The following is a 197143-nucleotide window of genomic DNA, read 5'->3' as shown; positions in this document are numbered from 1 at the left end:
CGTCCACGCGTGGCCTCCCTGGGTGCGCTGAGCGCGACGAGCGACCCGGGACCTCCGGCGCTCGCCGCGGACGAGGCGCCGAACCCCTGGTTCGACCCGTCGTACGTGACCGACAACTGGAACACCATTGTGGGCCACCTCGGTCAGCACGTCAGGCTCACCGTCGGGGCGGTGCTGCTCGGGACGCTGATCGCGCTGCCCCTGGCGCTGCTCGCCCGGCGCAGCCGGCTGCTGACCGGCCCCGTCCTCGGGCTGAGCTCGGTCGTCTACACGATCCCGTCGCTGGCCCTGTTCGCCTTCCTCGCCCCGTTCACCGGGGCGCTGTCACCGGTCACGGTGCTGATCGGGCTGACCGTCTACACGCTCGTCATCCTGGTGCGGAACTTCCTCACCGGGCTGCAGGGGGTCCCGGCCGACGTGCGCGAGGCGGCCCGCGGCATGGGCTACGGCCCCGCGCGGCTGTTCCTCCGGGTCGACCTGCCGCTGGCGCTGCCGGCATTCATGGCCGGCCTGCGCATCGCCACGGTCTCGACCGTCGCGCTGGTCACGGTCGGGGTGATCACCGGCAACGGGGGGCTGGGACAGCTGATCATCGGGGGCCTCAACGCGAACTTCTACCGGGCCGAGATCGTCACCGGCGCGGTCGGCTGCGTGCTCCTCGCGCTGGTCGCCGACGTGCTGCTGGCCGGACTGGAGCGGCTGCTCACCCCGTGGACGCGGGTGACGCGGTGAGCGCCTTCGGCGACGCGTTCGTCTACCTCAACGACCCGTTCAACTGGACCCGGCCCGGCGGCATCCTCGACCTGCTGGTCCAGCACCTGCGGATCTCCGCGCTGGCCGTGCTGCTCGCCGCCCTCCTCGCCCTCCCCGCCGGGGTGCTGCTGGGCCGCAGCGGCCGCGGCGCCGGCGCGGTCGTCGTCCTGTCCAACGTCAGCCGCGCCGTCCCCACCCTCGCCCTGCTCACCGTGCTGGCGGTGACCCCGCTGGGCTTCAGCGAGACCGGCACCGTCCTGGCGCTGGCGGCCTTCGCCGTCCCGCCGATGCTGACCAACACCTACGTGGGGTTCCGCGAGGTCGACCACGACGTCCGCGAGGCGGCCCGCGCGATGGGCATGAGCCGCGGCCAGATGCTGACCCGGGTCGAGTTCCCGCTCGCCTCCCCCCTGGTCGCGACCGGCGTCCGGACGGCTGCGGTGCAGGTCGTCGCCACCGCAACCCTGGCCGCGCTCGTCGGCGGGGGAGGCCTCGGGCGGATCATCAACCTCGGCTTCGGCCAGCAGGACTTCGGCGAGATCCTCGCCGGCGCCGTGCTGGTGGCCGCCCTGGCGCTGCTCACCGAGCTGCTCCTGGTGCTCGTCTCGACGGCGGTCACGCCCGGCCCGCGGCGGTGGCCGCTGCGCCCGGTCCGGGCAGCGCGGACCGGGCGGCCGGAGCCGACGTCGTCCGGCGTACCGCTGTGATGAAGGACCCCTCTGCCCCCCACCGCTCGCAGGCTCGCGGCGGGACCCTGCAGAGGGTCCGTCCGTAACAACCGGGCAACACCTGGCCGGTGCACGTGGCCGTGTGGGGTGCTCCGGTTGTTGCATGGCGGGCGCGGGGTCCTCCCCGCCAGACACGCGCCGCGACCGTCGGTCGCGCGGGACACAGAAGGCGGGCCACATGCGCAGCCGTGCACGCACCCTCGTTCCCCTCGCCGTCGCCGGGCTCTTGCTGACCGCCTGTGGCGAGTCGGGCTCCTCGGGCACCGGCGGGGCCCAGGCCAGCAGCGGCGGCGCGTCCGGCGACGCCTGCGCCCCCGTGGCCGGCGACCAGCTCGTCGTGCTCGAGGACGACAAGCAGCTGCAGAACGCCGACAACGTCGTCCCGGCGGTCAACATGGCCACCGCGATGGCCAACCCGGCGCTGCTGCCCGCCCTCGACGCGGTGTCGGCGGCCATGACCACCGAGGAGCTGATCGAGCTCAACGCCGCCGTCGACCTCGAACGGCAGAGCGCCGAGGACGTCGCCGCGGGCTGGGTCGAGGAGAACGTCGACACCGCGGCGCTCGAGCAGGGCAGCGGCCCGATCGTCGTCGGCGGCGCGAACTTCACCGGGTCGACGATCCTGGCGAACGTCTACGCCGACGTGCTCGGCGCCGCGGGTTTCGACGCCTCGGTGCGCGAGGTCGGCAACCGCGAGCTGTACCTGCCCGCGCTGATCTCCGGCTCGGAGATCCAGGTCGTGCCGGAGTACCTGGCCACGGTGACCGACGAGCTCGACGAGCTGGCCAACGGCCCCAGCGATGACGGCCCGGCCACCGGCGACGTGCAGGAGACGCTGACCGCGCTGCGGCCGATCGCAGAGCAGGCCGGGCTGGTCTTCGGCGAGCCCTCCGAGGCCGCCGACGAGAACGCCTTCGCCGTCACCCAGGCCTTCGCCGACGGCCTCGGCGTCGCCACCCTGTCCGAGCTCGCCGACGCCTGCGGCGACGGCTCGCTGGTCCTCGGCGGCCCCACCGAGTGCCCGGAGCGGCCGCGGTGCCAGCCGGGCCTGGAGGAGACCTACGGTCTGCAGTTCGACGGTTTCCGCGAGCTGGACGCCGGTGGACCGCTCACCAAGGCGGCGCTGCAGCAGGGTGAGATCTCCATCGGCCTGGTCTTCAGCTCCGACGGGGCGCTGGCCCGGGGCTGACCGCCCGCCGGTCGGTACCAGCCGTCCTACCCCGGGCCGACCGGGTGCCGTACGACCCCGCCCTCGCCGGCCCCGGCGAGGGCGGGGTCGCAGTGGCGCCAGCGGGGTGACCGGCTCGAGGGCGCCCCGGCAGCACGTCGCGCCGTCCACCACCACGTCCGGTCCCGGACGACTGCTCACCCTGCGGTGGGGGTTGTCGCCCGGTCGTCCGCGCAGGGCTCAAGGAGAGCGCACCCGACGCCGATGGGCTGATGACTCTCCAGAGGAGGCCCTGTGATCATCCGTCGCCGGCCGGGAAGCCCCCCCGCCGCACCGCCGGGTCGGCACGTCCGGACCGGAACCCGTGCGCGCGGGCGGCTCGGCGTCCTCGCGGCGGCCGTGCCGATCGGCCTGGTCGCCAGCGGCACCCTGGTCTGGTCCTCCTCCCATGCGGCGTTCGTCGACACGACCGACAACCCCGGGAACTCGTGGGGGACCGGTGTGGTCCAGCTGGGCAGCGACCGCACCACCACCGCCCTGTTCACCACCGCCTCCGAGGGGCCCCTGGTGCCCGGTAGCGCCGGGTACAAGTGCATCACCGTCACCTACACCGGGAACGTCGACACCGCTGACACCGGCGTGCGCCTCTACGGGGCGCTCACGACGGGCAGCGCCGAGCTCGCCGACGCGCTGAGGATCACGGTGGAGACGTCCGCGACGTCCCTGGCCACCCCGCCCGACGCGGACTGCCGCCCCACCTTCGACGCGTCCCCGATCACCTACGCCACCCGGGCGCTCAGTGCCTTCCCCACCGGCTACGGCACGGGCATCGGCGATGCGAACGTCGACGGCCTGGGCGACTGGCGCCCGTCCGCGACGACGGACCGCTCGCGCACCTATCGGATCTCCTACAGCCTCCCCGCCGGTCCCCACCCCAGCAGCCTCCAGGGCAAGGAGGTCGGGATGACCTTCACCTGGGAGGTCCGCAGCGACGACACGCCCGGCGCCTGACACCGCACGCCGGCTCAAGCGCGTCCCCGACCGGCCGATGAGTCAAGGACCGGAAACGCCAGCACCCGGAGTCGAGGAACCCATGCCGCAGGACCGCGCCGCGACGGCCGGCAGGAGGAGCGCACGCCGCTCGCGCCCCGCCGCGCCTCCCCTCGCCGCGGCCGGCCCCGGGGTCGCCGCACTCCCGGCAGCTGGGCAGTTCCCGACCCCGCGGCCCACGGCCGTGGGTCGGCGGTCGCACGTGGTGCCGTCCGGACCGGTGCGCCGGTCATGAGGGAGCACCACGCCTCCCGGGGCCGCGCAGGGGGTGCCCGGCTGCGCCGGTCGGCGGCCCGCGCCGTGCTGGCCGGCTGCGCGGCCCTGCTCACCGCTGCCCTCGCCACCGCCGGCCCCGGCGAGGTCTGGGCGGCGTTCGCCGGCCCCACGGCGAACACGGGCAACGCGCTGGCGACCTCGGGCCTCTTCCCCGACTACCGGACCGCCGTCCAGGCCAGCGGCCCGGTCGTCCACCACTCCTTCGACGACCCCTACGGCAGCTCCGCCGCCGCGGCCCTCGCCGGCACCGCCGGCACGTACAACGGCGCCGCGGCCGCCTCCAACGCCAGCACGACGGCGATCGCGTCGAGCGCAGGCGGCCCCCGAGGGGCCGTCCGCTTCCCGGCCGGCACCCACGCCGCGGCCGACGCCCCCACCTCCCTCGACGGCGCCGCGGTGAACACGCTGGCGCTGACCATGGAGGCCTGGGTGCGCACCGGGTCGGGCGGAGCGGTGCTGAGCCTGCTCCCCGAGGGCTCCGACCCCGCCACCGGCCGGCCCCAGCTGTACGTCAACACGCTCGGTGAGGCCTGCATCGGGCTGGTCCTGGAGTCCCCGCGCACCCTGCAGGAGGTGTGCGGCTCCGACGCCGAGGACCCCAAGGTCTGGACCGCGGCGGACCAGGCCTCCCCTGCGTGGCACCACGTCGCCGCGGTGATCGACCCCGGCGGCGCGCCGGGCACGCAGATCAACGTCTACGTCGACGGGAGGCTCGCCTACGACCACGGGTTCTCGGCCACCTGGCCCCAGAGACTGGCCGGGCGGTTGCGCGTGGGCAGCGCGCCGATCCTGACCGACACCGCCGCGGCCCGCCCGGCGCCCGACACCTGGTCCGGGGCCGTCGACGAGGTCGCCGTCTACACCGAGGCGCTGAGCGCCGCAGAGATCAAGAAGCACCACGACCTCGGCACGGGCACCGTCACCGGCGACTACGCGGCGACGGTGACGGCGCTCTCCTCGCGCCACCTGTACTGGCCGCTCGACGGCGTCCCCGGCGCCGGCTCCGCGCGGGCCGTCGCCGACGCGTCCGGCAAGGGGCGCGCCGGGACGCACCACAGCTACCCCGACCTCCAGGCGGCCGGGGCCCGCACCGGGACGTCGCCCTCCGGGCTCGCCGTCGGGCTCAGCGGCGTCAACGACATCTCGACCGGCGCCAGCCGCACCACGCCCGCCGCCTTCTCCACCGAGGTGTGGTTCAACTCCTCCGGCGGCACGGGCCCGCTGGTCAGCTTCGGCTCCACCCAGACGGGTGTCGCGACGGCCCCGTACGGGGCCGTCTACCTCACCGGGAACGGGAACCTGGCGTTCAGCATCCGCACCCCCCAGCGGACCGTCGTCTCCGCGCGCGACCACCGCGACGGCACCTGGCACCTGGCGACCGCCACGATGAGCGAGGGCGGGCGCATGCGCCTGTACGTCGACGGCGTCCTGGTGGGGGAGGACGCGTCGGCCCCGACCGGGCCGATCGTGGGCTTCTGGCGCTGGGGCGGTGGCGGCGACTACAGCTCCTTCTCCACCCGGCCGGGCGCCGCGTTCTTCTCCGGCCGGCTGGACGAGGCGTCGGTGTACGACGGGGAGCTGACGCCGGAGGACGTCGCCATCCACTGGGGCGCCAGCTTCTAGGCGCCGGGCCGGGGCGGGGGGTTCCCGGCGGTCGACGATCCGTTCCGTGCTCGCGTGCCTCCGCACCGTTACCCTGTGCGCCATGCGGGGGGACCGGGACGACGCGTCGGTGCCCCGTTCCGGACCGGGTCTCACCGAACTGCGCACCACGAGCCTGGTCGCGGGCTTCCTCCTGGCCGTCGCGGCCACCGTCGTCGTCTTCCTCACCGAGGACCCGCAGGTGCTGCGGCTGGCCGTCGTCGCCGCGGCCTGGGCCTTTGTGCTCGCCGCGCTGGTCGCCTCCCGGCGCACCCCGGACGGCGCCTCGGCGGACGGCCCGGCGCAGGCGGCCGTCGAGCGGGCCGCCGTCGAGCTCGCGGACCTCCAGCGGGCGGCCGCCGAGCGCGAGGCCGAGCTCCGCCTGGCTCCCGAGCTGGAGCTGGAGCGCGAGGGCGCGGCCCGCCGGGAGCACGAACTCCGGCTGGAGAACGACCTCCGGCGCACCGCCGACCGGTCGATGCGCGCCGAGCTCGAGGCGCTGCGCACCGAGCTGGCCCAGGTCAGCGAGCTGCGGCGGGAGATGGCCCAACTGGCCGAGCTGCGCCGGGATCTCGCCGGCCTCGCCGAGCTGCGCCCCATCCTGGCCGGCCTCGACCTCACCGGGCTGGCCGAGCTGCGCACCGACGTCGGCCGGCTCCGCAGCGAGCTCACCGAGCAGCTGTCCGGCGAGATGCTCGTCGAGCGGGTGATGCTGCGGACCCAGTCCACCCGGACGGCCCCCGCGGCACCGGGAGCGACCGCTCCCTCGACCAGCGAGGCCGACGGTTGGAACCGGCCGGTGCCGGAGCTGACTGCCGCCTGGCCGGCCGTCCGGACCGACGAGCCGGCCCCGGGCACCCGCCGGCCGGAGGAGGTCCGGGTCGAGCCCCAGCGCCCGGCCGCACCACCGCCCCCGCTGGACCGGCCGGCCGGCCGATCGCTGCTCGACGCGCCACCTCCGCCGCACGCCGAGCCCGAGCCGCGGCGGCGCCGTACCGACGACCTCCTCCCCGTGGCCGCGCCCGTCGAGCAGCTGACCGTCGAGCGCCCGGTCGCCCAGCGGGAACGCCCGCCGGTTCCCGGGCCCGCCGCACCCGCCCCGGCGGCCGAGGCACCCGCCCCGGCGGCCGAGGCGCCCGCCCCGGCGGCCGAGGACTCGGCCAGGCGGCTGACCGAGCTGCTCGCCGAGAGCGGTCTCACCCCGCCGTCCGGCGGTCGCCGCCGGCGCCGCTACCGCGAGGACGGCGAGAGCGACGACGTCCTGGCGCGGGTGCTCGGCCGCAGCTGATCGGCCCCTCTGCAGGGTCCCGCCGCGAGCTCGCGAGCGGTGCGGTGGCGCCGTCCAGGGCCCCGGCCCGAGCGTGCGAAGGGTGGGGAGGACGGGGTCCTTCTCCCTTCTTCAGGCCGGACCGCGGGACAGCGCGCCGCCGTCGAGCACCAGGGTCTGACCGGTGACCCAGCCCGCGCCGTCACCGAGCAGGTAGGCCGCGGCCTCGCCGACGTCCTCGGGTTCGCCGAGCCGGCCCACCGGGTACTGCGCCGCCGCCTCGGCCTCCCGACCCTCGTAGAGCGCCCCGGCGAAGCGGGTCTTGACCACCGCGGGCGCGACCGCGTTCACCCGCACCGTGGGTCCGAGCTCCACCGCGAGCTGGGTGACCAGGTTGACCAGAGCCGCCTTGCTCACCCCGTAGCCGCCGATCATCGGCGAGGCCTTGAGCCCGGCCACCGAGGCGACGACCAGCACCGAGCCGCCGTGCTCGGCCATCCACGCCCGCCACGCCTCCTGCACCAGACCGAGCGTGCTGACGACGTTGGTGTCGAGGATCTTGCGGAAGCCGTCCAGGGGGAGGTCGACCAGCGGGCCGTAGACCGGGTTGATGCCGACGTTGCCGACCAGCACGTCCAGGCTGTCGAAGGTCTCGACGGCGGTGCGCACGGCCTCGGCGCGGTGTTCGGCGTCCCCGGCGTTCCCGGCGACGCCGACGGCCACCTCCGCGCCTCCCAGGGCGGTGACCGCCTCGGCCAACGCGTCGGGTCTGCGGCCGGTCACGACGACGCGCGCGCCCCGTGCCACCAGGCTCTGCGCGATCGCGAGGCCGATGCCCCGGCTCGCGCCGGTGACCAGCGCCGTCCGCCCCTCGAAGGTGCCCACCCGTGTCCTCTCGCCGTGCGTTCGCGGTCGCCGTCGGACACCGTAGGCGGCTCGGGAGGTGACCCAGACCACAGGGGGCAGGCGTTGCACGCGCCCCGAACCGGTCACACACTCGCCTTCGACGCGACACCCGCGTGACACACCTGGTCGCAGCGGGGCCCGCGCCGGCACCACCGCAGGACTGCAACACCCGACGGGCTCCAACGGCGGAGCCCGCGACCACGAGTCCGGTACCCGCGAGGGACTGGAACGAGAGGTGCACCGATGCCTGCTGCCCGCAGGACGCTCCGCGCTGCCGGTCTGACCCCGGCGGACACCGCTCCCGCCCGCCTCCGCGTCGGCGTCGTCGGCGCCGGGCGCGTCGGCGCCGTCCTCGGCGCCGCCCTCGCCGCCGCCGGCCACGACGTGGTCGCCGCCGCCGGCCTCTCCACCGCCTCCGCCGAACGCGCCGCCCGGCTGCTGCCCGGCGTACCGCTGCGGCCCACCGACGAGGTCGTGGCCGCCGCCGACCTCGTGGTGCTCGCCGTCCCCGACGACAGCCTGGCCGACCTGGTCTCCGGGCTGGCCGGGACCGGGATCTGGCGGGCCGGCCAGCTGGCCTTCCACACCTCCGGGGCGCACGGCCTCGCGGTCCTCGCCCCCGCCGCGCGGGCCGGCGTCCTGCCGCTGGCGCTGCACCCGGCCATGACCTTCACCGGAGCCCCCGAGGACGCCGACCGCCTCGCCGGTGCCCTCTTCGGCGTCACCGGCGCGCCGGAGCACCGTCCGGTGGCCGAGACCCTGGTCCTGGAGATGGGCGGCGAGCCCTTCTTCGTCGCCGAGGCCGACCGCGGGCTCTACCACGCGGCCCTCGTGACCGGCGCCAACCACCTGGTCACGCTGGTCGCCGAGGCCGCGGACCTGCTGCGCACCGCGGGTGTCGCCGAGCCGGGCCGCGTGCTCGCCCCACTGCTCACCGCCGCCCTCGACAACGGCCTGCGCCGCGGTGACCGCGGGCTCACCGGTCCGGTCAGCCGCGGGGACGTCGGCACCGTGCGGCAGCACCTGGACACCCTCACCGAGCGGGCGCCGGACTCGGTCGCGGCCTACGTCGCGCTCGCCCAGCGCACCACCGAGCGGGCGCTGGCGACCGGCCGGCTCAAGCGGCACGAGGGTGCCCCGCTGGTCGAACTGCTCGACGGGCACGTCCCGGGTTCCCTCGCGCGCGAGCGGGCGGAGGGCTGACCGTGGTCCTTCCGGAGGCAGGCTCCCGGTGAGCGCGCTACCGGCCACCCGCGCCACCGCCGTGCCGTCCACCCGCTCCGCCGCCGTCTCGTCCACCCGCCCCACCGCCCCGGCGGCTCCCGCCGTGGCCGAGACCGGGGCGGAGCTGCGCGGGCTCGTCGCCGAGCTGCCCGGCCCCGTCGCGCTGGTGCCCACGATGGGCGCCCTGCACGAGGGGCACCGCGCCCTCGTCCGCGCCGCGCGGGAACGGGCCGGCAGCGTCGTCGTCTCGGTCTTCGTCAACCCCACCCAGTTCGGCCCCGGCGAGGACTTCGACCGCTATCCACGCACCTGGGACGCCGACCTCGCCGCGCTGGCCGAGGAGGGCGCCGACGCCGTCCTCCACCCGCCGGTGGACGAGGTCTACCCACCCGGCGCGCTGGGCGTGACCGTCCACCCCGGCCCGCTCGGCGACGTGCTCGAGGGCGCCGTCCGCCCCGGCCACTTCGCCGGCGTGCTGACCGTCGTCGCCAAGCTGTTCGGCCTGGTCCGCCCGGACCTGGCCGTCTTCGGCGAGAAGGACTACCAGCAGCTCACGCTCATCCGGGCGATGGCCCGCGAGCTGGCGCTCGGCGTCGAGGTCGTCGGCGTGCCCACCGTCCGGGAGGACGACGGCATGGCGCTGTCCTCCCGCAACCGCTACCTCTCCCCGGAGCAGCGGGCCACCGCGGCCACCCTCTCGCGCGCGCTGCGCGCCGGGGCGGCCGCCGGCCCGCAGGGCGCCGACGCCGTCCTGGCCGCGGCCGCCGCCGTCCTCGCCGAGGCACCCGACCTGCTCCCGGACTACCTGGAGCTGACCGATCCGGACCTCGGGCCCCCGCCGGCCGCCGGCCCGGCCCGGCTGCTCGTCGCCGCCCGCGCCGGCAGCACCCGACTCATCGACAACACCGAGATCCAGCTGGGAGACCCGCGATGATGCGCACGATGCTCAAGTCCAAGATCCACCGTGCGACGGTCACCCAGGCCGACCTGCACTACGTGGGCTCGGTGACGATCGACGAGGACCTCCTCGATGCCGCCGATCTCCTCCCCGGCGAGCAGGTCGCGATCGTCGACGTCACCAACGGCGCGCGGCTGGAGACCTACGTCATCCCCGGCGAGCGGGGCAGTGGCGTCATCGGCATCAACGGCGCCGCCGCGCACCTGGTGCACCCCGGCGACCTGGTCATCCTGATCAGCTACGGGCTGGTGGACGAGACCGAGGCGAAGTCCTGCACTCCGAAGGTCGTGCACGTCGACGCCGCCAACCGCGTCGTCGAGCTCGGCGGCGACCCCTCGGCCCCGGTCCCCGGTGCAACGGACCACGGGCGGAGCCCGCTCGGCGCACCGGTCAGGTGAGCCAGCCCGCGAGGTCGCCCGTGGGCGCAGCACCACCCGGCGAGGAGGCCTGGTGACGACGTCGACGGTTCCCCGGGTCATCGGGCTGCCGGTGCGGCTGACCGCGCCGGCGCCCGGCTGGGAGCTCGCGGCCGACGTCTGCGTCGTCGGATCCGGCATCGCCGGGCTGTGCGTGGCGCTGCACGCCCGGGCGGCCGGGCTGTCGGTCGCCGTCGTCACCAAGGTCCGGGTGGACGACGGGTCGACCCGCTGGGCGCAGGGCGGCATCGCCGCTGTGCTGGATCCCGCCGACACCCCCGCGGCGCACGCCCGCGACACCGAGGTGGCCGGGGTGGGGCTGTGCGAGCCCGACGCCGTCTCGGTGTTGGTGCACGAGGGTCCCGAGCGGCTGCGCCAGCTGATCGGCTGGGGCGCCGCCTTCGACCGCGACCCCGCCGGCACGCTGCTGCTCACCCGCGAGGGCGGGCACTCCGCCGACCGGATCGTGCACGCCGGCGGAGACGCCACCGGCTCGGAGGTGCAGCGCGCGCTGCAGGACGCCGTCCGCGCCGATCCCGGGGTCACCCTCGTCGAGCACGCGATGGTGCTCGACCTGCTCACCGACGCCGCCGGCCGGGCCGCCGGGGTCACCCTGCACGTGCTGGGCGAGGGCAGCGCCGACGGCGTCGGCGCGGTGCGCGCCCGCGCGGTCGTGCTCGCCACCGGCGGCATGGGGCAGGTCTACGCCGCGACCACGAACCCGCCGGTCTCCACCGGGGACGGCGTGGCACTCGGGCTGCGCGCCGGAGCCGTCGCCACCGACCTGGAGTTCGTGCAGTTCCACCCGACCTCCCTCTACCTGGGCCCGGGCGCGCGCGGTCAGCAGCCGCTGGTCAGCGAGGCGCTGCGCGGCGAGGGCGCGGTGCTGCGCGACGGCGCGGGGGAGCGGTTCATGGTCGGCGCCCACCCCCTGGCCGAGCTGGCGCCCCGCGACGTCGTCGCCAAGGCCATCACCCGGGTTCAGCTGCGCGACGGCGTCGACCACGTGGAGCTCGACGCCCGCGGGGTCGCGGACCTCGCCCGGCGGTTCCCGACGATCGTGGCGAGCTGCCGCGCGGCCGGCATCGACCCGGTCACCGAGCTGATCCCGGTCACCCCGGCGGCGCACTACGCCTCGGGCGGCCTGGTCACCGACCTCGCCGGGCGGACGACGGTACCCGGCCTCTACGCCTGCGGTGAGGTGGCCTGCACCGGCGTGCACGGGGCCAACCGGCTCGCGTCGAACTCGCTGCTCGAGGGGCTGGTCTTCGCCGCGCGCATCGGCGCCGAGCTGGCCGAGCGGCTGCCGCCGCCGTCCCCCCTCGTGCCGCCGGACACCGCGCCGTCCGGGCTGCTCGACGCCGAGGGCCGCCGTGCGGTCACCGAGACGATGTCCGCCCACGTCGGCGCGCTGCGCAGCGGGACGGGGCTGGCCGAGGCGACCGGCCGGCTGGCCGCCCTGGCCGCCGGGCTCGACGCGGACCGGGTGGGCGGTGCGGGTGCACACGTGGCCCCCGGCGTGGCCGGCTGGGAGGCCACCGACCTGCTCACCGTCGCCACCGCGCTCGCCACCGCGGCCGCGGCCCGCGAGGAGACCCGCGGCTGCCACTGGCGCGAGGACCACCCCGACATCGAGGAGGACTGGCAGGTGCACCTGGACGTGCGGCTCGGCGAGGACGGCGCCCTGCAGGTGACCCGCCGCCCGGTGGGGACGCCGGGGGTGAGGGGCTGGTGAGCGAGCCTGCGAGCTCACCACTGGGGCGGGCGGGGCAGGAGTGGTGAGCGAGCCTGGGAGCTCACCGCTGGGGCGGGCGGGGGCGAGAGCGGTGACCGGCGATCCGCGCTCGCTGGAGGGCACCGGCCTGTCCGAGGCGTGGGTGGCCGAGCTGGTCGAGCGCACCCTGGTCGAGGACCTCACCGGCGGCGCCCCTCTGCCCAGCGCCCCGGACCTGGCCGTCGCGCACGACGTCACCAGCGCCGCCACCGTGCCGGCCGCGCAGCTGGGCACCGCGGACCTCGTGGCCCGCGCCGACGGCGTCGTCGCCGGCCTGCCGGTCGCCGCGCGCGTGTTCACCCGGCTCGCGCCCGGCGCCACGCTCACCGCGGGCGCCGCCGACGGGGACCGGGTGGTCCGGGGCGACGTGCTGCTGACCGTCCGCGGGCCGGTGCGCGCGCTGCTGGCCGCCGAGCGCAGCGCGCTGAACATCGCCAGCCGGGCCAGTGGCATCGCCACGCTCACCCGCCGGTGGGTCGACGCGGTCGAGGGCACCGGCGCCGTCGTCCTCGACACCCGCAAGACCACGCCCGGGCTGCGGCCGCTGGAGAAGTACGCCGTCCGCTGCGGCGGCGGGTCGAACAAGCGCATGGGGCTCTACGACGTCGCCATGGTCAAGGACAACCACGTCGCCGCCGCGGGCTCGGTGGCCGCGGCCGTCGCCGCGGTGCGCGAGCGGGCGCCCCGGGTGGGGGTGCAGGTGGAGGTCGACGTGCCCGCGCAGGCGGTCGAGGCGGTCGAGGCCGGCGCGGACTTCCTGCTCTGCGACAACATGGCGCCCGACGTCCTGCGTGAGGTCGTCGCGCTGGTCGGCGGGCGGGCCGAGCTGGAGGCCACCGGCGGGCTGACCCTGGAGGTCGCCAGGGCGGTCGCCGAGACCGGTGTCGACTACCTGTCGGTCGGCGGGCTCACCCACTCCGCGCCGATCCTCGACCTCGCGCTCGACCTGCGGGCGGGCTGACCGGTGCTGCTCACCGTCGACGTCGGCAACAGCCAGACCGTCCTGGCCACCTTCGACGGTGCGCGCCGGGTTGGCTGCTGGCGGGTGACGACGGCGCCCCGGGCCACCAGCGACGAGCTGCGGATGCTCTGGCGCGGGCTGCTGCGCGACACCGAGGTGACCGGGGTGTCGGCCTGCTCGACGGTGCCCGCGCTGCTCCCGGCGCTGCGCGCGCTGCTGGACTCCCTCGAGGTGCCGGTCGTCCTCATCGGGCCGGGCGTGCGGACCGGCGTCCCCCTGCACGTGGACAACCCGCGCGAGGTCGGTGCCGACCGCGTGGTCACCGCGTTGGCCGCCCACGAGCTCTACGGACGCCGTCCCGACGGTGGCGGGCGCCCGGTCGTCGTCGTCGACTTCGGCACCTCCACCAACGTCGACGCCGTGGGCCCCGACGGGCAGTTCCTCGGCGGCGCGCTGGCCCCCGGTGTCGAGGTCAGCCTGGAGGCGCTGGCCGCCCGCGCGGCGCAGCTGCGCTCGGTGGAGCTGACCGTGCCGCCACAGGCGATCGGCAAGAACACCGTCGCGGCGCTGCAGTCGGGCCTGGTGCTGGGCTTCGCCGGTCTGGTCGACGGGCTGGTGACCCGGATCGCCGCGGAGCTGGTCGCGCAGTTCGGCGTCGCGCCGGTCGTCGTGGCCACCGGCGGGCTGGCGCCCCTGGTGGCCGACAGCTGCCGCTCGATCGGTGAGCAGGAGCCCGATCTGACCGTGCACGGGCTGCGGCTGGCCTTCGAGCGGCACGAGGCCGGTCTCCGTTCCCCGCCCGGCCGGAGATCGACCTCCCCGTAGGGTGGCGACCCGTGACCGAGGTACCGCCTGGCTCTCCCGACGACGAACTGCCCGAACAGCTCCGGGTGCGCCGGGCGAAGCTGGACCGGATGCGCGAGGCCGGCGTCGACCCCTACCCGGTCGCCGTCGCCCGCACCACCACCCTGGCGGAGGTCCGGGCGGAGCACCCCGACCTCGAGCCGGACACGATGACCGGCGAGCGCGTCGGCGTCACCGGGCGGGTGATCTTCGTCCGCAACACCGGGAAGCTGTGCTTCGCGACGCTGCGCGAGGGCGACGCCGAGCTGCAGGTGATGCTCTCCCTCGACCGGGTCGGCGAGCAGTCGCTGGCCGTGTGGAAGGCCGACGTCGACCTCGGCGACCACGTGTTCGTCGAGGGTGAGGTCGGCACGTCGCGGCGCGGCGAGCTCTCGGTGTTCGCCGACGCCTGGCAGCTGACCGCCAAGGCGCTGCGGCCGCTGCCGGTGGCGCACAAGCCGATGAGCGAGGAACTGCGTGTCCGCCGTCGGTACGTCGATCTCATCGTCCGCGACGAGGCGCGCCGGACCGTCCGTCAGCGCGCCACGGTGATGTCGACGCTGCGGCGGGAACTGGCCGGGCGCGGCTATCTCGAGGTCGAGACGCCCATGTTGCAGACCGTGCACGGGGGCGCCGCCGCGCGGCCGTTCCGGACGCACATGAACGCATTCGACCTCGACCTGTACCTGCGCATCGCACCGGAGCTGTTCCTCAAGCGGTGCATCGTCGGTGGGCTGGAACGCGTCTTCGAGATCAACCGCAACTTCCGCAACGAGGGTGTCGACAGCACCCACTCGCCGGAGTTCGCGATGCTCGAGGCCTACCAGGCCTATGCCGACTACCAGGCGATGGCGACGCTCACCCGCGAACTGACCCAGGAATGCTGCGAGGCGTTGTTCGGCGACCACGTTGCGCGACACAACGACGGCACCGAGATCGACCTGTCGGGGGAGTGGCGGCAGGTGCCGCTCCACACGCTCGTCTCCGACGCCGTCGACGAGGAGGTCACCCCCGGGACGCCGTCGGAGACGCTGCGCGCCCTCGCCGAGCGGCACGACGTCAAGGTCGACCCGGCGTGGGTCCCGGGCAAGGTCGTCGAGGAGTTGTTCGAGGCGCTCGTCCAGGACACGCTGCAGGAGCCGACCTTCGTCGTCGACTACCCGCTGGACACCTCCCCGCTGACCCGTGCACACCGGTCGCAGCCGGGCCTGGCCGAGAAGTGGGATCTCTACATCGCCGGGGTGGAACGCGCGACGGCCTACTCCGAGCTGGTCGACCCGGTGGCGCAGCGCGAGCGCCTGGTCGCGCAGGCCGCGCTCGCGGCCAAGGGAGATCCCGAGGCGATGGCCTTCGACGAGGACTTCCTGGAGGCGCTCGAGTACGGGATGCCGCCGACCGGTGGCATGGGGATGGGCATGGACCGGCTCATGATGACGCTCACCGGATTGGGCATCCGGGAGACCATCCTCTTTCCGTTGGTGCGGCCGCTCTCCTCCTGATCCGGCAGCCCACTCTCTCACTCCATTGTGCGGGGGATGTGTTTCTCCGTGCCGTGAATGGTCTAGGGTCCTGTCCGACAGCGAAAAGGGCTGCGAGCTCGGGGGCAGCGGTCCCCGTTCTGCGGAGCGGTGTGGGAGTGGAGACGGCGAATGGCGCGCAAGGTGCAGGTCATCCTCAGTGACGACCTCGACGAGAACGTGCCCGCGGACGAGACGGTGAGTTTCTCGCTCGACGGCACGAACTACGAGATCGACCTGTCGGAGAAGAACGCGCAGGAGTTGCGAGACGCGTTCTCCCGTTATGTGCAGGCCGCGCGCAAGGTCGGTCGCGGCAGTGGCCGGGCCTCCGGCGGCGGCCGGTCGCGGGCCACCGGAGGCGGTGGCCGCATGGACCGCGAGCAGGCCGGCGCGATCCGCGACTGGGCGCGCAAGAACGGTCACGCGGTCAGCGACCGCGGGCGCATCCCGGCCAGCGTCGTCGAGGCCTACGAAGCCGCGCACTGAAGAAGGACCACCCTTCCCCCCGTGCCCCGCAGGCTCGGCACGGGGGGAAGGGTGGCCGTTCCAGTCCCTCACCGGGCTCGCGGTGAGGGACTGGACGGGGCCGCACGAGGCCGACCGGCGGCCCGGCATCCTCCCGAGGGTGCCGGGCCGCCGCCGTCCGCGCCGCAGTCATCTGCTCACGTCGCGTCACCAGCGGCCCGAGGCAGGGACTTTCGACCCTGGGGTGTTTCGGACTGAGTCGTAACGGTTGTGCCATGAGCCAGGACGCGGCCCGGACCACCGCTCCAGACGGCCCGGGGGCCGCCGTCGGCCGGGAAGCCGTCGACCCCAGCCCCCAGGCCCCGAGCTTCACCGCCAGCCTCGACCAGCGACAGGGCGTCATCCGGGCGAGGGGGCACCTCGACGTCCTCTCCGCGGACCTGCTGTGTGGCAGCATCGTCGCGCTGCAGCGCCAGGGGCACCGGCAGGTGACCGTCCGCCTCCAACCCCTGGCGACCGTCGACGACGACGCCCGGCAGCTGCTCGCAGGCCTCGCCGACACGCTGGCCGCCGACGGCGTGCGGCTGGTCGTCGAGTGAGCACCGTGGAGGGGCCCTGGTCGGCAGCGGGACGCCGATCCGCCGCCCCCGGTCAGGACCGGTGGACCGTCGGTGTGGACGCCGAGGCGCCGCGCTCGCCCTGGGGCGGCACGGCACCCAGCCGGCTGCACGCGGTCGGGGACGCGGGGCTGATCGCCGGCCGGGCCCTCTGCCTGGCGCCGGTCTCCCTGCTCGACCCGGCCCTGTGGGTGTGGCCGGACGACGGCGACGAGGAGTGGCCGCTCTGCTGGGTCTGCCTCGCGCTCACCTGCTGAGCTCGGCCGGCCGGGGCGGGACGCGGCCGTCAGCGGTGCGCCGTCCGCTGTGGGCGTAACAGGAGCGGAACACCCGTCCGGGACCATCGGTTGGACCGTGCAGCTCCTCTCCTCCGGAACGGACCGTGCACCGCCGGAGGGTCGGAGTCCGCGACTACAGTGGAAAGACCGGTGCCCTGCGCGCCGACGGACGTCGGGTGCTCCTCCCCACCAGGGGAGGGCAGCGCCGGACCAGCCGGTCAGAGGAGAAGCAGCAGATGTTCGAACGGTTCACCGACCGAGCCCGCCGCGTGGTCGTCCTGGCCCAGGAAGAGGCCCGGATGCTCAACCACAACTACATCGGCACCGAGCACATCCTCCTGGGGCTGATCCACGAGGGTGAGGGTGTCGCCGCCAAGGCCCTGGAGTCCCTGGGCATCTCGCTGGAGGGTGTCCGCCAGCAGGTGGAGGAGATCATCGGCCAGGGCCAGCAGGCCCCGTCCGGGCACATCCCCTTCACCCCGCGGGCCAAGAAGGTGCTCGAGCTGTCGCTGCGCGAGGCGCTGCAGCTCGGCCACAACTACATCGGCACCGAGCACATCCTGCTCGGCCTGATCCGCGAGGGCGAGGGCGTCGCCGCTCAGGTCCTGGTGAAGCTCGGCGCCGACCTCAACCGCGTCCGCCAGCAGGTCATCCAGCTGCTCTCGGGCTACCAGGGCAAGGAGCCGGCCGCGGCCGGCGGCCCGGCCGAGGGCACCCCGTCGACCTCGCTGGTCCTCGACCAGTTCGGCCGCAACCTGACCCAGGCCGCGCGCGACTCCAAGCTCGACCCGGTCATCGGGCGGGCCAAGGAGATCGAGCGGGTCATGCAGGTCCTGTCGCGGCGGACCAAGAACAACCCCGTCCTCATCGGCGAGCCCGGCGTCGGCAAGACCGCCGTCGTCGAGGGCCTGGCCCAGGCGATCGTCAAGGGCGAGGTTCCCGAGACGCTGAAGGACAAGCAGCTCTACACCCTCGACCTCGGCGCGCTGGTCGCCGGTTCCCGCTACCGCGGTGACTTCGAGGAGCGGCTGAAGAAGGTCCTCAAGGAGATCCGCACCCGCGGCGACATCATCCTGTTCATCGACGAGATCCACACCCTCGTCGGGGCCGGTGCCGCGGAGGGTGCGATCGACGCCGCCAGCATCCTCAAGCCGATGCTGGCCCGCGGTGAGCTGCAGACCATCGGCGCCACCACGCTCGACGAGTACCGCAAGCACCTGGAGAAGGACGCGGCGCTGGAGCGCCGCTTCCAGCCGATCCAGGTGGGCGAGCCGACGCTCACCCACACGATCGAGATCCTCAAGGGGCTGCGCGACCGGTACGAGGCGCACCACCGGATCAGCATCACCGACGGCGCGCTGGTCGCCGCCGCGACGCTGGCCGACCGGTACATCTCCGACCGCTTCCTGCCGGACAAGGCGATCGACCTGATCGACGAGGCCGGCGCCCGGATGCGGATCAAGCGGATGACCGCCCCGCCGGACCTGCGCGAGTTCGACGACCGGATCGCGGCCATCCGCCGCGAGAAGGAGTCCGCGATCGACGCGCAGGACTTCGAGAAGGCCGCGTCGCTGCGCGACAAGGAGAAGACCCTGCTGGGCGAGAAGGCCGAGCGCGAGAAGCAGTGGAAGGCCGGCGACATGGACGTCGTCGCCGAGGTCGACGACGAGCAGATCGCCGAGGTGCTGGCCAACTGGACCGGCATCCCCGTCTTCAAGCTGACCGAGGAGGAGACCACCCGCCTGCTGCGCATGGAGGACGAGCTCCACAAGCGGATCATCGGGCAGGAAGAGGCCATCAAGAGCGTCAGCCAGGCGATCCGGCGGACGCGGGCGGGCCTCAAGGACCCGCGCCGTCCCGGTGGCTCGTTCATCTTCGCCGGCCCCTCGGGTGTCGGTAAGACCGAGCTGGCCAAGGCGCTGGCCCAGTTCCTCTTCGGCGAGGACGACGCGCTCATCCAGATCGACATGGGTGAGTTCCACGACCGCTTCACCGTGTCGCGGCTCGTCGGTGCCCCTCCCGGCTACGTCGGCTACGACGAGGGTGGCCAGCTGACCGAGAAGGTGCGGCGCAAGCCGTTCTCGGTGGTCCTCTTCGACGAGATCGAGAAGGCGCACGCGGACGTGTTCAACACGCTGCTGCAGGTGCTGGAGGACGGCCGGCTCACCGACGGTCAGGGCCGGATCGTGGACTTCAAGAACACGATCCTGATCCTCACGACCAACCTCGGTACGCGGGACATCTCCAAGGCCGTGGGTCTGGGCTTCCAGGTCGGCAACGACAGCCAGTCGAACTACGAGCGGATGAAGAACAAGGTCAACGAGGAGCTCAAGCAGCACTTCCGGCCGGAGTTCCTCAACCGCATCGACGACATCGTCGTGTTCCACCAGCTGACCGAGGACGAGATCATCGAGATCGTCGACCTCATGGTCGCTCGCGTCGAGGGTCAGCTGGCGAACAAGGACATGGCTCTGGAGATCACCCCGGCCGCCAAGAAGCTCCTGGCGCACCGCGGCTTCGACCCGGTGCTGGGTGCCCGGCCGCTGCGCCGGACCATCCAGCGCGAGATCGAGGACGCGCTGTCGGAGAAGATCCTCTACGGCGAGCTGACCGCCGGTCAGATCATCGTGGTGGACGTCGAGGGCGAGGGCGCGGACCAGCGGTTCACCTTCCGTGGCGAGGCCAAGCCGATCGACCTCCCCGACACGCCGCCGGTCGCGCTGTCGGTCGGCGACGAGGAGCCCCCGGCCCAGGCCGAGTGATCCGCTAGCTGCACGCACGAAGGGGCCGTCTCCCCGCGGGGGAGGCGGCCCCTTCGTCACGTGCGACCCCGGGACGCCCGATGATCGGCTGACCTGATCATCGCGTGTCCTCCCTCATGGTGTGAGCTGCGGGAGGACGCTTCATGATCAGGTCACCTGATCATGGGGATCGTCGGTCAACCCGTCGGCAGGGTGAAGCGGCCGTCGGCGGTCTGCTCGACCAGGCCGTCGGCGAGCAGCGAGTCCAGGCAGCGGGAGCGCTGCGCCGCGTCGGCCCAGGCCTCGTGGAGCTGTGGTGCCGCCACGGGGCCCTCAGCGCCCCGCAGGACGTCCAGCAGCCGCCCGCGCACCTGGCGGTCCGTGCCGGCGAACTTCTGCACCCTGCGGGGCGGACCCTCCGGTGCCGGACAGCCGGCCAGCCGCCACGCGCAGTTCGTCCGCACCGGGCAGGCGGTGCACCGCGGCGTCCGGGCGACGCACACCAGTGCGCCCAGCTCCATGACCGCGACCGAGAAGCGGACCGCCCGTCCGGGGTCGGCAGGGGCGAGCGCCGCGACGTCGGTGAGGTCGGCGGCGCGCGCCGGTGCCGCCTCCGCGCGGCCGTGCACCAGCCGGGCCACCACCCGCCGCACGTTCGTGTCGACCACCGGCTGCGGTCGCCCGTGTCCGAAGCAGGCGACGGCGCGGGCGGTGTAGGTCCCGATGCCCGGCAGCGCCTCCAGCGCCGCCACGTCCGCGGGGACGACGCCGCCGTGCCGCTCGGTCAGGGCGACGGCGGTCTCCCGCAGCCGCAGCGCCCGCCGCGGGTAGCCGAGCTTGGCCCAGGCGCGGATCACCTCGGCCGGCGACGCCGCGGCCAGCGCGGCAGGGGTGGGCCAGCGGGCCATCCAGTCGCGCCACACCGGCTCGACCCGGGCGACCGGGGTCTGCTGCAGCATCACCTCGCTGACCAGGACCGCCCACGGGTCGGTGTCCGGGCGGCGCCACGGCAGGTCGCGGGCGGCCTCGGCGAACCAGTCGACGAGGACGTCGCCGAGGGTGCCGGGTGACGGCGGCGGGGTGCGGGCCGGGCTGTCCACGAGGTCCCAGTGTGCCGCCTGCCGGGGACGGCGTGCCGCCACAGGTCGGCGTCCCGTCGCGCACTACGGTTCTCGGCGTGCTGCACCCGGTCGGCCCCCTGCCCGCGGCGGTCTACTGGCGGCGGCGACTGCTCGTCCTGTTCCTCCTGCTGGCGGTCCTCGGAGGTGGGGGCTGGCTCATGGTCGCCGCGCTGAGCGGCGGAGCCGGCGAGAGGACGACGACGGCGGCCGCGGCGACGACCGAGGCGAGCCCCGCGGCCGGCGAGCCCCCTGCGCTCGCCCGGGTGGTGCCCTCGCTGGCCGGCGTGCGGACGCCGACCCCCGCGCCCGAGCCGGCCCCCGAACCGGCCCCCGAGCCGGCGCCGGAGTCGGCTCCCGCGAGTCCGGCGCCCGGCGACCCCTGCGGCGACGACATGATCGGGCTGGACGTCCGCGGTCCCGGCAGCGTCCCGGTGGGTGCCAAGCCGACCTTCGAGCTCGTGGTCACCAACGTCTCGTCGGTGCCGTGCGTGCGGGTGCTCGACGAGGGCCTGCAGGAGATCGTGATGTTCGACGGCGCCGGCAACCGGGTGTGGGGCAGCAACGACTGCTTCCCGGAGAACAGCAGCGACACCCGCACCCTGGCGCCGGGGGAGTCGGTGGCCCTCCCGCTCGTCTGGGGCGGTCTGACCAGCGAGCCGTCCTGCACCGCCGCGCGGACCGCGCCGGCTCCGGGGCAGTACGCGCTGCGCGGCCGGCTGGACACCGAGTTCAGCGCGGACGCGCCGCTCTCGATCGGCTGAGGAGGACGGGGCCGCTCAGCTGTAGCGGTCGAGGATCGAGGTCTCGGCCAGCCGGGAGAGCCCCCTCGCGGATGCCCCGGGCCCGGGCCTCGCCCACGCCCTCGACGGCGAGCAGGTCCTCGATGGTGGCGGCGAGCAGCTTCTGCAGCCCGCCGAAGTGGTCGACCAGGCGGTCGATGATGCCGGCCGGCAGCCGCGGGACGCGGGCCAGCAGGCGGTAGCCACGGGGGCTGACGGGGGAGTCGAGCGCGTCGGCGGACGTCGGCAGCCCGTAGCAGCGGGCCACGGCGGAGAGGTCGAGCAACTCGGTGGCCGAGAGCGCGCGCAGGTCGGCCAGGACCTCCTCGATGCTCTTCGGCCGCCGCAGCCCGGACGGCAGGTAGTCGCGCACCAGCAGGGCGCGGTCCTCCTCCACCCCGGCGAGCATCTCGTCGAGCTGCAGCGCCAGCAGCCGCCCGTCGGTGCCCAGCTCGACGACGAAGCCCTCGATCTCGTCGGCGATCCGGCGGACCATCTCCAGCCGCTGGCTCACGCTCATCGCGTCGCGGACGGTGACGAGGTCCTCGATCTCCAGCGCCGACAGCGTGCTGGCCACCTCGTCGAGCCGCAGCTTGTAGCGCTCGAGCGCGGCCAGCGCCTGGTTGGCCCGCGCCAGGATCGTCGTCGGGTGCTCCAGCGTGTACCGCCGCCCGGCGACGTAGACGCTGATGATGTGCATCGACTGGCTCACCGAGATCACCGGGAAGCCGGTCTGGATGGCGACCCGCTCGGCGGTGCGGTGCCGGGTGCCCGACTCCTCGGTCGGGACGGTCGGGTCCGGCATCAGGTGGACGCCGGCCCGCACGATCCGGGTGCCGTCGTAGGAGACGATCACCGCGCCGTCCATCTTGGCCAGCTCGCGCAGCCGGGTGGCCGACAGGGCGACGTCGAGGGCGAAGCCGCCGGTGCAGATGGACTCGACCACGCGGTCGTAGCCGAGCACGATCAGCGCGCCCGTGCGCCCCGCCAGGATGCGTTCCAGGCCGTCACGCAGCGCTGTCCCCGGTGCTATGCGGCCGAGCAGTTCGCGGAGCGCGATCTCGGAGTCCACAGCGGGGGGCACGAGCGCTCCTGACGTTCGACGTGGTGGCGGCCGATTCTACGTGGCCACCACGGTACGGCGGGCGCCGGTGAGGCAGGTCACCGGCGCGGGGCGACCACGGGCCCCGGCGGCTCAGAAGAGCCGGGCGAAGGCGGCGCCGAGGTCGGGGACCTCGACCAGCCGCATCCCCTTGGGTGCGCTGCCGGCGTCCTCCGGTACCAGGGCCACCTTGTAGCCCTGGCGGGCCGCCTCGGCCAGCCGCCGGCCGGTGCCGCCGACCCGCCGGATCTCCCCCGACAGGCCCACCTCGCCGACCGCGACCAGGCCACGGGGCAGCGGGACGTCCTTGGCCGCGGACGCGATGGCCAGGGCCAGCGCGAGGTCGGCCGCCGGTTCGGCGATGCGCACCCCGCCGACGGAGGCGGCGAAGACGTCGGCGTCGGCGAGCCTGACCCGGCCGCGCCGCTCGACCACCGCGTTGACCATGGCGACCCGCTGGGAGTCCAGCCCGCTCACCGCCCGCCGGGGCGAGCCGCCCCCGCCGCTGGCGGCCACCAGCGCCTGGACCTCGGCCAGCAGCGGTCGGCTGCCCTCGAGGGTGACCGTGACGCAGCTGCCCGGCACCGGTGCCGCGCGCCGCGAGACGAACAGGTGCGAGGGGTCGGGCACGCCCGCCACGCCGGTGTCGCCGATCTCGAAGCAGCCGATCTCGTCGGCCGGGCCGAACCGGTTCTTCATCGCCCGGACCAGGCGCAGCGTCGAGTGGCGCTCGCCGTCGAAGGAGACGACGACGTCGACGAGGTGCTCGAGGGTGCGGGGCCCGGCGATGGCGCCGTCCTTGGTGACGTGGCCGACCAGGATGGTCGTCATCCCGCGGCTCTTCGCGACGGCGGTCAGCGCGCTGGCCACGGCGCGCACCTGGGTGGAGCCGCCGTCGGTGCCCTCGACGGCGGGGGAGCGGACGGTCTGCACGCTGTCGAGGACCAGCAGCGAGGGGGCGACGTCCTCGACGTGGGCGAGGACGGCCGACAGCTCGGTCTCCGCAGCGAGGTAGAGCCGGTCGTGCAGCGCGCCGATGCGCTCGGCCCGCAGCCGCACCTGGGCCGCGGACTCCTCGCCGGAGACGACCAGGGCGGGACCGTTCGAGGCGGCCACCCGGTGGGCCACCTCGAGCAGCAACGTTGACTTGCCCACGCCCGGCTCGCCCGCCACCAGCAGCACCGCGCCGGGCACCAGCCCGCCGCCGAGGACGCGGTCGAACTCCTCGATGCCGGTGGGCACCGCGCGGGCGGCGGCGAGTTCCACCTGGGCGATGGGCACCGCCGGTGCCGTCACCGGGCCGGCGGCCACGGCGCGCAGGGGGGAGGCGGGCGCGCCGACCTCCTGGATGGTGCCCCAGGCCTGGCACTCGGGACACCGGCCGACCCACTTGGCGGAGGCGTAGCCGCACTCGGTGCAGCGGTGGGCGGGGCGGGACTTCACTCCGGCAGGTGGCACGCCTCGACGCTAACCGCCGGGTGCGACGGTTCCGGGAAGGGTGAGCCGCTGGAACGGCCCCGCGTCAGGTCCCGTCCCGAGTGTGCGAGGGACGCGGGGTCCTTCGTCAGTTCTCGTCCCCGGGACCGCTGCCGGCCTCGCTCTCGCCCTCCCGGGCGGTGTCCTCGGACCCCTCGGAGGTCTCCTCGCCCTCCTCGTGGTGGAAGTCGAAGGGCTCCTCGCGGGGGAGCACGCGCTCGGGTGTGGCGACGAGCGCCTGGACGGTGACCTCACCGGCGCGCTCGAAGGTCAGCGTGACCTCGATGCTCTGGCCGGCGGTGAGCTCCTCGGAGAGGTCGGCCAGCTCGACCGTCGCGCCGCCGGCGCCGCCGAGGAACACCGTGGAGCGGGCGGGGATGGGGATCTCGACCTGCGAGCTCGCGGTCGGCGTGGCCGGCGCGGAGGGGACGCTCGGCGTCGCGCCGGGTGCGGTCGTCGCCCCCGGGGTGGTCGTCGCGCCTGGGGCCGTCGGCTGCGGGGTGGTCCCCGGCGTGGTGGGGGTGGCGGGCGTGGTCGCGGGTGCGGCCGAGGGGGAGCCGGGGGCGGTCGACGGTGCGCCGGGGACGGCGGGGGAGGCGGTGGCCTGCCCAGCGACGACGACGCCGTCGAAGGCCTCGCCCTCGATGCCGACGAGCGTGTCGGCCTCGGTGTCGCCGTTGACGATCGCCATCCGCAGCTCGGCGTCGTCCCCTTCCGCGTAGAGCCCGTCCTGCGGGTAGGCCAGCGTGATCTGGCGCATCACGAGGTCGCCGACCGCGGCCTCGGGGCCGACCTTGTCCCGGTTCTGTGTGGCCGTCTGGGCGACCTGGCCGGCACTGCACGCGCTGAGCGCGATCGGGCTGAGCAGCAGGGCACCCATCGTGGCGGCGCGCAGTGCGCGGTTCACAGCCGTCGACCTCCAGGGACGTGCCGGCCACCGCAGGTCGATGGCCCGAGTCGCGCCGAGCCTAACGCCCACCCCAGGATGGCCGCCGGGAGGTGAGGCCGTGCCGCAGGACCCGGCGGTGGAGCGCGTGGCGCCCGGCACGCCGCGACGGCTCGGGGCCGACCCGGCGCCGGCCGCGTTCCCTGCCCGCGCACCGGGCACCCGGCGGTGGTGCTTCGCCGACCAGCTCGGGCCGCACTTCCTCGACCGGCCGGACCAGCCGGTCCTGCTGATCGAGTCCAGGGCGGTGTTCGCGCGCCGCCGGTTCCACCGCCAGAAGGCCCACCTGGTGCTGTCGGCGCTGCGCCACCGGGCCGCCGAGCTGGGCGACCAGGCGGAGTTCTGCCAGGTGGACACCTACGCCGAGGCGCTGGACCGGGTGCGTGAGCCGCTGAGCGTCTGCGCCCCCACCACCTGGAGCAGTCGCGACCACGTCCTGCGCCGCCGGGGCCTCGCCGTCCTCGCTGCCCGGGGGTTCGTCGCCACCCAGGAGGAGTTCGCCGCCTGGGCGGAGGGCCGCGGCCGGCGGCGGCTGCTCATGGAGGACTTCTACCGGGACAACCGGCGTCGCCACGACGTCCTCATGGACGGAGCCGAGCCGGTGGGCGGGCGGTGGAACCTCGACCACGACAACCGGGAGCCCCCGCCGTCCGACGGGCGGCTCGCCGTCCCCGAGCCGTGGTGGCCGGAGGAGGACGAGGTCGACGAGCGGGTGCGCGCCGACCTCGACCGCTGGGAGGCCGACGGCGACGTCGCCTTCGTGGGGGACGACGGTCCGCGGCTGTTCCCGGTGTCCCGCGAGGAGGCGCTGCTCCGGCTGCGCGACTTCCTCGACACCCGGCTGGGCGCGTTCGGCCCGCACGAGGACGCGATGCTCACCGGCGACCGCTGGATGGCGCACTCGCTGCTCTCTCCCGCCCTCAACCTGGGCCTGCTGGACCCGCTCGAGGTGGTGCACGCGGCCGAGCAGCGCTACCGCGACTCGGTGGCCGAGGGCGACCCGCTGCCGCTCAACAGCGTGGAGGGGTTCGTCCGCCAGGTCATGGGCTGGCGCGACTACATCTGGCACACCTACTGGCACTTCGGCCGGGACTTCCGGCACGCCAACGCCCTGGCCGCGCACGAGCCGGTGCCGGACTGGCTGGCCGGCCTCGACGACGGCGCGGTCGAGGCCGCGTGCATGTCCGACGTGCTCGGCGACCTGCGCCGCGACGGCTGGGTGCACCACATCCCGCGGCTGATGGTGCTCGGCAACTACGCGCTGCAGCGCGGCATCGACCCGCTGGCCATGACCGACTGGTTCCACCGCAGCTTCGTCGACGGCTACGACTGGGTGATGGTCGCCAACGTCGTCGGCATGAGCCAGCACGCCGACGGCGGACTGCTGGCCACCAAGCCCTACGCCGCCGGCGGCGCCTACATCGACCGGATGAGCGACTACTGCGGCGGCTGCCGCTACGACCCGCGGAAGCGGCTGGGCGAGGACGCCTGCCCCTTCACCGCCGGCTACTGGGCCTTCCTCGAGCGCAACAGGGAGAGGCTGGCGCCCAACCAGCGGATGCGCCGCGCGCTGCAGGGACTGGACCGGCTCAAGGGCCTGGAGGAGGTCGTGGAGCAGGAGCGGTTGCGGGGCACGGCGGCTCCCTGAGCCCGGCCCCGTCCCGAGGCTCGTCCCGAGCTCGCGAGGGATGAGGAGGACGGGGTCCTTCTACCGACCTCGGCTGCCGATGAGGAGGGCATGCCGATCGGGTCGTCCTTCGACGACGTCCTCGCGGCGGCCCAGGCGGGCGCCGGGTGGGCCTTCGAGGTGCTCTACCGTGACCTCTCCCCGGCGGTCACCGGGTACCTGCGGCTGCATGGCGCCGTCGACCCCGACGACCTGGCCAGCGAGACCTTCCTCGCCGTCTTCCGCGGCCTCGCCGGCTTCGCGGGGAACGAGGACGCCCTGCGCTCGTGGGTGTTCACCATCGCCCACCGCCGGCTGGTCGACGACTGGCGCCGGCGCAGCCGTCGTCCCCAGCTGGCCGACGACGCCGGCGTCCAGCAGCCCGAGGCCCCGGGCGGCGACGTGGAGGACGACGTCCTGACCCGGCTCGGCACCGAGACCGTGCACCGGATGTGTGCGGGCCTGCCCGCCGACCAGCGCTCGGTCCTGCTGCTGCGCGTGCTCGCCGACCTCACCGTCGAGCAGGTGGCCGAGGTGATGGACCGCTCGGTGGGCTCGGTCAAGGCGCTGCAGCGGCGCGGGCTGCGCCGGCTGCGCGCCGAGCTCGAGGCGGCCGGGACCCATCGGACGGATGAGACGACTGGGACGGCGGGCGCACCCCTGCCGGCCCGCCCGGCGATGACGGGAGCGAGATGACCACGCCAGCCGACGTCCGGACCGACGAGGAGGCCTTCGCGGCCTGCCTCGCCGGCCGTGCCGTGCCCGCGGGCGCGCAGGGCCTGGCCGCGTTCACCGACGCGGTCCGGGCGAGCGCCACGGAGCCCGGGCAGCCGAGCGCGGCGCTGGCCGAACTGCTGGCGACCGGTCTCCTCGTCCCCACCCAGGATCCGTCCCCCGGGACGGCCGGGCGACCCGCCCGGACCTCACGGAAGAGGCCCCACGTGCTGATCTCCACCCTCGTCGCCAAGTTCGCCGCTGCTGGTGCCGTCGCCAAGGCGGCCGCCGCGGGCGGCGTCGTCGCCGTCGCCCTCACCGGCGCGGCCACCACCGGCGCCCTCACCACCTCGGAGGAGCCCGCCTCCGTCATCCGGAGCGGCGACACGACCGATCCCACCGACGAATCGACCGACACCACCACCATCGACGGCAGCGGCGACGTCACGGGCGGGCCCGCCGTCGAGGAGCCCGCCGTCGAGGAGCCGGCCGTGCAGCAGCCTGCGGCCGAGGAGCCGGGAGTCACCGAGCCCGTCGCCGAGCCCGTGGCCGAGGAGCCGGCGCCCGCGTTCCCCGAGGACGCCGCTGGTGGGAAGCCGACCGACGAGGAGAAGTTCGATCGGCACCCCGCGAACCCCGGCAGGGCGGTCAGCGCCGAGGCCCACCGGCGCAACGCCGAGCGCAAGGCCGGGCCGGCTGTGCAGCCGGAGGCCGGGGCGCCCGAGGGCGGGGGGACCGATGAGGTCCTCGAGGCCGAGCAGGCGCCGGTGACCGAGGAGCCGGCGCCGGCCGGCAACGGCAAGGGCAACGGCAACGGCAAGAACGGGAAGTGACCCACGGTGGCGCCGCGCTCAGCTGAGCGCGGCCCCACCGGCCAGCAGCAGCACCACGTCCAGCACCGTCAGCAGCATGACCGCGGGGAACGCCAGCCGGCGGAAGCGCGCGGTCCCCGCCAGCGCGGCGGCGGCGACGGCCGGCACGGCCAGCGCCAACCCGACCCAGCCGGTGGCGGTCGGCGGTCCGGCCGGCCCCACCACCAGCACCAGCGAGGCCGCGCCCAGCACGATCGCCCCGGTGGCGGCGGAGGCCGGTGCGCCCAGCCGGTGCGGCAGCCCGCGGACGCCGGTGGCCAGGTCGTCCTCGAGGTCCGGGGCGACGTTGGCCAGGTGCGCGGCGGCGCCCAGCGCGGCTCCCGCGACGACCAGCCACCAGGGCGCCTCCGGTGCGCCGGGCGCGGCCGCGACGACCCCGGCCGGCAGCGCGCCGAAGCCGGTGACGTAGGGCAGCACCGAGGCCGCGGTGCGCTTGAGGCCGGCGTTGTAGGCCCAGCCGCTGCCGACCAGCACGAGCAGCAGCAGCCCGGGGACGACGCCCAGCGCGAGCGACAGGACGACGGCGACGGCCGCCGACCCGAGGGCCAGCGTGCGCAGCACCTCCGGGGCGACGGCGCCCTGGACGACCGGCTTGTCCGACCGCGCGACGGCCCGGTCCCGGTCGGCGTCGAGCCAGTCGTTGCTCCACCCGATGGAGGCCTGACCTGCGAGGACGGCGGCGCACACGAGCGTCGCCCGTCCCCCGGGCGCCCCCGCGGCGAGGGCCAGCAGGGTGGCCACGACGGTGACCGCGACGGTCGGTCCGGGGTGGGTCGCGAGGGCCAGCGCGCGGAGCGGGACCGGCGGCCGTACCGGTTCCGCAGGCACACCCACCATGCTCCTGTCAACCCCTCCCGAGCGCTCAGTCCGGCCCCTGACCTGCGGGTTTACGAAGTCAGGCGATCCCGTTCGCCAGTCTGCCGTGGTAACCTGTGGACAGCGAAAGGGGTCACACACACATGGGCTTCACTGTCGGCGAGACCGTTGTCTACCCGCACCACGGGGCAGCGCTGATCGAGGCGATCGAGACGCGGGTCATCAAGGGCGAAGAGCGGGCCTACCTCGTGCTGAAGGTCGCCCAGGGCGACCTGACCGTGCGGGTACCGGCCGACAACGCAGAGATCGTCGGCGTCCGGGACGTCGTCGGTCAGGACGGACTGAACCGGGTCTTCGAGGTGCTGCGTGCCCCGCACACCGAGGAGCCGACGAACTGGTCGCGCCGCTACAAGGCCAACCTCGAGAAGCTCGCCTCCGGTGACGTCAACAAGGTCGCCGAGGTCGTGCGTGACCTGTGGCGCCGCGACAAGGACCGTGGCCTCTCGGCCGGCGAGAAGCGGATGCTCTCCAAGGCGCGCCAGATCCTGGTGAGCGAGCTCGCGCTCGCCGAGGGCACCAACGAGGACAAGGCCGAGGTCCTCCTCGACGAGGTCCTCGCCAGCTGAACTCAGCCCTCGAGCTCCCCCGCACCCCCAGACCACTCCCGTGCACGCTGTCGGCATCGTCGCAGCGGCCGGGAGTGGTCTGCGTCTGGGGGCCGACCGGCCCAAGGCGCTGGTCCCGCTCGCCGACCGTCCGCTGGTCTGCTGGGCCGTCGATACACTCCGGGACGGCGGGGTGGCCGACGTGGTGGTGGCCGTTCCCGGCGACGAGCTGTCCGCCTTCGTCACCGTCCTGCCGCTGGACGTGCGGCTGGTCGTCGGCGGCACCACCCGGACGGCGTCGGTCCGGGCCGCCCTCGCCGCGGTCGGCACGGGTGCGGACGCCGTCCTGGTGCACGACGCCGCCCGCCCGCTGACCCCGCCGGACCTGGTGGTCCGGGTCCTCGAGGCGCTGTCCGCCGGGGCGCGGGCCGTCGTCCCGGTGCTGCCCGTCGTGGACACCACCGTCGTGGTGGACGACGACGGCGTGGTCGCCGACACCGTCGACCGCTCGATCCTGCGCCGGGTGCAGACCCCGCAGGGCTTCGCCCGGGACGCCCTCGTCGACGCCTACGCCTGGCTGCCGCCCGACGCGGAGCTCACCGACGACGCCGCGGTGGTGCGCGCCGCCGGGGTGCCGGTCGTGACGGTGGCCGGCGACGAGCGGGCGGCGAAGGTGACCGTTCCGCACGACATGGCGCTGGCCGAGCTGCAGGTGTCGCGGTGAACGCGCCGACGACGGGCGAGGGAGCGGCGGAGCGACCGGTCGAGGAGCGGGACGAGCTCGGAGTCGGGCCATGAGCGCCGGGTCATGAGCGCCGGGTCATGAGCGGCGAGCTGCCGCGGGTGGGCGTCGGGGTCGACGTGCACCCGGTCGAGGCCGGCCGCCCCTGCTGGCTGGCCGGGCTGGAGTGGCCGGGCGTCGACGGCTGCGCCGGGCACTCCGACGGCGACGTGGTGGCCCACGCACTCACCGACGCCGTCCTCTCCGCCGCCGGACTGGGCGACATCGGTGGCCTGCTCGGCACCGACGACCCGCGCTGGGCCGGCGCGCGCGGCGCCGCCGTCCTCGCCCACGCGCGCGAGGTCCTGGAGACGGCCGGGTGGCGGATCGGCAACGCCGCCGTCCAGCTGGTCGGGAACACCCCGAAGGTCGGGGCGCGCCGGGGGGAGGCCGAGCGGGTGCTCGGCGAGGCGCTGGGCGCCCCGGTGAGCGTCACCGCCACGACGACCGACGGCCTGGGGCTCACCGGGCGGGGGGAGGGCCGGGCGGCGGTGGCGACGGCCCTGGTGGTCCGGACGGCGTCCGTGGACGCCCCGCCGAGCTGATGCTGCGCTCCGTACACTCCGCGCAGTGAGCCTCCGCCTGTACGACACGGCCGCCCGCGCGGTCCGTGAGTTCACGCCCCTGCGTGCCGGGCAGGCCTCCGTCTACGTCTGCGGGCTCACCGTGCAGGGGCCGCCGCACGTCGGACACGTGCGCTCGGCCCTGGCCTTCGACGTGCTGCGCCGCTGGCTGGCGCACAGCGGCCTCGAGGTCACCTACGTCCGCAACGTCACCGACATCGACGACAAGATCCTCGCCAAGGCGGAGGCCGCAGGCGTGCCGTGGTGGGCGTGGGCCTACACCAACGAGCTCGCGGTCACCCGGGCCTACGACGTCCTCGGCGTGCTGCCGCCGACCTACGAACCGCGCGCCACCGGGCACGTCCCCGACATGGTCGAGCTCATGCAGCGGCTCGTCGAACGCGGCCACGCCTACGCGGTGGACGGCGACGTCTACTTCGACGTCCGTTCCTTCCCCGGCTACGGGGCGCTGACCGGCCAGAAGCTCGAGGACCTGCAGCCGGCCGCCGACACCGGGACCGAGGAGCGCAAGCGCGACCCCCGCGACTTCGCCCTGTGGAAGGCGCACAAGCCCGGCGAGCCGGGGACCGCGTCGTGGGCCACGCCGTGGGGCCGGGGCCGGCCGGGCTGGCACCTGGAGTGCTCGGCGATGGCCGGGCGGTACCTGGGGCCGGAGTTCGACATCCACGGCGGCGGGCTGGACCTGCGCTTCCCGCACCACGAGAACGAGCAGGCCCAGTCGCGGGCCGCCGGCGACGGGTTCGCCCGGTACTGGCTGCACAACGGCTGGGTGACCCTCGGCGGCGAGAAGATGAGCAAGTCGCTGGGCAACACCGCGCTGGTCGACGAGGTCGTGCAGCGGGTGCGGCCGGTGGAGCTGCGCTACTACCTGGTCACGCCGCACTACCGGTCGACGATCGAGTTCACCGACGCCGCGCTCGCCGAGGCCGGCGCGGCCTACCGGCGGCTGGAGTCGTTCGTGAAGCGCGCCGCCGAGCGCGTCGGGGCGTCCGTCGGGGTGGTGGGGCAGGTGGACGACGGGGGCAAGGCCGAGCCGGCGCCGGACTTCACCGCCGCCATGGACGACGACCTGGGCACGCCGGCCGCCGTCGCCGTCGTGCACGAGGTGGTGCGGGAGGGCAACACCGCGCTGGCCGAGGGCGACGACGACGCGGTCGCCGGAGCGCTGGGCTCGGTCCGGGCGATGCTCGGCGTCCTGGGCCTGGACCCGCTGGACCCGCACTGGACCGCGGCCGGTGCGGACGACGGGCTGGCCCGGGCCACCGACGGGCTCGTCGCGCTCGCCCTCGAGCAGCGGCAGGCCGCCCGCGCCCGCAAGGACTACGCAGCAGCGGACGCGATCCGCGACCGGCTCGCCGCACTCGGTGTCCAGGTCGAGGACACCCCGCAGGGACCCCGATGGGAGCTGAGCCGCTGATGGCCGGCAACAGCCAGCGCCGTGGACGCACCACCGGCGCGCACAAGAAGGGCGCCGCCGGAGGCACCGGTGGCAAGAACCGCCGGTCGCTGGCCGGGCGCGGCGCCACCCCGCCGGCCGAGATGCGCCCCGGGCACCCGGCCCAGCGGCGCGCGGTCGCCGACGCCCGGCGCCGGGCCGACCGCGACCGCAGCCGCCAGCGCGCCGACGAGGCACCCGAGCTGCTCCTCGGCCGCAACCCGGTGGTCGAGGCGCTGCGCGCGCAGATCCCGGCGACCGCGCTGTACGTCGTCACCGGTGACACGCGGGGGGCGACCGACGAGCGGATCACCGAGGCACTGCACCTGGCCAACGACCGGGGGCTGCCGCTGCTGGAGGTCGGCCGGGCGGAGTTCGACCGGATGTCCGGCGGTGCGCTGCACCAGGGCATCGGGTTGCAGGTGCCGCCGTACGAGTACGCGCACCCCGACGACCTGCTCGACCTCGCCCGCGACTCGGGCCGCGCGCCGCTGGTCGTCGCGATGGACGGGGTCACCGACCCGCGCAACCTCGGCGCCGTCGTCCGCTCGGCTGCCGCCTTCGACGCGCACGGCGTCGTCGTGCCGCAGCGCCGCTCGGTCGGCATGACCGCCTCGGCCTGGCGCACCAGCGCCGGCGCCGCCGCGCGGCTGCCGGTGGCCCGCGCGGTCAACCTGGCCCGGGCGCTGGGCTCCTACCAGGATGCCGGCCTGATGACCGTCGGCCTGGCCGGGGACGGCGACGTCGACGTGCACGACTTCGACGGGTTCGCCGACCCGCTGGCGCTGGTGGTCGGCGCCGAAGGGGCGGGGCTGTCCCGGCTGGTGCGGGAGCGCTGCGACGTCGTCGTGCGCATCCCGATCACCCGGGACACCGAGTCCCTCAACGTCAGCGTCGCCGCCGGCATCGCGCTCTACGCCGCGGCGAGCGCCCGGCGGTAGGTGCCGGCACCGGTGTGCGCCGATCGGCAGCTGTCAGGCGGAGAACTGCGCCTCGGCGCCCGCCGTTCGGCCGTTCGGCCTGGTTGGTTGGGGACATGCCCTCGTTGACGTCTGTCGTCGGAGCCGCCACGGCCACCTTCTCGGCCGCCCTGGTCGTCACGCCCCGGGTGCTCATCGGGCCCACCGGGATGCCCGACACCGCGCAGGCGCGGGCCCTCGTCCGTGCTCTCGGCGCACGGGACGTCGTGATCGGCCTGGCGATGCTCGCCGCACCGGGCGGGCGGGTCCGCGACCTGGCCGCTGCCGCGCGGGTCCTCGCTGACTGCGCCGACGCGGCCGTCCTCCCCTCGGCCGTGCCGGACCGGGGCAGAGCGACCGCGATGCGCCTCTCCGCCGCCGCCTGGGGAGCGCTCGCGTTCGCCGCCGCGGTGCGGGACCGGCGCGCCAACCGCTGAGAAAGGACCCCTGCCCCCCACCGTGGAAGGACCCCGTCCTCCCCACCCCTCGCAGGCTCGGGCCGGGACCCGGGACGGGGCTCGCGGCGGGACCCTGCGGGGGGCCACCCCGCTCGCCGGGTCCTCTTCAGCCGAGGAGCTGGGCGACGGTGTAGATGACGAGCCCGGCCAGGCCGCCGACGACGGTGCCGTTGATGCGGATGAACTGCAGGTCCCGGCCGACCTGCAGCTCGATCCGGCGACTGGTCTCCTCGGTGTCCCAGCGGGCGACGGTGCTGCCGACCAGGTCGGCGACGTCGCCGGCGAAGCGCTCGACCAGGTGGCCGGCGACCGTGTGCGCGTGCCGCTGCACCAGCTCGCGCACCCGCGCGTCGGTCTGCAGCAGCCGGGCCGCCTCGCGGATCAGCTCGGCCACGCGGGCCCGCAGCGCGGAGTCGGGGTCCGCGGCCGCGGCCAGGGCGGCGTCCTTGAGGTTGGTCCACAGCGAGCCGGACCAGGTGCGGACGGCGGGGTGCTCGAGGAGCTCCTTCTTCAGGTCCTCCACGCGGGCCGCCGTCCCCGGGTCGGTGCGCAGCGCGTGCACGTACGTGCGCAGCCGGGCGTCGTAGACCCGCCGCAACTCGTGGCGCGGGTCCTCGCCGACCTCGTCCAGGAACTGCTCCACCCCGGAGAAGACGCGGTCGAACACCCGGTCGTCCACCCAGTCGGGCACCCAGGCGGGGGATGCGTCGCCGAGCTGGGCGCGGAAGACGACACGGTTCTCGTCCAGGAAGCGGGCCAGCCCGCGCAGCCCCGCCGAGAGCACCTCCTGGTGCCGGTCGCCGTCGACGACCAGCTCGAGCGTGCGGGCCACCACCGGGGCGGCCGGGGTGGCGTGCAGCTTGCGGTCGACGAGACCGGCGACAGCGGGCCGCAGGTCGTCGTCCTTGAGCAGGCCGGCGACCGAGTGCAGCACCGCCCCGGCGTCCCCGGCCAGCCGCTCCGCGCGCCCCGGCGCGGCGAGGAAGGCGCCCAGCCGGCTCGGCACGTCGATGGTCGTGAGCTTGTCCTCGACCACGGCGCGGGTCAGGAAGTTCTCCTGGACGAAGGTGCCCAGGCTCGCGCCGATCTGGTCCTTCTTGCGCGGGATGATCGCCGTGTGCGGGATCGGCAGCCGCATCGGGTACCGGAACAGCGCGGTGACGGCGAACCAGTCGGCCAGCGCCCCGACCATCGAGGCCTCCGCGGTCGCCCGCACGTAGCCGACCCAGGCGCCGGCGTCCTCGCCGATGAGGACGCAGGCGAGGAAGACGACGGCAGCGAGCAGGAACAGCCCGGTCGCCAGCCGCTTCATGCGGGCCAGATCGCGGGCGCGCTCCGGGTCGTCGAGGGAGGCGGCCAGGGGAGCACGCGCGGAACTCGACGACACCCGTCCCAGCTTAAGAGGGCGTCCTCGGCCAGAGGCTCGCCCCGAGCCCTGACGGCCTCCTTGCAGGTAGCAGGACCCCGTCCTCCTCACCGCTCGCAAGCTCGCGGCGAGCCTCTGGACGGGGCCTGGCGAGCCTGTCAGTGGCGGGGGCCTGGGGGTCCTCCACGCGGGGGACGAGGTCCTTCGTCAGCCCTCGGTGGCGCCCAGGGTGACGTCGACCTGCTCGGTCTGCTGCCCGCGGCGCACGGTGAGGGTCACCTCGTCGCCGGGGGCGGCGCTGCGGACGGCGGCGGTCAGCTCGGTCGAGGTGGTCACGACCCGGTCGCCGACCGCGGTGATGACGTCGCCGGACTGCAGCCCCGCGTCCGACGCCGGGGTACCCGGCTGCACCTGCACCAACTGCGCGCCGGTGCCGACCTCGGACTGGTCGGCGTCCGCGGCGGTCTGCGCGCTCACGCCCAGGTAGGTGATGTCGGCCGAGCCGTCGGCCACCAGCTCCTGGGCGATCCGTGCGGCGGTGTTGCCCGGGATCGCGAAGCCGACGCCGATGCTGCCGCTCTCCGCCGACTGGCCAGGCGCCCCGGAGGCGACCGTGGCGATGGCGGTGTTGATGCCGATCACCTCGCCGGCGCCGTCGACCAACGCGCCGCCGGAGTTCCCCGGGTTGATCGCCGCGTCGGTCTGCAGCGCGTCGATCACGGTGGCGTCGCCCTCGGTCGACCCGGTGGCCACGGCCCGGCCCTTGGCGCTGATGATCCCGTCGGTCACCGTGTCGGACAGGCCCAGCGGGGCGCCGATCGCCACGGCCAGGTCTCCGACCTGCACCTCGTCGGAGTCGGCGAAGTCCGCCGGGGTCAGGCCGGAGGCGCCTGCCAGCTGCAGCACCGCCAGGTCGTAGACCGGCTGGGTGCCCACGACGGTCGCGTCGTAGAGGGTGCCGTCGGCGGTGCGCACCGAGATGACCGTCGAACCGGCGCCGTCCAGGCCGATCACGTGGTTGTTGGTCAGCACGTAGCCGTCCTCGCTGAGGACGACGCCGGACCCGCTGCCCGAGCCCGCGGCACCGGTGACGTAGACGGTCACCACGCTGGGGGCGGCCTTGGCCGCGGCCGCGGTGACCGCGGTCGCCGTCTCGGGGTTGGTGATGGTGACGTTCTGCGTGGCGGCCGTGCCGCCGCCGCTGGCGCTGCCGTCCGACCCGTCGGCGAGCAGGGCGACGCCGGCGCCGGTGCCGCCGCCGATCAGCGCCCCGGCGAGCAGGCCGGCGACGCCGATCCGCCACCGGCCGGCCCGGCGGGGCGGCTCGGGCGCCGGTGCGACCGGGCCCGGCTGACCGTGCTGGCCCGGCTGCTGGAACGGCGGCTGCCCGGGGAGGGGGTGGCCCGGCGCGGCGGCCCCCGTGGCCTGCTGCCCCGGCGCCGCCTGTCCGTCGGCGGGCTGCTGGGGCCAGGTCGGCGGCGCCCAGCTGCCCGGCGCCGAGTGGGGGTTGCCGTAGGGGTTCACGTGTCCTCGTCCTCCTCGTGGGCGGCCGTCCACCGCCTTGTGACGACCACTGTGGTCCGAGCGGCTGCCCCGGCGCTTGCGGTCCCCTGTGAGGTCCCTGGACGTGTCACCGGGGACGTCGGGGAGCAGCCACCCCCGGGCCACCAGCTCCACCACCCGCCACGCGGCGGTGACCTGCGCCGCCGGCAGGCCGACGAGCACCAGCAGCCGGGCCGCGCCGGCCTCCATCGGGCTGCCGCCGCCCAGCAGTACCCCGACGAACGCGCCGGGGAGCGTGACGAGCCCGACGGTCCGGGTCTGGTCCAGCGGGGCACCAGCGCCGTGGAGGCGGCCGGCCGCTCCGCCGCCGGGCCGGGGGACGTCCTGGAACGGCCACCCTTCACGCGCCCGCGCCGAGCCTGCGAGACGTGGTGGAAGGGTGGTCCTCCTTCAGCCGACGGCGATGATCTCCTCGCGCGGCTCCTTCCCGGTCACCCGGTGCACCGGCGGCACGAAGGCCATCGGCGAGGTGCAGTGCCGCAGCAGCCAGCGGTGCAGCCCGTCCATCGGCCGGTGCAGCAGCCCACCGTGGCCCGCGGTCATCGCGAGCAACGGGGTCGGGCAGGCCGCGGCCAGCACCCGGCCGCCGGTCGGCCCGGGCACCGGGGTGTGCGTCAGCCGCAGGTCCGGCCAACGCTCGGCCCACCGCAGGGAATCCGCGCCCCACTCGCCGCCGTCGTCGGACCGGGTGTGCAGCACCAGCAGCGGCCGGCCGGTCCGCAACGCCTCCTCGGCGGCGAAGACGACGACCGGTTCGTCGTCCTCGTGCTCGCCGAGGCCGACCACCGCCACGTGCGGGCGGGAGCCGGTGCCACCCGGCCGGGACCGGGGGACGACGACCACCGGGCGGGGTGAGCGGGCGGCCACCCGCTGGGCGACGGAGGCGAGCACCAGCTCGTCCGCGGCGCCGGTGGTGGTGATCCCGAGGACGACGAGCTGGGCGTCCTCGGCGGCCCGCAGCAACGCGGCCACCGGGTCACCCGGGGCCACCTCGGTGGAGACGGCGACCGAGGGCGCGGTGTGCCGGGCGACCGTGTACGCCTGGGCCGTGGCCCCGCGGGCGCGCGGCAGCCCGGGGGCCGCGGCGCCGGCCACGCCCCGGCGCCCGTGGTGCGGGGTGGCGTGCACGATCCGCAGCGGCGCGTCACGGCGGACGGCCTCCTCGGCGGCCCACCGGACGGCCCGCAGCCCGCACTCGCTGCCGTCGGCGCCGACCACCAGGGGCGGCGCCTGCGGGTGGTCGTCCGCCGGGCCGGGCGTGGGCAGCGTCTCAGCGGGGATGGGGGTCGTCGTGGGCACGGGCACCTCCGGATGACGGTCGTCCCCCGTGTCTGCCGTCGAGGGTCCTCGCAACGAGCGCCGCAGGGAAGGGACCGGCGCCGCCACGGAGGGTGCAGAATGTGTGCGGCTGGGTAAGGGCGGGATCCGGGCCGTCGCTGCGCCGGTGACCGCCCGCCTCCTGTGTCCGGCCCTGCTCCTGGAGGGTGCCCCCGTGTCCACCCGCGGTCCGCTTCCCCGCCTCCTGCTCTGGTCCGGTGCCGTCGTCGGCGCCTTGCTGGCCGTCGTCGGTGGCCTGGCCCTGCGACCGCCCGGCCTGGTCGCGGTGGGGCTCGCCGCGGTGGTCTCGGCCTGCCTGGCAGCGGGAGTGGCCCGGGAGTCCCGGCCGGGGCAGCCCGCCGTCGTCGACGCGGCCTGGAAGGCCGGGGTGGCGACCGTCGGGGTGCTGCTGGTCCTCTCCGGCACCGCCGTCCTCGGCGGGGCGGTGCTCTCCCTGCTGGTCGCCGGGGCCGCCGCGGGCACCTGGACCGTCGTCTGGCTCGTCCGCAGTCGGGGGACCGGGGCCGCGTCCCCGACCGCGGCCATCCCGGCGCGCCGGCCCGCGGCCCCGCTGCCGCCGGTGTCCTCGTTGTCGACCGCCGACCTCGGCCGCGAGTGGGTCCGGACGACGACGGCGCTGTCCGGCCCGCTCGACGCCCGCACCCGCGAGGCGATCGTGGTCCGGCGCGAGCAGACGCTCGACGAGCTCGAGCGGCGCGACCCCGACGGCTTCGCCCGGTGGCTCGCCGGACTGCCGCTGGCCGGCAGCGACCCCAGCGGCGACCTCAGGCACGGCGACGCCGCCGCCTGAGCCACCGGCGAAAGCAGTCGACCAGCCGGAGTCGAACGGTCACACTGCGGCGTGCTCGTCACGCTGACCACCACCCACCTGCCAGCGACCGACCTGGGCTTCCTGCTGCACAAGAACCCCGCGCGGGCGCAGCAGGTCGAGGTGTCGACCGGCACGGCGCACGTCTTCTACCCGGCGGCGACCGAGCAGCGCTGCACCGAGCCGCAGCACCTCGACCGGCTGCGCCAGCGCTCCCTCGGGCGCAAGCGCGGGCTGGCGCTGCGGGAGTACGCGCTCGGCCAGGAGGGGCTGGAGCGGCTGGCCCGCGGTGAGCCGCTGTGGCGGGTGCACGAGTGAGTCTTCGCCGTCCTGGCACTGGAGTCCGAGCCGGTCGACCCACGCCTGTGACGACCCCCGGCGGAACGCCGGTCAGCCGCCGGCCAGCGCGGTGGCGAGGGCGACATGGCCGGGCTCGGGCACGGGCCACCTCCGCGTCGGGACCGCGCCCGGCTGCACCCCGCCCGCCACGCCGGCCGAGGCCGCAGCGGAGCAGCAGCAGGAGGGTGACGGCGGCGTACGCGGCCAGCAGCACCTGCCCGGGCAGCAGGAGCACCGCGCCCGGCAGGCCAGCCCAGCGTTGCGCCGGTCACCCAGGAGGCGTGCAGCACCACCTGCAGGCTGGGGATCCGGGTGCTCGACCACCGCTGCCCGTCGGGAGCGGCGGTCATCGCGTGGGCCTCGTCGGGATCTCGTCCGTGAGTGGCTGCTGCCGACCTCAGGCTGCGCTGACGCCACGGACGACCAGGGAGACGGCGAGGGCCGACATGACGACGGCGATGACGCCGTCGAGGACCTGCCAGGCCGCGGGACGGGCGAACACCGGGCGGAGCAGGCGGGCGCCGTAGCCGAGGCCGGCGAACCACAGCAGGCTCCCCAGACCCGCACCAGCGGCGAACTGCCACCGGTGCTCGCCGTAGGTCGAGGCCATCGAGCCGAGCAGCACCACGGTGTCCAGGTACACGTGCGGGTTGAGCCAGGTCAGCGCCAGGCAGGTGCCGACGGTCACCGCGAGCCCGGTGCGGGCGCCGGCGGCGTCCGGCAGCAGCGCGCCGGGACGCAGCGCCCGTCGCGCGGCCAGCACGCCGTAGCAGAGCAGGAACGCCGCCCCGGCGAAGCACACCACCGGGATGAGCCACGGCACCTGCGCCAGCGCCGCGCCGGCACCCAGCACCCCGGCGAAGATCAGCGCCAGGTCGGAGAGGGCGCACACCGCCACCACCGCGGCCACGTGCTCGAGGCGGAGTCCCTGTCGCAGGACGAAAGCGTTCTGGGCGCCGATGGCGACGATCAACCCCAGGCCCAGCGCGAGCCCGGAGACGACGGCGAGCAGCGCGGGGGTGGTGAGCACGCCGTCGACGGTAGAAAGCCGTCCGCGCACCGTCCAGCTCATGATCCTCACGCATCATTAGCATCGGTGTTCATGAATCTGGACCTGGCTCAGCTGCGGGCGTTGGACGCCACCGTCCGCGGCGGCACGCTGGAGGCCGCCGCCCGGGCGCTGCACGTCACCCCGTCGGCGATCAGCCAGCGGCTGCGGGCGCTGGAGGTCGCGACCGGCCGGATCCTGCTGGTGCGGACCAAGCCGGTGCAGGTCACCGAGTCCGGGCAGGCGGTGCTGCGTCTGGCCCGGCAGGTGGATCTGCTCACCGCCGACGTCGCCCGGGAGCTCGGCGGGAACCCCTCGCCCGAGGGGGTGCCGGCGCTGCCGATCGCGGTCAACGCCGACTCGATGGCCACCTGGGTGCTGCCCGCGCTGGCGCCGCTGGCCGGCGACGTCTGCTTCGACCTGTACCGCGAGGACCAGGAGCACACCAGCGCCCTGCTGCGCGCCGGCACGGTCATGGCGGCGGTGACCGCGGACGCCGAGGCGGTGCCCGGCTGCACCTCCACCCGCCTGGGCGGCATGCGCTACCGGCCGATGGCCACCCCCGGGTTCGCACGTCGCTGGTTCCCCGCCGGCCCCACCCCCGAGGCGCTCGCCCGGGCCCCGGTCGTCGTCCTCGACCGCAAGGACGACCTGCAGCACCGCTACCTGCACGCGCAGGCCGGTCCCGACGTCGCCCCGCCGGTGCACTACGTGCCCGCCGCGGCGGACTTCGTCGTCGCGCTCACCCTCGGCCTGGGCTGGGGCATGGTGCCCGGCCTCCAGGCGCGCGGGGTCAGGGCGGAGCTGGTCGCCCTCGACCCGGCCGCCACGGTGGACGTCGTCCTGTACTGGCAGCAGTGGCGGCTGCGCTCCGCCACGCTGGACCGCGTCCGCGAGGCCGTGCTGGCAGCCGCCGGCCGCCAACTGGACCAGCCCGGCGAGTCCAGGCGCTGATCGGACCCGTGGCGGCCGCCCAGCCCACGGAGGCCCTCGTCAGGCCCGGGAACAGCGCAGCCGTGTTCGCTCCGCCCCCGGGGGTGGACCGGCCGCCGACTCCTCTGCCGCCCGGTCCCTATCCTTGTGCCGGGACGTGTTCCCGTGTCCTGCCGGCGTGGCGCAACTGGTAGCGCACCCGACTTGTAATCGGGCGGTTGGGGGTTCGAGTCCCCCCGTCGGCTCAGCGCCCCACTGCAGACAGCCGTGTGCCCCGGGCGAGGTCGAGTACAGCCTGACCAGGGCCGACCGGTAGCAACGGACCGGTCGTGAGGGCAGCTGACGGTGACGTCCCGCTGAGTGGTGGGTGGTCCTCACTGTGCTGGTCAGCGGTGGGATGACCACGACGCGACCAGCGCCGGCTGCGCCACCTCAACGCGCCGGGGCCGGTCGAGCCGGGCCACGGACCCTTCGAGGGGTGGCGGCGGTCGGAGACCTGCCATGCGTCGTGGCCCTCCGATGCGGTGCGGGCTCACCTCGGGAGCGGCTGCGCCGGTCCCGTGCTGTCACGCCACCCGTGCCGGTTGCCGTCACTCCGTCGTCGTCGACGGTCGTCGACCAGCGGCCGTGCCGTACGTCGAGGAGCAACCCGGAACGCGCCCGTGCGCGGCAGACCCGGGAGTCGGGCGGACCTAGCGTCGCTGGTCATCGGCCCGTCCGGGCCGTCGACGATCGATCAGCAGAGGACCGGTGACATGCCCCGTACGACCCTCACCACGGTGTCGCTGATCGCCCTCGTGTGGACGGCGATGCTGTCCTTCGGCGGCGTGGCTGCCGAGACCGTGATGCTCTACCCGAACATCTTCGGCGATCCGCCGGCCTCGCTGGACCGGGCCCGTGAGTTCCTCGTCGAGGGTGGCCCCAGCGACTACTTCCCGCCGCTGGGCGCCGCGGTGGTCCTGTGCAGCCTGGCCGCGACCGTGTTGACGTGGCGGATACCGGGGCTGCGGTGGTGGATCGCCGGCTCGGCCGCGGTGTTCATCGCCTGCGAGTTCCTGTTCTCGGTGGTGTTCTTCTGGCCGCGCAACGACATCATGTTCGTCGACCCGGTCGGCACCCACACCCCGGAGTACCTGCGTCAGGTGGCCGAGGAGTTCGTCGCGGGGCACTGGGTCCGCGTCGTCGGTGGCGCGGTGACCTCCACCCTGGCGTTCACCGCGTTGCTGCGCTGGGTCCGCGCCACCGCCGCCGCCCCGGTGGAGCGTGTCGAGGCCGTCCGATGAGCGCGCGCCACCCGCTGGGGTTCTCCTGGCCGGTCCTCGTCGCGCTCGCCGCGCTGGCCGCGCCGCGCGTGGTCCTGCACGATCTCGGCGCCATCGAGGAGGGCAGCGTCGTCAACGGCCTGTTCGTGTTCCTCCCGCCGGCCGGCTGGATCGCCGCCGTGCTCTGGAAGCGACCGCCACGCCCGTTCGCCACCGTGGTCGTGATAGGCGCGATCTACGGGGTGTTCCTCGCCCTCGGCCACCAATTGCTGTGGGACGCGGCGTTCCGGGGGAATGCCCCGACCCTGGGAGGGAACCTCGCCGGGATGGACCCCGGCGCCCAGGAGATCGCCCTCCGCTCTGCTGCGGTGCTGTCCAGCCTGGTCACCGGCGCGCTCGTGGGCGTGGTCACCGCGGCCGTCGCGTTGCTGCTGTGCCGAGTCGTGCCCGCTTCCCCGGCCGGGCACCGCAGCGGTGCCTGACCCACCCGTGGTCGAGTGGCGCAGTACGGCCGACGTTCGACGGATGCCGGAGAGGCGGGGAGCCGCGCCGCCCGCACGGTCGGCCCACGCCGCCCCCCGACTCCGTCCCGCCGGGTCGAGTACCGCGGGAGACGCCCAGGTGCCCGCGGGGTGCAGTACCTCCGCGGGACGTCCACCCCTGCTCACACCTGTGAGCAAGGGTGGACTCCCGCGGAGGGGGAGACCGGCAGCCGTGCCGCGGGACGCCGTCCGCGTCGGTGGGCCGGCCCGGCGCCGGGCGAGCGCGGCTCCCGGCCAGCGGGCCGGCCACGGCGCCCGGTGCGGCGGAGCGGCCGATCTCGAAGGCCGCGACGCCGGCGGCCAGCGCTCCCTCGGCGTCGGTCCTCGTGTCCAGGGCCAGCGAGAGGACGACGAGGACGACGCCGAACACGACACCGGCGGAAGTGGAGGTGAGCACCGGCCGCGGCGCCCGCCCGAGGCCGATGCCGCCGATCCACACGACAGCCACGAGGCCGAACAGCAGGAGCGCGGTGGGGGCGTCACGTCGGTCGCGGGGCGCGCCCGCGGTCGCTCCCGACCGACGTCCGGCGACGTCGGCCGTCGACGGTGGAGGTCGACGGGAAAGGACTGCCCGGGGCGAGCCGACGTTCCTACGCTGGTCGCGTGCCCAGCGACGTGCCCACCGGCCGGGGCCGGGACGGGGTGGACCAGCGGCTGACGGATGCGCTGCTGGCCACGACGCAGGCGCTCACCGTGGCGCTGGTCATCGCCGCCGACCTGGAGGGCACCGGCCGAGCCACCGCCGGGGCCTACCTGTTCGCCGTCGGGTTCGGCGGGCTCGTCCTGGCTGCGCGGCGAGCGCCCGGCACGGTGCTGGTGCTGACCGTGCTGGCGATCTTCACCTACTACAGCCGGAACCTCCCGCCGATCGGCATCGCGCTGCCCGCCGTGGCGGCGCTGTACCGGGCCGCCGACGTCGGCGCCACCCGCTGGGCAGGAGGAGCCGCCGCCGTGCTGGTGGGGGTGGCCGCCTGGGCCCGGGTCGCCGAGGGCCTGCCCACCACCTACCTGCTCAGCTACGAGCTGCTCACCAACGTCGCCCTCGTCGCCGCGGCGATCGCACTGGGGGTGAGCGTGCGCGCTCGCCGGGAGACCCGCGCCTCCCAGGAGCGGCTGCGGACCCTGACCGCGGTCGAGCAGGCACGGGAGGCCGAGCGGCGGCTGCAGGCGGAGCGGGTCCGCATCGCCCAGGACCTGCACGACTCGGTCGGTCACGCGATGTCCGTCATCGCACTGCACGGCAACGTCGCCGCCGAGACCATCGGCCGCGACGACGAGACCGCCCGGCGCGCGGTCGCGCAGATCGTCGCGGCGACCTCGGCCCAGTTGCGCGAACTCCGGGCCACGGTGAAGCTGCTGCGCTCCCCGGCGGCCGGGGCCGAGCGCGGCACGGTGGGGCTGTCGGGTCTCGGCCGGCTCGCCGACAACGCCCGCGAGGCCGGCCTCGCGGTCGACCTGGACGTCGACGTGGCCGAGCGATGCCTGGACGAGGCCATCGGGGCGGCGGCCTACCGGATCGTGCAGGAGTCGCTGACCAACGTGCTCCGTCACTCGCGGGCCACCCGTGCGGCGGTCACCGCCGGGGTCCGCGGCGACCGCCTGGAGCTGGTGATCGCCGACGACGGCCCGAGCTCGTGCCCCGATGACGGCCCCCGCCCCCGCCCCGGCAACGGCCACCGCCCGGACGGCGGCTCGTCCTCCGACGACGAGGCGGCCGGCGGTGCCGGGCTGGCGGGTATGCGGGAGCGGGCAGCGGTGCTCGGCGGCCAGGTCCGGGCCGGCCGCGGCAACGGCGGCGGCTTCGTGGTCCACGCGGTGCTCCCCACGAGGCTGGCGCCGTGATCCGCATCGTGCTCGTCGACGACCAGGAGCTGGTGCGCACCGGGCTGCGCGCGCTGGCCGAGCGCGACGGTGACATCGCCGTCGTCGGGGAGGCCGGCACCGGCCGGTCCGGGCTCTCCCGGGTTCGTGAGCTGCGTCCGGACGTCGTCCTGATGGACGTCCGGATGCCCGAGCTGGACGGCCTGCAGGCGACCCGTCAGATCGTCGCCGACCCGACCTTGGACGGCGTCCGCGTGCTGGTGCTGACCACCTTCGACGAGGACGAGCACGTCTTCGAGGCGATCCGCGCCGGCGCCGCCGGCTACCTGCTCAAGGACGTCTCACCCACCGACCTCCGGCAGGCGATCCGGACCGTCGCCGCCGGCGGGTCGCTGCTGTCCCCGTCGGTCACCCGGACCGTGATGCGCTCGCTGGCCGACCGGCTGCGGACCTCGGTGGACGACACGCCGCTGCGGGAGCTCACCGAACGGGAGCGGGAGGTGCTCGCCCTGGTCGGCCGCGGACTGTCCAACGAGGAGATCGCCCGGGAACTGTTCCTCTCGCCGGCCACGGCGCGCACGTACGTCTCCCGCCTGCTGGCCAAGCTGGGCGCCCGTGACCGCGCCCGCCTGGTCGTGCTCGCCTACGAGACCGGGCTGGTCGTCCCCGGGCAGTAGGACGCCGCCGACATCCGCCGAACCGGGTCACCCGACCCCGTGGTACTCGGCGAACACCACGCCGTTGGCGAAGGTGCGCACCGCGGTCGAGGCGAACCGGGTGGTGGGGACCTCGGCGGCGAAGAGCGGCAGGCCGCGGCCGAGCACCACGGGGCTCACCTTGAGGAACAGCGTGTCGATCTCGGACAGCAGCGCGGCGGCGAGGGTGCTGCCACCGCACAGCCAGATCGACAGCCCGTCCTCCGCCTTGAGCGCACGGACGCGGCCGAGCAGGTCGGCGGAAATCACCGGGACGTCGTCCGGGGTGTCGAGACCCGACCGGCACGCGACGTACTGGCGCAGGTGAGGGTAGGGGCTGGGCATCCCGCCGGGCACCTGGTAGGTGGCCGCGCCCATGAGCACGGTGTCGTACCGCCGGTTGGGCGCGTCGATCCCCAGGGTGCGGCGCGCCTGGGCGGGGAAGGTCTCCGGCAGTTCCTCGGCCAGGGTCTGCAGGGAGTCCCCGGCGACCAGGAGCGGGGTGAAGTCGCCGTCCTCCCGGGCGATGAACCCGTCGATCGAGGTGGCGACCAGGTACTCGAGGCGTCGCATGGAACCCCCTGCGGGTGTGTCCCCGGTCCGCGCGTTCACCGACGGCCGGTGTCCAAGGTGGACAGCAGGCGCCACAGCGGCCGCTGGATGCGGTCGGGGATGCCGGCGAGGGAGAAGGAGTACCCGGAGTCGACGGTGATGCGCGCCAGCCGGCCGATCGGGGGCAGCCGACCACCGGCGGCCAGCGCCCGGAACTGCTCCTCCAACGGGCCGGCCGGGGTCTCGCGGGTGTGGATCCGGGTCGGTTCGGTGGAGGGATTGGCGAAGGCGTGCACGATCCCGGGCGGAACGGTGACCGACTCGCCGGCGTGCAACGTCCGCATCTCGCGGCCGAGCCGCACCCGCAGGACCCCGTCGAGCACGGTGAACACCTCGGTCTCGTACCGGTGCCGGTGGCGGGGCGGGCCGGACAGACCGGGTGGCAGCAGCGCCTCCACCTCGAAGGCCGTGCCGCCGTTGTCGGCTCCTGAGGTGAGCACGGTGATCTGCTCGCCGGTCGGCAGGCGGAGCACCCGCCCGTCCCGGTCCATGGTCATCGCGGCCTCCCGATGGCCGAGTGTGGGGTGCGGGCAGCGCCCGGCCGACGCCGGGCGGGTGCCGTCGCGCCGTCTGCCGCGCTTCGGCGGATCCCCGGGTCGCGCGCCCCCGTACGGGCCCCGGCGCGGAGGCGACCCCGCGACGCGCCGGGACGCACCGCGGCGCCGTGGGAGTTGCGCCGAGCGACACCGGGAACGAGCGCGTCGTCGAGCAGCGGCGCGGCGCTCAGGTAGCCGGCGCCGTTCAGGCCGGTGACCACGCCGTCGACGCGCAGCGCCACCCGTAGCAGCCCGTCGGTCCGCAGCCGAGCGGGTGGCTCGCGCGAGGGCGGGCGGGGTCCTGGGGTGCGGAACGGGGAGGAGGCGGTCTCGGTCATGCACGGAAGGCTAGGGAGCACCGCGGGGTGCCACATCGGCCGCTCGTCGTTCCCCTGCTCGTCCCGGGACGACGTCACACTCAGCGAACGCGGCGGTTGCGGCGCCGCTCGGGTGGATCGCACACGCAGCGGGATGTCGCCTGGCGGCGTAGCCGGCGGCCGCCCGGGGGCGGTCGACGGCGGGACCGCGGGAGGATGCGCTGCCGGAGGGCGCCCACCTAGCGTCCCGCGCAGACGGAGGAGAAGGGAGGTCGTGGATCCGGCCCTCGTCGAGCCGTTGGTGACCGGTTGGGACCTGGCCGTCGCCACCGGGCCGGGCGGGGTGCTGGCCGCCTTCGGTCGGGACCCGGTGTCGGCCACCGGCTGAGCCCGGCCGACGCGACGTCGACCCGAGAGCCCTTCGCGCCAGGAGGACACATGCCCAGCTGGGGAGCGGTCGCGCAGCAGGTGCCGGAGCTGCTGTCCCGGGCGGAGGTGTTCCTCACGGCCGGTCGGCACAAGACGCTGGCCACGCTGCGCCGGGACGGCGCGCCGCGGATCAGCGGCACCGAGGTGGAGCTGCGCGACGGACAGTTGTGGCTCGGCTGCATGGAGCGCTCCGTCAAGGCGCTGGATCTGCGCCGGGATCCGCGGTTCGCGCTGCACAGCGCCTCGGTGGACCCGCCGGCCTGGACCGGCGACGCCAAGGTCGCCGGCCGCGCCGAAGAGGTGCTCGATCCGGCGCTGGTGGAGGCGGTGAACGGCCCGGACCAGGCCCGCTCGCACCTGTTCCGGCTGGACATCAGCGAGCTCGTCGTCGTCCGCATGGGCGAGCCGGCCGACCACCTGGTGGTCGAGAGCTGGCACGAAGGCCGTGGTCTCACCCGGCGGGAGCGCCGGTAGTGGCCCAGCGGCTGCTGCGCGCCCTGGCGTGGGTCGCCGCGCTCGGGACGGGCCCGCTGGCCGGCTCGCCGGCACGCTGGCCGCCGCGGTCCTCACGACCGAGCCGACGGTGCTCCTCGCCGCCGGCAGCGTGCTCGCCGTCGGGGTGTGGTGGGTCGCCTGCCGGCTGCTGCTGCGGGAGCGCCGGGGCCGCCGTGCGTCATCGCCCACGGTCACCGGGACCCTCTACCGTCCGGCACGTGCGTGGGGACGAGCTGGTCAGGGCGCTGTACGAGCGCTACCAGGAGCGCGACTGGGACGCGGCGGCCGCGCTGTTGCACCCGGAGGCGCGACTGCGGATGCCGGCCACCGAGGAGCGGCTCGTCGGCCGGCGGCAGGTGATCGGCCTGCAGCGGGACTATCCCGAGCCGTGGGGCGAACTGCGGGTCCTCCGGGTGGTCGGCGACGCGTCGGCGTCCGCCGCGGAGGTGGAGATCGTCGCCGGGGCGGAGGTGTTCCGCTGCGCGGCCTTCTGGACGGTCCGGGACGGACTGCTGCACGACGGCGTCGAGTACTGGGTGACCGTCGGTGGGGAGCAGCCGCCGGAGCACCGCGCCGCCGCCGTCGGCTGACCGCAGGTCCGCGCTCAGCCGCCGCGCTGCCGGGCCGGGACGGCGTCGTCCTCGCGTGCCCCGGTGGACGTGGCGGGCAGCAACATCGTGAAGACGGGCGGCGACGCGCTCGTCAGGGTGAGCCGGCCCTGCTCGGCCTCGACGAGCCGGCGGGCCAGGGCCAGGCCGATGCCGTGCCCGTCCCGGCGGTCGGCCTGGCGGGAGAACAGCACGCCCTCCGGGTCCTGGACGCCGGGACCCTCGTCGGAGACGTCGACCGCCACGGCACCGGCCGCCTCCCGCACGGTGACGGTGACCGTTCCGCGGCCGTGCGTGGTGGCGTTGTCGACCAGCACGCCCAGCACCTGCCGGACCGCCGCGCCCGACGCCCGCGCGTCCGGGGCGCCGGGATCGACCCGGACCGCCAGGTCGCGGCCGTGCAGGGCCAGCCGGGCAGCCCACTCCGGCCCCACCTCGCCGAGCAGCGCGTCGAGGTCGACCGGGCCGGCCGACGCGGCCTGTCCCGCGCGGGCCAGGCCGAGCAGCTCGTCGATGATCGCCTCGAGGCGGTCGGCGTCGACCAGGCTCGCGGCGATCGCCTGCCGGGGGTCGGCGTCCGTCCGCTCCAGCGCCGCCTCCAGCCGCAGCCGCATGCCGGCCAGCGGGGTCCGCAGCTGGTGCGAGGCGTCGGCGGAGAACGCCCGCTCGCGGGCGAGCAGGTCGTCCAGGCGGATGGCGGTCGTGTCCAGCGCGGCGCCGACGGCGTCGATCTCCTCGATCCCGCCGCGGCGCGTGCGGACGCTGAAGTCGCCGTCCCCGAGCCGGCGGGCACTCTCCTCCAGGTCCTCGAGAGGCCGGGCGAGCCGCCATGCCTGCCCGCGCGCCACCAGCAAGGTGATCGCCACCGCAGTGGCCGCCAACCCCGCCATCCCCGCCCAGATGAGGGCGACCTGGTCCAGCACGGTGCTGCGTGGGGTGGTGACGAGCACGGCCCCGACCACGTCGTCGGAGTGCGTGATGGGGAAGGCGGCGACGAGGAGGTCGTCCTGCGACCGGGTCCTCACCTCGCCGTCGAGCGCCTGCGACAGCATCCGGCGGTGCTCGCCGGGAACCCCGCCAGCCAGCCGGTCGCCGTCGTCGTCGTAGACGGCCACGGAGTAGTCGTCCTCCTCGAGGTCGATGTCGTCCGGGTCGACGGGGTCGTCGTCGTACACGTCCCCGGACACGTCGATCGCCACGTCGGAGGCGACGCGGACGAGGTGCCCGCGCTCGTGCTGCGCGGCGTACTGCAGTACCCCCACGGCCAGCGGGACGGCGAACAGGCAGGTGGCGAGCACGGAGGCCAGGACGGCCAGGGCGACGATCCGGGTGCGCACGGGCGTGGTCTCCGTTCCGCGGTCGGCGGGCACGGTGCTCGGGAGCGCCAGGGTGCCCCGCCGCCCCGGCGCTGTCACCGCTTCCTGCCGCGGCGCGACCGGTCCCGGAGTGCGGGAGGCGGTGCCACGATGCCCGCATGGCCGGTCGGGTCCTGCTGGTCGAGGACGATGCATCCATCGGCGAGGCGCTGGTGTCGAGCCTGCGCAGCCACGCCTACGAGGTCGCCTGGGAGCGCACCGGCGCCGGCGGCCTGGCCCGTGCCGCCGCCGGCGCGGTCGACCTCGTCCTGCTCGACCTCGGGCTGCCCGACCTCGACGGCGTGGCGGTGTGCCGGCAGCTGCGGGTGGCCCAGCCGGGGTGCGTGCTGGTGATGCTGACGGCGCGGTCGGCGGAGATGGACGTCGTCGTCGGGCTGGAGGCGGGCGCCGACGACTACCTGGTCAAGCCCGTCCGGCTGGCCGAGCTGCACGCCCGCATCCGGGCGCACCTGCGCCGCGGCGGGAGCGGGACGACGGGGCCCGCCGTCCGCGCCGTGGGCGACCTGGTGGTCGACGTCGCCCGGCACCGGGTCACGGTCGCGGGCGGGGAGGTGCACCTGCGGCCCAAGGAGTTCGACCTGCTGGCGCGGCTGGCCGCCCAGCCCGAGGTGGCGCACAGCCGCGAGCAGCTGATGGCCGACGTCTGGGACGAGAACTGGTTCGGGTCGACGAAGACCCTCGACGTCCACGTCGCGGCGCTGCGACGCAAGCTGCAGGAGGTCGCGCCGCCCGGCCGCCGGGTCCCGCAGATCGTCACCGTGCGGGGACACGGCTACCGGCTGGAGCTGGCGGCCCCCGGCGGGCGGTAGCCGGCCGCGGGGTGCCCGAGGACGCCGACGGCGACCGGGGCCAGTGCCCAGGTCGCGGAACGGGAGACGGTCCCCCTGCCGATGTCCGGGACCCCGTCGTCCAGCCGCTCCGCGCGGACCGGACCGCCGGTCAGGACGGCGTGCACCGTGTCCAGGACGTCGTCGAGGCAGCGGTGCGGGCAGGGGGTGTCCCGGGACACGAAGGCCTCGACGGTGAGCAGCTCACCGTCGGCCGGAGCCCCCGGGCGGTCGTCGGCCGCCCAGCTCGGGACGATCGAGGACGGCACCGGCAGCTGCTCGCACTGCAGCCCGGCGGCGTGGTTGAGCAGCAGGGTCGCGAGCAGCGGATCCCGGGTCAGGAGACCGCCGACCACGAGGTGCAGATCCGTCATCGCCGTCCTGCCACTGTGTCCGAGGGGCTGGAGAGGAGCGACTCCGACGTTAGGGGGTGGGTGGCCAGCGGTGAGCCAGCGGCGGGCAAGAAGTTGGTCAAGGACCGTCGCGTGGTGGGCCGGGGCCGGCGCCGCTAGCGTGGCGCCCGGCCGGCGGCGAGACGACGGCGCCGGCGAGCCGAGCCCAGGAGGCTGCCGTGTCCGACCACGTGTACCGGCTGAGCGAGATCGTCGGCAGCAGTCAGACGAGCGTCGACGACGCCATCCGCACCGCGATCCGCAAGGCCGCGCAGACCGTTCGGCAGATCGAGTGGTTCGAGACCAAGGAGATCCGCGGTCAGGTCGTCGACGGCGACGTCAACTACTTCCAGGTGCGGCTGGCGATCGGTTTCCGCGTCGAGTAGGAGGACCCCCTGCCCCGCGGACTCGCGAGCTCGCGGCGGGACCCTGCAGGGAGGCCGCCGAGGGTGCGAGGCGTGGGGGAAGGGTGGTCCCTCTTCAGTCGAAGCTGCCAGCGCCGTCCCGCCGGTAGGGGGAGCGGCGCTCGACCTGTTCCCGCTCGTGGCGCTCGGCCCGGATGCGCGCCGCCGTGCCCGGCGGGTAGCCGGCCTTGGCGACCCGGTGCTCGGTGGTCTCGACCATGAACGCGCTGGAGAAGACCAGCCCCATGAGCAGCCCACCCGCGGCGGCGGAGAGCCGGTAGACCAGCGGCACGGGGACGACGGCCAGGCAGAGCACCAGCACCGGCAGCAGCTGCACCACGGCCCGGGTCAGGTGACGGCGAGCCCAGCCGGGCTCGGTCGTGTCGGCCAGCACCCACGGGGAGAGGTCGGAGGGGAGCCGGCCACCCAGCGCATAGCGCACCCACTGCAGCGCGGTGGGCCGGCGCGCGGCGGTGAGGGTTCGCACACCGACGACGGTAGGCCGGGAAGGGCGTTGCCGGGGGCCTGTGGGCGAGAGCACACTCTGCCCCGCGCGACCCGACGGCGAGGAGGTCCGGCATGCACATCAGTCAGTTGCTCCGCCGCAAGGGGGTCGGCGTCGCCACGGTCGACGCCACCGCCAGTGTCCGCACCGCGCTGGCCCTGCTCGCCGAGCACGGGGTCGGCGCCCTCGTCGTCTCGGCCGACGGCCGCAGCGTCGACGGGATCGTCTCCGAGCGGGACGTCGTCCGGGCGCTGCACGAGCGCGGCGCCGGCCTGCTCGCCGACCCGGTCTCCAGCGTGATGACCGGGCAGGTGCACACCTGCGTCCCGGGCGCGGGCGTCGAGGAGCTGGCCCGCACGATGACCCAGCACCGGGTGCGGCACGTGCCGGTCGTCGAGGGCGGCGCGCTGGTCGGGATCGTCTCCATCGGCGACGTGGTCAAGGCCCGGCTCGACGAGCTGGAGGAGGAGCGCGCCCAGCTCGTCGACTACATCCAGACGGGATGAGCGCCGTCCGGCAAACCCGTTGACCGGCGCAACGACGCCGGGCGTAGCGTGCGGTACGTGGACGAGCGGCGCGCCGGGGTCGCCTCCGGTCTGGCCGCGTACGGCCTCTGGGGGCTGTTCCCGCTGTACTTCCCCCTGCTCGAGCCGGCCGGCGGGGTGGAGATCGTGGCCCACCGGGTGGTCTGGTCGCTGCTCTTCGTCGCCGTCCTGCTGACGGCCCTGCGCGCCTGGCCGCAGGTGCGCGCGACGGTCGCCGACCGCCGCGCGCTGCTGGTGCTGTCCGGCGCCGCGGTGCTCATCGCCGCCAACTGGCTGGTCTTCGTCTACGGCGTCAACTCCGGGCACGTGGTGGAGACCTCGCTGGGCTACTTCATCAACCCGCTGGTCAGCGTGCTGCTCGGCGTCGTGGTGTTCGCCGAGCGGCTGCGCCGGCTGCAGTGGGTGGCCGTCGGCATCGCCGCGGTCGCGGTGGGCGTGCTCACCGTCGACTACGGCCGGCCGCCGTGGATCGCCCTGACGCTGGCGGTCACCTTCGGCCTGTACGGGCTGATGAAGAAGCTGGTGCGCGTCGCGGCCGCGCCGGGGTTGTTCGTGGAGACCGCGCTGGTCGTCGTCCCCGCGGTGGCGGTGCTCGCCGTCCTGCACGTGCGAGGCGAGGGGACGGCGGGCAGCGCCGGCACCGGCCACCTGCTGCTGCTCCTGAGCTCCGGGGTGGCAACCGCCGTCCCGCTGCTGCTGTTCGCCGGCGCGACCCGGCGCATCCCGCTGTCCACGGTGGGGCTGCTGCAGTACGTCACCCCGCTGATGCAGCTGGCCATCGGCGTCTTCGTCTACGCCGAGCCGATGCCGCCGGCGCGGCTGGCCGGATTCGTCATCGTCTGGGTGGCGCTGGCCGTCTTCACCGTCGACAGCCTGCGCAGCGCCCGCGCCGGAGCCCGCCGACGGACGGCGGAGGCCGCGCCCGCACCGGTCTGAGGAGGACCCCCGTCACTCGCAGTCTCGGCTCAGGCCCCATTCGGAGGCTCGCCGCAGGCCCCGTCCGGAGGCTCGTCCCGAGCCTGCGAGGGATGTGGAGGGACGGGGTCCTCCCACGGCGAGGAGGACGGGTCCTGCTCTCTGCGAGGCGGCGCCGGCGGCCCGGGATGTCGGTGGGCGGGACTACCGTCGGGGGTGTCCTCAAGGAGGTAGTCCCGTGTCTGCCGAACCAGCTCCCGCGGTCTCCCCGCCGGGGGGCGAGGTGCCTCTTCCCCCGGCGGCCGACCCGTCCACCGCATACGTCCCCGACCCCGCCGCCCGGTCCGCCGGCCTCACCCGCCGCGAGCACGAGGTGCTCGCCTTCGAACGGCAGTGGTGGCGCCGGCCCGGTGCCAAGGAGACGGCCATCCGCGAGCGCTTCGGCCTGGCGCCGACGCGCTACTACCAACTGCTGAACGCCCTGGTCGACCGGCCGGCGGCGCTGGAGGCCGACCCGCTGCTGGTCCGGCGGCTGCGCCGGCTGCGCGCCGCGCGCGGACAGCGGCGATCGTCTCAGTTGCTGGGCAACGGGGGCCGCGGCATCTAGATTTGCTCACCGTGGGCAGGCATGCCGCATCAGGCGGTGACGGAACGGACCGGGGGAGCGCCCCGGTTCCGCACGGTCGGCGCCGCACCGACGGCCCGCACAGCACGCCCCCGGCCGAGAACCCGACGAGCGACCACCCGACCGCGCCCAGTCGCAGCCGCGCCGACCGCCGGCGTGACGGCCTGCTCGACGCGGGTGTGGACCCGGGCCGCCGGCGTGCTGCGCAGGGCCGGCCGGCGCCCCCTGCGGTACCGGTCCGCGCCGCCGCACCCGCCCGCCCCGCCGTTCCCGCGTCACCGCGCGGCGCCGGCTCCACCGCCCGTCCGGGCATCCCGGCCGGTGGGCCGCCCCGTCCGGCGCCGGGCGCCACCCGCGCCGGCGCCCTCGCCGCGGGCGCCGGTCGCTCCGCGGCCCCCGCCGCGGGGGCCGGTCGGCCCGGCGCTCCCTCGCCGGGTCCCGGTCGCGTCAGTGCCCCCGCCCGGCCGGTGCCGGTGCCGGTGCCGGTGCCGGTGCCGGCCGCCGGTGCGGTCCAACCCGCTCCACCCGCCGAGCGGCCTCGACCCGCTCCACCCGCCGACCGGCCCCGTGTCGCGGAGCCTGCGCCGGAGACCCGCATGCGGCTGCCGGTGCCACCCTCCGCCGCCGCGGCACCCCCGGCTCCCGCGCCGCAGGCCGGTCCCCGCACCACCGTCGCCCCGTTCCAGGCGGTCCCCACCCCGGACCCCGTCGACGAGCCGACCCCTGCCGCCGGCCGGCCGGCCGGGACGCCCCGCCGTCGCGCCGCTGACCGGGTCCGGTCGTGGCCCGACGACGCCGCACCGCCTGCCTCGCCGACCGGCTACTCGTCCGAGCCGGCCTGGTCGTCGAGCGCGCCGCCGGCGGCGGCACCGGCCGCCGGCGCCGCCGCGGGCTACCGCGACTGGACCAGCCCCTCCCGGACCCGGGACGAACCCCCGGCTCCGCCGCCGGCCACCGAGGCGATCCCCGACCGCAGCCCCGCCGGGTCCTCGCGCGCGGCCGCGCCGGCGACCGAGGCCATCCCGGACCGCACCCCCGCCTGGGACGACGACGAGGTCGACGACGACCGGTACGACGGCGACAACTACGACGACGATCGCTATGACGACGACGATCGCTATGACGACGACGACCGGTACGGCGACGAGGACCGCGGCGACGAGGACCGCGGCGACGAGGACCGCGGCGACGAGGACCGCGGCGACGAGGACCGCGGCGACGAGGACCGCGATCCCGACCGCCGGGGGCCGGACACCGGGAGCTCCACCGGGGTCGTGGGCGGCCGCGCCGCCTTCCGCGCGGAGCGCCAGGCCGCCGAGGCCGAGCGGCTGCGCGTCGTCCGCGCGAACCGGCAGGAGGAGGCGCGCAGCTCCGGGGTGCGCCGCGTCGCGGTGGGCCTGCTGGCCGTGGCCGTGGTCGCCCTCGTCGTGCTCGGCGTCTACTCCTTCACCTCGCCGGAGGCCCAGGAGGCCGCCCGCAGCACCGCGACCGAGCCGACTCCCACGGCGCCGGCGCCGGCCGTCCCCAGCTCGGCCCTGCCGCCGCTGGACGTCCAGCCGCTGCCGCCGGTCGACGCCGCCCCCGCCGCGCCGGTGCGCGTGCCGGTGACCGTGCTCAACGCGACCGGCGTGTCCGGCCTCGCCGGGGACATCACCGCCGAGCTGACCACCGGTGGCTGGCAGTCCGCGGGCGTCGGCGAGTACCAGGGTGCCGACGTCGCGACGACCACCGTCTACTTCACCGAGGGCGACCAGGCCCAGTACGACGCCGCCGTCCAGCTGATGCAGCAGTTCCCGCAGATCAGCGGCCCGGCGGTGCGCTTCTTCGAGGTCCCCGACGTCGCGGATCCGGGTCTCGTGGTGGTCACCACCGGCGAGTGGCGGCCCTGACCGCGCCCGGACGCCTGCGGAACCCCTGGGCGCGGCCGTCCGTTGGCGGCTCCGTGCGTCCCCTTCGCGGGCCCGTGCGTCCCCGCCCGCGCCCCGGCGCCCGCGCGACGTCCGCCGCCCTGCTCCTGCTGCTCACCCTGGCCGTGGCCGGGCTGCTGCCCCCGGCCCCGGCCGCGGCGGCCGAGGACGTCGCCACCGAGGAGGCGCGGGTCCCCGTGGGCCAGGGCGCCGACGCGGCCGAGCTGGACACCACCCTGTTCCTGCCCGCCTCGGCGAGCGCCGCCGAACCCGCGCCGGCGGTCGTGCTCGCCCACGGCTTCGGCGGCAGCAAGGACTCCACCGCCGCTGACGCCCGCGACCTCGCCGGGCGCGGCTACGTCGTCCTCACCTACTCCGCGCGCGGCTTCGGGGAGAGCACCGGCCGGATCGGGCTCAACGACCCGCGCTTCGAGGTCGCCGACCTCTCCGCGCTGCTGGACCGGCTGGCCGCGCGGGACGACGTGCTGCTCGACGCTGAGGGCGACCCGCGGGTCGGCGTCGCCGGGGCCTCCTACGGCGGGGCGCTGGCCCTGCTCGGCGCCGGCTACGACGCCCGGGTCGACGCGATCGCCCCGCAGATCACCTGGAACTCGCTGACCGCCGCCCTGTTCCCCTCGCAGCTGGGCGAGCCCGCCGTCGGCACCGTCGCGGCCACGGCGCAGGCGCGGGACGGCGGGGTCTACAAGCGGCTGTGGTCGGGGCTGTTCTTCGGCGTCGGGTCGGCTCCCAGCGGCGGGCTGCTGGGTGCGCTCGGCGGCGGGGACGGCGACGGGGACGGCGACGGCGCCGCCGCGGCCGGCGGACCGCCCGCCGGCCTGCCCGCCGACCTCGGGGCGATCGACCCGGCGGCGGTGGACCCGCAGGCCGTCGAGCAGCTGCTCACCTGCGGCCGCTTCACCGCCGAGGTGTGCGCGGCCTACCAGTCCGCGGCGTCCACCGGCACGCTGACCCCCGAGATCGCCGCCGTGCTGGACCGCAGCAGCCCGGCTCCGGTCCTGGACCGGATCGAGGCGCCCACCCTGCTGGTGCAGGGCACCCAGGACTCGCTGTTCGGTCTCGGCCAGGCCGACGCCAACGCCCGCGGCATCGCCGCCGACGGCACCCCGGTGAAGGTCGTCTGGTACCAGGGCGGCCACGACACCCAGGCCTCCGAGCGCACCACCGAGGAGCTGCGCGAGCAGGTGGCCGGCTGGTTCGACTGGCACCTGCGGGGCCAGGGTGAGGATCCCGGCACCGGTTTCCAGTTCCCCGCCCCGACCGGTGTGACCGCGACGGTCGGCACCGTCCAGGGGGGCAACCGCACCGTGACCGCACCGGCGTACCCCGGCCTGGCCGGCACCGAGCCCGCGCAGCGCTCGGCCATCGCCGTCAACGGGCCGCTGCAGCCGGTCGTCACGCCCGCCGGGGGGACGCCGGCCGCGATCACCGTCGTCCCGGGGCTGGGCTCGGTGGCCTCGGCGCTGGCGGGGCAGTCGTTCGAGATCCCCGGGCAGTTCGCCGCCTTCGAGAGCGAGCCGCTCGACGAGGCGGTGGAGGTCGTCGGCGCCTCGACGATCGACCTCGCCGTCGCCTCGTCCGGCGGCTCGGCGACCCTGTTCGCCAAGCTCTACGACGTCGCCCCCGACGGGACGGCGACGCTCCCGGCGGGCCTGGTGGCCCCGCTGTCGCTCACCGGCCTGTCCGCCGACCCCACGGCACCCACGCAGGTCAGCGTCACGCTGCCGGGGATCGTGCACCGCTTCGAGGCCGGCCACACGATGCGCGTGGTGGTCTCCACGACCGACCAGGCCTTCGCGCTGCCGGCCGAGGCCGCCGTCTACTCGGTCGCCCTGGCCGCCGGCGGGGACGCCGCCGCGCTCGCCGTCCCGCAGGTCGACGGCCGTACCGAGGACCCGAGCGGCACCTCCCGCTGGTGGGTGCTGCTCGGCGTCGTGGTCGCGCTGGGCCTGCTCGGCTGGCTGGCCGCCGTCCTCTGGGGCCGCCGGCAACGGAAGCGGGTCTCGGTCGTCGAGCCCGACGGCGAGGACGTGCCGCTGCGCTTCACCGGCGTCACCAAGGCCTACAAGGACGGTTTCGTCGCCGTCCGCGACCTCTCCTTCGAGGTGCGCCGCGGCCAGGTGCTCGGCCTGCTCGGGCCCAACGGCGCGGGCAAGACGACGTCCCTGCGGATGCTCATGGGGCTGATCCGGCCGACCGAGGGGCGGATCACCGTCTTCGGCCACGAGATCCGCCCGGGCACGCCGGTGCTGTCCCGGCTCGGCTCGTTCGTCGAGGGCACCGGGCTGATGCCGCACCTGTCCGGCCGGGACAACCTGCGGCTGTACTGGGCCGCCACCGGCAGGCCCGCCGAGGACGCGCACATGGAGGAGGCGATCGAGGTCGCCGGCCTCGGTGCCGCGATCGACCGGCCGGTGCGCCGCTACAGCCAGGGCATGCGCCAGCGGGTCGCGATCGCCCAGGCGATGCTCGGCCTGCCGGACCTGCTGGTGCTCGACGAGCCGACCAACGGGCTGGACCCGCCCCAGATCCACGCCATGCGCGAGGTGCTGCGCTCCTACGCCGCGACCGGCCGCACGGTGATCGTCTCCAGTCACCTGCTCAGCGAGATCGAGCAGACCTGCAGCCACGTCGTCGTCATGGCCAAGGGGCAGAAGATCGCCCAGGGCACGGTGGAGGAGCTCGTCGGCACCGGCGGCTCGGTGCAGGTCGGGCTGGCCGACGACGCCGACGCCGACCGGGCGGCCGCCGTCCTGGCCGGGCTGCCCGGCGTGACGGTCGAGCGCACCGACGAGGGGCTGGTCGCCGACCTCGACGGCACCGGCCGGGCGCCGGCGCTGCAGGCGCTGGTCGCGGCCGGTGTCGCGGTCGACGCGTTCACGCCGCGCCGCCGGCTGGAGGACGCGTTCCTGGCACTGGTGGGGGAGGACTCGTGAGCACCGTCCGCGAGAACGACGGCCGCGGGAGCGCCGCCGACCGAGGCCGGGGTCCAGCCGTGGACCCCGAGCACGTGCAGCCGACCGGGGCGGTCGCCGGCTACCGGCCCGAGCGCACCCTGCGGCTGTCGGTCGAGCTGCGCCGCCAGTTCAGGCGCCGGCGCACCCTCGGGGTCCTGGTGCTCATGGTGGCGCTGCCGCTGATCCTCATCGCTGCCCTCCAGCTGGGCGGCACCGAGGAGGCGGAGGAGAACGCCCGCATCAACCTGGTCGACGTCGCCACCTCGAGCGGGCTGAACTTCACCCTGTTCGTGCTCTTCGCGACGACGAGCTTCTTCCTGGTCGTCGTCTACGCGCTGTTCTTCGGTGACACGGTGGCCAGCGAGGCCCAGTGGGGGTCGCTGCGCTACACGCTGGCCACGCCGGTCCCGCGGATGCGGCTGCTGCGGCAGAAGTGGCTGGCCGCCTTCGTGCTCTCGGTCGGCGCCCTGGTCACCATCGTCGTGACCGCACTGGTCGCCGGCGGCATCGCGTTCGGCTTCGATGCCGTCCAGACGCCGGTCGGCGTCACGCTGGGCCAGGGGGAGGGGCTGCTGCGGCTGGCCGGGATGGTCGGCTACCTCGCCGTCCACCTGCTCGTCGTCGGCACGCTGGCGTTCTGGCTGTCCACCGTGACCGACGCGCCGCTGGCCGCGGTCGGCGGCGCGGTGTTCACGATGTTCGTGTTCGCGATCCTCGACCAGGTCGAGCAGCTGGGCTCCATCCGCGACTACTTCCCGACCGCGGAGGAGTTCGCCTGGACCGACCTGCTGCAGACCCCCGTCGACTCCGGCGACCTGTTCCGCGGCGTCGTCCAGTCCCTGGTCTACGCGGCGGTGTTCACCGCGCTGGGGTTCCGGCACTTCTCCCGCCGGGACGTCACCTCGTGAGCTGTCCGGCCATCCCCACGGGGATGGCCGGACAGCTCACAGCGAGGCACGGACGGCCTGGGCCCAGCCCTCGCCCATGGCGGCGTCGGTCACCGTCACGTTGGGGACGGCGGCCAGCAGGTCGGCCATCCCGTCGGTCGTCGCCCCGTTCGCGGTGATCCACAGCCGATCGACCGCCGGCGCCATCTCCAGGTCGCTGACGCTGTCGCCGATGGCCACCGCGTCGGCCGGGGTCAGGCCGCGCCGCTCGAGGTCCCAGGCGATCGCCGCGCCCTTCGTGATCCCGCGCGGCATCAGGTGGTACACCCGCGCCGGCGCCTCGGCGGGTGCCAGCGTGGTGCGGGCCGTGCGCGGCAGCGCCCCGTTGTCCTTGAGGGTGAGCCAGCCCAGCCCGCGCTCGGCGAGCCAGGCGTCCACCGACAGCGGGTCGAGGCGGCCGCGCAGCAGGGCGTCCGCCTGGTGGGTTGCGTGCCACGGCGCGTGCCACTCGACCTGCCCGGGGTACTGGGCGAACAGGGCGTCGACCACTCCGAGCTCGGCCATCACCGCCATCGGCGCGCGGCCCGCGTACTCCTCGGGCAGCTCGCCGGTCAGCTGGTGGGTCTGCCGGGCGGCGTCCCAGCTGATCATGGCGCCCACCTCCGCGATGGCGCCGTCGGCGGCGAAGATCCGCGCCGCCTCCACCACCTGCTCGAAGGTGCGGCCGCTGACCAGCACGAGTGCCACGCCGGCGCGGTGCAGCTCCACCAGGGTGGCCGCCGGCTCGGCGGTCAGCTCACGCCTCTCGGTGTGCCAGAAGGAGCCGCGGGGGCCGACCATCGTGCCGTCGAGGTCGGTGTAGACGACGCGCGTGCTCACCGGCCCATCCTGGCCCGACCCGCTGCGACGACCGCGACGTGGGTAGAGTCCTCGGCGTTCCACTCATCCAGAGGGGCAGAGGGACACGGCCCGACGAAGCCCCGGCAACCGCCGCACCGCGCGTCAGCGCAGCGGAAGGTGCCAATTCCGTCCCGCGCGGCTCGACGGCCCGACGCGGGGAAGATGAGGAGGTAGTCGTCGCATGACCCTGACCGCTCCCAGCTCCACCAGGACCAGCCCAGCCCTGCAGGCCGACTCCGCCGCGGGCGGCCCCGTTCCGCCGTCCCCGGCCCGCGGTCTGGTCTGTCGCAACTGCGGTGCCACCTTCGGGCTCATCGCCGAGCACGCCTGCGCCGAGTGCTTCGGCCCGCTGGAGGTCGACTACGACCCGGAGCTGATGCGGGCGGTCACCCGAGAGCAGATCGAGTCCGGCCCCCAGAACATCTGGCGCTACGCCGCCCTGCTCCCCGTGGGTCAGGACCCGGCCGACCGCGTCACCCTCGACCCGGGCATGACGCCGCTGGTGCGCGCCGACCGGCTGGCCGCCGAGCTGGGCCTGACCGGCGGGCTGTGGGTCAAGGACGACTCGGCCAACCCCACGCACTCGTTCAAGGACCGCGTGGTCAGCCTCGCGGCCACCGCCGCCAGGCGGCTGGGCTACAGCAAGATCGCGGCCGCCTCGACCGGCAACCTGGCCAACTCGGTGGCCGCGCACGCCGCCCGCGTCGGCCTGCCCTCCTTCGTCTTCATCCCCTCGGACCTCGAGCCCGGCAAGGTCGTGCAGTCGGCCGTCTACGGGCAGACGCTGGTCGCCGTCGACGGCTCCTACGACGACGTCAACCGGCTGACCAGCGAGCTCGCCGAGACCGACGAGTTCGAGGACACCGCCTTCGTCAACCAGAACGTCCGGCCCTACTACGCCGAGGGCTCCAAGACGATGGGCTACGAGATCGCCGAGCAGCTCGGCTGGCGGATCCCGGCCCAGGTCGTCATCCCGATGGCCTCGGGCTCGCTGCTCACCAAGGTGGACAAGGCGTTCCGCGAGCTGGCCGCCGCCGGCATCGTCGAGGCCACCGAGTGGCGCATCTTCGGCGCCCAGTCGGCCGGCTGCGACCCGATCGCCACCGCCTTCGACAACGGCTGGGACGTCGTCAAGCCGGTGAAGCCGACCGGCATCGCCAAGTCGCTGAACATCGGCAACCCCGCCGACGGGCCGTACGCCCTCGACGCGATCCGGCGCACCGGCGGTGCCGTCGGGCGGGTGGACGACGCCCAGATCGTGCAGGGCATCCGCGACCTGGCCCGCACCACCGGCGTCTTCGCCGAGACCGCCGGCGGCGTCACCACCGCCGTGCTGCGCCAGTTGGTCGAGAACGGCCGGCTGGACCCGGCGCAGGAGACGGTCATCCTGAACACCGGGGAGGGCCTGAAGACCCTCGACCCGCTGGAGCCCGTCGTCGGGCCGACCCACCGGGTGTCGCCGTCGCTGTCGTCGGCCCGGGCGGCCGGTCTCATCGGGTGACCTGCCGGGGGTGAGTTCCGGGAGCGCCCTCCCCCCATCGCGTGTGCCGTGTGCGTGAGTCTGGTCTCACCAGGCATTTCGTGCTGTACGTTCTCCCGCGGTTCGGTTCCACGTTCGTGTTCGACGGGCGGAAGAGCTCGACCCGGCCTCCCCGGTCGGTGGGGAGGCCGTCCGCACGCACGAAACGTGGGAGCACACGTGGCACAGGGCACCGTGAAGTGGTTCAACGCCGAGAAGGGTTTCGGCTTCATCGCCGTCGACGGCGGCCAGGACGTCTTCGTCCACTACTCGGCCATCCAGATGGACGGCTACAAGAGCCTCGACGAGGGCCAGCGGGTCACCTTCGAGGTCGTGCAGGGCGAGAAGGGCCCCCAGGCCGACGCCGTGCGCAGCGCCTGACCTGAGTCCGCCGGAGGCCCGGCCCCTCACGGGGGGCCGGGCCTCCGGCGTGTCCGGCGGGTTCCGTCTCGTCGCGCCCCGTGACGGGGTGGCTCGCCACGCCGTGGGCCGGTCCGCAGGAGCCGGTGCCGACGAGTTCGCGGGCCGGTGGGCCGTGCTCTCCGTCCGGGCGCGCGGGAGGCTCGGCCCGGTGTGCCCGTCGGGCACCGGCCGGGCGGGGAGGGGCCGTGTCACGGATCGTGATCGTCACCGGTGGGGCGTCCGGCATCGGACGGGCGCTGGCGGCCGCGCTGGTGCGACGCGGGGACGTGGTCGTCCTCGCCGACGTCGACGGGGACGCGGCGGCCGAGGTCGCGGCGCGCCTGGGCGCGGAGGGGCCGGGGGCGGCGACGGCGGTCGGCGTCGACGTGCGGGACGCCGACGCCGTCGCCGAGCTGGTCGACGGGACCGCGGAGCGGCACGGCCGGCTGGACCTGCTGTTCAACAACGCCGGCATCGGGATGGGTGGGCCGGTGGAGGAGTTGAGTCCGGCGCACTGGGACCGGGCCGTCGACGTCAACCTGCGGGGAGTCGTCCACGGGGTGCAGGCCGCCTACCCCTTGATGGTGCGGCAGGGGCACGGCCACATCGTCAACACCGCGTCGCTGGCCGGTCTCCTGCCGTCACCCGGCTCGGCTCCGTACGCGGCGACGAAGTGGGCGGTCGTCGGACTGTCCCTGAGCCTGCGGGCAGAGGGCGCCCCACGGGGGGTCCGGGTGAGCGTGGTCTGCCCCGGCGGTGTGGACACGCCGATCCTCGACAAGGGGCTGCCTGCGGACCTGCCACGGGTGCCCACCGTCGAGGCGATCGACGCACGCGAGCTGGTCACCCGGTTCAGCGGTGGGCGGCTGTACAGCGCCGAGGCCCTGTCCGCCGACGTCCTCCGCGGGATCGACCGCAACCGGCCGCTCATCGTGGCGCCGCGCCAGGCCCGGGTGATGTGGCGGCTCATGCGCCTGTCCCCGTCGCTGGTGCTGCGGGTGCTGGCCGCCGTCGCGGCCCGTCGTCCCGAGGGCCCCACGGCTGACGGGGGGCCGGTGCCCGTGCCGACCGCTGAGGTCTCCGGCGGGACGCCGCCCCGCTGAGCCCCGGGGGACACCTCCGCTCCTGCCCGCGCCGTCCCCCGGCACCGGAACACCGGCCGCCGTCCCCCCGTTCTTGCACTCGGCAGGGGCGAGTGCCAGACTCGGGCTGGCACTCGACAGTGCCGAGTGCCAATCAGGTCGGAACGGTGAGGCACTGGTGTACGGGCCGACGGAGTGCCCGCGCCACCGGTGTCGTCCGTCGCGGGCGCCGGTCCCGGCCGTGCAGCGATCCATGCATGGAGGACATCACCACATGGCCAAGATGATCGCCTTCGAGGAAGAGGCTCGCCGCGGCCTCGAGCGGGGCATGAACACCCTCGCCGACGCCGTCAAGGTGACCCTCGGTCCGAAGGGCCGCAACGTCGTCCTCGAGAAGAAGTGGGGTGCCCCCACCATCACCAACGATGGTGTGAGCATCGCCAAGGAGATCGAGCTCGAGGACCCGTGGGAGAAGATCGGCGCCGAGCTCGTCAAGGAGGTCGCGAAGAAGACCGACGACGTCGCGGGTGACGGCACCACCACCGCCACCGTGCTCGCCCAGGCGCTCGTCCGCGAGGGTCTGCGCAACGTCGCCGCCGGCGCCAACCCGATGGCCCTGAAGAAGGGCATCGAGAAGGCCGTCGAGTCGGTCACCGAGTACCTCCTCTCGACGGCCAAGGACGTCGAGACCAAGGAGCAGATCGCCGCCACCGCGTCGATCTCCGCCGCCGACACCGCCATCGGTGAGCTCATCGCCGAGGCGATGGACAAGGTCGGCAAGGAAGGCGTCATCACCGTCGAGGAGAGCAACACCTTCGGCCTCGAGCTCGAGCTCACCGAGGGCATGCGCTTCGACAAGGGCTACATCTCGCCCTACTTCGTCACCGACGCCGAGCGCATGGAGGCCGTCCTCGACGACCCGTACGTGCTCGTCGTCAACAGCAAGATCAGCTCGGTCAAGGACCTGCTCCCGCTGCTGGAGAAGGTCATGCAGTCGGGCAAGCCGCTGGCCATCATCTCCGAGGACGTCGAGGGCGAGGCCCTGGCGACCCTGGTGGTCAACAAGATCCGCGGCACGTTCAAGTCCGTTGCCGTCAAGGCCCCGGGCTTCGGCGACCGTCGCAAGGCCATGCTGACCGACATCGCCATCCTCACCGGTGGCCAGGTCATCAGCGAGGAGGTCGGCCTCAAGCTCGACACCGCCGACGTCTCCCTGCTGGGCCGCGCCCGCAAGGTCGTCGTCACCAAGGACGAGACGACGATCGTCGAGGGCGCCGGTGACACCGACCAGATCGCCGGCCGGGTGAACCAGATCCGCGCCGAGATCGAGAAGTCGGACTCCGACTACGACCGCGAGAAGCTGCAGGAGCGCCTGGCCAAGCTGGCCGGTGGCGTCGCCGTCATCAAGGCCGGCGCCGCGACCGAGGTCGAGCTCAAGGAGCGCAAGCACCGCATCGAGGACGCGGTGCGCAACGCCAAGGCCGCCGTCGAGGAGGGCATCGTCGCCGGTGGTGGCGTCGCCCTGGCGCAGGCCACCGCCGTCGCGTTCGACAAGCTCGAGCTCGAGGGTGACGAGGCCACCGGTGCCAACATCGTGCGCGTCGCGCTCGAGGCGCCGCTGAAGCAGATCGCCATCAACGCCGGCCTCGAGGGCGGCGTCGTCGCGGAGAAGGTCCGCAACTCCGACACCGGCTGGGGCCTCAACGCCGCCACCGGCGAGTACGTGGACCTCGTCGCGGCCGGGATCATCGACCCCGCCAAGGTGACCCGCTCGGCGCTGCAGAACGCCGCCTCCATCGCGGCGCTCTTCCTCACCACCGAGGCCGTCATCGCCGACAAGCCGGAGAAGTCCGCCCCGGCGATGCCGGGCGGCGACGGCGGCATGGGCGGCATGGACTTCTGAGAAAGGACCCCTCTGCCCCCCACGCCTCGCACGCTCGGCGCGGGACCCTGCAGAGGGGCCAACCCAGCAAGTCACCAGCACTGCCCGGCAGGGGCGGTCCCGCACTCGCGGGGCCGCCCCTGTCGGCGTCGAGGCAGAGGTCCGTGGACCGGGCGGGGGCAGCCTTGCCCGCGCCTCAGCACACCTGGGCGTCAGTTCCGTCCGCCGAGCAGCCAGCCGCACGGCTCGGCCAGCACCTCGGCCTCCGCCGGGCCCCAGGAGCCCGGTGCGTAGCGGTGCACCCGTGGCGGCCGCTGCTGCAGCGGGGCGAACGCCCGCCAGGCGTGCGCCAGCCCCGTGCTGCTGGTGAACAGCGACCGGTCGCCCACGAGCACGTCGTGCAGCAGGGAGACGTAGGGCGGCAGCGGCGTCCCACCGGGGACGTCGGCCAGCTGCAGCGTCGCCGTCGCCGTGGCGAGGGAGAGGTCGGGGCCGGGCTCCTTGGCGACGACCTGCAGGTCCACCGCGCCGGACCCCGACAGCGACAGGGACAGCACGTTGCCGTGCCCCGGGATGTCGGTCACCGGGCCCTCCGGACGGCGCAGCAGCAGGCTCACCCGCTGCTCGCTCGCGGCCATCCGCTTGCCGGTGCGCAGCAGGAACGGGACGCCGCGCCAGCGGTCGCTGTCGACCCACAGCCGCGCGGCGACGTAGGTGTCGGTCTGCGAGTCGTCGGCCACGCCCTCGGTGTGGGTGTAGCCGTCGAACTGGCCGAGCACCACCTCGTCGGGGTCCAGCGGGCGGAAGGCGGCGAGCACCCCCTCGCGGGCGGCCTGCAGGTCGGCGGGGGAGAAGCTGGCCGGCGGCTCCATCGCCACCTCGGCGGCCACCTGGAACAGGTGGGTGACCAGCATGTCGAGGGCCGCGCCGGTGGCGTCGTAGAACTCCGCGCGGTCGGCGACGTCCAGGTCCTCGGGGACGTCGATCTGCACCTGCGCCACGTGGTCGCGGTGCCAGACCTGCTGGAACAGCGCGTTGGCGAAGCGGAGCACGTGCAGGTCCTGGGTGCCCTCCTTGCCCAGGAAGTGGTCGATGCGGAAGACCTGCTCCTCGTCGAGCACCGACAGCACGAGTTCGTCGAGCTCGCGGAAGCCCTCCGGCGAGGTGCCGTAGGGCTTCTCGTAGACCACCCGGGCGCTCTCGGTCAGCCCGTGCTGCGGCAGCGCGCGGGTCAGCTTCTCGAAGGCCGACGGCGGGACGGCGAGGTAGTGGACCAGCTGCGGGTGCCCGCCGAGCTCCTCGCGGGCCTCGCCGAGGACGTCGAGCAGGCTGCCGGGGTCGGACTCCTCGAAGCCGCCGCCGGCGAAGCGCAGCCGGGTGGCGAACTCCGCCCACGGGCCCTGGTCGGGGTGCGGCCCGAACTCGGTGAGCGCGTCGCGGACCCGCCCGGCGAAGTCCTCGTGGGAGACGTCCCCGCGGCCGTTGCCGACCAGCCGCCAGTCCTCCGGCAGCAGCCCCTGCTGGGCGAGCTCGAAGAAGGCCGGCAGCACCATCCGGCGGGCCAGGTCGCCCGTGGCGCCGAAGAGGACGAAGACGGTCGGGGGGAGGTCGGTCACGCGCGTCGGTGTGCCCGCGTGGCAGCGGGCTCACGCGTGCAGGCCGAGGGCCCGCCCCGCGTGTGCGGGGACGGGCCCTCGGGTCGTGCAGGCGTCGGGGACTCCCGACGCCGGGTCAGCGCGACCGCGTCATCGCGGCGACCGAGCTGGCGCCGGAATCGGACGTGACGTTGAACCGGTTGGTGGTCGGCAGGACCGGGCCGTTCCGGAGGTCGACCGACCAGGTGCCGTCGGCCGCGACCGGGACGTTGAGCTGGATGACCGACCCGGTCCCGGCGACGTCGCCGATCCGGAGGTGCACCCGGTTGGCGGTGGTGTCACCCGCCGTACCCGAGATCCGGTACTCCCGCTTGTCGGCGCGGTACTGGGCCCGGGCGACGGTGACGACGTCGTTGGCCTTGACCGTCGCGTTGACCCCCGAGGCCGTGGTGCTGCCCGTGCGCTGCTCGCCGGCGAGGGCGAACACCTGGACGGTGTAGTCGACGCCGTTGACCAGGCCGGTCACCGTGCCCGAGGTGGCCGTGGCGGCGATCTGTGCGGTCACCGGGGTGCCCACGGTGCCGTCAGCAGCCGCCGACGGCGTGGCCACGATCTCGTAGCCGGTGATCGCGCTGGTGGCGTTGCCCGGCTGGGCCGCCGTCCACTCGGCCGTGACCGACTCGTGGCCGGCCAGCACCCGGGTGAGCGAAGGCGCCGTCGGGGCGACCACGACCGGCTCGGTCGGGGTCTCGCCGGTGTCACCACCCGTGTCACCGCCCGTGCCGCCCCCGGTGGTGTCGGGGTTGGTCGGGTCGGTCGCCGGCGTGATGGTGCCGTCGGCGTTGAGCGTGCCGAGCTGCACCACCGGGCTCCACCGGCCGTTGTTGGCCTCGAGGATCAGCCCGTAGGCCTGCCCCTCGACCAGACCGTGGATGGTCGCGGAGTTGGTGCCCTCGCCGGCGCCCTGGCGGACGGCGATCTCCTGGCCGTGGACCCCGTCGACGGCGGCCACCCGGTACTGGGTGACCGGGTTGGCGTCCACCGGCTGGGCCGGGGTCGTCCAGGTCAGCGTGACGTCCGTGCCGCTACGGGTGGCGTCCACGCTGGTCGGCGGAACCGGGGCCTGCGAGGCCGGGCCGGCCGGGCAGCCACCGAAACCGGGGCCGTCGGTCTCCCCGAACTCGTACAGCGAGTTGCCGAGGGCCAGCTCGCCCGCGTCCTGCATCCAGGAGGTCACCACGTGCTCGCCGTCGAGGACGCGCTCGGCGTCGGCGGCGGAGTACATGCCGAAGGTGACCGAGAAGGCGCCGCCCTCGGCGCTGCCCGTGACCTCGTAGCCGGGGCCGCCGTTGGGCTCGGCCGGGTCGACGACCGGGGTCCAGCCGATGGCCCGCTCACCGATGAGGGTGGGCGGCGTGGACGGGTCGGGACGGCGCATCTCGGGGTTGACCACCTCGACGACGAAGCGCGAGAGGTCGAACCGCGTGCCGAAGTCGTCGCCGTAGGTGCCGCTGATGGTCACCGTGCCCTCGACGTCGCCCTCGGCCGGTGTCGCGGCGAAGTCGCTGTGCGTGACGCTGGTGATCTTCGCCGAGCTGACGTAGGCGCCGTCGGTGAAGGCGGTCTCGCTGAACCGCACCTCGACCAGGTCACCGCCCGAGATGTTGGGCGTCACGCCGGTCCAGCAGGAGCCACCCGGGTGGTTGAACTCCAGGAAGCCGGTCGCGTCGATGACCCCCTCGCCGATGCCGATCTGCTGGCCGTTGCGCTTCACGGTGACGGTCGCCGTCTCGCCGGCCTGGTCGGTGTAGCCCTCGAGAGCCACCATGTCGCGCTTGGGGAAGACCTCGATGTTGCCCGGCCCCAGGGGCGGGTTGCCGGCCTGGGCGATGCCCCCGAGGGTCACCGCAGCGCCGGTGACCGTGAGGGCGGCCAGGCCGCCGGCGATCAGCCGCTTGGGGGATCGGGACGCTCGCGACGCGGGGGCACCCACAGCTCCGTGCCCACCCCCGCGACCGCCGTGCTGGGTCGGTCGTGTCCTCGTCATCGCCTACTCCGCAGTCGCGCCGACCCCACACCCGTCGTGGGCCGGTCTCGTGGGGGTCACGGTCGTCGCGCGCCGGGGCGCCCGGCAGCCGAGCGGAGGGGGAGCGGATCCCCCCAATCCGGGGGCGCGGGGGGTCCGCGTCGTCGGCGACCGGAGGGGGTAGGCGGCTGACGTGGCGGTGGTCATCGGGACGTCGGGCTGGCAGTACCGCGACTGGCGCGGCCGCTTCTACCCGCCGCGGCTGCCCCAGCGGCTGTGGCTGGAGCACCACGCGGCGCACTTCGCCACGGTCGAGAGCAACAACGCCTTCTACCGGCTGCCGGAGCGGACGACGTTCGAGGCCTGGCGGGCCCGCACCCCGCCGGACTTCCGCTGGGCGGTCAAGGCCAGCCGGTTCCTCACCCACGTCAAGCGGCTGCGCGACCCCGAGGAGCCGGTCGCCCGGCTGGTGGAGCGGATGGCCGGCCTCGGGAACCGGCTCGACGCCGTCCTGCTGCAGCTGCCGCCCACGCTCCAGGCCGACGCCGGCCTGCTCCGCGACTGCCTGGCGCAGTTCCCGGCCGGCACCCGCGTCGCCGTCGAGCCGCGGCACGACTCCTGGTGGACCGACGAGGTCCGGGCGCTGCTCGAGCGCTACGACGCGGCGCTGTGCTGGGCCGACCGGGCCGAGCAGCCGGTCGCGCCGCTGTGGCGCACCGCCGGCTGGGGCTACCTGCGGCTGCACACCGGCGCCGAGGGCTGGGCGTACCGCCCGGAGACCCTGCAGGTGTGGGCCGAGCGGCTGTCGGAGACCTACGGGGACTCCGACGTCCTCGTCTACTTCAACAACGACCCCGGCGGAGCGGCCGTCACCGACGCGGTGGTCCTCGCCGAGGCGGTCAGGCGTGCCGGCCGGACGCCGACCCGCGTGCCCACCGCCGACCAGGCGAGCGGCCGGGCCTGGGCGCCCCCGGGGACGCGGCCGGCCGGGACGCCGTTCGCGGGAGCGGAGCCCGGCTCGCCGGAGGGGTGAGGCGTCAGCGCAGCACGTGCGGGTCCTCCTGGAACCGGACGCCGAGCTGGTCGGCCGCGCGCTCCAGCACCGACTGCACGGCGAGGGTGTCGGCCAGCGGCATTCCGGCGCTCTCGGTCCGCCCGGCCCGCAGGCAGTCGGTCACCTCGGCCAGCTCGTGGCTGTAGCCGGTGCCCGACGGCGGCAGCGTGATCTCCTCGGGGTCCGCGCCGGCGCGGTGCAGCACGATGGTCCGCGGGTGGTGGAAGCGGGGCAGGACGTCGATCCAGCCGGTGGTGCCGAACACCCGTGCCTGACCGGGTGTGGGGTACCGCAGCGAGCTGGTGAGGGTGGCCGACCGGCCGTCGGCGTACCCCAGCAGCAGCGCGGCCTCGGCGTCGACGCCGGTGGGGAACAGCGAACCGGTCGCCGTGACCGTGTCCGGGTCGCCGAGCACCATCTGCGCGAACGAGACCACGTAGACGCCGACGTCGAGCAGCGCACCGCCGCCGAGCTCGTGGGCGAACAGCCGGTCGGCGGGGTCGTACTCGCGGGCGACGCCGAGGTCGGCCTGCACCGAGCGGACCTCGCCGATCGCCCCGTCGGCCACCAGCTCCCGCAGCCGGACGACGGCCGGCTGGAACCGCGTCCACATCGCCTCCATGACGAAGGCCCCGCGTTCCCGGGCCCGCTCGACGACCTCGCGTGCGCCCTCGGTCGTGGCCGTGAAGGTCTTCTCGACCAGCAGCGCCTTGCCCGCGTCGATCGCGGCGAGGGCGACCGCGTGGTGCTGGGGGTGCGGCGTGGCCACGTACAGCACGTCGACGTCCGGGTCGGCCAGGATCTCGGCGTAGGAGCCGTGCGCCCGCTCGAGCCCGTGCCGCTCGGCGAACGCCGCCGCGCGGTCGGCCGAGCGGGAGGCGACCGCGACCGGCCGGGCGCCGGGCACGTGCGCGAAGTCGGCCATGACGTTCTCGGCGATGCGGCCGGGCCCGACCACGCCCCAGCGGATCTCGTCGCTCATCCGCACGACGCTATCGCCGACCGGCAGACTGGGGCCGTGGCGGTGCTGATCGACCCCCCGGTGTGGCCGTGGCGCGGGCGGCGCTGGTCGCACCTGGTCAGCGACGTCTCCTACGACGAGCTGCACGCCTTCGTCGCCACCGAGCTCGGCATCCCGCGGCGGGCCTTCCAGGGCGACCACTACGACATCCCCGACGAGCTCTACGGGGTGGCGGTGGCCGCCGGCGCCGAGCCGGTCGGCGGGCGCGAGCTGCTCGCCCGGCTGGTGGGGGCGGGGCTGCGGCTCAAGAAGAGGCGCGGCGCCGTAGCAGGCTGAGCTCGGCGGCGAGGTTGGCGCGCGCCCGCGGCGTCCACTCGGCGGCGACGGCCGGCAGCCGGTACAGCACCGGCAGCGCCAGCAGGTGCTCGAGGACGGCGGTGCGCCCGGCGGTGAACTCGGCGTCGGAGAGGTGCCCGTACTCCTCGCACACCGCGGAGGCGTAGGCGGCGTAGGCCTCCGGCGGTCCGGCGAGCACCGCCAGGTCGGCGTCGCAGAGGACGGCGCCGTCGGCGTCGTCCGGAGCCGCATCGTGACCGGCAGTCAGCAGCACCAGCCGGGCCACCTCCTCGACCCGCTCCGGCGGCACCAGCCCGCGCAGGCCGGCACGCGCCCGCTCGGCGCTGACCTGCTCGTTGTCGGTGCGGCGGGGGTCGTAGACGACGTCGTGGTACCAGGCGGCCAGCCGCACCGCGTCGGGGTCGGGAGCGGCGCCGGCCAGCTCACCCACCAGCCCGAGGACGGCGGCCAGGTGCCCGAGGTCGTGGTAGCGGCGGTGCGGCTCGCCCCACGCGGCGACGACGGCGGCCCACTCGGTGCGCGAGGTGGGGGAGTCGCCGGCCAGCTCCGCCCACGCCTCGAACCCGACGAGCGTCATGCCACCCCGCAGGTGCGCAGGGTCAGCAGCGCGAACGCCCGTGCCGCGGTGACCAGCTCGTCGACCGGCACCCGCTCCAGCGGCCCGTGGGCCAGGTGCAGGTCGCCGGGGCCGTAGTGCAGGGTCGGCACCCCGGCCGCGGCGTAGAGCCGCAGGTCGCTGCCGGCGGGGATGGCGCGCTCGGGCGGCACCCCGGCGCCGGTGTCGGCCACCGCGCGCTGGACGGCCGGCAGCAGCGGGTGCCCGTGCGGCAGCGTGCCGCTGGCGAACGCGCCGCCGGTCCAGGTCAGGCGCACCGGGTGCCCGGCCAGCCACGGATCGGCGGCGCAGATGTCGGCCAGCCGGGCCTCGAGGGCGGCCCGCGCCGTGGCGACGTCCTCATCCAGGCGGACGCCGTAGCGGCCGTCGGCGACCAGCCGGTCGGGCACCGAGCTGGCCCAGTCCCCGGCCTGCACCCGCCCGATGTTGATCCCGTACGGGTACGGGGCGCCGCCGAAGCGCGGGTCGGCGTCCTGCTGCCGCTCCGCCTCGAACGCGCGCAGCCCGGCGTGCACCCGCTCGAACAGCACGACGGCGCTGACCCCGCGGTCGCGGTGGGCCGCGTGCGCGGCGTGCCCCGCAACCTCCAGCCGGAAGGTCAGGGCGCCGGCGTTGGCGGTGACCACGGCGCCGGCGGTCGGTTCGGGGATGACGCACACCTCGCCGTGGTGCCCGCGCCGCAGCGTCGCCCACGCGCCCAGTCCGCCGTCCTCCTCGCCGACGACGGCGTGCAGCGCGACCGGCCGGGCCAGCCGCAGCCCCGCCGTCCGGACGGCGGCCAGCGCGGCGAGGGCGGCGACGACCCCGGCCTTCATGTCGCAGGTCCCGCGGCCGTGGACGGCGCCGCCCGCGACCCGCGGGTCGAACGGGTCGGCCGGCCACCGGGCGCGGTCCCCGGGCGGGACGACGTCGGTGTGGCCGGAGAAGACGAGCGCCGGCAGACCCTCCTCGGCGGCCGGCGCGGTGCCGACCACGCCCCACGCCTCGGTCCGCTCGACCTCCTGGCCGGGGGCGTCCGGCGCCATCGCTACCGCGGCGAGGTCGATCGGCCAGCGGTCGACGGCGCAGTCCAGCTCCTCCAGCCAGTCGCCGACCAGGTGCTGCACCTCGCACTCCGCGGCCGTGCCGCCGACCGACGGGACGGCCACCAGGTCGCGCAGCCGGGAGACCGCCCGGGCCTCGTCGACGGCGGACAGCACGCGCGCCTCGACGGCGGTCAGGTCGGCCACGCGCGGAGTCTGGCACGGCCCCGAGAAGGGCCGCAGGAACCCGCCCCGGCCCGTGTGAGGGGGCTGCGGCGCGGGTAGCGTGGAGAGCGTCCGGGCCGGGTGCATCGTGCCCCCGGGTGCCATTTGGTTACGCCTTCACGGACCACCGCCCCGACTCCGGTCGGGGGCCTGGAGCCGCGTTGTGCATCTCGCCGCGAGGCGGCCGTCGCCCGGTCCGGACCCTGGTCCCGGTTCGGCGTGCCGTCTTCCCGGGAGCCCCTTACGGTCTACGTCGTCCAGCGAACCGGGCGATCGGTGGGGTTCCATGGCAGGCGCAGTGCAGGGTCCCGGCACGACGGCGACCGAGGAGCGGCACCAGCTGCCGGTGAAGACGCTGGTCTCGGCCAGCATCGGCAACGCGGTCGAGTGGTTCGACTGGACGGTCTACGCGACCTTCGTCGTCTTCTTCGCCGGCCAGTTCTTCCCGGCCGAGAACCAGGCGCTCGCCCTGATTGGGGCGACGTCGACGTACGCGCTGGCCTTCTTCTTCCGGCCGCTGGGCGGCATCCTGCTCGGCCGGTTCGCCGACCTGCGCGGCCGCAAGGCCGGGATGCTGCTGACCATCCTGCTGATGGCCGGCGGATCGATGGTCATCGCGATCCTGCCCACCTACGAGCAGGTGGGCTGGCTGGCGCCGGTCCTGCTGCTGCTGGCGCGCATCGCGCAGGGCATGTCCCTGGGCGGTGAGGTCTCCAACGCCTCGGCCTACCTGGGCGAGATCGCCCCGCCGGCCCACCGCGGCCGGTACTCGTCGTTCTTCTACATCTCCACGGGGTCGGCGCTGCTCGCCGCCTCGCTGCTCGGTGTGCTGCTGACCAGCACCCTGAGCCAGGACCAGCTGGAGTCCTGGGGCTGGCGGATCGCCTTCTTCATCGGCGGCGTGCTCGGCCTGGTCGGCATGTGGCTGCGCCGGTCGCTGGTCGAGACCGAGCAGTTCGAGGAGAACGCGGAGAAGGCCCGCGCGACCAAGCACCCGCTGCTGCGGACGATCACGCACCACCCGAAGGCCGTGGTGCAGCTGTGCGCGTTCACGCTGCTGTCGACGCTGTCCTACTACACCTTCTTCAGCGCGCTGACGCCGTTCGCGATCGCCTTCCGCGGCGCCGACAGCACCGACGTCTTCATCGCGCTCTCGCTCGGCACCGCGCTGTTCGTCGCGCTGTGCTACCCGTTCGGGAAGCTCTCGGACCACATCGGCCGCAAGCCCCAGCTGCTGATCTGGTCGGGCGCGATGGCCGTGCTCATCGTGCCGCTGTCGTTCCTGGTCCGGGACAACCTGTTCTCGCTGATCGTCGTCTTCTGCACCGGCCTCGGGCTCTACGCGCTCATGGCGTCGATCGCCCCGGCGATCATGAGCGAGCTGTTCCCCACGGAGCTGCGGGCCATCGGCATCGGCTCCTGGTACAACCTGACCGTCGCCATCTTCGGCGGCACGGCGCCGCTGGTGATCACCTGGCTGTCGAACAACGACCGGCCACTGTGGTTCTTCTGGTACGTGGCCATCGCCGCGGCCCTCGCGTTCGTCGTGATCCTGACCCTGCGGGAGAGCAAGGGCACCGAGCTGCGCTGAGGACCGGCTGAGGGGCCTCAGCCGGGGCCGAGGGCCGCAGGTCTGCCCGACCGACCGATGCCGGGGGCTGCCCCTCAGCACGACCGTCGTCGTCATCGACACCGACGACAGGAGACGGTCGTGACCTACCCCAACCCCGGACTCGAGGCCGAACTCGCCTACCGCCGCGAGGTGCTGCAGCAGCTCGGCCGCGGCACCCGCGGCCGCCGGCACGGCCGGACGCTCCGCTGGACCCGGCGGGCGCGCTGAAGAAGGACCCCCCTGCCCCCCACCGCTCGCAGGCTCGCGGTGGGCCCCTGCAGGGGGGCCGCCCGGGTCGCACCGGTCCCGTCGGCGGACCATGCCACGATCGGCGCCGTGCCGCAGTGGGACGACCGACCGCTGGTGGGCCGGGAGGCCGAGCTCGCCCGGCTGCTCGCCGTGGTCGACCGTGCCCTGGAGGGGCACCCCTCCGCGGTGCTCGTCGCCGGTGACGCCGGCGTCGGCAAGACCCGGCTGCTGGACGAGCTGGCCGTCGGTGCCGCCGAGCGCGGCCTGCGCGTCCTGACCGGGCACTGCGTCGACCTCGGCGACGTCGGGCTGCCCTACCTGCCCTTCGTCGACCTGCTCCGCGCGGTGGCCCCGGGGTCGGGGCACCCTGGGCTGCCGGCGCTGCTGTCCGCGCGGAGCACCCCGGCCGTCCCCGAGCTGCCGGCGGGGGACGCCGCCGACCTCGGCCGCCCGCTGGTCCGCCGTCCGGTCGCCGACGGCGGGCGGCTGCAGCTGTTCGAGTCGGTGGCGGCGCTGCTGGGCGAGCTGGCCGCGCAGACCCCGCTGCTCGTCGTCCTCGAGGACGTGCACTGGGCCGACCGCTCCAGCCGCGACCTGCTGCGCTACCTGCTCGCCCGGCTGGCCGAGGAGCCGGTCGCCCTCGTGGCCTCCTACCGCTCCGACGACCTGCACCGCCGCCACCCGCTGCGCCCGCTGCTGGCCGAGCTGGTGCGGCTGCCCCTGGTCGAGCGGCTGGAGCTGGCGCCGCTCCCGGACGCCGCTGTGGGCGAGCTGGTGCGCGGCCTGGCCTCGGGCGTGCCCGACCGGACGGTCGAGGACGTCGTCGCCCGCGCCGAGGGGAACGCCTTCTACGCCGAGGAGCTGCTCGCGGCGGGCCTCGCCGGGGAGACGCTGCCGATGGGGCTGACCGACGTGCTGCTGGCGCGGGTCGAGCAGCTCGGGGAGGCGGCCCAGCAGGTGCTGCGGGTGGCCGCGGTCGCGGGCCGGCAGGTGCGGCACGACCTGGTCGCCGCGGTCAGCGGTCCGCTCCCGGCCGAGCTGGACGCCGCGCTGGCCGAGGCGGTGCACCACCACCTGCTCGTGGTCTCCGACGACGGCCGCTACCGGTTCCGGCACGCCCTGCTGCGCGAGGCCGTTCTCGCCGACCTGCTGCCCGGCGAGCGGGTGCGACTGCACGCCACGACGGCCGCCTACCTCGCTGCGAACCCCGGCGCCGGCACCGCCGCGGAGCTGGCGCACCACGCCCGCGGCAGCAACGACCTCGCCGGGGCGTTCTCCGCGTCGCTGGAGGCGGCGGCCGAGGCGTGCCGGGCCGGCGCGCCCGCCGAGCAGCTGCAGCACCTGGAGGCGGCGCTGGCGCTGTGGCCGGCGGTGCCCGACGCGGCCGCCCGCGCGGGACGCGACCAGCCGGCGCTGCTGCTCGACAGCGCGGCCGCCGCCCGCACCGCGGGGGAGCCGCAGCGGGCGGTGGCGCTGATCCGCGCCGCGCTGGACCTGCTCGGCCCGGACGGCGACCCGGTCGAGCGCGCGCGGGTGCACTACCGGCTGGCCCAGGCGCTGAGCCGGATCGAGGACCAGGCAGCGGCCCACCGGGAGAGCAGCCGGGCGATGGCGCTGGTGCCGGCCGACCCGCCGTCCCCGGTGCGCACCTGGGCCGCGGCCACCCACGCGCGCACCAGCTGGTCGCTGGGCCGCCGGGCGGAGGCCGACGCGGCGGCCGACGAGGCGCTGGCCGCCGCCGACGCGCTCGGCCTGGACAGCGCGTGGGCCGACACCGCGGTCTCGCTGGCCCGGATGCGCGGCGGCAGCGACCTCCCCGGCCGGCTGGAGGAGGCCCTGGTGCGGGCCCGGCGGTCGGGCGACACCGAGGTCGAGATGCGGGTGCTGTTCAACCTCGCCGTCGTCCCGTACGAGGCCGGGGACATCGCCGCCACGCTGCGCTGGGTCTCCGACGCGCTCGCCCGGGCGGCCGAGCTCGGCGTCGAGTGGTCGTTCTACGGCGCCGAACTGCGCCACCTGGGCGTGTCCGCCCGCTACGTCGCGGGGGACTGGGACGGCAGCCTGGAGCTGGCCGACCGGCTGGCGCGCGTGCCGGAGATGGCCGCGCACGTGGGCGCCGCCGGGCTGCTGGTGCAGGTCGGCCGCGGGGACCCGTCGGCCGCCGAGCGGGTGGTCTGGGCGCGCGGGCTGACCGACCGGTTGGACGCGCACGTCCTGCTGCTGCTGGCGGCGGCCGGGGCGGAGATCGACCTCGCCGCCTGGGCGGGGGACGCCGGGACCGCCGTGGAGCGGGCGCGGGGAGCGGTGCGGCAGGTGCAGACGTACTGGGACGCCGACCGGCTCGCCGTCCTCCGGCTGGTCGCGACCGCGCTCGCCCCGGTCGGCGACGCCGCCGCGGCCGCCCGCCTGCAGGGCGACGACGCCGGCGCTCGACGCTGGGTCGAGGCGGGGGAGGAGCTCGTCGCCCAGGCCCGCGCGGCGGTGCAGGACCACCTGCGCGACGTCGGGCCGTTCGGGGTGGAGGCGGTCGCCTGGCAGGCCCGGGTCGAGGCCGAGGCAGCACGGCTGACCGGCCGCCCGGCACCGGAGCTGTGGCGGGCCGCGGGCGACGCGTTCGGCTACGGGCACGTCTACGAGCAGGCCCGGTCGCGCCGGCGGCTGGCCGAGGCGCTGCTGGCCGCCGGCGACCGGACGGCTGCGGAGCGCGAACTGCGGGCGGCCGCGGAGGTCGCCACCCGGCTCGGTGCGGCACCGCTGCGGGCGGCGGTCACGGCCCTGGCCCGGCGGGGGCGGCTGGACGTGCCGGGGGTGGGCCGGGCGCCCGGGGCAGCTGCGGTGTTCACGCCGCGGGAGGCCGAGGTGCTGCGGCTGCTGGCCCAGGGCCGCACCAACCGGCAGATCGGCGTGGAGCTCCACATGAGCGAGAAGACGGCGAGCGTGCACGTCAGCCGGATCCTGGCCAAGCTCGGCGCGGGCGGGCGCACCGAGGCGGTGGCCCTCGCGGCCGCGAAGGGCCTGCTGCCGACGGGATAGGTCGTGCTGAGGCCGAGGAGCGGGGGCCCGGAGGGGCTCCGCGACGAGGACTCGAGGGAGCTCAGCGCAGGTCGGGGACGGCACGTGGCCGCGGTGCGGTGCGGTCGGACCGCGGTGTCACAGCATCGTGCGGAGGCGCTCGCGGCGGGCGCGGAGGACGTCGACCGACGCCGACGCCGACGGCGGGCCGGGCACGGCCTTGCGCAGCTCGGTGTGCACCACGCCGTGTGGTCTGGAGGTCTTGGCCGCGACCCGGGCGACGAGCCGGTTGACCTCCCGCCGGAGCTCGGCGGCGTCGCGCCAGGAGCGGCCGGCGTCGTCCTCGTCGGGGTGGTCGTCGACGATCGGCAGCTCGCCGGTGTCGTCGGAGTGGGCGCGCTGGGCGATCCGGATCCGCAGTTCGTCGTCCCGCTTGGCCAGCAACGACGCCGTCTGCTCGGCGGTGAGCAGGCCCGGGATGCCGAGGAAGTCCTCCTCCTCGGCGGCGAGCGGCTCGGCGGCCGGCCGGCCCTCGCCGGTGTGCGCGGTGCCGCTCGCGAGCACGTGCGCGAACCGGGCGTCGGCCTCCAGCGCCTCGAACTGCTTGAGAGTGACCGGCTCGCGCTCCTTGGGCGGCAGCGGCTCCAGGTCCAGCTCGTCGCCCTGCACCGTCTTCGGCGGCGGCATCACGTGGTTGCGCTGCTCCTCCATCGAGGCGGCGAGGCCCAGCAGCGGCCGGACGGCGGGGAGGAACACCGTCGCCGACTCGTGCGACGCCCGGGCGCGGACCACGCGGCCGACGGCCTGGGCGAAGAACAGCGGCGTCCGGTAGGAGGTCATCCAGGCCAGGACGGCGGCCCGCGGGACGTCGACGCCCTCCGAGATCATCCGCACGCAGACCGCGATCCGCGCGGAGCCGGTGGCGAAGCGCTCGATCTTCTTCGACGCCTTGGGGTCGTCGGAGAGGATCACCTCGGGCGCCTTGCCGGTGACCCGGCGCACGATCTTGGCGTAGGCGCGGGCGTCGTCCTGGTCGCTGGCGAGGATCAGCCCGGCGGCGTCGGGCATGCCGCCCTCCTCGCGCAGGTGGGTGATCCGGTCGTCCATGGCCGCGATGACGTGCGGCACCCACTGGCCCTTGGGGTCCAGCGCGGTGCGCCAGGCCTGCATCTCCACCGAGCGGGTGCCGGCCTCGGACAGCGAGGCGGCGACCACCTCGCCGGCGGAGTTCCGCCAGCGTGACGTCCCGGTGTAGGCGGCGAACACGACCGGGCGGACGACGTTGTCGGCCAGCGCCTCCTTGTAGCCGTAGGTGTAGTCGGCGCGGCTGACCAGACCGATCCCGCCCTCGCCGTCGTCCCCCTCGAACGTGTCCTCCTCGTAGCGCACGAAGGGGATGCGCTCGTCGGGCTTGGTGCGGAACGGCGTCCCGGTGAGGCACAGCCGGCGCGCGGCGAAGCCGTAGGCCTCCTCGACCGCCTCGCCCCAGGAGAGGCCGTCGCCGGCGTGGTGCACCTCGTCGAGGACGACCAGCGTCTTGACCGCGGTGGAGCGGGCGGCGTGCAGCATCGGCTTGCCCGCGACCTGCGCGTACGTGGTCACGTAGCCCTGCGTGCCGGCGCGCACCGGGCCGACGGCGTTGGTCAGGTTCGGGTCGAGGACGATGCCCATCCGGTCGGCGGCCTCGGCCCACTGCAGCCGCAGGTGGTCGGTCGGGCAGACGACGACCACCCGGGCGACCTCGCGCCGCTGCAGCAGCCGCGCGGCCAGGGTGAGGGCGAAGGTCGTCTTGCCCGCGCCCGGGGTCGCGGTGACCAGGAAGTCCTTCGGGGAAGCCTGCTCGTACTGCTCCAGCGCGGCCTGCTGCCAGGCCCGGAGCGGTCGGCTGGTCCTCTGCGGGGCGACCGCCTCCGCGCGTGCTGCACTCGCCATGTCGAGGGTCATCCTGCCTGCGCGACGAGCAACACGCCCAACCGGCCACCTCCCGCGCGTCTCGCGCGCGACGACGTATGGCGTCCGTCAGCGAGCCGTTGAGCTGCACAGATGCCGGTGGGCGCCGCGCGGTGTGGCGATCGTCTCGCGCGGCGGACGGGCCGTTCCGTCCCGCGGACCCCAGGGGCCCCTCGGGTCAGGACGGCGCGACGACCGGCAGTCCTGCGTCGGTGGCTGCCTGCGCCAGTCGCTCGTCGTAGACCACGAAGGCGTCCAGGGCGGACCCGAGGCCCAGGGCCGTCGCCAGGTGGACCGCGTCGAGGTTGCGTAGGGACGGCGGCCCGAGTTCGGCGGCCACCTCGAGGACGTCCGGCCCCACGGGGACGAGGTCCACACCCGCCAGGAGTCTGCGAGCAGTCGGCACGGCGGCGGCCTGCGCCCGGGCCACGGCACGCACCACCTCGACGCGGGTCAGGGCACTGGCCGACCAGGCCGCCTCCTCGCGTGCTGCCAACCACGCGCGCAGGGCCGCGGTCTCCTGTTCGCGGACGACGAGCTTCGTCAGAGCGGAACTGTCGAAGGCGATCACAGTCGCTCGGCGCGCTGTTCGGCCAGCGCCTCGGAGACGCTCGGCGCCCCTGGGGCGGCTGCCACGGGTTCCGGGATGAAGCGTGGTCCGGTGGCCGGGATCAGCCGACCCTCGGCGATGAGCCGCTCGCGTGCCGTGACCGCAGGGGACGGCGGGGCCAGGACCGCGACGAGCTCCCCACGCTCGGTCACCTCGACCGTCTCACCCGCCTTGACCAGCGCCAGGTACCGGCTGGCGTTCTGTCGCAGCTCACGCACACCGATGCGGGTCGTGCCCACCAAGGTGGCACCGTACGTGCTACAGGTTCTCGGTCGCGCGCCCCGGGCGTGACCGTGCCCGCGTCCTGCCTGCAGCCGACCGTCAGCGCCGGTCGCGCAGCGCGAGGAGTGCGCCGGCGGTGAACAGCGCCGCGGCGACGATCGCGTACAGCGAGGGCTGACCACCGCCCAGCAGGTCGTCGACCAGGTTGCCCTCGTTGTTGGCGGCGTTGAACGTCGCGTGCACGATCCCGGCGGCCAGCAGGCTGCCGGCGGCGCCGCGCACGGTGGCGCCCACCAGGAGCCGCATCAGGACGCCGAGCACGACCAGCCCGCCGACCGCGAGCGCGAGCCGGTCGACCGTCAGGTCGCCGATGAAGGACAGCGGCAGGTGGACCGCCGCGAACGGGACGGCGGTGAGCGCGGCGGCCGCGAGGAAGCCGTGCCGCTGCTCCAGCCGGCCCTGGAAGAACCCGGCCCAGACCGTCTCCTCCCACAGGTGCACGAGCAGCACCGCGGTCAGCACGGAGAAGGCGCCCGAGCCGAGCGTGGCGAGCAGGTCGCCGGTCCGCAGGCCCTGTCCCGCGGCCACCCCGACCGCGAGGGTGAGCACCGGCAGGGCCAGCAGCACCGCGGCCCACCAGCCGGCACCGAAGCGCCACTGCACCGAGCGCCGGAGCAGTGCCCGGACGGCGCCGGGCCCGTCGACGACCGCGGTGACCCAGAGCGCGGCGGGCAGCATCACGAGGAGCGTCGTCCCCAGGGCGAACGGCTCCTGGGGCAGCGGGCCGCCGGGGAGGACCCCGTGCGCGGTGAGCGCCGGAACGGACATCAGCGGCCAGCCCACCACGGCCACCAGCACGAGGAAGGCGGTCAGCGGGCGGCGCGCGACCCGGCTGCGCAGGCCACCGGGCGGGGCGGGGACGGGACGGCGGGCGTCGGTGGTGGACACGTCAGGACCTGCTTCCGGTTCGGAGGGGAGGCCCCCCGCCGAGCGCGCGGGCCGGGAAGACCGACGCGGTGGACAGGGCGGCCAGGTCGCGGGCGCGGACGACGTCGGCCTCCCGTGCCGCCTGGACCAGGCACAGGCACCGGCAGTCGTCGGGGAGCAGCCAGGCGGCGCACCAGCGGATCGCCGTCCCCGCCGAGCCGAGCCGGGTCACCGCCCGGTGGAGGGCGCGGTGCATCTCCACCACGTCCCCCACGGACGGCGGACAGCTGCGGAACTGGACCAGGAAGAGCTCCTCCCGGGACCGCCGCTCGCCCATGCGGCCACGTTCCCGCCGGCCGGCGGGAGGGGCATCGGGAGATCTCCGGACGGCGGTACGGGTCCTCCCCCGGACCCGTACCGGCCGCTACGGTCCCCGGCCATGGGCGGGCGGGCGGCTCCCGCGGCGGGGCTCCGGCTGCCGGCCGAGCGCAGTTCGTTCGTCGGCCGGCGGGCCGAGCTGGCCCGGCTGCGCGGCCTGCTGGCGGGGTCCCGGCTGGTGACGCTGGTCGGGCCGGGCGGGGTGGGGAAGACCCGGCTGGCGCTGCGGGTGGCCGACGAGCTGCGCCGGTCCTTCCCCGACGGGGTCGCGCTGGCCGACCTGACCGCCGTTCGCGATCCCGCGCTGGCTGCCGCGCAGGTCGCCGCCGCCTTCGACGTCCGGGACAGCACGGGCCGCTGGCTGCCGGCGTCGCTGGCCGACGTCCTCGGCGAGCGGCGGGTGCTGCTCGTGCTGGACAACTGCGAGCACCTGCGGGACGCCTGCGCCGTGCTGCTCGACGCGCTGACCTCCGCCTGCCCCGGCCTCTCGGTCCTCGTCACCAGCCGGACGCCGCTGGACCTGCCGGGGGAGGTGCTGTGCGCGGTACCGCCGCTGCCGGTCGGTGCGGGGTCGGAGGCGGTGGAGCTGCTGGTCCAGCGGGCCCGGGCGGCCGCTCCCGGCCTCGTGCTGACGCCGGAGGACGACGACACCCTCGCCGAGCTGTGCCGGAGGCTGGACGGCATCCCGCTGGCCATCGAGCTGGCCGCCGTCCGGCTGCGCACGCTCACCCCGGCCGAGCTGCTGGACCGGCTGGACGACCGGTTCGGGCTGCTGCGCCGTCCCGGGCCCGCGGGGCCGGACCGCCACCGCACGCTGCGGGCGACGGTGGAGTGGAGCGCCGACCTGCTCGGGGAGCGCGAGCGGCTGCTGTGGGCGCGCGCCGCGGTCTTCGCCGGGGACGTCGACCTGGCGGCTGCCGCGGCGGTGTGCGCGGACGACGGGCTGCCGGCCGACGACCTGCTCGACGCGATCGGCGGCCTGGTCGACGCCTCATTGCTGACCGTCGTCCGGAACGGCGCCGGGAGCCGGTTCGGGATGCTGGAGACCGTCCGGGCGTTCGGCCGCGAGCTGCTCGCCGCCTGCGGGCAGGAAGCGGCGGTCCGCCGGCGGCACCGGGAGTGGGTCACCCGGCTCGTGGCCGACGCGGCGGCGGACTTCCTCGGACCCGGGCAGGTCGCCGCCTTCGACCGGCTCGCGGCGGTCCACGCCGAGCTGGGCGGAGCACTGGAGCACTGCCTGCGCACGCCCGGGGAGGAGGCGGCCGGCCTCTCGGTCGCCGCCGACGCGTGGCTGTACTGGGCGGCCCGCGGCCACCTCGGCGAGGGGCGGCGCCGGCTGGACCTGCTGCTGGGAGCGGTGCCGGCGCCCGGTCCCGAGCGGGCGCGGGGGCTCCTCGTCGCCGGCTACCTCGCGCTCGTCGCGACCGATCCGGAGACCGCCGTCCCGCTGCTCGAGGAGGCGGTGCGGGACGCGCGGGCGCTGGACCTGCCGGCGGAGGACGCGCTGGCCACCCAGTACCTCGGTCAGGCGGCGCTGTTCCGGGGGGACCTGCCGGCCGCCGACCGGCTGCTGCGCGCGGCGGCCGCTGGGCACGAGGCGGTCGGGGCGCGGGCCGGCGCGTTCTGCTGGGCCGACGTCGGGGTGGTGGCCCTGCTCGCCGGCGACCTCGGGTCCGCCGACGCGGCCTTCGGCACGAGCCTGGACAGCGCCGCCGACCCGTGGACCCGTTCCCACGCCCTCTGGGGCCAGGGCCTGGTGCGGTTGGCCGGCGGCGACCCCGGGGAAGCCACCCGGCTCGAGGAGCAGGCGCTGCGGCTCATGCGCGAGGTCGACGACCGCAGCGGCGTCGCGCTCTGCGTGACCGCGCTCGGCTGGACCGCGGCCGCCCGTGGGGATCCCGAGACGGCCGCCCGGCTGGCCGGCGCGGCCGAGGCGGTCTGGCGGTCGGTGCCGGCGCGGCAGCCGGCTCCCCTGACCGCCATGGGTGCGCACTGGACGGCGGGAGCCCGGCGCGCGCTCGGCGAACAGCGGTGGGCTGCCCGGTACGCGGAGGGCAGCGCCCTGGAGCGGGCCCCGGCGGTCGCCCTGGCCCTGGGGGAGGAACGCGCGGCGGCGACGCCGGCGCCCCCGCCGTCCGGCCCGCTGACCCGCCGCCAACGGGAGGTGGCCGACCTGGTGGCCCAGGGGCTGACCGACCGGGAGATCGCTGCCCGGCTGGTCATCTCACCGCGGACGGCGGAGTCGCACGTCGAGCAGATCCTCACCCGACTGGGTTTCCGCTCCCGAGCGCAGATCGCCGCGTGGTCCGCCGCCCAGGGTTGACCGGCGTACCGGCCGCGCCCAGCAGGCGCTGCTCCTGGTGCAATTACTTGCACGTGTGGAAAGTACCTGCCATGGTGGCGCCCACCGATCCAGGAGGTCCCATGTCCGAGCCGGAGCCCGGCGCGCTGCTCGCCGCTGACCACCTCGCCACGCATGCACGGATGCAGGCCGCGGTCCGCGCGGCCTCGTTCCGCTACGTGGGCTGGCTGCTCGCCTTCGCCGCGCTCAACGTCGTGTACCTCACGGCGCTGGGCCTGCTGACGGACGACGGCGCGGTCCTCTGGCTGACCGCCGCCTACCTGCTGTGCACCGCCGGGCTCACCGTGGGCTTCCTGTCCGGGCTCCGGCTCACCCCGTCCGGCTTCTCCCGCCGCTGGGTGCGTGCGCTGCTGTCGTGGGCAGCGGTGTTCGCCGTGGTCCTCGTCCTCGGGCTGCTGTTCTTCCGCGGTCAGCCGCTGTTCTGGTTCCCGGCGTCGCTGCTCAGCGCCGTGCCGCTCGTCCTCGGCGCCCGCGCGGAGGCGCGGGCGTGACCAGCGCTCCCTCCGGCGTCCCGGCCGGCGCCGCCCATCCCCGGCACCGGCTGGACGACGTCATCCACGCGCCGGTGCGGTTCTCCGTGGTGGCGGCGCTGGCCGCTACGACGGAGGCCGAGTTCAGCTGGGTTCGCGACGCCGTCGGGGTGACCGACTCGGCCCTGAGCAAGCAGGTCAGCACGCTGGAGCAGGCCGGCTACGTGCAGGTGCGCAAGGGCTACGTCGGCAAGCGCCCGCGCACCTGGCTGCGGCTCAGCACGCGAGGACGGGCGGTGTACACCCGGCACCTGCAGGCCCTCCGCGAGATCGCGGAGGGCGGGGCACCGTCCTGACCCCGGTCGGCCGGCCCGTCCGGGGTCCCGCCCCGAGCTCACGCAGGGAGAGGACGGGGTGCTCCTTCAGTCCGCCGGCTCGTCCACCCAGCCGGGACCGCCGACCTCACCGGGGCCGGCCAGGTCGGCGGCGTCCACGATCGTGTACGCGTAGCCCTGCTCGGCCAGGAAGCGCTGCCGGTGGGCGGCGTACTCGGCGTCGAGGGTGTCGCGGCTGACCACGGTGTAGAAGTGCGCCTGCCGGCCGTCGGCCTTGGGACGCAGCACCCGGCCCAGTCGCTGGGCCTCCTCCTGCCGCGAGCCGAAGGTCCCCGACACCTGGACGGCGACCGCGGCCTCGGGCAGGTCGATGGAGAAGTTGGCGACCTTGGACACCACCAGCGTCCTGACCTCCCCGGCGCGGAAGGCGTCGAAGAGCTTCTCCCGCTCCCGGTTGGTCGTCGACCCCTGGATGACCGGGGCGTCGAGGGCGCGGCCGAGCTCGTCGAGCTGGTCGAGGTAGGCGCCGATCACCAGCTTCTGCTCGTCGGGGTGCCGGTCGAGCACCCGGCGGATCACCGGCAGCTTCGAGGTCGCGGTGGCCGCGATCCGGTACCGCTCCTCGGGCTCGGCGACCGCGTAGGTCATCCGCTCCTCGTCGTCCAGGGCGACCCGGACCTCGATGCACTCGGCCGGGGCGATGTAGCCCTGCGCCTCGATGTCGCGCCACGGGGCGTCGTAGCGCTTGGGCCCGATGAGCGAGAACACGTCGTCCTCGCGGCCGTCCTCGCGGACCAGCGTGGCCGTGAGCCCGAGCCGGCGCCGCGACTGCAGGTCGGCGGTCAGTCGGAAGATCGGCGCCGGGAGCAGGTGGACCTCGTCGTAGACGATCAGCCCCCAGTCCTGCGCGTCGAAGAGGTCCAGGTGCCGGTACTCGCCCTTCCGGCGGGTGGTGATCACCTGGTAGGTCGCGATGGTGACCGGGCGGATCTCCTTGCGCTCGCCCGAGTACTCGCCGATCTCCTCCTCGGTCAGCGAGGTGCGCGCGATCAGCTCGCGCTTCCACTGCCGCCCGGCGACGGTGTTCGTGACCAGGATCAGCGTGGTCGCCTTCGCCTCGGCCATCGCCGCCGCGCCGACCAGCGTCTTGCCCGCCCCGCAGGGCAGGACGACGACGCCCGAGCCGCCGGCCCAGAAGCCGTCGACGGCCTCCTGCTGGTAGTCGCGCAGGTGCCAGTCGTCCTGGGCCAGCTCGATCGGGTGGGCCTGGCCGTCGACGTAGCCGGCCAGGTCCTCGGCGGGCCAGCCGACCTTGAGCAGCGCCTGCTTGAGCCGCCCGCGTTCGGACGGGTGCACGACGATCGTGTCCTGGTCGATCCGCGCGCCCAGCATCGGCGCCACCCGCTTGCTGCGGACGACCTCCTCGAGCACCGCGCGGTCGGAGGTGGTGAGCACCAGCCCGTGCACCGGGTCGTTGGCCAGCGTCAGCCGGCCGAAGCGGTCCATCGTGTCGGCGATGTCGACCAGCAGCGCGTGCGGCACCGGATAGCGCGAGTAGCGGACCAGCGCGTCGACGACCTGCTCGGCGTCGTGCCCGGCGGCCCGCGCGTTCCACAGCGCCAACGGCGTCACCCGGTAGGTGTGCACGTGCTCGGGGGAGCGCTCCAGCTCCGCGAACGGCGCGATCGCCGCGCGGCAGTCGCGGGCGGCGGGGTGGTCGACCTCGAGCAGCAGCGTCTTGTCCGACTGGACGATCAGGGGGCCGTCAGACACGCGGGACCTTTCGGAAGAGGTGGGGGACGGTGGCCGCAGCGGGCCTCCGACACGGTAACCACGGGGACCGACAGGTCCTTCCCGTGGAGCGGCGAGGCAGGGGCGGCCCCTTCCCTTGTCCCCGGCCCCCTGCAGGGTCCCGCCGGCCCCGTCCAGAGGCTCGCCGCGAGCCTGCGAGCGGTGAGGAGGACGGGGTCCTTCTACGAGTGGCGGGGGGCAGGGGGTCCTTCTTCAGGACGACGGCGCCAGGTCGTCGTCCTCCACCAGGGCCACCGAGGTGATCCGGTGGACGGCGAAGGTGCGGCTCTCCCCGCGGCGCTCGTCGTACCCCTGCAGGAAGCCGCCGGCCAGCGAGACCGGCCGGACGACGCGCTGGCTGCCGCTGCCCTGGGCGTCCACGTAGCCCAGCCACACCGGCACGCCCTCGCGGACCGCGCGGGACAGCAGCTCCAGCGTGCCGGCAGTCGTCACGCCGGGGACCTGGCGCACCGCCTCACCGCGGCGGGCGGCCAGGGCGGCGTCCCCGGCGCGGATCTCCCGCACCGTGGCCGCCAGCTCGTCGCCGGTGAGCGGCCGCGGCGCCTGCGGGGCGGCCCCCCCGGGACGGCGGCCCGCGGCGCGCGGCCGGGCCGGCGGGCGGGTGAGGACGGCGCCGCCGGGGGACTCGCCGGCCGGGGCGTAGCCGGCCTCGCGCAGCACGGTGAGCACCTCGTCGGCGCCCAGCCCGCTGACCAGGACGCCGGGTGCCAGGCGGCGCAGCTCGGCGCTCGCCGTCCGCCGGTCGTTGAGCACCTGGGAGAGCAGCCCGTGGTCGTCGGAGCGCACGTAGCTCTCGATGGCGCCGACCCGCAGCCGGCCGTGCTGGCGGGCCACGTCCTCGACCAGGTAGTCCAGCGCCTGCGGCACCGGCGTCCGGGAGGCGCGCGCGAAGAAGTTGTGCAGGTCGGTGGCCGACCAGCCGGCGTCCAGGGCGCGGCGCACGCTGGACTCCGACACCCGGAAGACCGTCGCCCCGCCCGAGGACTCGACGTCGGCGACGACGGCGAGGGTGTCGGCGAGCTCGGCGACCAGCGGGCCGGGCGCCACCAGCGACAGGTCGGGCTGGGCCAGCACGTGGTCGACGGGGTCGGGCAGCAGCCCGCGCATGCCATCGGCCGCGCCGTCCTCACCGGCGGCCAGCAGCCCGCGCCCGCCGGCCGACAGCACCCCGCCGACGACGGCCCCCAGCCGGGCGGCCTCCGCGAGCAGGTCGGGCACCGGGGCCAGCCGGTCCGCGCGCCGCGGGGTGCGCCAGCGCAGCAGCGCGACCAGGTCGTCGGGGAGCACGCCGCAGCCGGGCGGGTACTCGGCCAGCGCGGTCAGGGCCGAGCGGCGGATCGCCGGTGCGGTGTGCCGCACCAGGTCGGGGGACAGGGCGTTGACCGCCTTGCCGGCGACGTCGCGCTGCCCGGCCAGCGAGGGCAGCCGGACGGCGGCCAGCCAGCCCGCCGCGAGGGTGGCCCAGCGGTCGGGCAGCTCCTGCTCGCGCCACAGGTCGAAGGCCCGCGTGGGCAGCCACTCGTCGCGGTGCGGGCCGCCGACGTCGAGCAGGCCGGCGGCGTACGCCAGCTCCAGCAGCCAGGCCGCGTCGGGCTCGGCGACCTTCAGCGCGCGGGCCAGCCGTTTCTGGTCGCGGACGCCGACGCCCCCGCTGCGCAGCAGCCCCGCCGGCTCCTCCTCGAGCAGGGCCAGCAGCTCGCCGACCCGCCCGATCACCTCCATCGCCGCACCCGCGGCCTGCCGGTCGACGACGGCCGGGTCGCGCTCGACGGCCACCGGCTCCGGCCGCAGCCGGGGCGGGCCGTAGGGCAGGCTGCCGCGCAGCTGCACCCCGATCTCGCGGGGCAGCTCCACGGTGAGCGCGTCGATGCGGGCCAGCAGTCCGCGCTGCAGCAGCCGGCGGGCGGGGGAGGAACCGGGCCCGTCGGTGTCCGGCAGGTGACCCACCGGGCGGTCGCCGGCCAGCCGCTCCAGCACGTCGCGCTCCTCGGCCGGCAGCTCGCCCAGCGCCTCCGGCAGGTCCGCCGGGAAGGCCAGCCGCAGCTCCACCGCGCGGCGCCCCAGGCCCGCGGGGTACCGGACGGCGCGGCGCACCGGCTCGGGGGCGTGCAGCACGTCGTCCCCCCACAGCAGCGCCCGCGTGGTGAGCCGGTCGACGGCGGCCTCGAGCACGTCGTCGGGCACCGCCGGCAGCGCGGCGGGCAGGTCGGCGGCGTCCACCCCGTCGGTGTCGGCGAGCAGCACGACGTCGAGCACCTGCAGCGTGGCCGCGTCCAGCTCGTCGAGGGCGCGGTCGACCGACACCGGCACGGCCAGCCGGCTGGCGAGGGCGACGACGTCGGAGGGCGCGGGGCGGGCGACGTCGGGGCGGGCGGCCAGCAGCGCAGCGAGCTGCTCGTCACTGCGGGTGCGCAGCCAGGAGGCGAGCGTCGCGGGGGCTGGCGAGGACATCCGGTCCACGTTACGTCGCCGTCCCCGTCGCCGCCCCTGCCAGCATGGGAGCGTGATCCCGGCCGCCGACGACCCGCAGACCCGCACCGCGCTGACCGGCTACCAGGCCGGCGCGCTGCGCTGGTTGGTCGGCGGGGTCATCGCCGTCGTCCTCGGGGTGCTGCTCGCCGCCGCGGCGGCGACCATCGTGCGCGACTCCGGGCAACCGTTGCCGCTGGCCGGCCTGCTGGTCGTCTGCCTGGTCCTCGTCGGCTCGGTCGCGGCCGCCGCCGGGGCCGGCGCGCTGCTGCGCTCGCACCGCTGGCTCCGGGCGCTGCGCACCGTGCCGTGGCAGACCGGCGTCCTGCGCATCGCGGGCCCGGCGGTGCTCTCCTTCGAGCCCGAGGGCTACGACGAGCTCGACCCCACGGCGGACCCGGTGCGGCTGCGGCTGGAGAGCACCGCGGTGTGGCGGACCCGTGCGGTCCAGCAGCTGCACGACGCGGTCGTGCGCGCCGCGCCGGTCGGGCCGCGGGAGTGGGTGCTCACCGCGGACGGCGTCCCGACGGTCTACGGCGCCCGAGCGGTGCGCCACCACTGACCCGACGCAGGGGCGTACTGCGTGCATCCGGGGTACTGCATCAGCCAAGATGCACGGCAGACGAGGGCACCGGGCGGTGTCCCGCACGGACAGCGCACAACGGAGGGTACGGCGACATGGCCAAGCGGAACGCCAAGCACGAGCACCTGGTGGAGCCCACCTGGGGCCAGTCGGACGACGGCGGGGCGCCGGTGACGGAGTTCCTCGCGGCGTCGGCCGGCCCCCTGTCGCCCTTCGGTGAGGACCACGACTTCCCGCTGCCGTCCGACCGCCTCCGGTACGCCCACCCGACCGACAAGCCGAACCGGGCCGGCGTCCAGGCGGGCGAGTAGTAGAAGGACCCCCTGCCCCCCGCAGCTCGCAAGCTCGCAGCGGGCCCCTGCAGGGGGGCCGACATCCAGGAGGAAGAGCATGACCCAGCCCGCGCTGCCGTCCTACAGCAGTGGCACCTCGACCGTCCCGCTCCTCGGGGACACGATCGGCGCCAACCTGGACCGGACGGCGGCGCGGGTGGGGGACCACGAGGCGCTGGTGGAGTGCGCGACGGGTCGCCGCTTCAGCTATCCGGAGTTCGTCGCCGAGGTCGACGCGGTCGCCCTCGGGCTGGACGCGCTGGGCGTCGCCAAGGGCGACCGGGTCGGCATCTGGGCCCCCAACTGCGCCGAGTGGGCGTTCGTGCAGTACGCGACGGCGAGACTCGGCGCGATCCTGGTCAACATCAACCCGGCCTACCGCACCCACGAGCTGGCCTACGTGCTGAAGCAGGCCGGCATCTCGGTGCTGGTCAGCGCGCCGGAGTTCAAGACCAGCGACTACCGGGCGATGGTCGCCGAGGTGCGCGGCGAGTGTCCCGACCTGCGGGAGGTCCTGTTCCTCGGGGACGACGCGTGGGAGCAGCTGCTGACCACCGGGCGGGCGGGCGACCGGGAACTCCTGGTCCGGCGCGCGGCCGAGCTGTCGGCCGACGACCCGATCAACATCCAGTACACGTCGGGGACGACCGGCTTCCCCAAGGGCGCCACCCTCACCCACCACAACCTGCTCAACAACGGGTTCTTCGTGGGCGAGGGCTGCGGCTACACCGACGCCGACCGGATCTGCATCCCGGTGCCCTACTACCACTGCTTCGGCATGGGCATGGGCAACCTCGCGGCCACCAGCCACGGCGCCACGATGGTCATCCCCGCGCCCGGCTTCGACCCGGCAGCCACGCTGCAGGCGGTGCAGGACGAGCGGTGCACCTCGCTGTACGGCGTCCCCACGATGTTCATCGCCGAGCTGGCGCTGCCGGACTTCGGCACCTACGACCTCTCCAGCCTGCGCACCGGCATCATGGCCGGCTCGCCGTGCCCGGTGGAGGTGATGAAGCGGGTGGTCGCCGAGATGGGCATGGCCGAGGTGACCATCTGCTACGGGATGACCGAGACCTCACCGGTCTCCACCCAGACCGGTGCCGACGACGACCTCGACCGGCGCACCGCCACCGTCGGTCGGGTGCACCCGCACCTGGAGGTCAAGGTCGTCGACCCGGCCACCGGCCTGACCGTGCCCCGCGGGACGCCGGGGGAGTTCTGCACCCGCGGCTACTCGGTGATGCTCGGCTACTGGAACGAGCCGGAGAAGACCGCCGAGGTCATCGACGCCGCCCGCTGGATGCACACCGGCGACCTCGCGGTCATGGACGCCGAGGGCTACCTCAACATCGTCGGCCGCATCAAGGACATGGTCATCCGCGGCGGGGAGAACGTGTACCCGCGCGAGGTCGAGGAGTTCCTCTACACCCATCCCGACGTGGTCGACGCCCAGGTCATCGGGGTGCCCGACGAGCGCTTCGGCGAGGAGCTCATGGCCTGGGTGCGGCTGCGCGAGGGGGCCGGGCCGCTCACGCCCGAGGCGCTGCGCGAGTTCTGCGCCGGCAGGCTGGCCCACTACAAGGTCCCGCGCTACGTGAAGGTCGTCGACTCCTTCCCCATGACGGTCACCGGCAAGATCCGCAAGATCGAGATGCGCGAGGTCTCGGTCAAGGAGCTCGGCCTCGAGGACGCCGCCGCCGTCCGCAACGCCTGAGGTGGAAGGACCCCTCTGCCCCCACCGTGGCAGGACCCCGTCCTCCTCATCCCTCGCGAACTCGGGACGAGCCTCTGGACGGGGCCGGCGGCGGGGCCCTGCAGAGGGGCCGCTCGTGCGAAGGCTAGTCGGGGGCGCAGGGCACCACGAGGGCCCGGTGGTCCGACAGCGGCAGCCGCACGGCCTCTGCCGGTCCGGTCGCGGTGATGGGTCCGCGGGCCAGCACGTGGTCCAGCTGCCGGGCCGGCTCGTCGACCGGGAAGGTCGGCGTCACGGTGGGTGCCAGCGGCCGCAGCCCGCTGACCCGCTCCGCCTGGCCGGCCTGCATGTTCAGGTCGCCCATCAGCACCAGCGGCTCGCGGGTCCCGGTGAGCGAGCGCACCAGCTTGGACAGCTGCAGCGCGCCCCAGCCCGGGACGAACGACAGGTGGGTGTTGCAGACGGTGAACTGGCCCGACGGCCCGTCGAGGACGGCGGCGACGGCCACCCGCGGCTCGTCACCGACCAGCTTCGGACGGGGCGCGCCGCGGAACCAGACCGGTACCCGGCTGCGCAGCGCAGGTAGCCGCACCACCCGCCAGGACACCACCGGGTAGCGCGACAGCAGCGCGATGCCGTAGGTCGCCGACCCCGGCTGCTCCTCGCCGGTGGCGGCCATCCACGTGCCGCCGGGGGTGCCGTGCAGCGCCGCCACGAACTGGGAGTCCACGGCGCCCATCGCCTCGGCCGCCACCGCGGTGAGGTCCGTGCCGAGGGAACGCGGCTGGTCCCGGTCGACCTCCTGCAGCCCCAGCACGTCGGCGTCGAGGTCCTTCACCGCGGCGGCGAGGCGCTCGACGTCGACCCGGTCGTCGGCGGGCGAGCGCCCGTGGAGGATGTTGAAGGTCGCGATCCGCACGGGCCTCCTGTGCCCCGCGAGCCGCCGTCCACACCGTCACGTTCCGGCGGGCGAACCCCGGGTAGCAGCCACTGCGTGCAGCCCTCGGACCGCGACGAGATCCGTGACCTCCTCAAGCGCGTCGCCGTCGCGCTCAAGCAGGGCGACGTCCCCTTCGCGCTGTGCGGCGGCTACGCCGCGTGGGTCCGCGGGGCTCCGGAGCCCGACCACGACGCGGACTTCCTGGTGCCGGCGGCGGAGGCCGAGCGCGCGGCCAAGGTGCTGGCCGAGGCCGGGTTGGATGTCGTCGACCCGCCCGAGGACTGGCTGACCAAGGTCGTCCAGGGCGGCTCGTTCATCGACGTCCTGTGGCGGACCTGCGGCGTCCCGGTCGAGCAGGACCTCATCGACCGGGCCGAGGACATGCCGGTGCTGTCGGTGCACATGCCGGTGCTCGGGGCCACCGACATCGTCGTCACCAAGCTCATGACCCTGGACGAGCACTACTGCGACTACGGGCGGCTGCTGCCGGTGGCCCGGGCACTGCGTGAGCAGGTCGACTGGGACCGGGTGCACCGCGAGGTGGCCGGCAACGACTTCGCCGCGGTGTTCCTCGTGCTGCTCGACCGGCTCGGCATCGTCGAGCTCCCGGTCAGCGAGGGCTGAGCACCGCGACGAGGGCAGCGCCCGCCACCGTGACGACGACGGCGGTGATGAGCAGCGCCAGCCGCGGCACCGCCACCCCCGTCCCGCGGTCGACGGCCCGCTCCGCCGCCCGCGCCCGCAGCGGAGCCAGCCCGCCCAGCACGCCGAGGCCCAGCAGCGCCACCGCGCCGGCCACGGCCAGCCGCACCGCCGCGCCGCCGGTCGCCGCCTCGCGGGCCAGCAGGCCGGCGACGGCGAGCACGCCCAGGCCGGTGCGCTGCCAGGACAGGACGGTGCGCTCCGGCTGCGTCTCCCGGGCCGCCGTCGTCATCCGTTCGCTCCCGCCCGGCGGAGCCGGCCCGAGCGCAGAGCCGCTCACCCGCGCAGCACCTCGACGCCCACGAGGACGGCCACGACGACGAGGACGGCGGCCACCGCGGCCACCAGCGCCGGCAGCACGCGGCTCGACGGCAGCGGCCGGTCGGTGACGATCGCCTGCTCGTTGCGCCGCCAGCGCACGTAGCCGCCCACCGCCGCGCCCAGCCCGGTCAGCACCAGCGCCACCGCCACCGCGGCGCTGCCCCAGGCGACACCGAGGTCGGGGGCGAACTCCGCGACCGCGACGCCGCCGGCGACCAGTGCCAGTCCGGTGCGCAGCCAGGCCAGCAGCGTGCGCTCGTTGGCCAGCGTGAAGCGGTAGTCGGGGTGGTCGGCAGGCGGCACCGCGCCAGGCTAGGTCGGGTCCGGGAGGCGGGCGGCGCAATACCGGTGGGACGGCGCCGCGTGGCGACTAACCTGGCAGCAGCGGCCATCCGTGCCGCGCCCGTCCTCCCGGCCCGGTGCCGGGGCCGCCCGCGACCGACGACTGAGGGATCAACGTGCCCACCGGCAGAGTCAAGTGGTTCAACCCGGAGAAGGGGTTCGGCTTCCTCTCGCGTGAGGACGGCCCGGACGTCTTCGTGCACAAGGACGCCCTCCCGTCCGGCACCAGCGAGCTCAAGCCCGGTCAGCGGGTGGAGTTCGGCATCGTCGCCGGCCGCCGCGGCGACCAGGCCCTGCAGGTGCGGGTGCTGGACCCGCTGCCGTCGGTGACGGCGGCGCACGCGGAGCGGACCCGCAAGAAGCCCGACGACCTGGTCCCGATCATCGAGGACCTGATCAAGCTGCTCGACGACGTGTCCAACGGGCTGCGGCACGGCCGGCACCCCGACCGGCCGGTGGCCCGCAAGGTCGCCTCGGTGCTGCGCGCGGTCGCCACCGACCTGGAGCACTGAGGAGGGACCCCGTCCTCCTCCCCGTGGCAGGACCTCGTCCTCCCCACCCTTCGCGGGCTCGGGGTGGGATCCGGGACGAGGCCTGCGGCGAGCCTCTGGACGGGGCCGTTCCCATGCGTCACCAGGCTCGGGGCGGGGCTCGGACGGAGCCGACGGCGCCCCAGAGGTGCCGGGTTCAGCCCTGCGGCGGGGCGCTGCTGGTCGGTGTCCCGCCCAGGTCGCCGCCGGCGCGGAGGAAGCCGACCGGCCAGGCCCCGCTGAAGCCCTCGCACTCCTCGCCGGCGTCCTCCACGACGACGAGGTAGAACGCCGGTGGGACGACGTCGGAGCTGTCGACCTCGAACACGGCTGCGCCGGGATCGACCTCCGCGATGCCGAGCCGCTCCTGGATCTGCTCGTCGTAGACCTGCACGTCCCAGCCGTTCTCGGCCACCGCTTCGGGCACGGTGAGCCGGATGGTGGTGCCGGGGGAGACCTCGACGATCGGCGAGGCAGGGGGGAACTGCTGTCGCTCGCCGTCCACGCAGGACTGGCTGGGCGGGACCTGCACGCGCTGCGGCCCGGCCTCCACGACCACGTCCTGCGGGCCGGACGGCTCGGAGCCGCAGCCGGCCAGCAGCAGCACGACGGCCGGGATCGCCATCCGTCTCACGAGAGCCGGCCGAGCGGGTCGGTCAGTGCGTCCGGGGCCGGAACTGGCGCGGTCGGTGGCGCCGCCCGGCGTCGCGGGCGCCAGAGCGCCAGCGCGACGGCGAGCACGAGCAGCCCGGCGGCGACGGTGAAGCCCAGCCAGCCGGTCGGCGGCAGGGCGATGCCGAGCGCGCCGCCGACGACCCAGGACAGCTGCAGCACCGTCTCCGATCGGGCGAACGCCGAGGCCCGCAGGCTCTCGGGGACCTCGCGCTGGATGATCGCGTCGAGGGCGACCTTGCCCAGGGCGTTGGCGACGGCGGCCACGCCGGCGACGAGGGCGGCCATCGCGAAGCTGTAGAAGACCGCCGCGACGACGGTGATCGCCGCCGCGGTGCCCGCCGACCACAGCACCACCCGGTCGGGGTCGACGCGGTGCAGCCGGGAGCCGACGGCGGTGCCCAGCACGCTGCCCACGCCGGCCGCCCCCGCGACCGCGCCGAGCGCCAGCGTGCCCTGCCAGCCGCCCTCTACCGTGGCCTGGACGAGGAAGGCGGAGAAGATCGTCAGGAACCCGCCGAGCCCGCGCAGCGCGGCGTTGGCCCGCAGGGCCACGACCACCCGCGGGTTCACCGGACGGCGACGGCGCCCGGTCGCCACCGCCTGCGGTGCGGTGGACAAGACATCAGCGGGCAGCTCACCGGTGGGGACGTCGACGCGGTGCGGCAGCCGCACCGCGAGCACCGCGCCGCAGCCGAACACCGCGGCGGTCGCCCACAGCAGCCAGGGAAAGCCCAGTGCCCAGGCCAGCCCGGCGCCGATCCCGCCGAAGACGCCGGCGGTGAGCAGGCCGAACACCGACGTGCGCGCGTTGGCCGAGGTCAGCGACATCGCTCCGGGCAGCACGCGCGGGATCACCGCGGCCCGCAGCACGTTGTGCGCCTTGGACAGCACCAGGACGCCCAGCGCCGCCGGGTAGAGCCAGAGGTCGTCGAAGTGGGCGGCCATTCCCAGGGCCAGCGCGGCCCGGCCCAGCTGGCTCACGGCCAGCGCCCAGCGGCGGCCGCGCTGCAGCCGGTCGAGCAGCGGTCCGATCACCGGGGCGACGACCGCGAACGGGGCCATCGTCACCAGCAGGTAGAGCGCCACGTTGCTGCGCTGCGCGTCGGTGGTGGCGGCGAAGAAGAGCGTGCCGGCCAGCGAGACGACGATCATCGCGTCGCCGGCCATGTGCAGGGCGTTGACCCACAGCAACCGGGCCAGCCCGCTCTGACCCGCACCGTCGGCCCGGCTGGCCGTCTGCACCCGGCGGACGGCGGCCCCGGTCAGCTCGCGGGTGCGGGCGGCCGCGACCCGGGTGACCGTCAGCTTCCGCGGCGGCGGGGGCAGCGGGGCGGCCGGCGGCAGGACCGCGGTCGGCGGGGCTGCGCCGTCCCCGGCCGTCGGCAGCGGGCGGGTGGCCGGCCGCTGCACGCCAAGCGGTGCCGTCTCCGCCCCCGGGGCCCGCGGCGGCGCCGGACGCCGGCGCAGGGCGCGGCGACCGGCGCCGGGGAGGCGGGGCGACGACACGGGCCCATGGTGCCGCACCCACCTGGGAGGACGCGGGCAGCGCCCCCGTGCCTCCCGGCCGCTCCCCGCGTCAGGGAGAATGGCGCCGTGGCCGAGTTTCCCGACCCCGCTGACGCGGGGAGCGACGTGCCCAGCACCGCCGTCGAGCAGGCGCGGGCTGCGGCGGTCGAGACCGCCGGGTCCCCGGACCTGGTCGGCGAGCACCTCGGCGCCAGCCCCGAGGCGCCGTCCGCCGTGCCGGTGGGCGAGGACCTCGGCGAGGTGGTCACCCACTCCTTCGCCAGCCGGCTGCCCGGCTACGTCGGCTGGCACTGGGCGGTCACCCTCGCGCGGGTGCCGGGCGAGGAGCAGGTGACCGTCGACGAGGTCGTGCTGCTGCCCGGCGAGCAGGCGCTGCTGGCCCCCGCCTGGGTGCCGTGGCACGAGCGGCTGCGCCCCGGCGACCTCTCGGTCGGCGACGTGCTGCCCTCGACCGAGGACGACCCCCGGCTGGTCCCCGGCTACACCACCGACGACGACTCCGCCGACGACCCCGAGGGTTCCGTCGTCGCCTCCGAGGTCGGTCTCGGCCGGGAGCGGGTCATGTCGCGGGAGGGGCGCGAGGAGACGGCGGCCCGCTGGAGCGCGGGGGAGTTCGGTCCCCGCTCCGCGATGGCACGTCAGGCGCCCGGACCCTGCGGCACCTGCGGGTTCTTCCTGCCGCTGGCCGGCTCGCTGCGGCACCGCTTCGGCGCGTGCGGCAACGTCTACGCCCCGGCCGACGGCCGCGTGGTCACCGTCGACTACGGCTGCGGCGCGCACAGCCAGGCCACGCTGGCGGCCGACGACGCGACCGAGGTCGTGCGCTCCGCCCGGTACGACACCGGCACCTTCGACGTGTTGTCGGACTGAGTCCCGGGCTCGGTCCGCACTCCGGCAGCGGCCCCGTGGGCAGCTGGCCTGCTCGCGGGGTCCGCTCGTCAGTCGCGGCGGCCGAGCTGGCCCTGCAGGCGCATCACGCCCAGGCCCACGCCGGCCAGCGCGATGCCGGCGACGCAGGTCCAGGTCCACATCCGGTCCACCCGGTCGCCGAGCAGCAGCAGGACCACCAGCGCCACGACCCACACCGCCGTTCCGGCGAGCACGACCCGCACGGTGTCCACACGCAGCGGGGGAGGGGCCTTCCTGGCCGGTCGGGGCACGACCTGACCCTAGGACCTGCGATCCCGGACGCGTGTCACGTGGCCCGAACACGGGTGTGGCACGCTGTCGCCGCTCATCGCAGTCCCCACCGGTCAGCCGGCGCGCCCCCCGCCGCACGCTGGCCCGGCCGCGCGCCCGGAGAGTCGTCATGGCAGAGAAGTCCCGCCCGTCCACGGGCCGCACCACGGACGGCGGCACCCCCGCCGACGTCGCCACCCCGGCGCGGTCCCCGCGGCGCAGCGAGGGACCGCGGGTCAGGCCCAGCAACGGGCTGGACCGCTACTTCGGCATCAGCGCCCGCCGCTCGACGGTTCCCCGTGAGCTGCGGGGCGGCCTGACGACCTTCTTCACGATGGCCTACATCGTGGTGCTCAACCCGATCATCCTGTCGGGGCCCGACATCACCGGGGCCTCGCTGCCCTTCGCCTCGGTCGCCGCGGTCACCGCGCTCGTGGCCGGGGTCATGACGATCCTGATGGGGGTCGTCGGCCGTTACCCGTTCGCGGTGGCCGCCGGTCTCGGGATCAACGCGATCGTGGGGGTGTTCGCGGCCACCCAGATGTCCTGGCCGGAGATCATGGGCCTGGTCGTCCTCGAGGGCCTGCTGATCACCGCGCTGGTGCTCACCGGCTTCCGCCGGGCGGTCTTCGAGGCGATCCCCGCGCAGCTCAAGACGGCGATCGCGGTCGGCATCGGCTTCTTCCTCACGATCATCGGCCTGGCCGACGCCGGCGTCATCCGGCCGGGGAGCCCGCTGATCAGCTTCGGCGTCAACGGTCAGCTCGCCGGCTGGCCGCTGCTGGTCTTCGTCGTCGGGCTGCTGCTGACCAGCGTGCTCGTGGTCCGCCGGGTCAGGGGTGCGCTGCTCATCGGGATCGTCGTCTCGACGGTGTTCGCGATCGTCGTCGAGGCCCTCGCCGGGATCGGTCCGCGGATCGGCGCCGACGGCGCCGAGGTCAACCCGCGCGGCTGGGCGCTGCAGGTGCCGACCCTGCCGGAGGAGCTGGTGAGCGCCCCGGACCTGTCCCTGGTGGGGCAGTTCTCGTTGTTCGGCGGCTTCGAGCGGATCGGCGTGATCGCGGCGCTGCTCGTCGTCTTCTCGATCATGATCGCCGACTTCTTCGACACCGTCGGCTCGGTCACCGCGGTCGGCGCCGAGGGCGACCTGCTCGACGAGAAGCGCAACCTGCCCAGGTCGCAGCCGGTGCTGCTGGTCGACTCGGTGGCCGCCGCGGCCGGCGGCGCGGCCAGCGTCTCGTCCAACACGACCTACGTCGAGAGCGCTGCCGGGGTCGCCGACGGCGCGCGGACCGGGCTGGCCAGCGTGGCCACCGGCGTGCTGTTCCTGCTGGCCATGTTCTTCACCCCACTGGTGGAGATCGTGCCGTCGGAGGCGGCGGCGCCGGTGCTGGTGATCGTGGGTGCGTTGATGGTCAACCAGATCCGGCACCTGGAGTGGGAGGACATGACGGTGGTGATCCCGGCCTTCCTCACCATCGCGGTCATGCCGTTCACCTACTCGATCACCAACGGCATCGGCGCCGGCGTGGTCAGCTACGTGCTGCTGCACGTCGCGGCCGGACGCCGGCGCGAGATCCACCTGCTGATGTGGCTGATCGCCGTCCTGTTCGTCGTGTACTTCGCCCTGGAGCCGCTCCAGCAGCTGTTCTGAGCCGTGCTAAGGATCCCCGGTTAGGGTGGGGACCGTGAGCCGGACGACGCTGGACACCGCGGCGCTGGCCCACGACCTGCGGTTGGCCGTGATGCGGTTCTCCCGCCGGCTGCGCAACCAGTCGGTGGACACCTCGGTCACGCTCACCCACCTGGCGGCGCTGTCCACGCTCAAGCGGCACGGCTCGATGAGCCCCGGTGAGCTGGCCGGCCACGAACGGGTCCAGCCGCCGTCGATGACCCGCGTCGTCGTCGCGCTCGAGGGGATGGGGCTGGTCACCCGCAGCCCGCACCCGACCGACGGGCGGCAGGTCGTCATCGACCTGACCCCGGCCGCGGAGGAGCTGCTCGGCGCCGAGGCCCGCACCCGCGAGGCCTGGCTGTCCGGCATGCTCCAGCAGCTCACCGCCGAGGAGCGGACGGTGCTGCGCGAGGCGGCGGTCATCATCGACAAGCTGGCGAGTGGGTGAGCGGCGCAGCTGCGGACAGCGGGGTGTTCCGGTCGCTCCGCGTGCGCAACTACCGGTTCTACGCCGCGTCGAACCTGGTCAGCCTGACCGGGACCTGGATGCAGCGCATCGGCCAGGACTGGCTGGTCCTGCAGCTCTCGGACGACAACGGGGTGGCGCTCGGGCTGGTCACCGCGCTGCAGTTCGGCCCGACGCTGCTGCTCAGCCTGTACGGCGGGGTGCTCGCCGACCGCTACCCCAAGCGCCGCATGCTCGTGACGACCCAGACCCTCATGGGTCTGCTCGCCCTCCTGCTCGGGGTGCTGGTGGCCACCGACGGGATCGCGCTGTGGCACGTCTTCGTCCTCGCCGGCGCCCTCGGCTCGGTCTCCGCGATCGACGCACCGGTGCGGCAGGCCTTCGTCGCGGAGCTGGTCGGCCCCGAGCTGCTGCCGAACGCGGTCAGCCTCAACTCCACGATCTTCAACGGGGCCCGGCTGGTCGGCCCCGCGGTCGCCGGGCTGCTCATCGGGGCGGCCTCGGGGGACACCGCGCCGGCCTTCCTGGTCAACGCGGCCAGCTTCGCGTTCACCATCGGCGCGCTGCTGTGCATGCGACCGGGTGAGCTGCACGCCAGCCCGCCGGTCGCGCGGGCCCGGGGCCAGCTGCGCGAGGGGCTGCGCTACGCGTGGTCGCGTCCGGACCTGCGGCTGGCGATGGGACTGGCGCTCGTGCTGGGCACGTTCACCTTCAACTCCCAGGTCACGATCGCGCTCATGGCCCGTGAGGTGTTCGATCTCGGCGCCCAGGCGTTCGGGCTGCTCACCACCTGCTTCGCGGTCGGGTCGCTGTCCGGCGCGCTGCTGTCCAGCCGGCGCACGCAGCGCCCGCGGCAACGGTTCCTGGTGATCGCGGCGATCGTCTTCGGGCTGTTCTCCGTCGCCTGCGGGCTGATGCCCACCTACTGGTCGTTCGCGGCGCTGCTCGTGCCCACCGGTGCGGCGGGCCTGGTGTTCAGCGTGGCCAACAACAGCTTCGTGCAGCTGGGCGTCGACCCGCAGCTGCGCGGTCGGGTCATGGCGCTGTACTTCATGTGCTTCCTGGGCGGCACCCCGCTGGGCGCGCCGCTGGTCGGCTGGGTCTCCGAGCGCTTCGGCGCACCCTGGGGGTTCGTCCTCGGCGGGGCCGTCGCGGTGGCCGCCGGGGCCGGCGCGGCCGCGTGCCTGGCGCGCGGCCGGCGGGTCCGGCTGGAGGCGCACGTCGTCCCTCCGCGGCTCCAGCTGCACGTGGGGCAGCGGGCGGTCCCGCCTGCGTCGGTCCGCGCGGTGGCCGAGGCCGCCGCGGGCGAGGTCCCGGGCACGCGAAACACGAGCTGAGGCCGTCGCCGCGTCGTACCGTGACGGCCACCACTCCCGAGTCGTCCCCGGAGGCGGCATGGTGACCTCGCTGCTCCACTTCGGCGCCATCGTCGGCGGTGTGGTCGGCTCGGTGGCCCTCGCCGGCTACGTGGCCCGGCTGGTGTTCGGCTCCGCGCAGCTGCCGCGGCTGCTCCGCCGCGGCCAGGAGCAGCCGGCGGTGCCGGCCGGGCGGCCGCTCGAGCAGGTGGCCGCGGACCTCCGCCGGCTCGGCGCGCAGCTCGCCCGCGTGCCGGCCGGCGCGCCGATGGCCCGCCGCCGGGGACTGCAGGCGGCCTACGACGACGTCCTCACCGAGGCGGCCAGGCTGCTGGAGGTGCCGCACGCGCTCGAGCGCGTCCCGCCCGGACGGCCCCGCGACGTCGAGCGGCTGCGGCTGCAGGCCGCGCTCGCCGACGCCGGCCTGGCGGTGCCCGACTGACCGCCCCCCGGCCGCGGCGGCTGTTCTTCGCGGTCACCCCGCCGGCCGCGGCCCTGGCCGACCTGGACCACGCGCTGGCGCCGCTGCGCGAGGCGCCGGGCGCCCCCCGCTGGACGCCGCCGACCCGCTGGCACCTGACGTTGCTCTTCCTCGGCGCGGTCCCGCCCGAACGGGTGGCGCAGCTGGTGGCCGCGGCGGCACCGGCCGTGACGGCCACCCCGTCGACGACCCTCCGGCTCGCCGGCGCCGGACGGTTCGGCTCGCGCCGTCGCCCGCAGGTGTTCTGGGCCGGCGTCACGGGGGACGGCGACGCGCTGGGCGCCCTCGCCGGCCGGCTGGCCGGCGTCGCCCGGGGGCTCGGGATGCCGGTGGAGGAGCGGCCGTTCCGCGCCCACCTCACCCTGGGCCGCTGGCGGCCGGGCCGGCCGGGCGACGGCGACCTGCCCGACCGGCTGGCCGGCTACCGGGGGCCCGGCTGGCCGGTGACCGAGGTGGAGCTGCTGGAGAGCCACCTGGGACCCGTGCCGCGCTACGACCGGATCGCGTCCTGGCCGCTGGCTTGAGCCCGCGGCCCCGGTCAGAGGCTCGCCGCGAGCCCTGACGGCCCCCGTGCAGGCAGAAGGACCCCGTCCTCCTCACCGCTCGCACGCTCGCGGCGAGCCTCTGGACGGGGCCTGGCGCGAGCCTGGAAGTGGTGGGGGCAAGGGGGCCCTTCGAGAGGAGGACGGGGTCCTTCTATCGCAGCGGGTCCGTTAGATCAACGCTTCGCTGTCTTCTCGGCGTTGTACTCCAGGACGGCGTCGATCCAGAAGTGCAGATGTCTGTCTTCCGTGAGCGCCGCCTCATCGATGGTGATCCAACCTTCGCCCATCGACCGGCCCTTGCCCATCTCTGCCCGGCGGGCCCCGGCCACCTCCAGGTACTCGGCATCGCGACTGCGCGACACGCGCACGAGTAGGGCGCCACCGCCGCCCGAGACGCAGGCGACCATCTTCTCATCGACCATGAACGCGAGGCCACCGAACATCTTCACCTCGCGGACGTTCTTCTCATCGGGAAGAGCATCGCGAACACGGTCTGCGAGCTCAGGGTCGTAAGCCACTTGTCATCTCCTCCTGGTGCACCCGGTCGACAGGCCACCGCGGGAACGACCGATGCCGAGGTCAGCCGGCTCGATCAGAGAGCGGGTGCGAGGCCCGCGGACCTGTTCACGTAGTTCGCTGATGCCCCCTGTGGGGATCTCGGCTCGCGGCAGGTTGGTGGCGTGCTGGTGGGCGCGGCTGACCGTGGAGTCGACCGACACCGCCCAGTCGACGTCGCCGGCGGCATCGCCCGTCGAGCGAGAGTTCTGCAGCACCGGCCACGCACGTGGGAGACACGCCCTAGACCACCGGGCCGGGCACCGGGGAGGTCGCCGCGGGGTCGGGCGCCTCGCCGGGCTCGAGCAGCTCGGGCTCCTCGTCGTCCTCCGGCTCCTCGACCTCCGATTCCTCCTCGTGCGGCTCTTCGTCCTCGATCTCGTCCTCGTCGGCCGCGCCGTCCTCGGGGTCCTCCTCCTCCGGGACCTCGAAGGCACGCGGGTCGATCGCGTCGGCCCAGAGCAGGAGGTGGCCCATCGAGTACCCGGCGCCGGGGTCGAAGCCGGGGTTGGCGGTGAAGTACGAGGCGGTGTCGCAGGCCATCAGGCCGAGGATCACCTCGGCGACGATCGTGCCACCGACCGGGCCCAGCCGGTGCCCGCCGAGCAGCTCGGCCTCCTTGAGCACGTAGAACCAGAGCGGCGCCTTGCCCTTCCAGCCGGGGTCGGTGAGGCCCAGCTGCTGGTTGGTCAACGGCTCGAGACCCATGGCGACGGCGACGTCCTGACCGGCGGGCAGGCCCAGCCGCTTGCCGCGCAGCAGGTTGCGCTCGGCCAGCGAGGTGATAGCGCCGGCCGTGGGTGCCACGACGGTCGGCGGCAGCGTCGACAGCGGCAGCGACAGCTGGGTGTCGATCAGGCGCGCCATGTTGCGGTCGTCGGGCGTGCTCATGCCGGGGATCTCGAAGAAGTAGTTCCAGTCGATCCACAGGTCGGCCGGGACCGGCCGGTTGCCGCGCAGGTCCTGGTGGCCCTCGTTGCCGAAGATCGGCACGGTGTGCTGGTCGTGCACCTCGTACTCGGCGCGGATCATGCTGTGCCCGAAGCGGTAGGCCGCGCCGGAGTACTCGACCGGCATGTACGGCCGGCGCGGGTTGCGCGGCTTGTAGAACCGCCCGAGGAACTCGATGGGCCCGCCGCGGCGGCGCCGGACCAGCCGGTCGACGACGTCGCGGCCGACGATCCGCGGCAGGTAGTCGTTGACGATCAGCCACTGGTAGTGCCAGCGGACCAGCTGCTGCGCCTGCTCGAAGGTCTTGCCCTCGTCGCGCAGCTTGTTGTGCAGGCGCAGGAAGACCGCGTGGAACTGGGCGACGATCAGGTTCTCGTCGTTGCGCGGATCGCCGAGGCAGGCCGCCCCGACGTCGTCGCGGGGCAGGTCGCGCACGCCGTCGTGGTCGTTGCACAGCAGGTAGCCCGGCCGCGCCGGGTCGTAGAGCTCCGGGCTGCCGGCCGGCCCGCGGCCGTAGACGCTGGCCAGGTCGAAGCGGGGGGTGTCGTAGTTGGTCGTCGCCCGCGGGTCCTGCTGCTGCTGGGTGAGCGGCGTCTTGTCCAGCGTCATGTCGTGGTCGATGAACTGGCCGAGGTAGATGTAGCCGGCCGGCATGCCCGGGTTGTCGAAGGCGACGTCGGAGTCCTTGACGTCGGACAGCGGCGCCTTGCCGTCGTTCATCGAGACCGCCAGCGCGGTCAGCAGCGCGTCCGGCGGGGCGAAGGCCGGCAGCTTCTTGAACATCAGCCCGAAGCGGGCCTCGGCGTCCCGGCCGGCGCGCACCGCGATGTCGCTGCCGCGCGGGTTGCCGACGGCGTGCGCACCGCGGGCGGCCCGCGGACGGCGCGCCGGTGGTGGAGCCGCGGGTGACTGCGTCGGTGCCGGCGGACGGCGGGGCGGCGCCGCCAGGGCGGTCCCGCTCATGACCGGCAGCGCCGCGATGCCCGCCAGCCCGGCGAGCACGGCCCGCCGCGACACGGCGCTGCGCGTCGTCCCGCCGTCCCCGGCGCCGGCTCCGCTGAACGGGCACACCCCGGCCGTCTCGTCCCCGTACCCGTGCACGCGCACCCGCCCCCCGGCGCCGGAGAGCCCGCCCCCACCGGCCGCTCTCGTCGGTTCCGAGGCTCCGGGGGAGGGCGGGGGGCCGGGCACACGCGGCAGGAGGGGAACCCGCCCCCCAGTCCTGGGGGTCCGGGGGACGGCGGATCGCGCTGAGTGTTCCCGTGGTGACTGACAGGTGCTAGCGAGGCAGCAGGATCACCATGCGTACTCCATCGGAGCCGCTCGGTAGCCGGGGAAGATCTCGTCGAGCCGGGCGAGCTGGGCGTCGTCCAGCCGGACACCGAGCGCCCGCAGCGAGCCCTCGAACTGCTCCATCGTGCGTGGTCCGACGATCGGTGCGGTCACCGCCGGCTGGTGCAGCAGCCAGGCGAGCCCGACGTCCGCCGGGGCGTGGCCCCACTCGCGGCAGGCGTCCTCGTAGGCCTGCAGCGCGGAGCGGTGCCGCTCGATGCGCTCGCGGTTGCGCTCTAGGTGGCGGCGGTCGCCGGCCTGGTCGCCGAGGACGCCGGCCAGCAGGCCCTGGGCCAGCGGGCTCCACGGGAGAACGCCGACCCCGTAGTGCTGCGCGGCCGGCAGCACCTCCAGCTCCACGTGCCGGGTGAGCAGGTTGTAGTGCGACTGCTCGCTGACCAGGCCCGGGAAGTGCCGGCGGGCGGCCGCCTCGTTGGCCGCGGCGATCTGCCAGGCGGCGTGGTTGGACGACCCGACGTAGAGCACCTTGCCCTGCGCCACCAGCGTCTCGCAGGCCTGCCAGATCTCCTCCCACGGCGTGGACAGGTCGACGTGGTGGAACTGGTACAGGTCGATCCAGTCGGTCTGCAACCGTCGCAGCGAGGCCTCGCAGGAGCGGACCAGGTTGCGGGCGGAGAGGAACGTGTCGTTCGGCCAGTCGCTCATGGAGCCGTAGACCTTGGTGGCCAGCACCGTCCTCTCCCGGCGCTCGCCACCGCGGGCGAACCAGGTGCCGAGGACCTCCTCGGTGCGCCCCTTGCCGGCGTCGAAGCCGTAGACGTTGGCGGTGTCGAAGAAGTTGACGCCCTCGGCCAGCGCCCGGTCCATCAGGTCGTGGGCGTCGGACTCCTCGGTCTTCCAGCCGAAGTTCATCGTGCCCAGGCAGAGCCGGGAGACCGACAGGCCGCTGCGCCCCAGGTGCGTGTACTCCATGGAACCCCACCCTGGCAGGCTCGGGGGCGTGCCGCAGACCGATGGGACCCCGTCCGCCTTCGACGCAGCGACGACCGTGCGACGTGCCGAGGGGGGTGGCCTGGTCGCCGACCTCGACCCCGGCTGGGACGTCGGTGGCGGCGTCCTCAACGGCGGCTACCTGCTGGCGGTGGCCGCCCGCGCCGCCGTCCTGGACAGCCCGCACCCGCACCCGGTCGCGCTCTCGGCGAGCTACCTGCGGGCCACCCCCGGAGGTCCGGCCCACGTCGCCGTCACCCCGGGCCCGGCCGGGCGCACGCTGGCGCACTCCTCGGTGCTGGTCGCCGGCGAGGCCGGCCCGTCGCTCGCAGTCCAGGTGACCACGGCGACCCTCGGGACCGAGCCGGCCGAGTACACCCACAACGCCGCGCCGCAGCTGCCCGGTCCCGACGACTGCGTCGTCACCCGGACCACCGGGGCCGGGCCGGCCGTCGGCCTGGTCCGGCGAATCGACACCCGGCTCGACCCCGCGACGGCGGGCTGGACCGTCGGCCGGTACTCCGACCAGCGGGTGCTGCGGTCCTGGATCCGGCTGGCCGACGGCAGTGCGCCCGATCCGTTCACGCTGCTGCTGTTCGCCGACGCCCTGCCGCCCACCGCCTTCGCCGTGGGCCGGACCGGCTGGGCGCCCACCGTGCAGCTGCAGGTGCTGGTCCGCGCGCTGCCGGCGCCGGGCTGGTGCCTGGTCGAGTCACGCTGCACCGAGGTGGCCGGCGGCTGGGCGGACGAGGAGTGCCGCATCTGGGACGCCACCGGCCGGCTGGTCGCCCAGGCCCGCCAGCTGGCACGGGTGGCGCGGTAGCCGCCACTCTCCGGCGATCATGGCGCCGGGACCACCGCGGGGCGCGTGGGGGTGGTCAGGGCGCCATGATCGCGAGTGTCATGCAGTGAGCAGGGCGCGGCCGAGCGCGGTGCCCGAGGTCCAGGCGGCCTGCACCCGCGACGGCGCCGACCAGCCGTCGCCGCAGACCCCGATCCCGTCGGCCAGCGCGAACGGCTCGGACCGCGCCTCGGCGGGGCGCGCGTAGGTCCAGCGGTGCACCGTCGTCCAGGCCGGCGGGACGTCGATGCGCAGCGCCCGGCCGACCGCGGCGGCGACCGGGCCGGCGGCGGCGTCCGGGTCCGCCAGGTGGGCGGCCGCGAACTCGGCGGTCGTGTGCGCCACCAGCACCGGGGCGCCGTCCCCGCGCCGGTCCCCGTCGTCGGCGACCCAGCTGACCGCCGGGTCGTCGTGGACGAAAGCACCGTGCAGGTCGGCCGGCCAGCGCCGCTCGGGCCACCCCAGGACGACGGCCAGCGAGGGCTCCCACGGACGGTCGTCGAGCAGCCGGCCGGCCGTGTCCGCGTCGAGCAGGCGGCGGGCCTGCGGGTCGGGCATGGCCAGGACGGCGGCCGGCACGTCCTCGTCGTCCACCCGCGGGCCGGCGCCGACGGCGGCGACCGTGCGCCCGCTCTCGACGTCCAGACCCGTGGCGAGGTCGGCGACCAGCGAGCGGAGCCCGCCCGGCGCGGCGTAGCGGATCGGACCGGTGGTGGTCGACCGCAGCCCGTCGGGCCCGGCGACGGCGAAGGTGTCGGTCCACGGGCGGGCCAGCCCGCGGGCGACCCAGTCGCCGACCACCGCCGCGAAGGGCGAGCCCTCCTCGGCGGTCAGGTAGGAGGCCCCGAGGTCGACCGTGCGGTCGTGCAGCGTGCGCGAGGCCATCCGGCCGCCCGGCCGCCGGCCGCGGTCGAGCACGCGGACGGGGAGCCCCGCCTCGGCGAGGACGCTTGCGCACGCGGTGCCGGCGATGCCGCCGCCGACGACGGTCGTGGGGGAGGGGGGCACGCCGACGATCCTGCGGGCTGGGCGGCCCGGCCGCCCGGTGGGCGCGGGGTTGGCAGGATCGGGGTCGTGCCCGAGCTCCCCGCGACGATCACCGAAACGGACGACCCGCGGGTGGCCGACTTCCGCGACCTCAGGGCCGGCGACCGCCGGCCGGGCACCGAGCGCGGCACCGGCCCGGTGATCGTGGAGGGCGTCCCGGCGGTCGAGCGGCTGCTGGCCTCGTCCTACCGGGTGCGCGCGGTGCTGGGCGTGCCCGGGCGGGTGGCGGCGCTCGACCTGCCCGAGGGCGTCCCCGCCTACGAGGCGGACAAGTGGGTGCTCTCGGAGGTGATCGGCTTCCGGCTGACCCGCGGGGTGCTGGCCTCGGCGGACCGCCGTCCGCCGGCGGACCTCGACGCGCTGCTGGCCGGGCCGGACCCGGCCGCACCCCGGCGGCTGGCCGTGCTCGAGGCGCTCAACGACGCGGAGAACCTGGGCTCGATCGCCCGCTCCGCGGTGGCCCTCGGCGTCGACGGCCTGCTGCTGGACCCGCGCTGTGCCGACCCGCTCTACCGCCGCTCGGTGCGGGTCTCGATGGGGCACGTGCTGGCGCTGCCGTTCGCCGTCCTGACCGACTGGCCCGGCGGACTGGAGCGGCTGCACGAGGCCGGCTACCTGACCGTGGCGCTCACCCCGGCCGACGACGCCGTCGACCTGGCCGAGGTGGACCCGCGGGCACACCCGCGGACGGCCGTGCTGCTCGGGGCCGAGGGGCCGGGGCTGACCCCGGAGGCGCAGCGGGCCGCGCGGGTGCGGGCGCGCATCCCGATGCGGGCCGGGGTCGACTCCCTGGGCGTCGCTGCAGCCGCCGCGGTGGCGTTCGCGACCCTCCGCTGAACGGCCTTGGTGACGTACTGGAACGGCCACCCTCCAGGGGCCCTCCGCCTGCGCCTGCGAGGCGTGGGGGGAAGGGTGGTCCTTCCTCAGCCGCGCAGCGAGAAGCGGGCGAGGTGAGCCCGGGCCTCCTCGGCGCGGGCGGGGTTGCACATGAGGTCGTAGCGGCCCGCGACTACGGTGCTCGTGCTCGTGAAGTCCCGCCGGCCCCGGCTGGCGGAGTAGCCGATCGCGGCGAACAGCGCGCCGAACAGCAGACCGATGAGCAGGCCGGTGAGGATCGAACCGATCCAGGCGCCGGGCCGGGCGGCGAAGATGCCGAGCAGCAGCCCGACGAACAGGCCCCACCAGGCCCCGCCGGCTGCGCCGGCCGCGAGCACCCGGCCCCAGGTGAGCCGGCCGGTGACCCGCTCCACCTGGCGCAGGTCCGATCCGATGATCGTGACGTTCTCGACGGCGAACTTCTGGTCGGCGAGGTAGTCGACGGCGGCCTGGGCCTGCTCGTAGCTGTCGAAGGAACCGACCTGCACGCCGCCGAGGGGCATGGACACCGAGGCTGACATGCTCTCCGGGGTACCCGACGGTTCCGCGTGGACACCTGGCGGGACGTGGTCGGCGTCACCGTGCCGGGGCGAACCCCGCGGCGTCCGAGCTCGGTGACCTCCTGCGACCTGGGTGCGCTCGCCGGGCAGTCCGCGAGACGTGGGTCAGCGGTGCCGGCGGACCCCGAAGACGATGTCCTCCCACGCGGGGATGCGGGCGCGCGGGTCCTCGTCGTCGTCCCCGTCACCGCCGGGACGGCCGAGGACGACGGTGTCGTGCTCGCTGATGTCGTCCTCGTCGGCGGGCGGGGCGGGGTCGGTGCGCCGGGTGGCGGCGGGGGAGACGTCGGCCGGGAGCACCGGGCGCACGTCGTCGTCCGCGGGTGGGTCGTCGCCCTCGTCGCAGGCGAGCCGGGAGGAGGCGGGGGCCGGCACGCCGTCGTCGTCGGGGACGACGGACACCGGACGAGGGCGCACCGGCGAAGGGCGCTCGACCGGCACGTGCGGGACGACGCGCACCAGCCGGGTGCCCTCGGCGAAGTCGGTGGTGGCGGCGTCGACCGGGGTGACGGTGCGGGCCGGGATGTCGTAGGCCCAGCGGGTGACGCCGGACTTCGCGCCGGCCTGCCAGGCGGCGGTGACCTGCCAGACGCCGTCGCCGGCGCGGTGGGCGTCCCAGCGGACGGCGTCGAGGTCGGCGCCGAGCAGCCGCAGTCGCTCGGACATGAACTGCTGCAGCGGCACCGACGGCGCGCCCTCGGACAGCCGCACCCGGGCCTCGCGGGCCTGCTCGGCCACCCGCTCGCGCTCCTGCAGCACCGGGTGGGCGAAGCGCATGATCCGCTCGACGCGGATGCCCGAGGCCTGCGCCACCTGCTCGGGCGTCTCCCCGGCGCGGATGCGGGCCTGGATCACCCGGGGCGGCAGCGTGGCGCCGATCTCGACGTCGATCTGGCCGAGCCGGCGGGCGTCACCGCGCGCGGCGGCGCGCACCCGATCGTCGATCGGCAGCTCGAAGCGCTCGCCCTCCTCGCCGGGTTCGGCGCCGTCGAGGGCGAGCACCAGGCTCCTGCCGTCGTCGGTGAGCGCCACCAGCCGCAGCGAACGCATGGGCGGCCTCCTGGGGTGGGTGCTCGGGTGGGCACGGCGGGTGGACCGGCCCCGGGATGGGGGAGTCCGCTTGCGAGGCTATCCGCGCGCGCGGGAGCGCGTCGGCAGGCTCGCCCGGCGTGGCGCAGCGGCGGGCGGGTCTGCCGGAGCGGTGACCCCCCGTTCCGGCGGCCCTCCTGCAGGGTCCCGCCGCGAGCCTGCGAGTGGCGGGGGGCAGGAGGGTCCTTCTTCAGAGCTTCTCGACGACGAAGTCGATGCAGGCGGTCAGCGCGCTGACGTCGTCCGGCTCGACGGACGGGAACATGCCGACCCGCAGCTGGTTGCGGCCCAGCTTGCGGTAGGGCTCGACGTCCACGATGCCGTTGGCGCGCAGCACCTTCGCCACCTCGGCGGCGTCCACCGACTCGTCGAAGTCGACGGTGCCGACCACGTAGGAGCGCTGGTCGCGGTCGGCGACGAACGGCGTGGCGTAGGACGACTGCGCGGCCCAGCCGTAGAGCCGGCTGGAGGAGTCCTGGGTGCGGGCCACGGCCCCGGTGAGCCCGCCGAGGGACAGCAGCCAGCGGATCTGGTCGGCCAGCAGGAACAGCGTGGCGACGGCCGGCGTGTTGTACGTCTGGTCCTTGGCCGAGTTGTCGACGGCGATGGACAGGTCCAGGAAGCCGGGGATCCAGCGGCCCGAGGCCTTGATCTCGGCCACCCGGTCCAGGGCGTCGCGGGACATCAGCGCCACCCACAGCCCGCCGTCCCCGCCGAAGTTCTTCTGCGGGGCGAAGTAGTAGACGTCGGTCTGGGTGACGTCGACCGGCAGGCCGCCGGCGGCGCTCGTGGCGTCGACGAGCACCAGCGCGTCGTCGGTGCCGTGCGGCCGCTGCACCGGGGCCATGACGCCGGTGGAGGTCTCGTTGTGCGCCCACGCGTAGACGTCGACGCCGTCGGTGGCGGTGGGCAGGGCCAGCGAGCCGGGGGCGGCCCGGGCGATCACCGGGTCGCCGAGGAAGGGTGCCTCGGCCACGCCGGTCGCGAACTTCGCGGAGAACTCGCCGTAGCTGCCGTGGGCGCTGCGCTCGCGGATCAGACCGATGATCGCGGCGTCCCAGAACGCCGTCGTCCCGCCGTTGCCCAGGACGACCTCGTAGCCGTCAGGCAGGTCGAACAGCTCGGTCAGCCCCTCGCGGACCTGGCGGACCAGGCCCTTGACCGGCGCCTGCCGGTGGGAGGTCCCCATCAGGGAGGCGCCGCTGCCGGCCAGCGCCTCGAGGGCCTCGGGGCGCACCTTGGACGGGCCGCAGCCGAAGCGGCCGTCGGAGGGCAGGAGGTCGGCGGGGAGGGTGATGCTCATCCGGGAGGAGTGCCTCTCAGGGTCGGGGTGGAGAGCGGCGACGGCCCGGGACCGCTGGTGCGGGCCCGGGCCGTCGGAGGTCGTGCTCCGGCTCAGGCCGGCTGGTCGATGGGCTTGACCTTGATGGTGTCGAAGCCCTCGACCTCCTCGGGCCTGCGCGGGGCCGGCCCGATGTAGCGGGCCGACGGGCGCACGAGGCGGCCCGTGTTCTTCTGCTCGAGGATGTGCGCGCACCAGCCGGCGGTGCGGGCACAGGTGAACATCGAGGTGAACATGTGGCTGGGCACCTCGGCGAAGTCGAGCACGATGGCCGCCCAGAACTCCACGTTCGTCTCGATCGGCCGGTCGGGACGCCGCTCGCGCAGCTCCTTGAGGGCGGCCTGCTCGAGGGCCAGCGCGGCCTCGAAGCGCGGGGCGCCGAGCTCCTTGGCGGCCTTGCGCAGCGTGCGGGCGCGCGGGTCCTCCGCGCGGTAGACCCGGTGGCCGAAGCCCATGAGCCGCTCGTGCCGGTCGAGGAGGTCCTTGACGTACCTGTCCGCGTCCCCGGACTGCTCCACGCCGTCGAGCATGTGCAGCACCCGGGAGGGGGCGCCGCCGTGCAGCGGGCCGGACATCGCGCCGATGGCACCGGAGAGGGAGGCGGCCACGTCGGCGCCGGTGGAGGCGATGACGCGGGCGGTGAAGGTGGAGGCGTTCATGCCGTGCTCGGCGGCCGACGTCCAGTACGCGTCGACGGCAGCGACGTGGCGGGGGTCGGGCTCGCCGCGCCAGCGGACCATGAACCGCTCGACGATGGTGGAGGCCTCGTCGATGCGCGCCTGCGGAACGGCCGGGATGCCGATGCCGCGGGCGGACTGGGCGACGTAGGACAGCGCCATGACCGCCGCCCGGGCGAGCTCCTCGCGAGCCTCGTCGGCGGAGATGTCCAGCAGCGGCTTGTAGCCCCAGATCGGGGTCAGCATGGCCAGCGCGGCCTGGACGTCGACGCGGACGTCGCCGGTGTGCACCGGGATGGGGAAGGGCTCGGCCGGCGGGAGGCCGGGGCCGAACTTGCCGTCGACCAGCAGCGCCCAGACGTTGCCGAAGGTGACCTTGCCGACCAGGTCCTCGATGTCGACGCCGCGGTACCGGAGGGAGCCGCCGTCCTTGTCCGGTTCGGCGATCTCCGTCTCGAAGGCGATGACGCCCTCCAGACCGGGTACGAAGTCGTCCGCCATCTCGCATGCTCCTCTGCGCGCGGGACTCGTGCGCGCACGGGAGGCGGCGCACGACTGCCTCCGCGACCCTAGGCGGTGCCGATGCACCGGGGACACCCGGGGCGGGGTCCCGGTGCTCCCGGCGAGATCTGCACAGTGGTGGTCATCGGGCACCCGCTGACCACCACTGTGCAGATCTCGCGGGGCCCGGCTGCCACGACGGCGCTCGTGCCCGGCTGCCACGATGGCGGTCGTGCCCGACCTCTCCCGCATGCGCAGGGACTACGAGACCCGGGGCCTCCGGGAGGACGACCTCGCACCCACCTGGGTCGAGCAGTTCGACCGCTGGTTCGCCGACGCCGTCGCCGCGGAGCTGCCCGAGCCGAACGCCGTCGTGGTCGCCACCGCCGACGCCGACGGCGCACCCGACGCGCGGATCGTGTTGCTCAAGGGCTACGACGAGGCCGGCTTCGTCTTCGCCACGAGCTACGCCTCGGCCAAGGGCGCCCAGCTGGCGGTCAACCCGCGGGCCGCGCTGGTCTTCCCCTGGCACGCGCTGCAGCGGCAGGTGCGGGTGACCGGCCGGGTGGAGCGGGTCGGCCCGACGGCCAGCGACGACCTGTGGGACCCCCGTCCCCGCGGCGCGCAGCTGGCCGCCGCCGCCTCCCTCCAGTCGACGCCGGTCGACTCGCGCGAGGAGCTCGTCGAGCGGCTGCGCCTGCTGGACGCCGACACGCAGGGGGAGAAACTGCCGCGCCCGGAGGTCTGGGGCGGCTACCGGGTGGTACCCGACACCGTCGAGTTCTGGCAGGGCGGGGCCGACCGGCTGCACGACCGGCTCCGCTTCGTCCGGTCCGCCCCCGGGGGGCACGGCATGGCGGAGGGGGGCGGCTGGGTCGTCCAGCGCCTGGCACCGTGACGTCGCCGGTCGATCCGGTCGAGGGCGGCGGCCCCGTCGAGGAGCCGGTGCCGCTGCCCCCGCAGCCACGTCGCGCGTGGGCTCTCGACACCACCCCGCTGCGCAACCCGGACTACCGCCGGCTGTTCTGGGGCGTCGCAGCCACCATGCTGGGCCAGCAGATGACGCTGGTGGCCGTTCCGTACCAGGTCTACGCGCTCACCGGCTCCTCGCTGCTGGTCGGCGTCACCTCGGTGGTGGCTCTCGTGCCGCTCGTCGTCTTCGGCCTGCTGGGCGGTGCGATCGCCGACTCGATGGACCGCCGCCGGCTGATGCTGGTCACCGGTGTCGGCTCCGCCGTGACCAGCGCGCTGCTGGCCGTGCAGGCGCTGCTGCCCGGCGGCGGCAACCTGGCGCTGCTGTGGGTGCTCACCGCCTGCGTCTCCGGGTTCACGGCGGTCAACCAGCCCACCCGCAGCGCGGTGATCCCCGCGATCGTCGGGCCTGCGGGCGTGCCGGCGGCCAACGCGCTGGCCATGACCGTGCGCCAGGTCGGCGTCATCGCCGGGCCGCTGCTGGCCGGCCTGCTCATCGCCGTCGGGGACCTGCCGGTGACCTACGCCGTCGACGCGCTCGGCTTCCTCGTCGCCGTCCTGCTGCTCCGCGGGTTGCCGCCGCTGCCCCCGGGACGGGACGCCGGACCGCTGCGGCTGGGTGCCGCGGTCCGCGGGGTGGGCGAGGGCTTCGCCTTCCTGCGCACCCAGCCGGTGCTGCTGATGACCTTCGTCGTCGACGTGATCGCGATGCTCTTCGCCTGGCCGCAGGCGGTCTTCCCGGAGCTGTCGGAGGGCCGCTACGCCGACTCGCCGAACAGCCTGGGGTGGCTGTTCGCCGGCGTCTCGATCGGTGCGCTGTTCATGGGGCTCACGTCGGGGTGGGTGTCACGGGTGGACCGGCAGGGTGCGGTCGTCGTCGTGGCCATCGCCGTGTGGGGGATGGCGATCATCGGCTTCGGGTTCGCCCCGACCCTGTGGCTGGCCGTGCTCTGCCTCGCGGTGGCCGGCGCCGGCGACATGGTCAGCGCGGTGCTGCGCTCGTCGATGCTGCAGCTGGCCGCGCCGGAGGCGATGCGCGGGCGCATGCAGGGCGTCTTCCTGGTCGTGGTCGCCGGCGGTCCGCGTCTGGGCGACCTGCGGGCCGGCGCGATCGCCAGCGCGGCGGGCGTGACCACGGCGATGGTCTCCGGCGGCGTGGTCGTCATCGTCGCGATGGTCGTCGTCGCGCTGGCCGTCCCCTCGTTCTGGACGTTCCGCGCGTCCCGCTCGGCGCAGCCCTCCGCCCGCGGCTGACAGGTGGTTCCCGCGCGGCTCGGGCCCGCCGGCCCCGTCCCGGGCCCCGCAGGCCGCCTGCAGTGGCGGGCAGGGGGTCCTTGGTCAGGCGGCGGAGGACGACGGGACGACGTGCAGCCCGACCGCCACGTTGCCCGCCGTGGCGCGCGAGTACGGGCCGCTGGTGTGCGTCTTCTCCACGAGCTGCCGGGCCTGCTCGTCGTCCAGCTGCGGCAGCCGCGCCCAGAGGTCGACGCCGAGACCGAGGTCGCCGGGGGCCGCGCGGAGGAAGTGCACCTCGGCCGTGACCGAGGAGCCCTCGAGCGCCTGCGGGGTCAGCCCGAGGTCCCGGAGCGCGAAGCGCATGGCGCTGTGGAAGCAGGCGGCGTAGCCGGCGGCGAACAGCTGCTCGGGGTTGGTGCCCGGACCGCCGTCCCCGCCCATCTCCGCCGGGCGGGACAGACTCGTCGTCAGCCGGCCGTCGGAGGAGCTCACCTCCCCGGTGCGGGCTCCGGACGCCGTTGCCTCGGCCGTGTGGACGCGGTCCACGGCGCCCGTCCTACCTGGTGGGCGGGATCCGCGCAGCTCGGCCGCCCGGCCGGCCATCGACACCGTCGGCGCGAGCTGCCGAGTGCGGGGTTCCGGTCGTCGCGCCCGGCGTGTCGTCGCGCGTCGCCGACCGCACCCGCTCACTCGGCCGGCGGCGTGCTGGCGGGCGGTGGCCGGGCCGTGCTCGAGGGATCAGCGCGGACGATTCCCCCGGTCGGATGAGCGCCCCCGGCCGGCACCGGTGGCCCACGCCCTCAGGCGAGGGCGTGGGCCACGACCCGGAGGTCGGCGACGAGCGCGTCGTAGGCGGCGTCGCGGGCCTCGTCCGGGGTGCGCAGGATCGCCGAGGGGTGCGTGGTGGCGAGCACCCACGTCTGGTGCGGCGCGTCCTCGTCATCGTCGGCCGCGGCGAACAGCGTGTCGGCGCCCGGCGGGGTCCAGGGGATCAGCTGGCCGCGCTCCTTGGTGATCCGGAAGGACGGCGAGATCAGCGCCTTGGCCGCGGTGGCGCCCAGGCAGACGACGACCTCCGGCTGCAGCACGGCGAACTCCGCCTCCAGCCACGGCCGGCAGGCCCGCAGGTGCTCAGGACCGGGGGTCTGGTGGATCCGCCGCTTGCCGGTCGGCTTGAACCGGAAGTGCTTGACCGCGTTGGTGATGTAGGCGTCGCGGCGGTCGATGCCGGCCTCGGCCAGCGCCTTGTCCAGCAGCCGTCCGGCCGGGCCGACGAACGGCTCGCCCCTGCGGTCCTCCTGGTCGCCCGGTTGCTCGCCCACGAAGACGATGCGGGCGGTCTCCGGCCCCTCGCCGAAGACCGTCTGGGTCGTGCCCTGCCACAGCTCGCAGGCCCGGCACCCGGCGGCCGCCGTGCGCAGCCCGTCGAGTCCCACCCCGGTCGGGGGCTGCGCCGGCACGTTCTCCTGGCTCATCCGCCGATGACACCCCACCGGGCGTCCCGGCGCGACAGCAAGCGGCCGATACGGTTGCCGGAGGCAACGGAGGGTGGCGGGGAGAGCGCGTGCTGGAGTTCGACGGGTTGCACAAGAGCTACGGAGCCAACCGGGTGCTGGACGGCGTCTCCTTCGCCGTCGCCCCGGGCTCGATGTTCGGCTTCTGCGGCTCCAACGGGGCCGGCAAGACGACGACGATGCGGATCGCCATGGGGCTGGTCCGCGCCGACGCCGGCGAGGTGCGCTGGGAGGGCCGGCCGCTGGACCAGGCGCTGCGCCGCCGGATCGGCTACATGCCGGAGGAGCGCGGTCTCTACCCGAAGATGCGGGTCGGCGAGCAGCTGACCTACTTCGCCCGGCTCCGCGGCCTGGACGCCGCGGCAGCCGCCCGCGCCGCCGAGCACTGGGCCGACCGGCTCGGTCTCGGGGAGCGCCGCCGCGACCAGGTGGAGAAGCTGTCGCTGGGCAACCAGCAGCGGGTGCAGCTGGCCGCGGCCCTGGTCAGCCGGCCGGAGGTGCTCATCCTCGACGAGCCGTTCTCCGGGCTGGACCCGGTGGGCCTCGACGCGCTCGCCGAGGCGCTGCTCGAGCAGGTGCGCGGCGGCGTCCCGGTCGTCTTCTCCAGCCACCAGCTCGACCTGGTCGAGCGGCTCTGCGACGCCGTCGGCATCCTCGCCCGCGGGGCCATGGTCGCCACCGGGCCGGTCGCCGAGCTGCGCCGCCGCGAGCCCGGCCGGCTGCTGCGGGTGGTCGTCCCCGACGCGCCACCGGGCTGGGCGGCCGCGCTGCCCGGCGTGCGGGTGGTGTCCGAGCGGGCCGGTGACACCCTGCTGGAGCTCGCCCCGGGCGCCGACGACCAGGCCGTGCTCGCCGCGGCGCTGCGCACCGGCCGGGTCGGCCACTTCGCCTGGCGCGAGCCGAGCCTGGTGGAACTGTTCCGCGAGGCCGTCGCCGAGCCGGCGGAGGTCGCCGCGTGATGGCGTCCGGACCCCGCACCCCGGGCAGCGCCGCGCTGGTCCGGCTGGTCGCCGCACGCGAGGTCTCCAGCCGCATCCGGGACAAGAACTTCATCGTCAGCTCGATCGTCATCCTCGTGCTGCTGCTCGGCACGATGGCCTTCCAGGTGGTGGTCAGCGGCGGTGACGAGCCCAGCCGGGTCGCGGTCGTGGGCGACGACGGCCGGCTCGGGCCGGCGCTCGAGGCGCAGGGCGAGTCCGTCGGCGTCGACGTGCAGGTGGTCGAGGCCGACGACGAGGCCGCCGCGCGGGCCGCGGTCGAGGACGAGGAGGTCGACGCGGCGCTGGTCGACGGCACCGGCCCGGCTCCCGAGCTCGTGGTCCTGGACCGGGACCCCGCGCTGGAGGCGGTCGTCGGCGGCGCGGTCAGCGGGCTGGCCGTCTCCGATCGGCTGCTGGAGGCCGGCGTCGACCTGCGGTCCCTGCCCGAGGTGGCGGTCGTCCCGATCGGCGATCAGGAGGACGACGGCCAGCAGGTGGTCGTGGCGATCATCGGCGTCGTCCTGCTCTACGGCCTGCTCATCCTGTTCGCGCAGTTCGTCGCCCAGGGCGTGGTGGAGGAGAAGTCCAGCCGGGTGGTGGAACTGCTGCTGGCCACCATGCGGCCCTGGCAGCTGCTGGCCGGCAAGATCCTCGGCCTGGGCCTGCTGGGGCTCGGGCAGATCGTCGTCATCGGGGTGGTCGGGGTCGTCGGCGCGCTGGCCCTCGACCTGGTCGACGTCCCCGGGGAGCTGATCGGCACCGTGGCCGTCGTCGTCGCCTGGTTCGTCCTGGGCTACGCCTTCTACGCGTGCGTCTTCGCGGTGGCCGCCTCGCTGGTCAGCCGGCAGGAGGACCTCGGCAGCGTGCTCACGCCGGCGTCGCTGCTGCTCGTCGCCGGCTTCTTCGTGGCGCTGCAGGCCGCCGGCGAGCCCGGCGGCACGCTCGCGCGGGTCACCTCCCTCGTGCCCGGTCTCTCGCCGCTGGTGATGCCGGTGCGCCAGGCGGCCGGGGAGGCGGCGGGCTGGGAGGTGGCGCTGGCCGTCGTCCTCATGCTGGTCGCCATCGGGCTCGCCGTCCGCCTCGGCGGGCGGGTCTACTCCGGCGCCCTGCTGCGCACGAGCGGGAAGACCAGGCTGCGCGAGGCGCTGCGCGCCGAGCGGGCCTGATGAAGGACCCCGTCCTCCCCACCCTTCGCAGGCTCAGGGTGGGACCCGGGACGAGGCCTGCGGCGAGCCTCTGGACGGGGCCGCCTCCGTGCCCGCGGGGACGACTGACTCCCCCCGGGTGACCTGCACCTCCTCCGACGGGTGAGACCGCCCCAGCGGGGGAGGACGGGGTGCGGGGTGCGCCGCATGATCGCCGCATGCGGGAGGACCTCGACGGGCGCCTCCGGAGGCTGCGCGCCTGCCGGGACGCCGACGCCGTCATCGAGCTGGGTTGCGACCTGGCCGAGGCCGGGCGTGACCTGGACGCCGAGCGCTGCTTCCGCCGGGCCGCCGAGCTGGGGGACTCGCTCGGCTGGTTCAACCTCGGCAACTCGCTGGCCGCCCGCGGCCGGGTCGAGGAGGCCGTCGACGCCTACGAGCGGGCGCTGGCCGGCGGCGAGCGCGACGCCTGGGTCAACCTCGGCCTGGTGCTCGAGCAGCTCGGCGACCTGGCCGGCGCGATGCGCGCCTACCGCGGTGCCGGCGCGGCCGGGGACACCCAGGGCGGGCTGCAACTGGCGTTCCTGCTGCACGAGCAGGGCGAGCACGAGCAGGCCCTCGCGGTGGCGGCCGACCTGGCCGCGACGGGGAACGACGTCGCCGCCGCGGTGGTCGCCTGCTGGCGGTGGGCCGCCTCGCACGACACCTCCCTGGAGGTCGACCTGCGCGCCGGGGCCGACCGCTTCGCCGGCACCCGCGTGGCGCTGGCGTCGCTGCTGCGCACGACCGGCCGGACGGCGGAGGCCCGCTTCACCCTCGAGCGCGGCGCGAAGCTCGGCGAGGTCCAGGCGTGGCTGCCGCTGGGCAACTTCTACGTCGAGGACCTCGACGACGTGGAGGCGGCCGAAGAGGCCTACCGCGCCGGCATCGCCGCCGGCGACGGCTACTGCCACCACAACCTCGCCGTGCTGCTGGCCGACCGCGGCGACCTCGACGGCGCCGTCGAGCACTTCCGGCTCGGTGCGGCCGGCGGCGACGACCTCGCCCAGCGGGCGCTGCGCGACCTCGGCGGCTGAAGGAGGACCACCCTCCTCCCCACGCCTCGCGAGCTCAGGCGCGGGCCCCTGGAGGGCGGCCGTTCCGGTCCGTCACCGGGCTCGCGGCGGGGCTACTCGTCGACGGTGACGTCGGCGAACGGGACGTACGGCTCCACGTACGGGAAGACGACGAACAGCAGCAGCGCGCTGACCGCCGCCACGAGCACGAGGGCGAGCAGTGCCCGCACCGCCGTCCCGCCGGGCAGGTGCCGCCAGATCCAGGAGTACACGGTCGCTCCTCACACTCCCCGCAGGGCCGGCGGGCCCTCGGGTGCCTCGGCGCGGCTCACCGGCCCGCCCTCGAGCACGGCGTGCACGATCAGCCGCTCGCGTGCGGAGTACTCGGGGTGGCAGGTGGTCAGGGTCAGGTAGGCGCCCGACGGCGAGGCGTCGGGCGGGCCGTTCGGCGTCGGCGCGATGACCGACACGTCGGAGGGCGAGACCACCTGCTGGCCGGGCACGCCGTCCGCCGGCCCGAGCACCCGGTAGACGAACCAGCTGTCGGCGGTCTCGACGACGATCGGGTCGCCGGCCCGCAGCTCGTCGATCTCCAGGAACGGCGACCCGCGGCCCACCCGGTGCCCGGCCACCGCGAAGTTGCCCTGCTCGCCGGGCATGGCGGTGCCGGGGTAGTGGCCCGGCCCCTGCTCGAGCTCCTCGGTACCGGTGCCCTCGACGACGGCCCGGGCGTAGTCGGCCCCCAGCCGCGGGATGTGCAGCATCGCGAACGCCTCGCCGCCCCGCAGCTCGGCCGGGACGGCTCCCGACGGCGCCGCCCACTCCTCGCGCAGCTCGGCGGTCAGCTCGCCCTGGCGCGCGTTGCTCAGCAGGTCGGTCACCCACAGCTCGTAGACGACGAACAGCAGCAGCACGTAGCCGACCGTGAGCAGCAGCTGCCCGGCGCCGCGGCCGACGGTGCGCAGGACGTCTGCCGGAGCCGTGGACACGGCAGCCGATGCTAGGTCGGCCGGCGCCCGCGGCCGGCAGCGCCGCGCGACCGCGCCCCTCCGTGCTCTCCGGTCCCACCCGCCCCAGCGGTCGGCGACCTCAGCCCTGCTGGCGCAGGCCCTGCAACGGGCCGCGGTAGGGGGCCGCCGGCGGGCCGGTTCCCCCCGGCCGGGCGCTGAACAGCCGGCCGGCGTCGGGCTGGGCGGCCCGCGCGGCGTCATCCAGACCCTGCGCCGAGGTGCTCACCACGAGCAGGTCGCGCCCGGGCCCGGCGAAGGCGCAGCTCGAGGTCTGGGCCACCCCGGGCACCTCGACGACGGCGAGCAGCTCGCCGTCCGGCGACCAGCGGCGCACCTGCCCGCCACCCCACAGCGCGATCCAGAGGCAGCCCTCGTCGTCGACGGTGAGCCCGTCGGCGACGCCGTCGTCCCCCTCGAACCGGAGCAGCACGCGGCCGTCGCCGAAGGCACCGGACCCGAGGTCGTAGTCGAAGGCGTGCACCACGCCGGGGCCGGAGTCGGCGAGGTAGACGGTGCCCCCGTCCGGCGACCAGCCGATGCCGTTGGACACGGTCAGGTCGTCCAGCACGGTCGTGACGGTGCCGTCGAGGTCCAGCCGGTACAGCGCGCCGGCGCCGGGGCGCTCGTCGAAGGCCATGGTGCCGGCGAGGAACCGGCCGGCCGGGTCGCAGGCCGCGTCGTTCATCCGGGTGCCGCCGTCGGCCTCGCTGCCGCCCTCGCCGGCCAGCGTGATCAGCACCCGGGCGGTGCCGTCGGCCGCGAGGTGGGTGAAGCCGCCGTCCGCGGCGAGCAGCCACCCGCCGTCCGCCGCCGGGACGACGGCGCCGACGGTGTCCCCGCCGCGGTGCACCCCCGTCTCGGTGAGGCTGCCGTCGGCGCCGATCGCGGCCCGCCGCACCTGCCCCGCGGAGATGTCCACCCACAGCAGCTCGCCGCGGTCGGCGTCCCAGGTCGGGCCCTCGCCGTGCTGGGCGGGGGACAGGCCGGGGACGGGCGTGGCGGCGAGTCGGTGCACCCCTGCATCGTCCCGTCGCGGCGGGCCCGGTGCGCGCCGAGAGGCCGCCCCCCTCCCGCGTCGATCATGGTCTCCTCGCCGCCGGGCACGCCGCTGGTGGCGTGTCCCCCTGCACCAACCCCCGTGATCATCGGGAGCGAGGGGCATGGGCACCCGCGGGGCCTCGCCACGACACCCGCCCGTGCCACGGACGGTCGATACTCGCCGGGTGTCCGAAGCCACCGTCGACGTCGCCGACCTGCGCCACCACGGAGGAGCCGAGGAGGACGGAGCCGACGCCGCCGACGCCCCGCTGCGCGAGGACATCCGGCTGCTCGGCCGGGTCCTCGGCGAGGTGATCCGCGAGCAGTCGGGGGACGACGTCCTCGCGCTCGTCGAGGCCATCCGCGTGGAGGCTTTCCGGCTGCGCCGCTCGGAGGTCGACCGCGGCGACGTCGCCGCCCGGCTCGACGGCCTCGACGTCCGCTCGGCCAACCACGTCATCCGCGCGTTCAGCCACTTCTCGCTGCTGGCCAACCTCGCCGAGGACCTGCACCACGAGCGCCGCCGCCGCTTCCACCGCATCGAGGGCTCCCCGCCGCAGAAGGGCAGCCTGGCAGCCACCTTCGAGCTGCTCGACGCCGCGCACCTGGACGCCGACGTCGTCGCCCGCGAGCTGGCCGGCGCACTGGTCTCCCCGGTCGTCACCGCGCACCCGACCGAGGTCCGCCGCCGCACGATCTCCCGCGTGCAGCGCCAGGTCACCGAGCTGATCCGCCGGCGGGACCGCTCCGTCCCCGGGGAGGCCGACGACCCGGCGTGGTCGGGGCAGCTGCAGCGCGCGGTGCTCACCCTCTGGCAGACGGCCCTGCTGCGGCTGTCCCGGCTGCGGCTGGCCGACGAGATCGACGAGGCGCTGCGCTACTACGAGCTGTCGCTGTTCGAGGTGGTGCCGGCGATCAACGCCGAGCTGCGCCGCGCACTGCACGAGCGCTGGCCGTCGGCCGGGCCGGACCGGCCGGTGCTGCGGCCGGGCTCGTGGATCGGCGGCGACCGCGACGGCAACCCGTTCGTCACCGCCGATGCCGTCCGCCGGGCCGGCACCCGGCACGCCGAGACGGCGCTGGGCCACCACCTGTCCGAGCTGCTGGCGCTGCACGACGAGCTGTCGATGTCCGACCGGCTGATCACGCCGACGCCGGAGCTGGCGCAGCTGGCCGACGCCTCCGGCGACGACTCGCCGTTCCGCGCCGACGAGCCCTACCGCCGCGCGCTGTACGGCGTGCACGCCCGGCTGGCGGCGACCGCGCAGCGGGTGCTCGGGTCGGTGCCCGGCCAGGCCGCGCACGCCGCGCTCGAGCCCTACACGACCCCCGGCGAGCTGCTGGCCGACCTCGCCACGATCGACGCCTCGCTGCGCACGCACGGCGCCGCTGCGCTGGCCGACGACCGGCTGGCCCGCCTGCGGGAGGCCGTGGAGGTCTTCGGCTTCCACCTGGCCGGGCTGGACGTGCGGCAGAACTCCGCCGTCCACGCCGACGTCCTCGCCGAGCTGCTCGCTTGGGCCGGGGTCTGCCCCGACTACGCCGCCCTGGACGAGGAGCAGCGGGTCGAGCTGCTGGCCGGCGAGCTGCGGATGCGCCGCCCGCTGGTCCGCCCGGACGCCGCCCTCTCCGAGCTCGCCCGCGGCGAGCTCGACGTGCTGCTCGCCGCGGCCGACCAGGTCCGCGCGCTGGGGCCGGAGGCGATCCCGAACTACGTGATCAGCATGTGCGAGTCGGTCAGCGACGTCCTCGAGGTCGCCGTCCTGCTCAAGGAGGTCGGCCTCCTCGACCCCGACGGGGACGGCGGCCCCACCTGCCCGGTCGGCATCTCCCCGCTGTTCGAGACCATCGGCGACCTGCAGCGCGCCGCGGAGACCATGACCGCCGTCCTCGGCCAGCCGCTCTACCGGGCGCTGGTGACCAACCGGGGGAACGCGCAGGAGGTCATGCTCGGCTACTCCGACAGCAACAAGGACGGCGGCTACCTCGCCGCCAACTGGGCGCTGTACCGGGCCGAGCTGGCGCTGGTCGAGGTCGCCCGGCACGAGGGCGTGCGGCTGCGGCTGTTCCACGGCCGCGGCGGCACCGTCGGCCGCGGCGGCGGGCCGAGCTACGACGCGATCCGGGCCCAGCCGCCCGGCGCGGTGGCCGGCGCGCTGCGGATCACCGAGCAGGGCGAGGTCATCGCCGCCAAGTACGCCGAGCCCGACCGCGCCCGGCGCAACCTGGAGGCCATGGTCGCGGCCACGCTGGAGGCCACCCTGCTCGACACCGAGGGCCTGGGGGACGACGCCGAGCCGGCCTACGCGCTGCTCGACGACCTGGCCGCCCGCGCCCAGCAGGCATACCGGGCGCTGGTGCACGAGACGCCGGGCTTCGTCGAGTGGTTCCGCGCGGCCACCCCGATCGGCGAGCTGGCCGAGCTGAACATCGGCAGCCGGCCGCCGTCGCGCAAGGCGGGGGACTCGATCGCCGACCTGCGCGCCATCCCCTGGGTGTTCAGCTGGTCGCAGGCGCGGATCATGCTGCCCGGCTGGTACGGCACCGGGTCGGCCCTGGAGACCTGGGTCGAGGGCGATCCGGCCCGGCTCGCCCGCCTGCAGGAGCTGCACAGGCGCTGGCCGTGGTTGCGCACGATGCTGTCGAACATGGGCATGGTGCTGGCCAAGACCGACCTCGACCTGGCCGCCCGCTACGCCGAGCTGGTGCCCGACGAGCAGCTGCGGCACCGGGTGTTCGACCAGCTGACCGCCGAGCACGAGCGCAGCTGCCGGATGCTGCTGGCGGTCACCGGCGACGACCGGCTGCTGGCCGACAACCCGGCGCTGGCGCGGTCGATCCGCAACCGCTTCCCCTACCTGGAGCCGCTGCACCACCTGCAGGTGGAGATGCTGCGCCGGCGCCGCGGGCACGACGGGCAGGGCGGGGACGACGACGAGCTGGTGCGCCGCAACATCCAGCTGACCATCAACGGCATCGCCACGGCCCTGCGCAACAGTGGCTGAGCCGCAGCTGGAGGAGGGCGCCGGCCCGGGCCCGCTCGACCTCCGGGTGGCGACGGGCCCCGGCCAGGTCCAGGCCGCGGCCCGGGTCCTCGGGGTCGCGCCCGGCGCCCTCGCGACGGCGCTCCCCGACCCCGCTCTGCGGCTGCTCGTCGACGACCTGGGCGCCGTCGCGCTGCTGCGCCGCGAGTGGGGTGCCGACGGGCACGCCGAGGCGGTGCTCGTCCGCCGGCGCGGCGCCTGGATCGACCAGCCCGCCGTCCTCGCCGCCGCGTCGTCGTGGGGCTGCGAGCGGGTCCGCGACGGCCGGGGGGACGACGTCCGGCCCGTTCCGCCGCCGCCGGACGGCACCCCGCAGGCCGACCGCTTCCTCCACTCCGCCGCGCTGGCCGCCACCCGGGTCGAGGTCGCCGTCGCGCTGGCCCGCGACGCCGGTCAGGACACCACCAAGGCCGACGGCAGCCCGTCACTGGGCGCCGACGAGGCCGCGCACCTGGCGGCGGCGCACGCGCTGCGCCCGCTCGGCGTGACCGTGCTCAGCGAGGAGCGCTCCGACCGCCCGGTCCCCGATGACCAGCCGTGGGTGGTGCTCGACCCGCTCGACGGCACGGGCAACTTCCGCGCCGGGCTGGCGCCGTGGGCCTTCTCCGCGGCCCTGGTGCAGGACGGCCGCCCGGTCGCGGGCCTGGTCGCCGACCTCTCGTCGGGCCGCCGCTGGTCGGGAGCGGTCGGTGCGGGGGCGCGGCGCGACGGTGTGCCGGTCCAGCCGCGGGACGCCGGGACGGTCGTCGCGCCCACCGCCCCGTCGGGGTCGGCCGTGGTCGTGCCGGCCAGCGCCCGCCGGGTCCGGGTGACCGGCTGCACCGCGGTCGACGTCTGCCTGGTCGCCGACGGCGCGGCCGGGGCGTGGCAGAACCTCGACCGCAGCGGCACCCACGTGCACGACGTCGCCGGCGGGCTGGCGCTGCTCGCTGCGGCCGGGGGAGTGGCGCTGGGGCCGGACGGCGCGCCGCTGCGGCTGCGGCCGGACACCGAGACGCTCATCCGGTTCGTCGCCACCGGGACCGAGGAGCGGGCGCGGGCGCTGCTGCGCGAGCTGGGCTGAGCGGTGGCTCATCACCCGGCTCCCGGCCTGAGCTGTCAGCGCGCCCGGGCGGCCGCCTCGCGCACCGCCGCGAGCAGCGACTCCCACTCGTGCAGCGTCGTCCGGGCCCGGCCGCGGGTGGCGCCGAGCGCGACCTCGGCGGCGTCGATGGCCCGCCAGTCCTCGAGCAGCACCGGATCGGCGCCGTTGGCGCGCAGGGTCGTCACCAGGTCGTCGTCCCCGCTGACGCCGCCGGGGCGGACCACGCCGGCCGCCACGTCGGCCAGCAGCGTGGCCACCGTCTCGCGGGCGTCGTGCTTGTTGGTGCCCACGACCCCGGTCGGCCCGCGCTTGATCCACCCCGCCACGTACTCGCCGGGGGAGGGGGCCCCGCCGCGCAGCACCCGGCCGAGGTCGTGGGGGACGGTGCCGGCACGCGGGTCGAGCGGCAGCTCGGGCAGTTCGCCGCCGCGGTAGCCGACCGAGCGGACCACCAGGTCGGCGGGCAGCACGGTCGTCTCGCCGGTGCCCGAGGCGCGGCCGTCGGCGTCGACCACGGTGCGCTCGACCTCGACGCCGGCCACCCGGTCCTCCCCGAGCAGCCGCACCGGGCGGGTGAAGAAGCGCAGGGTCACCGTCGCCCGGCCCGGCCGTGCCGTGTGCCCGGCCCACTCGCGCAGCACCGCGAGGTTCCGGGCCACCACCCGGTCGGCCGCCACCCGCTCCTCGGCGGCGGCGTCCAGCTCCAGGTCGGCCGGGTCCACCAGCACGTCGGCCTCGGCCAGCTCCCCGAGCTCGCGGAGTTCCTGGGTGGTGAAGGTGGCCTGCGCCGGGCCGCGGCGGCCGAGCACGGTGACCTGCTCGACCGGCGCGGCGGCGAGGGCGTCGAGGACGTGCTGCGGCATGTCCGTGGACTCGAGCTCGGCCGGTGTGCGGGCCAGCACGCGGGCCACGTCGAGCGCGACGTTGCCGACCCCCACGACGACGACCGAGCGGGCACGCGCCAGGGCGGCCTCGACCGTCGCCCGGTCGGCGTCCGGGTGGCCGGTGTACCAGGCGACCAGCGCGGTGGCGGCGAGGCTGCCGGGCAGCTCCTCGCCGGGGATGCCCAGCTGCCGGTCCAGCGCGGCACCGTAGGTGTAGACGACGGCGTCCACCGCGGCGTGCAGCTCGCGGCAGGAGAGGTCCCGGCCGATCTCGACGTTGCCGACGAAGCGCACCGCCGGGTGGTCCAGGGCCCGGTGCAGCGTGTCGCGGATGGCGCGCATCTTGGGGTGGTCCGGGGCGATGCCGTGGCGCACCAGGCCGAACGGGGTGGGCAGCCGGTCGATGAGGTCGACGGCGACCGGCACCTCCTGCTGCCGGGTCAGCGCCTCGGCGGTGTAGATGCCGGCCGGGCCGGCGCCGACGACGGCCACCCGCAGCCGCGGACGAGGGGACGGGGGACCGGGGTCTTCGTCGGCCGACACGACACGCATCCTGTCCCGCCCGGGTGGGCGAGCACCAGGCTCCGAGAACCGGGAGCAGGAGGCAGCCCGTGCTCGTCGTCGTCGCCACCACCCCGCAGCCCGAGCACGCCCAGGCGGTGCGGGAGGCCGTGCTGGCCGCCGTCCGCCTGTGCACGCGGAGGAGGGGTGCGAGCGCTACGCGCGCTGCACGGGGCGCGCGACGGCTCCCTGGTTCAGAGGCAGCTGTGGTCGTGGTCCAGCCCGCCGGCGACGTACTGGGTGAGCACCACGCGGCCGCCGTCGGTCAGCGGGTCGCGGCGGCAGGTGGCACGGGCGCCGGCGAGGCTGGTGGAACCGGCCAGCCAGCTGTCCAGGTGGTGGAGCGGACTGCCCTCGGGCACCCTGCCGGCGATCCGGCGCCACTGGTAGCCGGTGGAGTAGAGGCCGACCTCGGCGCCGCTGCCGGCGAGACGGGCGGCCATCCCCTCCAGCGCCGCGCGGTTGCGGGCACGGGCGGGCGCCGACCCGGTCTGCCAGGTGTTCGTCGTCTCGACGTCGAGCCACCAGGTGTAGGCACCCGGGTCGGGGTCGACGCGGGCGTCCTCGGCGGCCGGGACGAAGAACTTCCGCACCGTGACGGCGGCTCGCTCCCAGCCGTACCGCCACGAGCAGGCGCGGCTGTTGTCGCCCTCGCAGCGGCCGTAGGGGCTGTGCCCGCGCGACGGCCAGGTGGTCACCAGGTCGCGCACCTGCCCGGGATTGGCCGTGTTGACGTACAGCTGCAGCCGCGGCTGCGCCGCCACCTCGCCGGTGGCCTGCTCCGCCGCCCAGGCCAGCTGTTCGGCCAGGCACGGGTTGGGCCGGGTGGCCAGCCCGCCGTTGACGCCGACCACGGCGAACGCCGGCTCGTCGGGCAGGTCGTCGCCGCACTGCGGGTGGGAGACGTCGTAGCCGACCGCGACGCCGTCCTCGGCGGCCGCGGCGGGCACGCCGAGGACCAGGGACGCCGCGGCGAGCGCGGCCACCCCCAAGAGCACGCCCCCCGCCGGCCACCGCCCCACGATAGGTGCGCGGGTGCCCGCGGTCACCGGGTCAGACCGCCTGGCAGACCGGGCACCAGTGGAGGTTGCGGCCGACCATCGCCTGGGTCTGCACCGGCGTCCCGCAGACCCGGCAGGGCAGCCCGGTGCGCCGGTAGACGTAGTGCGCGTCCTCCCGCCGGACGGCGCCGCCGCGGCGGGTGCGGTGCTCCGGGCGGGTGGTGACGATCCGGCCCATCCGGACGCCGGCGCGCATGAGCACCACCAGGTCGGCCCACACCGCCGCCCAGGTATCGGCGTCGACCTGCCGGCCCGGACGGAACGGCGAGACGCCGTGCCGGAAGAGGATCTCGGCGCGGTAGACGTTGCCGACGCCGGCCAGCACCGACTGGTCCATGAGCAGCGCGCCGATCGCGGTGCGGCTGCCGGCGATCCGCCGGTGGGCGACCGTGCCGTCGCTGCGCGGCCGCAGCGGGTCGGGCCCGAGCCGGTCGAGGATGCGGTCCACCTCCGGCGCGGGGAGCACCTCGCAGGCGGTGGCGCCGCGCAGGTCGGTCCAGACGCCCAGGCCGTCAGGACCCTCGCCCTCCCAGCGCATCCGCAGCGCGCCGCGCGGGAGCGGCGGGGTGCCGGTGCCGGCGGTGTAGCTGCCGTACAGCCCCAGGTGCACGTGCAGCGTGTCGGCGCCGAAGCAGGCGAACAGGTGCTTGCCGTAGGAGGTCACCTCGTCGAGCACCCGGCCGTCGAGCAGCGCCGCACCGGCGGCGAAGCGGCCCTGGGGACTGGTGACGTGCACGGGTCGTCCGGCGAAGGCCAGCGACTGGTCCCGGGCCAGCCGGTGGAGCGTGTGGCCCTCAGGCACGGGCGGCTCGGCAGGTCATGCCTCCAGCTTCACCGCTGACCAGCGACTCCGCCACGACGGCGCGGTGACCCCGGCGACACCCAGCGGTCGCGGACCTGCTCGTAGCGCTCCAGCGCCACCCGGCGTTCCTCCGCGTGGTCGACGATCGGCAGCGGGTACCCGTCGGGGACCCCGCTCGGGGCGAGCCACGGCTCGTGCACGTGGCGCGCCGGCACGTCGCGCAGCTCGGGCACCCAGCGGCGCACGTAGTCGCCGTCCGGGTCGAACTCCCGGCCCTGCCGGGTGGGGTTGAAGACCCGGTAGTAGGGCGAGGCGTCGGTGCCGGTGCCGGCGACCCACTGCCAGCCGTGGTTGTTGCTGGCCAGGTCCCCGTCGACGAGGTGCTGCAGAAAGTGCCGGGCGCCGCGGCGCCAGTCGACGTGCAGGTCCTTGACCAGGAACGACGCGACGATCATCCGCACGCGGTTGTGCACGTAGGCCTCGCCGAGCAGCTGGCGCATCCCGGCGTCGACGATCGGGTAGCCGGTGCGGCCCCGGGCCCAGGCGGCGAAGCGCTCCTCGGCGTCCGGACCGGTGTCGTAGGCCATCGCGTGCATCCGCTCGTCGAGGGCCTGGCGGGCGGACTCCGGGCGGTGCCACAGGACGTCGGCGTAGAAGTCCCGCCAGGCCAGCTCGTTGCGGAAGCTCTCGGCGGAGTCGGAGTCGAGGCCCTCGAGGTCGGCCAGCAGCGTGCGCGGGTGCACGCAGCCGTACTTCAGGTAGGCCGACAGCCGGCTGGTGCCGTCGGTGCCCGGGGTGTTGCGGGTGGTCGTGTAGCCCTCCAGCCGCTCGGCGCGGAAACGCTGCCAGGCGTCGGAGGCGGCGGCCTCACCGGCCGGGGGCAGCCGGACGCCGTCCGGGCCGGGGACCTCGGGCGGGTCCTCGGTGCGGGCGCCGGTGCTCCAGGGCACCGGGTCCGGCCGCGGTGCCGGGGCGCGCCAGCCGTGCTCGCGCCAGGCGCGGGCGAAGGGGGAGAAGACGCGGAACGGCGTCCCGTCGGACTTGGTGACCCGGCCCGGGGTCACCGCGTACGGGGAACCGGTGCGCACGAACGGCACGTCGCCGAGGGCACGTTCGACCGCCGCGTCGCGCTGCCGGCCGTAGACGCCGGTGTCGGCGGAGACGTGCACGCTGCCCGCGCCCACCTCGCGGACCAGGTCCGGCAGCACGCGCGCCGGGTCGCCGTTGCGCAGCACCAGGGCACCGTCCACCTGCCCGCCGAGGTCGGCGAGGCAGTCCAGCAGGAACTGCCGCCGCGGCGCTCCGGAGGGACCCCACAGCCGGGGGTCGAAGACGAACACCGGGACGACGGCGCCGTCCGGCCCGGCCGTCTCGTAGGCGTCGAGCAGGGCCGGGTGGTCGGCCAGCCTCAGGTCGCGGCGGAACCAGAGCAGCGCGGTGGGCACGCGCGCGAGCGTAGGCAGCTCTCGGCGGCCGCGCAGTCCACGCGACCGAGCGGGTCAGCGGTCGGCGGTGTACAGGCCGAAGTGCGGCCGGTCGTCCTCGGCGACGAGGTCGACCTCCTCGGGGTGCTGCTGGATGTAGTGGCGCACGAACGAGCAGTAGGGCAGCACGGTCAGCCCGCGCTCCCGGGCTGCGGCGAGCACGCCGGCGACCAGCAGCGAGCCGATCCCGCGGCCGCCGACGGAGGGGTCGACCTCGGTGTGCGGCAGCGCCATGGTGCCGTCCTCGACGTGGTAGCTGGCCAGACCGACGACGCGGTCGCCGAGACGGACCTCGAACCGTCCCCGATCCGGGACGTCGACCACGCTCGTCTCCATGCTGGCTTCCCCCTCCGCTGGTCTCCGGCGCCGTTGCCGGGACTCGGCATGCGTTCAGAGACGGTAACGCCTCGCAGCGCCGGAGGGTGCCGCCGCAGGGGGCATGTCGCCCCTGTGAGCGACACGCGGGCGGCTGGGTAGGGGCCGGTGCATGCCCCTGCACTTCCGCCTGACCAGGCGTCTCGGACCCCTCCGCCTGCACCTCACCCGCCGCGGGATCTCGCCCAGCCTGCACGTCGGCCCGGTGGGCTACAGCCCGCGCGGTCGCCGCTGGTCGGTGCGCCTGCCCGGGCCGTTCCGGTACGTCTTCTCCCGGCGGCGCTGACCCTCAGGGCCGTGGGTTCGTCCGGGTCCAGCCGCGGTCGTCCCGCCGTCCGCCGAGTGCTGCCCGGCAGCGGCGGCAGACGTCCTGCACCTCCTCGGCGTGGCGGCCGGACTCCGGCTGGACGTCGGCCCAGCCGACGTGCGGGAAGCGGGCCAGCCGCGACCTGCTCAGCGACAGGCCGCAGACCGTCTCGTTGCGCCCCCGTTCCCAGGCGTGGACCTCGCCTGCGGGGTAGCGGATGCCGTCGTCGGGGTCCACCCACTGGCCGGCGGCCGCGACCGCCGCACTGCGGAGTGCCATGGCGGTTGCGGTACCCCCGTCCTCGTCACTCAGGCGGCGGCCGCCCGGCCGTCCGTCCCGGCAGGGCCCGGCCGAGCACCAGCGCGCCGATCCCGGCCAGCACCACGGGAAGCAGGGCGACCCGCAGGCTCGTCGCATCGGCCAGGGCGCCCACCAGCGGCGGGGAGACGAGGAAGCCGATCCGCAGCAGCCAGTTGATCACCGTGAGCCCGAGCCCGTGCGGCAGCCCGGGCAGCTCGTCGGCCGCCTGGTAGACGGCCGGGACCAACGTGGCGACGCCGAGCCCGGCCAGGGCGAACCCGAGCACCGTCGTGGGCACCGACGGCAGCGCCAGGGCCAGGCCCATCCCGGCGGCGGTGAGCGCGCCGCCGGCCCGCGCCACCCGGCGCCGGCCGAACCGGTCGACGACGCGGTCACCGGTCAGCCGCCCGACGGTCATCGCCACGGACAGGGCGACGAAGCCCAGCCCCGCGGTGGCCGCACCGGCGCCGAGCTCGGTGCGCAGGTAGAGCGCGCTCCACGAGGCGCCGGCGTCCTCGACGAGAGCGCCGCAGGCGGCCAGGACGCCGAGCACCGCGAGCGCCGGGAGGGCGGCCCGGCGGCGCGGGCGCTCCCGCGGGCGCTCGTCGGCAGCCGGTTCCGGCTCGTCGCGGCCGGGCAGCACGGCCGTCGAGACGACCAGCGCGAGGGCGCCGAAGACGGCGGCCGATCCGCCGAGCTGGACCGCGAGGGGCACGCCCAGCCCCGCCGCGGCCGAGCCGAGCAGCCCGCCCGTGACCGCGCCGATGCTCCAGATGCCGTGGAAGGCGTTGAGGATGGAACGCTGGTAGAGCCGCTGCACCCGCAGCCCGTGCGCGTTCTGGGCGACGTCGACGATCGCGTCCAGCGCGCCGAGGACCAGCAGCGCGGCGGCCAGGCCGAGCCAGGTGGGCGCCACCGCCGCCGTCCACACCGTGACGCCGAGGAGCACCAGGCCGTAGGAGGCCACCCGGCCGGAGCCGAACCGGCGGATCAGGGCCGCCGAGGACAGCCCGGCCAGCAGGGCGCCCAGGGGCACGGCCGCCAGCGCCGCGCCCAGGGCGGTGCTGCTCAACCCGAGCTGCGCCTTCAGCTCCGGCAGCCGCGGCACGAGGCCTGCGTAGCAGACGGCGTTGAGGAAGAAGCAGGCGGCGACGGCGACGCGGGCCCGGCGCAGGCGCGCGGCGTCGAGCGTGGTGGTCTCCACGGTGTCCCTCGGGTCAGCCGGCGAGCCGGAGCAGGGCGGAACGGATCTGGTCGGCGTCCATCGGGTCGGTGGACAGGGCGCTGTGCAGCACCAGCCCCTCCACCAGCGCGTCGACCTCGCGAGCGGTTCCCGGGTCGAGGTGCCGCTCGAGACTGCGGCGGCTGCGGGACATCCACTCCTGGGTCACCGCACGCAGCGCCGGGTTCCGCGCCGCGGCGACGTAGAGCTCGACGGCGAGCACCAGGTCCCGGTGGGACCCGAGCAGGTCGCCGGTGAGGTGCTCGACCAGCGCCCCGAGCGCTGCCGTCCGGTCCGGCGCGGCACGCATCCGCTCGTCGAAGCGCTCGGCGACCGTGTCGACGTGCCGGGTGAACGCCGCGGCGAGCAGTTCGGTCAGCGAGTCGAAGTGGTAGGTCAGCGATCCCAGCGGGACGTCGGCCGCGCGGGCGATCGCCCGGTGCGTGGCGGCGGCGACACCCTGCTCGGCGATGACGTCGAGCGTGGTGGCCACCAGCCGGTCGCGACGTCCCGGGTCGTGCCGGCGGGCCCGCCGCGCCGGGACCGGTGCGGCGCTCACCCCTCGGGCCCGTCCAGGGTGCGGACGACGCGGGCCGGGTTGCCCACGGCGACCACGTTCGCCGGCAGGTTCCGGGTGACCACCGCTCCCGCGCCGACGACGGTGTTCTCCCCGATCGTCACGCCGGGCAGCACGATCGCCCCGCCGCCGAGCCAGACGTTGTCGCCGATCGTGATCGGCTCGGCGGCCTCCCACTTGGCCCGCCGTGGCTCCGGCTCGACCGGGTGGGTCGGGGTGAGCAGCTGGACGTTGGGCCCGATCTGGACGTCGTCGCCGATGGTGATGGGTGCGACGTCGAGGGCGACCAGGCCGAAGTTGGCGAAGCACCGGGCGCCGACGCGGAGGTGGCTGCCGTAGTCGACGTACAGCGGCGGCCGGATCTCGGTGCCCTCGCCGATGCTGCCGAGCAGTTCCTCCAGCAGTCGGAGGCGCAGCGGCCCCTGCCGGACGGTCGTCGCGTTGTAGGCGTCGGCGAGGTCGAGCGCGCGGGTGCTGGCCGCGCCGAGCTCGGGGTCGTCGGCGATGTAGAGGTCACCGGCGAGCATCCATTCGCGCATGGTCCGGGGGTCGTCGGCGTCCGGTCGGGTGCTCATAGGAACAACCGTACACATCAGGCGGCTGCGGGGGCGGCTCCGGATGGGCCGGCGGGTCGACCGCGCGGCGCGCCACGTGAGCACCCGCCGGGCTCGGTCGTGACCCGCACCATGACCTCCGGCACCTGGCAGGGACGCCTCACCGGCCGACGCTCCGGGAATGGCCACCGAGACGGCACCCACCCTCCCGCCGCGATCCGTCCCGCCTCCACCGCGGCGAGGACCGATCCGGTGGGTCGTCGCCACGTCCCTGGGCGTCGGCCTGGCCGCCGCGCTCGTCCTCGTGCTGGTGGTCGTCGCCGGGGCGCGCGAGCACGTCATCACCGGGTCGGCGCTGCTCGGGTTCGCACTCGGCTGGGCGGTGCTGGCGGTGCTGTCGATCCGGCTGACCACCCGGCCCCAGCGCTGGGCGTTCGTCCCGGCCGCCGGGATGGCCGCCACCGGGCTGGGGCTGCTGGTCCTCGCCCCGGGCGATGCTGGGCTGACCGCCGCCGGCTGGGTGTGGCCGGCGGTCCTGCTCGCGCTCGCCGTCTGGATGGGCGTCCGCATCCGCCGCGACCTGGCGGCCGGCTGCGGCCGCGGGCTGCTCGCCCTGGTCGTGGCGGTCATGGCCGTCGCCGCCGTGGTCGGCATGGCCGAGACCGTCGCGGTCGCCGGCCACCGCAGCTCCGCCTCGCCCGGGCAGTCCCACGACGTCGGCGGCTACCGGCTGCACCTGGACTGCACCGGTTCCGGCAGTCCCACCGTCGTGCTGCAGGGCGGGCTCGGTTCGATGTCGTCGTCCTGGGCGCGCATCGCCCCGGCCGTCAGCCGGACCACCCGGGTGTGCGCCTACGACCGTGCCGGGCAGGGCTGGAGCGACGACTCGCCGCACGCGCCGGACGGACTGCAGGCCGCCGCCGACCTGCACACCCTGCTCGACCGCGCCGGCGAGCACGGTCCGTACGTGCTGGTCGGGCACTCGACGGGCGGCAGCTACGCGATGACCTACGCCGCCCGCCATCCCCGGCAGGTCGCCGGGGTGGTCCTGCTGGACAGCGCCGACCCCTACCAGGTCACCACAGCCTCGGGCTCGGCCGACTTGAACGCCCCCGCCGAGCTCGCGCTGCTGCCGAGCCTCGCCCGACTCGGCATCGGGCAGCTCGTCCCGGCCTCCGTGTGGTCCAGCCTGCCCGAGCCGGCAGCCGGGCAGGTCGCGGCGTTGACGACAAGTCCCCGCGGCTGGCGGAACGTCCGGAACGAGTCCGCCGCCATGCCCGCGCTGTTCGGCCAAGCTCAGGCGCTGATCACCCTCGGGAGCACGCCGCTGGTCGTCCTCACCGCCGCAGGGCACGACGGGAACCCGCGGTGGTCCGCCGCGCAGGAGCGGATGGCCGCGCTGTCCACGAACAGCAGCCACCGCCACGCGGACGCCACGCACAACGCCCTGCTGGACGAGGAGCGCGGCGCCCAGGCGTCCGGGCGGGCCATCGACGACGTCATCCGGGCGGTGCGCACCGGCACGCCGGTCGAGCCGACCTGACCCCGGTCGTCGCCATGCCCGGCGCCGCCCTGACCGGGGCATCGCGACGGCCCCGCCTAGAGTCTCCCCATGCCGACTCCGCCAGGCCCCGGCCTGGACGTCGGCGTGCTGCTCGATCGGGTCGGGGGGATCGCGCCGATCGAGGCCGTGGAGGTTGCGGCCGGAGCACTCGTGGGGATGCTCGGCGCGCGGAACCTGACCTTCCTCATCGCGGACTTCAGCGGTCGCGCCGTCGTGCGTCTCACCACGGGTACTGCCGACGTCGAGGGTGCGCGTACCCAGGCGGGCGCACAGGCGGAGACGGTGCCGATGTCCGGCACGGTGTACGAGCGCGTGCTGCGCACCCAGGAGGTCGACGTACACCCGCTGGAAGACGGGGCCCGGATCATCGCTCCGGTCACCGACCGGGGGGATGCGATCGGGCTGCTGGAGCTGGTCCTGCCCGCGCACCCCGCCCCGACGGCGATCGCAGACGTCGCCGCCGCCGCGCACGCGCTGGCCTACGTCGTCATCGCCGCCCGCCGGTACACCGACGTGTTCGAGTGGGGACAGCGCACCACGCCGTTCTCCCTGGCCGCGGAGATCCAGCGTCGGCTGCTGCCGACCTCTTACACCTGCGAGGCCGGGCAGTTCACCCTCGCCGGCTGGCTGGAGCCGGCGGCCTCGGTGGGTGGCGACACATTCGACTTCACGCTCAACCGGGATGCGCTGCACGTGTCGATCACGGATGCCGTCGGCCACGAGGTCGAGGCCGCCCTGCTGGCGACGCTGCTGGTCGGGGCGTTACGCAATGCCCGCCGCAAGGGCCTGGACCTCGCCGGGCAGGCCCGGTACGCCAACGGCGCCCTGGCCGAGAACGCCTCCCCGGGGCAGTTCGTGACCGGACAGCTCCTGCGCGTCGATCTGTCGTCCGGCACGGCCGCGATCGTCAACGCCGGTCACCCGTCGCCCCTGCGGCTCCGGAACGGCCGGGTGCAGGAGATCGGTCTGGGCATCGAACCACCGTTCGGTGTCGTGCCCGGCAGGTCGTTCCAGCCCCAGGACTTCCAGCTCCAGCCCGGGGACCGGATCATCTTCCTGACCGACGGCATGCAGGAGCGCAACGCCGCCTCGCTCGACGTCGAGGTCGCGCTCCGCGACACCGGAGACCTCCACCCCCGGGAGGTCGTCCAGGAACTGGGCGCGGCGGTCCTGCGTGCGACCGGAGGCGATCTCCGCGACGACGCGACCATGGTGTGCCTGGACTGGTACGGAGGCCGCCCGCGTCGCAGCGACAGCGTGAACGGGGCGGACGCCGGGCTCGTCTCACCTGCGCGGGCTCAGCGTCGCCGACAGGCCTGAGCTGCGGCTGGACCGCTCCCGTACGCCGGCCTGGTGAGGTCACGACGGACGATCCCGACCCGACTCCCCGAGCGCATCACGCGCTCATCGCCCGGAGCTCAGCCGGTGGGGAAGCAGGCCCAGACGTGCTTGCGGTCGCCGGCGACGGTCCAGCCGCGGTCGGTGGTCAGGTGGGCGACCATGCGCAGTCCCATGCCACCCGATGCCGGATCGCGGCCGACGGCGGGCTCGGGCCGGCGGTGCGGCTCCCCGTCGCTGACGTCGAGCAGCAGCCCCTCCGCCATCCGGACGGCGTGCAGCCGCACCGGCGCCCGACCGTGCCGGAGACCGTTCGACGCCAGCTCTTCGACGGCCAGCAGGAGGTCATCGAGGATCGCTCCGTCTGCGTCGGAGTGCCCGAGCGCGTCAGCCACCCAGGCCCGCAGCTGGGCGCGCACCGTCCGCAGGTCTGCGAGCCGGGAGATCTCGGCTTCGTAGTGGGGTCCCGTGGTCTCGGGACGCGGCCGTCGTGGCCAGGGGTCCAGGTCCATCGATCCGTTCCGGTCGCGGGCGTCCCTCAGCCAGTGCCCTGCTGTCGGCTCCTCGAACCCGACCGACAGCGCGGGGACGACGGCGCTCCCGCCCTCCGACCCCGGCTCCGTCCCGGCGACCGGGCACGGGATCGGACCCGCATCGTCAGCCCGGGGCGCCGGGCGCGTCGCTCGTCAGTCGTCCTCGACCGCCCCCTCAGGAGCGGGCGCGCTCGGAACGGTCGTGTGCGGAGGTGGGCCGCCGTGAGGCGACGCGCCGTCGGACCGCGGCAGGACGTCAGCTCGTGCGGCTGGCGCCCGGACGCCCGAGAATCCCGGACGAGGGGGAGCGCCGTGACCGAGCAGAGCACGTTCAACCAGCGTCTCGCCGCGATCGCCCGCGCGCTGCTGCACGAGCCGGACGTGCAGGCCACGTTGCAGCGGACGGTGGCCGACGCCGCGCGCACGCTGGACGGCGAGCCGTACGTCAGCGTCTCGCTGGTGCTCCGGCGCCGGCAGGTGGAGACGCCCGTGTACAGCGACGAGCGGGCGCTCCGGGCCGACCAGCTGCAGTACCAGCTCGGCGTGGGGCCGTGCCTGGACGCGGTCTGGCACCAGGACTCCTTCCACATCGACGACCTGACCACCGAGCAGCTCTACGTGGACTGGAGCCGCCGGGTCGTCGCGGAGATCGGCATCCGCAGCAGCCTGTCGCTGCAGCTGTTCACCGACCCCGACAACGTCGTCAGCCTGGGGGCGCTGAACCTGTACTCACCGCAGCCGGGGTCCTTCGACACCGACACCCGTGCTGAGGCCGTCGCGTTCGCCGCCCATGCGGCCATCGCGCTGCACAGCGCGCAGACCGAAGCCCATCTGCGCAGCGGGATGGTCACCCGTACCGTCATCGGCCAGGCGGAGGGCATCCTGATGGAACGCCTGAAGATCACCGCGGACCAGGCGTTCGGGGTGTTGAGCCGGGTGTCCCAGCACAGGAACCGCAAGCTGCGGGACGTGGCCCAGAACCTGGTCGAGACCGGCGAGATCCCTGACAGCTGACCGGCCCGTACGGGTCGGGGCCGCGGCTGTGCGGCCGGCTGCTCGACCGCCGGTCCCGGGTCGCGTCCGGAGCCGGCGTCCGACGTGACCGTGCGCCCGGTCCACCCGCCCCGACCGGCGGGCAGGCACACAGCCGTCGCCCGCTCGCGGGCACGCAGACCCCCGCGGGGCACGGCGGCCAATCCGCGAAGAGGCGCCCACGCGACGTCACCCCGTCTCGCCCGGCTCGATGACGGACTCCGAACAGCCGGCCTCTCCCGCCGGGTACCGACGCGGGCGCCCGAGCTCCGGCACCCGCGCCGAGTGTTGTCGTGGTTCGTCTCACAGGAGTCGAGCGCTTGCTGACGCGGGCACTGGGCATGGTGGAGCTGAGCGGTTTCGGGCCAGATTCGTCCGATGCCGGCCGGGCCGGCAGCAGCCCAACGCAGCGCGGGCCGGGACGGACCGAACCGCGGGTGGCCATCCAGACGCCGCCCGTCACGTGACCACCTACATGAGAGGCCATTCCCATCATGGCGCAGTCGAAGAGCACGACACGCAGCGAGACCGTTGCGGTTCCCGTCGACGTCACCGTCGAGGAGGGCGACCGCGGTCTGAAGGGCCCGACCGGCCCGGTCGGCCCCGCCGGCGAGCCCGGCGACAAGGGTCCCAAGGGCCCGGTCGGCCCCGCCGGCGAGCAGGGTGACAAGGGCAACAAGGGCCCGGTCGGCCCCGCCGGCGAGCAGGGTGACAAGGGCAACAAGGGCCCGGTCGGCCCCGTCGGTGCGCCCGGTGACAAGGGTGAGAAGGGCGCGACCGGTCCGGTCGGCCCGGTCGGTGAGCGCGGTGAGAAGGGCCCGATCGGCCCTCAGGGCCTGCCCGGGCTGCGCGGCGAGACCGGCCCGCAGGGCGAGCAGGGCCCGGAGGGGGAGACCGGCCCGCAGGGCGAGCAGGGCCTGACCGGCTCCACCGGTCGCCCCGGCGAGCAGGGTGAGCAGGGCCCGGCGGGCCTGCGCGGGCCGCGCGGCGAGACCGGCCCGCAGGGTGTGGTCGGCGAGCAGGGGCTGCAGGGTGAGCAGGGCCTGCGCGGCGCCCAGGGCCCGCGCGGTGTGATCGGCGAGACCGGCGAGCAGGGCGAGAAGGGCCTGCCGGGTGTGCAGGGCCTGCCCGGTGTGCAGGGCGAGCAGGGCGCCACCGGTGTCCGCGGCCTGCAGGGCCCGCAGGGCGAGCAGGGTCCGGCCGGTCCGGCCGGCCCGGTGGGCCTGCCCGGCGTGCAGGGTTCGCAGGGCCCCTCGGGTCCGGCCTGGCTCTACCAGCCCAGCCCCGCCGAGCTGGCCTCCAAGGTCAAGCAGGCGGCGCTGGATGTCACGCCGCGCACCGTGTTCGACCCGCGGGTGGGCGTGCGCTACCTGGCCACGCTGACCTCTCGGCTGATCAAGCTGCAGGGTGGGCTGGTCCTGCGCGCCATCGTCGACACCGACGCCGCGGCCAACAACCAGACCGGTCCGGACCTGTCCAACGTGCGTTCCATCGCCTGACCGACGCAGCACCTGTGGGGGGCGCCCCGGGCCGTTTCGACGGACCGGGGCGCCCTCCGCCGTCCGGGCTGCCCCGGCTTGAACGTGACAGTCGCAGGCAGGACGGCGAGGCGCTCGTGGGGTGCCGCTCCATGTCCGGGATCGTCAGTCCCCTCGCCGCCGGCCGGTGCGAGGATCACTGTTGGCACCACCGGCGCCCCTGACGATGATCGACGAATCCCATCAGCGCCCACCGAACCGACCTCTACGCGACTTCGACGCTACGGCCACCTGTTCGGCGACGAGCCGGACGCCGTTGCGGACCCGACTCATGCGGATCGGGGGCTGGTTCGCGTCCGTCCGGCGCCTCAACTTGGACGCTGAACAGGCCGCTGACCGGCAGGTACGCCAGTGCCCCCGGCAGGATTCGAACCTGCGACACACGGTTTAGGAAACCGATGCTCTATCCCCTGAGCTACGGGGGCTCGTCGGCTCAGGGCCGACCGGGGCGTACCGGTCGAGGTTAGCGGGCGGGCCGTCGGACCCCGTCAACGGCGCTCCCCGGTGGTTACCGTCGTACCCGTGGTCGTCCTGCTGGTCGAGCTGGTGGTCCTGGTGGCGCTCGTCGGCCTGCTGCTCTACGCCCTGGGCGTCTGGTCCACCCGACCGGCCGTGCCGCCGGCCGCGGGCCGCCGGCGGCTCACCGGCCCGCAGGCCCAGCTCGCCGACGCGGTCGCCCGTGCCCGCTGGGCGCCGGCGCACGACGAGGTCGACGGCCGGACGCGCGTGCTGCTGCGACGTTCCTACGCCGGGCCCGACGGGCTGCCGGTCGTGCTCGAGGACCGCGTCTACACGGCCTTCGCGTCGGACGACCCGGCCTGGGAGGCGCGCTTCACCGAGGCGATGTCCGGCGCCCGGTTCCGGTGCTCGTACCTCAACGCGGAGGAGTCCGCGGGTTGACCGGCCCTGCGGGCGGCCTCCTCGACCAGCCGGACGATCGTCCGCGGTCGGTCCGACTGGGGCGCGTGCCCGGCCCACAGCAGCGGGCGGAACCGGGATCCCGGGACCAGCGGCAGGTAGCGCACCGTCTGCCCCGAGGCCACCCAGTCGGCCACGCCCTGCACGAGGGTGACGGGGCAGTCGATGCGGTCCAGGCCACGCGGGACGTCGAGCAGCAGCCCCCACAGCAGGGTGCGCCAGAACTCGCGGGAGTCGGCGAAGCCCTCGCGCATCCCGATGGCCTCCTCGGGGGAGGTCGACCACGCGCGGGCCTTCAGCGGCGCGAGCAGGGTCGCGCGGCCCACCGCCGAGCGGGAGAGCGGCTCGACCAGCGGTGCCGTCGTCCGTGTGACGACCCGGGCCAGGCCCATGCCGGCGCCCTGGGACACCCGCTCCGGGGGCACGTTGAGCCCCGACGGGGCGATGGCCACCACCGACCGCGCGCGTCCGCGGACGGCCAGTTCCAGCGCCACCCGGGCGCCCAGCGAGTTGCCGAGCACGTGCACCTGGCCGACGCCCGCCGCGTCGAGACTCCGCTCGACCGCGTCCGAGATGGCGGTGACCGTGGGTCGCCGCGCCAGCGCCGGGGACCGCCCCACGCCCGGCAGGTCGACGTTGAGGACGTCGAAGCGTTCGGCGAGCAGGTCGGCGACGGCGGTGAAGTCGCGCCGCGAGCTGCCCATGCCGTGCAGCAGCAGGAGCGGTTCGCCCGAGCCGGTGCGGGTCATCGAGAGCGGAGCGGTCATCATTCCGTGGTACCCGGCCCGCCCACCGGACCGACGGTGAGTTCCCTCACGCCGGGCCGCGGCCTGCGCGGATCACCGGCGCAGCCGGGTGCCCGGCGCGGTCACGACTCCTCCCCGATGTCCTCCAGCCACAGCTCCGGCCGCTCGGCCAGCATCCGCTCCATGAGCGCGAGGCAGTCCGGGTCGTCCAGCACGTCGACCTGCACGCCGCGGGATCGCAGCAGCTCCTCGGAGACCTGGAAGCTGTGGTTCTCGCCGATGACGACGCGCGGGATGTCGTAGAGCAGCGCCGTCCCCGCGCACATCCAGCAGGGGGAGAGGGTCGTGTAGAGGACGCTGCGGCGGTAGACCGACGCCGGCAGCCGGCCGGCCCGCTCGATGCAGTCGGTCTCCCCGTGCCGGATGGCGCTGGCCATCTGGACGCGGCGGTTGCGGCCGACGGCCAGCACCCGGTCGCCGTCCACCAGCGCCGCCCCGATCGGGACGCCGCCCTCCGCCCAGCCGATGCGCGCCTGCTCGACGGCGAGACCGAGGAGGAACCGGTCGCGCTCCTCCGGGGTCAGATCGGGCGGGACGCCGGGCGGCGGCGGTGTGGTCACGGCTCCTCCTGGGGCGGGACGGCGGCGGTGCGATTCTGCAGGCCGACCGGGCCGGAACAGCACCGGCGTCGGGCCGCGGTGAGGACGGCGGCAGGATGGGGGCATGGGACAGGTCGTCGCCACCGCAGAACGGGTCGTCACGGCGCCGGTGGACCGCGTGCGGTCCGCGCTCGCCGACTACGAGGGGACGCGTCGGCGCGTGCTCCCCGAGCAGTTCAGCGACTACCGGGTCGAGGCCGGCGGTCAGGGCGCGGGCACCCGCGTCGCCTGGCGGTTCGCCGCCACCTCCAAGCGGGTGCGCGACCAGCTGGTGGAGGTCAGCCAGCCCGACGCCGACACCCTGGTCGAGAGCGACACCCGCTCGTCGATGGTGACCACCTGGACGCTGCACCCGGCCGACGCGGGGCTGACCACCGTCCGCGTGCGCACCACCTGGAACGGCGCCGGCGGCATCGGCGGCTTCTTCGAGCGCACGTTCGCGCCCAAGGGGCTGCGCCGCGTGTACGACGACCTGCTGGGCCGGCTGGACCGCGAGGCCGCCGCCTCCTGAGCCGGCGGCACCGGTTGCCTCCGAGGGGGACCATGGCGGCGTGACCGCCGTCCCCACCGCCGTCGACCCGGCCGCCGCAGACCCCGGCACCCTCGATGCCCTCGCCGACCTCGTGGCGGACGGGAACGCCGTCGTGCTCTCCGGTGCCGGGCTGTCCACCGACTCCGGCATCCCCGACTACCGCGGGGCGACCGGGTCGCTGCGGCGGCACACGCCGATGACCTACCAGACGTTCCTGCGCGACCCGCGCGGCCGGCACCGCTACTGGGCACGCAGCTTCGTGGGCTGGCCGCAGATCCGCGAGGCGCGGGCCAACGCCGGGCACGCCGCGGTCGCCGAGCTGCAGCGGGCGGGCCTGGTGGGCGGCGTCATCACCCAGAACGTCGACGGGCTGCACCAGGCCGCCGGCGCGGAGGACGTCGTCGAGCTGCACGGCGGGCTGGACCGCACCATCTGCCTGGCCTGCGGGGACGTCGCCGACCGCGGCGAGCTGCACGCGCGGCTGCGGGCGGTCAACCCGCACTTCGGGCCGCGCGTCGACGAGGTCAACCCCGACGGCGACGCCGAGCTGCCCGACGAGGTGCTCGACGGATTCGTGATGGTCGACTGCGCGGCCTGCGGGCGCGGCCCGCTCAAGCCCGACGTCGTCTTCTTCGGCGAGACGGTGCCGCGGGACCGCGTGGACACCTGCTTCGCGATGGTCGAGCAGGCCGGCTCCCTGCTGGTGCTGGGCTCCTCGCTGACGGTGATGAGCGGCTACCGGTTCGTGCTGCGCGCGGAAAAGCTCGGCATCCCCGTCGGGCTGGTCAACCTCGGCCCGACCCGGGGCGACGCGAAGGTCGACGTCCGGGTGGACGCCCCGCTCTCCACGGTGCTGCCCGACCTCGTCCGCCGGGTCGCCGGGTGAGCCGCGAGAGCAAGGACCACCCTGCCCCCCAGCGCTCGCGAGCTCGCGCCGGGCCCCTGCAGGGAGGCCGCCCGGCGGGCGGCGACGACGGCCGCTGGCTGGTCGTCGACGGCCGGCGCTGGCGGGCGGCCGACCCCGCGCTGCCCGACGACGTCCGTGCCCGGCTGCTGCACCACCTGGGGGTGGCGCGCTCGGCCGTCCGTACCGCGGGGGACGACGTCGCGCGAGCCGCCGCCCGCGCCCGGGTGCAGCTGGCCAAGACCGGGCTGGGGGAGCGCGGCCCGGCGTGGTGGGAACAGGACGACGCCGCGCGCCGGGCCCGCTGGGAGTCCGCTCTCGCTGCTCTGGATGAATGGCCTCCCTGACCCCCACCACGGCCCGTCCAGGGCACCGCCCTGAGCCCGATCGGCCCCGTCCCGGGCCCCGGCCTGAGCTCGCGAAGGCGGGGGAGGACGGGGTCCTTCCACCTGCGGGGAGGCCGCACGGCGGTTGACCGCACGGCGGTCCGGGAAGGAGCAGCCGCGATGCAGACCTTCCTGCCGGTGGCGGACTTCGAGGAGAGCGCCCGGCTCCTGGACTCGCCTCGCCTGGGCAAGCAGCGGGTGGAGACGCTCCAGGTGTTGCGGGCCCTCGAGCTGCCCGACTACGGCTGGACCTCGCACCCCGTGGTCCGGATGTGGCGCGGCCGCACCCCGGCGCTGGTGGCCTACGGGCTGGCGATGGTCCGCGTGTGGCGGGAGCGCGGCTTCGCCGACACCACGCACACCCTGATCGCGGAGTTCGCCCCCGACGTGCTCGGCGTCCCGCAGGAGGAGCTGGCCCGCGCCGGGATGCTGCCCTCCTGGATCGGCACGGAGGCGATCCACCGCTCGCACCGGTCGAACCTGCTGGCCAAGGAGCCGGACTTCTACCGCCCGCTGTTCCAGCCGCTCTTCGGCGCCGAGCCCGAGGACCTGCCCTACGTCTGGCCCGAGCCCGACGACCTCCCGCCGGCGCCACCGCCCGAGGGGACGCGGGTGTGGGTGGTGCGCCCCCGCGCGCACAACGAGCTGGGGGCGTGCCTGGCCGCCGGTCTGGTGGGGTTGGGCACCCAGTCCGGCATCGACGTCGACGCCACCGGCCTGTCCCCGGCCGAGCTGCGCGCGCTGTCCAAGGAGATCTCCGGACGACGCCCGGCCAAGGACCTCCGCCAGCTCTCGACCTTCCTCGACGAGATCCGTCCCGGCGACCCGGTCGCGCTGCCGATCGAGCACGGCGCCGGGCTGCTGATCGGGGAGGTGCTCGGGGACTACCTGTTCGACGGCCGCGAGCTGCTGCCGCACCGTCGTCCCGCCCGCTGGGACCGCGTCGTGCCGCGCGCCGCCGCCCGCCCGCCGGCCACGCTGCAGGACCCGCGCGCGCTGTTCTCGGTCGTTCTCGACCCCGACCTCCTGCCGCCGGCGCTGGCCGGCACCACCTACCGCGAGCCGGCGCTGCCGCTGGCCTGATGGAGGACCTTCCTGCCCTCCACCACTCGCGAGCTCGCGGCGGGACCCTGCAGGGGGCCGCTCGGGGAGCCCGCCATCACGCGCCGGGTCGCCGTACGTTCTGCAGCCGCACCTGGCCGCGCGCGACGAGCTTGCCGTCGTCGGCTCGGGTCAGCAGCACCTGCCAGAGCTGCTGGGTGCGGCCCTGCTGCACCGGCTCGGCGACGACATCGAGCAGGCCCTCGGTCATCGACCGGATGAAGTCGGTGTTGTTGTTGACGCCGACGGCGAACTGCCCGTTCTCGGCCACCGCGACGCTGGCCCCGATGCTGGCCGCCGACTCGATGACGGCGCAGTAGAGCCCGCCGTGGACCACGCCCCACGGGGTGTGCTGCTCCGACCCGACCTGGACCGTCCCGGTCACGCGCGTGGCACCGACCTCGCCGACCTGGAACCCGGTGGCGGCGACGAACCGGCTGGCGGAGTCCAGGTCGACCGCGGGCAGGTCGGCGCTCACGCGGCGTCCCAGACCAGGCAGAAGGGGTGGCCGACCGGGTCGGCGTAGACGCGGAAGTCGCCCCCGCCACCGGGGAGCTTCCGGGCGCCGAGCGCGAGCGCCTTCGGCTCGGCCTCCTCGACGTCGGCCACCCGGACGTCGAGGTGGAACTGCTGGGGCCGCCGCGGGTCCGGCCAGTCCGGCGGCGTGAGGTCCGGCGCCTGCTGGAACGCCAGCCGGTACCCCTGGCCGGTGACGACGACCCAGTCGTCGCCCGGGGAGCCCTTGCTGACCTCCATCCCCAGCAGGTCGGCGTAGAAGGTCGCGAGGGCGTGCGCGTCGGGCGCGTCGATGACGACGGAGTGCAGCTGGCCGATCATGAGCCCATCCTGCGGGGCGGGAGAGTGCCGGACCAGCGGGGATCCGGCCGCTCGCCGCGACGATCCGGCCACCGGGGCAGGATCGTCCCCGTGGACTCCTCGACCGCCCCCCAGCTCGGAACGCTGACCTGGACCCCCGCCGCCGAACGTCCCGAGCTGCTCGCCGCCCCGGTGGCCGCGGCGCTGGGCGCGCTGGCCGGGCCCGCCTGGGTCGTCCAGATCGACGCCGACCTGGCCGACACCGCCGCCTTCACCGAGGCCTACGACGTGCCGCCGGAGGTCTCGGTGAACTGCGTGGTCGTCGCCGCGCGCCGCGCCGGGCAGACCGAGCTGGCCGCCTGCCTGGTCCCGGCGACCACCCGCGCCGACGTCAACGGCCTGGTGCGCCGCCACCTCGGCGCCCGCAAGGTTTCCTTCGCGCCGCAGGACGTCGCCGTCGCCGAGAGCGGCATGGAGTACGGGGGCATCACCGCGCTGGGCCTGCCGCCGTCCTGGCCGGTGCTGGTCGACCCGGACGTCGCAGCCGCCGACCTCGTCGTGGTCGGGTCCGGCATCCGGGGCAGCAAGCTGGCGGTGCCCGGGGCCGCACTGGCCGCGCTGCCCACCGCGGAGGTCCTCGAGGGGCTGGGCCGGCCGGTGGCCGAGCCGCCGCGCGCCGCTCCAGCGGCCCCCGCCGAGCGGGCTCCCGACGACCGGGACGTCGGCTGGGGCGAGCGTCCCGAGCAGTTGTCGGCCGCCGACCGGCGCTACCTCGAGGACCGGCCACCGCACTGGGGCAGCGACTGACGAGGTCCTCGATGCCCTTGGTCGTCATCCACCCGCACGGGCGGCAGCCGGTCCAGCACCACCCGCCGAGCGTGGCGGGAGGCTGAGGGTCAGCGTCGCGGTGGTGGCCGCGGCGGCGAGCCGGGCCGCGGTGTCGGCGTCGACGGCGACCAGCAGCAGCCCGTCGTCCTCCTGCCCGGGGGTGGCCAGGACAGGAGCCCCGGCGGCGACCACGTCGGCGCGCGCGGCGCCCGGTGACGTGGCCAGGACGTCGACCCGGTCGCCGGGCCGCACCAGCGAGGTGACCGCGAGGTCGGCGGGGCGCACCGGCGCGGCGACCTGCCCGGTGCCGAGCCGGTCGGTCAGGCCGGCCCCGACCAGGCCGGCGTCGGTCAGCGGCTCGCCGGACCGGACACCGCCGGTGAGCGCTCGGCCCACGATGTCGGCCGGGTCCGCGACCGTCCCCGTGGGGCGCAGGGCCGGCGGATAGGCGGCGACGGCGACGTCCTCCGCGGCGAGGACGGCGCCCGGTGCCAGGTCGGCCACGGCGACGACGACCGGGACGGGAGCCGGCGCGCGGGCCGGCGCCGGGGCCGGGCGCAGGGCCAGGACGAGCGCGGCCGCGACGAGCAGCGCGGCGAGGACCTGGCGGGCGGTGTGCAGGGGCCGGCGCGGGCGGCGGAGACGGACCATGGGTCCACGCTGGCCGCCCGCGGCCGACGGCGGGGCGCAGGTCGCCCGGTTGTGGAGGGGGCGCCTGCCTGTGGACCGGAGGTCAGCCGGCGGTGGCGCTGCTGCTGGAGGTGGTGGAGCCGCTGGACGAGGAGCCCGAGGACGAGGAGCCGGAGGACGAGGAGCCCGGGGACGACGAGCCGCTGCTGGCGGCGGGCGCGGCGTCCTTCTTGCCGTCGGACTTACCGCCGTCGGACGACGGGCTGGACTCGCTCGACGACGCCTTGGACCGGCTGTCGGTGCGGTAGAAGCCCGAACCCTTGAAGACCACGCCGACCGAGCCGTAGACCTTGCGCACCGGGTTGCCGCACTCGGGGCACTCGCTCACCGGGGCGTCGGTGAAGCTCTGCACCACCTCGAACTGGTGCTTGCCGTCGGGGTTGGTGCAGGCGTACTGGTACGTGGGCACGGTGGTGGTACTCCTCGTCGGACGGGCCGGGCTGGCACTCTCACCCGGCGACTGCCAATGATGCGCGCCGCGACGGCGCTCGTCCACGTGCGGGCGGGGAGTGTCACGTCCGCATCCGTGACGAGCGCGACCGCAGTCGCTGTGCGCCGGACTGCCGGCGCCGGCACCGGATCGTGGTCGCCCGTGGTCCTCCACCCGGAACGTCGTCCGCGGCGGGCAGCGATGAGTTCTCCGGAGTTCGACGGTCGGGCCTGACATGACCACCATCGCGAGCATCAGCATGTCGGTGGACGGCTTCGTCACCGGCCCCGATGACCGCCCCGGCCAGGGCCTCGGCGTCGGCGGCGAGCGGCTGCACTACTGGGTCTTCGGGGGGCCGTGGACCTACGACGGCGACCACGACCCCGACGCCATGTCCGGGGAGGACAAGGCCTACTACGACGGGCTGATCGAGCGGATCGGGGCCGGCATCGTCGGCCGCGGGATGTACGAGGCCGCGGGCGCCTGGGGCGGGGAGAACCCGTTCCCCGGCACGCTGGTCGTGCTCACCCACCGCATCGGCGACCCGCACGACGAGAGCTTCACCTTCGTCGACGGCCTCGACCGGGCTCTGCGGCTGGCCCGGGAGGCGGCCGGGGACAAGGCCGTGAGCATCGGCGGGGGAGCCGACGTGATCCGTCAGGCCCTCGCCGCCGGTGAGGTCGACGAGCTCTGCCTCTCCACCGCTCCAGTGGTCCTCGGCACCGGCAAGCCGCTGTTCGACGGCAGCCTCGAACTCGACCTCGAGCCGCTCGCCGTGCACCAGTCGCGCTGGGCCACGCACGTCCGGTACGCCGTCACCCGCTGAGCGCCGCGCCCCCGGGTGACGACCAGCCCGGCGAGGGACGTCGCGCAGGAGGCCGCGGTGCTGGCGATGGCCGGGTTCACGGACGACGGGTGACCCGCCACCGGGCGGGGCAGGATCGGGCGGTCTGCGCCCCCCAGGAGGAGAACGCCGCCGTGACCGAACCCCGCCCGCCGTTCCCGCCGTTCGACCGCGACACCGCACTGCTCAAGGTCCAGGCCGCCGAGGACGCCTGGAACACCCGCGACCCGCACCGCGTGAGCCTGGCGTACACCGAGGACTCGGTCTGGCGGAACCGCGACGAGTTCCTGACCGGCCGGGCGGAGATCGTCGCGTTCCTGACCCGCAAGTGGGAGCGCGAGCTCGACTACGTGCTGCGCAAGAGCCTGTGGGGGTACACCGACGACCGCATCGCCGTCCGCTTCCAGTACGAGTGGCACGACACCGGGGGTCAGTGGTTCCGCAGCTATGGCAACGAGCTGTGGGAGTTCGACGAGCGCGGCCTGATGCGCCGTCGTGAGGCCAGCATCAACGACGTCCCCATCGCCGAGGCCGACCGGCGGTGGCACGGCCCGCGGGATGACGACGAGCGCGGGCCGGGGCACGACATCCCGCTGCGCTGAGCGGCGCGGCGGGCATCCCCCCTGTTCAGCGGGGTCTGCGTCACAGCGCGGGTGGGCTGGGCTGGACTACGGTGGACGTGTGCAACGACAGTCGCGACCTCCCGGTCGTGGCCGGCGCCGTCACGGTCGGGAGGCACTGTGGCCCTCCCGTCGTCCCACCGCCGCGCCGCGTCGTCCGCGGCCAGGTAGTCGTTCCCGCTGCCTGCCGGGACCCTGCTGCCGGCCGCGTCGGACGAGGCGTTCGAGCGGTTCGTGCGGCTGGTCCGCCACCAGCTGTCGGTGCCGGTGGCCCTCGTGTCCCTGGTGAGCGCCGAGGAGCAGGTGTTCCCCGGCGCGGCCGGGCTGCCCGAGCCGTACCAGAGCGACCGTCGCACCCCGCTGAGCCACTCGTTCTGCCAGCACGTCGTCGCCTCCGCCGAGCCCCTGGTCATCGAGGACGCGCGGCGCCACCCCCTGGTGCGGCACAACCTCGCCGTCCCCGAGCTGCAGGTGATCGCCTACGCGGGCATGCCGCTGACGCACGCCGACGGCCGGGTGATCGGCTCGCTGTGCGCCATCGACTCCCAGCCGCGCCGGTGGACCGAGACCGACCTGGCCGTGCTCGCCGACCTGGCCGGCGCCTGCTCGTCGGAGCTGCAGCTGCGGGTCATGACGGGGCGCGCCGCGCACGCCGCCGAGGTCGCGGCACGTGAGTGGCGGCGCACCCAGCGGCTGCTGGAGGAGCGCAGCAGTGTCGCCGAGACGCTCCAGCGGGCGATGCTGCCGCAGTTGCCCTCGCCGCGCGGCTTGCAGCTGGCGGGCCGTTACCTGCCCGCGCACAGCAACCACCGGGTCGGCGGCGACTGGTTCGACGGCTTCTGCACCGCGGACGACGTCACCGTGCTCGCCATCGGCGACACCGTGGGCCACGACATCGCCGCCGCCGCGGACATGAGCCAGCTGCGCACCCTGCTGCGCGGCTACGCCGTCGACCGCGGCGAGGTCCCCTCCGACACGATGCAGCGCCTGGACCGGGCCATGCTCCGGCTGCCGGTCGATGCCATCGCCTCGATCGTCCTGGCCCGCATCGAGCCCGCCTCGCCGTCGGGGTCCCGGCGACTGCGCTGGACCAACGCCGGGCCGCCGCCGCCGCTGCTGCTGCTCCCCGACGGCGCGGTGCAGGTGCTCCGCACCCCGCCGGACATGCTCGTCGGCATCGACCCCACCCGGCCGCGCCGCGACCACGCGACCGACCTGCCCGTGGGCAGCACGCTGGTGCTCTACACCGACGGGCTCATCGAGCGCCGCAGCACCGGCCAGGACATCGACGAGGGCATCACCGCGCTGGGCCGGGTGCTCGGCGGGCTGCAGCACCTGCCGGCCGACGCCATCCTCGACCGCGTGCTGGACCCGGTCCGCTGCGACCGCGAGGACGACATCGCCGCGCTCGCCATCCGCGTCGAGGGGTAGTTCTGGCAGGCCGGAGCCGGCTCGCTCACCAGTACGGTTCCGGATGTGGCGCAGCGGTGGCTCGACGAGGAGCAGCAGCGGACCTGGCGGACGTGGCTGAGCGTCTCCGAGCTGCTCCCCCGGGTGCTGGACGCCCAGCTCCAGCGCGACGCCGGCCTCAGCCACGCCGCCTACGTCGTCCTCGCCATGCTGTCCGAGGCGCCCGGCCGCAGCCGGCGGATGAGCGATCTGGCGCGGCGGGCCAACCAGTCGCAGAGCCGGCTGTCCCACACCGTCGCCCGCCTGGAGGAGCGCGGCTGGGTGCGCCGCGAGCCCTCGCCCGAGGACGGCCGGGGCAACGTCGCCGTGCTGACCGACGCGGGCTGGGAGGTCGTCCGGTCGGTCGCGCCCGGCCACGCCGAGGCCGTCCGCTCGGCGCTGTTCGACCCGCTCACCGACGAGCAGGTCCGCGCCCTCGGGAACGCGCTGCAGGCGGTCCTCGATCGCCTCGACCCCGACCACAGCCTGCGTCTGCGGGAGGGCGCGGACGCCGGCTGACAGCCGCGGGAGCATCGCAGCGAGCGCCAGCGAGCGAGGAGCGGACCGCGGTGCGGAAGCCGGCCGGTGTGCTCGCCGGCTGACAGTGGCGGGAGCCGTCGCCGGCTGGCGGAAGCCGCAGACAGCGCCGGCGTTTGCGCCGGGGGCGCCCAGCCGCTGCCGCTGTCCGTCACTGCGCCAGCCAGGCCCGGATCTCCTCGTCGGACGATCCCAGCACCGGCGGCGCGGCGTGCTCGCGGCGGGTGGTCTCGCTCTCGCCGTCGGGACCCGGGGCGAAGAAGCGCAGCGGCGGGCCGGGCAGCTGCAGCCGGCCGAGCGTGGCGTGCTCGACGTCGACCAGCAGGCCCTGCGACAGCGTCTGGTCCCAGGTGTAGACCTCGTCGAGCGTGCGCACCTTGCCGGCCGGGATGCCGGCGTCGGCCAGCCGGGCCAGCAACTCCTCGGGGGTGTGGTCGGCGAACGCGCGCTCCAGCAGCTCGATCACCTGTGCCCGGTTGGCGACGCGCTCGCTGTTGGTGGCCAGCCCCGGCGCCGCCGGGTCGAGGCCGAACTCGGTGCACAGCCGCCGCCACAGCCCCTCCGAGCCGCAGGAGAGCTGCACGCTCCCGTCCCTGCAGTGGAACAGGCCGTACGGCGCGATCGAGGGGTGGTGGTTGCCCTGCGCGCGGCCGACCTCGCCGGCCACCGTCCACCGGGTGCCCTGGAAGGCGTGCACGCCGACGATGGCCGCCAGCAGGGAGGTGCGCACCACCTGGCCGCGGCCGGTCCGCTGCCGCTCGATCAGCGCCGCGAGCACCCCGTAGGCGCCGTACATGCCGGCCAGCAGGTCGGCGATCGGGACGCCGACCCGCTGCGGGTCCTCCGGGCCGGCCCCGGTCAGGGACATCAGCCCGCCCTCGCCCTGGGCGATCTGGTCGTAGCCGGCCCGCCCGCCCTCGGGGCCGTCGTGGCCGAAGCCGCTGATCGAGAGGGTGACCAGCCGCGGGTTGAGCTGCTCGAGCACCTCGGTGCCGAAGCCCAGCCGGGCGAGCGTGCCCGGCCGGAAGTTCTCCAGCAGCACGTCGGCGCGGCGGACGAGCTCGCGCAGCAGCTCCTTGTCGCCGTCGTCCTTGAGATCGAGGGTGACCGACTCCTTGTTGCGGTTGGTCGACAGGAAGTAGGTCGACTCCCGGTCAGCTCCTTCCGGCTGGAGGAACGGCGGCCCCCAGCCGCGGGTGTCGTCCCCGCTGCCGGGGTTCTCCACCTTGATGACGCGGGCGCCGAGGTCGCCGAGCATCATCCCGGCGTGCGGCCCGGCGAGGGCGCGGGTCAGGTCGACGACGAGGATCCCGTCGAGTGGTCCGGACATGGTTCGGATCACAGCTCCGATCAGAAGAACGAGGGGACGACGACGAAGGTCAGCCAGGCCAGCAGCGGACCGACGACCACGACGATCGCGGCGTACGCCAGGATCTGCTTGTAGAAGCGGTCCTTGTCCACGTCCTGCGCATTGGCCAGGACCAGCGCGCCGTTCGTCGAGAACGGGCTCACGTCGACGATGGTCGAGGCGACGGACAGGGCGACCACCACGCCCACGGCCGCGATGTCCCCGCCCTGCAGGAAGGGCACGGCGAGCGCGATGGCCACGGCGATGATCGCGACGGACGACGCGAACGCCGACACCACCGCGCCGATGTAGCAGAGCAGCAGGGCCACGAGCAGGGGCGCGCCGATCCCGGTGACCGCCTCGCCGACGTAGTCGATGGTGCCCGCCTCCTGCAGCACGAAGACGAAGGTGAGCACCCCGGCGATCAGCAGGATGGTGCTCCAGCTGATCTGGGCGACCGCGCCCTTGTGCTGCTGGGCGGCGAACAGCGCCAGGACGACGGCCACGGAGATCGAGACGAACCCGATGTCGAGATCGAAGACCAGCGCCAGGACGGCGACGACCGCCAGACCGATCAGCGTGAGGATCTGCTCGAACCGCACCGGCTGGGCGACGTCGGGGTGGATGTGCTCGTCGTCGTCGCCGCCGACCGCCGGTCCCGGGGCGGCGCCGTGGCCCCGGACCACGGTGCCGTGGGCGTGCTCGACGCGCTCCAACGGTGCGGCCGCCACCTTCCGCCCCAGCAGCTTCCGGCCGCCCAGCACGACGAACAGCACCAGGGCGATCGCCAGGTTGAAGAACAGGCTGCCGAGGAAGACCTGGATCGAGCTGCCCGGCAGGCCGGCTTCCTCGACGATGTCGTTCACCGTGACGCCGTAGACGCTGATGGGGGAGAAGCCGCCGCCCTGCGCGCCGTGGATGACCATCATGCCCATGAGGAGCGGGCTGATCCCGTGCCGCGCGGCGAAGGTGAGCGCGATCGGGGCGATGATCGCGACGGCGGCGGGGGACAGCGCGCCGATCGCCGTGAGCACCGCGGTGATGAAGAACATGATCCACGGGATGGCGGCGACGTGGCCGCCGACGAGCTTCACGGCGCCGCGCACCAGCAGGTCCACGGTCCCGTTGTTCTGCGCGATGGCGAACAGGTAGGTGACGCCGATGAGCGTCAGCACCAGCTCGGCGGGGAAGCCGGCGAGGATGTCGTCGGTGCTCAGCCCGACCGACAGGGTGCCGACGATGAACGCGGCCACGAACGCCAGTGCGCCCATGTTGATCGGCAGGAACGTCGCGATCGCGAAGATCACGACGAGCGCCAGGATGGTGACGATCTCCGGTGACACGAGCGGCTCCTACGGCGTCGGAGGACGGGGACACCTCGCCTCGGTGGACCAGTGGTCCAGCCACCAGGGCCGGGGGCACTGGTCACTCACCACGCCGAGAGCATGCAGCAGGGGGCGGTGTCCGCGCCCGGTGAGCTCGTCGTCCGGACGTCCTCGGCCCGGCGTCCCGCTGCTAGCCGACGACGACGGCCGGGGCCGGCCCAGGTCAGGTCAGGTCGAGCCAGCCGCTCGAGGGGGTCACCACCGCGGTGACCCGCTTGTCGTGCGGCTCCACCGGGAGCTCGTCGACCAGCTCGTCGTCGAAGACGAGGGCCACCAGTCGCGCGTCGGGCCGGACGTGCCGCAGCGCGCGGTCGTAGTAGCCGCCGCCACGGCCCAGGCGCACCCCGGTCCGGTCCACCGCCACTGCCGGGACGACGACGACCTCCGCCGCGCCGATCGCGGTCGGTCCCAGCCGCGGGCCGACCGGCTCCAGCAGCCCGAAGCGGCCCGGGGCCAGCCGGCCGGTGTCGACGGCCCAGGACAGCTCGCTGCCGTCGCCCGGCACCACCGGGAGCAGCACCCGCGAGCGCAGCTGGGTGAAGGCCGCCGGCAGCCGGCCCGCGCCGGGCTCGGTCGGGTCGGGGGCGAAGGCGGCCAGCGTCCGCGTGCCGGCCAGGCCGCGCAGCAGGGCGGTGGTGATCGCGGCGGCGGCGGCGACGCGCTCCTCGGCGGGGCGGGCCTCCCGGCGGGCGAGGAACCGCGCGCGGAGGGCGACCTTGGCCTCGGTCACGTCGTCCGGGGAGGTCACCGCCGAAGGCTAGCCAGCCGGCCTGGACGTCCCGGTCGGATCGCCTCCGCACGGGTGGCGTGGTCGGCGTGTCCGCGCGCGTGTCGCCGACGACGACCCGCTCATCCGTCCCGGTGGCGTCCCGCCCGACCGCGCGGGAGGGGTCCGGACCGGATCACTAGGCTCGCGCGCATGCCGACTCCGAGCACCCGCCCGACGCGGAAGGCCGTCATCCCCGTCGCCGGGATGGGGACCCGATTCCTGCCGGCCACCAAGGCGGTGCCCAAGGAGCTGCTGCCGGTGGTCGACCGGCCCGCGCTCCAGTACATCGTCGAGGAGGCCGCCCGCGCCGGGCTCGGCGAGGTGCTCATGGTCACCGGCCGCAACAAGGCCGCGATCGAGGACTTCTTCGACCGCCAGCCCGAGATCGAGGCCGCGCTGGAGAAGAAGGGCGACGCCGCCCGGCTCGCGGCCGTGCACGCCTCCACCGAGGTCGCCCAGGTGCACTTCGTCCGCCAGGGCGAGGCGCGCGGGCTCGGTCACGCGGTGCTGCAGGCCGCCGCCTTCGTCGGGGACGAGCCGTTCGCCGTCCTGCTCGGCGACGACATCATCGACGCCCGCGACCACCTGCTCGAGCAGATGCTGCAGGTGCAGGCCGAGCACGGCGGCTCAGTGGTGGCGCTGCTCGACGTCGGCCGGGAGAACATCGACAAGTACGGCGCGGTCGCCGTCGAGCCCGCGGGGGGCCCCTCGGACGACGGCGCGGTCGTCGCGGTCACCGGCCTGGTCGAGAAGCCGCCGGTCGACGAGGCGCCGAGCAGCCTGGCGATCATCGGCCGCTACGTGCTGGCCCCCGAGGTCTTCGACGTCCTGCGCGAGACCGCACCCGGCCGCGGCGGCGAGATCCAGCTGACCGACGCCCTGGCCACCCTCGTCGAGCGCGGCGAGCCGGTGCACGGGGTGGTGTTCTCGGGCCGCCGCTACGACACCGGCGACCGGCTGGACTACCTCAAGGCCGTCGTCCAGCTGGCCAGCGAGCGCGAGGACCTCGGCCCCGGCTTCCGCACCTGGCTGGCCGAGTTCGTGGCCGACCTGCCTGCCGCGGGCGCGTCGGAGGCCTGAGCGGAGGTCCGCAGGGGGAGCATCGACCCCCGTGGTGGGCGTGACGGAGGACGGTAGGGACGGGACGGTCCCCGGGTACCGGGACACCACGGCGCTGGACCGGCGCCGGGGCACCGCGGTGCGGGACGTGCCGGCGCCGTCACCCGCCGTCGAGCCCGCCGTGGGGGCGCCCGTGCACGAGACGACGGCGATCGACCGCGGCGCCGTGCCGCCGCCGCCCGCCGCGGTCGAGCCGGCGCCGCCGCGCAGCGTGGAGCAGCACCTCGACGAGATCCTCTCGGCCGTGCCCCAGCCGGACCCGATCGAGCTGGCCGTCCTCGACGCGCAGGGCCTGCTCTGCGCCGAGGAGGTGGTCAGCCAGCGCGCGCTGCCGGCCTTCGACCAGGCCGCGCTCGACGGCTACGCCGCCCGCGCGATGGACGTCGAGGGCGCCACCCCCGCCGAGCCGGCCCGGCTCTCGGTGGTGGGCGAGACCGTCGCCGGTCCCACCGGCCCCGCGTCGATCGGTCCGGGCATGGCGCAGAAGGTGGCCGCCGGCGCGATGCTGCCGGCCGGCGCGGACGTCGTCGTCCCGGGGGTGTGGACCGACGGCGGCATGGCGGAGGTCGCCGTGCACGCCGGCCCGTCGGCCGGCAGCTACGTGCGCCGGGCGGGGGACGACGTCGCGCCGGGCACCACCGCGGTGCAGGTGGGCACCCCGATCGGCCCGGCCCAGATCAGCCTGCTCGCCGCGGTCGGCCGCGACCGGGTGCAGGTGCGGCCGCGGCCGCGGGTCGCCGTCCTCTCCGCGGGCAGCGAGCTCGTCGACATCAGCACGCAGCCGGGTCCCGGCCAGGTCGTGGACGTCAACAGCTACGCGCTGGCCGCCGCGGCGCGCGATGCCGGGGCCGAGGCCTACCGCTGGGGCATCCTCCCCACCGAACCGCGGCGGCTCTCCGAGGTGCTGGAGAGCCAGCTGCTGCGCAGCGACCTGGTGCTCATCGCCGGCACCTTCCCCAGCGAGGGCGACCTGGTGCAGGAGGCGCTCGCCGAGCTCGGCCACATGCAGTTCTCGCAGCTGACGATGCACCCCGGGCCGGTGCAGGCCTTCGGTCGCCTCGGGCGGGACTCGGTGCCGGTCATCTGCGTGCCCGGCGAGCCGGTCGCCGCGCTGGTCGCCTTCGAGGTGTTCGTGCGCCCGGCCATCCGGATGATGCTCGGCAAGCGCCAGCTGTTCCGGCGCACCGTGCAGGCGATCGCCGCCGAGCGGCTGCTCTCCCCGCTGGGCTACCGGCAGTACCTGCACGGCCAGGTCATGCGCCACCCGGACGGCGGCTACGTGGTGGAGCCGCTCGCGGACGGCAGCGGCCCCGACGAGGAGGCGATGCTGGCGCGGATGGCCCGGGCCAACTGCCTGATCGTGGTCGACGAGGACGTCACCGAGGTGGCCGCCGGCGGGCTGGTCACCGTCATGCCCCTGCTGCTCGGCGGCTGAGCGGCGCAGTGGTCGATCCCGCCCTGCGGCCCGGGTGGCCGGCGCACCTGGTGCGGGGCCCGGTCGAGCTGCACCCGCCGCGCTGGCGGGACGCCGAGGAGTGGAGCCGGGTCCGGCGGGCCAACGAGGACTGGCTGGCGCCGTGGGAGCCGACCGCGGCGGGGCCGTGGGCGGCGCGGCACACCCCGGCGGCGTACCGGGCGATGCGGCGGGCGGTGCTGCGCCGGGCCGCGATGGGCATGTCGCTGCCGTTCGTCGTCCGGGTGGAGGGCCGGCTGGTCGGGCAGGTGACCATAGACAACGTCGTCCGCGGTGCGCTGCGCTCGGGCAACCTCGGGTACTGGATCGACCGCGCCGTCGCCGGCCGGGGGATGGCCTCGCTGGCCGTGGCGCTGGTGTGCGACCACGCCTTCGGGCCCGCCCGGCTGCACCGGCTGCAGGCCGACATCCGTCCCGAGAACGCGCGGAGCCGGCGGCTGGTGCACCGGCTGGGCTTCCGTCACGAGGGCGTGCTGCGCCGGTACCTGGACATCGACGGCGACTGGCGCGACCACGACACCTTCGCGCTGCTGGCCGAGGACGTGCCCGGCGGCGTGGTCGCCCGGTGGCAGTCGCGCCTACCACGCTGACCACCGGCGGAGGTGTGTCGCCGGGTCGACACGCCGCCGTGCCGACACTCCAGTCACACGACACTCCAGGACACGCCGCGCGCCTCCCTCGAACGGAGGAGTGCAGGCCGTAACTTCGCCCGGCAGGTGACGCGTGTGACGGGTGGTGTTCTCAGATGGGTTCGGGTGTACTGCTGGCCGCTCTGGTCGTGCTGTGGTTCGTCGTGCTGGTGCCCATGGTGGTGACCCGCGGTGACTCCTCGGCGGCTCGCGCCACGGGGGCGGATGCGGGCCGGACGTTGCAGCGGCGTCGGGCGGTCGACCCCGCCGTCTTCGCCGAGACCGAGCGGGTCTCGATCGACCGGGCGGCGCTGGTGACCTCCGGTGAGCTGCGGGTCGACGTCCACGCCGTCCGCCGCCGCACGCTGGCCGGCCTGGTGGCGCTCACGCTGCTGGCGCTGGTGGGCGCGCTGGTCTGGAGCCCGTGGCTGTGGATCGCACAGGGCGTGCTCGACCTCGCGGTGGTCGCCTACCTGATGGTGCTGCGGGCCGCCGCCCGCCGGGAGCGGCTGGCCGCCCGCCGCGCCGCCCGGGCCGCCGCCCGCACCACGCGCCGGCCGGCCGCCCGTCCGGTTCCGACGCCCCGGCCGGCCCCCGTCGAGGAGACGCCGGCCGCGGAGGTGCACCACCACACCGTCGGCCTGCCGCACCCGAGCCTGCCGCTGGCGCCGGTGCACCCGCTGCGCCCCGGCCGGGTCGTGGCCGCCCGCACCGCCGCACCGGCCGGCTGGCAGAACAGCGCCGTCGTGGACCTGGACGACGACGACATCGGCTTCGCCGACATCGACGTCTACCAGCCGCGCCGGGTGGCCAACGGCTGAAGGGAAGAGGACCCCGTCCTCCTCACCGCTCGCAAAGCTCGCGGCGAGCCTCTGGACGGGGCCAGGGCGGGACGCTGCAGGAGCCCCACCCCGATCGTGGCGGCGGCGGAGGCGGACGGTAAGCTCGTCTCCCGTCAGGGGCTGTAGCGCAGTCCGGTAGCGCACCTCGTTCGCATCGAGGGGGTCAGGGGTTCGAATCCCCTCAGCTCCACCCCGACACCCAGAGAGCCCCGCCCGGTCCGTCCGGTGCGGGGCTCTCCGGCGTCCGGCCCGGGTCAGGTGCGGGTGGCCGTCCTGACGGTGTGCGACGCCAGGCGGGTCGCGTGACGCAGCTGCTCGGCTCCCAGCAGCGCCCGGTGCCGTGCCGACTCCGCGGCCGCGGCGGCGATGGGACCTGTCGTGCGGGCGACGTGCCGGGCGCCCTCGCCGGCCAGCACCGCCCGGTGCCGTGCCGACTCAGCGGCCGCGGCGGCGATCGGGCCGGCCGTGCGCGCAGCGTGCCGGACGCTCCTCCTCGCGCGCACGGAGACGGTGCGGACCTGCCCGGCGATCAGCTCGGCCCGGGACGGCGGGCGCGGCGCCCAGGGGCGTCGTGCCCACAGCCGCCGGGGCCACGGCTGCCGGACGACCGGACGCCGGGCGCGGGCCCGCACCACGCCGATGCCCGCTACCACGGCCAGGGCGCCTGCGGCGAGCACGGTTCCGCGACCGGTCGACCCCGAGGCGTCCACAGCGGCCGGCAGCAGGGTCTCCGAGGCCTCGCTCGACGCCTCGATGCCGTAGTGCCGGTAGAGGTCGGCCTCCTGGTCCGTCGACAGCGCCCGCACATCCCCGACCGAGGGTGCGGCCGTGACCTGGGCGCGGGTCACCGCGACCGTCACCCGGCCGTCCGAGCCGTCGGCGTCCAGCGCCGGGACGACGGCACTGGCCCCCTCGACCTCGACGTGCACCCACTCCGGCCGCCCGGTGGACTCGTCGGCGAGGACGGCGGTGACGGCGCCGAGCTCGGTCCCGTCGCGGTCGACGACGGTCCACCCGACCCACTCCCTGGCCTCGTCGCGTGCTGGCAGGCCCATGGCCGCCTCCTCGTGCGGTCGCCGGTCGGGACCCGCGGCGGTGTCTCCACCGGTCGGGCTCCCCGCAGACGGGGCTACCCGCGAGGCCCGGCCGCAACCCGGTCCGGCGCGCCGTGTGGCGGTCGGCGACCACCCGCCGCACCGGCACCCGGGCCAGGGAGCGTGATCGGGGTCGCCCACCCGATCGGGTGACGTCCTCCGCCCGGCCCCTCAGCGGTCCGACGGCGGCGCCGATGCCCCTGGTGTCGAGGACGCAGACGGCTGCGTCCCACCGTCGCCGGAGGAGTTGCCGTGCACCAGCGCACCAGCCGCGCGCGTCGCACCGTGCTCCCCGTGGCGGCGCCCGTGGGCCTGGTGGTGAGCCTGGCCGTCACCTGGGGCTCCACCCACGCGGCCTTCACCGCGAGCACCGACAACCCCGGCAACTCGTGGCAGACCGGCAGCGTCGTCCTCACCCAGAGCCGGAGCGGTTCAGCCCTGTTCACCAGCGCCGGTGACGGCCTCCTCGAGCCCGGTCTCCCGCCCCGCTCGCGCTGCATCCGGCTCGACTACACGGGCAGCCTGCCGGCCGACGTCCGCATGTACGTGGGCTCGCCGGCTGCCGGCGTGACCACGCTCGACCCCTACCTCCTGATGAGCGTGGAGCGGGGCCGGGACGTCACCGCGGCGACCACGGTGGCGGCCGACTGCAGCGAGGGTTTCGCCTCGACCGCCACGCCGACGTTCCTCGACGGCGCCCCCCACGCCGACGCCCCCACGGTGGAGACCTCGCGGACGCTGGACCACCTCAGGGCCGAGCACTCGGACTACGCCTCCGGCGTCGTGGTCAACGGGACGACCGCGCCGCACACGTACATGACCCTCCGGATCACCTACGTGCTCGAGGACGTCAACGAGGCCCAGGGCAAGCAGTCCAGCGCCACGTTCACCTGGGAAGCGAGGAACACGTGACCGCGCCCGTCCTCTCCCGCGGGGCCCCGCGGTCCCGTGCGCCGGAACCCGCGGTCCACCAGCGGGGCCTGCGACCGGCCGCCCTGTGCCGTGGAGTCGTCGTGGCCGTGCTGGCGGCCGTGGCCGGCCTGGTGGTCACCGCCCTCGCCCCCCTCCTCGTCGGCTTCCAGGGCCACGTGGTCGTCTCCGGGTCGATGGAGCCGCGGGTCTCGGCCGGCGACGTGGTGCTGACGCGTCCGGTGCTCCCGCAGGACCTCCAGCCGGGACAGGTGCTGCTCTTCCCGGATCCCGAGGGCGCCGACCGGCTGGTGCTCCACCGCCTCGTCTCCTTCGACGCGCGAGGGGATCTCGTCACGCGGGGCGACGCCAACCGGAGCAACGACACCACGCCCGTACCGGCCTCGAGCGTCATCGGCGAGGCGCAGGTGCGCGTTCCCTACGTCGGGCTGCCCGCGTACTGGCGGCTCACCGGCCAGTGGGGCGACGTGGCCCTGCTCGCCGGCCTCCTCGCGGCAGCGAGCGTCGTCGCCGGCGCCGGGTCCCGCAGCCGGGCCCGGGGGCCGCGGGGCCTCACCAGCGCCGACCGGCTGGTGGCCTGCCCGGCGCCGGATCGCGTCGTCGTCCGCGCCGGACTGCCCCCCGTGCCCCCTCCGGTCGGCACCGAGCCGGCGCGCGGGACCGGACGCCGCTGACGGCCGGTGGCCTGCTCCGGTGACCCCCTGCTCAACATCCGGTGCACGCCGCCGAAGACATGAGCGAGCCGGACCGGTTCCGACGGACGGACCGCAGCCTCGCTGAGGAAGGGGGAGGGTGTGCGCCCACCACCGCTCGCTCCGTCCCCGCGTCTGCTGAGGAGCTGCACGGGCGCCGCCTGGCTCGTCGGCGCCGCCCTGCTGGCCCATCTGACGGCCGGGTGGATCGAGCTGCCGGTCGAGCCTGCCGCCGCGAGCACCAGCGCGGTGAGCCTGGTCGACGACCGCGGTGGCACGGCGCTGTTCACCTCGACCGGCCTGCGCCCGGGCGCTAGCGAGACCGCCTGCGTCTCGCTGGCGGTGACCGGATCCGCCCGGTCGACCGGTGAGGTGACGCTCAGCGCCGAGGTCACCGAGGAGGCCCTCGCCCCCTACCTGCACCTGACCGTCGAGCGGGGCACGCTCGGGAACCCGGCGCGCTGCGCGTCCTTCACCGGCGTACCCGCGTGGAGCGGGACGCTGGCGCAGCTGCCGCGCACGGCCGCCGCGGGGATCCCGACGGGCTGGCGGCCCGGGGACGCGACCACGACGACCTACCGGGTCAGCGTCACGGTCCTCGACGACCCGCGGGCGCAGGGCCTGCGGGCCGCGGCCCGCTTCGTCTGGGCCCTCGACTTCGAGCCGACCCCCGAACCGACCCCGGACCCGACGCCGATGCCGACGCCGACCCCGGTCCCGGTCCCGGTCCCGGAGCCGGCGCCCACGCCCACGCCCACGCCGAGACCCGAACCCCCGGCCCCGGCCCCGACGCCGACGCCCACCCCGCCCCCGACCCCGAGCGCCGTCCCGACGCTCCAGTCGGAGCCGGAGCCGGTCCTCCCGTCCGAGACCCCGAGCCCGACCCCGGCACCGCCGGGGACCGACCCGGATGGGGACGACCCGGATGGCGTCCCGCCGCGCGGGGACGGCGGCAGCGACGTCGTCCAGGCACCGCCGTTGCAGGCGTCCCCCACGACGGTCGGTGAGGTGGTCACCGCGGTGGGGGAGACGGCGCTCGCCGTCGTCGAGGACGGCCAGTTCCCGCTCGCGCTGGTCGCCGTGGTGGCGGGGTTCCTCGCCGTGCAGGGCCGCCTCGACCGGCGGGACCCGAAGCTGGCGCTGGCCCGGGTCCGCCAGGAACTGAACGACTTCCGAGACTTCCCCGAGCTGCCGAGGACGGCATCCCCATGAGCCAGACGCCTGCTCCAGCACAGGGTTCCCTGGACAACCTGCCCCTGGCCGACCGCCTCCGGTGGCTGCTCGCCGTCCGCATCGGCGTCGTCGTCCTGCTGCCCGTCGCGGCGTGGGGGATCACGCGGACGGCCGACACTCCCGCGCTGGGCGCCCTCGTCGTCCCCGGGGTCGGGCTGCTGGCCGTCGGGCTCCTGCTGCACAGGCTGTCCGCGCTCGGCCGCCGCTGGGCGGTGGCGGCGATCACGGTGCCGGTGATCCTCGACGCGGTCCACCTGGGGTGGGCGCTCCACGTCGCCGGGGGCATCTCCGGGCCGGTGGTGTACGTGATCGTCCTGCACGTCATCTGCGTCACGCTGCTGGGCTCGTTCCGCACCGGTCTGAAGATCGCCCTGTGGCACTCGCTCGTGGTCATGTCGGTCCTCAAGGCGGTCGACACGGCCCTGCTGCCCGCACACGACGTCGTCCAGGGCTTCGACTCCGTGTCCTACGGGGTGTTCCTGGTCGCCGTGTGGGTGACCGCGGTGATGACCTCGGGCCTGGGCGCGGTCAACGAGCGCGAGCTGCGTCGGCGTCGCTACGACGAGGAGGCGCTGCGCCGGCTGGCCGGCGCCCTGCACGAGGCGGACACCGGCGCCAAGGTGGCCGAGGCGCTGCTCGACTTCACCGTCGACGCCGCCGACTCCCCCCTCGCCGCGGTGCACTGCCACGTGCCCGAGGGCAGCGCCGTGCCGGCTGTCGACCTGGCCGTCCGCAAGCGCCGGGACCAGGACGCCGAGCCCCTGCGGGGGGTCGGCGCACCCCCGCCGGGGTCGCTGCTCGCCGCGGCGGTCGACCGGGGCAGCACGGTGCTGGCGGCCATGCGGGGCCCCGACCGGTGGGTGGACGAGGTGCTCGAGGGCGCCCGTCGGGTCGTCGCCGTCCCGTTCGGCCTGGACGGGTCCGGCAGCGGTGTCCTGACCTTCCAGGACGACGCGCGCACCGGCTCGCGCATCGAGCGACGCCGGGTCGGCGTCACCGAGCAGGCGGTGGCGCACGCGGCGACGGCGTTCGCCCGCGTCGCGCTGCTGGAGCACCTGCAGGCCAGCGCGCTCACCGACGGCCTCACCGGGGTCGCCAACCGGCGCGCCTTCGACGCCGCCTTCGACCGGGAGCTGTCGGTCGCCGCCCGCACCGAGGCGCCGGTGGCGGTCCTGATCATCGATCTCGACCACTTCAAGCAGCTCAACGACACCTACGGCCACCAGGCCGGCGACGACGTCCTGCGGGGCGTGGGAGCGGCGCTGCGGTCCTGCGTGCGGCCGGGCGACGTCGCCGCGCGCTACGGCGGTGAGGAGTTCGCGCTGGTCCTGCCCGGCGCCACGGCGGACGAGGCCATCGTGGTCGCGCGCCGGCTGCGAGCGGTCCTGCGGGACGTGGAGGCACCGAGGCCGATCACGGCGAGCCTGGGCATCGCCTGTCAGCACGGGGCCGGCCTGTCCGCTGCGGAACTGCTCGCCACCGCCGACACGGCCCTGTACGCCGCCAAGGCCGGCGGGCGAGACCGGGCCCACCTGGCGGGGATGGAGGGGCCGGTCACTGGCGGCGCCACCGACCTCGTGCCGCCGATCCCGGTGCCACGACCCGTCGGGGCGCACGCGACCCGCTGACCGGGGCCGGTGCGCCGAGGCTCGAGCCGCGGCGGACCGGTGCCGATGCCTGCACCCGGCGCGCGGGACCGTACGGGAGGCGTTCAGCGCGCGCCGCGGAAGTCCGGCCGCCGCTTCTCGACGAACGCCCGCACGCCCTCCCGCCCCTCCGGGTCGCCCGCGGACTCCGCGATCAGCCGCGCCTCGTCGTCCAGGTGCTCGTCGAGCGTGCGGACGACGGCACCGCGGACGAGCGCGCGGGTGCGCACCATCGCCCGCACCGGCCCGGCCGCCAGCGCGTGCGCGAGCTCAGTGGCGGCCGCGCGCAGCTCGTCGTCGGCCACCACGCGGGCGACCAGCCCGCAGGCGTGCGCCTCGGTGCCGTCGAGCGTGCCGTTGGTCAGCGCCAGGTCCAGGGCGCGGGCCGGGCCGAGCGCGTGCGCCAGGGTCCAGGAGGTGCCGCCGTCGGGGGAGAAGCCGATGGCGGCGTACGCGGGTCGGATCCTCGTCGAGCGGGCGCAGACCACGACGTCGCAGGCGCCCAGCAGCCCGACGCCGGCCCCGGCGACCGCGCCGTGCACGCCGGCGACGACCGGTACCGGGCTGGCCAGCAGGGTCCGCACGACCTCGTGCCAGTCGGCGGCCAGCCGCCCCACCCCGGCGCCCGGGTCCACCGCCGTCGCGAAGCCGCGCACGTCGCCGCCGACGCAGAAGCGCTCGCCCTCGGCCAGCAGCAGCACCGCCCGGGTCTGCGGCGGGCGGGCCCGCAACGCCTTGCCGAGCGCCGCGGCCATCGCCGGGTCGACGGCGTTGCCGGTCCCCGCGGAGTCGAGGGTCACCCGCCAGACGTCGCCGTCCGCCTCGGTGCGCACCGGCTGGTCGGTCATCGAGGGCCTCCGGGGGTCAGAACCAGGACGGGAACCACATGCGGTCGAGCCACTCGCCGTGCGACAGCGGCTCCCCGGTGAGCACGGGGAGGAAGTAGCCGAACGTCGCCGCCACCACGCCGACGTAGAGGGCCACGACGCCCAGGCCGACCTGCCGGCGCAGCCGCGGGGCCCCGGGACGGCCGAGGACGTCCTGCAGCACCAGGACGACGGCGAGCACGAAGAACGGCAGCACCGGCGCGGTGTAGAAGACGAACATCGTGCGCTCGGGGTTGAGGAACCAGGTGCCCCAGCCGGCGGCGAACGCGACGGCGACGACCAGCGCGGCGGGGTCGCGGCGGGCGACCAGCCGCCAGGCCACCCAGCCCAGCGCGGGCGCGAAGGCGAACCAGAGGGTCGGCGTCCCGAGCATGAGGATGTACCGGATGACCTGCTCGCCGGCCGCGTCGGTGAGGCCCTGCGGGTTCCACAGCAGGATCGGCCGGCCGTTGACCAGCCAGCTCCACGGCCCGGACTCCCACGGGTGCGGGGTGGCGAGGCCGCTGTGGAAGCTCAGCCACTCGGCGTGCTGGTGCCACAGCGAGCGCAACGCGTCGGGCACCCACGGGAACGCCGTCTCCGGGTTCTGCTGCGCCCAGGCCTTGCCCTGCGAGGTCTCGCCGAGGAACCAGCCGGTGAAGCTCGCGACGTAGGTGAGCACCGGGACGGCGGCCAGCGCCCACAGCGCACCGGGCAGGCCGCGCCGCGCGGCGGTGACGGTCGGGCGCGGGACGCCGGCCTCGCGCCAGGCGGCGCGGTCCCAGAACAGGCTCAGCACCGCGAAGGCGGCGAGGAAGTACACCCCGCTCCACTTCACCGCGCAGGCACAGCCGAAGAGCAACCCGGCGGCCAGCCGCCACCCGCGCGGGCCGAGCCGGAAGCCGGTCGTGGTCGATGGGTGCGCCCGGATGCGTTCACGCACCCGGTCCCGGTCGACGACCAGGCAGGCCACCGCGGACAGCACGAACACCTGCAGGAAGACGTCGAGCAGGCCGATCCGCGACAAGGTGAAGGCGAGGCCGTCCAGCGCGAGCAGCAGCCCGGCGACCAGGCCGAGCAGCGTCGAGCCGGTCAGCCGCCGGGTCAGCCGGGTCAGGACGACGACCGCGATGCTCCCGGCGACCGCGGAGGGGAACCGCCAGCCGAAGGAGTCGTAGCCGAACAGCCCGATGCCGCCGGCGATCAGCCACTTGCCCAGCGGCGGGTGGACGATGAACGTGTAGCCGCGGTTGTACTCGTGGCCCCACTCGAGCAGCTCGCGTGCCTCCGGCGGGTAGTACGCCTCGTCGAAGAGCAGGTCCGACGGGTAGCCGATGTCCCACAGCCGGAGGGCGAAGGCGCCCAGGCCGAGCAGTGCGGTGAGCACCCAGGCGGTCCGGCGGTCGGCGGGCAGCGGCGGGGTGGTGTCGCGGCGTGGCCGGGGGAGCGGGCGGCGTCGCGCGTGCGCGGGCCCGGGCCGGCCGGGCTCCCGGTCCGTGCGCTCGGGGGCCAGCACCGCCATGCGGTCAATGTAGTGACAGGGCCCGCCCGCCCCCCGGCGCTGGTAGAAACACCCCCTGCCCCCCGCCACTCGCGAGCTCACGGCGGGACCCTGCAGGGGGCGGCCCCTGCAGGCGGGCCGACGGCGATCGTCGTGACAGGCTGGGCGCATGGTCGGACGGCTGGTGCTCGGTGGCGCTCCGCTCGGTCAGCCCGGCGACGTCGGCCCGCGGTTGCGCACGGCGATGGCGACCGCGGACGTGCTCGCCGTCGAGGACACCCGCCGGCTGCACCGCCTCGCCGCCGACCTCGAGGTGCAGCTGACCGGCCGCGTGGTCACCTTCCACGAGTCGGTCGAGCGCGCCCGGCTGCCCGGGCTGCTGACCGCGCTCGACCAGGGCAGGACCGTGCTGCTGCTCACCGACGCCGGGATGCCCTCGGTCTCCGACCCCGGCTACACCCTCGTGCGCGCGGCGATCGACGCCGGCGTGGAGGTGACCTCGGTGCCCGGACCGTCGGCGGTGATCACCGCGCTGGCGGTGTCCGGCCTGCCGGTCGACCGCTTCTGCTTCGAGGGCTTCCTGCCGCGCAAGGCGGGGGAGCGCCGGTCGCGGCTGGCCGGGCTGGCCGGCGAGCGCCGCACGATGGTGTTCTTCGAGTCGCCGCACCGGCTGGCCGACGCGCTCACCGACGCCGGCGCCGCGTTCGGTCCGTCGCGCCCGGCCGCCGTCTGCCGGGAGCTGACCAAGACCCACGAGGAGGTCCGCCGGGGGGCGTTGGAGGAGCTGGCCTCGTGGGCGGCCGACGGCGTGCGCGGGGAGATCACCCTGGTGGTCGGTGGCGCACCCGCGGAACCGGTGTCGCTCTCGCCGGCCCAGCTGGCCGCGGAGGTCGCCGCCGAGGAGGCCGCGGGCGCGCCCCGCAAGGACGCCATCCGCGCCGTCGTCGTCCGCACGGGGCTGCCGCGCCGCACCGTCTACGACGCCGTCGTCGCCGCCAAGTCCTCCTGACTCACCTTTCTCGCCTGGTCGCGTCGTGTGCACACGACGCGGTCACGTGGGCGCTCGGACCGCGACATGTGCACACGGCGTCGCGTGTGGAGGACGGGGACAGGTCCCCGCGCCCGATCGGCCAGCCTGCGCGCGTGCCGACCAGGAGACTCCTGCCCGAACCGCTGCGAGATCGCGCCTTCCGAGGCACGGACGTCGTCCGACGGGGATTGCTCACCCCTGCGCAGCTGCGCGGTCCTGCCTGCCGCCGGCTGTACCGCGACGTCTACGTCGACGCCAGGGCGCCCGACAGCCACCGGCTGCGTGCCCGAGCGGCCGCCCGCCTCCTGCTCCCCGGCGCCGTGGTCTCCGGGCTCAGTGCGGCGGTCCTGTGGGGCGTGGGCCTCGCCGACGAACGGGACGACGTCGAGCTGGTCCTGCCGCCTGGAACCCACCCACGTCGGATCCCCGGCATCCGGGTACGCCGGGTGCCGCTGGACCCGGCCGACGTCCGGGTGCTCGATCGGGTTCGCGTGTCGTCCCCGGCCGTGGCCACGGTCCGCGCCGCGGCCCTGCTCGAGCCGGACGAGGCGGTCGTGGCGATCGACCGGATGGTCGCGGCCGGCGTCGTCGACCTGCGGGCGCTCCGTGCGCGCGCCGCGACGCGCGGCGCGGCTCCCGCCCGGGTGCGGCGGGCGTGTACCCGCGCGGACGGGCTGGCCGAGTCGCCGCAGGAGACGCGACTGCGTCTGCTGATGGTCGATGGAGGGCTGCCGACGCCCGTCGCCCAGTACGTCGTCCGGCACGAGGGGCGCGACGTCGCCCGGGTGGACTTCGCGTGGCCCGAGCTCCGGATCGCCGTCGAGTACGACGGGGCCTGGCACGCCGAGCCGGGTCAGTTCGCGCGCGACCGGCGGCGGCTCGACCGGCTGCAGGCCGCGGGCTGGACCGTCGTCTTCGTCACGGCCGCGGACCTGCACCATCCCGTCCAGCTGCTGGCGACCCTGCGGGAGGCGCTGCACCGATGACGCCAGGTGCACTCATCGCGCTCCGGGGGACCGCCGGTTTCGCGTCGTGTGCACGAACTGCGCACGGGCAAGCGTCACAGCCAGCCGTTGCGCTTGAAGCCGCGGTAGAGCAGCACGCACGCGGTCACGATGACCAGCAGCACCAGCGGGTAGCCGTAGCGCCACTGCAGCTCCGGCATGAACTCGAAGTTCATCCCGTAGATGCCGGCGATCGCGGTGGGGACGGCGATGATGCCGGCCCACGCACTGATCTTGCGCATGTCCTCGTTGTCGGCCTGCGAGGTGCGGGCGAGAGACGCCTGCAGGATCGAGGTCAGCAGCTCGTCGAGGGCGGCGACCTGGTCGCGCACCCGGATGGCGTGGTCCTCCACGTCGCGGAAGTAGGACCGCATCGCGTCGGGGACGAAGTCCATCTGCCGCTCGGCCAGCTTCTGCAGCGGCACCTCCAGCGGGGAGACCGCCCGCCGCAGCGCCAGCAGCTCCCGTTTGAGCTGGTAGAGCCGCCCGATGTCGTCGGTGCGCTCCGGGCTGAACACCGAGGCCTCGAGTTCGTCGACGTCCTCCTCGACCGCGGCGGCGACGTCGACGAAGGCGTCCACCACGTGGTCGGCGACCGCGTAGAGCACCGCTGCGGGGCCGAGGCGCAGCAGGTCCGGCTGCGATTCCAGGCTCCGACGCAGGTCGGTCAGGCCGCCGTGCTCGCCGTGCCGCACGGTGATCACGTAGTTCGTCCCGAGGAAGACCATGACCTCGCCGGTGTCGACGACCTCGCTGCTCGCGGTCAGCTCCTCGTGCTCCACGTACCGGGCCGTCGTCAGGACCATGAACAGGCCGTCGTCGTACCGCTCGAGCTTGGGCCGCTGGTGGGCGTAGACGGCGTCCTCGACCGCCAGTGGGTGCAGCCCGTAGTGCCCGGCGATGGAGCTGAGCTCGGCCTCGGTCGGCGCGTAGAGCCCCAGCCAGACGAAACCGCCGTGCACCGTGGCCTCCCGCAGCGCCTCGTGCGGGTGGACCGGTGCCTGACGGCGGCCGTCGACGTAGACGGCGCAGTCGACGACGGGGTCGGCGCCGTCGCGCCGGGACGGCGTCGTGCGCGGCCGGCCCTCCGGCCGCGGGCGGGTCGACGGCAGCGCGCCGGGCGTCTCGCGGGGGGCCTCCGTGCCGGGCATCCGCACTCCTCTCCGCACCGGGTCGACGGGACAGCGTAGGCATGCGGTCGAGCCCGTTCCGTGCCACGCTCGCGGGGTCCGGATCGTGGCGAGAGCGAGGGCGTCGTGGCCGTCAACACCCGCCGGGTGAAGTCCGTCGAAGAGTCCATCCGCGACACCGACGAGCCGGAGCACCGGCTGAAGAAGAACCTGTCCGGCCTGGACCTCACCGTCTTCGGCGTCGGCGTGATCATCGGCACCGGGATCTTCGTGCTCACCGGCATCGTCGCCCGGGACCAGGCCGGCCCGGCCGTGGCGATCTCGTTCGTCATCGCCGGCGTGGTCTGCGGGCTGGCCGCGCTCTGCTACGCCGAGTTCGCCTCGACGGTGCCGGTCGCCGGGTCGGCGTACACCTTCTCCTACGCCACGTTCGGCGAGTTCATCGCCTGGATCATCGGCTGGGACCTCGTCCTCGAGCTCGCGCTCGGCGCCGCGACGGTGGCGGTCGGCTGGTCCGGCTACCTCAACCAGCTGCTCGACGACATCGGTACGCCGCTGCCGACGTCGATCGCGGGTGAGACGGCGACGGTCAACATCCCGGCGATCGTGATCACGCTGGTGATGACGGGCGTCCTGATCCTCGGGATCAAGCTCTCCTCGCGCGTCACCACCATCATCGTGGCGATCAAGCTGGCCGTCGTCCTGCTGGTCATCATCGTCGGGTTCTTCTACACCCGGGCCGAGAACTACTCGCCGTTCGTCCCGCCGGCCGAGCCCGCGGCCGCGGGGGAGGAGGGGTGGCTGCACACGCCGCTGATCTCGGTGCTCACCGGCTTCAGCCCCGGCACGTTCGGCTGGGGCGGCGTGCTCGCCGGCGCCGCGATCGTGTTCTTCGCCTTCATCGGCTTCGACATCGTGGCCACCGCCGCGGAGGAGACCCGCGACCCCAAGCGGGACATGCCGCGCGGGATCCTCGGCTCGCTGGCGATCTGCACCGTGCTGTACGTGGCGGTCTCGCTGGTGGTCGTGGGGATGCAGAACTACACCGAGCTGAGCGCGACCGCACCGCTCGCGGGCGCGTTCTCCGCCAACGGGATGCCGGTCTTCTCCAGCATCATCTCGCTGGGCGCGCTGGCCGGGCTGACCTCGGTGGTGATGATCCTGATGCTGGGTCAGTCCCGGGTGCTGTTCGCGATGAGCCGGGACCACCTGCTGCCGCCGGGGCTGGCGAAGGTCCACCCGCGGTACGGCACCCCGTACCGCATCACCATCGCCACCGGGATCGTGGTCGCGCTGCTCGCCGGGTTCGTCCCGCTCACCGCGCTCGCCGAGCTGGTGAACATCGGCACGCTCTTCGCCTTCTTCCTCGTGTCGATCGGGGTGTGGTGGCTGCGGCGCACCCGCCCGGACCTGCACCGCTCCTTCAAGGTCCCGCTCATCAACGTGCTGCCGTGGGTCTCTGCGGCCGCCTCCCTGTGGCTGATGTCCAACCTGCCCGCCGACACCTGGCTGCGCTTCCTCGTCTGGATGGCGCTCGGCATCGGCATGTACTACGTGTACGGCCGCAGCCACAGCCGGATGGCCACCGGGGTGCGGATGTCGGCTGCCGACAACATCGCCCGCCACTGACCCCCTCGGAGGGGTGAGGCCGCCCGCGCACGCCCTCCAGCCGCCCGCTCCGGGCGCCGACCCGACCGGTGACCGACGTCCCCGGCCAGGGAGAGCACACCCGTGGCGAGCACCGTCCTCGACGCCCGCGAGACCCCGCGCGCGCCGTCGTCCGCCGACCGGCGCCGGCCGCCGGCCGCCGTGCTGGCGGCCGCGGTCGTCGGCGTGGCCGAGGCGGTGGCACTGCTGGCCGGCGGGCTGACCGGGCTCGACGGCCTGCTGCTGTCCCCGCTGCGGCCGGCGGGTCCGGTCGTCGCCGTCGTGCTGCTCCTGCTCGCCGGGTGGGTGGTGCTGTGCGCCGGCGGTGGGGTGCTGCTGCTCGACCGGTCCGGACGGCGGGTCTACACCGCCGTGGCCACTGCGGAGGTGGCGCTCGTGGGGGCGCTGCTGGCGCTCGCGCTGCTCACCCCGCTGTTCGACACCCTGCCGGTGGGCCTGCCGCTGCCGGCGCTGGCGCTGCTGACCCTCGGCCTGCCGGTGGGGAAGCTGCTGCTGGCCGGCGCTCCCCCGGCCGTCGCCTGGGTCGCGGAGGGCCCGCGCGCCCCGGCCTCCCGTCCCGAGCCGGCCGCCGTCGGCCCGCGGACCCGGGCGGTCACCCTCGCGCTCATCGGCCTGGCCCTGGTCACCGTCGCGCTCACCACCCCGGTACCCGGAGCGGCCCCCGAGGCCCCGGCGACGGTGGGCACCAGCCGGTCCTGAACCGGCTGGACGCCGCCGGCGGAGGCACGGTTCGGCTCCCCGCCCGCTCCGCTCCTCGGTCGCTCCGCCGCTGCTCGCCTCCGCGCTCGCTCCGCTCCTCGCTCGCCGGCGCTCGCTGCGACGCCCACTCGCTGTCGGCTCGTTCGCTCCCTGCGGTGCTCGCGCCCGTGTCGCCCTCACTACGCTCGTGTCCGTGAGTGATCGGCACATCCTGACCGCCGTGGCCTGGCCCTACGCCAACGGCCCGCGGCACATCGGCCACGTCTCGGGCTTCGGCGTCCCCTCCGACGTCTTCAGCCGCTACCACCGCATGGTGGGCGACCGGGTGCTGATGGTCAGCGGCACCGACGAGCACGGGACGCCGATCACCGTGGCTGCCGACGCGGAGGGCGTGAGCCCGCGGGAGATCGCCGACCGCAACAACCGGGTCATCGTCGGCGACCTGCAGTCGCTCGGGCTGTCCTACGACCTGTTCACCCGGACGACGACGGGCAACCACGCGGCGATCAGCCAGGAGATCTTCCTCGGCCTGCTCAAGAACGGGTACGTCTTCCCGAGGACGACGCTCGGCGCGATCAGCCCGTCGACGGGGCGCACCCTGCCCGACCGCTACATCGAGGGCACCTGCCCGATCTGCGGCTACGACGGCGCCCGTGGCGACCAGTGCGACAACTGCGGCAACCAGCTCGACCCGGTCGACCTGATCAACCCCAGGAGCCGGATCAACGGCGAGACGCCGAGGTTCGTCGAGGAGGAGCACTACTTCCTCGACCTGCCGGCCTTCACCCGCTCGCTGGGCGACTGGCTGGACAGCCGCAAGGGGTGGCGACCCAACGTCCTCAACTTCGCGAAGAACCTCCTCACCGACCTCAAGCCGCGCAGCTACACCCGCGACATCGACTGGGGCGTGCCGGTACCGCTGGACGGCTGGCGCGACCGCCCCGACAAGCGCATCTACGTCTGGTTCGACGCCGTCGTCGGCTACCTGTCGGCCTCCATCGAGTGGGCCCGCCGCTCCGGGGACGACGACGCCTGGCGTCAGTGGTGGCAGACGCCGGACGCCGACGCCTACTACTTCATGGGCAAGGACAACATCGTCTTCCACGCCGAGATCTGGCCCGCCCAGCTGCTCGGCTACGACGGCGAGGGCGACAAGGGCGGGACGCCGGGCTCGCTGGGCCGGCTCAACCTGCCCACCGAGGTGGTCTCCAGCGAGTTCCTGACCATGGAAGGACGCAAGTTCAGCTCGTCCCGCCAGGTCGTCATCTACGTGCGCGACTTCCTGGCCCGCTACGACGCCGACGCGCTGCGCTACTTCATCGCCGCGGCCGGGCCGGAGAGCCAGGACACCGACTTCACCTGGGCGGAGTTCCTGCGCCGCAACAACGACGAGCTGGTCGCCGGGTGGGGCAACCTGGTCAACCGCACGGTGTCGATGGCCGCGAAGAACGTCGGCGCCGTCCCGACCCCGGGCGGGCTGACCGACGCCGACCGGGCGCTGCTGGGCGCGACCTCGGGCGCCTTCGGGCCGGTCGGGGAGCTGCTGTCGCGGAACCGGCAGAAGGCCGCGGCCGCGGAGGCGATGCGGGTGGTCGGCGAGGCCAACAAGTACCTGTCCGACCAGGCGCCGTGGAAGCTCAAGGAGGACCCGGCCCGCCGCGACACCGTGCTGCACACCGCGCTGCAGGCGGTCAGCGACTGCAACGCGCTGCTCACGCCGTTCCTCCCGCACTCGGCGCAGAAGGTGCACGAACTGCTCGGCGGCACCGGTGTGTGGTCGCCGGCGCCGCGGATCGAGGAGGTCACCGACCTCGACGACGGCTCGCCGTACCCGATCATCACCGGCGACCACGCCGAGGGGCAGGCGGTCTGGGCCTCCCGGCCGCTTCCGCCGGGGACGCCGCTGTCGCCGCCCACCCCGGTGTTCAAGAAGCTCGACGAGTCGATCGTCGAGGAGGAGCTGACCCGGCTCGAGGGCGGGCAGTGACGGCCATCCCCGCGGAGATGGCCGCTGCGGGGGGCGGGGAGTGAGTCGCTCGGCCGCGTCGCGCGCCAACCGGAGAGGCGGCAAGCCGCCGTCCCCCGAGCCGTTGCCCGCCCCGGCGATCGACAGCCACACCCACCTCGACATCACCCTCGACAGCGACCGGCGACCGGACGACCGGGCCGTCGACGACGAAATCGAGTCCGCGGCCGCCGTGGGCGTTCCGCGGCTGGTGCAGGTCGGGGTGGACGTGGGCTCCTCCCGATGGTCGGCCGAGGTCGCCGCCCGGCACCCGCACGTGCTGGCCGCCGTCGCCCTGCACCCCAACGAGGCCGGTGCGGGGGCGGCGACCGACGACGCGCTCGCCGAGATCGACCGGCTCGCGGCACTGCCCCGGGTGCGGGCGGTGGGGGAGACCGGCCTCGACCGGTTCCGCACCGGCCCCGACGGCTGGGCGGCGCAGGAGGCGTCGTTCCGGGCGCACATCCGGATCGCCAAGGACCGCGGGATCGCGCTGGTCATCCACGACCGCGACGCCCACGAGGAGATCCTGCGGGTGGTCGACGACGAGGGCGCGCCGGAGCACGTCGTCATGCACTGCTTCTCCGGCGACGCCTCCTTCGCCCGGGCCTGCGTCGAGCGGGGCTTCGTGCTGTCCTTCGCGGGCACGCTGACCTTCGCCAACGCCGGCTACCTGCGGGAGGCCGCCGCGCTCGCGCCGGTCGGGCAGCTGCTGGTGGAGACCGACTCGCCGTTCCTGACCCCGGTCCCGTACCGCGGCCGTCCCAACGCCTCCCGGCTGGTGCCGCACACGGTCCGCGCACTGGCCGAGGTCACCGGCGTCGAGCTCGAGGAGCTCTGCGCCCACCTCACCACCACCGCCGAACGCGTCTTCGGCAGCTGGTAGCAGAAGGACCCCCGCCCCCACCGTGGAAGGACCCCGTCCTCATCCCTCGCAGGCTCGCGACGAGCCTCGGGACGGGGCCGGCGGCGGGACCCTGCCGGGGGCGGCGCTGCCCCCCGTCTGGCCGGCGCTCGCCGCGGGACCCTGCAGCGGGGCCGACCGGCGGCAGCCGGGTCGCAGTGTCATGACGGTGACACGTCACGTGGCGCACATCGGGGGGACACTGGCCCCGTGGGCCGCCTCATCGCCGTCATCCTCTTCATCGCCGTGCTGGTCCCCGGTGTCCTGCTCGCCCGCGCCTGGGCCCTGGCCGCCGGCCGCCGGGCCGTTGCCGCCGCGGCGGTCGGCTTCACCACGCCCACGCCGGAGGGGCTCGCCACCCTGACGCGTCAGGCCCAGCACGGACGCCGCGTGCGCCGGCTGGGCTTCCTGCTCGGGCTGGCCGGCGTCGGCGTCAGCATCGCGCTGTTCGCCGAGGCCTCGGTGTTCCTCTGGCTGCCGGCGCTCGTCCTGGGGCTGTTGCTGGGGGTCGTCCTCGCCGAGGCGACCCGCCCCCGGCCCCGCTGGCGGGCCGGGTCCCCGCCCCGTCGGCCGCGCCAGTCCGAGCTGATCTCGATGGTGCTGCTCTGGTCGATGCGCGCGGTCGCCCTCGCCGAGCTGGTCGCGGCCGTCGCCATGTGGCGGCGCGGCGAACTGCCCGACAGCGTCGGCTGGGTCGCCGTCGTCGTCCCGCTGGCCGCCTGGCTGCTCGCCGAGGTCGCGCTGCTCCGGGCGCAGCTGAGGCCGCTGCCGGCCGAGGGCGCCGACGTGCCGCTCGACGAGGCGCTGCGCACCTGGACGGCGCACCTGGTCACCGCGGCCGTCAGCGTGCTGGCGCTGCTGCCGCTGGGGACGCTGCTCCTGGCGGCCGGCATCGACCTCGGCGACCGCGTGACCCAGGGCATCGACCTGCTGCCCGTGGCGCTCGTCGCCGGGGGCTTCGCCGGGCTGGCCGCGGGCCTCGCGCTCGCCGTCTTCCTGGTCACCTGGCTGCGACCGGTGCGGGTCGACGACCGGGCACTGACCGTGTGATCGATGACATCGCGGTCCTCCGGACCGCACCGCGGCCAACGGCCGTCCCCGGCCTGCGCTGAGCCCCACCCGGTCGCTCGTCGGGGACCCTCCGGGCCCCGCTCCTCGCGGCCGCCCCGCTGGGCGGCTCCCGCTGGCACGGCGGCCAACGGCCGTCCCCGGCCTGCGCTGAGCCCCACCCGGTCGCTCGTCGGGGACCCTCCGGGCCCCGCTCCTCGCGGCCGCCCCGCCGGGCGGCTCCCGCTGGCACCGCGCTGCACCGCGGGCTTGCTCACCCCACTGACCTCACGCTGCGCACTCGCCACACCCACCCCAGCCGGCGCGCCCGTCACGGACCGTGTCGGCGCGTCCCGGAGTCGACAGATCACCTCGCTGGTTCACTCGTCGCGCACCGTTGCCACACACATCGTTTCCGTTACCGTGTCGTGACCAGCCGGGGTGGGAACCGACCCGGAGGGCACCGCGACCGGGAGCTCCGTCTCCCGGTCGACTGCCGTCCGAGCCGGGTCGCGCTCGGTGCCCGCCAGCCGGCGTGTACCTGCGCGTGCTCCTCCCGGGTCCTCGAGCCCTGGAAGAGTCGTGCCCCGATCCCTGAAGTCCGTCCTCCTCGCCCTCGTCCTGCTGGGACTCGTGGGCGGCTCCGTGGCCTACTTCGCCGCGCAGAAGTCCCTGACGGTGACCGTCGACGGCCAGGCGCGGGAGGTCCGCACCTACGCCGGCACGGTCGGTGAGGTGCTCCAGGAGGAGGGGCTGCGGACGCAGTCGCACGACGTCGTCCTGCCGGACGCCGCCGCTCCGGTCAGCGACGGCGACACCGTCGTGCTCAACCGTGCCCGCCCGCTCACGCTCACCGTGGACGGCGTGCGGAGCGAGGTCTACGTGACCGCGCTGTCGGTCGACGAGGCGCTGGCGCAGCTCGGCTACCGCGCCGAGGACCTCGTCGTCTCCGCGAGCCGCAGCGAGCGCCTCCCGCTCGGCGGCATGGCCCTGTCGATCACCACGCCCCGGGACGTCACCCTCGTCGTCGACGGCCAGGAGCGCGTGGTCACCACCACCGCGGCCACCGCCGGGGACCTGCTCGCCGAGCAGGGCGTCGTCCTCGGCCCCACCGACCGCACGAGCATGTACCCGGAGCAGGCGCTCCTGGCCCACATGCGGCTGCAGGTCTTCCGCGTGCAGGTCGGCGAGGTCGCCGTCCCCACGCCGATCGACTACCGGACCGTCGAGACCGAGGACCCCAACGCCTTCGAGGGCGACGACACCGTCACCCGGGAGGGCGTGGAGGGCGAGCAGGTGACCACCTACCGGGTCACCGTCACCGACGGCGTCGAGACCGCCCGCGAGCAGCTGGCCACCGCGGTCACCCGCGAGCCGGTCGACGAGCTGGTCACCGTCGGTACCAAGGCCCGCCCCGTGTCCAGCGGCAACAAGCCCAGCGCCGACGGCCTCGACTGGGCCGCCCTGGCGAAGTGCGAGTCCGGCGGCCGCCCGAACGCGGTGAGCGGCACCGGCAAGTACCGGGGCATGTACCAGTTCTCGCAGGGGACGTGGAACGCTGTCGGCGGCAGCGGCGACCCGGCCGCCGCCTCGGCCGACGAGCAGACCTACCGTGCGCAGCTGCTGTACCAGCGTTCCGGCGCCGGCCAGTGGCCGCACTGCGGTTCGAACCTCTTCAACTGATCGGACCGGTGCTGAGCACGCCACCCGAACAGACCGACGGGCTGCTGGGCCCGGCCGCGATCCGCGACCTGGCCCAGCAGCTCGAGCTGCGCCCGACCAAGACCCTCGGCCAGAACTTCCTGCACGACGCGAACACCATCCGGCGGATCGTGCGGACCGCCGAGCTGACCCCCGGGGACGTCGTCCTGGAGGTCGGCCCCGGTCTCGGCTCGCTGACCCTGGGGCTGCTGCCCGTCGCCGCGCACGTCACCGCCGTGGAGATCGACCCCCGGCTGGCCGCGCTGCTGCCCCGCACGGTGGCCGAGCGCGCGCCCGCGCTCGCCGACCGGCTGACCGTCGTCGAGGCCGACGCGCTGCGCATCCGGGAGGTGCCCGGTGCCGCTCCGACGGCGCTGGTGGCCAACCTGCCGTACAACGTGGCGGTGCCCGTCCTGCTGCACCTGCTGGACCTGCTGCCGACGCTGCGGCGCGCGCTGGTCCTCGTGCAGGCCGAGGTGGCCGAGCGCCTGGCCGCGGCCCCGGGCTCGTCGGCCTACGGCGTGCCGTCGGCCAAGGCCGCCTGGTACGGCGAGGTGCGCCGGGCCGGCAACGTCGGCCGGCGGGTCTTCTGGCCCGAGCCCAACGTCGACTCCGGACTGGTCGCCCTCGACCGTCGTCCGCCGCCCCCGGGCGACCGCGCCGCCACCTTCGCCGTGATCGACGCCGCCTTCGCCACCCGCCGCAAGGGGCTGCGCGCGGCGCTGGCCCGCTGGGCCGGCGGCCCCCCGGAGGCCGAGGCCCGGCTGCGCGCCGCCGGTATCGACCCGACCACCCGCGGGGAGCAGCTGTCGGTCGCGGACTTCGCGCGGCTGGCCGCGACGGAGGTCCCGGCGTGAGCTGGTCCTCACCCGGTGGACCCGGCCGGCTGGCCGGGGACGGCACCGTCGTCGCCCGCGCTCCCGCCAAGGTCAACGTGCACCTCGCGGTCGGGCCGCTGCGCTCCGACGGCTTCCACGAGCTGCGCACCGTCTACCTGGCCGTCTCGCTGTTCGACACGGTCACCGTGCGCCCCGGCGACGGGCTCTCGCTCACGGTCACCGGCGAGGGGACGACGGGCAGCGGGCCGGACGCCGTCCCCACCGACCGCCGCAACCTCGTCTGGCGGGCCGCCGAGCTGCTGGCCGAGCGTGCCGGGGTGCCGGCCGACGCCGCCATCACCATCGACAAGTCGATCCCGGCCGCCGCGGGGCTGGCGGGTGGCAGCGCGGACGCCGCCGCGGCGCTGGTCGCCCTCGACGCGCTGTGGGCCACCCACGCCACCCGCGGCGAGCTCACCACGCTGGCCGCCCGGCTGGGCAGCGACGTCCCGTTCAGCCTGCTCGGCGGGGTGGCCCTGGGGTCGGGCCGAGGCGAGCAGCTGTCCCCGGTGCTGGCCCGCCGCCGCTGGGACTGGGTGCTCGGCATCGCCGGCGAGGGGCTGTCCACGCCGGCGGTCTACGCCGAGCTGGACCGGCTGCGGTCCGCGGGCCGGGTGCCCGACGGCGAGGAGCTGTCCTCACCCGACCCGGTGATCGCGGCGCTGCGCAGTGGTCCGGTGCCCGCCCTGGCCGCCGCCCTCGGCAACGACCTGCAGCCCCCGGCGCTCTCGCTGCGGCCGGACCTGCGGCGGGCGCTGCGGGCCGCGACCGGGGCCGGTGCCGCGGCAGCGGTGGTCAGCGGCTCGGGTCCGACGGTCGCCGCCCTCGCCGAGGACGAGGAGTCCGCGGTGCGGCTGACCGCGGCGCTGGCCGGCGAGGGTGTCTACCGCACCGTGCGGGCGGTGCACGGGCCGGTGCCCGGCGCGCGGCTGGTCGGCTGAGGAAGGACCACCCTTCCCCCCGCCTCGTAAGAGGACCTCCCTGCCCCTCGCCACTCGCAGGCTCGCGGCGGGACCCTGCAGGGCGGCCGGCGGGGCCCTGAAGGGTGGCCGTTCCAGCCCGTCACGAGGCTCGCGGCGGGACCCCGTGAGGGAACCGCCGGGCCGGTGGGGACACCCGCCCGAGCCCTGCGCAGGCTCAGGGCGCGCCAGGAGGGGGGCTGAGGTGGGCCAGGCCGTTGTAGGCGAGCTCGACCAGGTGGGCGGCGACCTCCTCCTTGCCGGGGGAGCGGCGCTCCAGCCACCACTGACCGACCAGGGCGACCATCCCGACCAGCGCCTGGCTGTACAGCTCGGCCAGCGCCGGGTCGTGGCCGCGGGCGCTGAACTGCGCGCCGAGGATGTGCTCGACCTTGCGGGCGACCTCGCCGATCAGGGACGCGTAGCCGTCGGACGAGCCGCCGGCCGGGGAGTCGCGGGAGAGCACCCGGAAGCCGTCGGTGTCCTCCTCGATGTAGTCCAGCAGTACGAGGGCGGCGCGCTCCAGCAGCTCGCGCGGCGAGCCCCCGGCGGCGAGCGCGGAGGTGAAGCGGTCGAGCAGCCGCTGCATCTCCCGGTCGACGACGACGGTGTAGAGGCCCTCCTTGCCGCCGAAGTGCTCGTAGACCACCGGCTTGCTCACGTCGGCGCGGGCGGCGAGCTCCTCGATGGAGGTGCCGTCGTAGCCGCGCTGGGCGAAGACCTCCCGGCCGACGTCGAGCAGCTGCTGGCGTCGCTGGGCACCGGTCATCCGCACCCGCGGGCGCGCCGCGCCGCCGGGCACGGCGGCCGTCGTCCCCCGGCCCCGCCCAGCGGCTCGCCCTGAGCCTGCGAAGGGTGAGGGGGACGGGGTGTTCCTCAGGACGCGGCCGTCGCCGCGGTACGGCGCTTGGCCGCCAGCCGGACCGGGTCGGGCCACTTGACGCCGTGCACCCAGCCCAGCTTCTCGAACACCCAGATCACCCGCGCGCTGATGTCGATCTGCCCGCGCAGCACGCCGTGCCGGGCGCAGGTCGGGTCGGCGTGGTGCAGGTTGTGCCAGGACTCGCCGGCGCTGAGGATCGCCAGCGGCCAGAAGTTGGTGGCGCGGTCCCGCGAGACGAACGGCCGGTCGCCGACGACGTGGCACACCGAGTTGATCGACCAGGTCACGTGGTGCAGCAGCGCGACCCGCACCAGGCCGGCCCAGAAGAACGCCGTCCAGGCACCGGTCCAGCTCGCCGTGACCAGGCCGCCGATGACGGCCGGCAGCGCCAGGCTGAGGAAGGCCCAGAGGATGAACAGCCGGCTGGTCCGCCGCAGGCCGGTGTCCTTGAGCAGGTCGGGGGCGTAGCGCTCGGCGTTGGTCTGCCGGCGGTCGAACAGCCAGCCGAGGTGGGCGTGCCACATGCCCTTGAGCAGGGCGCGGGCGTCGGTGCCGTACCGCCAGGGGGAGTGCGGGTCGCCCTCGCGGTCGGAGAAGGCGTGGTGGCGGCGGTGGTCGGCCACCCACTGCACGACCGGCCCCTGGATGGCCATGCACCCGACGACGGCCAGCGCGATCCGCAGCGGCCGGGTGGCCTTGAACGAGCCGTGGGTGAAGTACCGGTGGTAGCCGACGGTGATGCCGAGCAGGGTGAGGGAGTAGAAGCCCACGGCCAGGCCGACGTCGAGCCAGGACAGGCCCCAACCCCAGACCGCCGGGACGACGGCGGCGAGGGCGAGGAACGGCACGACGACGAAGACGTAGAGCGTGACCTGCTCCAGCACCCCCTTCTCCTTGCCGAAGGCGTTCGCCGGGAGCCCGGCATCGGGGTCGGCCGGCCGGAGGACGGGGGCCGTGGGCCGGGTGGGAGCAGGAGCGGACAAGCGGCCTCCAGGTCGCGTCGTGCGGTCCGGCGAGGCCGCCGTACCGGTACGACTCCGTAACCTACGTCACCGTAGGGAAGCCCGCCTCCCGGGCGCCGGAGCGGGTGGCGCGTGGACCGGGCGCCTAGGCTCACGGAGGACGCCGGACCGGTGTCCGCGCCGTCCGCAGTGGGGGATGGGGTAATCGGCAGCCCGCCGGCCTTTGGAGCCGGGAAGCCTCGGTTCGAGTCCGAGTCCCCCAGCAGCAGCCGATGCCCGAGGAGATCCGTGTCCGAACCGCTGCAGCCCGGTACCGCCCCCGAGGGCGGGATCGCCGCCGTCGTCGTCCTCGCCGCCGGGCAGGGCACCCGCATGAGGTCGGCGACGCCCAAGGTGCTGCACGCCCTCGGCGGGCGCAGCATGCTCGGCCACGTGCTGGCCGCGACCGCGCCGCTGGCCGCCCGGCACACCCTCGTGGTCGTCGGCGCCGGCCGGGAGGCCGTGGAGGAGCACCTCGCGCAGGTCGCTCCCGACGCCCGGCCGGTGCTGCAGGAGGAGCAGCGCGGGTCCGGGCACGCGGCGGCCGTCGCGCTGGCCGCCGTCCCCGACCTCGAGGGGCCGGTGCTGCTGGTCAACGGCGACGCCCCACTGCTGCGCCGGGAGACGGTCACCGCGCTGCTCGACGCGCACCGCGCGGCGGGCAACGTCCTCACCGTGCTCACCGCCGAGGTCGACGACCCGACGGGCCTGGGCCGGATCGTGCGGGACGCCGACGGCGCCGTGCGGGCCATCGTCGAGCAGCGCGACGCCACCCCCGAACAGCGGGCCGTCCGCGAGATCAACGCCGGCGTCTACGTCGGCGAGGCCGCCGCGCTGCGCCGGGCGCTGGGCTCCCTCGGCGAGGACAACGACCAGGGCGAGCAGTACCTCACCGACGTCCTCGGCCTGCTCGTCGCCGAGGACGCCCCGGTCGGCGGTGCCGCCGCCGAGGACCCGGTCGACGTGCTGGGCTGCAACGACCGCCGCGAGCTCGCCGCCCGCCGCCGCACGCTCAACGACCGCGTCCTCGACGAGCTGATGCGCGCGGGCGTCACCGTCGTCGACCCGGCCACCACCTGGGTCGACGTCACGGTCACCGTCGCGCCCGACGCGCTGCTCGAGCCCGGCGTCCACCTCCGGGGGACGACGTCGGTCGCCACCGCCGCCGTCGTCGGGCCGGACACCACGCTCGTCGACACCACCGTCGAGGAGGGGGCGAGCGTGGTGCGCTCGCACGTCCTCGGCGCGGTCGTCGGCCCGCACGCCGCCGTCGGACCGTTCAGCTACCTGCGGCCGGGCACGCGGCTGTCCGCCGGGGCCAAGGTCGGGGCCTTCGTCGAGACCAAGAACGTGCAGGTCGGCGAGGACTCCAAGGTGCCGCACCTGTCCTACGTCGGGGACGCCACCATCGGCCGGGGGTCGAACATCGGGGCGGCGACGGTGTTCGTGAACTACGACGGCGTCGAGAAGCACCACACCGAGGTCGGGGACCACGTCCGCATCGGTTCGGACACCATGCTCGTGGCGCCGGTCACCGTCGGGGACGGCGCCTACACCGCGGCCGGCTCGGTGATCACCACCGACGTCCCCCCGGGTGCGATGGGCGTCGCACGGGCGCGCCAGCGCAATGTGGCAGGCTGGGTCACGCGGCGCCGTCCCGGAACGGCCGCCGCGAAGGCCGCCGAGGCGGCCGGGGATGCAGGGGCCGAGGCGGCGGCCCACACTCGCGCGGAGGCGTCCGAGTAGGGCCCGCCGGTCGCCCGACCGACGCGACGAGCAGGGGTGGACGAGCCGATGAGCGCGATCCGGCAGGCGACCAGCAAGAGCCTGATGCTCTTCTCCGGCCGGGCGTACCCCGAGCTCACGGAGGAGATCGCCGGGCACCTCGGCGTGACGCCGACGCCCACCGCGTCCTACGAGTTCGCCAACGGCGAGCTCTTCGTCCGTTTCGAGGAGTCCGTCCGCGGCTGCGACGCCTTCATCGTCCAGAGCCACACCGCGCCGATCAACACCTGGCTCATGGAGCAACTGCTCATGGTCGACGCGGCCAAGCGCGCGTCGGCCAAGCGGATCACCGTCGTCGCGCCGTTCTTCCCCTACGCCCGGCAGGACAAGAAGCACCGCGGCCGCGAGCCCATCTCCGCCCGCCTGGTCGCCGACATGTTCAAGATCGCCGGCGCCGACCGCCTGATGACGGTCGACCTGCACACCGCCCAGATCCAGGGCTTCTTCGACGGCCCGGTCGACCACCTCTTCGCCCTCGACCTGCTGGTCGACCACGTCAAGGAGCGCTGGGGCGACCGCGCGCTCACCGTCGTCTCGCCGGACGCCGGCCGCGTGCGCGTCTCCGAGCGCTGGAGCGACAAGCTCGGCGGCGCCCCGCTGGCCTTCATCCACAAGACCCGCGACCCCATGAAGCCCAACGAGGTCGTCGCCAACCGCGTCGTCGGCAACGTCGAGGGTCGGGTCTGCATCCTGGTCGACGACATGATCGACACCGGCGGCACGATCGTGAAGGCCGCCGAGACGCTGTTCGACGCCGGCGCCGCCGACGTCATCGTCTGCGCCACGCACGGCGTGCTCTCCGGCCCGGCGGTCGACCGGCTGAAGAACAGCCGCGTCAGCGAGATCATCGTGACCAACACGCTGCCCATCGAGCCGGCCCGCCAGTTCGACAAGCTCACCGTGCTCTCCATCGCCCCGCTGCTCGCCCGGGCGATCAAGGAGGTCTTCGAGGACGGCTCGGTGACGAGCCTCTTCGGCGGCGCGAGCTAGCAAAGGACCCCGTCCTCCTCACCCCGCACCAGCTCGGGGTGAGCCTCGGGACGGGGCCGTGCTCAGCCGGCGCGGCGGCCGAGGGCGCGGTAGGTCCACCCGGCGGCGGTCCAGGCCTCGCGGTCCAGGGCGTTGCGGCCGTCGAGGACCCGCTTGCTGGCCACGACCTTGCCGAAGGCGACCGGGTCCAGCTCGCGGTAGGCCCGCCACTCGGTGAGCACCAGCACCGCGTCGGCGCTGGCGGCGGCCTGCTCGGCGGTGTCGGCGTAGTCCAGCTGCGGCCACAGCCGGCGGGCGTTGTCGATCGCGGCCGGATCGGTGACCCGCACGTCGGCGCCTTGGAGCTGCAGCTGGGCGGCGACGTTGAGCGCCGGGGAGTCGCGGATGTCATCGGAGTCGGGCTTGAACGCCGCGCCGAGCACGGCGATGTGCTTGCCCAGCAGCGACCCGTCGCAGACCTCCCGGGCCAGCTCCACCATCCGGATCCGGCGGCGCATGTTGATGTTGTCCACCTCGCGCAGGAAGGTCAGCGCCTGATCGGCGCCCAGCTCCCCGGCGCGGGCCATGAACGCGCGGATGTCCTTGGGCAGGCAGCCGCCGCCGAAGCCCAGCCCGGCGTTGAGGAACTTCCGCCCGATCCGGTCGTCGTAGCCGATCGCGTCGGCCAGCTGTTTGACGTCGGCGCCGGTGGCCTCGCACAGCTCGGCCATCGCGTTGATGAAGGAGATCTTGGTGGCCAGGAAGGAGTTGGCCGCGGTCTTCACCATCTCCGCGGTGGCGTGGTCGGTGACCACCTTCGGCGTGCCGGCCGCGACGATCGGGGCGTACACCTCGTCGAGCAGCCGCTCGGCGACCTCACGATCCGAGCCGGCCGGCAGGCCGTAGACCAGCCGGTCGGGGTGCAGGGTGTCGGTGACGGCGAAGCCCTCGCGGAGGAACTCCGGATTCCACGCCAGCAGCGCGCCGGGCACCTTGTCCGCCACCAGCTCCGCCAGCCGCCCCGCCGTCCCGACCGGCACGGTGGACTTGCCGGCCACCAGCTCACCGGGTGCCAGCACGCCCAGCAGCGACTCGGTGGCGGCCTCGACGAACCGCAGATCCGCGGCGTACTCGCCGCGCTTCTGCGGCGTGCCCACGCAGACGAAGTGCACCGCCGCGCCGGCGGCGTCGGCGATGTCGGTGCTGAACCGCAGCCGGCCGGTGGCCAGCGTGCGGGCCAGCAGGTCTTCGAAGCCGGGCTCGTAGAACGGCGCCCGGGCCGCGTTCAGCGCGCCGATCTTGCGCTCGTCGACGTCGATGCCGACCACCTGGTGACCCAGCTCGGCCATCGACGCGGCGTGCACCGCGCCCAGGTAGCCACAACCCACGACCGAGATGCGCATGCCGTCCCCCGACTCCTCGATCGGCACGGTGGTCCCCGGCCGCTCGTCGGACGGTAGGTGCCGCCGCGACCGCCCAGCCAGGTCCCCGCCTCCAAGGGGTGATCCCCGGGTCGCCGCGGCGGCTGACGTACAGTGGGACCGTTGCCCGGCGAGGGAGACGGCCCCGTCCGTACTCCGTGATCGGCGTGCCACGCTCCTGGGGTAGAGCCCCTCGACGGGCGTGCCGCGCCGTGCGCCGGCCACCGACCCGGATCCACCTCCCCGAGGAGCACACCACCGTGGCTGACTTCCGCCTCGTCGCCGAGGCCCGCACCGAGTTCGGCAAGGGCGGCGCCCGCCGCACCCGCCGGGCCGGCCGCATCCCCGCCGTCCTCTACGGGCACGGCCAGGACGTCGTGCACCTGTCCCTGCCGGCCCGCGAGTTCGCCGCGGTGCTGCGCAACGGCGGCAGCAACGCCCTGATCACCGTCGTCCTCGACGGCGAGGAGCAGCTGGCGCTCACCAAGGCCGTCCAGCGCGACCCGCTGACCCGCGTCCACGAGCACGTCGACCTGCTCCTGGTGCGCCGTGGCGAGCGGACCACCGTCGACGTGCCGATCGTCGTCGTGGGCGAGCCGGGCATCGACGCCATCCCGAACCACCAGCTGAACACCATCTCGATCGAGGCGGATGCCACGAACCTGCCCGACACCATCGAGGTCGACGTGACCGGCCGGACCGCCGGGCAGAACATCAGCGCCGGCGACATCGTGCTGCCGCGGGGCGCGACGCTGATCACCGACCCCGAGGCCCTGGTCATCGGCTTCCTGGGTGCCCCGACCGCCGAGGCCCTCGAGGCCGAGCTCGCCGAGGCCGAGGCCGAGGCCGGCATCGAGCGCGAGGAGTCCGCGCCCGCCGAGGAGGGCACCGGCCAGGGCGACATCGTCTCCGAGCCGCAGGACCAGGGCAGCGGGGAGTCGATGGAGTCGGCCGAGAAGGGCTGAGGCCGACCCTGGACGAGAACACCACCCGCAGGGGCGCCGGCGACGCCGGCGCCCCTGCGGCCGTGTCCGAGGGGCCCTTCCTCGTCGTCGGGCTGGGCAACCCCGGACCCTCCTACGCCGGCAACCGGCACAACGTCGGCGCGATGGTGCTCGACGAGCTCGCCACGCGCGCCGGCGTGCGGCTCTCCCCCGGGAAGGGGAAGCGGGCGCGGACGCTGCTCGGCGAGGGGCGGCTGGCCGGCCGCCGCATCGTGCTGGCCCGGCCCACGGCCTACATGAACGAGTCCGGCGGCCCGGTCCGCGGCCTGCTCGACTACCACTCCATCCCGCCCACCGACCTCGTGGTGCTGCACGACGAGCTCGACATCCCCTTCGCCAGCGTGCGGCTCAAGCGCGGCGGCGGCGAGGGCGGCCACAACGGCCTGCGGTCGATCTCCCGCTCCACCGGCACGAAGGACTACCTCCGGGTGCGCGTCGGCATCGGCCGCCCGCCCGGTCGTCAGGACCCCGCCGACTTCGTGCTCAAGGACTTCTCCGCCACCGAGCGCAGGGAGCTCGACCTGCTGGTCGCCGAGGCCGCCGACGCGACCGAGGAGCTCCTCGCGCAGGGCCTCGAAGCGGCGCAGAACGTCGTCCACCCCCGCACCTGAGCCCGTTCCGGGCGGGTGAGCCGCCGTCCCCATCGGGTGAAGGCGTCCCCCTCGCATTGACCCGCTCGTGACTCGCTGTGATCGTTCTTCCGACGTCGGGCGCTCACCCGGGGCGGACTCCCTGCTGACAGGCGAGTAGCGACCCTCGCGCGAGCGGCGCCGACTACACGCCGTCACGTGTGTCCGGGGGGAACCGTGCTGCTCGACCAGTCCACCATCCGTCTCGGGACGGCGTCCCGCGCGCTCGCGGAGCCGCCGGCCGCCCTGCGCCGTCCGCGGCTGCGGCGTGGCGGGGTCGCCTGGGCCGGGCGGTACTCGCGCGTCCTCACCGCCCTCGAGGTGGCGGCCGCCGCGGTGGCCGGGGCCTGCGTCCTCGGCACGCACCCGGACGCCTCGCCGACCACCTCGCTGTTCTGGGCGAGCGTCGGCCTCGTCGTCGCCTGGCCGGTCCTGCTGCACGCGACCGGCGCTCACGCCGAGCGGGTCTTCGGCACCGGCAGCGACGAGTACCGCGCCGTCGGCAGGGCCGGCTTCCTGCTCCTCGCGCTCGCCGGGTTCGCCTCCTACGCCGCCGACCTGGACCTCAGCCGGGCCCTGGTCGTCGGTGCCGTCCCCGCGCTGGCCCTGGGCACCCTGCTGGGGCGGTGGGCCGCCCGCTGTGCGCTGCGCGGCCTGCGCGCCCGGGGCCGCTGCACCAAGCGGGTCGTCGTCGTGGGTCGCGGCACCGCCGCCCTGGAGCTGGTCGAGCGGCTGCGGCGCGAGCAGTTCGCCGGCCTGGAGGTCGTCGCCGCCTGTGTCACCCCCGACGACCGCGACCGGGTGGCCCGCGCCGCCGGCGTCCCCGTCGGCGGGCTGGACGACGTCCTGACGCTGGCCGGGCACCTCGAGGCCGACACCATCGCGGTCACCTCGGCCAGCGAGACCGCCTCGCAGTACCTGCGCTCGCTGTCCTGGCAGCTGGAGGGCACCGGCATCGAGCTGCTCGTGGCCCCCGGCCTCATCGAGGTCGCCGGCCCGCGGCTGCACATCCGCCCGTTCGAGGGGCTGCCGCTGCTGTCGGTGGAGCAGCCGCGCTTCGAGGGGTGGCAGCGCGTGGTCAAGGGCGGCCTGGACCGGGTGGTGGCGGCCCTCGCGCTGCTGCTGCTCACCCCGGCCCTGCTGGGCATCGCCGCCGCCGTCAAGGTCACCAGCCCCGGCCCGGTCCTCTACCGCCAGGAGCGGGTGGGTGTGAACGGGCAGGCCTTCACGATGCTGAAGTTCCGCAGCATGGTGGTCGACGCCGACCGCCGGGTCGACGCCCTGCGGGCGCAGAGCATCTCCGACGGCCTGCTGTTCAAGATGCGCGTGGACCCGCGGGTCACCCCGGTCGGCCGGGTGCTGCGCCGGCTGTCGCTGGACGAGCTGCCGCAGCTGCTCAACGTCCTCGGGGGCTCCATGTCGCTGGTCGGCCCCCGGCCGCCGCTGCCCGGCGAGGTCGCCCGCTACGACACGTCGGTCAGCCGCCGGCTGCTGGTCAAGCCCGGGCTCACCGGTCTGTGGCAGATCTCCGGTCGCTCCGACCTGTCGTGGCAGGAGTCGGTCCGCCTGGACCTGCGCTACGTCGAGAACTGGTCGCTGGCGGTGGACCTGCTCATCCTCGCGAAGACCTTCCGCGCCGTCGTCAGCAGCTCCGGGGCGTACTGAAGAAGGACCCCGTCCTCCCCTTGGAGGACCCCCTTGCCCCCCACCACTCGCAGGCTCGCGGCTGGGCCCTGCGAGGGGCCAGCGGAGCTCGGGCAGTGCCCCGGACGAGGCCGACGGCGGCTGCCCCGTGCGGGTGAGGGGACCCCCGGAGACCTCCTCCAGGGTCCGGCGCCGGTCGATGCTCACCCAGGGCGACGAGACCAGTGCGTCCCGCACCTAGTCGTCCGAGCTGCTGCCCGGACGCGAGACGGAGGCCCAGTGGACCGCTTGAGCATCGCGATGGTGGGCACGCGCGGCGTGCCCGCGCGCTACGGCGGCTTCGAGACCGCCGTCGAGGAGGTCGGCCGCCGGTTGGCCGATCGGGGGCACCGGGTGGTCGTCTACTGCCGCACCGTTCCCGGGGCCGAGGAGCCGCCGCCGGCCCGGTACCTGGGCATGGAGCTGGTGCACCTGCCGGCTGCGCGCAGGCGGTCGCTGGAGACCCTCAGCCACACCGCGCTCTCGGTACGGCACCTGCTGGGCCACCGGACCGACGCGGCGATCGTCTTCAACGCCGCCAACTCGCCGCTGCTGCCGGTGCTGCGCGCCGCCGGCATCCCGGTCGCCACGCACGTGGACGGGCTGGAGTGGAAGCGGGCCAAGTGGGGCGGCACCGGGCGGCGCTACTACCGCGCGGCCGAGGCGCTGGCCGTCCGCTGGTCCGACGCCCTCATCGCCGACGCGCAGGGCATCGCCGACTACTACCGGGACGCCTTCGCCGCTCCCACCACGCTGCTGACCTACGGCGCGCCGCTGATCGAGCCCGGGGCGCACCGGCTCGCCGAGATCGGCCTCGAGCCCCGCGGCTACCACCTGGCCGTCGCCCGGTTCGAGCCGGAGAACCACGTCGACGTGGTCGTCGAGGGCTACGCCGCCAGCACGGCCACCAAGCCGCTGGTCGTCGTCGGCTCGGCGCCCTACGCCGACGGGTACACCGCCCGGGTGCACGGGCTGGCCGACGACCGCGTGCGCTTCCTCGGCGGCGTCTGGGACCAGGAGCTGCTCGACCAGCTGTACGCCAACTGCGTCACCTACCTGCACGGTCACTCCGTCGGCGGCACCAACCCCTCGCTGCTGCGCGCGATCGGCGCCGGCGCGGCGGTCACCGCCTTCGACGTCGACTTCAACCGCGAGGTGGTCGCCGACGCCGGCCGGTACTTCCGCAGCCCGGCTGACGTCGCCCGGGAGGTCGACGCGGTCGAGGCCGACCCGGACTGGGTCGCCCGCTCCGGACTGCGCGCCCGCGAGCTGGCCGGGGGGTACGACTGGGACCAGGTCGCCGCCGGATACGAGGAGCTCGCCGGCATCCTGGCCGGACGCCGGTTCCCGGCCCGGCGACCCTCCGGGCGCCGCCGGCCGTCCGCGGCCGACGCCGCACCGGCCCCGCGTCCGGTGCGGCCGCCGGCGGACGTCGTGCTCCTGCCCGTGCCTGCCACCGCCCTGCCGATCGAGGACGTGCCGCTCGAGGACGGGCCGGCGGTGCGGCCATGACCGCCACCGTCGGGACCCACCCGACGGGGGACCTGCGGACGACGGTGCGCCGGCTGGCCGCCGCGCAGAAGGGGGCCACCGGCGCCCCGGCCTACTCCCGTTACGTCAACCGGCCGCTGGGCCGGCTGTTCGCCGCGCTGGCCTTCCACGCCGGGCTCACGCCGAACGTGGTCACCGCGGTCAGCGCCGCCTCCACGGCCACCGGCATCGCGCTGCTCGCCGTCGTGCCGCCGTCGGTGCCGACGGGGCTGGCCGTCGCCACCTGCCTGGTGCTCGGCTACGCGCTGGACGCCGCCGACGGCCAGTTGGCCCGGCTGCGTGGCGGTGGCTCGCCCGCGGGGGAGTGGCTGGACCACATGGTCGACGCCGCCAAGATCGCCAGCCTGCACCTGGCGCTGCTCATCGGCCTCTACCGGTTCCAACCGCTCGGGCGGACCGCCTGGCTGCTGGTGCCCCTCGGGTTCTCCGTGGTGGCCGTCGTGCACTTCTTCGCGACGCTGCTCAACGAGGCGCTGCGGGCCCAGCACGGAGCCGCGACGCGAGCCACGCCGTCGGGGCGGCGGCCGGGAGGCCTCCGGTCGCTGCTGACCGCACCGACCGACTACGGCGTGCTGTGCCTGACCTTCCTGCTCCTCGGGGCGCCGGGTCTGTTCGCCGCCGCGTACACCGCACTGTTCGCCGCCACCGCGAGCTACCTCCTGCTCGCGACGAGCACGTGGTACCGCGAGATGAAGGGATTGGCCCCATGACCACCGGCACACCCGGTCGGACCCCGCGGGAGGCGCGGCACCGCAGGCTGCTGGCCGCCGGGGCCGTGACCCTGGGAGCCGCCGCGCTGCTGGCCGTGGCGCTCGTCGCGGGACGCGGGGGCACGGAGCCGGCCGGCTCCGGGCCGCCTGCCGCGATCGCCTCCCCGGAGGCCACGGGCACCGCGGAGCCCACCGCCACCGCCGGACCGTCGGCGAGCGTGCCGCCGGCACCGGCGCCGACCGGCGACCCCGCGGTGCTCACCGGCGACCCCGCCGAGCTGCCGCCGGGCCTCCCGGCGGTCGCCCTCGACGGGACGGCCGCGGTCGGCGACGGGGTCACCGGGACGGTGGAGTCCCTCGAGGCGACCGAGGGGACGGCGACCGGCCCGGGCAACGTCGCCGGGCCCGCCGTCCGGGTGACCGTGCGACTGGCCAACGGCACGGCCGAGCCGGTGTCCTTCGACGGCGCCGTGGTCACCCTGGCTCACGGAGCCGAGCAGGTCCCCGCCTCGCCCCTCGACGACCCGTCCGCCAGGCCCTTCTCCGGCGTCGTCGACCCCGGGGACAGCGCCGTGGGCGTCTACGTCTTCACCGTGGGGCAGGACGCACGCGGGGCGGTCACCGTGTCCGTCGGCTACCGGCCCGGCGCTCCCTACCTGGTGTTCACCGGAGCGGCGGACTGACGCCGCACAGCTCGACCCGATCGACGGGGCCCCGGCGCGAGCCGGGGCCCCGTCGGCGTTTCCGGGCCGTCTGGTGTCACGCAGGGTCACCTCGTACGGGTGAAGTCTCCGTGTGCGGGACGTCCCGTCACCGCATCAGGGGATCCCGACCCCTCCGTCGTCACGCTTAGTGTTCGCCGGTCGGTCGGGGGAACCGACCGCGCGAGCGGGACGAACACGGGGGATGCACCTGATGTCTGCACGGACGACCGCGGCGCCGAGAGCGCTGCTGGCGGCGCTGGTCGCCGTCCTGGTGCTCGCCGGCGTCCTCGGCGGGTTGCCGCCGGGCACGGCGCGGGCCGACTCGGCACCGCGGGACCCGGCCGACCCGGCCACGCCGGCGACCGTCACCGCGGACCCGCTGCCCACCGTGCAGATCGACGGGGTGGTGTGGTCGCAGGTCGTCGTCGGCACCACGGTGTACGCGGCCGGGAAGTTCACCAGCGCGCGACCGGCGGGTGCCCCGGCGGGCACGTCGGAGACGCCGCGCAGCAACCTGCTGGCCTACGACATCCGCACCGGGGTGCTCGACCCCTCGTTCGCGCCCCGGCTCAACGGCCAGGCGGTCACGGTGACCGCCTCGCCCGACGGCTCGCGGATCTACGTCGGCGGTGACTTCACCGAGGTGGACCGCCAGCCGCGGTCGCGGGTCGCGGCCTTCAGCACCGCGACCGGCCAGCTGCTCGCCGACTTCCGGCCGGCCGCCAACGCGAAGGTCCGGACCATCGCGGCGACCGACGCGACCGTCTACCTCGGCGGGGACTTCTCCGCGGTGGGCTCGACGGCGCGGAACCGGCTCGCCGCGGTCTCCGCGGCCACCGGTGCGCTGCTGCCGTGGACGCCCCAGCCGGGTGTCGGTCCGACCAGCGGGAACAAGGACGGCAACACCGCCACCAGCAACGACGTCCTGGCCCTCGTGGTCACCGGTGGCGGCTCGCAGGTGGTGGCCGCGGGCCGCTTCGACACCCTCAACGGCACCAAGGCGACCGGCGTCGGTGCACTGGATGCGCAGACCGGCGCCACCCGGCCGTTCGCGGTCAACCGGTACATCACCAACCAGGGCGTGAACTCCGCGATCTGGAGCCTGAGCACCGACGGCACCAACGTCTACGGCACCGGCTACAACTACTTCGGCCCCGGTTCCCTCGAGGGGCTCTTCGCCGCGAGTGCCGACGGCGGCGCGGTGCAGTGGTTCGTCGACTGCTACGGCGACAGCTACGCCACCTACGCGACCCGTGGGGTCGTCTACTCGGCGTCGCACGCCCACGACTGCCGCAACATCGGCAGCTTCCCCGAGCAGACCCCCACGCGCTACCACATGTTCGGCAACGCCTACAGCGTGGCGGCCGTGGGCACGAACACCGGCGCGGGGCCGGTGAGGGGTCAGCCCGCGCCCGCCCACCAGGCCTGGGGGCCGGTGTTCACCCCCGGCACCTTCACCGGCCAGGGCCAGGCGGGCTGGACGGTCACCGGCAACGGCGACTACGTCGTCTTCGGCGGCGAGTTCCCGGCGATCAACGGCTTCAGGCAGCAGGGGCTGGTCCGCTTCGCCGTCCCGTCGCTCTCGCTGAACAGGGTGGGTCCCAAGACCGACGCGACCTTCGTGCCGGCGGCCACGATGGTGCGCGGCGCGGTCCGCCTGACCTGGAAGGCGGTCGCCGACGCCGACAGCGAGCACCTCACCTACCGCGTCCACCGGGACAGCGAGGCCTCCGCTCCGGTGTGCGAGGTCACCCAGCCCTCCCTGTGGTGGCGGCTGCCGACGTACGGCTGCGCCGACACCGGCGCGACGGCCGGGTCGCACCGCTGGCTGGTGACGGTGACCGACCCCTTCGGCAACCGCAAGGCGTCGGCCTGGACGACCGCCACGGTGCCGGCGGGCAGCGTCGGCACGCCGCGGCCCTACCAGCAGGCGGTCACCGCGGACGGTGCGATCGACACCTGGTCGCTGGGCGAGCCCTCGGGCACCACGGGGTGGGACTACACCGGCCCGATGGACCTGACGGTCAACGCCGGCGTCACCCGCGACGTCCCCGGCGCGATCCGCGGTGACCGCGACACCGCCACCCAGTTCAACGGCGGGACCACCGGTTTCGCGGCCACCCGCACCGCCATCGCCGGACCGCAGGTCTTCAGCGTGGAGAGCTGGATCCGGACGACGACGACCCAGGGCGGCAAGATCATCGGGTTCGGCAACGCGAACACCGGCACGAGCTGGCAGAACGACCGCAACGTCTACATGGACACGACCGGGCGGATCCTCTTCGGCGTCTGGCCGGGGGCGACCCGCACGGTCAGCAGCACCGCGGCGTACAACGACGGCCGGTGGCACCACGTCGTGGCCACGCTGAGCCGGGCGGGGATGGCGCTCTACGTCGACGGCGTGCGCGTCGCCGCCCGCGCCGACACGGTCAGCGCCGAGCCGAGCACCGGGTACTGGCGGATCGGTGGCGACACCTCCTGGGCCGGCGCGCCCTTCTTCGCGGGTCAGATCGACGAGGTCGCCGTCTACCCGACCGCGCTCTCGGCCCAGCAGGTCGCGAGCCACCACACCCTGGGGAGCACCGGCCAGGGGGCCAACGTCGCCCCGACGGCGGCGTTCACCTCGACGGCACGCGACCTGACCGCGGTCCTGGACGGCTCCGGCTCCAGCGACGCCGACGGCTCCATCACCCGCTGGGCGTGGGACTTCGGGAACGGGGCGACGGGAACCGGCAGGACCGTCACGCACGCCTACGCCGCCGCAGGCACCTACGCCGTCACCCTGACCGTGACCGACGACCGGGGCGCCGTGGCCACCCGGACGGGGTCGGTGACGGTGACCGCGCCGGTGGCCGGGCCGGCGCCGGGCGCGCCGCGGGCGGCGGACGGCTTCGAGCGGTCGGTGGCCGTCGGCCTGGGGGCGGCCGACGTCGGCGGGCCGTGGTCGGTCACCGGATCGGCGTCGGCCGGCGGCGGGGTGGGGCGGCTGGAGCTGCCCCGGGGCGGCGCCGCCACCTCGGCCTACCTCTACGGGCCGTCGGTGGCCGACGTGGTCACCCAGGTGGCGGTGTCGATGGAGGCGCTGCCCACCGGTGGCGGGGCCTGGGTCTACCTGGCCGGGCGGCGCACGCAGGCGGCCGACTACCGCGCCTCGGTGAAGGTCACCGCCACCGGCAAGGTGGTGCTGGGGCTGTCCCGGCTGCAGTCCGGGGTGGAGACCAAGCTGACCGCGGTGGAGCTGGCCGGGGTGACCTACCGGCCCGGTGCGGTGCTGCTGGCCCGGCTGGAGGTGACCGGCAGCGGGACCTCGACGCTGAACGCCAAGGCGTGGCCGGCCGGCACCGCCGAGCCGGCGGCGTGGCAGACCACGACCACCGACAGCACCCCGGCGCTGCAGGGCCCCGGCGGGATCGGGGTGGCCGGGTTCCTGTCGGGCACGGCGACCGCGCCGGTCACCGTCCGCGTCGACGACGTGTGGGCCGGCCCCGCCGGCACC

The 197143-nt window shown here is 75.3% G+C and carries 192 protein-coding genes, 4 tRNA genes and 1 riboswitch; of the genes, 121 read left to right on the top strand and 75 right to left on the bottom strand.

The genetic code is table 11. The annotated features are described in order from the left end of the window. The first annotated feature begins 9 nt into the window (after positions 1–9). From BUB17_RS09825 to BUB17_RS09800, 6 genes are all read left to right on the top strand, one after another. Positions 10–732, top strand: coding sequence for an ABC transporter permease (locus BUB17_RS09825; protein ID WP_208983357.1), 723 nt, complete (start codon positions 10–12; stop codon positions 730–732). After that, the gene (locus tag BUB17_RS09820; protein ID WP_072917288.1) at positions 729–1460 is read left to right on the top strand and encodes an ABC transporter permease; all 732 of its coding nucleotides are present in this window, start codon (positions 729–731) and stop codon (positions 1458–1460) included. The genes BUB17_RS09825 and BUB17_RS09820 overlap by 4 nt, the downstream gene beginning before the upstream one ends. 199 nt (positions 1461–1659) lie before the next feature. After that, complete coding sequence (locus BUB17_RS09815; RefSeq protein WP_072917163.1) at positions 1660–2670, top strand: glycine betaine ABC transporter substrate-binding protein; 1011 nt, start codon at positions 1660–1662, stop codon at positions 2668–2670. 378 nt (positions 2671–3048) lie between these two features. Further along, entirely contained in the window at positions 3049–3660 is a 612-nt protein-coding gene (locus BUB17_RS09810; RefSeq protein WP_141242972.1) for a hypothetical protein, read from the top strand. A 270-nt stretch (positions 3661–3930) separates the two neighbouring features. Further along, a complete protein-coding gene (locus tag BUB17_RS09805) occupies positions 3931–5598 on the top strand; it encodes a LamG domain-containing protein (protein WP_072917156.1) in 1668 nt (555 codons plus the stop codon). A gap of 82 nt (positions 5599–5680) precedes the next feature. Next, positions 5681–6904 (top strand): hypothetical protein, encoded by a 1224-nt coding sequence (locus BUB17_RS09800; RefSeq protein ID WP_141242971.1) that lies wholly within the window; start codon positions 5681–5683, stop codon positions 6902–6904. Positions 6905–7015: 111 nt separating this feature from the next. Here BUB17_RS09800 and BUB17_RS09795 read toward each other — a convergent pair whose 3' ends face one another. Continuing rightward, positions 7016–7768, bottom strand: coding sequence for an SDR family oxidoreductase (locus BUB17_RS09795; RefSeq protein WP_072917149.1), 753 nt, complete (start codon positions 7766–7768; stop codon positions 7016–7018). A gap of 264 nt (positions 7769–8032) precedes the next feature. Here BUB17_RS09795 and BUB17_RS09790 point away from each other — a divergent pair, with 264 nt between their 5' ends. From BUB17_RS09790 to BUB17_RS09740, 11 genes are all read left to right on the top strand, one after another. Next, a complete protein-coding gene (locus tag BUB17_RS09790; protein WP_175561325.1) occupies positions 8033–8992 on the top strand; it encodes a Rossmann-like and DUF2520 domain-containing protein in 960 nt (319 codons plus the stop codon). A 28-nt stretch (positions 8993–9020) separates the two neighbouring features. Further along, positions 9021–9947, top strand: a complete 927-nt coding sequence (gene panC, locus BUB17_RS09785; protein ID WP_244277096.1) for a pantoate--beta-alanine ligase — start codon at positions 9021–9023, stop codon at positions 9945–9947. Then, positions 9944–10369, top strand: a complete 426-nt coding sequence (panD, locus tag BUB17_RS09780; protein ID WP_072917144.1) for an aspartate 1-decarboxylase — start codon at positions 9944–9946, stop codon at positions 10367–10369. Before panC ends, panD begins: the two co-directional genes overlap by 4 nt. Before the next feature lie 52 nt (positions 10370–10421). After that, positions 10422–12122 (top strand): L-aspartate oxidase, encoded by a 1701-nt coding sequence (locus BUB17_RS09775; protein ID WP_072917123.1) that lies wholly within the window; start codon positions 10422–10424, stop codon positions 12120–12122. A 43-nt stretch (positions 12123–12165) separates the two neighbouring features. Beyond that, positions 12166–13122, top strand: a complete 957-nt coding sequence (gene nadC, locus BUB17_RS09770; RefSeq protein ID WP_244277092.1) for a carboxylating nicotinate-nucleotide diphosphorylase — start codon at positions 12166–12168, stop codon at positions 13120–13122. A gap of 3 nt (positions 13123–13125) precedes the next feature. Beyond that, complete coding sequence (locus tag BUB17_RS09765; RefSeq protein ID WP_072917120.1) at positions 13126–13947, top strand: type III pantothenate kinase; 822 nt, start codon at positions 13126–13128, stop codon at positions 13945–13947. A gap of 11 nt (positions 13948–13958) precedes the next feature. Continuing rightward, complete coding sequence (gene lysS, locus BUB17_RS09760) at positions 13959–15464, top strand: lysine--tRNA ligase (RefSeq protein WP_072917118.1); 1506 nt, start codon at positions 13959–13961, stop codon at positions 15462–15464. Positions 15465–15614: 150 nt separating this feature from the next. Continuing rightward, positions 15615–15968 carry a histone-like nucleoid-structuring protein Lsr2 gene (locus tag BUB17_RS09755; RefSeq protein ID WP_072917115.1) on the top strand — a complete coding sequence of 118 codons (354 nt, stop codon included), beginning with the start codon at positions 15615–15617 and terminating at the stop codon, positions 15966–15968. Between the two features lie 254 nt (positions 15969–16222). Continuing rightward, positions 16223–16546: a hypothetical protein gene (locus BUB17_RS09750; RefSeq protein ID WP_072917111.1), complete on the top strand. Its 324-nt coding sequence runs from the start codon at positions 16223–16225 to the stop codon at positions 16544–16546. 74 nt (positions 16547–16620) lie between these two features. Continuing rightward, positions 16621–16821, top strand: a complete 201-nt coding sequence (locus BUB17_RS09745) for a hypothetical protein (RefSeq protein WP_072917108.1) — start codon at positions 16621–16623, stop codon at positions 16819–16821. Positions 16822–17078: 257 nt separating this feature from the next. Next, on the top strand, positions 17079–19604 hold the full coding sequence (locus BUB17_RS09740; protein ID WP_072917106.1) for an ATP-dependent Clp protease ATP-binding subunit: 2526 nt from the start codon (positions 17079–17081) through the stop codon (positions 19602–19604). A 176-nt stretch (positions 19605–19780) separates the two neighbouring features. Here the strand turns inward: BUB17_RS09740 and BUB17_RS09735 are convergent, their stop codons facing one another. Beyond that, complete coding sequence (locus BUB17_RS09735) at positions 19781–20683, bottom strand: HhH-GPD family protein (RefSeq protein WP_072917275.1); 903 nt, start codon at positions 20681–20683, stop codon at positions 19781–19783. 77 nt (positions 20684–20760) lie between these two features. On the opposite strand from BUB17_RS09735, the gene BUB17_RS09730 reads away from it, so the two are divergent. Beyond that, positions 20761–21465: a MucR family transcriptional regulator gene (locus tag BUB17_RS09730; RefSeq protein ID WP_072917102.1), complete on the top strand. Its 705-nt coding sequence runs from the start codon at positions 20761–20763 to the stop codon at positions 21463–21465. Here BUB17_RS09730 and disA read toward each other — a convergent pair. From disA to BUB17_RS09715, 3 genes are all read right to left on the bottom strand, one after another. Next, complete coding sequence (gene disA, locus BUB17_RS09725; protein ID WP_244277090.1) at positions 21434–22567, bottom strand: DNA integrity scanning diadenylate cyclase DisA; 1134 nt, start codon at positions 22565–22567, stop codon at positions 21434–21436. The genes BUB17_RS09730 and disA overlap by 32 nt on opposite strands. 111 nt (positions 22568–22678) lie before the next feature. After that, positions 22679–24043, bottom strand: a complete 1365-nt coding sequence (radA, locus tag BUB17_RS09720; protein WP_072917099.1) for a DNA repair protein RadA — start codon at positions 24041–24043, stop codon at positions 22679–22681. A gap of 106 nt (positions 24044–24149) precedes the next feature. Continuing rightward, positions 24150–24968, bottom strand: a complete 819-nt coding sequence (locus BUB17_RS09715) for a copper chaperone PCu(A)C domain-containing protein (protein WP_072917096.1) — start codon at positions 24966–24968, stop codon at positions 24150–24152. A gap of 100 nt (positions 24969–25068) precedes the next feature. Between BUB17_RS09715 and BUB17_RS09710 the strand changes: the two genes are divergently transcribed. The 3 genes from BUB17_RS09710 to BUB17_RS09700 all read left to right on the top strand — a co-directional run bounded on the left by BUB17_RS09710 (position 25069) and on the right by BUB17_RS09700 (position 28220). Further along, positions 25069–26655: a cryptochrome/photolyase family protein gene (locus tag BUB17_RS09710; protein WP_072917094.1), complete on the top strand. Its 1587-nt coding sequence runs from the start codon at positions 25069–25071 to the stop codon at positions 26653–26655. 90 nt (positions 26656–26745) lie between these two features. Continuing rightward, positions 26746–27369, top strand: a complete 624-nt coding sequence (locus BUB17_RS09705) for an RNA polymerase sigma factor (protein WP_072917092.1) — start codon at positions 26746–26748, stop codon at positions 27367–27369. Beyond that, entirely contained in the window at positions 27366–28220 is an 855-nt protein-coding gene (locus tag BUB17_RS09700; protein ID WP_072917091.1) for a hypothetical protein, read from the top strand. The genes BUB17_RS09705 and BUB17_RS09700 overlap by 4 nt, the downstream gene beginning before the upstream one ends. A gap of 18 nt (positions 28221–28238) precedes the next feature. Here the strand turns inward: BUB17_RS09700 and BUB17_RS09695 are convergent, their stop codons facing one another. Further along, the gene (locus BUB17_RS09695) at positions 28239–29096 is read right to left on the bottom strand and encodes a UbiA family prenyltransferase (protein WP_072917089.1); all 858 of its coding nucleotides are present in this window, start codon (positions 29094–29096) and stop codon (positions 28239–28241) included. Between the two features lie 122 nt (positions 29097–29218). On the opposite strand from BUB17_RS09695, the gene BUB17_RS09690 reads away from it, so the two are divergent. The 6 genes from BUB17_RS09690 (at position 29219) to BUB17_RS09665 (ending at position 33876) form a co-directional block, all read left to right on the top strand. Beyond that, positions 29219–29701 (top strand): CarD family transcriptional regulator, encoded by a 483-nt coding sequence (locus BUB17_RS09690; protein ID WP_012946870.1) that lies wholly within the window; start codon positions 29219–29221, stop codon positions 29699–29701. Positions 29702–29741: 40 nt separating this feature from the next. Then, entirely contained in the window at positions 29742–30404 is a 663-nt protein-coding gene (gene ispD / locus BUB17_RS09685) for a 2-C-methyl-D-erythritol 4-phosphate cytidylyltransferase (RefSeq protein ID WP_072917086.1), read from the top strand. Positions 30405–30502: 98 nt separating this feature from the next. Further along, positions 30503–31006 carry a 2-C-methyl-D-erythritol 2,4-cyclodiphosphate synthase gene (ispF, locus tag BUB17_RS09680; protein ID WP_072917084.1) on the top strand — a complete coding sequence of 168 codons (504 nt, stop codon included), beginning with the start codon at positions 30503–30505 and terminating at the stop codon, positions 31004–31006. Between the two features lie 25 nt (positions 31007–31031). Continuing rightward, positions 31032–32462, top strand: a complete 1431-nt coding sequence (gene cysS / locus BUB17_RS09675) for a cysteine--tRNA ligase (protein ID WP_072917081.1) — start codon at positions 31032–31034, stop codon at positions 32460–32462. Continuing rightward, positions 32444–33421: a 23S rRNA (guanosine(2251)-2'-O)-methyltransferase RlmB gene (gene rlmB / locus BUB17_RS09670; RefSeq protein ID WP_244277088.1), complete on the top strand. Its 978-nt coding sequence runs from the start codon at positions 32444–32446 to the stop codon at positions 33419–33421. Before cysS ends, rlmB begins: the two co-directional genes overlap by 19 nt. 95 nt (positions 33422–33516) lie before the next feature. Then, positions 33517–33876, top strand: coding sequence for a hypothetical protein (locus BUB17_RS09665; RefSeq protein WP_072917079.1), 360 nt, complete (start codon positions 33517–33519; stop codon positions 33874–33876). A 127-nt stretch (positions 33877–34003) separates the two neighbouring features. On the opposite strand, the gene BUB17_RS09660 is transcribed toward BUB17_RS09665, so the two are convergent. From BUB17_RS09660 to BUB17_RS09645, 3 genes are all read right to left on the bottom strand, one after another. Continuing rightward, positions 34004–35284, bottom strand: coding sequence for a DUF445 domain-containing protein (locus tag BUB17_RS09660; protein ID WP_072917075.1), 1281 nt, complete (start codon positions 35282–35284; stop codon positions 34004–34006). A gap of 186 nt (positions 35285–35470) precedes the next feature. Then, a complete protein-coding gene (locus BUB17_RS09655; protein ID WP_244277100.1) occupies positions 35471–37033 on the bottom strand; it encodes a S1C family serine protease in 1563 nt (520 codons plus the stop codon). A gap of 183 nt (positions 37034–37216) precedes the next feature. Continuing rightward, the gene (locus BUB17_RS09645; protein WP_072917268.1) at positions 37217–38125 is read right to left on the bottom strand and encodes a universal stress protein; all 909 of its coding nucleotides are present in this window, start codon (positions 38123–38125) and stop codon (positions 37217–37219) included. Between the two features lie 193 nt (positions 38126–38318). Between BUB17_RS09645 and BUB17_RS09640 the strand changes: the two genes are divergently transcribed. Continuing rightward, complete coding sequence (locus BUB17_RS09640; RefSeq protein ID WP_141242970.1) at positions 38319–38954, top strand: hypothetical protein; 636 nt, start codon at positions 38319–38321, stop codon at positions 38952–38954. A 51-nt stretch (positions 38955–39005) separates the two neighbouring features. Further along, positions 39006–39290: a hypothetical protein gene (locus BUB17_RS09635; protein WP_072917068.1), complete on the top strand. Its 285-nt coding sequence runs from the start codon at positions 39006–39008 to the stop codon at positions 39288–39290. A gap of 418 nt (positions 39291–39708) precedes the next feature. Here BUB17_RS09635 and BUB17_RS09630 read toward each other — a convergent pair whose 3' ends face one another. Further along, the gene (locus BUB17_RS09630; RefSeq protein ID WP_072917066.1) at positions 39709–40383 is read right to left on the bottom strand and encodes a LysE/ArgO family amino acid transporter; all 675 of its coding nucleotides are present in this window, start codon (positions 40381–40383) and stop codon (positions 39709–39711) included. Positions 40384–40413: 30 nt separating this feature from the next. Between BUB17_RS09630 and BUB17_RS09625 the strand changes: the two genes are divergently transcribed. From BUB17_RS09625 to BUB17_RS09600, 6 genes are all read left to right on the top strand, one after another. Beyond that, on the top strand, positions 40414–41313 hold the full coding sequence (locus tag BUB17_RS09625) for a LysR family transcriptional regulator ArgP (RefSeq protein WP_072917265.1): 900 nt from the start codon (positions 40414–40416) through the stop codon (positions 41311–41313). Positions 41314–41464: 151 nt separating this feature from the next. Beyond that, positions 41465–41537: transfer RNA gene (locus BUB17_RS09620), tRNA-Thr, on the top strand. A 510-nt stretch (positions 41538–42047) separates the two neighbouring features. Next, positions 42048–42575, top strand: coding sequence for a DUF1772 domain-containing protein (locus BUB17_RS09615; RefSeq protein ID WP_072917062.1), 528 nt, complete (start codon positions 42048–42050; stop codon positions 42573–42575). Continuing rightward, a complete protein-coding gene (locus BUB17_RS09610) occupies positions 42572–43036 on the top strand; it encodes a hypothetical protein (RefSeq protein ID WP_072917059.1) in 465 nt (154 codons plus the stop codon). The genes BUB17_RS09615 and BUB17_RS09610 overlap by 4 nt, the downstream gene beginning before the upstream one ends. Positions 43037–43699: 663 nt before the next feature. After that, positions 43700–44938 carry a sensor histidine kinase gene (locus tag BUB17_RS09605; protein ID WP_083606225.1) on the top strand — a complete coding sequence of 413 codons (1239 nt, stop codon included), beginning with the start codon at positions 43700–43702 and terminating at the stop codon, positions 44936–44938. Next, positions 44935–45594, top strand: coding sequence for a response regulator (locus BUB17_RS09600; RefSeq protein WP_072917057.1), 660 nt, complete (start codon positions 44935–44937; stop codon positions 45592–45594). Before BUB17_RS09605 ends, BUB17_RS09600 begins: the two co-directional genes overlap by 4 nt. A gap of 27 nt (positions 45595–45621) precedes the next feature. On the opposite strand, the gene BUB17_RS09595 is transcribed toward BUB17_RS09600, so the two are convergent. The 3 genes from BUB17_RS09595 to BUB17_RS26065 are packed head-to-tail and all read right to left on the bottom strand — an operon-like array spanning position 45622 to position 47098. Then, positions 45622–46185 carry a dihydrofolate reductase family protein gene (locus BUB17_RS09595; RefSeq protein ID WP_072917039.1) on the bottom strand — a complete coding sequence of 188 codons (564 nt, stop codon included), beginning with the start codon at positions 46183–46185 and terminating at the stop codon, positions 45622–45624. Between the two features lie 35 nt (positions 46186–46220). Continuing rightward, complete coding sequence (locus BUB17_RS09590) at positions 46221–46721, bottom strand: cupin domain-containing protein (RefSeq protein ID WP_072917036.1); 501 nt, start codon at positions 46719–46721, stop codon at positions 46221–46223. Next, positions 46718–47098 (bottom strand): hypothetical protein, encoded by a 381-nt coding sequence (locus tag BUB17_RS26065; RefSeq protein WP_141242969.1) that lies wholly within the window; start codon positions 47096–47098, stop codon positions 46718–46720. The genes BUB17_RS09590 and BUB17_RS26065 overlap by 4 nt, the downstream gene beginning before the upstream one ends. 417 nt (positions 47099–47515) lie before the next feature. Here BUB17_RS26065 and BUB17_RS09585 point away from each other — a divergent pair, with 417 nt between their 5' ends. Both BUB17_RS09585 and BUB17_RS26775 read left to right on the top strand, forming a co-directional pair. Next, positions 47516–47980 (top strand): pyridoxamine 5'-phosphate oxidase family protein, encoded by a 465-nt coding sequence (locus tag BUB17_RS09585; protein WP_072917034.1) that lies wholly within the window; start codon positions 47516–47518, stop codon positions 47978–47980. Between the two features lie 239 nt (positions 47981–48219). Then, complete coding sequence (locus BUB17_RS26775; protein ID WP_072917031.1) at positions 48220–48591, top strand: nuclear transport factor 2 family protein; 372 nt, start codon at positions 48220–48222, stop codon at positions 48589–48591. A 14-nt stretch (positions 48592–48605) separates the two neighbouring features. On the opposite strand, the gene BUB17_RS09575 is transcribed toward BUB17_RS26775, so the two are convergent. After that, complete coding sequence (locus BUB17_RS09575) at positions 48606–49946, bottom strand: sensor histidine kinase (RefSeq protein ID WP_072917258.1); 1341 nt, start codon at positions 49944–49946, stop codon at positions 48606–48608. A gap of 137 nt (positions 49947–50083) precedes the next feature. Between BUB17_RS09575 and BUB17_RS09570 the strand changes: the two genes are divergently transcribed. After that, positions 50084–50794 (top strand): response regulator transcription factor, encoded by a 711-nt coding sequence (locus BUB17_RS09570; RefSeq protein ID WP_072917028.1) that lies wholly within the window; start codon positions 50084–50086, stop codon positions 50792–50794. On the opposite strand, the gene BUB17_RS09565 is transcribed toward BUB17_RS09570, so the two are convergent. Continuing rightward, on the bottom strand, positions 50758–51186 hold the full coding sequence (locus BUB17_RS09565) for a hypothetical protein (protein WP_072917025.1): 429 nt from the start codon (positions 51184–51186) through the stop codon (positions 50758–50760). The two genes, BUB17_RS09570 and BUB17_RS09565, sit on opposite strands and share 37 nt — an antisense overlap. A 197-nt stretch (positions 51187–51383) precedes the next feature. Here BUB17_RS09565 and BUB17_RS09560 point away from each other — a divergent pair, with 197 nt between their 5' ends. Further along, a complete protein-coding gene (locus tag BUB17_RS09560; RefSeq protein ID WP_072917023.1) occupies positions 51384–51590 on the top strand; it encodes a dodecin in 207 nt (68 codons plus the stop codon). A 94-nt stretch (positions 51591–51684) separates the two neighbouring features. Here BUB17_RS09560 and BUB17_RS09555 read toward each other — a convergent pair whose 3' ends face one another. Next, positions 51685–52095 (bottom strand): DUF5313 family protein, encoded by a 411-nt coding sequence (locus BUB17_RS09555; RefSeq protein ID WP_072917019.1) that lies wholly within the window; start codon positions 52093–52095, stop codon positions 51685–51687. Between the two features lie 92 nt (positions 52096–52187). Between BUB17_RS09555 and BUB17_RS09550 the strand changes: the two genes are divergently transcribed. The 6 genes from BUB17_RS09550 (at position 52188) to BUB17_RS09520 (ending at position 59988) form a co-directional block, all read left to right on the top strand. Further along, positions 52188–52619 (top strand): CBS domain-containing protein, encoded by a 432-nt coding sequence (locus BUB17_RS09550; RefSeq protein WP_072917016.1) that lies wholly within the window; start codon positions 52188–52190, stop codon positions 52617–52619. Positions 52620–52676: 57 nt separating this feature from the next. Then, positions 52677–53594, top strand: coding sequence for an EamA family transporter RarD (gene rarD / locus BUB17_RS09545; RefSeq protein WP_072917255.1), 918 nt, complete (start codon positions 52677–52679; stop codon positions 53592–53594). A 217-nt stretch (positions 53595–53811) separates the two neighbouring features. Then, a complete protein-coding gene (locus BUB17_RS09540; RefSeq protein WP_072917014.1) occupies positions 53812–54180 on the top strand; it encodes a DUF3263 domain-containing protein in 369 nt (122 codons plus the stop codon). Positions 54181–54794: 614 nt separating this feature from the next. Next, positions 54795–56087 (top strand): LytR C-terminal domain-containing protein, encoded by a 1293-nt coding sequence (locus BUB17_RS09530; protein ID WP_072917006.1) that lies wholly within the window; start codon positions 54795–54797, stop codon positions 56085–56087. A gap of 74 nt (positions 56088–56161) precedes the next feature. Next, a complete protein-coding gene (locus BUB17_RS09525) occupies positions 56162–59059 on the top strand; it encodes an alpha/beta fold hydrolase (RefSeq protein ID WP_244277086.1) in 2898 nt (965 codons plus the stop codon). Beyond that, entirely contained in the window at positions 59056–59988 is a 933-nt protein-coding gene (locus BUB17_RS09520; RefSeq protein WP_244277084.1) for an ABC transporter permease, read from the top strand. The genes BUB17_RS09525 and BUB17_RS09520 overlap by 4 nt, the downstream gene beginning before the upstream one ends. A 36-nt stretch (positions 59989–60024) precedes the next feature. Here the strand turns inward: BUB17_RS09520 and BUB17_RS09515 are convergent, their stop codons facing one another. Next, positions 60025–60846, bottom strand: a complete 822-nt coding sequence (locus tag BUB17_RS09515; protein ID WP_072917004.1) for an HAD family hydrolase — start codon at positions 60844–60846, stop codon at positions 60025–60027. A 60-nt stretch (positions 60847–60906) separates the two neighbouring features. Further along, a riboswitch (SAM riboswitch) is annotated at positions 60907–61036 on the top strand. 12 nt (positions 61037–61048) lie between these two features. Here BUB17_RS09515 and thrC point away from each other — a divergent pair. The 4 genes from thrC to groL all read left to right on the top strand — a co-directional run bounded on the left by thrC (position 61049) and on the right by groL (position 65773). Beyond that, positions 61049–62368 carry a threonine synthase gene (gene thrC, locus BUB17_RS09510; RefSeq protein WP_083606223.1) on the top strand — a complete coding sequence of 440 codons (1320 nt, stop codon included), beginning with the start codon at positions 61049–61051 and terminating at the stop codon, positions 62366–62368. 198 nt (positions 62369–62566) lie between these two features. Further along, on the top strand, positions 62567–62767 hold the full coding sequence (locus tag BUB17_RS09505) for a cold-shock protein (protein ID WP_012946987.1): 201 nt from the start codon (positions 62567–62569) through the stop codon (positions 62765–62767). A gap of 227 nt (positions 62768–62994) precedes the next feature. Continuing rightward, entirely contained in the window at positions 62995–63891 is an 897-nt protein-coding gene (locus BUB17_RS09500) for an SDR family NAD(P)-dependent oxidoreductase (protein ID WP_072917001.1), read from the top strand. 253 nt (positions 63892–64144) lie between these two features. Then, positions 64145–65773, top strand: coding sequence for a chaperonin GroEL (gene groL / locus BUB17_RS09495; protein ID WP_072916997.1), 1629 nt, complete (start codon positions 64145–64147; stop codon positions 65771–65773). Between the two features lie 191 nt (positions 65774–65964). On the opposite strand, the gene BUB17_RS09490 is transcribed toward groL, so the two are convergent. Beyond that, the gene (locus BUB17_RS09490) at positions 65965–67368 is read right to left on the bottom strand and encodes a glucose-6-phosphate dehydrogenase (RefSeq protein WP_072916994.1); all 1404 of its coding nucleotides are present in this window, start codon (positions 67366–67368) and stop codon (positions 65965–65967) included. 115 nt (positions 67369–67483) lie between these two features. Further along, positions 67484–69340, bottom strand: coding sequence for a fibronectin type III domain-containing protein (locus BUB17_RS09485; protein ID WP_072916992.1), 1857 nt, complete (start codon positions 69338–69340; stop codon positions 67484–67486). A gap of 226 nt (positions 69341–69566) precedes the next feature. On the opposite strand from BUB17_RS09485, the gene BUB17_RS09480 reads away from it, so the two are divergent. Next, a complete protein-coding gene (locus tag BUB17_RS09480) occupies positions 69567–70406 on the top strand; it encodes a DUF72 domain-containing protein (protein WP_072916989.1) in 840 nt (279 codons plus the stop codon). Positions 70407–70410: 4 nt separating this feature from the next. Here the strand turns inward: BUB17_RS09480 and BUB17_RS09475 are convergent, their stop codons facing one another. Further along, positions 70411–71409, bottom strand: a complete 999-nt coding sequence (locus BUB17_RS09475) for a Gfo/Idh/MocA family protein (RefSeq protein ID WP_072917240.1) — start codon at positions 71407–71409, stop codon at positions 70411–70413. Positions 71410–71445: 36 nt separating this feature from the next. Here BUB17_RS09475 and BUB17_RS09470 point away from each other — a divergent pair, with 36 nt between their 5' ends. Next, complete coding sequence (locus BUB17_RS09470; protein ID WP_072916987.1) at positions 71446–71724, top strand: DUF4031 domain-containing protein; 279 nt, start codon at positions 71446–71448, stop codon at positions 71722–71724. Here the strand turns inward: BUB17_RS09470 and BUB17_RS09465 are convergent. Next, positions 71693–72322, bottom strand: a complete 630-nt coding sequence (locus BUB17_RS09465; RefSeq protein ID WP_072916984.1) for an HD domain-containing protein — start codon at positions 72320–72322, stop codon at positions 71693–71695. The genes BUB17_RS09470 and BUB17_RS09465 overlap by 32 nt on opposite strands. Further along, positions 72319–73590 carry an ArgE/DapE family deacylase gene (locus tag BUB17_RS09460; protein WP_072916982.1) on the bottom strand — a complete coding sequence of 424 codons (1272 nt, stop codon included), beginning with the start codon at positions 73588–73590 and terminating at the stop codon, positions 72319–72321. The genes BUB17_RS09465 and BUB17_RS09460 overlap by 4 nt, the downstream gene beginning before the upstream one ends. A 304-nt stretch (positions 73591–73894) precedes the next feature. On the opposite strand from BUB17_RS09460, the gene BUB17_RS09455 reads away from it, so the two are divergent. The 3 genes from BUB17_RS09455 (at position 73895) to BUB17_RS09450 (ending at position 78502) form a co-directional block, all read left to right on the top strand. Then, the gene (locus tag BUB17_RS09455) at positions 73895–75199 is read left to right on the top strand and encodes an MFS transporter (RefSeq protein WP_072916979.1); all 1305 of its coding nucleotides are present in this window, start codon (positions 73895–73897) and stop codon (positions 75197–75199) included. Positions 75200–75319: 120 nt separating this feature from the next. Then, entirely contained in the window at positions 75320–75448 is a 129-nt protein-coding gene (locus BUB17_RS28200; RefSeq protein WP_280173865.1) for a hypothetical protein, read from the top strand. A 108-nt stretch (positions 75449–75556) separates the two neighbouring features. Then, positions 75557–78502 (top strand): ATP-binding protein, encoded by a 2946-nt coding sequence (locus BUB17_RS09450; protein WP_072917236.1) that lies wholly within the window; start codon positions 75557–75559, stop codon positions 78500–78502. 117 nt (positions 78503–78619) lie between these two features. Here BUB17_RS09450 and BUB17_RS09445 read toward each other — a convergent pair whose 3' ends face one another. From BUB17_RS09445 to BUB17_RS09425, 5 genes are all read right to left on the bottom strand, one after another. Then, entirely contained in the window at positions 78620–80413 is a 1794-nt protein-coding gene (locus BUB17_RS09445) for a DEAD/DEAH box helicase (protein WP_083606232.1), read from the bottom strand. A 196-nt stretch (positions 80414–80609) separates the two neighbouring features. Next, a complete protein-coding gene (locus BUB17_RS09440; protein ID WP_072916972.1) occupies positions 80610–81002 on the bottom strand; it encodes a type II toxin-antitoxin system VapC family toxin in 393 nt (130 codons plus the stop codon). Beyond that, entirely contained in the window at positions 80999–81280 is a 282-nt protein-coding gene (locus BUB17_RS09435; RefSeq protein WP_072916970.1) for a type II toxin-antitoxin system Phd/YefM family antitoxin, read from the bottom strand. Before BUB17_RS09435 ends, BUB17_RS09440 begins: the two co-directional genes overlap by 4 nt. Positions 81281–81362: 82 nt before the next feature. Beyond that, positions 81363–82211, bottom strand: coding sequence for a type II CAAX endopeptidase family protein (locus BUB17_RS09430; protein WP_072916968.1), 849 nt, complete (start codon positions 82209–82211; stop codon positions 81363–81365). A gap of 1 nt (position 82212) precedes the next feature. Next, on the bottom strand, positions 82213–82527 hold the full coding sequence (locus BUB17_RS09425; RefSeq protein WP_072916965.1) for a hypothetical protein: 315 nt from the start codon (positions 82525–82527) through the stop codon (positions 82213–82215). Between the two features lie 102 nt (positions 82528–82629). On the opposite strand from BUB17_RS09425, the gene BUB17_RS09420 reads away from it, so the two are divergent. The 3 genes from BUB17_RS09420 (at position 82630) to BUB17_RS09410 (ending at position 85756) form a co-directional block, all read left to right on the top strand. After that, the gene (locus tag BUB17_RS09420) at positions 82630–84891 is read left to right on the top strand and encodes an ATP-binding protein (RefSeq protein ID WP_072916962.1); all 2262 of its coding nucleotides are present in this window, start codon (positions 82630–82632) and stop codon (positions 84889–84891) included. A gap of 101 nt (positions 84892–84992) precedes the next feature. Continuing rightward, positions 84993–85421: a hypothetical protein gene (locus BUB17_RS09415; RefSeq protein WP_072916960.1), complete on the top strand. Its 429-nt coding sequence runs from the start codon at positions 84993–84995 to the stop codon at positions 85419–85421. Next, on the top strand, positions 85418–85756 hold the full coding sequence (locus BUB17_RS09410) for a transcriptional regulator (RefSeq protein ID WP_072916957.1): 339 nt from the start codon (positions 85418–85420) through the stop codon (positions 85754–85756). The genes BUB17_RS09415 and BUB17_RS09410 overlap by 4 nt, the downstream gene beginning before the upstream one ends. A gap of 66 nt (positions 85757–85822) precedes the next feature. On the opposite strand, the gene BUB17_RS09405 is transcribed toward BUB17_RS09410, so the two are convergent. Next, the gene (locus tag BUB17_RS09405; protein WP_072916955.1) at positions 85823–87508 is read right to left on the bottom strand and encodes a DNA repair helicase XPB; all 1686 of its coding nucleotides are present in this window, start codon (positions 87506–87508) and stop codon (positions 85823–85825) included. A gap of 231 nt (positions 87509–87739) precedes the next feature. Further along, the gene (locus tag BUB17_RS09400) at positions 87740–89998 is read right to left on the bottom strand and encodes a helicase C-terminal domain-containing protein (protein WP_072917234.1); all 2259 of its coding nucleotides are present in this window, start codon (positions 89996–89998) and stop codon (positions 87740–87742) included. 52 nt (positions 89999–90050) lie between these two features. Here BUB17_RS09400 and BUB17_RS09395 point away from each other — a divergent pair, with 52 nt between their 5' ends. The 3 genes from BUB17_RS09395 (at position 90051) to BUB17_RS09385 (ending at position 92645) form a co-directional block, all read left to right on the top strand. Next, complete coding sequence (locus BUB17_RS09395; RefSeq protein WP_072916951.1) at positions 90051–90578, top strand: hypothetical protein; 528 nt, start codon at positions 90051–90053, stop codon at positions 90576–90578. A gap of 116 nt (positions 90579–90694) precedes the next feature. Beyond that, positions 90695–90910, top strand: a complete 216-nt coding sequence (locus BUB17_RS09390; RefSeq protein ID WP_072916947.1) for a hypothetical protein — start codon at positions 90695–90697, stop codon at positions 90908–90910. Between the two features lie 79 nt (positions 90911–90989). Continuing rightward, positions 90990–92645, top strand: a complete 1656-nt coding sequence (locus BUB17_RS09385) for an AMP-binding protein (protein WP_072916944.1) — start codon at positions 90990–90992, stop codon at positions 92643–92645. A gap of 124 nt (positions 92646–92769) precedes the next feature. Here BUB17_RS09385 and BUB17_RS09380 read toward each other — a convergent pair whose 3' ends face one another. Continuing rightward, positions 92770–93543, bottom strand: coding sequence for an endonuclease/exonuclease/phosphatase family protein (locus tag BUB17_RS09380; RefSeq protein ID WP_072916942.1), 774 nt, complete (start codon positions 93541–93543; stop codon positions 92770–92772). A 75-nt stretch (positions 93544–93618) separates the two neighbouring features. Here BUB17_RS09380 and BUB17_RS09375 point away from each other — a divergent pair, with 75 nt between their 5' ends. Then, complete coding sequence (locus BUB17_RS09375; RefSeq protein ID WP_072916939.1) at positions 93619–94188, top strand: nucleotidyltransferase family protein; 570 nt, start codon at positions 93619–93621, stop codon at positions 94186–94188. Here BUB17_RS09375 and BUB17_RS09370 read toward each other — a convergent pair. Together BUB17_RS09370 and BUB17_RS09365 are read right to left on the bottom strand one after the other, a co-directional pair. After that, on the bottom strand, positions 94175–94498 hold the full coding sequence (locus BUB17_RS09370) for a DUF202 domain-containing protein (protein WP_072916935.1): 324 nt from the start codon (positions 94496–94498) through the stop codon (positions 94175–94177). The genes BUB17_RS09375 and BUB17_RS09370 overlap by 14 nt on opposite strands. A gap of 44 nt (positions 94499–94542) precedes the next feature. Continuing rightward, a complete protein-coding gene (locus BUB17_RS09365) occupies positions 94543–94890 on the bottom strand; it encodes a YidH family protein (RefSeq protein ID WP_072916931.1) in 348 nt (115 codons plus the stop codon). A gap of 155 nt (positions 94891–95045) precedes the next feature. Here BUB17_RS09365 and BUB17_RS28545 point away from each other — a divergent pair, with 155 nt between their 5' ends. Beyond that, positions 95046–95441 carry a cold-shock protein gene (locus BUB17_RS28545; protein WP_072916929.1) on the top strand — a complete coding sequence of 132 codons (396 nt, stop codon included), beginning with the start codon at positions 95046–95048 and terminating at the stop codon, positions 95439–95441. Positions 95442–95616: 175 nt separating this feature from the next. Here BUB17_RS28545 and BUB17_RS09355 read toward each other — a convergent pair whose 3' ends face one another. Together BUB17_RS09355 and BUB17_RS09350 are read right to left on the bottom strand one after the other, a co-directional pair. Then, on the bottom strand, positions 95617–96084 hold the full coding sequence (locus BUB17_RS09355) for a DUF2771 domain-containing protein (protein ID WP_072916925.1): 468 nt from the start codon (positions 96082–96084) through the stop codon (positions 95617–95619). A gap of 5 nt (positions 96085–96089) precedes the next feature. Beyond that, entirely contained in the window at positions 96090–97640 is a 1551-nt protein-coding gene (locus BUB17_RS09350) for an MFS transporter (protein ID WP_072916922.1), read from the bottom strand. A gap of 87 nt (positions 97641–97727) precedes the next feature. On the opposite strand from BUB17_RS09350, the gene BUB17_RS09345 reads away from it, so the two are divergent. Continuing rightward, the gene (locus tag BUB17_RS09345) at positions 97728–98531 is read left to right on the top strand and encodes a DUF3027 domain-containing protein (protein WP_072916919.1); all 804 of its coding nucleotides are present in this window, start codon (positions 97728–97730) and stop codon (positions 98529–98531) included. Between the two features lie 68 nt (positions 98532–98599). Here BUB17_RS09345 and BUB17_RS09340 read toward each other — a convergent pair whose 3' ends face one another. Further along, on the bottom strand, positions 98600–98821 hold the full coding sequence (locus tag BUB17_RS09340) for a DUF2530 domain-containing protein (protein ID WP_072916917.1): 222 nt from the start codon (positions 98819–98821) through the stop codon (positions 98600–98602). Between the two features lie 149 nt (positions 98822–98970). Between BUB17_RS09340 and BUB17_RS09335 the strand changes: the two genes are divergently transcribed. From BUB17_RS09335 to thpR, 5 genes are all read left to right on the top strand, one after another. Further along, complete coding sequence (locus tag BUB17_RS09335; RefSeq protein ID WP_072916913.1) at positions 98971–100494, top strand: NCS2 family permease; 1524 nt, start codon at positions 98971–98973, stop codon at positions 100492–100494. 34 nt (positions 100495–100528) lie between these two features. Beyond that, complete coding sequence (locus BUB17_RS09330; protein ID WP_072917231.1) at positions 100529–100963, top strand: MarR family winged helix-turn-helix transcriptional regulator; 435 nt, start codon at positions 100529–100531, stop codon at positions 100961–100963. Further along, positions 100960–102318 (top strand): MFS transporter, encoded by a 1359-nt coding sequence (locus BUB17_RS09325; protein WP_083606220.1) that lies wholly within the window; start codon positions 100960–100962, stop codon positions 102316–102318. The genes BUB17_RS09330 and BUB17_RS09325 overlap by 4 nt, the downstream gene beginning before the upstream one ends. A gap of 61 nt (positions 102319–102379) precedes the next feature. Next, positions 102380–102778 carry a hypothetical protein gene (locus BUB17_RS09320; RefSeq protein ID WP_141242968.1) on the top strand — a complete coding sequence of 133 codons (399 nt, stop codon included), beginning with the start codon at positions 102380–102382 and terminating at the stop codon, positions 102776–102778. Next, positions 102775–103341, top strand: coding sequence for an RNA 2',3'-cyclic phosphodiesterase (gene thpR, locus BUB17_RS09315; protein WP_072916905.1), 567 nt, complete (start codon positions 102775–102777; stop codon positions 103339–103341). Before BUB17_RS09320 ends, thpR begins: the two co-directional genes overlap by 4 nt. Before the next feature lie 194 nt (positions 103342–103535). Here thpR and BUB17_RS09310 read toward each other — a convergent pair whose 3' ends face one another. The 3 genes from BUB17_RS09310 to BUB17_RS09295 all read right to left on the bottom strand — a co-directional run bounded on the left by BUB17_RS09310 (position 103536) and on the right by BUB17_RS09295 (position 107133). Further along, the gene (locus tag BUB17_RS09310) at positions 103536–103880 is read right to left on the bottom strand and encodes a TfoX/Sxy family protein (RefSeq protein ID WP_072916903.1); all 345 of its coding nucleotides are present in this window, start codon (positions 103878–103880) and stop codon (positions 103536–103538) included. Between the two features lie 280 nt (positions 103881–104160). After that, positions 104161–105975 (bottom strand): peroxidase family protein, encoded by a 1815-nt coding sequence (locus BUB17_RS09300; protein WP_072916897.1) that lies wholly within the window; start codon positions 105973–105975, stop codon positions 104161–104163. A 189-nt stretch (positions 105976–106164) separates the two neighbouring features. Then, positions 106165–107133 (bottom strand): aldo/keto reductase, encoded by a 969-nt coding sequence (locus BUB17_RS09295; RefSeq protein WP_072916893.1) that lies wholly within the window; start codon positions 107131–107133, stop codon positions 106165–106167. Positions 107134–107161: 28 nt separating this feature from the next. Here BUB17_RS09295 and BUB17_RS09290 point away from each other — a divergent pair, with 28 nt between their 5' ends. Then, positions 107162–107974, top strand: coding sequence for a thioesterase family protein (locus BUB17_RS09290; RefSeq protein ID WP_072916890.1), 813 nt, complete (start codon positions 107162–107164; stop codon positions 107972–107974). Positions 107975–108052: 78 nt separating this feature from the next. On the opposite strand, the gene BUB17_RS09285 is transcribed toward BUB17_RS09290, so the two are convergent. Beyond that, complete coding sequence (locus BUB17_RS09285; RefSeq protein ID WP_072916886.1) at positions 108053–109000, bottom strand: NAD(P)/FAD-dependent oxidoreductase; 948 nt, start codon at positions 108998–109000, stop codon at positions 108053–108055. 66 nt (positions 109001–109066) lie between these two features. Here BUB17_RS09285 and BUB17_RS09280 point away from each other — a divergent pair, with 66 nt between their 5' ends. After that, positions 109067–109876, top strand: a complete 810-nt coding sequence (locus tag BUB17_RS09280) for a TrmH family RNA methyltransferase (RefSeq protein WP_072916883.1) — start codon at positions 109067–109069, stop codon at positions 109874–109876. A gap of 86 nt (positions 109877–109962) precedes the next feature. Here the strand turns inward: BUB17_RS09280 and BUB17_RS09275 are convergent, their stop codons facing one another. The 4 genes from BUB17_RS09275 to BUB17_RS09260 form a co-directional block, all read right to left on the bottom strand. Beyond that, the gene (locus BUB17_RS09275; RefSeq protein ID WP_072916881.1) at positions 109963–110436 is read right to left on the bottom strand and encodes a YflT domain-containing protein; all 474 of its coding nucleotides are present in this window, start codon (positions 110434–110436) and stop codon (positions 109963–109965) included. Between the two features lie 144 nt (positions 110437–110580). Continuing rightward, complete coding sequence (gene sepH, locus BUB17_RS09270) at positions 110581–111525, bottom strand: septation protein SepH (RefSeq protein WP_072916878.1); 945 nt, start codon at positions 111523–111525, stop codon at positions 110581–110583. Positions 111526–111754: 229 nt separating this feature from the next. Beyond that, positions 111755–112867: a phosphoserine transaminase gene (serC, locus tag BUB17_RS09265; protein WP_072916874.1), complete on the bottom strand. Its 1113-nt coding sequence runs from the start codon at positions 112865–112867 to the stop codon at positions 111755–111757. A gap of 92 nt (positions 112868–112959) precedes the next feature. Beyond that, entirely contained in the window at positions 112960–114084 is a 1125-nt protein-coding gene (locus BUB17_RS09260) for a citrate synthase 2 (RefSeq protein WP_072916872.1), read from the bottom strand. Between the two features lie 223 nt (positions 114085–114307). Between BUB17_RS09260 and pdxH the strand changes: the two genes are divergently transcribed. Then, a complete protein-coding gene (gene pdxH, locus BUB17_RS09255) occupies positions 114308–114982 on the top strand; it encodes a pyridoxamine 5'-phosphate oxidase (RefSeq protein WP_072916868.1) in 675 nt (224 codons plus the stop codon). Beyond that, positions 114979–116310, top strand: coding sequence for an MFS transporter (locus BUB17_RS09250; protein ID WP_072916865.1), 1332 nt, complete (start codon positions 114979–114981; stop codon positions 116308–116310). Before pdxH ends, BUB17_RS09250 begins: the two co-directional genes overlap by 4 nt. A gap of 84 nt (positions 116311–116394) precedes the next feature. Here BUB17_RS09250 and BUB17_RS09245 read toward each other — a convergent pair whose 3' ends face one another. Then, entirely contained in the window at positions 116395–116838 is a 444-nt protein-coding gene (locus BUB17_RS09245; protein WP_072916863.1) for an Ohr family peroxiredoxin, read from the bottom strand. A 254-nt stretch (positions 116839–117092) separates the two neighbouring features. Beyond that, positions 117093–117767 (bottom strand): UdgX family uracil-DNA binding protein, encoded by a 675-nt coding sequence (locus BUB17_RS09240; RefSeq protein WP_072916860.1) that lies wholly within the window; start codon positions 117765–117767, stop codon positions 117093–117095. 89 nt (positions 117768–117856) lie between these two features. On the opposite strand from BUB17_RS09240, the gene BUB17_RS09235 reads away from it, so the two are divergent. From BUB17_RS09235 to BUB17_RS09225, 3 genes are all read left to right on the top strand, one after another. Continuing rightward, complete coding sequence (locus BUB17_RS09235) at positions 117857–118765, top strand: ABC transporter ATP-binding protein (RefSeq protein WP_072916856.1); 909 nt, start codon at positions 117857–117859, stop codon at positions 118763–118765. Continuing rightward, the gene (locus tag BUB17_RS09230) at positions 118765–119952 is read left to right on the top strand and encodes an ABC transporter permease (RefSeq protein WP_072917228.1); all 1188 of its coding nucleotides are present in this window, start codon (positions 118765–118767) and stop codon (positions 119950–119952) included. Before BUB17_RS09235 ends, BUB17_RS09230 begins: the two co-directional genes overlap by 1 nt. 197 nt (positions 119953–120149) lie before the next feature. Next, positions 120150–121007: a tetratricopeptide repeat protein gene (locus tag BUB17_RS09225; protein ID WP_072916852.1), complete on the top strand. Its 858-nt coding sequence runs from the start codon at positions 120150–120152 to the stop codon at positions 121005–121007. Positions 121008–121099: 92 nt separating this feature from the next. Here the strand turns inward: BUB17_RS09225 and BUB17_RS26770 are convergent, their stop codons facing one another. The 3 genes from BUB17_RS26770 to BUB17_RS09215 form a co-directional block, all read right to left on the bottom strand. Further along, on the bottom strand, positions 121100–121258 hold the full coding sequence (locus tag BUB17_RS26770) for a hypothetical protein (RefSeq protein WP_012947043.1): 159 nt from the start codon (positions 121256–121258) through the stop codon (positions 121100–121102). Between the two features lie 9 nt (positions 121259–121267). After that, positions 121268–121975: a class E sortase gene (locus BUB17_RS09220; RefSeq protein ID WP_072916848.1), complete on the bottom strand. Its 708-nt coding sequence runs from the start codon at positions 121973–121975 to the stop codon at positions 121268–121270. A 100-nt stretch (positions 121976–122075) separates the two neighbouring features. Further along, positions 122076–123011 (bottom strand): SMP-30/gluconolactonase/LRE family protein, encoded by a 936-nt coding sequence (locus BUB17_RS09215; protein ID WP_072916844.1) that lies wholly within the window; start codon positions 123009–123011, stop codon positions 122076–122078. 208 nt (positions 123012–123219) lie between these two features. Between BUB17_RS09215 and ppc the strand changes: the two genes are divergently transcribed. Together ppc and BUB17_RS09205 are read left to right on the top strand one after the other, a co-directional pair. Further along, positions 123220–126039, top strand: coding sequence for a phosphoenolpyruvate carboxylase (ppc, locus tag BUB17_RS09210; RefSeq protein ID WP_208983353.1), 2820 nt, complete (start codon positions 123220–123222; stop codon positions 126037–126039). Beyond that, entirely contained in the window at positions 126032–127141 is a 1110-nt protein-coding gene (locus tag BUB17_RS09205; RefSeq protein ID WP_072916840.1) for an inositol monophosphatase family protein, read from the top strand. Before ppc ends, BUB17_RS09205 begins: the two co-directional genes overlap by 8 nt. 35 nt (positions 127142–127176) lie before the next feature. Here the strand turns inward: BUB17_RS09205 and BUB17_RS09200 are convergent, their stop codons facing one another. The 5 genes from BUB17_RS09200 to BUB17_RS09180 form a co-directional block, all read right to left on the bottom strand. Then, the gene (locus BUB17_RS09200) at positions 127177–128598 is read right to left on the bottom strand and encodes an FAD-dependent oxidoreductase (protein ID WP_072916837.1); all 1422 of its coding nucleotides are present in this window, start codon (positions 128596–128598) and stop codon (positions 127177–127179) included. 203 nt (positions 128599–128801) lie between these two features. After that, the gene (locus BUB17_RS09195) at positions 128802–129605 is read right to left on the bottom strand and encodes a glycoside hydrolase family 25 domain-containing protein (RefSeq protein WP_208983352.1); all 804 of its coding nucleotides are present in this window, start codon (positions 129603–129605) and stop codon (positions 128802–128804) included. Positions 129606–129660: 55 nt separating this feature from the next. Then, complete coding sequence (locus BUB17_RS09190; RefSeq protein ID WP_072916830.1) at positions 129661–130470, bottom strand: Fpg/Nei family DNA glycosylase; 810 nt, start codon at positions 130468–130470, stop codon at positions 129661–129663. Positions 130471–130499: 29 nt separating this feature from the next. Next, the gene (locus tag BUB17_RS09185; protein WP_072916826.1) at positions 130500–131915 is read right to left on the bottom strand and encodes a cryptochrome/photolyase family protein; all 1416 of its coding nucleotides are present in this window, start codon (positions 131913–131915) and stop codon (positions 130500–130502) included. Between the two features lie 54 nt (positions 131916–131969). Continuing rightward, entirely contained in the window at positions 131970–132290 is a 321-nt protein-coding gene (locus BUB17_RS09180) for a GNAT family N-acetyltransferase (RefSeq protein WP_072916822.1), read from the bottom strand. A 151-nt stretch (positions 132291–132441) separates the two neighbouring features. On the opposite strand from BUB17_RS09180, the gene BUB17_RS26055 reads away from it, so the two are divergent. Beyond that, positions 132442–132615, top strand: a complete 174-nt coding sequence (locus BUB17_RS26055) for a DUF4236 domain-containing protein (protein ID WP_141242967.1) — start codon at positions 132442–132444, stop codon at positions 132613–132615. Between the two features lie 3 nt (positions 132616–132618). Here BUB17_RS26055 and BUB17_RS09175 read toward each other — a convergent pair whose 3' ends face one another. Genes BUB17_RS09175 through BUB17_RS09160 form a run of 4 tightly spaced genes read right to left on the bottom strand, consistent with a single transcriptional unit; the run spans position 132619 to position 135310 of the window. Further along, positions 132619–132915 (bottom strand): hypothetical protein, encoded by a 297-nt coding sequence (locus BUB17_RS09175; RefSeq protein ID WP_072916818.1) that lies wholly within the window; start codon positions 132913–132915, stop codon positions 132619–132621. A 25-nt stretch (positions 132916–132940) separates the two neighbouring features. Further along, positions 132941–134140 carry an MFS transporter gene (locus BUB17_RS09170; RefSeq protein ID WP_072916815.1) on the bottom strand — a complete coding sequence of 400 codons (1200 nt, stop codon included), beginning with the start codon at positions 134138–134140 and terminating at the stop codon, positions 132941–132943. Positions 134141–134153: 13 nt separating this feature from the next. Next, on the bottom strand, positions 134154–134717 hold the full coding sequence (locus BUB17_RS09165; RefSeq protein WP_072916811.1) for a TetR/AcrR family transcriptional regulator: 564 nt from the start codon (positions 134715–134717) through the stop codon (positions 134154–134156). Then, a complete protein-coding gene (locus BUB17_RS09160; RefSeq protein WP_072916809.1) occupies positions 134714–135310 on the bottom strand; it encodes a sugar O-acetyltransferase in 597 nt (198 codons plus the stop codon). Before BUB17_RS09160 ends, BUB17_RS09165 begins: the two co-directional genes overlap by 4 nt. Positions 135311–135470: 160 nt before the next feature. On the opposite strand from BUB17_RS09160, the gene BUB17_RS09155 reads away from it, so the two are divergent. Then, entirely contained in the window at positions 135471–136832 is a 1362-nt protein-coding gene (locus tag BUB17_RS09155; protein WP_072916806.1) for an alpha/beta hydrolase, read from the top strand. 69 nt (positions 136833–136901) lie between these two features. Next, positions 136902–138173: a PP2C family protein-serine/threonine phosphatase gene (locus BUB17_RS09150; protein WP_083606216.1), complete on the top strand. Its 1272-nt coding sequence runs from the start codon at positions 136902–136904 to the stop codon at positions 138171–138173. Between the two features lie 98 nt (positions 138174–138271). Here the strand turns inward: BUB17_RS09150 and BUB17_RS26050 are convergent, their stop codons facing one another. Further along, a complete protein-coding gene (locus BUB17_RS26050) occupies positions 138272–138703 on the bottom strand; it encodes an ATP-binding protein (RefSeq protein WP_072916803.1) in 432 nt (143 codons plus the stop codon). A 333-nt stretch (positions 138704–139036) separates the two neighbouring features. Here BUB17_RS26050 and BUB17_RS26765 point away from each other — a divergent pair, with 333 nt between their 5' ends. Together BUB17_RS26765 and BUB17_RS09135 are read left to right on the top strand one after the other, a co-directional pair. After that, entirely contained in the window at positions 139037–139738 is a 702-nt protein-coding gene (locus BUB17_RS26765) for a GAF and ANTAR domain-containing protein (protein WP_072916801.1), read from the top strand. A 512-nt stretch (positions 139739–140250) separates the two neighbouring features. Then, positions 140251–141255 carry a collagen-like domain-containing protein gene (locus tag BUB17_RS09135; protein WP_072916798.1) on the top strand — a complete coding sequence of 335 codons (1005 nt, stop codon included), beginning with the start codon at positions 140251–140253 and terminating at the stop codon, positions 141253–141255. Between the two features lie 391 nt (positions 141256–141646). Here BUB17_RS09135 and BUB17_RS09130 read toward each other — a convergent pair. After that, a tRNA-Arg gene (locus BUB17_RS09130) sits at positions 141647–141719 on the bottom strand. 97 nt (positions 141720–141816) lie between these two features. On the opposite strand from BUB17_RS09130, the gene BUB17_RS09125 reads away from it, so the two are divergent. Continuing rightward, entirely contained in the window at positions 141817–142194 is a 378-nt protein-coding gene (locus BUB17_RS09125) for a hypothetical protein (protein ID WP_072916794.1), read from the top strand. On the opposite strand, the gene BUB17_RS09120 is transcribed toward BUB17_RS09125, so the two are convergent. After that, positions 142083–142979 carry an alpha/beta fold hydrolase gene (locus BUB17_RS09120; protein ID WP_072917217.1) on the bottom strand — a complete coding sequence of 299 codons (897 nt, stop codon included), beginning with the start codon at positions 142977–142979 and terminating at the stop codon, positions 142083–142085. The two genes, BUB17_RS09125 and BUB17_RS09120, sit on opposite strands and share 112 nt — an antisense overlap. 101 nt (positions 142980–143080) lie before the next feature. Further along, entirely contained in the window at positions 143081–143578 is a 498-nt protein-coding gene (locus tag BUB17_RS09115; protein ID WP_208983351.1) for a nucleoside deaminase, read from the bottom strand. Positions 143579–143681: 103 nt separating this feature from the next. On the opposite strand from BUB17_RS09115, the gene BUB17_RS09110 reads away from it, so the two are divergent. From BUB17_RS09110 to BUB17_RS09095, 4 genes are all read left to right on the top strand, one after another. After that, entirely contained in the window at positions 143682–144128 is a 447-nt protein-coding gene (locus BUB17_RS09110) for an SRPBCC family protein (protein WP_072916790.1), read from the top strand. Between the two features lie 40 nt (positions 144129–144168). Next, entirely contained in the window at positions 144169–145035 is an 867-nt protein-coding gene (locus tag BUB17_RS09105) for an NAD-dependent protein deacetylase (RefSeq protein ID WP_072916786.1), read from the top strand. Continuing rightward, positions 145032–145400, top strand: a complete 369-nt coding sequence (locus BUB17_RS09100; protein ID WP_244277081.1) for a biopolymer transporter Tol — start codon at positions 145032–145034, stop codon at positions 145398–145400. Before BUB17_RS09105 ends, BUB17_RS09100 begins: the two co-directional genes overlap by 4 nt. 159 nt (positions 145401–145559) lie before the next feature. Next, complete coding sequence (locus tag BUB17_RS09095; RefSeq protein WP_072916783.1) at positions 145560–146522, top strand: MSMEG_6728 family protein; 963 nt, start codon at positions 145560–145562, stop codon at positions 146520–146522. A 76-nt stretch (positions 146523–146598) separates the two neighbouring features. Here the strand turns inward: BUB17_RS09095 and BUB17_RS09090 are convergent, their stop codons facing one another. Both BUB17_RS09090 and BUB17_RS09085 read right to left on the bottom strand, forming a co-directional pair. Beyond that, the gene (locus BUB17_RS09090) at positions 146599–147018 is read right to left on the bottom strand and encodes a PaaI family thioesterase (RefSeq protein ID WP_083606212.1); all 420 of its coding nucleotides are present in this window, start codon (positions 147016–147018) and stop codon (positions 146599–146601) included. Beyond that, a complete protein-coding gene (locus tag BUB17_RS09085) occupies positions 147015–147377 on the bottom strand; it encodes a VOC family protein (protein ID WP_072916779.1) in 363 nt (120 codons plus the stop codon). The genes BUB17_RS09090 and BUB17_RS09085 overlap by 4 nt, the downstream gene beginning before the upstream one ends. A 90-nt stretch (positions 147378–147467) precedes the next feature. On the opposite strand from BUB17_RS09085, the gene BUB17_RS09080 reads away from it, so the two are divergent. Next, the gene (locus BUB17_RS09080) at positions 147468–148163 is read left to right on the top strand and encodes a YbaK/EbsC family protein (protein WP_072916777.1); all 696 of its coding nucleotides are present in this window, start codon (positions 147468–147470) and stop codon (positions 148161–148163) included. 24 nt (positions 148164–148187) lie between these two features. On the opposite strand, the gene cpaB is transcribed toward BUB17_RS09080, so the two are convergent. Together cpaB and BUB17_RS09070 are read right to left on the bottom strand one after the other, a co-directional pair. Beyond that, positions 148188–148835: a Flp pilus assembly protein CpaB gene (gene cpaB, locus BUB17_RS09075; protein ID WP_083606210.1), complete on the bottom strand. Its 648-nt coding sequence runs from the start codon at positions 148833–148835 to the stop codon at positions 148188–148190. Positions 148836–148917: 82 nt separating this feature from the next. Next, positions 148918–149283 carry an FmdB family zinc ribbon protein gene (locus BUB17_RS09070; RefSeq protein WP_072916774.1) on the bottom strand — a complete coding sequence of 122 codons (366 nt, stop codon included), beginning with the start codon at positions 149281–149283 and terminating at the stop codon, positions 148918–148920. Between the two features lie 256 nt (positions 149284–149539). Here BUB17_RS09070 and BUB17_RS09065 point away from each other — a divergent pair, with 256 nt between their 5' ends. From BUB17_RS09065 to BUB17_RS09050, 4 genes are all read left to right on the top strand, one after another. Then, positions 149540–150130 (top strand): dihydrofolate reductase family protein, encoded by a 591-nt coding sequence (locus BUB17_RS09065; RefSeq protein WP_072916770.1) that lies wholly within the window; start codon positions 149540–149542, stop codon positions 150128–150130. Between the two features lie 152 nt (positions 150131–150282). Beyond that, complete coding sequence (locus tag BUB17_RS09060; RefSeq protein WP_072917204.1) at positions 150283–150750, top strand: nuclear transport factor 2 family protein; 468 nt, start codon at positions 150283–150285, stop codon at positions 150748–150750. 198 nt (positions 150751–150948) lie between these two features. After that, on the top strand, positions 150949–152199 hold the full coding sequence (locus BUB17_RS09055) for a SpoIIE family protein phosphatase (protein WP_083606208.1): 1251 nt from the start codon (positions 150949–150951) through the stop codon (positions 152197–152199). A 45-nt stretch (positions 152200–152244) separates the two neighbouring features. After that, on the top strand, positions 152245–152736 hold the full coding sequence (locus BUB17_RS09050) for a MarR family winged helix-turn-helix transcriptional regulator (RefSeq protein ID WP_072916765.1): 492 nt from the start codon (positions 152245–152247) through the stop codon (positions 152734–152736). Positions 152737–152905: 169 nt separating this feature from the next. Here the strand turns inward: BUB17_RS09050 and BUB17_RS09045 are convergent, their stop codons facing one another. From BUB17_RS09045 to BUB17_RS09035, 3 genes are all read right to left on the bottom strand, one after another. Further along, the gene (locus BUB17_RS09045) at positions 152906–154084 is read right to left on the bottom strand and encodes a CaiB/BaiF CoA transferase family protein (RefSeq protein WP_072916761.1); all 1179 of its coding nucleotides are present in this window, start codon (positions 154082–154084) and stop codon (positions 152906–152908) included. Between the two features lie 20 nt (positions 154085–154104). Then, positions 154105–155445: an SLC13 family permease gene (locus BUB17_RS09040; protein ID WP_072916758.1), complete on the bottom strand. Its 1341-nt coding sequence runs from the start codon at positions 155443–155445 to the stop codon at positions 154105–154107. 205 nt (positions 155446–155650) lie between these two features. Next, a complete protein-coding gene (locus BUB17_RS09035; RefSeq protein ID WP_072916756.1) occupies positions 155651–156235 on the bottom strand; it encodes a 5-formyltetrahydrofolate cyclo-ligase in 585 nt (194 codons plus the stop codon). A 171-nt stretch (positions 156236–156406) separates the two neighbouring features. On the opposite strand from BUB17_RS09035, the gene BUB17_RS09030 reads away from it, so the two are divergent. From BUB17_RS09030 to BUB17_RS09010, 5 genes are all read left to right on the top strand, one after another. Next, positions 156407–157336, top strand: a complete 930-nt coding sequence (locus BUB17_RS09030; protein WP_072916753.1) for a UTP--glucose-1-phosphate uridylyltransferase — start codon at positions 156407–156409, stop codon at positions 157334–157336. A 40-nt stretch (positions 157337–157376) separates the two neighbouring features. Further along, the gene (gene glp, locus BUB17_RS09025; protein ID WP_244277079.1) at positions 157377–158810 is read left to right on the top strand and encodes a molybdotransferase-like divisome protein Glp; all 1434 of its coding nucleotides are present in this window, start codon (positions 157377–157379) and stop codon (positions 158808–158810) included. Positions 158811–158818: 8 nt separating this feature from the next. Next, a complete protein-coding gene (locus tag BUB17_RS09020) occupies positions 158819–159439 on the top strand; it encodes a GNAT family N-acetyltransferase (protein ID WP_083606205.1) in 621 nt (206 codons plus the stop codon). A 155-nt stretch (positions 159440–159594) separates the two neighbouring features. After that, a complete protein-coding gene (sepX, locus tag BUB17_RS09015; RefSeq protein WP_072916750.1) occupies positions 159595–160299 on the top strand; it encodes a divisome protein SepX/GlpR in 705 nt (234 codons plus the stop codon). Positions 160300–160436: 137 nt separating this feature from the next. Next, positions 160437–160510, top strand: a tRNA-Ala gene (locus tag BUB17_RS09010). Positions 160511–160574: 64 nt separating this feature from the next. On the opposite strand, the gene BUB17_RS09005 is transcribed toward BUB17_RS09010, so the two are convergent. Continuing rightward, the gene (locus BUB17_RS09005) at positions 160575–161375 is read right to left on the bottom strand and encodes a PRC-barrel domain-containing protein (protein ID WP_072916747.1); all 801 of its coding nucleotides are present in this window, start codon (positions 161373–161375) and stop codon (positions 160575–160577) included. Positions 161376–161666: 291 nt separating this feature from the next. Between BUB17_RS09005 and BUB17_RS26760 the strand changes: the two genes are divergently transcribed. From BUB17_RS26760 to BUB17_RS08985, 4 genes are all read left to right on the top strand, one after another. Then, a complete protein-coding gene (locus tag BUB17_RS26760) occupies positions 161667–162326 on the top strand; it encodes a hypothetical protein (RefSeq protein WP_072916745.1) in 660 nt (219 codons plus the stop codon). A gap of 101 nt (positions 162327–162427) precedes the next feature. Continuing rightward, positions 162428–163018: a signal peptidase I gene (locus BUB17_RS26755; protein WP_072916743.1), complete on the top strand. Its 591-nt coding sequence runs from the start codon at positions 162428–162430 to the stop codon at positions 163016–163018. 120 nt (positions 163019–163138) lie between these two features. After that, a complete protein-coding gene (locus tag BUB17_RS08990) occupies positions 163139–164248 on the top strand; it encodes a hypothetical protein (RefSeq protein ID WP_072916740.1) in 1110 nt (369 codons plus the stop codon). Next, the gene (locus BUB17_RS08985) at positions 164245–165897 is read left to right on the top strand and encodes a GGDEF domain-containing protein (RefSeq protein ID WP_072916738.1); all 1653 of its coding nucleotides are present in this window, start codon (positions 164245–164247) and stop codon (positions 165895–165897) included. The genes BUB17_RS08990 and BUB17_RS08985 overlap by 4 nt, the downstream gene beginning before the upstream one ends. A gap of 83 nt (positions 165898–165980) precedes the next feature. Here BUB17_RS08985 and BUB17_RS08980 read toward each other — a convergent pair whose 3' ends face one another. Then, positions 165981–166763 carry an enoyl-CoA hydratase/isomerase family protein gene (locus BUB17_RS08980; protein WP_072916735.1) on the bottom strand — a complete coding sequence of 261 codons (783 nt, stop codon included), beginning with the start codon at positions 166761–166763 and terminating at the stop codon, positions 165981–165983. Positions 166764–166779: 16 nt separating this feature from the next. Then, the gene (locus tag BUB17_RS08975; RefSeq protein WP_072916733.1) at positions 166780–168303 is read right to left on the bottom strand and encodes a dolichyl-phosphate-mannose--protein mannosyltransferase; all 1524 of its coding nucleotides are present in this window, start codon (positions 168301–168303) and stop codon (positions 166780–166782) included. Between the two features lie 148 nt (positions 168304–168451). Between BUB17_RS08975 and rsmI the strand changes: the two genes are divergently transcribed. Then, a complete protein-coding gene (gene rsmI / locus BUB17_RS08970; protein ID WP_072916730.1) occupies positions 168452–169291 on the top strand; it encodes a 16S rRNA (cytidine(1402)-2'-O)-methyltransferase in 840 nt (279 codons plus the stop codon). Positions 169292–169425: 134 nt separating this feature from the next. Beyond that, positions 169426–170298, top strand: a complete 873-nt coding sequence (locus tag BUB17_RS26045) for a DUF559 domain-containing protein (RefSeq protein ID WP_141242965.1) — start codon at positions 169426–169428, stop codon at positions 170296–170298. 74 nt (positions 170299–170372) lie between these two features. Here the strand turns inward: BUB17_RS26045 and corA are convergent, their stop codons facing one another. Then, a complete protein-coding gene (gene corA / locus BUB17_RS08960) occupies positions 170373–171467 on the bottom strand; it encodes a magnesium/cobalt transporter CorA (protein WP_072916728.1) in 1095 nt (364 codons plus the stop codon). A gap of 105 nt (positions 171468–171572) precedes the next feature. On the opposite strand from corA, the gene BUB17_RS08955 reads away from it, so the two are divergent. The 8 genes from BUB17_RS08955 to BUB17_RS08920 all read left to right on the top strand — a co-directional run bounded on the left by BUB17_RS08955 (position 171573) and on the right by BUB17_RS08920 (position 181289). Continuing rightward, on the top strand, positions 171573–173075 hold the full coding sequence (locus BUB17_RS08955) for an amino acid permease (protein ID WP_072916725.1): 1503 nt from the start codon (positions 171573–171575) through the stop codon (positions 173073–173075). 102 nt (positions 173076–173177) lie between these two features. Further along, the gene (locus BUB17_RS08950) at positions 173178–173813 is read left to right on the top strand and encodes a hypothetical protein (RefSeq protein ID WP_072916723.1); all 636 of its coding nucleotides are present in this window, start codon (positions 173178–173180) and stop codon (positions 173811–173813) included. 193 nt (positions 173814–174006) lie between these two features. Continuing rightward, a complete protein-coding gene (gene metG, locus BUB17_RS08945) occupies positions 174007–175800 on the top strand; it encodes a methionine--tRNA ligase (RefSeq protein ID WP_072917191.1) in 1794 nt (597 codons plus the stop codon). Between the two features lie 40 nt (positions 175801–175840). Further along, complete coding sequence (locus BUB17_RS08940; RefSeq protein ID WP_072916720.1) at positions 175841–176704, top strand: TatD family hydrolase; 864 nt, start codon at positions 175841–175843, stop codon at positions 176702–176704. A 228-nt stretch (positions 176705–176932) separates the two neighbouring features. Then, positions 176933–177772, top strand: coding sequence for a hypothetical protein (locus BUB17_RS08935; protein WP_072916716.1), 840 nt, complete (start codon positions 176933–176935; stop codon positions 177770–177772). A gap of 579 nt (positions 177773–178351) precedes the next feature. Further along, complete coding sequence (locus BUB17_RS08930) at positions 178352–179452, top strand: resuscitation-promoting factor (RefSeq protein ID WP_072916712.1); 1101 nt, start codon at positions 178352–178354, stop codon at positions 179450–179452. An 8-nt stretch (positions 179453–179460) separates the two neighbouring features. Next, positions 179461–180327, top strand: a complete 867-nt coding sequence (gene rsmA, locus BUB17_RS08925) for a 16S rRNA (adenine(1518)-N(6)/adenine(1519)-N(6))-dimethyltransferase RsmA (protein ID WP_083606198.1) — start codon at positions 179461–179463, stop codon at positions 180325–180327. Continuing rightward, positions 180324–181289, top strand: coding sequence for a 4-(cytidine 5'-diphospho)-2-C-methyl-D-erythritol kinase (locus BUB17_RS08920; protein ID WP_083606197.1), 966 nt, complete (start codon positions 180324–180326; stop codon positions 181287–181289). Before rsmA ends, BUB17_RS08920 begins: the two co-directional genes overlap by 4 nt. 196 nt (positions 181290–181485) lie before the next feature. On the opposite strand, the gene BUB17_RS08915 is transcribed toward BUB17_RS08920, so the two are convergent. Then, entirely contained in the window at positions 181486–182109 is a 624-nt protein-coding gene (locus BUB17_RS08915) for a TetR/AcrR family transcriptional regulator (protein ID WP_083606195.1), read from the bottom strand. A gap of 74 nt (positions 182110–182183) precedes the next feature. Beyond that, complete coding sequence (locus BUB17_RS08910) at positions 182184–183173, bottom strand: acyl-CoA desaturase (protein WP_072916708.1); 990 nt, start codon at positions 183171–183173, stop codon at positions 182184–182186. Positions 183174–183342: 169 nt separating this feature from the next. Here BUB17_RS08910 and BUB17_RS08905 point away from each other — a divergent pair. From BUB17_RS08905 to BUB17_RS08895, 3 genes are all read left to right on the top strand, one after another. Further along, positions 183343–183415: transfer RNA gene (locus BUB17_RS08905), tRNA-Gln, on the top strand. Positions 183416–183440: 25 nt separating this feature from the next. Then, positions 183441–184937 carry a bifunctional UDP-N-acetylglucosamine diphosphorylase/glucosamine-1-phosphate N-acetyltransferase GlmU gene (gene glmU, locus BUB17_RS08900; RefSeq protein ID WP_072916705.1) on the top strand — a complete coding sequence of 499 codons (1497 nt, stop codon included), beginning with the start codon at positions 183441–183443 and terminating at the stop codon, positions 184935–184937. 48 nt (positions 184938–184985) lie between these two features. Continuing rightward, positions 184986–185966, top strand: a complete 981-nt coding sequence (locus BUB17_RS08895; protein ID WP_072917180.1) for a ribose-phosphate diphosphokinase — start codon at positions 184986–184988, stop codon at positions 185964–185966. A 62-nt stretch (positions 185967–186028) separates the two neighbouring features. Here BUB17_RS08895 and BUB17_RS08890 read toward each other — a convergent pair whose 3' ends face one another. Further along, complete coding sequence (locus tag BUB17_RS08890) at positions 186029–187348, bottom strand: UDP-glucose dehydrogenase family protein (protein ID WP_072917178.1); 1320 nt, start codon at positions 187346–187348, stop codon at positions 186029–186031. A gap of 278 nt (positions 187349–187626) precedes the next feature. Here BUB17_RS08890 and BUB17_RS08885 point away from each other — a divergent pair, with 278 nt between their 5' ends. From BUB17_RS08885 to BUB17_RS08855, 7 genes are all read left to right on the top strand, one after another. Next, positions 187627–188331 (top strand): 50S ribosomal protein L25/general stress protein Ctc, encoded by a 705-nt coding sequence (locus BUB17_RS08885; protein WP_072917175.1) that lies wholly within the window; start codon positions 187627–187629, stop codon positions 188329–188331. A gap of 62 nt (positions 188332–188393) precedes the next feature. Beyond that, positions 188394–188981, top strand: coding sequence for an aminoacyl-tRNA hydrolase (pth, locus tag BUB17_RS08880; RefSeq protein ID WP_072916703.1), 588 nt, complete (start codon positions 188394–188396; stop codon positions 188979–188981). A gap of 195 nt (positions 188982–189176) precedes the next feature. Beyond that, positions 189177–190664, top strand: coding sequence for a sugar transferase (locus BUB17_RS08875; RefSeq protein WP_141242964.1), 1488 nt, complete (start codon positions 189177–189179; stop codon positions 190662–190664). 258 nt (positions 190665–190922) lie between these two features. Continuing rightward, entirely contained in the window at positions 190923–192194 is a 1272-nt protein-coding gene (locus BUB17_RS08870; RefSeq protein ID WP_244277077.1) for a DUF1972 domain-containing protein, read from the top strand. Then, positions 192191–192943 (top strand): CDP-alcohol phosphatidyltransferase family protein, encoded by a 753-nt coding sequence (locus BUB17_RS08865; RefSeq protein ID WP_072916700.1) that lies wholly within the window; start codon positions 192191–192193, stop codon positions 192941–192943. The genes BUB17_RS08870 and BUB17_RS08865 overlap by 4 nt, the downstream gene beginning before the upstream one ends. Further along, complete coding sequence (locus BUB17_RS08860) at positions 192940–193626, top strand: hypothetical protein (protein ID WP_072916697.1); 687 nt, start codon at positions 192940–192942, stop codon at positions 193624–193626. Before BUB17_RS08865 ends, BUB17_RS08860 begins: the two co-directional genes overlap by 4 nt. 232 nt (positions 193627–193858) lie before the next feature. Further along, the coding region (locus BUB17_RS08855; RefSeq protein WP_141242963.1) for a LamG-like jellyroll fold domain-containing protein at positions 193859–197143 on the top strand (3285 nt) is incomplete at its 3' end.

This window comes from Geodermatophilus obscurus (assembly GCF_900143215.1).
Lineage (GTDB): Bacteria > Actinomycetota > Actinomycetes > Mycobacteriales > Geodermatophilaceae > Geodermatophilus > Geodermatophilus obscurus_A.
Note: the sequence above shows the minus strand (reverse complement) of the source record. Positions and strands in the feature narration are given on the sequence as shown.

Bases quoted from the DNA above. Each gene is read 5' to 3' on its own strand.
- BUB17_RS26055 (WP_141242967.1), top strand. From the start codon at position 132,442: ATGCCCCTGCACTTCCGCCTGACCAGGCGTCTCGGACCCCTCCGCCTG.
- BUB17_RS09695 (WP_072917089.1), bottom strand. From the start codon at position 29,096: ATGGTGGGTGTGCCTGCGGAACCGGTACGGCCGCCGGTCCCGCTCCGC.
- pdxH (WP_072916868.1), top strand. From the start codon at position 114,308: ATGGCGGTCGTGCCCGACCTCTCCCGCATGCGCAGGGACTACGAGACC.
- BUB17_RS09705 (WP_072917092.1), top strand. From the start codon at position 26,746: ATGCCGATCGGGTCGTCCTTCGACGACGTCCTCGCGGCGGCCCAGGCG.
- sepX (WP_072916750.1), top strand. From the start codon at position 159,595: ATGGGTTCGGGTGTACTGCTGGCCGCTCTGGTCGTGCTGTGGTTCGTC.
- BUB17_RS09590 (WP_072917036.1), bottom strand. From the start codon at position 46,721: ATGACCATGGACCGGGACGGGCGGGTGCTCCGCCTGCCGACCGGCGAG.
- BUB17_RS09150 (WP_083606216.1), top strand. From the start codon at position 136,902: ATGCCGACTCCGCCAGGCCCCGGCCTGGACGTCGGCGTGCTGCTCGAT.
- BUB17_RS09095 (WP_072916783.1), top strand. From the start codon at position 145,560: ATGCAGACCTTCCTGCCGGTGGCGGACTTCGAGGAGAGCGCCCGGCTC.
- ispF (WP_072917084.1), top strand. From the start codon at position 30,503: ATGAGCGGCGAGCTGCCGCGGGTGGGCGTCGGGGTCGACGTGCACCCG.
- BUB17_RS09295 (WP_072916893.1), bottom strand. From the start codon at position 107,133: ATGGAGTACACGCACCTGGGGCGCAGCGGCCTGTCGGTCTCCCGGCTC.
- BUB17_RS09230 (WP_072917228.1), top strand. From the start codon at position 118,765: ATGGCGTCCGGACCCCGCACCCCGGGCAGCGCCGCGCTGGTCCGGCTG.
- BUB17_RS09585 (WP_072917034.1), top strand. From the start codon at position 47,516: ATGCCCAGCTGGGGAGCGGTCGCGCAGCAGGTGCCGGAGCTGCTGTCC.
- BUB17_RS09005 (WP_072916747.1), bottom strand. From the start codon at position 161,375: ATGGGCCTGCCAGCACGCGACGAGGCCAGGGAGTGGGTCGGGTGGACC.
- serC (WP_072916874.1), bottom strand. From the start codon at position 112,867: ATGAGCATCACCCTCCCCGCCGACCTCCTGCCCTCCGACGGCCGCTTC.
- sepH (WP_072916878.1), bottom strand. From the start codon at position 111,525: ATGCGTTCGCTGCGGCTGGTGGCGCTCACCGACGACGGCAGGAGCCTG.
- BUB17_RS09595 (WP_072917039.1), bottom strand. From the start codon at position 46,185: ATGCGACGCCTCGAGTACCTGGTCGCCACCTCGATCGACGGGTTCATC.
- BUB17_RS09455 (WP_072916979.1), top strand. From the start codon at position 73,895: ATGGCAGGCGCAGTGCAGGGTCCCGGCACGACGGCGACCGAGGAGCGG.
- rsmI (WP_072916730.1), top strand. From the start codon at position 168,452: ATGGTCGGACGGCTGGTGCTCGGTGGCGCTCCGCTCGGTCAGCCCGGC.
- BUB17_RS08895 (WP_072917180.1), top strand. From the start codon at position 184,986: ATGAGCGCGATCCGGCAGGCGACCAGCAAGAGCCTGATGCTCTTCTCC.
- BUB17_RS26050 (WP_072916803.1), bottom strand. From the start codon at position 138,703: ATGGACCTGGACCCCTGGCCACGACGGCCGCGTCCCGAGACCACGGGA.
- BUB17_RS09175 (WP_072916818.1), bottom strand. From the start codon at position 132,915: ATGGCACTCCGCAGTGCGGCGGTCGCGGCCGCCGGCCAGTGGGTGGAC.
- BUB17_RS09120 (WP_072917217.1), bottom strand. From the start codon at position 142,979: ATGACCGCTCCGCTCTCGATGACCCGCACCGGCTCGGGCGAACCGCTC.
- BUB17_RS09625 (WP_072917265.1), top strand. From the start codon at position 40,414: ATGAATCTGGACCTGGCTCAGCTGCGGGCGTTGGACGCCACCGTCCGC.
- BUB17_RS09700 (WP_072917091.1), top strand. From the start codon at position 27,366: ATGACCACGCCAGCCGACGTCCGGACCGACGAGGAGGCCTTCGCGGCC.
- BUB17_RS09570 (WP_072917028.1), top strand. From the start codon at position 50,084: ATGGCCGGTCGGGTCCTGCTGGTCGAGGACGATGCATCCATCGGCGAG.
- rlmB (WP_244277088.1), top strand. From the start codon at position 32,444: ATGGGAGCTGAGCCGCTGATGGCCGGCAACAGCCAGCGCCGTGGACGC.
- BUB17_RS09800 (WP_141242971.1), top strand. From the start codon at position 5,681: ATGCGGGGGGACCGGGACGACGCGTCGGTGCCCCGTTCCGGACCGGGT.
- BUB17_RS09565 (WP_072917025.1), bottom strand. From the start codon at position 51,186: ATGACGGATCTGCACCTCGTGGTCGGCGGTCTCCTGACCCGGGATCCG.
- BUB17_RS08865 (WP_072916700.1), top strand. From the start codon at position 192,191: ATGACCGCCACCGTCGGGACCCACCCGACGGGGGACCTGCGGACGACG.
- corA (WP_072916728.1), bottom strand. From the start codon at position 171,467: ATGCCCGGCACGGAGGCCCCCCGCGAGACGCCCGGCGCGCTGCCGTCG.
- BUB17_RS09415 (WP_072916960.1), top strand. From the start codon at position 84,993: ATGTCCGAGCCGGAGCCCGGCGCGCTGCTCGCCGCTGACCACCTCGCC.
- BUB17_RS09755 (WP_072917115.1), top strand. From the start codon at position 15,615: ATGGCGCGCAAGGTGCAGGTCATCCTCAGTGACGACCTCGACGAGAAC.
- BUB17_RS09475 (WP_072917240.1), bottom strand. From the start codon at position 71,409: ATGAGCGACGAGATCCGCTGGGGCGTGGTCGGGCCCGGCCGCATCGCC.
- BUB17_RS09260 (WP_072916872.1), bottom strand. From the start codon at position 114,084: ATGGCGGACGACTTCGTACCCGGTCTGGAGGGCGTCATCGCCTTCGAG.
- BUB17_RS09065 (WP_072916770.1), top strand. From the start codon at position 149,540: ATGACCACCATCGCGAGCATCAGCATGTCGGTGGACGGCTTCGTCACC.
- BUB17_RS09085 (WP_072916779.1), bottom strand. From the start codon at position 147,377: ATGATCGGCCAGCTGCACTCCGTCGTCATCGACGCGCCCGACGCGCAC.
- BUB17_RS09665 (WP_072917079.1), top strand. From the start codon at position 33,517: ATGCCCTCGTTGACGTCTGTCGTCGGAGCCGCCACGGCCACCTTCTCG.
- BUB17_RS09385 (WP_072916944.1), top strand. From the start codon at position 90,990: ATGACCCAGCCCGCGCTGCCGTCCTACAGCAGTGGCACCTCGACCGTC.
- BUB17_RS08890 (WP_072917178.1), bottom strand. From the start codon at position 187,348: ATGCGCATCTCGGTCGTGGGTTGTGGCTACCTGGGCGCGGTGCACGCC.
- BUB17_RS08860 (WP_072916697.1), top strand. From the start codon at position 192,940: ATGACCACCGGCACACCCGGTCGGACCCCGCGGGAGGCGCGGCACCGC.
- BUB17_RS09790 (WP_175561325.1), top strand. From the start codon at position 8,033: ATGCCTGCTGCCCGCAGGACGCTCCGCGCTGCCGGTCTGACCCCGGCG.
- groL (WP_072916997.1), top strand. From the start codon at position 64,145: ATGGCCAAGATGATCGCCTTCGAGGAAGAGGCTCGCCGCGGCCTCGAG.
- cpaB (WP_083606210.1), bottom strand. From the start codon at position 148,835: ATGGTCCGTCTCCGCCGCCCGCGCCGGCCCCTGCACACCGCCCGCCAG.
- BUB17_RS09740 (WP_072917106.1), top strand. From the start codon at position 17,079: ATGTTCGAACGGTTCACCGACCGAGCCCGCCGCGTGGTCGTCCTGGCC.
- BUB17_RS09180 (WP_072916822.1), bottom strand. From the start codon at position 132,290: ATGGAGACGAGCGTGGTCGACGTCCCGGATCGGGGACGGTTCGAGGTC.
- BUB17_RS09225 (WP_072916852.1), top strand. From the start codon at position 120,150: ATGCGGGAGGACCTCGACGGGCGCCTCCGGAGGCTGCGCGCCTGCCGG.
- BUB17_RS26065 (WP_141242969.1), bottom strand. From the start codon at position 47,098: ATGACCGAGACCGCCTCCTCCCCGTTCCGCACCCCAGGACCCCGCCCG.
- thrC (WP_083606223.1), top strand. From the start codon at position 61,049: ATGACCCTGACCGCTCCCAGCTCCACCAGGACCAGCCCAGCCCTGCAG.
- BUB17_RS09155 (WP_072916806.1), top strand. From the start codon at position 135,471: ATGGCCACCGAGACGGCACCCACCCTCCCGCCGCGATCCGTCCCGCCT.
- BUB17_RS09445 (WP_083606232.1), bottom strand. From the start codon at position 80,413: ATGGCGAGTGCAGCACGCGCGGAGGCGGTCGCCCCGCAGAGGACCAGC.
- BUB17_RS09610 (WP_072917059.1), top strand. From the start codon at position 42,572: ATGAGCGCGCGCCACCCGCTGGGGTTCTCCTGGCCGGTCCTCGTCGCG.
- BUB17_RS09630 (WP_072917066.1), bottom strand. From the start codon at position 40,383: ATGAGCTGGACGGTGCGCGGACGGCTTTCTACCGTCGACGGCGTGCTC.
- BUB17_RS09615 (WP_072917062.1), top strand. From the start codon at position 42,048: ATGCCCCGTACGACCCTCACCACGGTGTCGCTGATCGCCCTCGTGTGG.
- BUB17_RS09390 (WP_072916947.1), top strand. From the start codon at position 90,695: ATGGCCAAGCGGAACGCCAAGCACGAGCACCTGGTGGAGCCCACCTGG.
- BUB17_RS09690 (WP_012946870.1), top strand. From the start codon at position 29,219: ATGGGCTTCACTGTCGGCGAGACCGTTGTCTACCCGCACCACGGGGCA.
- BUB17_RS09275 (WP_072916881.1), bottom strand. From the start codon at position 110,436: ATGTCAGCCTCGGTGTCCATGCCCCTCGGCGGCGTGCAGGTCGGTTCC.
- BUB17_RS08980 (WP_072916735.1), bottom strand. From the start codon at position 166,763: ATGACCGACCAGCCGGTGCGCACCGAGGCGGACGGCGACGTCTGGCGG.
- BUB17_RS09465 (WP_072916984.1), bottom strand. From the start codon at position 72,322: ATGACGCTCGTCGGGTTCGAGGCGTGGGCGGAGCTGGCCGGCGACTCC.
- BUB17_RS08975 (WP_072916733.1), bottom strand. From the start codon at position 168,303: ATGGCGGTGCTGGCCCCCGAGCGCACGGACCGGGAGCCCGGCCGGCCC.
- BUB17_RS09530 (WP_072917006.1), top strand. From the start codon at position 54,795: ATGCGGCTGCCGGTGCCACCCTCCGCCGCCGCGGCACCCCCGGCTCCC.
- BUB17_RS09370 (WP_072916935.1), bottom strand. From the start codon at position 94,498: ATGACGACGGCGGCCCGGGAGACGCAGCCGGAGCGCACCGTCCTGTCC.
- BUB17_RS09200 (WP_072916837.1), bottom strand. From the start codon at position 128,598: ATGCGTGTCGTGTCGGCCGACGAAGACCCCGGTCCCCCGTCCCCTCGT.
- BUB17_RS09550 (WP_072917016.1), top strand. From the start codon at position 52,188: ATGCACATCAGTCAGTTGCTCCGCCGCAAGGGGGTCGGCGTCGCCACG.
- BUB17_RS09420 (WP_072916962.1), top strand. From the start codon at position 82,630: ATGGGCGGGCGGGCGGCTCCCGCGGCGGGGCTCCGGCTGCCGGCCGAG.
- BUB17_RS09425 (WP_072916965.1), bottom strand. From the start codon at position 82,527: ATGGGCGAGCGGCGGTCCCGGGAGGAGCTCTTCCTGGTCCAGTTCCGC.
- BUB17_RS09400 (WP_072917234.1), bottom strand. From the start codon at position 89,998: ATGTCCTCGCCAGCCCCCGCGACGCTCGCCTCCTGGCTGCGCACCCGC.
- BUB17_RS09355 (WP_072916925.1), bottom strand. From the start codon at position 96,084: ATGGCGATCCCGGCCGTCGTGCTGCTGCTGGCCGGCTGCGGCTCCGAG.
- BUB17_RS09030 (WP_072916753.1), top strand. From the start codon at position 156,407: ATGCCGACTCCGAGCACCCGCCCGACGCGGAAGGCCGTCATCCCCGTC.
- BUB17_RS09045 (WP_072916761.1), bottom strand. From the start codon at position 154,084: ATGTCCGGACCACTCGACGGGATCCTCGTCGTCGACCTGACCCGCGCC.
- BUB17_RS09240 (WP_072916860.1), bottom strand. From the start codon at position 117,767: ATGAGCCAGGAGAACGTGCCGGCGCAGCCCCCGACCGGGGTGGGACTC.
- BUB17_RS09135 (WP_072916798.1), top strand. From the start codon at position 140,251: ATGGCGCAGTCGAAGAGCACGACACGCAGCGAGACCGTTGCGGTTCCC.
- BUB17_RS09160 (WP_072916809.1), bottom strand. From the start codon at position 135,310: ATGAGCACCCGACCGGACGCCGACGACCCCCGGACCATGCGCGAATGG.
- BUB17_RS09805 (WP_072917156.1), top strand. From the start codon at position 3,931: ATGAGGGAGCACCACGCCTCCCGGGGCCGCGCAGGGGGTGCCCGGCTG.
- BUB17_RS08985 (WP_072916738.1), top strand. From the start codon at position 164,245: ATGAGCCAGACGCCTGCTCCAGCACAGGGTTCCCTGGACAACCTGCCC.
- BUB17_RS09110 (WP_072916790.1), top strand. From the start codon at position 143,682: ATGGGACAGGTCGTCGCCACCGCAGAACGGGTCGTCACGGCGCCGGTG.
- BUB17_RS09750 (WP_072917111.1), top strand. From the start codon at position 16,223: ATGAGCCAGGACGCGGCCCGGACCACCGCTCCAGACGGCCCGGGGGCC.
- BUB17_RS09815 (WP_072917163.1), top strand. From the start codon at position 1,660: ATGCGCAGCCGTGCACGCACCCTCGTTCCCCTCGCCGTCGCCGGGCTC.
- panD (WP_072917144.1), top strand. From the start codon at position 9,944: ATGATGCGCACGATGCTCAAGTCCAAGATCCACCGTGCGACGGTCACC.
- BUB17_RS09335 (WP_072916913.1), top strand. From the start codon at position 98,971: ATGGCAGAGAAGTCCCGCCCGTCCACGGGCCGCACCACGGACGGCGGC.